The sequence below is a fragment of the Sphingomicrobium clamense genome (genome assembly GCF_019264355.1).
Taxonomy (GTDB): Bacteria; Pseudomonadota; Alphaproteobacteria; order Sphingomonadales; family Sphingomonadaceae; genus Sphingomicrobium; species Sphingomicrobium clamense.
Genome location: NZ_JAHVAH010000001.1, coordinates 279,771 through 503,261 on the forward strand (window position 1 = coordinate 279,771; position 223,491 = coordinate 503,261).

A 223,491-nucleotide genomic window follows, 5' to 3' on the forward strand; every position below is an offset into this window, starting at 1 on the left:
GACGTTCTGGTCATCGGTGGTGGACATGCAGGCGTGGAAGCGGCGGTCGCTTCCGCGCGCATGGGTGTGCGCACCGGGCTGATCAGCTTCGCGCGCGACAATCTTGGCCAGATGTCCTGCAATCCGTCGATCGGAGGCGTGGGCAAAGGGCACATCGTCCGCGAAATCGATGTGTTCGAGGCGGTACAGCCCCTGGCGGCCGACAAGGCCGCCATTCACTATCGGATGCTCAACGCGTCCAAGGGTGCAGCGGTCCGTGGTCCGCGCGTCCAAGCGGATCGTCGTCTTTTCCATGCCGCCGTCCAGGGCGAGGTCGCGTCGCTGCCAATCGACATCATCGAGGGCGAAGCGAGCCAGTTGCTAATCGATAAGGAACGAGTCTCCGGCGTTATATTCTCTGATGGGACGATCTTGTCGAGCAATGCCGTCGTCATTGCCACTGGCACGTTCCTCGGTGGCCGGATTTTCCGCGGAAATGAGCGGGAAATTGGCGGTCGAGTGGATGAACGCGCCGCTTCGCTACTCGGCGATCAATTCATCGATCTCGGGCTCGTCGCGGGCCGTCTGAAGACCGGTACCCCGCCACGGATCGACGGCCGGACGATCGATTGGTCGTGCCTGCAGCCCCAGCCTTCGGATAGCGATCGCTGGTCGCTGTCACTCCGCGATGTTGGCACTCGCCCTGCCCAGCTTGCCTGCGCGATCACCCGGACCAATCCGCGAACCCACGAGATCATCGCCGCTAACGAAGACCGCTCCCCACTATATGCCGGTGCCATCGATGGACGCGGTCCGCGCTATTGCCCGTCGATCGAGGACAAGGTTCGTCGTTTTTCCGACCGCGACCATCACCAGATCTTTCTGGAGCCCGAGGGTCTCGATACGGCGCTGGTATATCCCAATGGCATTTCGACCTCGCTCCCCAACGACGTTCAGGTGGAAATGGTGCGAAGCATGGAGGGACTCGAGCGAGCCACGCTCGCGACCCCGGGCTATGCGGTTGAATATGCGTACTGCGATCCGCGCCGCCTGGATCGTCGATTGGCCCACAGAGATATTCACGGCCTGTTTCTCGCTGGCCAGATCAACGGCACGACGGGGTATGAGGAGGCGGCAGGCCAAGGGTTGGTCGCAGGCCTCAACGCCGCCGCGCGATGCCTCGAGCAAGATCCGATCCTGTTCGACCGCGCCGACTCCTACATAGGCGTGATGGTAGACGACCTCACGATCCATGGTGCCAGCGAGCCCTATCGGATGATGACGGCGCGGAGCGAATTCCGCCTCCATCTCCGCGCTGACAACGCACCCGAACGGCTTGGCGACCTGGCCCGCCGGACGGGAATTTCGGACAAACATCGAGCCCGTCTCGATACCCGCGCCGAACGTCGAGCTGCGCTCTCGGAACAGCTCGATATGCGCTTGCGAGCTGAAGAGCTCGGGCTACCGGGCGACGGCCATCGCCGGCCCTTGTCGGACTGGGTCAGCCGGCCCGGCGGCGAACAAGCCGTGCGCACTCGTCTGGGGACGGATGAGATCGTCGACACTGTGCTCGCCGACGCGATCTACGCTCCTTATTTGGAGCGACAACGCAACGAGTGGGAAGCTGTCGAAGGGCAACGGAAAACGCGGATTCCCGCCGATTTCGACTTCGAGTCGGTTCATGGTCTGTCGGCCGAGATGGTCGAGCGCTTAAGTGCAGCGCGACCCGATACGATCGATCAGGCCTCACGCGTGCAGGGTGTCACCCCGGCCGCGCTAACCGCCATCCATCTAAAACTTGCGAGGTCTCGTGCAGCCTGACCTAGAGGCTCTTCTGCAGCGCGATGTTTCACGTGAAACATGCGAAAAGCTCGAGGCGTACAAAGCGCTTCTCATCGAGGAAAACGAGCGCCAGAACCTCATCTCCAAGGCCACGATCGATGAGTTCGATCAACGCCACTTGATCGACAGCGCGCAGCTTCTCACCAACCACGCAGACCCCGCTGGCAAATGGCTCGACGTCGGCTCCGGCGCCGGCCTCCCCGGCATCGTCCTAGCGACCCTCCACCCGGGCTCCGTTACGCTAGTCGAACCCCGCCGCCTCCGCGCCGAGTTCCTGCGACGCGTTGTCGATGACCTCACCTTATCCAACGCGACCGTGCACCACAAAAAGGTCGAACAGGTAACCGACGCTCCAACCGTCATCACCGGCCGCGCGGTGGCCAACGTCTCCAAATTCCTGTCGCTGACAGAACATCTCACCGACTTATCCACACATTTTGTGCTTCCCAAGGGCCGAAAGGCTGCCGAAGAACTGGAAGCAGCGAAGAAGGTCTGGCAGGGTAGGTTCGAGCTTGTCCCGAGTGTGACCGACGCGGAAGCCTCGATCCTGCTGGCAAGCGGCATCAAGCGGAGGGGGAAGAGATGATCCGGATCGCAGTCGCCAACCAGAAGGGTGGGGTGGGCAAGACCACGACCGCCATCAATCTCGCGACGGCGCTCGCAGCAATCGGCTGGAAAGTCCTCCTCATCGACCTGGATCCGCAGGGCAACGCCTCAACCGGGCTTGGGGTCGCCGCTGCCGATCGTACCCGTTCAAGCTATGATGTCCTGACCGGCAACGAAACAGTCACGGATGCCGCGGTCGAGACCAAGGTACCGCGCCTCGATCTGCTCTCGGCAACAGTCGACCTATCGGGCGCCGAGATCGAGCTTGTCGCGCTCGAAGATCGCACGCATCGCCTGGTCCAGGCGCTCGACGAAGCGCCTCCGGGACGCTGGGACATCTGCCTGATCGACTGCCCGCCCTCTCTCGGCCTTCTGACCGTGAACGCCCTTGTCGCGGCGCGTCACCTCCTGGTACCGCTCCAGTGCGAGTTTTTTGCGCTTGAAGGCCTCAGCCAGCTGCTCCAGACCGTGGAGCGTGTGCGACAAGCCTATAATTCGGACCTCTCAATCCTCGGCGTGGCACTGACCATGTTCGATCGCCGCAACAATCTTTCAGGTCAGGTTGGCGAGGACGTTCGTGCTTGCCTCGGCGACACCGTCTTCCAGACCGTCGTTCCCAGAAATGTGCGACTTTCGGAGGCGCCCAGCCATGGGCTGCCGGCGCTGATCTACGACATGAAGTGCCCGGGCAGCGCCGCCTACCTCAAACTGGCGCGCGAAATCATCGATCGCCTGCCTGCTCGAGCGGAGGCCGCATAATGAAAAAGCCAAGTGGTCTGGGCAAAGGGCTGTCCGCGCTTCTCGACGATGCGCAAGCACGTCGCCAGGCAAGCGGCGGAGAGGTCGAGAAGTCCACGGGTGTGGACACGATCGCGATCGCCGACATCAAACCCAACCCTAACCAGCCGCGGCGACACTTCGACGCCGACGCGCTGACCGAGTTGTCGGAATCGATCGCGCGTGACGGCGTGTTGCAGCCGATCATCGTGCGGCCCGTCGATGGCGGCTACGAGCTGATCGCCGGCGAGCGTCGCTGGCGGGCGGCCCAGCAGGCGCAACTCCATGAGATTCCAGCCTTAATTCGTGAGAGCGATGTCGAGCATAGCGCCGAACTCGCGATTATCGAGAATATCCAACGCGAAGATCTCAATGCGATCGAAGAGGCGGCCGCCTACAAGGCGCTGATGGACGCCTATGGCCACGGCCCGGCGCAAGTCGGCGAGATTGTCGGCAAGTCGCGCAGCCATGTCGCCAACCTGTTGCGATTGCTCGAATTACCCGACGAAGTGCAGCAAATGCTCTTGCGAGGCGATATCAGCATGGGTCATGCCCGTGCCGCTGCGGGTGCGGAAGATCCGCTAGCACTTGCTAAGTCAATCGTTTCCGAAGGCCTGTCGGTGCGCCAGGCGGAGCAGCGCGCCAAGGCGGCAAAAACCCCGAAAAACTCCGGACAGTCGTCGAGCGCATCGGGCCCGGCGGACGCCGATCTGGCAGCGCTCCAACGCCAACTGGGCGACATGCTCGGTTTGCGCGTACGCGTCCTGCATGGGCAAAAGGGCGGCAAGGTCGAACTCAGCTATCGCACGCTCGACCAGCTCGACATGATCTGCCAGCGACTCTCGGGCGAGCCGATCTAGGTCGATTTCTAGCGTCGCCGCGCCGACTGGGCGATCCTCGCGACGGCCAGCAATTCCTCACCGATGGCCGACTTGGCCGGCAACTGGGTGAACATCATCCGTCGCTCAAGGTCGGTGATCCGCTCCCCGAGCCGCGCGAGGCGGGGCGCCGACCAACGCATCAGCATCTCCGTGACGACCGGTTTGTCTTTCCAGAATAGCGCTCGTCCCATCGACGAGATGACTGCCGAGGCGGGCTCGCCCGCTGCCACTCGCGCCTGCATCGGCGCGAGCATCACGATCCGCCGCTGCATTGCACGCAGAATCGTAATTGCCTCCGAGCCGTTCGCCGACATCGCGTCGACACCTTCCTGCACGGCGGCGATGTCGCCGACCATCGCTCGATCCCCCAAGCCGAAGAACGCCACGTCGCCGGTTCCCGCACCAAGCCGGTCGACCACGTCATCTTCGAGCGGAACGGGATCACTCTCTCCCGAACCGAGATAAAGCGCGTATTTCTCGACTTCCTGCCGAGCCAGCTCCCGATTGTTGGCCGTCATTCCCGCAATCCGCGACACCACGCCTGGCGCAGGCGCAAGCCCGTGCTCGCGGCAAAGCTGCTCGATGATATTCTCATACTCGCGGCCCTCGGGCGCATAGGAGATGTGGGCCAGCGCATGCGGGCTCGCCTCCGTAGCCTTGAGCAGCTTGCTCGTCTTGCGCAGCGCGCCAGCAATCGCGATCGTCGGGTGTTCGGCGCCCGGTGCCTCGAGCAAGGCTTCGACGCCCGCCACGATTTCGTCTGCAGCGGGTTCGATCCAGATCGCCTTGGCCCCGCCGAACATCGACAATGCATTGGCTTCGTCCGCCAGCTTCGCCGGGTCGGACTTGATGGCGCCGCCTTCCATCGCGTCTTTTGCCGCGCCAAATGCCTTGAGCAAGCGCGTCGCATGGCTGCGCGAACTCGCCTCGTCGGCACCGTGGAAGAGATAGAAGCGGATCGCCGGGTCCGGCGTGTCGAGCCGGCGCGGAATATCGCCGCGCTGCGTCTTCACCGGTCCGCGCTCCGTGTGAAATAGAGGCCGAGCCGATTGACGATGTCGTCCGCGACTTCCTTCGACAGCCGCTCAGCCGCGGTCTGCTCGGCCGCCACCGTGGCATATTCGGAGCTGGTGATATCGATGCCCGCATCGCTCCCCGCGGTCGAATCGAGCACGGTCTCACCCGTCTGCATGTCGACGAGCTGGTAGCGCGCGCGAAGCGTCCGCCGTTCGCGCGTCGCGGCCGCGTCGCCGCGAATGCCGAAACGGGTGATGTCATCGTCAATCTCGACATCGAGCCGGTAGCGCGCGCCGTCGGGCATTGCGCCTCCGCCAAGCCGGTCGATCAACGCATTGCGCAGCAGCCATCCCGAGCGGTCGTCGATCGGACCGACCGCAACCAGCGAAAGCTGCGAGCCCGCGACCCCGCTCGCCCCGTCCGCATAAAGCGGCCTGAAACCGCAAGCCGACAGCCCGGCGGTCGCGATAGCGAGGAGAAGGGCGGCACGGCGCGTCACGCGACGATATTCACCAGTCGGTCGGGCACGACGATGACCTTGCGCGGTGCGTTGCCGCCGAGATGCTCCTGGATCTTGGGCAGCGCGAGCGCCTGCGCCTCCGCATCATCCTTCGCGGTACCCCGCGCAACCTGCATCTTGTCGCGCAGCTTGCCGTTGACCTGGATGACCATCGTCACTTCGTCCTCGACCAGCATGGCCTCGTCAAACGTCGGCCAAGCAGAGTCTGCCACCATCGTCTCGCCGCCGCGCAGCGCATGCGCTTCCTCGGCGAGATGCGGCGCCATGGGCGAGATGAGTTTGAGCAGCGTGTCGATTGCCTCGTCGCGGGTCGCGGTCGGCGACGCTTTCTCGATCGCGCTCACATACTCGTAGAGCGCGGCGATCGCCTTGTTGAATTGCAGCGCGTCGATGGCGTCGCCGACAGCCTTCACCGTCTGGTGTCGCTTGCGCGCGAGATCCTTGTCTTCGCCTTCGCTTGCGCGTTCGCCCTGGACCAGCTTCCACACACGCTGGACGAATCGCGCCGCGCCCTCGATGCCGCCCGTCGACCATTCGAAGTCGCGCTCGGGCGGGCTGTCGGAGAGCACGAACCAGCGCGCGGCATCGGCGCCATAGTCGGCGACGATCGGCTCGGGATCGACCGTGTTGCGCTTCGACTTGGACATTTTTTCCACGCGCCCGCGCTTTACCTGTGCGCCGTTGGCGAGTTCGATCAGCTCACCATCCTCGCTGACCCCGATTTCGGTCGGGTTGAGCCAGCGCCCGTCGAGCGACTGGAACGTCTCGTGCGTCACCATGCCCTGCGTGAACAGGCCGGCGAAGGGCTCGGATATATCGAGCTGCCCCATATGCTTGAGCGCACGCGTCCAGAAGCGAGCGTAGAGCAAGTGCAGGATCGCATGCTCGACCCCGCCAATATACTGCTGCACCGGCAGCCATGCCTCGGCCTCGGCCTTGTTAAACGGCTTGTCTTCCGGCTGCGAGGCGAAGCGGATGAAATACCAGCTGCTGTCGACGAACGTGTCGAGCGTGTCGGTCTCGCGTCGCGCAGCGCTGCCGCACTTGGGGCAGTCGACCTTGCCCCAGGTCGGGTGGCGGTCGAGCGGGTTGCCGGGTATCTCGAAGCTGACATCCTCGGGGAGCGTCACGGGCAGCTGGTCCTTGGGGACGCCCACCGGACCGCAATCGTCGCAATGGATGATCGGGATCGGCGTGCCCCAATAACGCTGGCGGCTCACCCCCCAGTCGCGCAGGCGATAGACAGTCTGGCCCTCGCCCCAGCCCTCGCTTTCGGCGCGCTCGACGATGGCGGCCTTGGCGGCCTCGGTGTCCATCCCGTCGAGGAAGCGCGAATTGACCGCGACGCCCGGATCGGTGTCGGCAGCGTCGAGGATCGGATCGCCCGCCGCGTCAGTCGAAGACGCGACGACACGCTGGATCGGCAGGTTGTATTTGGACGCGAATTCGTAATCGCGCTGGTCATGTCCGGGCACGCCGAACACCGCGCCGGTGCCGTAATCCATCAGCACGAAATTCGCGATATAGACCGGCAGCTGCCAGTCGGGGTCGAGCGGATGCACCGCCTTGAGGCCGGTGTCGTAGCCCTTCTTTTCCTGCGTCTCGAGCTCGGCCGCAGTGGTCCCGCCCGCCTTGCATTCCTTGATGAAGGCACCTGCCGCCCCGTCGTGACGCGCGGCAGCGAGCGCGATCGGATGATCCGCGCTGACCGCGACGAAGCTCGATCCGAAGATCGTGTCGGGGCGCGTGGTGAACACCTCGATGTCCGACTGTCCGTCGATCGGCTCGGCCAGCTGGAACTTGAACTGCATGCCCTGCGACTTGCCGATCCAGTTCTCCTGCATCAGGCGAACCTTGTCGGGCCACTTGTCGAGATCGCCCAGGCCTTCGAGCAGCTCGTCGGCAAAGTCGGTGATCTTGAGGAACCACTGGCTGAGCTTCTTGCGCTCGACCTCGGCGCCCGAGCGCCAGCCCTTGCCGTCAATGACCTGCTCGTTGGCGAGCACGGTCATGTCGACCGGGTCCCAATTGACCTCGCTTTCCTTGCGGAAGACGAGCCCCGCCTCGAGCATGTCTAGGAACAGCGCTTGTTCGTGGCCGTAATAGGCCGGGTCGCAGGTCGCGAACTCGCGGGTCCAGTCGAGCGCGAAGCCCAGCGTCTTCAATTGCGCGCGCATCGTGTCGATATTTTCCCACGTCCATGCGCCCGGGTGGACCTTGCGCTCCATCGCGGCATTTTCGGCGGGCATGCCGAAGGCGTCCCACCCCATCGGGTGGAGCACTTCGTGTCCCGTCATCCGCTTGTAGCGCGCGATGACGTCGCCCATCGCATAGTTGCGCACGTGGCCCATGTGGATCCGCCCGCTCGGGTACGGAAACATTTCCAGCACATAGGACTTGGGCTTGGGCGACGCGCTATCGGCGGCGAAGGTGTTTTCCTTCTCCCACCGCGCCTGCCACCGCGCATCGACACCCTTGGGGTCGAACTTTTCAGCCATGGCTAGCCGCCGGCGACGGTCGTGCGGCGAATATCGCGGGCGCGGGTGAGGATGATGTCCTCGAGCTTCTGGACTGTCGCGGCGGTGACCGGCGCGTCAACCCAGCTACCGTTGTTATTGGTCTGCTTGGCGACCGACACGCGCAACGCGTTTGCGCGCAGCGTCGAATCGAGAATGGCGACGGTCAGCTTGATACGCTCGTTGGGCGCGTTCGGGCTGGCGTACCAGTCGGTGATGACCACGCCGCTCGCGGCATCGGCCTGGAGCAGCGGGGCGAAGCTCACCGTGTCGACCGCGGCCTGCCAGAGGTAGGAGTTCACGCCGATCTGCGTCATCTGCGCGGGGGCGATCTGGGTCGGGGCGACGATGTCACGCCCGCCGCAGCCGGCAAGCGCGCTCGCCGCGGCGGCGATGAGCAGCAATTTGGGGGCGTGGGCGCGAACGATAGCCATGTGTCTTCTTTCCTCACTCTCGGGGGTATGGAGGAAAGGGTTAGACGGGAGTGGGGGCTGCTGCAAGCGTGACAATATCGTCCCGATCCGGGGCAGGTTGTGGCGCTTGCGTCACAGACTCGGCATGAATCGACGGGTCAACGTGGAACCTTCGTTTCGCCCACGCTATATCCTTGTGGTCAAACGGAGTCGTTTTGGTGACCGTACAGGGGACGAAATCGCAGAAAACCGGGAAAGGTCGCGGCCTTGCTGCGATCCTCGCTGCGAGTCTTCTGGTCAGCGGCCTTGGTCTGACCGGCCACTCGATTGCCTTCGCGCAGGATCGCGACGGAGCCCGCGCGGCGCCCCCGCTCGAAAGCCGGACCCGCTTCACGCCGGCCCGCGGCGACAAGCGACTCGCGGCCTCGCTGGCGCGCGAGCGCACGAGCGACCGCAAATTCAGCTTCACTCCTGCCGGATCGGAGCGCAAGCGCGACAATCTGCGCGTCGCCGTCCGCGCGGACAGCAACCGCCAGGGCGCGCGCGCCGCGGCTTCGCCTGAGGTTCGGCCGGTGGCTGGCCACCCTGCTGCGCTGCGCCTGACCCCCAACAGCTATAATCTCGGCGTCGATGTCGGCTGGAAGCGCTTCGGGGTCTCCGGCAACGTCGAACAGGAACGCTCGAACGTGCCCGCGCTCGCCGATCGCGACCGCGCGCAGGTCGGCGTCAGCTATAACCGCGAAAGCTTCAGCGGCCGCGTCGCCGTGTCGGGCGAACGCAACCCGAGCGCCGCCCCGGTGCTCGCCCCGCGCGAAAGCTATTCGCTCGACGTTGGCGGCAAGATCAACATTTCGAAGCATATCGCGGTCACTGGCGGGGTGCGTTATCGCATCGACCAGGATCGCGTCGATCCCGACCTCGAAGACAATCGCCGCGACAGCCAGGCGGTCTATGTCGGCACGAAAGTCCGCTTCTAGCGCAGGAACGCGCTAATCCCGGCCCAGCCCGCGAACACGCCTTCGGGCAACGCCCTGAATTTCTTCGCATCCATGTCGCCCAGCGCAATGGCGGGCGCCTCGCACAACCGCGCCAATTCGACCGCGCGCTCGGGCCCCAGCGCGGGTGCATCGAGATGCGATCGGGTGGAATAGACCGGGGAAACGAACACCAGCGCCGCGCGCCGCTCGTTGGCGATCCGCGCCTGGCGCTCGTCATGAACCGGCAGGCTGATCGGCAGGTCGGTCGCGCCCACCGGGCGATGGACCATCTGTGCGCCGACCGCGCGGGCCAGTGCTTCGTCCCCCGCCACCGACAGCGCCAGCCCGCGCTTGCGACAATGGTCGGCGACCTGCGCCGCGAGCCGCTCGCGCCCGGCGGTGCGGTCATGGCGAAAGACGACCCCTCCGCCGGCCGGGACGCGATCGATCGCCTCGAACAGGCGCCGACCGAGCCGTTCGTCGGTCATCAGCCAAGGGGTCTGGCATCGCTCCATGCCTCCCCCTATAGCGCGGGCCATGCCTAATACCACGCCCCTCGACACCGTTCGCGAGCGCATCGCGCACGCCGCGAAGATCGCCGGCCGCAAGGTGCAGGACGTCACGTTGATCGCCGTGTCGAAAACGCGCAGCGCCGACGAAATCCGCCCGCTGCTCGAAGCCGGGCATCGCGACTTCGGCGAATCGCGTGTGCAGGAGGCGCAGGACAAATGGCCCGCGCTGAAGGCAGACTATCCGGACGTCACGCTCCACATGATCGGCCAGCTGCAATCGAACAAGGCGGAGGAAGCCGCCGCTTTGTTCGACGTCATCCACTCGCTCGACCGTTCTTCGCTGCTCAAGGCGCTGGACAAGGTTGAGGACTGCCCCGACCTGTTCGTGCAGGTGAATATCGGCGACGAAAAGCAGAAGGGCGGCGCGGCCGTAAAGAACATGCCCGACTTTCTGGCCAGCGTTCGCGACAGGGGGCTTCCGCTTAAGGGCCTGATGTGCATCCCGCCGCAGGGGCTCGAAGCCTCGCCCTTCTTCGCGCTGCTCGCTGAGCTGGCGCGTCGCCACGACCTCGACGGGCTGTCGATGGGCATGAGCGAAGATTTCGAAAGCGCGGTCAAGCTGGGAGCGACCCACGTGCGCGTCGGCACCGCGTTGTTCGGACCCCGCGGCTAGTCGAGATGCCCGGATCGCGACTTCTTGGTCGCGATATAGTCCGCATTGTGCGGGTTGGTCGGCAGATGATGCGCGACCCGTTCGACCACCTCGATCCCCGCCTCGTCTAGGCCCGCAACCTTGTTCGGATTGTTGGTGAGTAGCCGCACTGCGTCGACTTTGAGCGCCTTGAGCATGCCCGCCGCCACGCGATAGTCGCGCGCATCATCGGCAAAGCCGAGGCGGCGGTTGGCATCGACCGTGTCGAGCCCGCCATCCTGCAGCGAATAGGCACGAATCTTGTTGGCCAGCCCGATCCCGCGCCCTTCCTGCCGCAGGTAAAGCAGGATCCCACCGCCTTCCTTGCCTAGCAACGCGAGAGCCTGCTGGAGCTGAGGCCCGCAATCGCATTTGAGACTGCCGAACACGTCGCCGGTCAAACATTCCGAATGAAGCCGTGCCAGTGGCGGCTTGCCCCCGAACGCACCGACGATCAGCGCGACATGCTCCTCGCCATTAGCAAAGTCGCGGAACACCGCGATCTGGCTCGACGGCAGGTCGTCGAGCGGGAGCCGCGCGCGAGTCACCAACTCGACCTGCCCCATCGCTTCGGAAATAGTCTCTGCGCCAATCTCGACCGCCGTATCCGGCCTCTCATCGAGGATCCAGAGCGCCGGCAGCAACCCCGCCAGTCGCGACAAGGTCATCGCCGCCGCGTCGCCGTCTTCGGGCGCCATTGGCGTCAGCGGCCCGATCGGGGGCCGCGATACGTCCTGCCCAGCGTCGGCCAGGGCCCGTGCAGCCTCGCGGTCGAGCCAGTCGACATGCGCGATCCGGACCGGATGGTCGGGGTCGGCCGCGGCCTTGATATTGCCGAGACCGAGCGCCGCGGCACGTTCGCCGCTGATCAGCAGCTGTGCCCGGCGATCCGGATCGACGATGTCGAGCATGGCCTGCGTCGCCGTTTCCAGCGCCACCACGCACGGTCCGCCCGAAAGCGCGACCGGCCGCCCCATGCGGAGCGCGGCGACGGCCTGGGCGACGCGCGTCAGACCGACACCTCGAGGATCAGCGGGATGTGGTCGCTCGGCTTTTCCCAGCTGCGCGCCGGTTCGAGCACGCGGTGCGCGGTCACCTGCCCGGCCAGTTCGGGGCTCGCCCACATATGATCGAGCCGCCGCCCGCGATCGTTCACTGTGTGGTCGCGATTGCGATAGCTCCACCAGGTGTAGCAGCGCTCGGGCGCGGGAATGAACTGTCGTCCAAGATCGACCCAGTCGTGACTGTCCTGGAACCGCTTGAGCGTCTCGACCTCGATCGGGGTGTGGCTGACCACATTGAGCAGCTGCTTGTGGCTCCACACGTCGCATTCGAGCGGCGCGATGTTGAAGTCGCCGACGATGATCGTCGGTTCCTTGAGCTTCTCGCTCCAGCGCGTCATCCGCTCGAGAAAGTCGAGCTTTTGTCCGAACTTGGGGTTCTGGTCGCGGTCGGGAATGTCGCCGCCCGCGGGGATGTAGACATTTTCCAGCCGCAGCCCGCCGGGCAGCCGCACACCGACATGGCGAGCCTCGCCATTATCCTGCCAGTCATGCTTGAGATGTTCTTCCATCGGCACCTTCGACAGGATGCCGACGCCGTGGTGCATCTTCTGGCCGTTGAGCGCGTGGTGCTCGTAGCCCAGCTCGTGCGCCCACTTGGCGGGGAAGACGTCGTTATGCGCCTTTGTTTCCTGCAGGCAGATGATGTCGGGATCCTCGTCCCTCACCAGCTGCTCGATGATATGCGGGCGCGCGCGGACCGAATTGATATTCCAGCTGGCGATCTTGTACGAGGTCACGGAAAGTCCTGATTTGAGTCTGCGGCCTTCTAACGGATCGTGCGGAAAGCACAAACAAAAGGCCCTCGCTCCGGGGGCATGGAACGAGGGCCGACCAAGCGTTCGTCACGCAAGGTGATCGCTCTGTCCCGGGTAACAGGGGGAAACCCCGGATCTGTCGAACGATCACCGACCCTCTTACGCGCGCGAAGCTTTCGCCAGCATGAACAGTTTCGTTCAGAAACTGGTTTTTCGACCAATCGACGAACGTTTTGTAAGGGGAGCGATCAGGCGTTATTTGGGGTCGCGATAGGCGAAGCGACCGTCATTGACCGCCACGTTATAGCGCTGGTTGTCGAGCCGAACGACGGTGCGCTTGTTCTGCGCGTCGATCGCGGTCCAGCCTTCGAGCACCAGTCCGCCCGGCGCGCGATTGTCGCGGTAAAAGGCGAAGATCAACGTGCCAAACTCGGGACGGCGAGCGTCACGCGCACGCACGATCACGACATTCTCGTTTTTCGACGGCACGATCCGCGCGATCCGGTTGAGATCGGGCTTCTGGTCGAGCAGCACGCTCATCGGCGTGTCCTGAATGTCCCAGCTGGACTTCTGGCCAACTTCGTAATCGATGAAATGGAGCTGGTTGCCTTCCGACACCATCAGCATGTCGGCGTTGCGGCCATAATCGAAACGCACCTTGCCCGGGCGCTTCATCAGCAGCTTGCCCGAGATCGAGCGACCCTTGCGGTCGGTCTGGGTGAAGTCCGCGGTCATCGACCGGACCGATGCGAGATGCTTCTCGACCAGGTCGATCGTCGGCTTGGCGGCCTCGACCGGTGCAGGGGTCGCGACCATCGCGACCGCAGCGATCGGCGCGAGGGCAGCGGCAGTGATCGAACGAAAACTCATGGAAAACTCCAACAAATTGTTTCGCCTCTTCTGGCGTGCAGCGTTTGAATGCCTAGTGAACCCGCCGGTTCCCGCTTATTCAGCTTCGACTGGGTGGCCCGCGCGCCTGCCGCGCTTAAATGGGCTGCCCGTCCGTATCGATCAACACTTCGCGGCGGCCGACATGGTCGGGGGCGCTGACGAGATTCTCGTCCTCCATCCTTTCGATCAGGCGCGCGGCGGTATTGTAACCGACGCGCATCTGGCGCTGGAGATAGCTGGTCGATGCCTTCTGGCTCTCGGCGACGATCTGCACCGCCTTGCGGAATTGCTGCGTCTCCGCATCGTCCTCGCCGCCCGGCTGGCCATCGAACATATATCCGCCATCCTCGGGTTCTTCGGTGACCGCCTGGATATATTCGGGCGTGCCCTGCCCGCGCCAATGGTCGGCGACCGCGCGCACTTCCTCGTCGCTGACGAACGGCCCGTGCACGCGCATGATCTGCTTGCCGCCGGGCATGTAGAGCATGTCGCCTTTGCCGAGCAGTTGTTCGGCGCCCTGCTCGCCCAGGATCGTGCGCGAATCGATCTTCGAGGTGACGGCGAAGCTGATGCGCGTCGGCAGGTTGGCCTTGATCACGCCCGTGATAACGTCGACCGAGGGGCGCTGCGTCGCCATGATCAGGTGGATGCCCGCCGCACGCGCCTTCTGCGCCAGCCGCTGGATCAGGAATTCGACTTCCTTCCCCGCGGTCATCATCAGGTCGGCCATCTCGTCGATCACCACCACGATCTGCGGCAGCGTGTCGTAGTCCAGCTCTTCGGTCTCGTAGGTCGGCTGGCCGGTGTCGGCGTCATACCCCGTCTGTACCTTGCGGCCGAGAGTCTTGCCCTTCGCCTTGGCCTCCGAAACCTTCTTGTTGAAGCTCGACAGTTGGCGCACGCCGAGGCTCGCCATCATGCGATAGCGCTCTTCCATCTGCTCGACCGTCCATTTGAGCGCGCGCACCGCCTTGCCCGGCTCGGTGACGACGGGCGAGAGAAGGTGCGGAATGTCTTCGTAGATCGACAGTTCGAGCATCTTGGGATCGATCATGATCATCCGGCACTCTTCCGGGCTCATCCGGTAGAGGAGCGAGAGGATCATGCAGTTGAGCCCGACCGACTTACCCGCCCCGGTCGTACCCGCGACCAGCAGATGCGGCATCGGCGCGAGGTCGGCGATCACGGGATCGCCCGAGATATTCTTGCCCAGAATGATGGGCAGCGACATCTTCTGATCGTCGAACGCCTGACTGGCGACCAGCTCGTGCAGCATGACCATGTCGCGCTTCTGGTTGGGCAGCTCGATGCCGATGACGCTGCGCCCCGGGATGGTCGCGACTCGCGCCGACAGCGCACTCATGTTGCGCGCGATATCGTCGGCAAGCTGGATGACGCGGCTGGCCTTGATCCCGCTCGCGGGCTCCAGCTCGTACATGGTGACGACCGGTCCCGGGCGCACCTCGACGATGTCGCCGCGCACGTGAAAATCCTCGAGCACGCTTTCGAGCAGGCGCGCGTTGCGCTCGAGCGCCGCCTTGTCGATCTGGAGGTGCGAATCCTCTTCCGGCTCCGCCAGCAGGTCGAGCGCGGGCAATTCGTAATCGTCGCCCAGCGCGAGGCTTTTCTGAGCCTTCGCCTTTTTGGTCTTCTTGTTCTCGTTGGCGCGGACGACCGGACCCTTGGGGGTCGAGACCGCGACCTCGGGTTTGGGCGGCTGCGCGGTTTTCTTCTCCTCGGCCTCTTCCTTTGCGCGCTTGCCGCGCTTGAGGACGGGGGCGGAAATCTTGGGGGCTTCGTCGGGGACCAGCTTGGCGCTCGCCCAGGCGCGCTCTTCCTCGCTCAGGTCAAGCGCCTTGACCGCCAGCGCGAGCCCGAGCACGACGAAAATCGCGACCAGCGACAGTGCCAATGCGCCTTCGACCGACGGGTCACCGATCAGGCCGACCAGGCTCTCGATGCCGCCCCCCGTGGCCATGCCGATCAGCCCGGCGTAGCCCGCAGGAAGCCCGGCGACCGCCTCGCCGCGCAGCAGCCCGATCGCCATGCCGAGGATGATCATCCCCGCCAGCGTCAGCAGCGCGGCGCGCTTGGCGCGGCCCGGCTCGGCCAGCCGCATCATGCGCAGGCCATTGAGCGCCAGTACCGGCAGCGCAAGTAGCGAGGCAAAGCCGAACAGTAGGAGCGCAAGGTCGCTGGCATAGGCGCCGGTCGGCCCCAGCCAGTTCTGCGTCGGTCCGCCCGCCGCGGTCGAAAGCGAAGGGTCGGTGCCGTCATGGCTGATCATCGCCAGCGCGAAGGCGAAGGTGCCGGCAAGCACGACCCCGCCCCACACGCGGCGCAGCATATTCTTCGCCGATTGCTTGAGGCTGTCGCGCCAGTCGGGCCCGAGGTCCCTTTTGCGCCCGCGTTGCGCGGCGGTGGCCATGATCGTGAATCCCTTTGCCCGTGTATTAGGCACATCATGCGCTCTGCCGGACTCGCGGGTCAAGCAAGCACTTGTTGTCACGCGCCCTCACGCGCTATCGCAGCCACATGAGTTCGACCGACGTCATCATCCTCGGCGGCGGCCTCGTGGGCCTCTCGCTCGCCGCCGCGCTCGACCATTCGGGGCTGGACAGCGTGGTCATCGACCCCGCCGACCCCACGACGCGCAACAATGCAAAGTTTGACGGGCGCACCAGCGCGGTGTCCTCCTCCTCGATGCGCATGTTCGACGTCATCGGGGTGAACGACCACCTGCCCGAACCCGGCTGCCCGATCCGCACCATCGAATCGAAGGAAGGGCTCAAGCCCGGCGGACTGGTCTTCGATCCCGCCGACGATGGCGAGCCGATGGGCTGGATGAACGAGAATCGCCATCTGCGCACCGCGCTCCTCAAGCGCGCCGAGGCGGGCAAGCGGATCGACCTTCGCTGGCAGCGCAAGCCGGTCGACGTGGTCCGCGACGAACATCGCGCGCAGGTCACGCTCGACGACGGCTCGGTGGTCACCGCGCCGCTGCTGGTCGGTGCCGAAGGACGAAATAGCCCCAGCCGCGAGGCCGCGGGCATTCGCATGGCGCGGTGGCAATATGACCACGCCGCGATTGTCACGACGGTGGTGCACGAATTGCCCCATGACGGCGTCGCCTATGAAATCTTCTATCCCGCCGGTCCCTTTGCGGTCCTGCCGATGACCGATCACGAGGACGGGCGGCACCGCTCGGCCATCGTTTGGTCGGTCCCGCGCGAGGATGCTGCGGGCTATCTCGCGTTGACCGACGAGGAATTCGCGGCCGAATGTCAGGGCGCGATGGGCGACATGCTCGGCAAGGTAGAGACGATCGCTCCGCGCTCGACCTATCCGCTCGGCTTCCACCATGCGGCGCGCATAACCGACACGCGGCTCGCGCTTGTCGGCGATGCCGCGCATGCGATCCACCCGATTGCGGGGCAGGGAGTCAATCTGGGCTATCGCGACGTCGCCGCACTCACGCAGGTGCTGGTCGAGGGCGCACGGCTGGGTCTTGACCTTGGCGACCGCCAGTTGCTCGACCGCTACCAGCGCTGGCGCGCGCTCGACGTGCTGTCGGTCGCGATGGCCACCGACGGCCTCACCCGCATCTACGGCGTCCCGGGCAAGCTCGCCTCGAAGGTCCGCCACTTCGGCATGGAGATGGTCGGCAAGATCGGCCCCTTGCGCGATCGCCTGATGAACGAAGCACGCGGAACGTCGGGAGACCTGCCGCTGCTATTGCGTGGCCTTTCGATTTAATCCGACGAGCGGTCTGAACGCGTCGCGATACCACCAGACCAGTACCAGAAATGCCGCGAACCACGAGGCGCCCCAGAAAAAGCTCGCGGTCAGCGTTGCGTGAAAAAGAAAGATCCAGATCACGGTTGGCGCGAGGATAGCGAGCCCGAGCGGGGCAGTGCGGGGTACCAGCAACAACAGCCCGCCGACGACAAAACTGGCTTGCGCCAGCTGCATCGAGAACGTCCCCCGGTTGGCATCGAGTAAGGCGAGCGCTGCGGGTTCGGTCGTCGGCGGTGGCGCAATGCCGAACAAGGGCGCGATGCCCCAAAATGCAAACCAGGCCCCAAAACCGAGACGAAGTAGCGTGATGACAATGCTCATGTTTTGTCCCCCTCTTTGCCGCCCACCATGCCGACACAAAAGCGTTTGGCAAGCTGCCCCCAATCTCGCATGGTCGAAAGGAAGATGAACAAGGTCCCTGTCCTCGTCACCGGCGGTGCCGGCTATATCGGCAGCCATGCGGTGCTGGCGCTGCGCGATGCGGGCTGGCCGGTTGCCGTCATCGACGATCTGTCGACCGGCTTCCGTACCGCGGTTCCCGATGACGTGCCCTTCTACGAAGGCGATGTCGCCGACGCCGAACTTCTCGCCCGCATCTTCGAAGAGCAAGGCACAGGCGCGATCATGCACTTCGCGGGCTCGGTGATCGTCCCCGAATCGATCGAGAAGCCGCTTCGCTATTACGAGAATAACAGCGCCAAGAGCCGCGCATTGCTCGAAGCTGCAGTCGAAGCCGGCATCCCGCATTTCGTGTTCAGCTCGACTGCTGCGGTCTATGGCAATTCCGACGCCGTGAAGGTCGACGAGGATGCGCCGACGCGCCCGGCCAATCCCTACGGCAATTCCAAGTTGATGACCGAGCTGATGCTTGCCGACGCCGCGCGCGCCTATCCGATCAACTTCTGTGCGCTGCGCTATTTCAATGTCGCCGGTGCGGACCCGCAGGGCCGCGTAGGCCAGCGCACCGAAGGCGCCACCCAGCTGATCAAGGTCGCGGTCGAGGCCGCCTCGGGACAGCGCGACCATGTCGAGATTTTCGGCACCGACTTCGACACGCCCGACGGCACCGGCGTGCGCGACTATATCCACGTCAGTGATCTGGTCGACGCGCACCTCCTCGCGCTCGAGGCACTGATCGGCCAGCCCGACCGCTCGATGATCCTCAATTGCGGCTATGGCCACGGCGCGTCGGTGCTCGAAGTCCTCGACGCGGTCGATCGCGCGACCAACGGCAAGATCGAGCGCCGCATCGCCGCACGTCGCGACGGCGATATCGCGGCACGCATCGCCGACAATCGGCGGATCGTAGAAACGCTCGGCTGGCAGCCAAAGCACGATGATCTTCAGGAAATCGTCAATCACGCGCTGGCGTGGGAGCGCAAGCGCCGCGGCTAGCCTATTGCAGCGTCTGGTCGGCCTCGGGCCCGCCGGGTGCCATGCGCTGGAATTGCATCAGCTGCACCAGCATGTCGGCACGCGGGCCTAGGGTCGGCGTCTCGAGCAGGGCTTGCTTGGCACCGATGTCGAACGGCGCGACCTGTGCGATTGCATTGACGAGCGTCTCGTCGTCGAGCTTGCCGACCGCTTCCCAGTCGACCGCCAGCCCCAGCGCATCGCCGAACGAGCGCGCCTCCTGCTCGACCGCACTGCGCTGCGCGATGCCCAGCGGATCGGGTTCGGCGGCGTCGTCATATTCGGCCAGGTCGACATCGGCGAGCCGATAGGCCTCGGGGCTCGGCGCCTCGCGGATCATGCGAAAGCGTGTCAGCCCCTGCAGCACGATATTGTACCGCCCGTCTTCCAGCTCCTCGACGCTGATGATTTCGCCCAGCCCGCCGACCTGGTGGAGCGGCGCGTCGTCGTCGAGACCTTGCGGCTGGACCATCGCGATCTTGCGATCCCCGTCGAGGGCGTGCGCGACCATGTCACGATAGCGCTCTTCGAAAATGTGGAGCGGCAGCTGGCTGCGCGGGAACAGCAACGCCCCGGCGAGCGGGAAGATTTTGACGCGTGCGGGCTCGGCACCCATCATGTGAAGAGGACCGAGGACAGCCGCCGACGCTGCGCACCCGACCAGGGGTCCTCGAGCCCGGAAGCCTCGATCAGCGACAGGAATTTCTGCCGCGCCGCACCGTCGTTCCATTCGCGATCGCGCTTGATGATCTCGAGCAACTGGTCCGCCGCACCATCGCGCTCGCCCTTGGCCATCAGCGCTTTGGCAAGCTCGAAGCGTGCCTCGTGATCGTCCTCGTTCGCTTCGATCCGCGCGATATAGGCCGACGCATCGACCGCCTCTTCGCCTTCGTCGGCAATCTCGAGCATCGCGCGCGCCTGCGCGATGGCAGGATCGTTCGCGATCTTCTCGTCGACTCCGTCCAACAGCGATTTCGCCTCGTCCTGCTGACCCGCGAGGATGAGCGCGCGCGCCATCCCGCCGACGATCGCCGGATTGCCGGGGTCCATACCCATCAGCTGGGTGAACATGGCGAGCGCTTGCTCCGCCTCGCCCGCGTCAAGCGTCGCGCCGGCCTGTTCGACCAGCGGCGCCAGTTCGGCCTCGCGGTCCTGCGCCTCACCCTTGATCGGCAACTGGCCGAGGATCTGGTCGAGCGCCTGGCCCAGCGCGGCGGGCGTGCGATACTGGCCGAGGTCGGCGACCGGCTGCCCCTGGAACAGGGCATAAACGGCGGGCACCGACTGGACCCGGAACTGCGCGGCGATGAACTTGTCGGTATCGACGTCGATCTTTCTCAAAACGACGCCCTTGTCGGCATAATCCGCGGCGACCTGCTCGAGGATCGGCGACAATTGCTTGCACGGCCCGCACCAATCGGCGGTGAATTGCAGGATGACGAGCTTGTCCATCGACGGCTGCAGCACGTCGGCTTCGAACTTGGCGATCGCGCTGCGATCGGCTTCACTCATCGTCAGGTCCTGCACGCGCCACTCCTTGTGTCTCAGAGCCATTCATATGGTCCGCTTCACGATAAGCACAAGTCACTCGGCAAAAAGGCCAATAAGGGGCTTGCGGGAATCACGACCCAACGCTATCTGCCCCTCCACCCGACCGGGTCCACGCCGATTCCGGTCCGCCAGTGAGCGGGCGTAGCTCAGGGGTAGAGCATCACCTTGCCAAGGTGAGGGTCGAGGGTTCGAATCCCTTCGCCCGCTCCATATTCTCCAGAACAGAAGTCGACCGCAGAACGCGGGAAGTCGGCACGTGTCGGTTACCATGCACTTCGTCTGGAGGCCGTTGATTAACCTAGTTTAATTAGCCTTTATCGAACCATGTTACCGTTCACGCCGAAAAATCGCTGGAATACAAGGTTCTAGGAGGGTATAGCGGCCCCGCTCGGAAAGATTGTGCGGTGCAATGGTGCCAAAAGGTGCCGGCACTGCGAAGCGCTAGGGGGCGTTCGCGGATCGAAAGACCTAGGATACCCGTCGTGCTCCGGCGAACGGCGCGCTTGTTGCGGGAAGGCAACAACACGTCGGGAAGGGTGACCAGTGCTGCAACCAAAGCGCGTACCATGCTTTGAGGGGCAGACAGATTTTTGCGAGCGGCTCGAGTGATGAAAGAGTGAGCTAGGTAATGAACGTTGAAAAGCTTAAGCTGCAAGTTGCCGACCGCGCCGCAATGCGCGAATCCGTGCGATCCATCTTCGTCAAGGAGGCCGAGGCCATCGAAGCGTTCGCGCGCGGAGGCCTCGATACGGTGTGCGCGGCGATCGAACTGATCGTCTCGCGCGACGGCTCGCTGATCGTGACCGGTGTCGGCAAGAGCGGCCATATCGGTCGCAAGATCGCCTCGACCTTCCGCTCGCTCGGCCGCCACGCGGTCTTCATGCATGCCGCCGAGAGCAGCCACGGCGATCTCGGCCTCATCGATCCCAACGGCGTTGTTTTGGCGCTATCCAATTCGGGCGAGACCGCAGAATTGGCGGACATGCTCGCTTATTGCCGCGCCCACGAAATTCCGGTCATCTCGGTGACCAGCAGCGCCGAAAGCACGCTTGCCGAGGCCTCCACCGTCTGCATCGCCTATGGCGAGCTGAGCGAGGTGTGCATCAACGGTCTCGCGCCGACGACGTCGACCACGCTGACGCTGGCCATCGGCGACGCGCTCGCGGTCGGGTTCAGCGACCTTGCGGGCGTCACTGCCGACGACTTCCGTCGCTATCACCCGGGCGGCAAGCTCGGTCAGCGACTGCGCAAGGTTGAGGACGTGATGCACACGGGTGATGCGCTCCCGCTGGTGTCCCCCGAGGCCAAGCTCGTCGACCTGACGTTGATCATGGCGGAAAAGGCACTGGGCTGCGCGCTCGTGACCGAGAATGGCAAGACGCTCGGCATCATCACCGACGGTGATATTCGTCGCCACGCTGCCGAGCTACACGACCTGAAGGCGATCGACATCATGTCGGTCAACCCGGTCACCGTCGATCGCGACATCACGCTGGAAAAGGCCGCGCTCGAGCTGAGCCAAGCAAAGGTCTCGGTCGGGATCGTGCAGGACAGCCTGATGCGCACCATCGGCGTGCTCCACATCCATCAGTGCGTCCTCGACTAAACAGGTGAGCGGGCCGGCGATCGTCATTCCGGCGCGCTACGCGTCGACCCGCTATCCCGGAAAACCCCTCGCGGAGCTGCGCGGCGCCGATGGCGTCGCCAAGAGCCTTGTCCGTCGTAGTTGGGAGGCGGCGATGGCCGTCGACGGGATTGCCTCGGTCCACGTAGCGACCGATGACGATCGCATCGCCGACCATGTCCGCGACTTTGGCGGCGAGGTCATCATGACCCCCGCCGAGTGCCGCAACGGCACCGAACGCTGCGCCGCCGCGCTCGATGCCTTCGACGACGAGCCCGAAATCGTCGTCAACCTGCAGGGCGACGCGCCGCTGACGCCCGCCTGGTTCGTCGAGGAGCTGGTCGCGGCCCTGCGCCAACGGTCCGATGTCGACATGGCCACGCCTGTACTGCGCGCGGATCACGATCATTGGACCGCGCTGGTCGAGGATCGTCGCGCAGGTCGCGTGGGCGGTACGACGGCGGTCTTCGATGCCACCGGCCGTGCACTCTATTTCTCGAAAGAAGTCATCCCGTTCCTCGCGCCCGACGCTGCTTCGGCGATGACGCAGCTTCCGGTCTTCCACCATGTCGGGGTTTATGCCTATCGGCCCGACACGCTTCGCGCCTATGGGCAATGGCCCGTCGGGCCACTAGAGAGCCAGGAAGGCCTGGAGCAATTGCGTTTCCTCGAGCAGGGACGCGCTGTCCTGTGCGTCGAAACCGACGCGCGAGGCAGGACGTTCTGGGAATTGAACAACCCTGAAGACATCGAAAAGATCGAAGCCGCGCTCCATGCCCCGTGATCCCCTCCTGAACAGCCGCTCCATCCGCATCGGTGACATCGACGTTGGCAACGATTTGCCCTTCGTGTTGCTCATGGGGCCATGCCAGATCGAGGGGCGCGACCATGCGCTGATGATGGCGGAGAAGATTGCCGAGGCCTGCACGACCAACGGGCGGCGCTTCATCTACAAGTCGAGCTACGACAAGGCCAACCGCTCCTCGATCGACACCGCGCGCGGCGTCGGCATGGATGAGGGGCTCAGGATCCTCGAGGAGATCCGAGACACGTTCGGTTGTCCGGTGCTGACCGACGTCCACGCCGCCGACCAGTGCGCGCCGGTCGCCGAAGTCGTCGACGTGCTCCAGATCCCCGCCTTCCTGTGCCGCCAGACCGACCTGCTGGTGGCGGCGGCGAAGACCGGGAAGGCAATCAACGTCAAGAAGGGCCAGTTCCTCGCGCCGGCGGACATGTGGAACGTCGCCAACAAGATTATCGCCAGCGGCAACGACCGCGTGATGCTGTGCGAGCGCGGGGCAAGCTTCGGCTACAATACGCTGGTCAGCGATTTTCGCGCCATTCCGATTATGGCGGAGACCGGCTGCCCGGTCGTGTTCGATGCGACCCATTCGGTGCAGCAGCCCGGCGGGCAGGGGACGACCTCGGGCGGCCAGCGCCAGTTCGTCGAGACGCTCGCGCGCGCGGCGGTCGCGATCGGCGTCGCGGCACTCTTCATGGAAACCCATCAGGACCCCGACAATGCCCCGTCGGACGGACCCAACATGGTCCCGGTCGACCAGATGCAGGGGCTGCTCGAGCGGCTGGGCCGGATCGAAGAGGCGGCTGCCGGTTGATCTCGGCCCCGCCTCCGCGCCAAATGGCGCCCGCATGGACGACAAGACGACAATGAACGCGCTGGCGAGCGGCGGCGGCCCCAAGGCCTTCCTCGGCAATCCGCGCGCCTATTTCGCCGACTCGCGCCATGCCCCGCTCGTCTGGCTCAGCTATGTGCTTCCCGGCCGTAGCCCGGTGCAGTCATGGGCTCGCGCCGCCGACCGATCCGCGCCCGCTGGCGCACGAGACGACCGCTTTCCGGACGTAGGCGCCGACACGCCCGTCACGCCGTCGCGCAAGCTCAGCATCAAGCCTTCGCTCGCCGCCTTCCTCGGCCAATGGCCGCGCTGGGCCTGGGCGCGCGAAGTGGCAGTGGGCGACCTCGTCATTGGCTGGGGCTACCGCAAGTCGGGGCGCAAGGCCGTGTCAGTGGCGAAACGCAAGGGCGCTCGCCATCTCCTGATCGAGGACGGCTTCCTGCGCTCGGTCGATCGCGACGGTGCCGAGATCGGCATCGCGCTCGACCAGGACGGCATCTACTACGATGCAAGCTCCAATAGCCGCCTGTTCGACCTCATCCGAAAGCCTCTATCTGCCGAGGAGCGGGAACGCGCTGCTTCGCTGGCAACCCGATGGCGCAAACTCGGCCTCTCTAAATATAATGGCGGTCGACCCTATGACGGCCCCCTTCCCGACCGTTTCGTGCTCGTGATCGACCAGGTGCAGGGCGACCTGTCGATCCGTCACGGGCGTGCCGACCAGAAGTCGTTCGAGGCGATGCTTGCCGCCGCGCTCGAACACGATCCGGACGTCGACGTCGTGCTTAAGGCGCACCCCGACGCCACCGGGAAACCGCGCAAGAGCCATTTCGATCTTGCCCGCCTGTCGACCAACCCGCGTATCCACATGATCGCCGACCACAGCCACGTCGCCAGCCTGATCGAGCGCGCCGAGGCGGTCTTCACGGTCACCTCGCAAGTTGGCTTCGAGGTGCTGATGCATGGCAAGCCGGTCCACGTTTTCGGCATGCCCTTCTACGCCGGATGGGGGCTTACCTCCGACGCGCTTAACTGGGACGGCCGCGTCGACGTCCCACTCGAACAGCTCGTACACGCCGCGCTCATCGACTATCCGCGCTACTGGCATCCGGTTCGCCAGCAAGAGATCGAGGCCGAGAGCGCGATGGACCTTGTCGGTGCCAATATCGCGCTACGTCGCCAGCAGCCCGCCATCGTCTTCGCCATGGGCTTTTCCCGCTGGAAGCGACCCTTCATCGCGGACTTCCTGCAAGGCAGCACCGTCCGCTTCGTCGCAAGCGCAAAGGAGATTCCCGAAGGCGCCACCTTGATCTTGTGGGGCCGGAAACCCGCACCACAGGATCGCGACGACCTCAACATCCTGCGGATCGAAGACGGCTTCCTGCGCTCGTCGGGGCTCGGCGCGAACCTAGTCCGCCCGCTGTCGCTCGTGCTCGACGATGTCGGCATCTACTACGATGCCAGCACGCCCTCGCGGCTCGAGCAGGTGTTGCAGCACAGCGACTATGACGACGAACAGCGCGAGCGCGCCGCAAACCTTCGCCGCTCGATCATCGATGCGCGGCTCAACAAGTATAATCTCGGTGGCACCGCCTGGCGCCGGCCCGATGGCGACCGCAAGGTCGTGCTCGTCGTCGGCCAGGTCGAAGGCGACGCCTCAATTCGCTTCGGCTCACCCGACGTGCGCACCAATGCCGAACTGCTCAAGCGGGTGCGTGCCGAACATCCAGACGACTATATCGTCTACAAGCCGCACCCTGACGTGCTGGCCGGTCTTCGCCAGCAGGGCACCGATTTCACCGCCCCGGACCTGCCCTATGACGAGCTGATCGAACATGCCGATCCCGTCGCCTTGCTCGAGACGGTCGATCACGTCCACACCATGACCTCCCTGATGGGGTTCGAGGCGCTGCTGCGCGGCGTAAAGGTCACCTGCCACGGGCTCCCCTTCTACGCCGGATGGGGCCTGACCGACGACCGCATCGACTGTCCGCGACGCACGGCGCAGCGCACGCTCGACGAGCTCGTCCATGCCACGTTGATCGACTATCCGCGCTATTTCAGTCCGCGCGGCCGGATGTTCGCTTCGCCCGAAGATATCCTCGTCGAACTGGCTGACCTTGCCGGCGGCCGCCCCGCCCAGCGGTCGCTACCGCGCAGGGCGTTCAATTTCGTGGTTACGCGCTGGGTGAAATGGCGCGATCGCTAGCGTCGCTCGCGCTATCGGCCGCGGTCGCCCGCTCGATGACCTTCTCGGCAATGGCTGCCGCTGCGATCTTCGACCCGCGCGATCCATAATAATCGCCCGGCGCCAGCGCCTCGCGCGCCAGAAATTGTTCGTAGCGTCGACGCGTGGCCTCGTCGGCGACCCACTGGTCGACCATGAACGCCTCGATATCGCCCTCGTCCTGCCCGCACTGGACCAGCGCGGGATTGCGGAACACGGCCTCGCCCATCACCAGCAGCGGCGTCCCGTGATGGATCGCAGTCATCCCGCTGGTCGAATTGATGACGATCATGCCCTTGGAATGGATGGCCAGCTGCGCGATCGACCCGGAGTGAAGGATCGAGACCCGCTCGCTCACCCCATGCGCCTCGGCGATCTCTCGGATCCGGTTCTCGCGCGACCGCGCATGACCGTCGAGCGGATGGAGCTTGAAGACGAGCCGCGACGCTGTTCCCGTCTTCGCAAAGCTGCGGATGGTCGCATCTACCAGCCGTTCGATGTTCCAGCCGCGCGCCGCTGCGCCCATCTGGCTGTCGCTGGGCATCTGCAGCGGGATGAGGAAATAATCCTTGTCCAACCCCTCGGTGAGGCGCTGGATGATCCCCGCTTCGGAAATCTTGCTCCCGACCAGCCGCAGCACGTTGCGCAGCCAGAACAGCCCCTCGGGCACGACGCTGCGCAGCGGGCGATGGATCAGCGGCTCGTCGCTCTTGGGCGTGAACAGGATCCGGTGTCCGTAATAGAGGAAGCCGTAGAGGCTCATGATCCTAAAGCTCGACCCGAGATTGGCCGATGCGGGCGCGGCAATCTCTTCCTCGGGCTCGGGGACCAACCCGCATACGGGCGACAGGTCGTTATTGCCGCCCACCTCGCAGGTCACGAAGCCCGAGCGCAGATAGCCTTCCTCGAGCGAGACGATCTCGATCCCCTCGCGCGCGGCGACTTCGCGGGCGATGCGGTGGGCAGGTCGCTTGGCGCCGAACAGGATGATGGCGTCGGGCCGTTCCTCGGCGAAGCGAGTTTCCAGCCATTCGTGCCAGGCTTCGACGCTGCCGGTAAAGCGGACCGTGTTGCGGCGCGGTCCGAACAGCTTGTCGCCGCTGTTGAACAACACACGTGTGACGTCGGCACCGCGCGCCTCGAGCGCCTGCTGCAAGCGGCTGAAAAACGGACCGACGGGGCCCTGCAAGAGCAGGATCCGCGGTGACCGTTCCGCGACATGCAAACTGGCTTGGTCAGTCAGTTGACGAACGATGGCCAAGACCCGCGATTCCCTTCGAAAGCACTACTTGATGCATGTTTAGCGCCAAAATTAGCGTTTGTCTGCCTAAAGTCCCAACACCACGCCGGCGCTCACTGCAACTTGATAAAGGATTTGCGTCAGCTCCTTGAAGATCTGGCGTCCCTTGCTGTCAACTTCGGGCATGACCATGATCTCGTCGCCCGCGTTGATATAGCGCGCGCGCTTGGCCTTTCCTTCGGCGATGGTGAAGCTGCCGTCCTGGTGCGCGATAATGACGCGGCGGGCGCTCGCCTTGTTGGTATAACCCCCTGCCTGCCTGACATAATCGTCGACATCGTAGCTGTCGTTATAGGCGATGGCGTTGGGGAACATGACCTCCCCGTTGACGAGCACGAGCCCGTCGCGCGCGGGGATGTAGATGATATCTCCATTCTCGAGCAGAAGGTCGTCGCGCGCGTCCGACTTGGCAATCAACACGCGGCCCTTTGGCTCGACCTCGCGCGCCCGTTCGACGAATTGCAGCAGCAATTCGGCCTCTTCGGCGCGAAGCCGCGCCTCCTCGGCTGTGCCCGAGCGGCCGGTCAGCGCCGCCTTCTCGAGCGCGAGCAGCGAGGTCTCGAGTGCTTCGGCCTGGCGCTCCTTCACGCTGACGCGGAACAGCTGGACGTTCCAGTAGGCCGAGCGCTCGGTATACTGGATCAGCGACAACACGTCTCCCATCCGGCTGCCATAGGGCAGGACGAATTCCTGCGGGCTGTCATGCTCGCCTTCGACCCGAACCGTGATCGTGCCTGGCCGCTTGTCGGCGGTGAAGGCGACCTGGTCGCCATTGCCCAGTGCGATCGCGGGCGCTTCGCCCAGCGGATAATAGTCGACGTTGCGTATCGTGCCGGTGTTGCGCGTCACGCGAACATGGGTCGCGCCCGGCTTGGGGCGGGCATATTCCGCGATTTGCGAGAGCGAGATTTCGGGACCGATAAATTCGAAAATGTTCGGATTTTCCGCCATTCCCGTCACGTCGACCATGCTGTTGCGCGGCGCGACGAAGATCACGTCGCCATTGCCCAGCTGCACTTGCGGCAGGTTTCCGTAGAGCAGGAAGTCGTAAAGGTTGATCCGCGCACGGGTCATTCCGCCACGCTTGATCTCGATCTCGAGGAACGAGCCGCGCTCGGGATCCACGCCGCCGGCCTGGTCGAGATAATGGAGCACCGAATCCATGCTGGTGCCTGCATAGGCGCCGGGCCGGTTGACGAAGCCGCCGACGAATACGCGGACCGGCTGCGCTTCGGCGAGCGCGGCATAGACCTGGACGTTCGAGCGGAAGGTGCCGCTGACCGCCTGTTCGACGACCGGCTGGAGGTCGGCATTGCGGACGCCCAGCAGGCGGATCGGGCCGACATTGGGCAGGAAGATATTGCCCTGCGCATCGACGGTCAGCGCGCTCTCGTAATTATAGCCACCCCACAGGCGCACGTTGACGGTATCGCCGACATTGATCGCATAGTCGGCGTTGAAGTCCGCGGCGGCCTCCCGCGCGAACGCGCCGGTGAAAAGCTGCGACCCGAACACCCGGCTTGCCTCGTTCGCGGCATAGTCTGCGGCCTGCGGCGCTTCGACGGGCACGATGACGGGTTCGTCCTGCGTCGTCGGAACCTCGGTCGGGGCTGTGGGCGTGGTTTCCTGCTGCGGCCGTTCGAATCCGAACAGCGGCAGGCCCGAATCCTGGGCGGAGGCAGGCGCGGAGGCGAAAGACGCCGCCACCAGCGCGCAGGCCATGAATAGGGAGGAGAGGATCTTCATATGACTTAGTCCCGATGGTCCCGAATGATCATCACCAGCAATTGCAACACGCCGGCGATGAGGAAAGCGAGGATGATGGTGACGAGCGAATTGCGCAGGCGGTCCGGAAGTTCCGCTTCGTCGGGCAGGTTGGGCTGCTGGATGACCGAGAGGGTCTTGATCGTGCGCGTGCTTTCGACCTGACCCTTCTCGAGCGCAGCGAGCGCGGTGCGATACAGTTCCTCGGCGAACTTGGCATCCGCCTCGAGGATCGCGAACTGCTCCATCGTGGTGTTGAGCGTCCCGCCGCGCGGACCCGCGAGGCGACTATTCTGCGTCGCGATCTGGCGGTCGATAGCGGCGATCTGCCGACGCAATTCGACCAGGATTGGATGATCGTCGACCAGGAAGGCGCTCTGCGAGGCCAATTGCACCTGCAGTTCGCTCTTGCGCGCCTCGAGCTGGGCGATGACCGTTGCCACCGTTTGTGCCTGCGCCTCGGGCGAGGCGATGCGCTCGCGGTTCTGGAAGGATATGACGGCTTGGCGGGCTTCGCGTGCCCGCGCTTCAAGCGCGTCGACCTGGCCGCGGAGGAACTCGACCTGCTCCTGCGCCAGCTGGTTGGCCGAGCTGTTCATGAACGACGCGCCTTCCTCGACCATGGTCGTGGTCATGGCTTCGGCCATCTCTGGATTGAACGCCTGCGCGCGCACGACGAGGACGCCGGCATATTCGTCGAATTCGACGGTCACGCGATCCTGGTAATATTCGTAGAGATCGTTTCGGCTATTGGCGAAGGCCAGCCGCGAGAAGGGATCGATCGACCATTGCGAATAATGGTCTTCGAGCGACAGCTGGTCTTCCAGCTTGGTCATCATGTCGCGTGAGAGGAGATGCTCGCGCATCATCAGCTGGTCCGACCGGTTGCCGGTCATGTCACCCAGGAGCAGCGCGCCGAGATCGGGCGCGGCGGTGGCGGCAAGGTCGGTCTTTTGCACCACCACGCGCGCCTCGGACACGTAGCGGTCTGACGCGATCGCCAGCCAGTAGAAGGTGCTCACCAGCGAGAAGACGAAGGCCGCCGCCATCAGCGGCTGGCGACGCAATCGCGACCAGAATTCGATCGCACGAGTCCGGGCGCTCGCAACGCCTCGCGACGCGCGCGAGCGGCCATCCTCTATTCGGGTGGTCATCCCCTGTTGCCCTTCCGCATTCATACTTGCTCGAACCCTAACCGATTACTTGTGCAATGTCGCGTCATACGCCTTGAGCGCATCGTCGATGTCGTCGTGCCAATAGGCGTTGCCGTCCTGGATCAAAATCCCGGAATCGCAAAATTCGCGCAATTGTCCCTCGCTGTGCGAGACCATGATGAGCCCCGCCTTGCCGACCATGGCGCGAAAACGCTCGCCGGCCTTGCGGCGAAAACCCGTGTCGCCGACCGAGGTGATCTCGTCCGACAGGTAGACGTCGAATTCGAATGCCAGCGACATGGCGAATTTGATGCGCGCCTTCATGCCGTCCGAATAGGTCTTCACCGGCTCGTCGAAATTGTCGCCGACATTGGTGAATTCCTTGATTTCCTCGAGGATTCGCTCCGAATCATGCTCGCGCCCCTGCACGCGGCACACGAACTGCGCGTTCTGCCGTCCGGTCAGCGATCCCTGCAGCCCGCCACCGAAGCCGACGGGCCAAGATACGCGTGCGTCGCGCACGACCTGGCCCTCGGTCGGGCGGTCCGACCCGGCGATCAGGCGCAGCAGCGTCGACTTGCCTGCCCCGTTGCGCCCGATGATGCCGACATTGGCATTGGTCGGAATCTCGAAATTCAGATTGCGGAACACCCATTTGGGTTTGCCCGTGCGCGAGGGATAGGCCTTCCCAAGATTCTCGACCCGGATCATTGCGCGAACACCTTGCGCGTGAAGCGACGATAAAGAAGCAACGCCGCGACGAAGAATCCGAGCACCCACAGGTAGAGATAGGCAAGATCGGTCTCGGGCGGCGCGTGATAGAAGGAGGCGAAGGCCGAGCGCGCGCTTTCCAACCCGTGCGGGATCGGGTTGATCATCAGATAGGCGCGATACTGCGGCGGCACGATCATCAGCGGCAGGATCACACCCGAAAGCAGGTAAAGCGGAAGGAAGATGATCGCGATGATCTTGTGCACTTCCTTGGCCAGCTCGGCGACCACTGCGACCAGCAGGCCGAGCCCTGCTCCAAGCAGCCACAGGCCCGCCATCGCCACGATGAAGGTCAGCGGATCGTCGGGGATGACGTTCCAGCCGTAGAGCCACAGGCCGGTCGCCGCGACGAACAGCGTCGCGAGCATGATCAGCCCCTCGAGAATGCCGCGGATCATCACCGTGTCGAACGGAATGACCTGGCGATAGGTGAACAGCGCGCGATTGGAATCGATAGCCTGGCTCATCTGCGCTGCCGTGCGCCGGAAGGTGAAGAATCCGACCAGACCGATCACCAGCCAGGGCACGATATCGATGCCGCCGATTTCGCGCTGACGGATCACCGCGAACAGGAAAGTCAGGAAGGCGAGGTGCGCCAGCGGCTCGACCAGCAGCCACACCCAGGCCGCGCGCGTCCCGAACAGGCGCACGGTCGCCTCGCGCAGGAAAAGCGCTTTCCAGACGTGACGCGTGATCTGCAGGGGACTGCGTTCGCTCATGCCGCTGTTCGGAATTTCCTCTGTTGGACGAAGGAGTTGGCGGCCATTACAGCGCGTCCATCGACTTTGCCATGATGAAATCCCCCAACGCGATTTCGCTTGAACACTGTGTGAATAGCGCCAACCTACGTCAAGTTCGACCTGATGACTATTTTTCGCTCTTTTGCGCGCGCCGCCAAGTCGGTTTTGTACGCGCCGGCCATCCTGACGGGGGCAAGCGCGCTCGATGGCGCAGGTCCGGTGGCGTCCAAGCGATTGAACAAGGCCGGATTGCACCGCTGGCGGGTCGCGCAGGCTGCGCGCCTGACGGCTTCGCGTCGTCGCCACATGGAAAGCAAGGTCCGCCCCGAATGGCGTGAGCAGTTCGCGCGCGACGGGTTCGTGGTGGTCGAGAATGCGATTGCTGAAGGCGAATTTGCCGCGCTACGCGATGCGATTCTGTCGCGCAGATGGGACGTGCGCGACATGGTGCAGGGCGACACGATCACGCGCCGAGCCGCCATCGACCCCGCCATGCTCGATTCCCTCCCGGCTCTCGACCGCCTGCTGCGCGCCGACTGGTTCCGCTGGCTGCTCCGCTACGTCTCCAGCTTCGACGTCGAACCGCTCTACTATCTCCAGTCGATCCTCAAGCGCGGCGACGGCACGCCCGACCCGCAGGTCAAACCCCATGCCGACACCTTCCACAGTTCGATGAAGGCTTGGCTGTTTCTCGAGGATGTCGCGGCGGGCGATGGCGCCTTCAGCTATGTCCGCGGCTCGCACCGGCTGACGCCCGAACGGCTTGCCTGGCATCACGAGGTCGCGACCTCGCTTGAGGAGCGCGACCGCCTCACCCGCCGCGGATCGTTTCGCGCCAGCGCCGAGGATTTGCGCCGGATGGGGCTGGGCGAACCCGAGGAGCTGGCGGTCAAGGCCAACACGTTGGTCGTCGCCGACACGTTCGGATTCCATGCGCGCGGCCCCTCCGGCCCCGACCTCACCCGCGTGGAAATCTGGGCCTATAGCCGCCGCAACCCCTTCCTCCCCTGGCTCGGCGGTGATCCGCTCAGCGTCCGCCCCATCGCACCGCGCCGCGTCGGCTGGCTTTGGAAGCTGCGCGATCGCTTTCCCAAGCAACTCAAGCAACCGTGGAAGCCCGTCGGGCGCAAACGGATGACCGACCTGCCATGACGTTCGACGCGGTATTCGACATGGACGGCACGCTGGTCGACAGCGCGGGCCAGTGCGAGGCGATCATCGACGCCATGCGCGCCGACCGCGGCCTCGACCGACCCGTCCCAATCGCGCTGTGCCGCCAATATGCGGGGATCAAGGGGGAGGTCATGGTGCCCGCCTTGCTCGGCGAGGCCGCGCGCGACCCGGTCGCCGACGTCGCCGAGTTTCGCGATCGTTATGCCGCGATGAAGACCACGCCCGACGCGCTCTATCCCGGCGTGATCGACGGGCTCGAGCGGCTACGCGACGCGAACATTCGCCTCACCATCTGCTCGGCCAAGCCACATCGGCTGGTCGAGCGCGTGACCGAAGATACCGGCCTCGCGCGCTTCTTCGCTGGCATGCTCGGCGGCGACCGGGGCGCCTGCAAGCCCGATCCCGCCCATTACGACGCCACCCTCGCGCTGGTCGGCGGCACGCGAGCACGCTCTCTCCTCGTCGGCGACAGCGTCAGCGATCACCGCCTCGCCGCCAATGCCAGCGTGACCTTCCTGTTCGTCACTTACGGCTATTCGCGGCCGGAGGAGGAGCTATCGGGCGACATAGAGGCAGGCGACTTCGCCACCGCCGTTGCCGCGATCAAGCGACTGGCCGGATAGCTCGGACACTTTTTCCCGCACCGCCGCGACCGGATCGTCCGCTTTTGCCGCTGCATCGACGATGGCCGAGCCGCTGATCGCGCCGGCCGCGCCGCTGTCGAAGGCGGCTTCGACCTGCGGCCGGGTGGAGATGCCGAAGCCGAGCACGGGCGGGGGTGCACCCAGCGCCTCCAACCGGCGGAACAGGCCCTCATGCTCCAGCTCCATGTCGCTTTTCGCTCCCGTCACGCCCTTGCGCGCGACGCAATAGGTGTAGCCGCGGCCATGTTTCGCGAGAATCGCCAGCGCCTCATCGCTGGTGTTGGGCGCGGCGATGAGCACCGGGTCGATGCCCGCTGCCGCGATCGACGAGGCGTAGGGCGCGATCTCGACCGACGGGATGTCTGCGATCAGCAGGCTGTCCACCCCCGCCGACTTCAGTTCGCCCGCGAACTGTCCCGTGCCGCGCGCGATCACGATATTGGCGTAGGTGAGGATTCCCACGGGAATGTCCGCATGTTTCTTCCGGAAATCGGCGAGCAGCTTGAGGCAATCGTCGGTGCGCACGCCTTCCGCCAACGCACGGACGCTTGCGGCCTGGATGACGGGACCGTCGGCGACGGGGTCGCTGAAGGGAATGCCGACCTCGAGGAAGTCCGCGCCGCCCTCGACTGCCGCATCGAGCATCTTTGCCGACGTCTCCAGATCGGGATCGCCGATCATCAGGAAGGCGCCGAACGCGCGGCGGGTGCGCGCGAACATCGCGTCATATCGGTTCACTTCAGCAGCTCCCGCGCCTGGGCCTGGCTTTGACCTGCTCCCAGCAGGTCTCGGGCCTGCGCCATATCCTTATCGCCCCGCCCCGACAGGTTGACGAGGATAATGCGCTCCTCGCCTGCGGATTCCGATTCCTGGGCCAGCACCAGTGCATGCGCGATGGCGTGCGCGCTTTCGAAGGCGGGAATGATCCCTTCGCTCTTCGCCAGCGTTTGGAAGGCGTCGAGTGCGGCCTTGTCCTCGACCGCGACATAGGTCGCGCGGCCGCTCGCCATCAGATGCGCATGTTCGGGACCGACGGCGGGATAGTCGAGCCCGGCCGACACCGAATGGCTGTCGACCACCTGCCCATCCTCGTCCTGCAGCAGCATCGTCTCCGACCCGTGGAGGATACCGCGCCGTCCGCGCGATAGCGTAGCGCCATGGGCATGCTCGCCCTTGCCGCCCGCTTCGCAGCCGATCAGTTCGACCGTGTCGTCGGGGACGAAATCGGTGAAGATGCCGATCGCGTTCGATCCGCCGCCGACACAGGCCACGACCTGATCTGGGAGACGGCCTTCTTCCTCCAGGATCTGTTCGCGCGCTTCCTTGCCGATGACGCGCTGATAATCGCGCACGAGCCTCGGAAAGGGGTGGGGGCCGGCGACCGTGCCGAGCAAATAATGCGTGTTTTCGAAACTGCCGGTCCAGTCGCGCAGCGCCTCGTTGACCGCATCCTTCAGCGTTTTGCCGCCACTTTCGACCGGGATCACCTCGGCACCCATCAGCTCCATCCGAAAGACGTTGAGCGCCTGCCGCTCGACATCCTCAGCGCCCATGTAGATGCGCGTCTCGAGCTGCATCAGCGCGCCGGCGATGGCGGTGGCGACGCCATGCTGTCCCGCGCCGGTCTCCGCGATCAGACGCGTCTTACCCATCCGTTTGGCGAGCAGCGCTTGCGCGAGCACCTGGTTGGTTTTGTGCGCGCCGCCATGAAGCAGGTCCTCACGCTTCAGGTAGATACGCACCTTGTCGCTGCCGAGGTTGCGGCAGCGGGTCAGCGGGGTCGGGCGCCCGGCATATTTGGTGAGCAGTTCGTCGAGCTCGCGATGAAACTCGTCATCGTCCTGCGCCTCGACGAAGGCCGCCTCGAGCTGTTCGAGCGCGGGGAGCAGGATTTCGGGCACGAAGGCGCCGCCAAAATCCCCGAAACGGGTGTCCATCTTCACGCGGCAGTCCTCCGGCACTTGGGGCGTAGCGCCGCGAACAGCGCCTCGATCTTGGCGGCGTCCTTACGACGTGGCTCCGCCTCGACGCCAGAGCCGACATCGATCCCGAAGGCACCGACCTGCGAGGCTTCGTTGGCGTTGGCGGGGGTGATCCCTCCGGCGAGGAAGGCGCCCGACAGGTCACTGCGGCCGTCGATCGCCGCCCAGTCGAACACGCGCCCGGTGCCGCCACCCGGCCGGTCGAACAGGGTGCGGTCGCCATGACGGGGAGCCGAGGCGCGCTCTTCTTCCACGGCACAAGCCGTCCAAACTTCGCAACCTTCGGGGAGCAGGGTGCGCAGCAGCGCGATATCGGTCGCCCCTTCGCCGCCGTGCAGTTGGACGGCTGCCAGCTTCAGGACGCGCGCCAGCTCCGCGACACGCTCCGGCTCTTCGTTGCGTAACACGCCCACGGGCTTCATCCCGAACGAGCGTGCGGCACGCGACAGCACCCGCGCCTCCGCCACGTCGACGACGCGCGGCGTTTCGGGCACCAGGATGATGCCCGCATGGGTCGCGCCGAAGCGCGCGGCCATGGCAACATCCTCGACACTGGTCAGCCCGCACAGCTTGACCGGCCCATGAACCAGCGAGCGCGCCGCCAGCGCGATATCTTCCGCCGCCATCAGTGACGATCCGACAAGAAATGCGTCGACGACCGCGCCGAGCCGCTGCACGTCGACCCGCGACGACACGCCGCTTTCTGAAATCAGGATCGCGCCTTCGGGGGCGAGTGGGGCGAGCCGTTCGGTCACCGCAAGATCGGTCTTGAGCGTCTTGAGGTCGCGATTGTTGATGCCGATGATCTCGGCGCCCAGCACTGTCGCGCGCGCCATTTCGGCCTCGTCATGCACTTCGACGATCGCGTCCATCGACAAGCGCTTGGTCTCGGCCATCACGTCCGCTGCAGTCGCATCGTCCAGCACCGACATCATAACCAGCACCGCATCGGCACCTGCGCGCCGCGCCTCGCTCACCTGCGCGACGTCGACGATAAAATCCTTGGCGAGGATCGGCCCGCCAAAATTGCGCCGGATTTCTTCGAGCAGTTTGAGCGAGCCGCCGAAATCCTCTTCGTCGGTCAGCACGCTGATCGCATCCGCCACCGGTCGATAGGCATCGAGCGCGTCCATCGGCTCATGATTCGCCACATGGCCCGAGGGCGAGCGCGGCTTGATCTCCATGATGAAGCGCGCACCCGGCTTGGCCAGCGCCGCCTTGAGGCTGCGCGTCGTCGGCTCGGCGGTGACCGGTCCCGAAAGGCGCGCGGCGACCTCTTCGCGTTTGCGCGCGACGATGCGCGCGAGGACGTCAGCCACGGGTCGCCTCCGCATAGGCGTCGAGCAGCGCGCCCGCCTTGCCCGCGGCGAGCGTATCGCGCGCGAGATCCGCACCTTCCTTGAGGTCGCCGACCTTGCCCGCCGTCATCAGCAGGGCCGCGGTATTGAGAATGGTGATGTCTGCGTCCGCCTTCGCGCCCTTGCCATCGAGCAGCGCGCGCAGGCGCTCGGCATTCTCGGCCGGCGTCCCGCCCTCGACCGCCTTCAGCGGCTGGCGTTCCAGCCCCGCATCTTCGGGCGTGATCGTGAGCTCGCGGATTTCGCCGTCGATCACCAGCAGCGCGCGCGTCTCGTCATGCAACGCCACTTCATCGAGCCCCGAGCCGTGCAGCACCAGCGCCCGCTCGACCCCCGTCCCTTGCAGCACTGCCGCGATCCGTCGAAGCATCGTGGCATCGGCCACGCCCAGCAGCTGCACGCGCGGCCGCGCCGGGTTCACGCACGGGCCGAGCATGTTCATCACCGTACGCACCGCCAGTTGCCGCCGCACCACCGCGGCATGCTTCATTCCCGGGTGATAGGCGGGGGCGAAGAGGAAGCAGAAACCGGTTTCGTCAAACGTCTTGCGCGCCGCCTCGGGCGACTGGTCGAGCCGGCATCCGAGCACTTCGAGCACGTCGGCCGACCCGCATTGCGAGCTGACCGAGCGGTTGCCGTGCTTGACCACCGGCAGCCCGCACGCCGCGGCGAGAAAGCCGGTCGCGGTCGACACGTTGATCAGCTTCGACCCGTCACCGCCCGTGCCGCAGCAATCGGCGAACAGCCCATCGGGGCGATCGAAGGGCGTCGCCGCGCCTTGTAGCGCCTGCGCCGCGCCAGTCATCTCTTCCGCCGTCTCGCCCTTCATGCGCAGCGCGATCAGCATGCCCGCGATCTCCGCAGGCTCGAGCTTGCCGAGCACCAGGCGCTCGAACAAATGATGGCTTTCCTTGGCGGTCAGGTCCTCGCCCGTCAGCAATTTGGGCATCGGATTAGGCACCGGTCCCTTGTCGAGGGGCGGCGGCGTGACGGTGGCGGTGGTCATGGGTTGTGCGTCGTACATGATGGATACTTTCGAAAAATATGGACTTCAGGCGGCCTGTCGGGTGGCGAGCGCCGACCAGCGGTCGCGCGCCCAGGCAATGATCGAGACGATCAACTTGTCGCCCGCGGGCGTCAGGATCGATTCAGGGTGAAATTGCAGGCCGAGCTGTGCGGCCTCGTCGTCGCGGATCGCTATCGCCATGCCGCCCAGCTCGGCATCGACCGTGAAGCGTCCGGGCAGGCTGGCGACCGGCGTGCAGAGCGAATGATAGCGGCCGATGGGCAACGGGCTGGCGAGCCCCGCGAAGGGGCCGGTACCTTCATGCGCGATCCGGCTCACTTTGCCGTGGCAGGGCGCGCTGGCGCGTTCGACCGTGCCACCGGCCTCGGCGACGATCGCCTGATGGCCGAGGCAGATACCCACCAGCGGCACTTCGTTTCTGGCAAGCCGGACGAGCGGGAGACTGCAGCCCGCATCGTCCGGCGAGCCGGGGCCTGGCGAGATAAGCAGCGCCGCCCCCTGTTCCCGGGCGCGAGAGAGGAGGGTGCCCGGGTCAACCGTATTACGGAAAATGGAAACCTGTGCCCCCGCGACGCGCAGCGCGTCGACGAGGTTGAAGGTGAAGCTGTCGCGATTGTCGACGACCAGAAAGTTCATGCTGCCGCCCCCAGTGCCGAGAGCATGGCGAGCGCCTTGGCGCGGGTTTCGGCGGCCTCGGCCTGCGGGTCGCTGTCGGCGACCACGCCGGCACCCGCGCGCACCGTCGCGACGCCCCGATCGACCATCGCCGAACGGATCACGACCGCGCTGTCCATCGCGCCGTCACCGGTCAGCGCGAAGATCGCACCGCCATAAGGCCCGCGCGCACTGGTCTCGACGCCTCGGATCAGCTCGATCGCCTTGAGCTTGGGCGCGCCCGAGAGCGTCCCGACATTGAGGCAGGCGCGGATCGCGTCGATCGCGTCGCGCCCCTCATCGAGCCGCCCTTCGACGCGGCTGACGAGGTGCATCACCTTGGCGAACCGCTCGACGGTCAGCAGCTTGGCGACCCGCCGACTGCCCGGCGCGGACACCCGCGCGACGTCGTTGCGCGCGAGGTCGACCAGCATCATGTGCTCGGCGGTTTCCTTGGAATCGAGCCGCAGGTCGGCCTCCTGCCGGTCGTCGGCATCGGGGGTCGCGCCACGCGGCCGCGTCCCTGCAATCGGGCAGACCGCCAGCGTCGTACCGGTCTCGTCGGGCGTCAGTTCGATGGCTGTTTCGGGCGAGGCGCCGAACAGCGTGCCGTGGTCGGTTTTGGCGTAGAAGTGGAAGGCGCTGGGATCGGCAGCGACGAGCCGGCGGAAGGCGGAAAGCGGATCGGCGCAGGGCGCGGTGAAGCTGCGGCTGGGCACGGCCTGGAAGATGTCGCCCGCCGCGATATTCTCCTTGAGCTGCTCGACGATCTGCACGAAGGCGCCGTCGTCGACATCGGTCGTCGCCTCGCCACCTTCGGCGTCGGCAACGGCAGGCGCGACTGCGGTGTCGATGACCGCGGTCAGCTTGGACAGCCGTTCGGCAGCGAGCGACTGCTGCCGATTGGCGACGTCTGCGTCCTCGTGACCGACCGTCAGCGCCAGCACGCGCGCAGCCCCGCTCGGCTCGACCACCACCAGCGTCTGGGCAAGGTGGACGAGGAGGTCGGGGAAGTCGGTCTCGGCAGCCGCGGGCAGCGCCTCCACCATATCGACATGATCGAAACCGAGAATGCCCATCAGGGTGAGCGCGTGTGTGTCGCCGCTCGCGGGCAGGCTCGCCGCCGCACGCAGCAGTGCGAGTGCGCCCGGATCGGCCATGCGCTTTTCCTCGTCAGGATCGTCGCAGCGCGGGAATGCAAATTGGGTGACGTCGCCCATCACATCGCTCAGCGCCGAGCGGCAGGCGAGCGCGATGCGATCGGCGAGCAGCCGACCGCTTTCGCTCAGCGCGGTCATCGTGGTAGCCTCACCCTTGGCTTCCAGCCGGAGCGCCGCATCGACAAGGATCAGCGCGCGTCCGCCCGTCCGGCGAAACAGCATCGGCGCCATGCCGCCACGCGCGGTCAGCGCCGCGTGCAGCGTCACCGGATCGTGCGCACCGGGAAGGCGACGGGTCAGGCAGCCAATCTCAAGATGGGCGAGCTTGCTCAAAAGGTACGCCCCACTACCGGCAGCAGCGCCTTCAGCCGGTCGCCGAGCGCCTTCATCTGGTCGGGATAAAGCGACTGCGGCCCGTCGCTGAGCGCGGCGGGCGGATCGAAATGCACCTCGACCATCACCCCGTCCGCACCAGCCGCCGCCGCGGCCAGCGCCATCGGCGCGACGAGATCGCGCTTGCCGGTCCCGTGCGACGGGTCGACCACGACGGGCAGGTGCGATTTCTGCTTGAGCAGCGGCACTGCGGCGAGGTCGAGCGTGTTGCGCGTCGCGGTCTCGAAGGTGCGGATCCCGCGTTCGCACAGGATCACGTCTTCGCAACCCGCGGCCATGATATATTCCGCCGCGAGCAGCAGGTCGTCGACCTTGGCCGACATGCCGCGCTTGAGGAAGACCGGCTTGCCCGCCGCGCCGACCGCCTTGAGCAGCGCGAAATTCTGCATGTTGCGCGCGCCGACCTGCAACATGTCGGCCTTGCTCGCGACGAGGTCGACGTCGGCGGTCTCGATCACCTCGGTCACCACCGGCAGCCCGACTTCGCGGCCGACATCGGCGAGGATTTCTAGCCCCACCGGACCACGGCCCTGGAAGCTGTAGGGCGAGGTGCGCGGCTTGTAGGCGCCGGCGCGCAGCACGCTAGCACCTGCATCCTTGGCCGCCTTGGCACTGGCGAGCAGCTGGGTCTCGTTCTCTACTGCGCACGGCCCCGCGACCAGTCCGAAGCGCTGCCCGCCAAAACTTGCATCGCCGACCGTCACGATCGTGTCGTGCGGGTGGAGTTCGCGGCTGACCAATTTGTAGGGAGCGAGGATCGGCTTGACCGATTCGACGTGCGGATCGGCATCGAACGAGAGTTCGGACAGGACGCGTTCGTCACCCAGCGCGCCCAGCACGACGCGCTCGGCGCCCGGCATGTGAAGGGGCTTCAAGCCCTTGGCTTCGATTTTCTCGAGCATCCCGTCGATGGTTTCCTGCGGGGTCTCGGGCTTCATCACGATGATCATAGTGTCTTGTTCCTGGCGAAAACGGAGGGGAGGGGGAGCGCGGGCCAGGCAAGAAAAAAGGCCCGCTTTGGATAGCGAGCCTTGGTTGGTCATCAGTCCCTGTCGGGCAGGGTTAACCGCGTGCGCGCCATCCTATGGACGAGCGCCACCACCACAGCTTCGCGCCGCGAATGGAATCGGTCGAAAGGTGCGTCTCACACATGCACGCGAGGATTGGCAGGAAGCTCCTACAAGTCAAGCGGCCTTTTTGCCGTAGCCGCCGGGGGTTGCGAATCGGCAACTTACACTCTAGACGCACGTTTCATTGTTCTAACACGCTGTAACAAACAGGAAGTGCCGTCATGGCCAACGCCCAGTCCCCGCGCCAATCCAAGGATGCGCTCGCGACCACGCTCTCGCGGATCGACGATCCCGCGATCATGCTCGCCATGCTCGACGATCTGTGCACGCCCGCCGAGCTGACGGCGCTGTGCGAACGCTGGCACATCGCCCAGCTGCTCGACGAGGGCGAGCTGACCTATCGCGAGATCGGCGCGCGCGCCGGTGCATCGCCCACGACCGTGACCCGCGTCGCGCGCTTCCTGCGCGACGGCGGCGCAGGCGGCTATCGCGCCGCGCTCGACATGCAGAAGGAGTATGCTTCGTGAGCATCGACCGCCTCCAGATGGCGATCCAGAAATCGGGTCGCTTGTCCGACCAGAGCCGCGGGCTGCTCAAGAGCGCGGGGATCAAGATCCAGGCCAACAAGGGCCAGCTGACCGCGCGCGCCACCAATTTCCCGCTCGACCTGATGCTCGTGCGCGACGACGACATCCCGACCTTCGTCGCCGATGGCGTGTGCGAGCTCGGTATCGTCGGTGAAAATGTCCTGGGCGAATATGCGCTCGGCCGGCCCGAGGCCGGGATCGAGATTCTCGCCCGCCTCGGCTTCGGTCGCTGCTCGCTCAAGATTGCCGCGCCGCAGGAGGAAGAGTTCGACCTATCCAATCTCGAGGGTAGCCGTATCGCGACCAGCTATCCGCTGCTCACCAAGAAATGGCTCGCCGACCAGGGCATTTCGGCTGAGATCGTCACGATGCGCGGCGCGGTCGAGCTCGCCCCGCGCCTCGGCATCGCGTCATACATTTGCGACCTCGTCTCGACTGGCCAGACGCTCGAAGCCAACGGCCTGAAGCCGGTCCAGACCGTGCTCGAAAGCGAGGCGGTGCTGGTGCGCACGGGGCGTGAAATCGTGCCTGACCACGCTGCCGCGCTCGACCAACTGAAAACCCGCATCGACGGAGTCATCCAGACTTCGGAGAGCAAATATATCGTCCTCAACGCGCCCGAGAGCGCGCTCGACGATATCGGTCGCATCCTGCCCGGTGCCGACGCGCCGACCGTCATCCCGCTTGCGGGTCGCCAGGGTCACTTCGCGGTCCAGGCCGTGTGCCAGGAATCGGTCTTCTGGGAGACGCTCGAGGAACTTAAGGGCGCCGGTGCGCGCGACATCCTTGTCATGCCCATCGAAAAGATGATGCTCTGATGACCCTGTTCGACTGGACCAATGCCTCTCCCGAAGAGAAGGACGCGATCCTCGCGCGGCCCGACCGCCGCGACGACCCCGATCTGCGCGCCGAGGTGGCCCGGATGGTCTACACCATTCGCGACGAAGGCTGGCCTGCGCTCCGGCGCTATGCGCGTCGGATCGACCAGGCCGACGTCCGCGCCATTGCGGTCGAGCCCTATGCCGATCGCGCCGAGCGGACACTCGGCGATGAGGCGATCGATGCCATCGCGCTCGCCTACGACCATATCGCCAAATTCCACGAGGCCGCGCGCCCCGACGACGTGTTCGTCGAGACCTGCGACGGCCTTACAATGTCCAAGCGCTGGATCGCGCTCGACCGCGTCGGCCTCTACGTGCCCGGCGGTAAGGCGCCGCTCTTTTCCACGCTGCTGATGCTCGCCGTGCCCGCGCGCATCGCGGGGGTGCGCGACATCGTCTGCGTCACCCCGCCGCGCGCCGACGGCGGGCTCGACCCTGCCATCGCCTATTGCGCACGCTTGTGCGGAATCGATCGCATCTGGTCGGTCGGCGGGGCGCAGGCGATCGCCGCGCTCGCGTTCGGCGCGGGCGATATCCCCGCCGTCGACCGCATCTACGGCCCCGGCAACAAATGGGTGTCGATGGCCAAGTCGCTAGTCTCGTCCACCCCGGGAGGCCCCGGCATCGACCTGCCTGCGGGCCCCTCCGAACTCCTCGTCATCGCCGACGACAGCGCCGACCCCGTCTTCGTCGCCGCCGACCTCTTGAGCCAGGCCGAACACGATCCCGACGCGCAAGTGCTGCTGGTCTCGACCGACGAGGGCTGCGCGCGCGAAGCCCTTGCGCAGGCCGAGCGCCAGATGGCGGCGATGGGCGGCGACTTCGCGCCCATCCGCACCGTCCTCTGCGCCGACCTCAACGATGCGGTCGAGATCGCCAATCTCTACGCCCCCGAACATCTCAGCCTCGCGCTCGATGCCGCCGATGCCGATGCCGTCGCCGCTAAGATCCGCAACGCCGGCACCGTGTTCGTCGGTCACTCGGCCGCGGAGACGTTTGGCGACTATTGCGCCGGGCCCAGCCACGTCCTGCCCACCGACGGCGCGGCCCGCTACACGGGCGGCATCTCGACCCAGACCTTCATGAAGGCCGTCGGTTTCCAGCGGGTCGAGGGCAATGGCGCGCGCCAGATCGCCGCCGCCGCCGCCGCGCTCGCCCGCCTCGAAGGGCTCGAGGCCCACGCCCGCGCCGCCGAGGCCCGGCTCGGAAAGGCGCTCGCATGACCCTCGCCGACCGCCTCGCCCGACCCGATCTCGCCGACCTCCCGCCCGTCGACCTCGCCGGTGCGCCGGCGCCCGGCACCATCCGCCTCGACGCCAACGAAAACCCGTTCGAGCCGCTCGCGGGCAAGGGCGACATCAACCGCTATCCCGAGCCGCAGCCTGCCGCGCTACGCCAGCGCATGGCCGATCTCTATGGTGTCGATGCGGCGCGTCTTTGGGTGTCGCGCGGCAGCGACGACGCCATCGACCTGCTGAGCCGCGCCTTCTTGGTGCCGGGACAGGATCGCATCCTCGTCGTCGAACCGACCTTCTCCGCCTACGCCCAGTTCGCGCGCATCCAGGGCGCCCAAGTCTCCAGCGTCCGCATGGACGACGATTTCACCTTCGACGCCGACGCCGTGCTCGCCGCCGCGAAGGACGGCGCAGCCCCCAAGCTGCTGTTCGTCTGCACCCCCAACAACCCGACCGCCACGCCCGTCGACCCCGACGATGTCCGCCGCCTCTGCCGCGAGCTGCCCGACACGCTGGTCGTCGCCGACGAAGCCTATGGCGAGTTCACCGACACACCCAGCCTTGCGCCGGAAACCGGTGCCATCGAGAACCTCGTCGTCCTGCGCACCTTGTCGAAGGCGTACGGCCTCGCCGGTGCGCGCATCGGTTGCGCCATCGCTTCGCCCGACATCATCGGCTGGCTTGCGCGCGTTTCGCCGCCCTACCCGCTTCCCGGCCCCTCGATCGATGCCGCGCTCACCGCGCTCGCGCCCGAACGCATGCCGGTCCACATGGACCGCGTCCGCCGCCTCGTCGCCGACCGTGACCGCCTCGCCCAGCAATTCCGCGATGTCGGCGAAGTCGAAGCGCTTTACGCCGGCGGCAATTATCTCTTCCTCGTCGTCGCCGACCCGGCCGACCTCGCCCGCCGCCTCGCCGCTGCCGGTGTAAAAGTCCGCTTCCGCCCCAAGGCCGCACCCGGAGGCGTCCGCATCACGGTCGGCACCCCGGCAGAGAACCGCGCCATGCTCGCCGTGTTCGGCATTGCCGAAGAGCGCCCCGCAGGCCGCCGCGCCGCGGTCACTCGCGACACGGCCGAAACCCGCATCGCGGTCGAGATCGACCTCGACACGCCCGAGCCCAGGCGCGTCATCGACACCGGCATCGGCTTCTTCGACCACATGCTCGACCAGGTCGCAGCCCATGGCGGCTTCGGCCTCACCTTGAGCTGCACCGGCGACACCCACATCGACGCGCATCACAGCGTCGAGGATGTCGCACTCGCGCTCGGCTCCGCGCTCGACAAGGCGCTGGGCGACCGCGCGGGCATCGGCCGCTTCGGTTTCGCGCTGCCGATGGACGAGACGCAGGCCGACGTGCGCGTCGACCTGTCGGGCCGTCCCTACAGCCGCTTCGAGGGCGAATTCAGCGCGGACAAGGTCGGCGACCTGCCCACCGAGATGGTCCCGCACGTCTTCCGCAGCCTCGCCGATTCCATGCGCGCCGCGATCCATGTGCGCGTCGATGGCGAGAACGACCACCACAAGGTTGAAGCCGCCTTCAAGGCGTTCGGTCGTGCGCTGCGCCAGGGCCTGTCGACCGGCGCTTCGGGCGGCATCCCCTCGACCAAGGGGAGCCTGTGAGGTGGTCGCGATCCTCGACCTTGGTTACGGCAATGTCGAATCGGTTCGGCTGGGATTCCGCCGTGTCGGCGCGGATCCGGCACTCGTACGCGATGCAAAAGCGGTCGAAGAGGCCGAAAAGCTCGTCGTGCCCGGGGTCGGCCACGCCGGTTATGCGATGGAAAAGCTCGAAGCCCACGGATTGGTCGACGCGCTGAAGGCACGCCGCGGCCCGATGCTCGGCATCTGCGTCGGCATGCAGCTGTTCCACGAGGCGTCCGACGAAACCGACCGCCCGCTCTTGGGGCTCGTCCCCGGCACCGTGCGCGGCCTCGACCCCGCGCCCGGCCGCCCGGTTCCGCACATGGGTTGGACAAAGATTGCCGACGTTGCCGATGATATCGGCCTTGCCGAGGGCGTCCAGCTCTATTTCGCGCACAGCTTCGCCTGCCCCGTCACCGACGCCAGCGCCGCGACCGCCGACTATGGCGGCCCGATCGCGGTCGCGTTGCGCCGTGACAATCTGTGGGCCGCGCAATTCCACCCCGAACGCTCCAGCACGGCTGGCGCCAATTTCCTGAAGGCTTTCCTCGCAGCATGAAACTGATCCCCGCCATCGACCTCATGGACTCGATGCCCGTCCGCCTAGCCCAGGGCGACTTCGACCGCCGCACCGACTATGGCTCGACCGCCGACGATGCGCTGGCGGCGTTCAAGGCGCAGGGCGCCGAGCTGACCCACATCGTCGATCTCGACGGCGCGCGCGCGGGCGAACCCAGGCAGCATGAGCTTATCGCCTCGCTGGCGCCGATCATGCCGATCCAGGTCGCCGGCGGTTTCCGCACGCGCGAACAGGTCGGCGACATGTTCGAGGCGGGCGCCGCGCGCGTCGTCATCGGCAGCCTCGCGCTGAAAAAACCGCAGGCCTTCGTCGAAATGCTCAACTGCTACGGGGCGGAGCGCATGGTGCTCGCGCTCGACGTCGCGATTCAGGACGGCGCGCCCGTCGTCGCCTCGCACGGGTGGCAGGAAAGTAGCGGCCGCAGCCTCGACGACGTCCTCGCCGACTTCCCGCGCGTGCGTCACATCCTCGTCACCGACATATCGCGCGACGGCATGATGTCCGGCCCCAATGTCGAACTCTACCGCCTGCTGAAGGCGCAATATCCCGACATCGTGGTGCAGGCCTCGGGCGGCGTCGCCTCGCTCGACGACCTCGATGAACTACGCGCGGCGGGCGCTGACGCGGCGATCACCGGCAAGGCGATCTGGGGCAAGACCTTCTCGGTCGCCGACGGAGTAAAGCGTGCCCGCGGCTAGGATCATCCCCTGCCTCGACGTCGCCGACGGCCAGGTCGTCAAGGGCGTCCAGTTTCGCGATCACCGCGTGATCGGCGACATTGTCGAACATGCCCAGCGCTACTCGGCCGAAGGCGCGGACGAGCTCGTCTTCTACGACATCACCGCCAGCGCCGACGGGCGCAGCGTCGACACCGACTGGATCCACCGCGTCGCCGAAGTGATAGACATCCCCTTCTCGGTCGCGGGTGGGATCACCGACGTCGTGCATGCGGAGGCGTGCCTGCGCGCGGGCGCCGACAAGGTCTCGGTCAACAGCCCCGCGCTCGCCGATCCCGACCTCATCGCCCGCCTTGCCGACGCCTTCGGGCGCCAATGCGTGGTGCTCGGCATCGACAGTTTCGAGGACGATCAAGGCACCTACCGCGTCCGCTCGCACACTGGACGGCCCGAGGCGATGCGCGAGACCGGGCGCACCATGCTCGAATGGGCACAGGAGGCGACCGCCAAGGGCGCGGGCGAAATCGTGCTCAACTGCATGAACCGGGACGGCGTGCGCGAGGGCTACGACCTCGACCAGTTGAACGCGCTGACGACCAGCGTCGACGTGCCCGTCATCGCCAGTGGCGGTGCGGGTGCTCCTCAGCATTTCGCCGACGCCTTTGCCAATGGTGCGTCCGGCGCGCTGGCGGCGTCGGTTTTCCACGACAACCGCCTGACCATCGCCGAGGTTAAGGATCATCTTGAACAAGAGGGCTGGGAGGTCCGCCGATGAACATCGATCAACTGGCCTGGGACAAGATGGACGGCCTGCTCCCTGCCATCGTGCAGGACGCCGCTTCTGGCGAGGTCCGCATGCTCGGCTATATGAGCCGCGACGCGCTCGCCGCAACGCTCGACACGGGCAAGGTCACTTTCTTCTCGCGCTCCAATCAGGCGCTCTGGGTGAAGGGGGAAACCAGCGGCAACACGCTCGACCTCGTCTCCGTCGCGACCGACTGCGACGATGATGCGCTGCTGGTCGTCGCACGCCCCGCAGGCCCGACCTGCCACAAGGGCATGCGCAGCTGCTTTGGCGAAGACGTGATCACCGGCACCGGCTTCATCGGCCAGCTCGAACGTATCGTGTCGGCACGTGCATCGTCCGACCCCGACGACAGCTACACCGCGCGACTGATGGAGCGCGGCATCAAGCGCATCGCACAGAAGGTCGGCGAGGAAGGGGTCGAGGCCGCTTTGGCAGCGACCGCCGGCGACAAGCACGAAGTCGCGAGCGAAGTCGCCGACCTCGTCTATCACCTCACCGTGCTTCTCAAGGCCTCCGACACCGACTGGCAGGCCGTCATCGACGTGCTCAAGGAGCGGCACGAGGCTTGACGCGCCGCGCGCGCGTCGCCAGCGCAGCCGGCATGATCGATCATGACGTCATCGTGCTGGGTGCGGGCGCTGCGGGGCTCATGGCCGCTTTCACCGCGGGCCAGCGCGGCCGCCGCGTGCTGCTGGTCGATCACAATAGCGCGCCGGGCAAGAAAATCCTCATCTCGGGCGGCGGGCGCTGCAACTTTACCAACCTCTACGCCGCGCCCGACCGCTACCTCTCGTCCAACCCGCATTTCCCCAAGTCGGCGCTCGCGCGCTACACACAATGGGATTTCATCGACCTTGTCGAACGCCACGGCATCGCTTGGCACGAAAAGACGCTCGGCCAGCTCTTCTGCGACGGCAGCGCCAGGCAGATCGTCGAGTTGCTGATGGACGAATGCCTCCAAGGCAACGTCGATTTGGCCTTCGGCCGCAGCCCCACTGTGTCTCGAGAGGGCAATCGCTTCCACGTCGACCTCGATGGCGAAATCCACAGCGCCGCCGCGCTCATCCTCGCCACGGGTGGCCCTTCCATCCCCAAGCTGGGCGCGACCGGCTTCGCCTACGATCTCGCCCGTTCGTGGGGGCTCAAGATCGTCGAGCCGCGCCCGGCGCTCGTCCCGCTGACGCTGCCCGGCGACGAAGCGCTCTTTCGCACGCTATCGGGTGTCGCGACCGAGGTCGTCGCCACTGCCGAACGCGGCCCGCCCTTTCGCGAAGCCGCGCTTTTCACCCATCGCGGGCTCTCGGGCCCGTCCATCCTGCAAGTCTCGAGCTATTGGCGCGGCAATAACGAAGCGGTGGGCATCGACTTCCTCCCCGATCGCGCATCCAACTGGCTCGCCAACATGAAGCGCGACCATCCCAACCGCACGCTGCGCCGCGTCCTTGCCGACGCGCTGCCCGAGCGTCTCGCCGAAGCGCTGATGGAGCGGCTGGGCGTCGACGGTCCGCTCCAGTCGCTCACCGACGCCACGCTCGACGAGGTCGCCGCGCGCCTCGCCGACTGGCGCTTCACCCCCAATGGCAGCGAGGGCTTCGCCAAGGCCGAAGTCACCGTCGGCGGCATCTCGACCGACGAACTCTCGTCCAAGACGATGGAGGCGAAGAAGGTGCCGGGCCTCTACTGCATTGGCGAGGCGGTCGACGTCACCGGTTGGCTCGGCGGCTATAATTTCCAGTGGGCCTGGGCCTCGGGGAAGGCGGCTGGCGAAGCCGCCTAGAGCAGCTTGACCGCTTCCTCGTAGAGCTGTTCGCTCGCTGCCGCGATCACGTCGCCGCCCGTCAGGTCCGATCCCCCCGACCAGTTACCGACGAACCCGCCCGCACCGCGCACCACCGCGACCAGCGCATCATAGTCGTGCGGCTTCAAGTTGGTTTCCGCGACCAGGTCGATGTCTCCGGTCGCCACCCGCGCATAGGCCATCGCATCGAGCCCGTAACGCGCCACGCGCGAGCGCTCGTAAAGCTTGGCAAAACCCTGCTGCTCGCGTGCGGACAAGATACCCGGATCGGTCGTCGCAATCCGCGCCTCGTTTAACACCGTGACCCCGCTCACCCGCACCGTCTCGCCGTTACGCTGCGTGCGGCCATCGATCGCGATCACTCGCTCCGACAGCGCGGGCAGGTCGATCATCCCCGCGCGATGCTCGCCATCGCTTAGGAAACCCACCAGCACCGCCCAGCTCGGCAGCCCGCAAACGAACGCCCGCGTCCCGTCGATCGGGTCGAGGCTCCACCAGCTGTCCGAACCCTGTCCGGTCCAGCCATATTCCTCCCCCCAGATCCCGTGATCAGGAAACCGACGCTCTATCCGTTCGCGCATCGCCCGCTCCGCCGCTCGATCGGCTTCGGTGACGGGATCGAAATCGTTCCCGCCCGCCTTGTTCTCGGGCTCGCGCGCGGCGCCTTCGATCGCCTTGCGCGCAGCATCGCTCAATTCGGTGAAGAAGGCTGCGTCCATGCCCCTTGCCTAGCCGCTAGGCCTCGTGCTGGCGATACCATTTGGTGATGATGTATTTCGTCCCGCTCCGTACCTTCATTCCGTGATGCAGCGTCGCGTGATTTTCGTTCCCGTCAGGAAGGAGGTTGTTCCACAGGAGCAGCTTGCCGGTCTCGGGCTGCACCGTCTTGTTGATCACCTTGAACCGCGTCGCCCCGCCCGCCTCTGGTTCGTTGAGGTAGAGCATCGCGGTCCAGGTCCGCTGCCCCTGCTCGGCGCAGTGATGGTAGAAATCGGGCGTACCCGGCGTGAACGTGTCGGTATGCGCCTTGAATTCCTGCCCCGGCGCATAGCGCTGCCCCTGGATCGCCTCCCCGAAGCAGCCGGGGATGCCGGTTAGCATGGTAAGCAATGTCTCGACCCGCTGCACCACCGGCTCGCCGGCATCGAGATCGCACGTCTCGCTGGTGCGAAAGGCCGCATCCCCCATGTCGTTGGCGATTTCCGAGGGTCGACGATTCCGGTCGATCAGGTCGCACAGCGCGGCGCAATCCTCGTCCGAAAGAAAGTCGCGGACGAAGAAGAGATCGAGCTTCCGGTTGGGAAGTTTCTGGACGCCGGTGGTCGCGCTCAGGCGCTCCGCGACGTCAGAGGGAAAAGCCCTGGCTGCCATGCTGCTCGTGATAGGCGATAATCATGCGCGTGACATCCCTCATCAGCTCCTGCGCACCGCCGTCGGTCGCATTGGGCACGGTGAGCATGGCGACCGCATAGCTCGACCCGTCGGGCGCGGTGAGAATGCCGATATCGTTCAAGCCGCCGACACGGCCGCGATAATTCTGGCCGGTCCCGGTCTTGTGGCTCCAGCTCCAGCCCGCCTTGATCCCGCCTTGCACGCGAAGGCGACCGGTCTTGGTCATGCCCATCGTCGTCAGCAGCTTTGCGGTCGACTGGGGCGACAGCAATTCGCCACGCTCCAGCTTGGCCAGTGCGCGTGCAATGCCTATCGCCGATGCGCCGTCATAGGGGTTGTCGATATAGGCGTTGAATGCGGCCGAGCGCTGTGATGCCGGCACGCGCGCCCGCGCGGCGCTGAAATTGTTGCCCAGCGAATAGCTGGCATTCCAGGTCAGGCCCGCAATTTTGGCCTGAAGGGCGCGTTCACCCTCATAGAAGTTGATGTCATCCAGCCCCTTCGCAGCCAGCGTATCGCGCACGGCCTGCGGCCCGCCGACGGCCCACATGAGCTTGTCGTTGGCGTGATTGTCGGACTTGGTGATGGCTTCGTAGAGCAGTTCGTCGAGGCTCGCGGTCCAACCATTGCGCAGTACGCGGTTGGCGGTGGCACGGCTCCAAAGCGTCAGGTCGTTGCGACCCAGCGTGACGCGCGTGTTGAGATCGACCTCACCTTTGTCCGCCTTGTCGAGCGCGGTGAGCGCGACCCACATCTTGCTGACCGATTGCTGCGGCAGCAGCCGCTCGGTGCGCCAGCCGGCTTCCCAGCCATCGTCGATCGATTTGATCGCGATCCCCGACATTCCGTTGAAGCTGCGCACGCGCTCGAGAATCTGGGCTTCGAGCACCTGCACGCCGGCAGGACGCGGCGGCGGCGCGGGTTGGAGCTGCTGCTGGGTGGTCTGGGCAACTTCAACGACGTCGCGCGTATCGACCGTGGGCGGCGGGGGCGAGTCACGGCTTTCGATATTCTCGACATGCGCGATCGCGCCGGACAGGCCGGCGACCGCAAAGGCCAATGGCAAGAATGCAAGACGTGACGTCATGAAGTCATTTATCCCCTTATCCCCGGTAAATCAGGTAGTTAGCCTGTTTAACGCGATCTAGCTTAACGAAGGATGAGGGGGAATCCCGCCTCGATTCAATTCGTCGCATTTTCCTCACGGGATAACAGCGCAGCGCTTTCGAGCCGATCGAGCGCCTGGCGCGTAGCGACGTAACGGCGCGCATCGGCGACCCAGTCCTCTGCTGCTTCGGCGCCGGGCAGGCGCATGGTCTCCGCTAGCGCTGCGCTGACATCGCCCAGGCGCAGTTCGACGAGGGCGCGATCGTAGCGCGCGCGGGGCCGAGGGTTGGGCTGGTCGGCGCTGTAAACGATCACCAGCGAGCCCACCTCGCGTTTCAGGTTGTCCCAGAAGCCCGGATCTTCCGACCCGCGCCGTAGGACGGGGCCCAGTTCCTCGTAGCGCCGGACGAGATCCTCGAGGCGGACTGGATTGCGCGATGCGGTGATCACGCGCGCCACCGCTCGCGGATGGGTCGATCCGAAGCGCTGTGTCAGCAGGGGCTCTAGGAATCCCAGGGGCGCGCCTCGTTCGATCGCGCGGCGTGCGGCGAAGGCAACCAGCAGCGCATCGGCGCGGCCAGCGCTCCCCTCGGCGCGCTCGATCCGTTCTTCGATCCGCGCAACACGCTCTTCCATCGAGCCCAATTCCTCGATCGCATCGCGGGCCTCTTCGGCCGCTGCATTCGCGGAAGCGGCGGCGTCGGCGGTTTCGCTTTCGACCTGCGGAGAAGGCAATGCGCGTTTTTGTTGCGGAGCCAGCGCTACCGGAGTCCTCTCGGACGACTCTGGCGATGGTGTAACACCGACGAAGCGCGCCACGCCTTCGGATTCCTTCATCAGCCAGGTTGCGCCTGCGGCGCCCGCCAGCAGCAGCGCCGTTGCGCCCAGCACGATCGCCTTTGGCGTCATTCTTCTTGCCCTCCACTCGAGGAAGGAGTGTCGCACAGTCTTTTGGCGAGTGAAAGTAATGTCGGGTCGTCGGGCGTCTTGGCGGTCGACACGCGCTCCCAACCCTCACCGCAGGCCTGGGCGGCCGCCTCGCTGATCGCCGCGATCGAGACCGTCGAGCGGACTTCGTCCGGAACCAGCTCTGCCAGCCTCTTTCCGGCCCGCGGACTGTGCACGCACGCGACCGCCCCTTCCAGCTGGGCGATGCCCTCCGGATGCTCCCGTTTCACGGCGGTGTAGACCTCCACCGGCACGACCATCTGCGACAGGTCGGAGGGCACACGCCGATGGCGTCCGGCCAAATGGAGCAGTCGCAACCCGTTCGGGAGACCCTCCAGCATCTCCGAGATCCCGGCATTTCCGACCCGGTCGACCATCATGCCCGCCGAGCGGGCCGCCGCTGCAGTCGCCTCTCCGACCGCGTGCACTGGAAGCGATTTCAGCGCGTCGAGCCCTTCGCCAGCATGCCGCGCGGCATTGGCGCTGGTCATCAGGATGGCGTCGAACCGCTCGGGATCGGGGGCCTTCCATTCGCATGGGCGGACCTTGAACAGTGGGAGGCGGATGATCGTCTCGATCCCCAGCGCTTCGGCCCGCGCCGCGCTGAGCGACCCGCCGGGCTCGGGGCGAAGGATTGCCAATGGCCTCAAGTAAAAAGCTCCCGGATCGACGGCGGCGCGTCCGATAATAGTGTTTCGGCGAGTGCTATTGCGGGGTCTGCATCGCCGACCGCCATGTGGCACGACCCCGTGACGCAGGCACTGCCGTCTTCGGCATAGAGCGCGGCGTCGAGCGTAATCCGGCCATTGTCATGCCGCGCGGCGGCGGCGACCGGACTATGGCAGTCCCCGCCCAGCGCACGGACGAAGGCGCGTTCGACCAGGACATCCTCGTGGGTTTCGGCATGGTCGATCGCCGCCAGCAAGTTGCGCGTCTTTAAGTCATCCTCGCGCGCATCGATGCCTACCGCGCCTTGGGCAGGTGCGGGCAGCAAGTCGTCCAGCGCATGGCCAACGTCGACTAGACCAAGCCGGTCGAGGCCCGCCGCCGCCAACAAGGTGGCATCGACCTGGCCGCTGTCGACCGCCTTCATCCGCGTCGCGACATTGCCGCGCAAGTTCACGGTCTTGAGGTCGGGGCGCAGATGACGAAGTTGCGCCGCACGGCGCGGGCTCGACGTACCTATGATCGCGCCTTCGCGTAGCGCGTCGAGGCGCTCAGCCCCGATCAGCCGATCGCGGCGGTCCGCCCGTTCGAGGATCGCTGCGATCCCCAGCCCTTCAGGCCGTTCGCTCTCGACATCCTTCATGCTGTGCACCGAGAGATCGGTTTCGCCCGCCAGTAGCGCGCGGTCGAGTTCCTTGGTCCACACCGCCTTGCCGCCAATCTCGGCCAGCGGACGGTTTTGGATCCGGTCTCCGGATGTCTTGAGCGTCACAATCTCGACCAGACAGCCATGCGCTTTCTTCAGCGCGGCAGCGACCATTTCGGCCTGGATCACCGCGAGCGGCGACCCTCTCGTCCCCAGTCGGAGGCTTTTCGTCATGTTCACCGCTTTGTCGCGCCCGCCCCCGCCATGCAAGCGCTTACTGGCGCTGTTGGCAGAAATCTGGCAACGCTCGGCGCCATGGCGATCATCCTCGGCCTCGAATCCTCGTGCGACGATACGGCGGCGGCGCTGGTCGACACCGACCGGCAAATCTTGAGCCAGGCGGTGGTCGGACAGGCGGACCGCCATTCGCCCTATGGCGGCGTCGTGCCCGAGATTGCCGCGCGCGCCCATGTCGAAATCCTGCCCGACCTGGTGCGGCAGGTGCTCGAAGATGCCGAGATGGAGATTGGCGATATCGACGCCATCGCCGCGACTGCGGGTCCGGGGCTGGTCGGCGGCGTCATGGTGGGGCTACTCACGGGAAAGGGGCTTGCACTAGCGGCGGGCAAGCCGCTGATCGCGGTCAATCACCTCGAAGGCCATGCGCTGAGCCCGCGCCTCGCCGATCCCTCGCTCGACTTCCCCTATCTGTTGCTGCTCGCCAGCGGTGGCCATTGCCAGCTGCTCGAAGTGCGCGGCGTTGGCGATTATCGCCGTCTTGCCACCACGATCGACGATGCGGCCGGCGAGGCCTTCGACAAGGCCGCCAAGCAGCTCGGGCTGGGCTATCCCGGCGGACCGGCAGTCGAGAAACTGGCCGCTGAGGGTTGTCCCACCGCCGTGCCGCTCCCGCGTCCGATGATCGGCAGCGGCGAACCCCATTTCTCCTTCGCTGGCCTGAAGAGCGCGGTGCAACGCGCGGTGGCGAGCGGCCAGTTCGAGCCGGAGGATGTCGCTGCCTCCTTCCAGCAGGCGGTGATCGACTGTTTCGTCGACCGGACCCGCATTGCGATCGAGCAGGCCGATGTGAAGTCGCTGGTCGTGGCCGGCGGTGTCGCCGCCAACCAGGGCGTGCGTCGTTCGCTCGAGAAATTGGCGGGGCAGCACGGCCTGGCCTTTTCGGTCCCGCCCGGCTGGCTGTGCACCGACAATGCGGCGATGATTGCCTGGGCTGGGGTCGAACGCTTTGCCTCGGGCGAGTTTGCGGGCGATCCGCTCGATACGCCGGCGCGGGCGCGCTGGCCGCTCGACAGTGATGCTGACAAGGTGCGTGGTGCAGGAGTGAAGGCATGAGTATAGACAAGATTGCCGTCGTCGGCGGGGGTGCGTGGGGGACCGCCCTCGCGCAGGTAGCAGCGGCGGGTGGCAAGGACGTCACCCTCTGGGCGCTTGAGGACGATGTCGTCTCGGCGATCAACAAGATTCACGAAAACCCGATCTACCTGAAGGGCTGCAAGCTCAGCGAAAGCATTCGCGCGACCAGCAATTTCTCCGAACTCTCCGACGCCGACGCCTGGATCGTAGTCACGCCCGCGCAGCATATGCGCGCCGTGCTCGGCCGCGCGCCGTGCCCCAACATGCCGCTCGTGCTGTGCTCGAAGGGGATCGAGGAGCAATCCGGCCAATTGCTGCATAATGTCGCGGCTGATGTTTGCTCGTCTTCGCCGATCGCGGTCTTGTCAGGTCCGACTTTCGCGCACGAGGTCGCGAAGGGACTGCCGACGGCAGTGACGCTGGCCTGCGAAGATGACGATCTGTGCAATGCATTGCGCGACCGGCTCTCAATGCCCTCCTTCCGCATCTACACCAGCGACGACGTCGCCGGGGCCGAAGTGGGCGGGGCGATCAAGAACGTGCTGGCGATCGCTTGCGGCATCGTGGCGGGCAAGGAGTTGGGCGAGAATGCGCGATCGGCGCTGATCGCAAGGGGCTTTGCCGAGATGAAGCGGTTTGGAGCTGCCTTCGGCGCGCGCGAAGAAACGCTGGCGGGCCTATCGGGCCTTGGCGATCTCGTCCTCACCTGCTCGTCGACCGCCAGCCGCAACTTCTCGCTCGGTAAGGCGATTGGCGAGGGCAAGGCTGCTGCCGATCTGATGAAAGACCGCACTACGGTCGCCGAAGGCGCGCACACGGCCCCGGTGCTGCGCCGCCTGTCGCGGGAGAAAGACATCGACATGCCGATCGTGGCGGCGGTCGACGATTTGCTGGCGGGACGCTGCGACGTCGATGCGGTGCTCGAACGACTGCTCAGCCGTCCGCCGCGACCTGAAACCGCCTGAGGCCGGCCTCCTAGAAGTCGATTGCAATGCCCTTTTTCTCCCAGTCGCCATAGCGGGTGGGGTCGGGCCGCTCTTCTTCGCCGTCGGGCGTCTCCGGCTGGTCCTTGGCCTCGGGCTCGGGAACCGGCGGCGAGGGCGACAGGTGCTTGGGCGGCTTGACGTGATCGGGGCGTTTCATTCCGGCAAGATGGGCGCTAGGAGGCGCCATGCCAAGACCCAGCGAAGACCAGAATCCCGGAGTCCCCGCCCGCGCGGCCGCGCTCCGTATGCTCGATGCCGTGCTGCGCCGCGACGAGACGCTCGACCAGGCGGCACGCCATTCGACCAAGGGGCTGTCTCCGTCCGATGCCGGACTGGCGCTCGCAATCGCGGGTGAGGTCTTGCGCCGCCTGCCGTTGCTCGATTTGACCATCGACCGTGCGATGCGCCTGCCGCTGGCTGAGGACGCCAAGGCGCGCATGGTGCTGCGCATGGCGCTGGCTCAGCGGATCGGGCTCGACACGCCGCCACATGCGATCCTCGCGACGGCGTTGCCGCTGGTCGAGGGCGGCCCGCGCCGATTGGTTCACGGCGTCCTCTCCAACCTGTTCAAGCGCGACCTTCCGCAGGGCGCTGCGCTGCCCGAGACGGTCGCGAAGCGCTGGGAAGACACTTGGGGCGGGGCCGAGGTCAAGGCCGCCGAAAAACTGCTCGCGCATCGTCCGCCGCTCGACCTCAGCTTTGCCGGAGTCGTGCCGGACGACTTTCCCGGCACCTCGCTCCTGCCGGGCCATCGCCGGCTGGAAGATGCCGGTGACGTCACCGCGCTCCCGGGCTTTGCCGAAGGCGGCTGGTGGGTGCAGGACATCGCCGCCTCGCTCCCCGCGCGTCTCGTCCCGTCCGACGCCGCGCGCGTGCTCGATGCCTGCGCCGCTCCGGGCGGCAAGACGATGCAGCTCGCAGCCGCCGGTCACCAGGTCACTGCGCTCGACCGCAACCGGAGTCGTCTCGGACGACTCCGCGACAATCTCGAACGCACCGGGCTGCAGGCCGAGGTCGTCGAAGGCATGCTCGAAGACCATCGGGCGGAGCCATACGACGCGGTGCTGATCGATGCGCCGTGCAGCTCCAGCGGGACCTATCGCCGCCATCCTGAAGTCCTCTACCGCGCCCGCCCACGCGTCATTGCCGACATGGCCGACGTGCAGGCACGCCTACTCGATGCCGCTGTGCCGCTGGTGCGCGATGGCGGGAGCCTCGTCTACGCCACGTGCAGCCTCGAGCCTGAAGAGGGCGAACTACAGGTCCGCTCCTTCCTCAAACGGCATTCCGAATTCATGCTTCGGCCGGTCCCGACCATCGGCGATTTCGGCCCGTCCGGCGACGGCTGGTGGCGGATCCTGCCCACGGCACTCAAAAATGTCGGTGGATGCGACGGATTCTTCGCATGCCACCTTGTGAAAAGGGGCTGATCCCGTCTAATCGGTTCCATGGCCAAACCACTTATTTCCCCGTCGATCCTGTCCGCCGATTTCGCCAAGCTTGGTGAGGAAATCCGCGCCATCGACGAAGCCGGCGCCGACTGGATCCACGTCGACGTCATGGACGGACATTATGTCCCCAACATCACCATCGGCCCGGGCGTCGTGAAGGCAATCCGCAAGCACACGGACAAGCCCTTCGACGTCCACCTGATGATTTCCCCCGTCGACCAGTATCTCGAGGCGTTTGCCGAGGCAGGCGCAGACATCATCACCATCCATCCCGAGGCCGGACCGCATGCCCACCGAACGCTCCAGGCGATCCGTGGGCTGGGCAAGAAGGCAGGCATCGTCCTCAATCCGGGTACCGGCGTCGACAATCTTGACTATCTGCTCGACCTCGCCGATCTCGTCCTTGTGATGAGCGTCAATCCGGGCTTCGGGGGTCAGAAGTTCATCCCCGACCAGCTCCGCAAGGTCGAGAAAATCGCCGAACTCAAGGAAAAACGCGGGCTCGATTATCATATCGAGGTCGATGGTGGCGTCGATCCCGACACCGCGCCGCGTTGCGTCGATGCTGGGGCGACCGCATTGGTGGCGGGCACGGCGGTCTTCCGCGGCGGCCCGCAAGCCTACGCATCTAACATTGCCGCGCTCAAGGGTGCGTGATGGCGCCAGGCGGGTTGCAACGCTTTTTCGGTAGCAAGAAGGCGCCGCTGCGCCTTGCCGCCGTGCCGCGCGACCATGTAGAGGGCGACCGCCGCAAGGGCGAGGCGATCAAGTCGGGGGTGCTGCTCTTCGGCGACCAGCGGCTCGGCCTCGCCGATCTCGATTTCGCCGCCATCGGCACCCAGACGCCTATCGCCCGTCATCTCCAGTCCTTCGCCTGGCTACGCGATCTCTCCGAAGTCGCCAGCCGCGAGCACGGCGCGCCTTTGGTCGAGGCCGTGGTCGGCCGCTGGCTGGTCGCGCATGGCACGCGACCCGACGAGGCGTGGGCGCCGCATCTGTGGGGCGAGCGTCTGCTTTTCTGGACCGCCTATGCGCCCTACCTCCTTTCGAGCCAGGACAGCGGCTATCGCGCCGCCCTCCTCAACACGCTGGCCAGGGGCGCGCGTCATGTCGATGCGCAGGCCGATCGCGCTGACCCCGGCATCGATCGCATCACCGCCTGGTCCGGTCTGACCGCCGCTGCGCTGTGCGTCGAGGGTGCGGTGCCCCGCATCGCGCGCGCCGAGGCGGGACTGATGCGCGCGCTTGCGCAGGGGCAATTCGAAGATGGTGGCCTGATGAGCCGGAGCCCGCACGAGCAACTGCTGCTGGTCGACCGGCTGGGGCTCGTCCGCGCCGCCTATTTCGCCGCGAAACAGGATCTTCCGGATGCGCTCGACGCTGCCGCGGCGGCTGCGCTGTCGGCCCTGCACGGTGTCACCATGGGCGATGGCAAGCTCGCCAGCTGGCAGGGCGGCCATCCCGGCCTGCTGCGCGATATCAACGCGGTCGTAGAAGGGTGCGGCATGCGCGCGCGCCCGCTGCGGCAAGCGCGAGGCTGGGGCTATCAGCGCCTCTCGGCGCTCGGCACCATCGTCTCGCTCGACGCCGCACCGCCGCCATTGCCCGCCATGGCGCATGCCGGCAGCGCATCGACGCTCGCCATCGAAATCGCCGACGGCGACCAGCGCATCGTGGTCAGTTGCGGCGGTCCGGGCCTCGGCACCACGCGCATGCCGCGTGAACTGATCGAGGCGCTGCGCTCAACCGCCGCTCACTCCACGCTCACCGTCGATGACAGCAATTCGACCGCCATCATGCCCGACGGCAAGCTTGGCCGAGGGGTCACCGACGTCGCCATCGACCGGATCGAGGATAATGACGCCAGCCGGATCGTCGCCAGCCACGATGGCTATGCCCGCCGCTACGGCCTGATCCACGAGCGTCGCCTCGCGCTTGGCAATGACGGGAAGCTGATCACGGGCGAGGACAAGCTCGAGGCGCGCGGGCGCAAGAAGATCAAGGACGCGGTGCCGTTCGCGCTACGCTTCCACCTTGCGCCGGGGATCGAGATCACGCCGACCGCAGACGGTCTCGGCGCCATCCTCCGCTCCGAGAACGCGCCGGCATGGAATTTCCGTTGCCGCGGCGCGATGCTCACCATCGAGGAAAGCCTTCACGTCGACGGGCGGGGCACGCCCCAGCCCTCGCAACAACTCGTGATCGTCGGCGAAACGTCGCGGCACGGCACCGACATCGCCTGGCAATTCCGCCGCTCCAGCTAGAGAGACTTTTCGTGACCCAGCACAAACCCATCAAACGGGCCCTCATTTCGCTTTCGGACAAGGAGGGGCTGGAACCGCTCGCAGCCGCACTGGTGCGCCACGGCACCGAACTCGTCTCGACTGGTGGGACCGCGAAAAAGCTGCGCGAGATGGGGCATGACGTGCGTGACGTCAGCGACCTTACCGGTTTCCCGGAGATGATGGACGGGCGAGTGAAGACGCTTCACCCCAAGGTGCACGGCGGCATCCTCGCGGTGCGCGACAATCCCCAACACGTCGCCTCGATGGAAGAGCATGACATCGGCCCGATCGACATGCTGGTGGTCAATCTCTACCCGTTCGAGGCGACTGTCGCCTCGGGTGCGGATCGCGACACGATTATCGAGAATATCGACATCGGCGGCCCCTCGATGGTGCGCTCGGCGGCGAAGAACCACCGCGATGTCGCCATCGTCACCGACCCGGGCGACTATGACGCGATTATCGGCGAGTTGGACGGGCATGGCGGCCTGACGCAGGAATTCCGCACCATGCTCGCAGCCAAGGCTTTTGCGCTGACCGCCAGCTACGACGCGATGATCGCGGGCTGGTTCGCGCATGCCGACCTCGGCCAGGCCTATCCCGAGACGCGCGTGCTCGCGATGCGCATGGCCGACGAGCTGCGCTACGGCGAGAACCCGCACCAGCAGGCCGCGCTTTATCTTCCGCACGGTCCCGAGCGCGGTCTCGCCGCGGCCGAGCAGGTGCAGGGCAAGGCGCTGAGCTACAATAATCTTAACGATGCCGACGCCGCGTTCGAGCTCGTCGCCGAGTTTGCGGGCCAGAAGCCCAGCGTCGTGATCGTCAAGCACGCCAATCCGTGCGGCGTGGCGCAGGCCGACAGCCTGCTTGACGCGTGGAAAGCGGCGCTCGCCTGCGACAGCGTTTCGGCCTTCGGCGGCATCGTCGCCACCAACGTCCCGCTCGACGCCGAAACCGCCGAAGCGATCACCCAGATCTTCATCGAAGTCGTGGTCGCCCCCGATGCCAGCGACGAAGCCAAGGCAATCTTCGCCAAGAAGAAGAATCTCCGCCTGCTGCTGACGGGCGACCTGCCCGACGCCGACCGCCCGGGCCAGAGCATGAAGATCATCGCCGGCGGCATTCTCGTGCAGGACCGCGACAACGGCTCGATCGGCAAAGACGACCTTAAGGTCGTGACCAAGCGCCAGCCCAGCGAGCAGGAATTGGAAGACGCGCTCTTCGCCTGGACCGTAGCAAAGCACGTCAAATCCAATGCCATCGTCTATGCCAAGGACGGCTCGACCGCCGGCGTCGGCGCAGGCCAGATGAACCGCCGCGACAGCGCGCGCATCGCTGCCGCCAAGGCCGAGGAAGCGGCCGAGACCCACGGATGGGACGAAGTGCGCACCAAGGGTAGCGCGGTGGCCTCGGACGCCTTCTTCCCCTTCGCAGACGGGCTGATGGCCGCAGTCGAAGCGGGCGCGACGATGGTGATCCAGCCGGGTGGCTCCATTCGCGATGATGACGTGATCGCTGCCGCCGACGAAGCAGGGCTAGCGATGGTGTTTACTGGCATGCGGCACTTTAGACATTAGGCTGAGGCGGGCCAGGGCGGCCTGCCCCATCAGACGGGTCGCTGCGCGCCCGCGGGCCGACTTGCGCGCTCTTTTCGCGCTGCTTGCGACTGCGGTGGCAACCGCCGCGCTACGCTCGGGCGCTTAGGTCGGGTTACTCCCGCTGCTCCCAGGCGGGGGCAGTTCCGGCTCGTCCATTTCCTGCTTCTTCATCTTGAAGAGTTCGCGGTCTTCGGGGCCGAAGCCCTTGAACCAGAGCACCGCGCCGAAGGCGATGGCGATCGCCGGCGCGCCGATGGCGAGCTGGCCCCAATCGGGCATCATCACCGCGAAGAAGCCGACGATCAGCCCCGCTCCCGCCGCCCACATCAGCGACCAGCGCCAGCCCGAGACCGGCGCGTGGACGATCTTCTTGAGCAGCCACGCCTTGCTGATCGCGCCGAAGCCGAGCGCCAGGGCGAGCCCGATGGCCGGGCCGATGGCCTGCGTCATGGTCGGCAGCTCCATCGCGCGGAAGGCGAGGATGAATCCGATGCCGAGTACGACTTCTATGCCCAGCATGACGAGCGAGAGCAGCATGTTGCGATGCCGCGCGAGGTAGATGAGCGCCGCTTCGCTGACCGCCGCCATTGCCGCGATGACTTCTGCGGCGAGGAGCACGCCGAGGATCATGAAGCCGACCCCGAATTCTGGCCCCATCAAATTCATCACTGCCATGGCGGGAATGCCCAGGCCCAGCGCCACTGCCGTCTGCGCCGCGATGATCCAGAAGCCGACCTGCCGCACCTGCTGCGCGATCGCGGTCTTGTTGTCGGCGGCGACATTCTTGGAGATCACGGGTCCGAGGATCGGGTCGAAGCTGGTCTTGAGCTTGGCAGGCAGCGAGGCGATCTGCTGCGCCACGTAGTAGATGCCGACGATGGCAGGTGAGAAGAACAGGCCGAGCACCGCGATATCCGCACGGCGCGTGCCCCATTCGACCGCGTCGGCCGCCGCGACCGGAAGGTTGCGCCGCGCCATCTCCCACAGCTTGACCGGATGCGGCGACCAGTCGTGGGGCAGGCCATACTCGCGGAAGAAGGGCCAGGCGGCGGTCAACAGCGCGCCGACCATCGACACCACGTAGGCGATGATCAGACCGCCACCGACCGAATAATAGGCCAGCACGCCTGCAACGATCGAGATCAGCCAAGGCTCGACGATCGCACGGCTGCGGACCGTGGCGGCGATATTGTGGCGATAGGCGAGCGCGGCGAGCATAATCTCGGTCCACGCCAGCGCCAGCACCGTAATCGGCAGCAATCGCTCGAGCCCGCGCACTTCGGAGTTGGGGAACATGGCCTGCGGGAACAGGAACAGGATGCCCATCATGATCGCCGACCCGATCGCGGCGACGATCAGCGCGTCGTAACAGACGTGGGTGTGGCTCCGCTCGCCCGATTGCGACAGCTGTTGCGCCAGCCCGCGCTTCAAGCCAAGCGTCGCGAGTTGCGACCCCAGTTCGACGATGATCAGCGCATAGGCGAAACGCCCGAGCGCCTCCGCACCGTAAAACTGGCCCGCGATCAGCAGGAAGGGGATGCGCGCCAAGAGGCGCAGGACGAAGCCGAAGAAGTTGATCCGGCCACCACGCGCCAGCGCCGCAAGGTCGCCCTTGCCCCCGTCTGCCTGCGGTGTCGTCCCCGTTCCGGTCATTAGTGCGCCGCGCCCCAGTTCGCGCCCCAGCCGACTTCGACATCGAGCGGCACGTCAAGGTCGAGCGCAGGCCGCGCCGCGCCTTCCATCACTTCGCGAACGACCTTGGCCGCCGCCTCTTCCTTGCCCTCGGGCACTTCGAACACGAGTTCGTCGTGCACCTGCAGCAGCATTTTGGCGTCATCGAGCCCGGCTTCGGCCAGCGCCGCATCCATCCGCGCCATCGCGCGCTTGATGAGATCCGCGCTGGTCCCCTGGATCGGCGCGTTCACTGCCGCGCGCTCGGCCCCCATGCGCACGTTGGGCATCTTGCTGTTGATGTTGGTGAAGTGGGTCTTCCGACCGAAAAGCGTCTCGGTGTAGCCCCGCTCGCGCACCTCGGAGAGCGTGCGCTGGATATAATCCTGAATCCCCGGAAAGCGCTGGAAATAGGTGTCGATGATCGACTTGGCTTCGTCGCGCTCGATCTCCAGCCGGTTGGCCAGCCCGAATGCGCTGATCCCGTAGAGGATGGCGAAGTTGACCGTCTTGGCCTTACCGCGCGTGTCCTTGTTCACCTCGCCGAACAATTCGGTCGCGGTGCGGTTGTGGATATCTTCCTTGTTCTTGAACGCTTCCTTGAGCTGCGGGACATCGGCCATGTGCGCGGCGAGGCGCAGCTCGATCTGGCTATAGTCCGCGCTCATCAGCACGTGACCCGGCTCGGCGATGAAGGCGTCGCGGATTTTCGCGCCGATCGGCGTACGGATCGGGATATTCTGCAGGTTGGGGTCGGTCGATGACAGGCGGCCCGTCTGCGCGCCTGCGAGGCTGTAGCTAGTATGCACCCGCCCAGTATTGGCGTCGATCTGCTCCTGAAGCGCATCGGTATAGGTCGACTTCAGCTTCGACAGCTGGCGCCATTCGAGCACCAGCTTGGCGATGTCCATACCTTCGCCCGCAAGCCGCTCGAGCTCGTTGACGTCGGTCGAATAGTTGCCGCTCTTGCCCTTGCGCCCGCCCTTGGCGCCCAACTTGTCGAACAGGATCACGCCCAGCTGCGCCGGGCTGCCGATTGTGAACTCCTCGCGCGCCAAATCGTGGATCTTCTTCTCGAGCGCCGCGATGTCCTCGGCAAATTCCTTCGACAGGCGCGCGAGATATTCGCGGTCGACCTTGACGCCGCGCCGCTCCATTTTCGCCAGCACCGACGCCATCGGCCGGTCGATCATCTCGTACACCTTCACCGCACGCTCGCGCACCAGCCGGGGCTTCAGACGCTGCCAAAGGCGGAAGGTGATGTCGGCGTCTTCGGCGGCATACTCGGTTGCGGGGCCGAGTGGCACCTCGGCGAAACTAATCTGCTTCTTGCCCGTGCCACACACTTCCTTGAAGGGGATGCACGTATGGCCGAGCGCCGACTTGGCGAGTTCGTCCATGCCGTGCCCGCCCATGCCCCGACCGGCATCGAGATCGAAACTCATCACCAGCGTGTCGTCATAGGGCGCGACGTGGATGTCGTGATTGGCGAAGACGGTCAGGTCATATTTGAAATTGTGCCCGATCTTGAGCACCGCGGGATGCTCTAGCATCGGCTTGAGCGCCGCGAGCACCTGCTTCATGTCGAGCTGTTCGGGTCGCTCGGCGAGCAAATCCGCGCCACCATGGTCGAGCGGGATGTAGCAGGCGAGATTGGGATCGAGCGCGAGGCTGACCCCGACCAGCTTGCCGCTGACGCAGTCGAGGCAGTCGGTCTCGGTGTCGAGCGCCACGCGGCCCTGCTGGATCGCCGCGCCGACCCATTTCTCCAGTGTCTCCATGTCGGTGACCGTCTGATACTCGCTACGGTCGACCTCGATCTCTTCGGGCTCGGGCGGATCGGCGGGAAAGTCGCTCGCTGCTCCCGGCACGTTGACGTCAGGCGATTTGCCGCGTTCTTCCGCCGTTTTCGACCCGCCGCCCATCCGCGCGAGCAGCGTCTTGAACCCCATATCCTCGAGGAAGTCGCGCAGCGGCTCGGCGGGAATGCCGTCCAGCTTGAGGTCCTCGAGCGGCTCTGGCAGCGGCGCATCGCACACCAGCTCGACCAACTCACGCGACAGGCGTGCATTGGCCTCATGCTCGGTAAGGTTGCGCTTCAGCGCGGGCTTGGTGATTTGCTCGATGTTCGCGAGAACGTTTTCGAGGTTCCCATACTCCTTGAGCAGCGTCGCCGCGGTCTTGGGCCCCACGCCAGGCACGCCCGGAATATTGTCGACCTTGTCCCCCATCAGCGCGAGCATGTCGCCGACCAGTTCGGGACCGACCCCGAATTTCGCCTCGACCTCCTCAGCGCGAATGCGCTTGTCCTTCATCGTGTCGAGCATCTCGACGTCCGCGCCATTGTCGCGCGTCTCGATCAGCTGCATCAGGTCCTTGTCGCTGCTGACGATGGTGACTTTCCACCCCTCGTCGGCGGCCGCGCGCGCATAGCAGGCGATGATGTCGTCGGCCTCCAGCCCCTCTTCCTCGATGCAGGGCAGCGAGAAGGCCTTTGTCGCGGTGCGGATCAACGGAAATTGCGGGACGAGGTCCTCGGGCGGTGGCGGGCGATTGGCCTTGTATTCCGGATAGAGCTCGTTGCGGTGTGACTGCGACGATTTGTCGAGGATCACCGCCAAGTGCGTCGGCCCGTCCGTCTCGTTCAATTGCTGCGCCAGCTTCCACAGCATCGCGGTATAGCCGTAGACCGCGCCCGCCGGCGTGCCGTGGCGATTGGTCAGCGGCGGAAGCTGGTGATAGGCGCGAAAAATATAGCTCGAGCCGTCGACGAGATAGAGATGATTGGCCATCGAGTGCCGCCTTAGCAGGATCAGACGCCCTTGCCAGCGTCAAACAGGCGCGTTTGATCTCGGTCAAAGCGCGAATCGCCGCGCACCTCCAACAAGGGGCTCACAACATAGAGCCCAGGGAGGATGCCCAATGTCCCGCCAAATGACCCATGAAGAAATCCGCGCGGTCGTCGATGTCGTCGACGCACCGCACCTCATCCCCAACAAGCCCGCCGAAGTCGATCGCACATTCGGACTGCCCGTCGGACTTCACACCGCCTTCTTCGGCCTGTTCTTCGCCTATCTCGGCGTGATGGGGCTCGGCTTCGCACACCCCGAGATGATCCTGCCGATGGCAATCTTCGTGATTTTCACCGCCGGCTTCTATGTGGTGCCAATGGCGTGGGCCGTGATGAACCCTGAAAAGAGCGCCAAGGCCATGTCGATGCGCGAGCTGATGGTGCGCGGGATCGAGACCCATACCGGCCTCGCGCTCGGCAAGGATGCCGTTGCACAGGTGCTCATTCTTCCCGTCCTCATCCTCGGCTGGGGCATCGCCGTGGTGAGCATCGCGGCGCTGGTCTGAACGCTATCCCGCGCCCAGCGCTTCGAGCCGCGCGGCATCCCTGATCCGGATGCCGCGCGCGCCTGTGCGTTCGATCACGCCCTGCTTTTCCAGCTTGCCTAGCTGACGGCTGACCGTTTCGATGGTCAGCCCAAGCAATTGCCCCGCTTCCCCGCGCGTCAGGGGAAGTTCGAACTCCTCTGCCGCATGACAGGGCGAGTCGCTTGCTGCCTTGGCCATTGCTAGCAGGAAGTGCGCGACCTTGGCTTGGGCAGACTGCTTGGCATCGAGCGCAATTTGCGCCCGTGCGTCGAAGAGATCTTCTGCAGATCGCCGCAGCAGCGCCTTGGCGAGCGCGGGGAAGCGATCGATCGCCGCTTCATATTCGGAGCGCGAGAAAACGCACAGTTTGCTCTCGGCGAGCGCCACAACGTCATGATTGGCGACTGGCGAGAACATCTCGCCCACGAAGCCTGCCGGATGGACCAGGCTCAGGATGCGCTCGTTGCCGTCGGCGTCGAGATGCGAAATCTTAAGCAACCCGTGGGTGAGGGTCGCGCACGCATCGAGATCGTCGCCCGCCGCGAACACCGTTTCGCCGCGTTCATAGCTTCGGCTATTCCCCAGCCGCGCCAATTCCGCCCGCTCCTCCTCTGAAAGCGCCGCGCACGCTGCGCGCTCACGGACCGGACAGGTGGCGCATTCAAGCTTCAAGGCACCAACACCGTATCGACGGCTTCTTCCCCTAATTCGGGATAATCGAGCGTGTAATGAAGCCCGCGGCTTTCATGGCGCGAGAGGGCGCTACGGACAATAAGGTCGCTGACCTCCATCAGGTTGCGCAATTCGATAAGGTCGGGGGTCACGCGGAAATGGCGGTAGTAATCGTCGACTTCCTTGCGCAGCAGGTCGACGCGGTTCTTGGCGCGCTCGAGCCGCTTGGTCGTGCGCACGATCCCGACATAGTTCCACATGAAGCGGCGGATTTCGCCCCACAGTTGCTGGATAACGACTTCCTCGTCGCTGTCGGTCACGCGGCTTTCGTCCCACGGGCGCACCTCGGGCACCGCCTCGAACGTGTCCCAGCATTCGCGGATATGCTCCGCCGCCGCATCGCCGAACACGAAACATTCGAGGAGGCTGTTGCTGGCGAGGCGGTTGGCGCCATGCAGGCCCGACTGGGTCACCTCGCCCGCCGCATAGAGCCCCGGCGCGTCGGTCCGCCCGTGCTCGTCGACGACCACCCCGCCGCATGTGTAGTGCTGCGCGGGGACGACCGGAATCGGCTCGGCCGTGATGTCGATCCCCAGCCCCATCAGCTTGTCGTAGATGGTCGGGAAATGCTCCTTCACGAAGTCGGGGCCTTTGTGTGCAATGTCGAGATGGACGTAATCGAGCCCGTCGCGCTTGATCTCGGCATCGTTGGCGCGTGCGACGATATCGCGCGGCGCCAGTTCGGCACGCGGGTCGTAGTCGGGCATGTAGCGATGCCCACTTTCGGGATGGCGCAGGATGCCGCCCTCGCCGCGCACCGCCTCGGTAATGAGGAAATTCTTGACCTCGAGATTGTAGAGGCAGGTCGGGTGGAACTGCATGAATTCCATGTTGCTGACGCGGCAGCCCGCGCGCCATGCCATCGCGATCCCGTCGCCCGTCGCCCCGCGCGGCGCGGTCGAGAACTGATAGGTCCGCCCAGCTCCGCCCGACGCCAGCACCGTCGCACGCGCGGTCAGCGCCTCGACCTGGTCGGTCTCGCGATTGAGCGCATAGACGCCATGGACCGCGCCCGAGGTCGAGAATTCGACCGCATTCTTGCCGGTGACGAAATCGATCGCGACCATGTCGGGGATCAGCGTGATGCGTTCGCATTCCTCCGCCGCGCGCTGGAGCGCCTGCGCGATCGCCCAGCCGGTCGCGTCGTGCACATGGACGATCCGCCGGTGCGAATGGCCGCCCTCCTTGGTCAGGTGCCAGTCGCCATCCTCGTCGAGGTTGAAGGGCACGCCGAGATCGGCGAGCTTCTTGATCGCTGCCGGTGCGCGGCTGACCACCATCTCGACGATGTCGCGGTCGTTAAGGCCTGCGCCCGCGACCATCGTGTCGCGAATATGGTTTTCGAAACTGTCGCCTTCCTCAAGCACCGCGGCGACCCCGCCCTGCGCCCATTCGGTCGCCCCGCCGCCCAGCTTGCCCTTGGCCAGCACCGCGACGTCATAATGTTCGGCAAGGTTGAGCGCCGCGGTCAGCCCCGCCGCGCCCGATCCGATCACCAGGACATCGAATTGCCGCCTCATGCCGCTTCGCTATCCGCGCGGGTCAGCGAGAGGAATACGTCCTCGAGGTCGGGTTCGCGCGTGCGCACGTCGATGACGTCATAGCCCGCCTCGGCAAGCGCCTTGAGCACCTCGCCCGCATTCACGCGATCCTTGGAATAGGTGATCGCGATCTCCTGCTCGCCGACCCGCTCGACCTTGTCGAAGCAGCTGTTAGCCGGAAGCGTCTCGGCCGCGCGGTCGAGGCTCACCACGACTTCCTTGTCCTGCGCCTTGGCGAGCAGGTCGCGCGTCGGCTCGTTGGCGATCAGCCGCCCGTGATTGATGATCGCGATCCGGTCGCACAATTCCTCGGCTTCCTCGAGATAATGGGTGGTCAGCACCACCGTAACGCCCTGCGCGTGGAGCTTGCGCACATAGTCCCAAAGCTGCTTGCGAAGGTCGATATCGACCCCCGCCGTGGGCTCGTCGAGCACCAGGATGGGGGGCGAATGCACCATTGCCTTGGCGACCAGCAAGCGGCGCTTCATGCCTCCGGACAACGTCCGGGCATAGGCATTTGCCTTGTCGGTCAGCCGCATCGCCGCGAGCAGCTCGTCGCTGCGCCGTTCGCCTTTGGGAATACCGTAGAGCCCGGCCTGGATCTCCAAAGCCTCGCGCGGGGTGAAGAACGGATCGAACAAAATCTCCTGCGGTACGATCCCGATCGAGCGCTTGGCGTTGCGCGGTTGGGCGTCGATATCGAAGCCCCAGACGGTCGCGCTTCCACTCGTCTTGGTCACCAGCCCGGCGAGGATATTGATCAGCGTCGACTTGCCCGCCCCGTTGGGCCCGAGAAGCCCGAAAATCTGCCCCCGCGGCACTTCGAAGGTGACGTCCTTCAACGCTTCCTTGCCACCGGCATAGGTCTTGGACAGCGATTCGATGGAAATGGCGGGCGTTTGCGACATGAAACTGCGCATAGCGGGGCTTTGGGGACGGCGCAAAGGGCAGAGGTAAACGGCGCATTTACCATGACGGGTAAGGCTAATTTGGAATTAACCATCCTAATGGGGCGGCATGAACCGGATCCTGTCCACCATCCTGGCCGGCATCGCCTTCCTCTGCGCGGTATTCGCGCCCGGGGCCGCACATGCGCAGGCGACGGGCGATGGCGGCGCGACGGTCGAGATCCAGACACCCGTCACGTCCACGAAGCGGTCCGATCTCGATTTCGGCACGATCCACAATGCAGCCGACGGCACCGTCCGCATCGATCCCGCGACCGGCGTGCTGACGACCACGGGGGGGCGCGATGCCGATCGGCAGCCTCACCTCGCGCGCCCATTTCGTCACCGACCGGCCCGGCCTGTCCTTCGTCTATATCCGGTATGATCCGACCGTGACGATGACCCCGGTCGACGGGGTCGGCGACCCGATCGTCGTGAACCTCGAATTCGCAATGACCAACCGGATATTCGGCTGGAATAGCGGCGCTGGCCAGTATGCGCTCGTCGCGGGTCCCGAGCAGAATTACTATATCGGCGGGTCCTTCGCGCTCCCCGCCACCCAGGTCGACGGCGCCTATGAGGGCACATTCGAGTTCATCGTCGACAATCCGTAATCTCCGCAATGCCGCGATCGTTACGGATCAGGGTTAATTCTACGTTGTCCCTAAACGGTGAGTTTATGATCATCGATCGGCGTCAATTTATTGTTCACCAATCGGGGGACGAGACCCATGACGTTGAAGACTACTGCCGCCGCGCTTTCGATCGCGGGAACGATGATGCTGGCAAGCCCGGCAATGGCGCAGGACGCAACCGACTATGACGGCAGCGCGCAGGCGCTCGTGCTGGTCCCGCTCCAGCTCACCAAGATCGCCGATCTCGATTTCGGGACGGTTATTCGCGGAACGACCGACGGCACGGTCGTGATTTCCGCGTTCGGGTCCGCGCGCGCGGCCGGCGGCGGGGTCACGCTGCATCCTGGTGACGAGGGCAACCGCGCCGAGTTCGCGACCGCGGCAACTCCGGGACAACAGGTCGACTTCACGCTCACCTACCCGGTTGGTGGGGTGCTGAGCGACGGGAATGGCAACGACGTCACCCTGCAGGCGCTCTTCCTCGACGGACCGTCGTCGCGCACCGCCGATCCGGTCCTGGGCGTCATCTTCGTCAATGTCGGTGGCATCGTCGAAGTCCCTGCCAACCAGGTCGATGGCGAATATACCGGCACCTTCACGCTCACCGCTGAATATAACTAGGTCCGACGTGATTGAAGGGCTTCTCGCGTGCTGCTAACGCGTGGCCCATGAGCACGATTCCTCCGCCCGAGACCATCAAGGTCAAGGAACTTCGCGTCGCCTGTGACGGTGGCGGCGACATCGCCCCAGCGCTCGGCCATCCGCGCGTGTATCTCCACATCGACGACAACGGCTATGTCGAATGCGGCTATTGCGATCGCCGCTTCGTCCTTGAAGGCGGGCCCGCGGATACCGATAGTTAGGGGATGGATCCCCGAAACTACCTCTATCGCGACGGTGCCCTCGATCCCGATGGCGCTCGCATACTCGCTGCCCGACACCTCTCGCCACATGACGATGGCGAACTCTATCTCCAATATCGCGCGACCGAGAGCTTCTATTTCGACGATGGTCGACTGAAGCAGGCCGATTATTCGACCGATAGCGGTTTCGGATTGCGCGGCGTCTCTGGCGAGACGACCGCTTTTTCGCATGCCAACGAAATCAGCGCTGCCGCAATCGACCGAGCGGCTGCGACCCTGTCGCTGCTCGACCCTTCCGCGCAGGGCCCGGCGACGGCACCGCGCCGCACCAACACGCACCTCTATACGGACGGCGATCCGCTATCGGCGGTGCCGTTCGCGAAAAAGGTCGCGCTGTGCCAGGAAATCGAGGCCGCAGCCCGCGCCCGCGATCCGCGCATCGACCAGGTCGCGGTCAGCCTCGCGGGAAGCTGGGCAGTGGTGGAGATCGTGCGTCCCGACGGCTTCGTCGCCACCGACATCCGCCCGCTCGTGCGCCTCAATTGCCAGATCGTCATGAAAGATGGCGATCGGCGTGAGAGCGGCAGTTCGGGTTTTGGCGGGCGTCACCTATATGACCGCCTGTTCGATCGCGACGCCTGGAACACGATGCTCGACGAGGCGGTGCACCAGGCCGACACCAACATGCGCGCCGAGGCCGCGCCCGCCGGCGAGATGCAGATCGCGCTCGGTTCGGGCTGGTGCGGCGTATTGCTCCACGAAGCGGTCGGCCATGGCCTCGAAGGCGACTTCAACCGCAAGGGCACGAGCGCTTTTTCGGGCAAGATCGGCCAGCGCGTGGCCGCGCCCGGCGTCACGGTCGTCGACGAAGGTTCGATCGCGGACCGACGCGGTTCGCTTACCATCGACGACGAAGGCACACCCACGGGCCGCACTGTCCTGATCGAGGACGGCATTCTCAAGGGCTATATGCAGGATCGCCTGAACGCTCGCCTGATGGGGGTCGAGCCCACCGGCAACGGCCGCCGCCAGTCTTACGCCCACGCGCCCATGCCGCGCATGACTAACACCTTCATGCTCGGCGGCAACGATGATCCGGACGAGCTGGTCAGCCGTGTGAAGGACGGCATCTATGCCAAGAGCTTCGGTGGCGGGCAGGTCGACATCGTCAGTGGGAAATTCGTCTTCGGCTGCACCGAGGCCTACCGCGTGAAGAACGGGAGGATCCTCCACCCGGTAAAGGGCGCGACGCTGATCGGCGACGGCCCCACCGTCCTCACCCGCGTGTCGGGCATCGGCAACGACATGGCGCTCGACAAGGGCGTCGGCATGTGCGGCAAGGGCGGCCAGTCGGTCCCCGCAGGCGTGGGTCAGCCCACCTTGCTCATCGACGCGCTGACCGTCGGCGGCACCGAGGCCGCATGAGTCTCGTCGAGCTCGCCAAGTTCAGGACCAAGGTCGAGGCCGACCTCGCCCGGCTCGAGCTCGAAAGCCACGGCATCCCGTCGATGATCTTCGACGCGGGGCTCAATTCCATGTTCGGTGGCGGCGGGATGATCGCGGTCCGCCTGATGGTCGATGACGAGGACCGCGACGAGGCCGCGGCGATCCTTACGAAAGCAGGTGGTTGATCGGCGCGAGGCTATAGCCCGCGCCTTCCGCCGCCGCTTCCAGCTCCTCACGATCGACACCGTCTTCGTTGCGCGCAAGTGCCCAGAGCAGGGTCGAGCGCGTGCCCGACCGGCAGAAGCCCAGCACCTTCGCGTCGCCCGCAGACGACAGCGCCTCGCGCATCTCGTCGACTTCGGCGGGGCTGATGCCGTGTCCGACCGGAATATGCGCGTAGCCGATGCCTTCCGCCTCGGCCGCTTCGCGAATCTCCCGCGATTTGGGCTGCCCTGGCTCCTCGTCGTCGGGCCGGTTGTTGATGATCATCGCCACGCCAGCATTCTTGAGCGCGGCGATATCGCCCGGCTGCACCTGCGGTGCCACGAACATGGTGTCGGTCAGTCTCTTCATCGCGCGTCCTCCAGCACCTCAAGTATCTGCGCACCATATCGTTCCAGTTTCTTGTCCCCAATGCCCTCAATCAAGGACAGGTCGGAAACCTTTCCCGGCTTCGACGCCGCCAGCGCGCGCAGCGTCGAGTCGTGGAAGATGACGTAGGGTGGCACGCCTTGGCTCGCCGCTTCGCCGCGGCGCCATTCGCGCAGGGCGTCGAATAGCGGATCGGGCGGATAGTCCTGAGCCGCCTTGCGCCGCGACCCGCGTAGTTTCTTGGGCGGCTTGGCGATGACCATCGTCTCCTCGTCCTTCAGGATCGGCTTCGCGCCCGGGCCGAAGCTCAGCCCGCCATATTCGTCGCTCCTGAGCGCATCGCGCGCGATCAGCGCCCGCGCCACCGGCCGCACCAGCTTCAATTCCTCCGCGTCCATGATCCCGAATACGGAGGAAGCGTGATGCCCGTTCATCCGCACCTTCTCGTTGTCGTCGCCGCCCAGCACCTGCGCGAGGTAGGCGACACCAAACCGCATCTCCGTCCGGAACGCCGCCGACAGGATTTTCTGCGCGGCCACGGTCACGTCGATCGTCTCGGGCGGATTGAGGCAATTGTCGCAATTCCCGCAAGTCTCGGGCGGATCCTCCCCGAAATGCCGCAGCAGGATCGCGCGCCGGCAGGTTGCGGCCTCGACGAACGCGCCAAGCGCATTGAGTCGCTCGCGCTCACCTGCGCGTCGCTCGGGCTCCACTTCGGTCTCGATCCGCCGCCGCGCCCGCGCGAAATCGTCCGCGCCCCAGAACAGCCACGCTTCCGCCGGCTCCCCGTCGCGACCCGCGCGCCCGGTTTCCTGGTAATAGGCCTCGATCGACTTGGGCACGCCGGCATGCGCGATAAAGCGCACGTCGGGCTTGTCGATGCCCATGCCGAAGGCGACCGTCGCCGCCATCACCATGTACTCGGAGCGCACGAAGGCTTCCTGGTTGCCCTGCCGAATCTCTTTCTCGAGGCCCGCATGGTAGGCCGCGCTCGGCCGCCCGATCCCGCGTAGCTGTTCGGCCACCCGCTCGGTCTGCGCACGGCTGGGGCAATAGACGATGCCCGGTCCTTCGTGCGCCTTCGCCAGTCGCTTGAGCTGTGACGGCAGCCCCTCGCGCGGCACGACGTGGTAGCGAATATTGGACCGGTCGAACCCCGCGACGATCAGCCCGTCCTCGCCGATCCCCAGCTGCTGGAGGATATCCGCACGGGTCCGCCGATCGGCAGTCGCGGTCAGCGCCAGCCGCGGCGCTCCGAAATGATCGAGCAGCGGGCGCAGCAAGCGATAGTCGGGCCGGAAATCATGCCCCCATTCGGAGACGCAATGCGCCTCGTCGATCGCGAACAACGAAATCCGCGCCTGCTCGAGAAGGCGACCGAATCCATCGGTCGTTGCGCGCTCCGGCGCCACGTAGAGCAGGTCGAGTTTGCCCGACATGAGGTCGTCCTGCACCTGCCGCCAATCATCGCTCATGCTGGTCAGGCTCGCCGCGCGAATGCCGTTCGCCCGCGCGCTCCGCACCTGGTCCTGCATCAACGCAATGAGCGGCGAGATCACGATCGCCGCCCCTTCGAGCGCCACTGCGGGCAGCTGGTAGCATAGCGACTTGCCCGCCCCCGTGGGCATTACCGCCAGCGTATTCTCGCCCGCCAGCGTGCGCTCGACGACATCCTCCTGAACCCCGCGGAAGGAGGAGAATCCGAAAATGTCGTGGAGAAGCTGGTGCGTGTCGGTCACGCCCCCGCGCTAACCGCTCGCCCGACCCCGATGCAAGCTTGCATCGCGATTCCCGTCCCGCCACAGTCACCCCAATGACCGTCAGCGTAGACATGGGCACCGACCTCTCGGGCCAGCCCGTCACCATCGATCTGGAAGAATTGCTCGCGACCCGCCTGCTCGTGCAGGGCAATAGCGGGAGCGGCAAGTCGCACCTTCTCCGCCGCTTGCTCGAGAAGAGCGCGGGACAGGTCCAGCAGGTCATCGTCGATCCCGAGGGCGAATTCGTCACGCTGGCCGACAAATATGGCCACGTCGCCATCGAGGCTTCCGACCATAGCGAGACCGAAATCGCCAAGCTCGCCGCCCGCGTCCGCGAGCACCGCCTGTCCGTCGTGCTCAGCCTTGAAGGGCTCGAAGCCGACGGCCAGATGCGCTGCGCCGCCGCCTTCTTGAACGGCCTGTTCGACGCCCCGCGCGATCACTGGTTTCCGATGCTGGTCGTCGTCGACGAAGCGCAGATGTTCGCGCCGACCAGCGGCGGAGAGGTCCCCGAGGAAGTTCGCCGCGCCAGTCTCGGCGCGATGACCAATCTCATGTGCCGGGGCCGCAAGCGCGGGCTCGCCGGCATCATCGCGACGCAGCGCCTCGCCAAGCTTGCCAAGAATGTCGCGGCCGAAGCCTCAAACTTTCTCATGGGCCGAACTTTCCTCGATATCGACATGGCGCGTGCCGCCGACCTGCTCGGCATGGAGCGGCGCCAGGCCGAGCAGATTCGCGACCTCGATTGCGGACAGTTTCTCGGTCTCGGTCCCGCGATCACCCGCCGCCCCCTGAAAGTAAAGATTGGCGCGGTCGAAACCGGCCCGCGCGAAGGCACGCCAAAGCTCATGCCGCTGCCCGAGGCGGCCCCCGAGAATGTCGACAGCCTGCTGTTCGACGGGCTCGAGGATGCGCCCATGCCCGCACCCCCGCCCAAGGCCGAGCCCAAGCCCATCCCGTCCGAACAGATGATGGCTGACCTTGCCGCGTCGGTGCAGGCCAAGCGCAACGCCGCGCAGCCCGACGTGCCCGAGGCCGATCCGCAAGAGGTCGCAGCCGTCGTCGCGAAGGTGCTCGAAGACATCGTCGCCGACGAGGACAGCGCCAACCGCCCCACCTCCCTACTATTCCAAGATTTTTCGGTCCGATGTCGCATGGGTGGGGTGCCGCAGGCTCCGCTCGACCTCGCCGAATTCACCCGCCGGCTATCTGCAGCACGCGCGGGCATCTACTCCTCACTCGACGAGGAATGGGGCGACGCGATTGCTGCTGCAGACGGTCTCCCAGAGGACATGCTTGGACCCTATCTGCTGCTCGCGCGCGCCGCACGCGACGGTGCCCCCTGCCCCTCGGACGAAGACATCGCGCAGAGCTACGGCACCGCCAGCCTCGGCCGCGCGCGCCGCCTCGTCTCCTACATCGAAAGCCGCGAGCTGATCGTCACCCGCACCGACCTGTCGGGCAAGCGCTCGATCGCCATCCCCGCACTCGGCTGGACCACGGCGGCGGCCTAGGGTTCATGGGGCAGTCATCGAGTAGCCCCGACAGTCTGCGCGCCTCGAAACGGAAAGGGAGTTTCGCGATGCACTCTGCCGTCGTCTCGATGACTGGCCTCGCACTGGCGGCCTGCCAGGCGGAGGCGCCTGATCCCGACCTCTCTTTCGTCATCGAGGAGATGCGAGCCACCGGTGGCGAGAATGCGCTGCTCGTTGCGGACATCGACGCCGATGGCATCCCCGACCTCATCACGGCGTCGCAGGACCACGGCACGGTCACGGTGTGGCAGCGCGATGCCGACGCTTTTCTCACCCCGCGCCACACAATCGACGCTGGCGCCATGCCCAATTGGCTGGCCGATGCCGACATGGATGGAGACGGCCATGTCGACCTGCTGATCGCCAATCACGAACAGCGCTTCCTGACGATCCTTCACGGTGACGGCGCGGGCGCGTTCGGCCGGCCCGAACGCATCGCCCTGCCCGACGCGCTCGGACCGCATCCGCACATGGCGCGCCCTGCCGACCTCGACGGCGACGGGCGGATGGATGTCGTGGTCGACAGCCCCGAGAGCGGGCAGCTCTTCTTCTTTCATCGGCGCGACGACGGCTGGGAGATCGAGACGATGGACGCCAGCGGCGCGCCCTATCTCGGCTTTGCCCTGGCCGATCTCGATGGCGACGGCGCGATCGACTTCGTGCTTCCCAACCCCGACCATGTCGCCGTCCGGCTGTCGTCGCGCGACGGGCCGATCACGCTCGCCGCCAGCGGCGCCTTTGCCGTGCTGGTCGCGGACATCAATGGCGATGGACATGACGACATCGTCGCCGCGCTCGAGGGTGGCGGCGACAATGTCCTGCTCTACGCGGGCGACGGCACGGGCGGCTTCGCCGAGCGCCCCACGCACCGCTTCGCCATGGCCTCGGGCGGCAAGGGGCTGGCGAGCGGCGACATGGATGGCGACGGGATCACCGACATTGGCGTGTCGAGCTGGAATGGCGGCCTTGCGCTGCTTCGCGGCAGCCACGCCGAGCCGGAATTGGTCGACCTGCCGCTTGGCTCACTCTCGGCGCCATGGGGGATTGCGGCTGGTGACATCGATGCCGATGGCCGCGCCGAACTCTTCGTCGCCGACGGAGCGAGCGACGCAATGATCATGATCCGCTGGAACGCGCCCTAGCGCAGCGGCTTGCGGAAGCGTAGCGCGACCCCCTTGTCGTCGGGCATGGCCGCGATATGGCCCGGCTCGCGCCGCCAAAAGGCATTGGCATCGAGCCGCCCGCCCAGCACGCTCCAGCCATAGGTCGCCTCGACGTCGATCTCGCGCCCGCTCGGCGTCAACGACACCAGCCGCAGTTCGGTGCCCGGGGTCATGGTGACATAATCGAACGACGTCGGCGCATTTGCCATCAGCCCGCCATTCTCCACGCGCAGCGGTTGGCTGACACGAAGCCCGAACGGCCCCTTGCCGAGCGCCACCGCCCAGCCCTGGCTGTCGAGCCGACCACCGGTGAACAGCGCGTCGCGCCCGCGCGCCTCGGTCCGCCCACGACGCCATTCGCCCGCCAGCGTCCAGCGTCCGAGTTCGACCGCAGCGCCGAGGTCGAGGAAGTGGCTGATCGCTCCGTCGCTGAGCATCGCGAGCGAGCCGCCGAGGATCGTCTCCTCCTCTTCGAGACGGGTGATGCCGACACGTAGCGCTACCGGACCGACATCGCGCGCCGCGCCGATCGACATCCGGCGATAGCGGTCCTGCTCCTGCGCGACCCACGGAAGCTCGGCACGGTCGACCCGCCCCGTCTCCATGCCCGCGACCAGTTCCAGACTGTCCAGCCGGTGCTGCACCGACGCGCCGACCATGTCGGTGGCATGGAAGCCGCTGCGCTGGCTGGCTCCATCGGTCAGGAAGTTGGCTTGCACGGCCTCGCCTTGCGTCGACCTGTCGATGCCCTGCCCCATCGTCAGGCCCAGCCGCCAGGCCTCGGCGATCTTGAGGTCGATCTCGGCCGACAGGATGCGCTTTTCGTCGGCTTCGCCATGAACTGAAGGACGCTCCACCGTGGCAAAGCCGAAACGGTGTCCGCCCAGTTCGATCGCTTTCGCCTCGACGCCCTGCTGTGCCAAACCGCGAAGCGGCGTCGCCAGCCCGGCCCGGCTGGCAAACCCGCCCAGATCCGCGCTGAACGCACGATCATATTTGTCGGTGATCGTTACGCCTTCGAGCATCCCGCTCGCATCGCCCATCGCCGGCGATGCGTGGTTTCCGAACAGGCTCAACGCCTCGCGTCCGCTGCCCGCGACCGATGTCGTGCCCAGCGGCTGGAAGGCAGCTTCGATGTCGAGGATACCCTGCCCGTAGATCGGGTCGACGCCAGGGTCCCCCGCATCGATCGCGCTGTCGAACAGGATGTCGACGATGTCGGCACCGGTCAGGTTGGGAAATGCCTCGGCCAGTAGCGCCACTGCGCCCGAGATGATCGGCGCCGACAGCGACGTGCCGTTGGTCGGGATCAAATTCCCGTCATTGTCGTAGGTGCGCACGCTCACGCCCTGCGCCATCAGGTAATTGTCCATCGCCACGCCCGCGAAAGCGGTGAAGCTGGCGGGGGTAATATTGTCGGGCTGCAGCGCGCCGGCGATGATCGTGTGGTCGGGCGCCATGCGCGCCAGTTCGACCGCCATCGGGCTTGGGTCGGGATCGCTGTCATTGCCCGCCGACATAACCATGACCATGTCCGCCGCCACCGCATTGGCCACGGTCGGGATCATGCGCACAGGGAAGCGTTCTTCGGACAGCGAGAAGTTCATCACCGTCGCGCCCAGATCGATCGCTTCCTGCATGCCGACGCGATAGCGCTCGAAGCTTTCCTGCCAGTCGTCTTCGTCGCAGTAACTGTCGAGGCAATAGTCGCCATAATCGTAATAGAGCAGGTCCGCGCCATAGGCGACGCCGGTGATCCCGCGCCCGTCGCGCGCCGCGCCGATCACTGCGGTGACGATGGTACCGTGTTGGGTGAAGTCATCGGGCGTGTCGTCGCCCCACAGCTTCTTGCTCTCGGGATGTAGCCGGTCCTCGAACACGAGGTCGTCGGCATCGGGGCCCGTCCCGCTATTGTCGTCCAGGTTCTGGAGGAAGCTCAGCGCGCCCGTGTCCATGATCGCGACCAACTCGCCGGCGCCCGTGAATCCGCGCTCGTGCGCATGGTCCGCGCCCGAAGTCAGCACGAAGTTGGAGCGGTTGGTCTCCTGCGTTAGCTCCTGTTGCGTTGCGGTGCTGCGGGGCGCCGGCGTGGGGGTGGGTGTCGGTGTCGGCGTGGGGCTCGGCCGCGTGCTGCCGCTCGAACCGCCGCCGCCACATGCCGCCAGCGATGCAGCCCCGGCAAGGAGCCACAGATTTCGCCCGGAAGCTTTCGATTTCAATACCATACGCCACCGCCTTCCGAGTCCCGACGATGGCCGACAAGGGCGAATTGTCAAGGTTGGCGGGCGCCTTTTTCGACCGACGAAAGCGCCAGGGACGCGAGTGCCACGAACGCGATCGCCTCGATCGTTGTCACGCCGACGGTCACCCACAAACCGCCCGGGAAGGTGAACGGCATCGCGAAATCGATCCCCGTTTCGGGGAAGGTCGCAAACAGCAAAGAAAGGCTTCCCGCCATCAAGCGCCCGCCCAGCGCCGCGATCGTCAAGCCTGCCACTCCGCCCGCCAGCGCCGTCAGAAGGAACAGACTCCGCCGCCGCTGCGGCGCGCGCGCAACGACCAGCCCGACTGCCGCGCCAAGGATGAGCCCCTCAAGCGCCCCGGTCATCGCCATGGGTGCCTTACCGAAAAACAAGGTGAAAGCATCGATCCCGATCAGCCGCGCGAGCGCGCCGACGATGAGGCCGCCCGCAGCGCCCCCAGCTACGGTGCTGACCATCGAAGCTGAAGCGATAGAGCGCGCGACACCGATGCCCAGGCCGATCCCGGCACCCCCGATGGCGCCAAGCAGTCCGGTCAGCACCACCAGCACGAGAAAGGCGTTCCCCCACCCCGCCAGAGCATAGGCGAACCCGCCGAGCACGCCCGCCACCGCGCCACCCGCCGCCCCGGCGACGCCCGTCGACCAGATACCGGCCATGGGCCGCGATGACCCGCCTTCCAGCTCGCCAACGAAGCGATAGCCGTGCTTGGGCACCGTCTCGATCCAGCGAGGATTGGCGGCGTCGTCATCGAGCGCCTTACGCAAGGCGCGGATCGCCTGGGTCAGCGCTTCGTCCGTGACCGGCACGCCCTTCCACACCTCGTCCATAAAGCGCTGTTTGGTGATCAGCGTGCCGGGCACGGCAATCATCAACGCGAGAGCGTCGAGATAGCGCGACGAGAGGTCGACCGGCACGCCGTCGCGGGTCAGTCGGCGATCCGTTGGGTCGAAGTGAAACGGTCCGAACCGGTATTGCAATGCCTGCCCCTATCCGCCTGCTGGCACCAGCTATCGCAAAGCCGATTCCGCCGCGCAAGCCGTCGGGTAGACCATCGCTGCACCAGTCCATAACGTAGCGCGGCGCCAATTCGGCGACTCGTCATAGGAGAGTAAACATGGTTCGCATTCTTCATTCGGCGGCACGCGGCCGCATCCTCGCCGGCGCAATGGGTGCGTCGCTGCTGATGCTGTCGGCTTGCGACAGCGCAGACGAGACGACCGCCGAAGCGACCGAAGAAGCGGTCGAGGAGGTCGAAGCGACCGACGGCGCGATGGAGCCCATGGCGAGCGAAGAAGAAACCGCGATGGAAATCTGCGACGAGAACGGCAACCGCTATCCCAACGAGGAAGCGGCTAAGGAAGCCGGGCTCGAGGAAGCGCAATATGGCGCGACCTACTGCGAGTATATCGAAGAATAGGCTATTCGGCGGCGGCCTGTTCTAACGCGCGCTCGGCCGCCTGCCGCGCCCATAGGTCCGCGTAAAGACCGCCCTTAGCCAACAGTTCGTCATGCGTGCCGCGCTCGGCAACCTTGCCGCCGTCGAGCACGACAATCTGGTCGGCGTCGGTCACCGTCGAGAGGCGATGCGCAATCACCAGCGTCGTGCGCTTGCGCATCACGTTGGATAGCGTCGACTGGATCGCGTCCTCGGTCCGGCTGTCGAGCGCGCTGGTGGCCTCGTCGAGGATCAGGATCGGCGGATCCTTCAAGAGCGTGCGCGCGATTGCGACGCGCTGCTTCTCGCCGCCTGACAGCTTGAGGCCCCGTTCCCCCACCTTGGTCTCGTAGCCGTCGGGCAGCTCGGCGATGAACGAGTTGATTGCAGCACCTTCCGCGGCCGCCTCGATCTCGTCTTGTGCGGCGCCGTCGCGGCCATAGCCGATATTGTAGCCGATCGTGTCGTTGAACAGCACGGTGTCCTGCGGAACGATGCCGATCGCGGCGCGCAGGCTTTCCTGCGTCACTTCGCGCAGTTCCTGTCCATCGATCGTGATCCGTCCCGCAGTCGGTTCGTAGAAGCGATAAAGCAACCGCGCGAGCGTCGACTTGCCGGCACCTGACGGCCCGACGATCGCAACGCTGCTTCCGGCCGGCACGTCGAGGTCGAGCCCGCACAGAATGTCGCGCCCGTCCTCATAGGCGAACCGGACGCTCTCGAAGCGGATATGGCCTTCATCGACGATCAACGGCCCGGCGCCCGGCACGTCTTCGATCTCGGCGGGCGTATCGAGCAGCGAGAACATCTGCTCCATGTCAATCAGCCCCTGCTTTATCGAGCGATAGACCCAGCCAAGCATGTTGAGTGGCCGGAAAAGCTGGAGCAGCAGCGAGTTGACCAGAACCACGTCGCCCGGCGTGAAGCGACCCTCGCCCCAACCATAGACGGTATAGGCCATCGCCCCGCCGAGCATCAGCGTCGTGATCAGCGCCTGCCCCATGTTGAGCCAGGCGAGGCTGGTCTCGGTTTTCACCGCGGCGTCCGTGTAGGACTTGATCGACCGGTCGTAGCGGCCCGCCTCGCGCGCTTCGGCGCCGAAATATTTGACCGTTTCGAAATTCAGCAGACTGTCGACCGCGCGCTGGGCCGCTTGCTGGTCGACCTCGTTCATTTCGCGCCGGATGGCGACGCGCCACTCGGTCACGCGGCGGGTGAAGACAATATAGACGACCGTCATCGCCAGCGTGGCCGCGGTCAGGCCGAAGCCGAACTGGAGCGTGAAGATGACCGCGATGCCCGCCAGCTCGATAAAGGTCGGGGCGATGTTGAACAGCACGAAGTAGAGCATCGAGTCGATACTCTTGGTCCCGCGCTCGACGATCCGAGTCAGGCTGCCCGTACGCCGTTCGAGATGAAAGCGCAGCGACAGGTTGTGGATGTGGCGGAACAGTCGGCTGGCGAGCCGCCGAGCCGCGTCCTGGCCCACGCGCTCGAAGATCGCATTGCGAACATTGTCGATCAGGGTGGAGGCGAAGTAGAGGCTCGCATAGGCAGCGACGGTCCCGACGACGATGGTCGCGGCCTCGTTCTCGACCGCCATGCCGTCGATGATCGCCTTGTAGGCGAAGGGGACTGACAGCACCGCCGCCTTGCTAAGCAGCACCAGCGCCAGCGAGACGATGACGCGAATGCGCAAAGCCGGCTCGCCCTTTGGCCAGAGCATCGGCAGGAAACGCCACAAGGTGGACAGGCTGCCGCCGTCTTCGCTCGATTTCACGCTGTTGGGCCCGCTCCGCATGACGGGGAGGTAGGGTTTGGCGCCGTCGACCACAAGTTGGTGGGGTTTTTTACCAACCCTGCGTGGGAATTCCCGCCAATTGGAGCGTGCAATTTTCGTCTATCATTGAAAAATGACGACTTTTTCAAACTGGCACGCCCTATGCATTGTGTATGGCGAGCCCAATCACGGGTTCATGAAAAAAGGAAAAGACCAATGCTTGCAGATGTTGCCCCCAAAAATGCGATCCTTTCGATCATCCTTTCGGTCCTGTCCGCTTCGCTCTTCGTCAGCGCCGCCGTCAGCCCGATGCCGATCGTCTAATTCCTCCACCAGTCAAGAAAGAGAGTATCCAACCATGGCCAACAAATTCCTGGTCAAGAAAAGCGAAGCCAAGATCATGGGCGTGGCTGCGGGTCTTGCCGACTATACCGGTGTCGATGCGCTTCTCATTCGCCTCGGTCTCGTCGGACTGACGCTCCTTACCGGCGGAATCGTCATCCTGTTCTACATCCTGACCGGCCTGCTGGCGGACGCCGCCTGAGGCCACCCCGGCAGGTCCGCGTCCCTCCTCGGGCGCGGGCCTTCCACTTTCCTGGTTTGCGTCAGAGCCCGTAGGTGATCGACAGGATCACGGAGAGGCTCACTACCATGAGGATGACGAGCGGAATGCCCGTCCTCAGATAATCCCGAAATTCATAATCGCCCTCCGCCATGATCAACATGTTGGTCTGGTAGGCGATGGGCGTGGCGTAGCAGAGGTTGCAGCCGAACAGCACGGCGAGCACCAGCGGCTCGACCGGCAGCCCGAGCTGGCCCGCAAGGCTGAACGCGATCGGAGTCCCCACCGCCGCCGCCGTCGCATTCGACGCGAAGTTGGTGAGCAGCGTCACGAACAACATGATCATTGCAAGCACGATCGAGCCCGGAAGGCCGGCCATACCGGCTGCAAGCAACTGACCCATATATTCCGCCGCACCACTGTCGAAGATTAGCCGACCGATGGCGATCGATGCGGCCACCAGCACGATGACCTTGGCTGATAGCGCTCGCCCAACCTTGTCGAAATGCACGCACTTGGTGATGAACATCGCGATCGCGCCCGCCAGCGCGGAGATCGCGATCGGAACGATCCCGAACGAGGCGAGGAAGACCGCGGTGCCCATGATGGCGATGGCGGTGAGGGCCTTCGACGTGCGCGGCAAGGGCTTGGCGCCGTCGAGCATGAGCAGCGATTCCGCCTGCGCGAATTCCTGAAGGTCGCGCTCGCGTCCCAGCACGAGCAAGATGTCGCCTTCGGCCAGGCGCGCCTCGGCGCTCATCTCACGCGGCGGGGCGAAGCCGCGGCTCGGCGCCTGCGCGACGCCCAGTACCGCGACGCCCTTGATTCCGGCGGTCTGGAGCGTGCGGCCGGCGAGGCGGCTGTCCGCACTCAACGCCATTTCCGCCTCGATCAGGTCGTCGCCCGCCTTGGCCGTGTCGCGGTGCAGCCTTTCGATCAGCCAGCGTGGTGCTGCGGTCGCACCGAGCTTGCGCGCGGCTTCGCGCAGTCCCTCTGGGGTCGCAAAGACCGGAATGCGCCCGCCCGGCTGGATCGTGTCGGGGGTGCTCATGAAATCGATGCCCTCTGGCAGCTTTTCCGCCACCGCCTCGCCGGTCTCGCCCAGATAGGAGCTCGACGTGCCGATGCGCAGCGTGGCGATGAAGCGACGCGGTTCGTGCCCCGCCTCGACGCTATTGTCGGGCAACAGGCGCGGCATGATCAGCCAGATATAGGGCAGGCAAATGAGCGCCGCGATCATCACGATATGGGTGAAGTGGAAAATACTGAGTTCGGGCAGGCCGAGATCCGCCGCGATCGAGACGACGAGCAGGTTGGTAGAGGTGCCGATCGTCGTCGCCATCCCGCCAATCAAAATCGCGGCGTTGAGCGGGATGAGCGTTTTGGACGCCGGCATCGCGCCGCTCTGCGCCAGTTGCACCATGATCGGAATGAGAAGGACCAGCACCGGCGTGTCGTTGACCACCATGCTCGCTCCCATGGCGAGCCCGAGCGTGACGAGCAGCCCGAGATGCTGGTTGACCCGCCAGACGCTTCCGAGCGCACGCGCCGCCGGCTGCAGCGCGCCGGTCACGACCAGCCCCCGCCCCATCACCATCAGCGCGGAAATGGTGATCAGCGCGGTGTGCCCGAACCCGCCAAAAGCCAGCGCCAGCCCGTCCTTGGGCGCAGTGCCCGGGATCGGGAACAGATAGAGCATCAGCGCAATCACACCGATCGTCATCAGCGAGATGATTTCGATGCGGAAGCGGTTGGTGGCGAATGCCACGAACATCCCCGTGGCAACCAGCAGGGCGAGTGCGGCGTGCAGGGTGGGCAGGCCGATCATCGGCGCGGCTCCATCGCGGCGTGGGTGAGAAGACCGGTCACGGAGCGAAGCTTATGGCGGGAATGCAACGAAATATAGCCTCTTTCGAACGCGAACATTGTGTCGCCTAGGCGACATAAGGCTTGACGCTACGAGATTAAGTCTGTGTCCTGCAACCAAAGGCGAAACCCGAGGGTTGGCCGAATAAAGGAAAGGGTCGAACGATGGAACGCCACGGCGACGAAGTTCATCTCAATGAAGAAGAGGCCACGGGCGCCTCGAAACCGCATGTCGTGCGCTGGGTGCTGGGCATTTCGCTCCTGCTCATCGTGATCGCCATGTCGCTCGTATGGATCATTCCGGCGATCTTCTAAGCCCGGACCGGTTCGACTGCGAGTGGCCTCGCGGCCAGAAGGGATAGCGAAGTGACCGAACCCAAGCTCGGTGGGGGAAAGCCGCAACGCGTCGGCCTGATCAGTGGGCTCCTCGAGGAGGCGCAGGCATTTCGACCGGGCCAGGGCGAAGTCGACAGCAACCGGCCATTCTATTGCCGGCACGACGGCGATTTCACCGTCGCCTGCTCCGGCATCGGCAAGGTGAACGCGTCGATCGCTGCAGCCTGCCTCATCGATCATGGCTGCGACCTGCTCGTCAGCCTGGGAGTCGCCGGACGGCTTTGCGAAGGTGCGCTCGGTCCCCACTGGATCGTCGAGGCGGTCCAGCATGACTATGGCGCACGGCGACCCAACGAATTTGCCAGATATTGCGCGGGCAGTCTTCCCTTCGGCGACAGCGAACTCGAAGCCTATACGTCGATCGACGATCCCGGCCTCGGCCTGCCGAAGGCGCGGATCCTGACCGGCGACTGTTTCCTCGAGGATGAGGCGCAGGCCGTCGAGCTAGGCCAGACGCTCGACGGTGAACTGATCGACATGGAGACCGGCGCGATCGCGCAGGTGGCGTACATGTTCGGCGTGCCCTGGGCAGGCATCCGCTCGGTCAGCGATGCGGCCGATGTGGGCAGTGTTGCGGATTTCCAGCGCAATCTCGACCGGGCTGCGCGGGAAGCGGCAATTGCCGCCGATCGCTTGCTCAAGCTTCTTTAGTCCTTAGCGACCATTCGTCGCGCCAGGTCAACCATTCGCCGACAACCGGAAAATTACTGTTTACCAACGGCTTGAATGGTCCAGCCTTCTGCCGATGACTGGCTTCGGGAGGCGATGCCAAGACGGCACCGCGGGGAAGATGATCGGGCTTCAGTGCTGAATTTCAAGCGTGCGCAGCTCCTGCCGGGGCTGCTTTTCCTGACATTGCTATCGTCACCGGCGCAGGCCTATCCGAGCGAAGCCGACGCGCGCGCCCGATTGCCGTTCGCGAACGGGTTGCTGGTGGCGAATGGTGCCATTCACGATCGGGGCCGCTCGATGCCAGACCTCATCGCGTCGTCCGCGCGGCTCGACCGCCTCGTCTCGCCGGTTGCCGGTCTCGACGAGCGCCGACAGATCGCCTTCGTCCAATCGATCGTCGGTGAGCTCATCGCCTATCGCCGTGACGATATCCTGTGGGGCCGGTCGGATCATTGGGCGAGCGCGAAGGAGACGTTGGCGCGGCGCGCCGGCGACTGCGAAGATATCGCGCTGCTCAAGCTGGCAGCACTTTCCAGTCTCGGCGTGCCGCGCGACCGGCTTGCCCTGATCGTGGGCACCGATAGCGTTCGCGGCGATCACGCCATCGCCGCAGTGCGCTCGGGCGGCCAATGGCTGATGCTCGACGATGACGGCATCGTCCGCCGCGATGCGCCCAAGAGGTTCAAACCAATCTATACGCTGGTCGGCCAGACGGCCTTCCTCCACGGCGTCAACCGGTCGGTCCGCCCGGCCGCGAACTAGCCACCTCTTGCCAAGTCGGCAGGCTTGGCCAACAAGGACGCATGGCTGCTGTCGTCTGCGACCCCGATGCCCGCTTGAGCTGGTCCTCGCGCTTCGTGCGGTGGGTCCTCATCGGCCTTTATCGAATGACGGGATGGAAAACCGAGGGCGCGCTGCCCGATGCCAAGAAGTTCGTCATCTGCGGCGCCAACCACACCTCCAACTGGGATTTCATCGTCTTCCTGGGCGTGACCGACGATTTCGGGATCCGTCCGCGCTTCATGGGAAAGAACACGCTCTTCAAATGGCCGATGAGGGGCTTCATGTGCGGGCTTGGCGGCGTGCCGGTGGATCGGTCGGCGCGCAAGGACATGGTCGCGCAGATGGTCGACCAGTTTGAGGCGCATGACGAGTTCGCGCTGGTCGTCGCCGCTGAAGGAACGCGCTCGCCCAACACGAACTGGAAAACCGGATTCTACCGGATCGCGGAGAAGGCGCAGGTGCCGATCGTATTCGTGGGCCCCGATTATAAGCGCAAGCGCGGAATCTTCGGCCCCGTGATCATGCCGACCGGCGACTATGAAGCGGACATGGCGGTGGGGATCGAGTTCTTCAAAACGCTCCATCCCAAGCACCCGGGAAAAGCGCTATTTCCGGACGGATCGAGCATGGCCCAAATCCTGTCGTGACTCATCGGCGGCGCCCTGCCACATTGGACGACAGGAAGTTGAGGGGAAACACGATGCGTCGATTGATGGGCATGTTCATGGGAATCGCGGCGATGGTGGGCTTTGCCTCACCTGCGCTCGCGCAGCTCGCCGAAGGGGCCAAGGCTCCTGATTTCAAGACGATGGGCGCATTGGGCGGCGACATGTTCCGCCTGCAGCTGTCCGAACAGCTCAAGCACGGCCCGGTCGTCCTCTATTTCTTCCCCAAGGCTTTCACCAAGGGTTGCACGCTCGAGAGCAAGGCGTTTGCCGATGCCATGCCCGAGTTCCGCAAGGCCGGCGCGCGGGTCGTGGGCCTGTCGACCGACGACCTCGACACGCTGTCGCGCTTCTCGACCGAGGAGTGCCGCTCGATCGTGCCCATGGCGCGCGCCACCGACGAGATCGTCGAGGCCTATGATGTCGCCATGCCGGTCGTCGACAGCGTGACGCCGATGACCGACCGCACGTCCTACGTCATCGCGCAGGACGGCACGATCGCAATGGTGCATAGCGAGATGGGGCACGAGGAACATGTCGCCAAGACACTCGCCGCAGTGCGAGAGCTCGCCGAAAGAAGCTAGCTTGCCTTGCGCAAGCGTGCTTGCGCCTGCGGCCGGCTGATCTCCCGAGCGATGTAATCCGCGCTGCGATAGGCCAGCGCGACAATCCCGAGCGTGGGGTTGGCCCAGCCCGACGTCGTAAATAATGAACTGCCCGCGACATGCAGGTTCTCGACACCGTGCACGCGGCATTCGGCATCGACGACCCCGTCGCGCGGGCTGGCCGACATGCGCGTCGTGCCCATGTGATGATAGCCGCCTTTGTAATGCGAGCAGACGAGCGGGTCGCTGTGCCAGATCTCGTCGCTGCGTTCGATCCACGGATCGAGTTCGAAGCGACCGATGCCGAGACGCTCCAGCTCGCGCGCAAATCGCTTCATCATCACGCGGACGGTGCGCTTGTCGATGTCGGAAAAGCGCCAGTCGAGCCGCGCCTCGCGCATACCGAGCGCGTCGGTACTTTCGCCCAGCGTGATGCGGCTGTCCGGATTGGGCGCCTGCTCGGCGCGGATGACGGGAGTGGCGCTCCAGCCGCTCATCACCAATAGTTTCGACCGCAGCGGGTCGAAGACTTCGTGCCCGCGCAACACGATCTTCTTGGCGGTCAGCCAGAGCGCGCGGTTGCGGGCGCTGGGGCTGAGGTCGTGGCGCATCTTGTTGTAGGCGCGCATGGTCGCGATCTCGCGCGCCTGTTCACGCTGGCACGCGCCGAGCGTGAAGGCGCTTCCCAAGATGCCTTCGCGTTCTTGCATCTCGGCCGAGGGGCGGATCAGTGCGGCATGCTTGTGCCCCTCCGGATCGCGTAGGTGGCGCCCGAACTGCCGCAGGATCTTCCACAATTTCCCCGACACGATCTCGCCGCCGCGCGCGTGCGGATGTTCCATGAAATAGCGTCCGGCCTGGTCATGTTCGTTGCCGATATCGCAGGCAAGGAGCAGGCGTGCATTTTCGATCCCGCCTGCGGCCAGCACGAAGTGGCGCGCGGACACGGTTGCCCGGCGCCCGCTGACATCGCCGATGCCGATCGTCTCGATCGAGCGACCGTCGTGGCTGCGCTCGATCGACGTCAGCGTCGCGTGGAGGAGGATGCGGACCTTGTCGCTTTCCACTAGGTCGCCGCACCGGCGCAGCGTGAACTGTTCGCTCGAAGGCGTGAATTGCCAAAAGTCGGAGACGAGGCCGCCCGGCTCGAACTGCGGCGGTGTCTCGCCGAGCGAGGCCCAGATCTCGTCGGCACACTGGCGCGGGGGCAAACCCATCGCCGCGCGCGCGTCGGCATAAAAGGGGTCGAGGTCGCTTTTCGATATCGGCCAACCCGAATGGGCCAGCCAAGGCCGGCGATCGAAATCGTTGGGATCGAATTCGGCACAACGCCCGCCCCAGATCGCGGTCGTGCCGCCAAAGAATCGCAGACGCGCCTCGCGAAGCTCCCAATAGTCGTGGCCTTGCGTTTCGCCCTTTGCGAGATCTTGCACCGCATCTTCATGATCGGCACCGCCACTTTCGAGCAGCAGGACGTCGACGCTCTGGCTCGCTAGCCTGCGCGCGAGGCTGATCCCGGCAGCCCCCGCCCCGACGATGCACACCTGTGACTCGAGGTGCGCATGGTCATCCATCTCCCGCAGGTCGAGTAGCATCTGCCCTCCAAGCCGTGGAACTCCGGTTAACCAGAGTTAGCATAACCAATCCCTGAACGGAATCGCGAGATACTCGACAGTGGGGCTTTGCCGTGACAATTTGCGGCCATGGACCGCTATCAGACTTTTGCCGACTTCTGGCCCTTCTACCTGCGCGAACATTCCAAGGTGCACACCCGCGCGCTGCATTATGTCGGGACGACGTTGGTCGTGGCGCTATTCGTCGCTGCGGTAGTGACGGGCAAATGGGTGCTCGCGGCGGCAATGCCGGTGGCGGGCTATTTCTTCGCCTGGGTCGCGCATTTCACGATCGAGAAGAACCGCCCCGCGACCTTCACTTATCCGCTCTGGTCGCTGGCCGCGGACTTCAAGATGTGGGGGCTGGCGCTCATCGGAAAGCTCGGCCCCGAACTCGAAAAGGCCGGCGTCAGGCGCGACTGAACAGGCGGTTGAAGAACCTGCTGCTGCCCGGCGCTGGATCGTTGGCAGGTTCGGGCGTCGTTGCCGGCGCGGCAGGCGCGGGCTCTTCGGACAGGCGCTGGCGCAATGAGCTGCCGGTCGACTGTTCCTCTTCCTCTTCGCTCGCGGCGCCGCGTTCCCAGTTGGTGATGGTGAGCGTGGCGAGGCCGTCATTATTGCTCTTGGCAGGTGCGCTGCGCTCCGTCCGCTCGCCGATGACGGCGGCGAGGTCTGCGTCGAGCCCGAACGCGCCGACGATCAGCCGCGCGCCCTCGGGCAGGCCGAGCGTTTCGATTTCGCGCGCCATCGCCTGAAGGAAGCGGGTCGTGCGCAGCCAGCAGGCGAGCACATATTCGACGTAGCCACCGGGCGCGCGGTCGGTGAGCGCGTCGGGCGCCCCGCGGTCGTAGATGCGGTGGCGGCACTGGATAAGACACGTGTTGAGCGGCGCAAGGCCAGCGACGGTGACGTAGAATTCGACGTCTTCCTCGTGCCCGACCCAGCCGGGATTGTCTTCGCCGCACTCGGCGAGGAGCGCGTCATTGTCGCGGTCGAGGAACTGGTACTCGTCGTCGCTGTAGAGGTTGAACAGCAAGTCGGGCTCGTATTCCTGCCCCTTGCCGAAAACGAGGTCGGGCGCGTTGAACAGGCCTGCGGTGATGCAGGTGACCGCGGGACCTTCATATTCCTCGAGGATTTCGGCGAGGTCGGCCCAGCCGTCGATGACGATATCCTCGACGCGGCAGGCCTTGGCGAAGCGCGCGGTGCGGCCTTCGAACCCGGCCAGTTGCTGCTCCAGCTCGGCTGCGACGCGGTCATATTGGCCTGCGACCAGGGCAGCGCGGAGGCGGGCCTCGTAGGTTTCCTGTTTGGCGGGGTCGAGAAAGGCGACCTGCAGCTTGTGCGGGGTTTCGGGCTCGCGATAGCGGTAGAGTCCCTCGGTCTCGATGCCGGGGATTTCGACGAACTGCGGGTTGCTGGCCATGACGCTGTCTTCTCCTGTTGGAGAGCCGATTATTCGCTTGGTCGCGAACGCGAGGTAACTCGACGTGGTTAACGATCGCGTAGCGCGACGACGCACTCCCGGCGGAACGGTGCAGCGCGGCCGATCATTGAGTGTGCATGTCCAGCGTCTCCCCCGCACCGCCCGCCGAGCAAGCCTATCGCATCGGCGTCATGATGATGGACGTCGAGGGTAAGGATAGCGACGGGTTTCGAGCGCTGGTCGAGCAGGCCGTCGCCAGCCTGTCGCGCGAGTTGGAGCGCGAGCATCGGCTGGCGGTGGACGTGATGACCTTCGTCGGCCCGCATCTGCTCCCCGGCGCGGGTGCCTACGCACCGCTCGATTTCTTCGAGATCGGCTTCGCCGAGAAGGCGGAGCGCAACATTCCCTTCCTCCTCATCGTCACCGAGGTCGACCTGTCCGCCTCGGGGATCAACTACACGCTCGCGCTGCCCAGCCAGTTGACCAACATGGCGATTGTCTCGACCAAGCGGCTCGACCCGCAATTTTGGGGCGAGGAGCATGACCGCGACCGCGCGGCGCAGCGGCTGGCGCGGCTGCTGCTACACAGCTTCGGGAATCTGCTGAACCTTCCCACGCGCGCCGAGCCCGAAAATCTTATGCACCGGGTCGAGACGGTCGAGGATCTCGACGCGATGCGCCAGCTCGACGAGGCGCAGTGGCAGCGTTTGTCGGCGGTTCTGCCGCGCGAGGCGCACGAGCGACGCACGCGCAGCGGGCGGGTCGGCTTCGTGCTCTCGACGCTCGTCCGCGACATGCCCGAGATCATGCGCGCGGTGGGGCGGGCCAACCCGTTCCGCCTGCTCCTCAAGCTCCCCACCATGATCGCCGCCGCATTATCGGTGATCATCGTGCTCCTGTTCAGCGCGGAGACGTGGGACGTCGCCGCCGCGGTCAGCCTGCCGCAGGTCACGCTTTTCTCGATCGTCAGCATCGTCGCCGCGCTCTACCTCCTCTATCGCGCCTTCGCGCTCGATGCAGTGCTGGGGCGCGACCGGGTGCTCACCGAAACCAGCGTCGTTACCGTGACCGCGACGCTGCTCAGCCTGCTCGCGACGCTCCTGATCCTGTTCGTCGGCTTCGGGCTGCTCATGTATGGCGCGATCGTCACCATCTTCCCGCGCCCGCTGATGGAAAGCTGGGTCAGCACGGGGGGCGCGACCACGACGCTCGACCATGCCAAGCTCTCGCTGTTCCTTGCCGCGATGGGCGTGCTTGCAGGCTCGCTCGGCGGGCGCAGCGACAGCCGCGACGTGGTTCGCGGCGTGCTGTTCGTCGACGACCGATAGATGGACGCGCGCGAGGCGATCCTGACGCTGGTTGCAGCGCGCGATCCCGACAAGACGATCTGCCCCTCAGAGGCCGCCCGCCTGCTAGCGGATGACGCAGGACGCGCCGACGACTGGCGCGAGTGGATGGAGCCGGTGCACGCGGCCGCCCGCGCGTTGGTGGCCGAAGGCCGGCTCGAATACCGCCAGCAGGGCGAACAAGTCGCCGCACCCGACGGCGCTTACCGGCTGGGGCGCCGCCCGCGCAACTAGCTTGCGCGCTTCAGCGTATTAGTGTAGCAATACACGCCATGAGCAAGATCATGATGCTGGCCGCGATGGCTGCTGCAGCCGCTTCCCCCGCTTCGGCGCAGGAAGTCCAGTCCACCCCTGCGCACTCGGTCGAGGGTAATGCGATCGACATCGGCGATCTCGGCGTGACGCTCTCGGTGCCCGAAGATGCGGTTTATCTGGGGGCGAAGCGCTGGGCGCTTCATGGCGTGGCGGACGCCGAGCTGCATGCCTGGGTGCAGGCCGACGAGGGCGGGCTGGTCGAGCAATTCTGGTGGGTGCAGTTCGAGGAATATCTGCCCCACGTGCCCGACGCGCACTACCAGTATGACGAGACCGAGCCGACGAGCGTGGAGCTGGGCGGGCTGACATTCTGGACGCGGCCGATGTTCGGCGAAGGCAACCCGCGCCAGCTGCGCGAGGGCAGCGACAGCGAAGCGTTTCGCGGGCTGGTTGCCGAGGCCGGCTACCGCATGCCCATGTGGCTGGCGATGGTCCGCATGGTCCACCTGCCCACCGAAGACCGCCGCAAGGAACTGATGCTGATCCACGGCGCCAACCTCGACGGCGTCGGCATGACGATGGCCGAGGCCTACCAGGCGGAGAAGCCGGGCGTGACGTGGGAGGAGCTATATGGGCCGATGGTGGAGCGGGCCCCGACCGCCTTCACGGTCGAGAGCGCCGAGGACTAACGGTAGCGGAGCGCAGCGAGCACGCCCGACGGGGTCAGGCCGACCTTGAACCGATTCGCGACCGATTAAAGCTTATCATCCCCCGAATTCCACAAGACATTCGATTCCGACTAGCGGAAAGCTAGTCGTTCGAGAGGCTCATAGTATTTCGCTAACAAGTTATTCAAAGGATCTTCTCCTTTGAAGAAAGCTCCCGAATCGCAACCGTTGAGCAAGTCGAGACCTGTTTCTGTACGAACGTACTTGATCACTGGCTTTGCAACTTGCTTAGACATGCCGTGACAACCGATGTTGCACACACGCCTCCCACTTTCAGCTTCGACAACATCGATTGTATTATGGTGCGGATTGTCCAGCTTGAATCCAAATCGCTTCAGTATCGTGTCCAGTTCTCGGTAAGTCACGATATAATCTTTTCGATCTGACTGCCTCGTAGTCGCTCGAATATAATGAGCGATATACATTACGTCTGCATCTTCGTGGCCTTCAAAGCTTCGCTTAAACTTCTCCATCTTGCGGAATTACTTTTACGCGACAGTAACTGTGAAGTCCTCGAATTGGCGCTCAGTGACCTTTATGGTAAGCTTATTTTTGTTAAGAAGAAGAAGTGCCGATAGAAACGCAGTTCGTTTGTTTGCATCATGGAATGGGTGATTTAGAATGATACCATAGAGTAGTGTCGCTACTATTTCTTCTGGACGGTTCCATTTATCTAGCCCGCCAAAAGATACGTGTTGTCTTCCAAGGGCTGATAGCAGCAAATCTAGCGACTTTGGCCCTATGCCCCCTAGGCCGCTCTGGCGCCCGTAGAACATGTCGACCAAAACGAAATGTACTCGTAGAACGTCTTCGTAACTTAGACCGTCACCTGCATAATCAGCCGGAAGCTTTTCCCTCCAGCGTTGGAATTCCTCTTCTACTCGCTCATGCCTGAAAACGCCCATTGAAACTTTCACTTCTCACTAGAAAACTCCATTCTTATTCCTATTGCCTCGGCGGAATGTAAAGCTCGCTTCCACCCTCACGATACTTCTCGCTCATCTCCGCCATGCCCTTTTCGGCATCGGCGTCGTCAAGGCGCTGGGTTCCCAGTTCGGAGTTCTGCTTCGCTGCGAAGTCCCTGACCTCCTGCGTGATCTTCATCGAGCAGAATTTGGGACCGCACATCGAGCAGAAGTGGGCGGTCTTAGCGCCTTCCGCCGGGAGCGTCTGGTCGTGATATTGTTCGGCCGTATCCGGATCGAGCGACAGGTTGAACTGGTCGCGCCAGCGGAATTCGAAGCGGGCGCGGCTCAGTGCGTCGTCGCGGACTTTCGCCGCCGGATGCCCCTTCGCCAGGTCCGCCGCGTGGGCGGCGAGCTTGTAGGTCACCACGCCGACCTTCACGTCGTCGCGGTCGGGCAGGCCCAGATGCTCCTTGGGCGTCACGTAGCAAAGCATCGCGGTGCCGTACCAGCCGATCTGCGCCGCGCCGATCGCACTGGTGATATGGTCATATCCGGGCGCGATGTCGGTGGTGAGCGGCCCGAGCGTATAGAAGGGCGCCTCGTCGCACGCCTCCAGCTGCTTGGTCATATTCTCCTTGATCTTGTGCATCGGCACGTGGCCGGGGCCCTCGATCATCACCTGGCAGTCGTGCGCCCATGCCTTCTTGGTCAGCTCGCCCAGCGTATAGAGCTCGGCGAACTGTGCCTCGTCATTGGCGTCGGCAATGCTGCCCGGACGCAGCCCGTCGCCGAGCGAGAAGCTGACGTCGTAGGCCTTCATGATTTCGCAGATTTCCTCGAACTTCTCGTAGAGGAAGCTCTCGCGGTGATGGGCGAGGCACCACTTCGCCATGATCGAGCCGCCGCGGCTGACGATGCCGGTAACGCGCTTGGCGGTCATGGGGACGTAGGGGAGGCGCACGCCGGCGTGGATGGTGAAATAGTCCACCCCCTGCTCGGCCTGCTCGATCAGCGTGTCGGCAAAGATTTCCCACGTGAGGTCCTCGGCGATGCCGCCGACCTTTTCGAGCGCCTGGTAGATCGGCACCGTCCCTATGGGCACAGGGCTGTTGCGCAAAATCCATTCGCGCGTGTCGTGGATGTTGCGGCCGGTCGACAGGTCCATGACCGTGTCGGCGCCCCAGCGGGTGGCCCAGACCATCTTGTCGACTTCGGAGGCGACGTCGGAGGCGACCGCGCTGTTGCCGATATTGGCATTGATCTTGACCAGGAAGTTGCGGCCGATCGCCATCGGCTCGGCTTCCGGGTGGTTGATGTTGGCGGGGATGATCGCGCGGCCGCGCGCGACCTCGTCGCGGACGAATTCGGGGGTGATGAAGTCGGGGATCTCGGCGCCGAAGCTCTCGCCGTCGCGCGGCGTGTCGAGCGCCTGCTCGCGGCCGAGATTTTCACGGATCGCGACATATTCCATCTCGGGAGTGACGATGCCCTTCTTCGCATAGTGCATCTGCGTGACGTTGGCGCCCGGCTTGGCGCGCAGCACGCGGCGGCGCACGTTGGGGAAAGGCTGCACCCCGCCCGAACGGTCGGGGCCAAGCTGGCCGTTATCTTCCGCCTTCACCGCGCGCTGGGTCTTTTCCTCGACATCGCCGCGGTCACGGATCCAGTCGCGGCGCAATTCGGGAAGTCCCGCCTGGATGTCGATCGTGGCGTCAGGGTCGGTGTAGGGGCCGCTGGGGTCGTAGACGGGGACGGGCGGCTCCCCGCTCGACGGCTCGAGATGCACTTCGCGCATGGCGACGCGGATGCCGCCCTTACCCTCGACATAGATTTTCTTCGAGCCGCGGATGGGGCCGGTGGTGACGTTGGGGTTGGAAATCTTGGGATCGCGGTCTGCCATGGGAGATACTTTCGAAAGACTAGAGGGCCAGCGGGAGGCCGGACACGAGGAAGAGGATGCCGAACAGCGCCGAGATGACCACCCACATCGGGTTGGCGGCGGTCATGAGCTTGGTCGCCAGGGTCGAGATGGAGCGCGGGAAGGCGAGGAAGGAGAGCCCCTCCAGTACCATGCCGTAGCCGACGATGTTGACGAGCGTCGCGCGCCAGCCGGCGTCGACGTCGAAGGGGTGGGCGAGGCTGATCGCGGTGCCGATCGAGAGGATGAGGAGCCCGGCAAGAAACGAGAGCGCGGCGCTTTCATTGAGCTCGTTGATCATCTTGCGCCACTGGCCGGGCTCGAGATGCTCGCCGAGCGCGGCGGCGATCGCGTAGAGACCGAAGACGGTCAGCAGCCAGCCGGTGACTTGGGGATCGGTCATATGCACTTCGCTCCTACTTGCCTTGGGCGCACGGGGGAGCGGGCATCGCTCCACTCCCTACGGCCTTGCGGCATCAGGTTCGACGGGTCGGACGCTGCCATGCGCCCCTCTCAGGCGTTTTTTGCCTGCCTTTGAAAAATCTCGGCAGGGGCGCCTCCCCGGGGAAGCCCCCGCTTTAGGCGGTCGAAGCGCTCTCGCCAAGGGGGCGTCAGTGCGCGTGGGTGTCGGGGATGTCGCGCGTCTCGCCCAGGATCGAGAAAAAGTCCTCGCCACTGGCGCGCAGCTCGGCGGGGACGTCGGTGGGAACGTGGATCCCAACGACATGCTCGGCATTGAGGCGGCCCTCGATCATCGCTCGCCCGCCCTCGTCGAGCAGCATCCAGTAGGGGACGAAGGCAATGCCGGTCCGGTCCGACGCGAGCGTTTCGGCGTGCGGCTCGTAGAGCTGGTCGTCGTGCGAAGCGTCGCCAAGGTGCATGACCCGCGCGCTCTCGGTCACGTCGATGCGATAAACATAATGTTGCAGGTCGCGGTGGCGCGCCGGCCATCCGGCATGAGGCACGCCGAGCGCCTGAACGCGTGTTTCGCCCAGCGCATAGGTCGCCATCTCCCCGAAGCCCGCGTCGATCCCCTCGACCCGGGCTTCGAACGCGTCCTGCCAGTTCGCATCGGCGCGCATCGCCGCGACCGCCTGTGCAGGGACGAACAGCCGCACGTAGGGCTGCGCGGCCAGCCTCGCGACCAGTCCGCTAGGCGAGAAATGGTCGCCATGCGCATGGGTGACGAAGACCGCGTCGACCCCGTCATAGGGCGCGTTGCCGTTGGCGATCGCCTTGGACAGCGCCTCGGGCACCTCGTGATACATCTCGAAATGATTGTCGTAGATCGGGTCGAACAGGATCTTGCGGCCGTCGGCTTCCACGATCACGCCCTCGTTGCGAATGGCGGTCGCCTTGCCTGGTTCGGGATCGTGCGCGGGGGCGGGCTGGGCCGAGCAGGCGGCAAGGGCGAACAAAGCGAGCAAGCGGGTCATGGTCGGGCTCCTTCTGGTCCGATGCGCGAGCGACAGGTTGCGTTCACGGCTCGCGTAGAACAAAGTCGCGTTCGACGAACCGGTGCGGTCCTGCGTCGGGGAACCCCTTCTTCGTGCCATGAATTGGCTGCAAGACCAAACAGGAGAGTAGCTTTGTTCAAGTCGTTCGTATCCGCTTCCGCACTATCCGCCCTCACCATCGCCACCCCCGCCCTCGCCGATCCGCTGACCAGCGAAGACCTGTTCCGCATCAAGAGCGTCGGATCGGTCGCCGTGTCGCCCGATGGATCGCGCGTCGCCTATCAGGTGGGCGGACGCCCCAACATCATCGAGGGCGAAGAGAATGGCGGCTACGAATCGCAGCTGATGATCGGGACGGGGCCCAACCAGGCCGCCTCCTACCTGCCCGAAGGCATGAGCGTTTCGGACATCAAGTTCTCGCCCGACGGGCGCTGGGTCAGCTTCCTGCACAAGGGCGAGGATGACGAGGAGCGCTCGGTCTATGCCGTCCCCGTTTATGGCGGCTCCTATCGCAAGGTCGCGCAGAGCCCCGATGCCGGCGTGATCGCGCATGCCTGGTCGCCTGACGGACAGACCATCTACATGCTTGCCGGCGCCGCCGGCGATGATGCGCGCGACAAGGAGAAGAAGAAGGGCTTCGACGCGATCGTCTACGAGGAAGAAGCGCAGCTGCGCCGCATGTTCCGCTCGCGGCTCGGCGACCTCGACAATGACGTGGACGCGACCGCGATCGCGATCCCCGGCTATGTCACCGAGTTCTCGGTCTCGCCCGACGGCAGCTATGCCGTGGTCGGTTCGCAGCCCACGCCGCAGATTGACGACACCTACACCTCGAAGCGCTTCCACATTGTAGACCTAGCCAGTGCCGACGTCCGCGCGGTGGTCGAAACGCCGGGTAAGGTCGGCGATGCGGAGATTTCGCCCGACGGTCGCACGATGAGCCTGATCGCGGGTGTCGACATGAACGACCCCGCCGCGACCACGCTGCACCTAGTCGACACCGCGACCGGCGAGTTCCGCGCGCTCAACGCGGGCGCGGCCGAAGCCGCGACCGACGCCGAATGGCTCGACGACGGCAAGCTCGCCGCGATCATCCACGTCGGGGCGCAGAGCCTGCTGCGCGTCTACAATGCCGACGGCAGCGTCGATCATCAGCACGATCCGGGCGCGCTGATCCTGCGCTCGATCGAGGCCGATGGCGGGACCGTTACGGTCACTGCCGACGCGCCGAGCCACCCGGCCGAACTGTTCCGCGTGACCCCCGACGGCTTCACCCGCTGGACCGACAGCAATCCGTGGCTGGCGAATATCGATCTCGGCAAGCAGGAGACGATCAAATATACCGCACGCGACGGGCAGGTGATCGAGGGCATTCTCGTCCATCCGGTCGGCGGCATTCCCGAGGGCGGCGCACCGCTGATCCTCGACGTTCATGGCGGCCCCGAAGCGCATGACAGCAATGGCTGGACGACCAACTATGGCGGTCCGGGCCACATCGCGGCGGGCAAGGGCTATGCCGTGTTCCAGCCCAATTATCGCGGTTCGACCGCTTATGGCACGGCCTTCTCGAAGCAGCATCAGAACGACTATGCCGGCAAGGAATTCAACGACTTGGTCGATGCCAAGCGCGCGCTTGTCGAGATGGGCGTCGCCGATCCCGACCGCGTCGGCGTCACGGGCGGCAGCTATGGCGGCTACGCCACGGCCTGGTCGTCGACCGCGTTGTCGGAAGAGTTCGCCGCGGGCGTGATGTTCGTCGGGATTTCGAACCAGATCTCGAAGTTCGGGACGACCGACATTCCCTACGAGATGTACAACGTCCACTCGCGCAAATGGCCGTGGGAAGACTGGCAGGCCATGCTCGACGCCAGCCCGATCACGCATGTCGGGAAAGCGGAGACGCCGATCCTGATCATGCATGGCGAGGAGGACACGCGCGTCAGCCCGTCGCAGAGCTACGAGCTGTACCGTTCGATCAAGGTGCGCAAACCCGAGACCCCGGTGCGATTGGTGCTCTACCCGGGCGAAGGCCATGGCAACAGCAAGGCGGCCGCGCGCTACGACTACAACCTGCGCATGCTGCGCTGGTTCGACACCTACCTGAAGACGGGGGACCGCAAGGCGCCGCTGCCCGACCCCCGTCCCGAGCTCAAGCTGCAGGACAGCGAATAGGCTCTATCCCGCCCCGGGCACGAACATGTAGCCCGCCCCGCGCACGGTCTTGATCGCGCGCGGGTGGGCGGGGTCGACCTCCACTTTCTTGCGCAGCCGCACGATGCGCGTGTCGATCGAGCGGTCGAACGCCTTGTCTTCCTTGCCGTGGGCGAGGTCGAGGATGCGGTCGCGCGAGAGCACCTGGCTGGGATGGCGCGCGAAGGTGGCGAGCAGGTCGAACTCCATCGCCGTGATCGGCACTTCCTTGCCCTCCGCATCGTAGAGCGCGCGGTCGTCGAGGCTAAGACGGCATTTGCCGACCGTCACTTCGCTGCCCGTCGTCGCGCTGTCCTCGTCGCCCAGTCGGCGCAACAGCGCACGGACGCGCGCGAGCAATTCGCGCGGGTTGAAGGGCTTGGTGAGGTAGTCGTCCGCGCCGATCTCCAGCCCGACAATCTTGTCGACATCGTCGGCGTTGGCGGTGAGGAAGATGATGCCGCAATTGCCCTTGGCGCGGAGCTGGCGGGCGATGCTGGTGCCGTCTTCGCCGGGCATATTGACGTCAAGAATGGCGAGATCGATGGGCCGCCGCGCCGCCAACGCCCAGAATTTCTCGGCATCGGTCACGGTTGACACGGCAAGGCCATGCTTCTCGAAATAGCGTTTGATGAGCCCGCCAATCTCGGGCTCATCGTCGACCGACACGATGTGGAAGCTCTTGTCGCCGGCGCTCATACCATCGCTTCCTGCTTGAGCTTGGCGATGAGGTTGCCGAGCGCCTCACGCGTCACCGGCTTGGCGATGTAGGGGCGACGAGCATTGTCGAGGAAGGTGACCGCGGCGGGGCTCAACGTATCGCCGGTGACAAAGCCCAGCCGCGAGATGAGGGTCGGACGGTTCGCCTGGAGCCAGCCGTGGATCGATGCGCCGTCCATTTTGGGCATGCGCAGGTCGCACAGGAGTAGGTCGTAATCTTTGGCCTCGAGATACTCGACCGCCTTTTCGCCGTCATGCGCCACGTCGGTGTCGAAACCTTCGCGGCGAAGCAGCCGGGCGATGGCGGCGGCGAGATCGGGCTCGTCGTCGATCACCAGCGCGCGGCCTTGCGCTTGCTCGCCGGGCTTCGTGATGGCGTCAGATCGATCGAGCGCACTGTCCTGGTCGTCCGGATTGACCGGCAGGCGGATGAGGAAGCTCGCGCCGTCACGGTCGCGCTCCAGCTCCAGCGTGCCGCCATGCGCCTCGATCACGCCTTGGCTGTAACTGAGGCCGATCCCGGTGCCGGTGCCTTCGGGCTTGGTCGTGAAGAAGGGGTCGAAGACTCGAAGCGCGACTTCGTCGGGAATGCCCGGTCCGTTATCCTCGACCCGGATGGCGACCTGATCGCCCTCGGCAAAGGTCGACACGCGGATGGTGCGCGGCGGGTTTTGCGATTGCAGCGCCTGCTGCGCGTTGATGAGCAGGTTGATGATGACCTGCTGGAGTTGATCGGCATCGCCGTGAATACGCGGCAGACCGTCTATCAGGTCGCGCTCGACCGAGATGTCGTTGGCGCGCATCTGGTATTCGGTCAGCTCCATGACTGCCGAGATGATCGCGTTGACGCCCAGCTTGTCGCGTTCGGCGGGTTTCTGCCGCGCCATGGCGAGGAAGGACTGGACAATGCGCGCGCAGCGCTCGGCCGCAGCGCGGATGCGGGTCGCGCCTTCCTCCATCTCGGTGCCCTCGGCATCTTCCTCGAGCAGGGTCGCTTCGCCCACGACGATCGCGAGCGGGTTGTTGAGCTCGTGGCTGACCCCGGCGAGCAGCGACCCGAGCGCGGTCATCCGTTCGGCCTGGTTGAGCCGCTCGCGCGAGCGCGCCAATTCCTCCTCGGCGCGTTTCTGCGGCGTGACGTCGATCTCGAACCCACCGATCATGTCGGGGTCGTCGTCGGTCTCAAGCGGGAAGCGGACCACAAGCGTCCATTCATACTCGCCCAGCGGCTCTATCTTCTCGACCACTGCCTTGGTCTTGCGAGTCGTTAGGATCTCGCGGTCATAGCCCTCAATCATCGCCGCTTCGCCGGGCGGGAGCATGTCGCGCACGGTCTTGCCGATAATCTTCTCGGGCGTGGTTTCGAAGCTGCGCGCCATTCGCTCGTTGACGAGGATATATTCGCCCTTGCCGTTCTTGACGTACATGCCGACGGGCGCGTTGCGCGTGAACGCCGCGAAGAGTTGTGCGGTCCGCTTGGCTTCACCCTCAAGCTCGGCGACCTTCGAGACATCGCGCAGGCTGACGATGGCGAAGTCGCCCGCATCGGTGGCCACCCGCCCAAGCGAGCTTTCGACGGGGACCCGGCCACCGTCGGCGCAGACGATCTCGGTGCGCACATGGCGTCCAGCAACCTGCGAGTCCTCGCCCGTCCAGAAGGATGTCCATTCGCTTTGGTAGAGTTGGCTCAGCTCGGGCGGGACGAGGAGGTCGGCGATGGTGCGACCGATCGCGGCGCTGCGTCGATGGCCGAAGCTTGCGACTGCCGCCGGATTGATGTCGACGATGCGGCCATCGCAGTCGGCCACGACGACGCAGTCGAAACTGGCTTCGAATGCCCCTCCGAGAAATGGCGCGTCGGTCATCGCCCCCCTTTGCCACGTCAGCGCAAGCCTAGCGAGGGGATGTCACAATTGAAACACGAAAGCCGGAAGAGCCCTAGTGTTCGCCCGCTTCGATCGTCCCGTCGCCATCGGTATCGCGCGCCTCGAAATGGTCGAGCTGGCTGGCGCGATATTCGTCTAGGCTGACGCGGCCATCACCGTCCGTGTCGAGGCTGGTAAGAAGCTGGCTACCCGTCCACACGCGCAGCGGCGCGCGCGAGGCGGCGGCGATCCACTCCTCGAGCGTGACGTTGCCGTCGCCGTTGGCGTCGGCGGCGGCAAAGTTGGCCTGCGCGATGTTGCGGCGCTGTTCCTCGATCCGCGCGACGATGCGCTGCTGCGCGGCGTCGAGTTCGGCCGTGTCGAGCGCGCCATCGCCGTCGGCATCGATGCCGACGAATCTCTTGTCGACGGCGGCGATGAAGGCTTCGCGCGGTACCGCGGTCACGTCCTGCACCACCATGGCGACCACCATGGAAATAAGCATTGATATCCTCCCCGATCCCCCAATTGGGCTATCGGAGCGGGACTGGCAACCGGTTAACGCCGGGGCGAGTGGCTAGAAGGTGTAGCCGACGCCGGCGGCAACGAACCATTGGCCCGACGACCCGCGGTCGGCGACGATCGGGCTGTCGGCAAAATCGCCGACCAGCTTCTTGTAGCTGGCGTTGGCGAACACCTGCCATCCGCTAAGCAGATCGCCATCGCCGATCGAGTGGGCGGCGAGCAGGCCGAGCTTCCAATTCTTGAGCCCGCCATCAATGTCGTAAACGGGCAATTCGGGCACGAGCGCGTTTTCCGTCGGCGTGATCCCGAAATAGGTCATCGCAAAATTGTCGCTGACATAATCGAGCCCGACCGAGGCGCTGGCATAGGCCTTGCGCGAAAGCGGCGTGGCAAAGGTCACGCTCGGGCTGAAATTCCAGCCGTCCCAGGCGCCGTTGACGTCGGTCAGCGCGTCGACGCGAAAGCTGAGCTTGTCATAGGGGTTGGTGAGGCCCGAGATGCTCGCGCCACCGAACGCGCCGACCTCGATTGCGGTCTTGCGCTCGGGCAGCTGGTCGACGATCTCGTCCTTCACGTCACCGGTGCGACTGAGACGCAGGCCAGCAATCGGCCCCGCGTCGAGGCTGACCGCGCCGTCACCCTTGGGGGCGACATCGGCGTAGAGGTAGAGCCCGCGCGTCACGATGCTGACCCCGCCCAGCTGCGTGCGCAGGATGGCGCCCGGGATGAAGCGATAATCGTCCGACCCTTCATAGTCCGGCCCATAGGCGGCGCCGACGCCGATCGTCGTCATGTCGCCCGAAATCTCTTCGGGGTCGGGCATGGCGTCGACATCCTGCGCAGTCGCCAGGCCAGGCGCGGCGACAAGGAATGGGACGGCGATTAGCGCCGTACGGATTGCGGACATGAAAAACCCCTCGAAAAATCTTCGTCTTCGAGGGGTTCCAGCGGTTGAAAGCCGTTGCGGTTCCGTCGCGATCAGTCGCCTTCGCCAGGTTCGGGAGAGAAATACTCCTCGAACTTGTTTTCCTTGCCCTTGAACTCGTCGGCGTCGGCGGGGCTGTCCTTCTTGACCGTGATGTTGGGCCAGCTCTCGCTCATCTTGCTGTTCAACTCGACCCACTTGTCGGTGTCCGCCTCGGTGTCGGGCAGGATCGCCTCGGCCGGGCATTCGGGTTCGCACACGCCGCAATCGATACATTCGTTGGGGTTGATGACGAGCATGTTCTCGCCCTCGTAGAAACAGTCGACCGGGCAGACCTCGACGCAGTCCATATATTTGCAGCGAATGCAGGCGTCGGTGACGACGTAGGTCATGGTGTTCGTACCCCTTGGAAAATGCAGTTTGGCTTCGCTAGCCAGAGGGCGGGCGGGGCGTCAACGCCCTTCTTCCTGATGCGAGTGGTTCGCATTTTCAACAAGCTCGCGGATATGCGTCTTCGCTTCCGCCACCGGACCCCGGCGGTGAGGCAGCGAGCGGATTTGGAAGACCTTCACCGCCCCGTGGAAGGGCAGCGTGACGACCTGGCCGACACGGACCGGCGTCGCGGGCTTGGTGATGCGGCGGCCGTCGAGGCGCACGGGTGTATCGTCGAGCAGTCGCTGCACGGCTCCGCGTGTCTTCGCGAAACGGATACGGGTAAGAAACAGGTCGATCCTCAGCTCGACTTCCCTCCCCGCTTGCGGCGCCGCTTCTTCTTGCGCGGTTCGGGCGCCTTTTTCTGCGGTTGGAGCGCGCCAAGGGCCTCGGCAAAGGCGTTTTGCGGGCGCGGTTTGCGACGGCGCTGCTTGGGCTGGTGGACGCGGCGACCGCGCCAGCGCCAGCCGTCGCCGTCGGGGACGAAGCCGATTTCGGCCATCAGTCGGCGGGTCGCGTCTTCGCCAAGGCCCAGGCTGGTGGCGAAGGTCGTGTCGAGGGGCGGCGCGTCGCTGCGATCCTTGGACTGGTGCGCGGTCGTGGCGATGCGGTCGGCCAGGTCGATGCGCAGCCATTGCTGGCCAAGCCGACGATAGGCGAGCCGCGCGCCCTCGACGTCGATCGAGCCCTCTAGCATCGAAGCGCCCGGCGCGGGAAGGTTGGGCAGCGAGCGTTCGTCCCGCACCGCTTGCAGCACTCCGCGCCAATGCTGGGCGGCGGGCTTGAGCATGGTCGCGATGAAGACGTCGAGCGCGCCGAGGCGGACGCGAAGCCGGTGCAGCCGCGAGCGCGCCTCCTTGTCGAGATGCGAGATGGGCTCGGCGAGCTTCTTGCGCGGCAGCACGCCCCCGGCATCGGCGAGCATGGCGGCAAGCGCGCGCACGTTGGCGGGCTGCTGCGGATCGGCGGCCGCCTCGGCCAAATCCTTGAGACCGCCGAGATGACGATCGATCTGGCGCTCGAGCCACCCCTCGAGGCGCGTGCGCAGCGCCGAACGAAGCGGCACCGATAGGCGGTCGAGCGAGCGGGTGGTGCGCAAGGCCGGCTCGGTTAGCGAGCGGCCGGGCGCGAGCTTGGCGAGCAAGTGGCCTTCCCACCCGACGCCAAGCCCCAGCTGTGGGTCCTCGATCAGCTGGAAGGCAGTGTCCGGCGCGTCGATCAACGATTTGGCGCGGCGCGAAAGCTCTTCGCCCAAACGCCGTTCGGCCGCGGCCAGCAGCAGCCGCTTGTCGGCGTGGCGGGCGGTCGGGTCCACCTTGAAGGTGAATCCGGTCAAATGGCCGATCGGTTCGGGACCGACCATGACCTCGCCATCCTCGGCGACGGTCACGGGCAAGGCGTCCGCTCCGTGCGCGCCGATATCCTTCACCAGCATCGCCGTGCGCCGGTCGACGAAACGCTGGGTCAGCGCCGCGTGAAGCGCATCGCTGAGCCGCGCTTCCACTTCGCGCGTGCGCTGCTGCCAGCGCCGGGGCTCCTTCAGCCAGTCCTTGCGCTGTGCGATATAGGCCCAGGTGCGAATGCCTGCGAGCCGGTCGGCGAGCGTTTCGATATCGCCCATCACCTGGTCGAGACGGGTGACTTCTGACGCGAACCAGTCCTGGCTGACGTGACCGCCCTCGGCGATATAACCATAGACCCGGCGGACGAGCCGCGCGTGATGGTTGGCGCCCACCTTGCGGAAATCGGGCAGGCCGCATGTGGCCCACAGGGTCCGCGCTTTCTTGCCGCCCGTCGAGGCGATGCTCGGATCTTCGGCAAGGGTCTTGAGCACCGCAAGATCGATCGCGGTGGGGGCGGCGCGCAGCAACCGGTCGCCGCTCTTCACCTCGAGGCTCGCGATCAGCGCGTTGACGTCGGTGAAGTCCAGCTCGGCATTGCGCCAGTGGAGATGGTCGAGCCACTGGAATCGATGCTCCTCGATCCGCTCGATCTCTTCGTCGGTGAAATGCGGGTTGTCGTCGCCGGCAAGCGCGAGCGTGCCGAACGTACCGTCGGTCTGGTGCCGACCCGCGCGCCCTGCGATCTGCGCCATTTCGGGGATGGTCAGCCGCCGTTCGCGCACCCCGTCGAACTTGTAGAGATCCGCGAAGGCGACATGGCGGACGTCCATGTTGAGTCCCATGCCGATCGCGTCGGTCGCGACCAGATAGTCGACCTCGCCGCGCTGGAACATCTCGACCTGCGCATTGCGTGTGGAGGGGGAGAGTGCACCCATCACGACCGCCGCCCCGCCCTTGAAGCGGCGGAGCATTTCGGCGAGCGCGTAGACCTGCTCTGCAGAGAAGGCGACGATCGCGCTGCGCGGCGGCAGGCGCGACAGCTTGGACTGGCCAGCATAGCGAAGCGTGGAGAAGCGCGGACGTCCGATGATCTCGGCGTCGGGCAGCAGATGCTCGACGATCGGTCGCAGCGTGTCTGAGCCGAGGATCAACGTTTCCTCGCGGCCCCGGGCGCGGAGCATCCGGTCGGTAAAGACGTGGCCGCGCTCGCGGTCGGTGCCCAGTTGCGCCTCGTCGATCGCGGCAAAAGCGAAGTCGCGCGGCAGGTCGCCAGGATCGCCCGGACCTGCCTCGGCGTCGGGAATGGGCATGCTCTCGGCCGTGCACAGCACGTAGCGCGCCTGCGGCGGGACGATGCGCTCCTCACCGGTGACCAGCGCGACCTGTTTCTCGCCCTTGATCGCGACCACCCGGTCGTAAACCTCGCGGGCGAGCAGGCGCAGCGGAAAGCCGATGACCCCCGACGAATGGGCGCACATCCGTTCGATCGCCAAGTGCGTCTTGCCGGTATTGGTCGGGCCGAGAATTGCCCGAAGCGTCTGGTCGTGCCGGGCTGGCATGGCTGGAATCATGACGGGCGGGCGGCTGCGATGCAAGGACGATGCGGCGGGCCGTGAGGTGAAGAATTATTAACCATGACGGGTGTAGCTTTGCAGCCACGATGGAGCGCCACCCATGGACATGATCACCGGCGGATTTGACGCAAAGGCGTTGCGTGCGAAGAGCGCGCCGGTCTCGTTCGCGCCCGAACGCCGCGTGCCGCGCTGGGCCGACTGGCGCTGGCTGACAGGCGGCGCGACCGCGCTCATGCTCGCCGCCTTCGCGCTCGCGCCCATGCCCAAATCGGAGGCTGCGGCACCCGTCACGGCGGTCGCCAGCGCACAACCTGATTTCGCCGACCTTGCCCATGTCGTGTTCGACGTCCGGGTCGAGGAGGGGCGCAGCTTCGCGGCCACGCTCGAGCGCGCCGGCCTACGGCGTCGCGAGGCGCAGGAGGCGGGACGCATGGTCGCCCACGCGCTCGACATGGAGCCCGAGGTCGGCACCAAGGCTGATGTGCGGCTGGGCGGCGTGAGCGCATCGGGCACTCGCCCGCTAATGGAATTGTCGCTGGTCTCGCGCGGCTGGCGCATCGCGGTGACCGCGAAGGAGCGCGGCGACGGCTTCCTCGTCTCGCGCCAGATGTTGCCGCCGCCGGTCGAGGGTACGCGCCGCATCGCGGGGATGGCGGGCGAGGGCCTTTATTGGGCGCTGCGCGAAGCCGGCATCGGCCCGAGCGCGGCGCGCGACTTCCTCATGGCGCTTGACACACGGATCGATGTCGGCACGCTCGACTCGCGCGACCGCTTCGACGTCGTGCTCGAGCCTGCGGGGGACCGCGCCATGCTGGTCTATGCCGGACTGACGCGCGGCGACGGCACCGAATTCCAACTGGTTCGCATGGGTTTGGGCAAGCGCAGCCGCTGGATCGACAGCGAGGGGCGCGACGGTCGCGAGGCAGTGCTGGGCTGGCCGAGCAATGCGTCGATCAGTTCCAATTACGGCCTGCGCTTTCACCCGATCCTGCGCATCAACCGCATGCATTCGGGGATCGATTTCGCAGCACCGGCAGGGACCGCGATCTATGCCGCCGCCGACGGGATCGTGAACAGTGCAGGCTGGGCCGGCGGGCACGGACGCCGCGTGATGCTCGCCCACGAAGGCGGGCTTCGGACCAGCTATTCGCACATGAGCCGCATCGCGGTGGCCAACGGCACGCCGGTCAAGCGCGGCGACGTCATCGGCTATGTCGGCTCGTCGGGCCTGTCGACCGGCGCACACCTCCATTACGAGGTGCATCTGGGCGGCCGCGCGGTCGATCCGCGCAGCGTGGGCGGTGTGCGTTCGCGCCCGCTCCAGGGTGAGCAACTCGAAAAGGTCCGCGCCCGCCTCGCCAGCTACCTTCAGCTGCCCACGAGCGCCTGAGAAAAGCGCATCGGCGCCATTCTGCGCCTTCAAACTGCCACCCGCCCACGCTAGGCCGGGTGCGTGGACATTTATCTTCCCATTGCCAACATGTCGGTCGATGCCCTGCTCATCGTGCTGCTCGGCTTCGGGGTCGGTATCCTGTCCGGACTGTTCGGGGTCGGCGGAGGCTTCCTGACCACCCCTTTCCTGATCTTCTACGGCATCCCGCCGACGGTCGCGGTGGCCAGCGCCACTACCCAGATCACCGGCGCCAGCGTCTCCGGCGTCGCAGCGCACATGAAACGCGCGGGCGTCGACTTCAAGATGGGGGCGATCATGATCGTCGGCGGCCTCATCGGCTCGACGCTCGGCGCGGGCCTGTTCCGCCTGTTGCAGGCCGCAGGGCAGGTCGATCTCGTCATCTCCATTCTCTACGTCGTCATGCTCGGGGCGATCGGCGCGCTGATGCTGCGTGATGCGCTCGTCGCGCTCGCCATCATCCCCGCGCCCGAACGCGCCGCGCCGCGCAAGCGCCATCACCAGTGGGTCGCCGCGCTGCCGATGCGCTGGCGCTTCTATTCCTCCGGCCTTTATCTCTCGCCACTTGCACCATTGGCGCTAGGGCTCGTCGCGGGCATCCTCACCGTCCTCCTCGGCGTTGGCGGCGGCTTCATCCTGATCCCGGCGATGATCTACATCCTCGGCATGGCCGCGCGCGTGGTCGTCGGCACCAGCCTGCTCGTCATCCTCGTCGTCTCGGCGGTCACCACGCTGGTCCACGCCATGACCACGCAGGCGGTCGATATCGTCCTTGCGCTGCTGCTGCTGGTCGGCGGGGTGATCGGAGCGCAATATGGCGCAGAGCTCACGCACCGGCTCAAGCCCGACTGGCTGCGGCTCGCGCTAGCGATCGTCATCCTCGTCGTCGCGCTGCGCATGTTCCTCGGCCTCGCCTGGCAGCCGCCCGAGATCTTCACCATCCGGGAGCTGGTGTGATGCGGCGGCTTCTTGCACTCGCGCTTTGCTTCTTCGCCCTGACCGGGGCGACGGATGCGCCGCGCCTCGTCCCCGACATCTCCAATCGCTCGATCGAGATCCGCTACAGCTTTACCGGCGCCGAACTGCTCCTGTTCGGGGCGGTCGTCTATCCCGGCGGCACCGTTCCCGACGAGCCTGCCGACGTGGTCGTCGTGCTCAAGGGGCCGACCGTCCCGATCCTGATGCGCGAGAAGCAGAAGATCGCAGGGCTGTGGATGAATGCCGAGAGCCATCGCTTCGCCTCGGCCCCCGGCTTCTATGCCGTCGCGAGCGGCGCGCCGATCGACACGCTCGTCGACGAGCGCACGGCGGCAATCTACGAACTCGGCCTCGAAAACCTCCAATTGTCGTCGGGGGGCGGGGCCTCGCCCGAGGAATCGCAGCGCTTCGTGTCCGGCCTCATCGACCTGCGCCAGCGCCAGGGTCTTTATGCCGAGCAGCCCGACGGGATCGAGGTGACCGACGACATCCTCTATCGCGCGACCATTCCGATCCCCAGCCGCGTGCCCGTGGGCACCTATACCGCCGAAACCTTCCTCGTGCGCGACGGACAGGTGCTGGCCGTCGCCAGTCGCGAGATCGAGATCGACAAGACCGGTTTCGAGCGCTTCGTGGCGGTCGCGGCGGAGCGGCGCCCCTTCCTCTACGGCCTCGCCAGCGTGTGGGTCTCGCTGTTGCTGGGGAGTCTCGCCGCATGGGCATTCCGCAAGCGCGCCTAAGGAAAAATTTACTGAAGCGCGCTAATAGGCTAATCTAAATTAAACCAACTCTTTGAACGGGGATTGCATGAGCGAAGGGTCGAACCTCCAGGACTTCGTCAACGAACTGTCGAGCTTCAGCCAGGATGAAGCCGAAAAGCAGGACATTACGAACTCCGAAAATCAGGGCCTGATCGGCCACGTCGCCGAGATTGCGGGCTCGGGCTCCTCGATCATCATCGATGCCGGGCGGCTGATCGAGCTGGGCGAATGCCAGGATCCGGCGCTGCAGATGTCGGGCCAGGTGGGTAGCCAGGTCAAGATGGCGGTCGGGCGCAACTGGCTGATCGCCAACGTGCGCACCATGCATGCCGGCCAGGGCGGCAAGGTCATCGCCAAGGTCGACTTCCTCGGCGAAGGCACGCGCGACGAGCATGGCAAGCTGTCGAGCTTCAAGCGCGGTGTCACCCGCTTCCCGATCCCGGGCGCCGAAGTCCATCCCGTTACCACCGAAGACCTCCGCCAGGTGTTCGCGGCCGACGATCGTCCGCACGTCGAGATCGGCACGGTCTATCCGACCGACGATATTCGCGGCGCGCTCTATATCGATCCGATGCTGGGCAAGCACTTCGCGGTGCTCGGCTCGACCGGTACCGGTAAATCGACCTCGGTCTCGCTGATCCTCCACCGCATTTCGGAGCATAGCCCCGAGGGTCACATCGTGATGATCGACCCGCACGGCGAATATGCCGCCGCCTTCAAGGGCGCGGGCGAAATCTTCAACGTCGATAATCTGAAGCTGCCCTACTGGCTGATGAACTTCGAGGAACATTGCGAAGTCATGCTGACCAGTTCGGACAAGGAGCGTCAGCGCGATGCCGACATCCTTGCCAAGTGCCTGCTCGAAGCGCGCCAGCGTAACAAGCTGTCCGAACAATATGGCAAGGTCACGGTCGACAGCCCGATTCCCTATCTGCTGACCGACCTCAACTCGATCATCGTCAACGAGATGGGCAAACTGGATCGCGCCAACGAGACCGCGCCGTTCCAGCGGCTCAAGACCAAGCTCGACGAGCTCAAATCTGACCCGCGCTACAGCTTCATGTTCTCGGGCATGATGGTCGGTGACACGATGGCGCCCTTCATCGCGAAGATCTTCCGCCTGCCCGCCAACGGCAAGCCGATCTCGATCATCGATATCTCGGGCGTGCCGTCGGAAGTCACCTCGACCGTGGTGTCGGTGCTTGCGCGGATGGTGTTCGACTATGCCATCTGGTCGCGCAACGAGGCGCAGCGTCCGCTGCTGCTCGTCTGCGAAGAGGCGCACCGCTACGTCCCCAAGGACAATAGCGAGAATATGAAGGGCCAGGCGGTCCGCCGCATCCTCGAAAGGATCGCGAAGGAAGGCCGTAAGTATGGCGTCAGCCTTGGTCTGATCACCCAGCGCCCGTCCGACTTGGCGGAAGGCGTGCTGTCACAGTGCGGCACCCTGCTTTCCATGCGTCTCAACAACGAACGCGACCAGGACTGCGTGCGTGCTGCGATGCCCGAGGGCGCCAAGGGCTTCCTCGACGCGATTCCCGCGCTTCGTAACCGCGAAGTCATCTGTTCGGGCGAAGGGGTGAACATCCCGATCCGCGTGAACTTCGACACGCTCGAAGCCGAAAAGCGTCCGGCCTCGTCCGACCCGAGCTTCGCCGATGGCTGGCGCGAGACCGGCGACGAAGAAGGCATCATCGATCGCACGATCAAACGCTGGCGTGGCCACGGTAAGTAAACCGCGAAAACCTGACACAGAGGAAGGGCGTCGCGATTGCGGCGCCCTTTTCTTTAGAAGTCGCCCTCGATGGTGACGGCGGCGCCGTCGCCCGGCGCGGCGTTGCCGGCGACGTTGACGCGATAGTCCGCGTTGAGCTGCAGCCCATAGCCGATCGGCATCGACAGGCGCGGGCCGATGTCGACGCGGTTGAGGCCGGGTTGCGCCGCTGTCCAGATGCCACCGCCGACCTTAAGGTCGCGCCAGAGCGGCCGCGTGGCGGTCAGCTGCGCATCGAGGAACCAGTCCATGTCGTCGACCCCGACGACGCCCGCCTGCGCAAAGCCGGCGGCGGTGAAGTCTGCGGGCAGGTCAACGCCGTAAGCGCCATATTCGGCAAAGGCGGCAAAGTCGCTGCGCCCGACCCCGTCGATCCGCTGGCGGCGCTCGGCGGTCAGTGCGAGCGGGAGCCTCGCAAAGGGTTGGTAGCGAACACCCAGCGCTGCCTCGGATCCTCTGATGTTGCCGATCGAGCTGACATAGCGCGCGCTAACGTCGAGGCCGGGAGCGACATTGTAGAGCACTCGCGCCCCCGCCTGGCTGCCGCCTAGCGTGCCGCCGGGGGCAAGGCCGGGACCGGTCGCTTCGCCGGTTTCTTGGCGGAAGTGTCCCCAGCCGTGAATCTTCAGGCGGTCCAGCATCGAGACCTTGGCAGGCTCGAGCGGCGGTGTCGCCGTGGGCAGGACGGCTGCGCTAGTGGTGATCGGCGCGACCGATGCGCCGGATGCGGGTGCGGCCATGGGCTGCGGAAAATAGGCCGTTTGCGGATAATAGGTGGCGGGGAGCGCGCCAGCAGCGGGATAGGCTGGTGCCTGCACGATGCGGATGACCTGCGGCTGCGCGGGCGGCGGTGACCAGCCCGGGGGCGGCATCCAATGGGGATATTGTCCGAAGGTCGCGGGCGACTGGTAAATGCCCGGCGCTGGCGGGGGTGGTGCCAGCGCCGGGGCGGACTGCCCCTGTGCAGCCGCGAGAAGGTCCTCGTCGAGCGTCGCGGCGACGGCATCGTGCGAGGGATCGAAGGCGAAGGCGACGGCGCGAACGCCCGCCCAGGCGGCAATGGCCATCGCCAAAAAGCGGACGGAGCTGCTCAAGTCATCGCCTTTCCGGGGAAGATGTGGCGGGTCTTGTCCCAGCGCTGCGGCTTGTCGGACACGTGGAGCCGGAAGGCGCGCCAGGCGGCGAGGATTGCGATGACGTTCCCGACGATTAGCCGGGGCGCTGCCAGGAACCCTTCCTTGAGGCCGTAGGTGCGCGCGGTGAACATCATGCGCATGAGGAGCCGCCACAAGAGCAGCACGAGGTTGGCGCCAAGCAGGATCCCGAGCAGCGGATTGATCGAAACGTCGATCGGCGCCCCCATCGCCCTGGCAAGCCAGAGCTGGCTCCACAGGAACAAGGCGAGATAGCCGGTCAGCAGCAGGAAGGCGGCGAGCGGGCCGCGGCGGTCGCGCATGCGCATCCATCGCTCGCCCAGCCTGCCGCCCCAACCCATCCGGTCCCAGCCGGCCATCGCAATCCCGCCGATCCATCGCGCCTTCTGCCGCACTGCCGTGTCGAGCGTGGAGGGGAAGTGACCGGCGAAGGCGACGACCGCCTCTTCGCCCGCGACGGCGGGGATGCGCACGAACAGCGTCTTCAAACCGAGCGCCCCGAGGCGGAGCCCGAGTTCGTAATCCTCGGTCTGGCTCTCGGCGGCAAAGGGCTTGCCCTCGCGCTCGGCGGCCAGTTTCGACAAGGCGCCGCGTTCGATCGCACAACCGACCCCGGCGAGCGGGATCGCCGCGCCGACCGCTTCGCGCACCACCAGTTCCTTGCCGTGCGCCTCGGCAAACTCGTCGCAATAATGGCCGCTGATCCACCGGGATGCAGGGTGGATCAGCGGCACGACCGGGAGCTGGACCGCCGCTGCTCGTTCGACCAGTCGGTCGAAAAGGATGAGTTCGAGCGGGTGGACCAGGTCCTCGGCGTCGTGAAGGACGATGGCTTTGGCGGGGCGATCGAGCCCCCATTCATGCGCGACCAGCGCGTCGTAGAGATGGTTGAGGCAATCGGCTTTGCTGGTCGGGCCGTCGGCGTCGATCTCGACCGGCTGGATGCGCGCATCGTCGACACGCAAGATCTCAAGCGCAGTCGCTTCGTCATTGCGATTTTGGCCGACGAAGATGCGATAATCTCCGTCCCCGAACCGCTCCAGCGTCGCGCGGAGCATGTCGCCGATCACCGCGCTCTCATCCCAGGCCGGCACGAAGATCGCGAACCAGCCGGGTTGCGCCGGCGCCGCCATGCGATCGGCGAAGGCGCGGGGGTGACGTCGATAGATCGTCGCGCTGCGCCAGAAACGGCGTGTCAGATAGAGGATGTCGACGAGCAGGTCGTCGAGCGCGAAGACGAAGAAACCGACCGCCGCGAACAGCGCCAGCTCCCCTGCGACGGCGGCGAGAATATTCGCCAACGTCACGCGACCGAATTTCCTAGATGGAATGAGTACGCCCGGACCAACTTCGACTCCCGTCGACTAACCGAGCGCCATGACACATGTCATAATGGATCGAGTTCGACAAGGCCTGTCGATTTGCAGGCGTAACGATGGGAACTGCCGCCTTCGTCGGGCGCTTTACCGAATGATAAGGTTAACGGCGTAGTCAGGGGCGACGCCAACAAGAAGAGATTGCGCGCCCGATGATTCAGTCCATGTCCCTTTCGCTATCGGCTCGCGCCGGCCGCCTGTTGGCGGGGCTCGAGGGCGGGCTCAACAAAATCATGACCATCTGGCTGCTCTTGGCCATGTCGGCCTGCTCGATGCGGGTCGGGCTGGCGACGATGGGCGGTGGCGAGACCGGCGTGGGGACTGCATTCCCCTACATCCTCGTCACTGTTGCGCCGCTGCTCTCGATCAGCTTCGCGCTCAAATGGTTCGCCGACACCGATCGCATGTCGGCGCGGCAGGTGAGGTTCGATCCGGTAGGGAAGTGGCAGGCCGTCAGCCTCGACGAAGCGAAGGCGCATCCGCTTTACGGGCCCAACGGCTTCATGGTCTCCCTGCTGATCGGCATCCTGCTCAACGTGCCTGTGCGTCTCGCGGAATATCTCGTCGCAATTCCGGCAATCCCGGCCGACGTTCCGGCGTGGCTCTCGACCTTGCATCTCCTGATGACTGCCGACGTCGTGATCATGACGTCGCTCTATACGGTCGTGTTCGTCGCCGCGCTCAAGCGCGCGCCGATCTTTCCGATGCTGCTGATGAGCGTGTGGGCGTTCGACCTGGCGATGCAGCTCGTGATTGCCGAACTGGTAACGGCGGAAGGGCTGCCCGTGGCGGTGGCCGAGCCGCTCCATGCGCTGCTCGAGGGCAATGTGAAGAAGGTGCTGATCAGCGTCGGCCTGTGGCTGCCCTATCTGATCCTCTCGCAACGGGTAAACGTCACGTATCGCCGCCGAATCGCCGCGTAGACTTCTGAGTCGGCTACCCGACACCCCTAAAAATCCGATTCAGTTCAGGTCGTTACGGCTTCGAGCTGGTGACTTGCGTCCCGAATTGAAACAGTTTTCGGGTGTGACGTGACTGACGCGACCCTCCCAAAATGTGCAGATTTGCGCGGTTCCTAACCCTTGTTAAGTTCCCATGCGCCGCGATCGGTTTAATCGCTGTTAAATCGAAGTGGTTGACAGAAAATTAATGTGGCGCCAGCGTCAGGTCATCCGATGCGGGCAATCCGTGTTTTCGGGGGGGTGAATTTCCTGCGTATCAGGATCCCGGACGAACAGGGACGGTGAGTATCGGGCGTCGGCCTCGAAGGCCTGACGGTTCTGAACATCTAGGGTGAGTAGGGGACTGAAAATGAAAAACTTTGTTTCGATGATCAAAGACGAGTCGGGTGCTTCGGCCGCTGAATATGCGCTGATCCTCGCCATCGTCGGTTCGGCCATCGCGCTTGCCGCGATCACGCTGGGCGGCGCCATCGCGAATGCGATGAACGATGCCGCAAGCTGCATCGCGACCGACGGCCAGACCTGCTAATTTTTGGGGTCATATGACGGCGGGAGTGTTTCTGAACGCTCAGAACTCTTCCGCCGTCTCTTTTTTACTGGAGTGAGAATATGAAGAATTTCGTGAACATGATCAAAGACGAGTCGGGTGCTTCGGCTGCGGAATATGCGCTGATCCTGGCCATCGTCGGCTCGGCCGTCGCGCTTGCCGCGATCACGCTGGGTGGCGCCATCGCGACTGCGATGAACGATGCCGCAAGCTGCATCGCGACCGACGGCCAGACCTGCTAAGGGCTGACCGCATCCGGTGAAAAGGAAAGCGGCTGGCCGTCCTTCGGCCGGCCGCTTTTTCCTTCTCTGGCTTCGGGGTTTCTGGCTGCATGAGTGTCGCTTTCTCGACACAACTAAAAGGGCCAAGTCGCGTTTTCGACGGAAAAGGTAGGATTCCGGCGCGATAACTGATACAGGTTAAACGTTAAACAAACGGGGGGTGAGACGAACATGCAACGATCGTCACTCATTGCCGTCGCCATCGCGGTCCTGTTGGGCGCAGTCGCAGTGTATCTCGCCAACAGCTACTTCTCCGCGCAGGAACGCCGGATCGAACAAGCGAATGTTGGCACGACACGCGTCGCGATCGCGGCTCGGCCTATGAATTATGGCGAGGCCATCCAGGAACAGGATGTTCGCTTCGCCGACTATCCCACAGACACGCTTCCGCCGGGCACCTATGCTTCGCTGGAAGAATTGATGCCCGACGGCCAGACGCGTCATGTGCTGCGTCCGCTACAGGTCAACCAGCCGCTCCTCGCCGCTGACCTGACTGGCGAAGGCGAGGGTGCATCGCTCGCTGCCATCCTTCCCGAAGGCATGCGCGCGACCACGGTTCAGATCAACGCGATCTCCGGCGTCGCGGGCTTCATCCATCCCAACGACACGGTTGATGTGGTCATCACGCGCCAGGCGATCGGCGGCGGTGGTGGTACCGTCACCGACGTGCTGCTGCAGAACGTGCGCGTGATTGCCATGGACCAGCGTGCGCAAGACGACGCGTCGGGGAATGCGGTCGTTTCGAACACCGCCACTCTCGAGGTGACTCCGGTCGATGCGCAAAAGCTAGTGCTTGGCCAGCAGCTTGGCACGCTCAGCCTGATTCTCCGCAAGCCGGGGGTCGAGGAAAATATCGGACGGGTCGAGACGGTCAGCCTCGACGACCTTCGCTACGAATTGTCGCGCAATGCGGCGGGACGCGTGCCCGAACAGCAACGGCCTGCGGCGCAGCGCCGCCCGGTGCGTCCGGTGCCGCGTCCCGCGCCGCCGCCCAGGCCGTCCGTCGACGTCGTCCGGGGCACTGCCAGCCAAAGCTACGAGGTGGGGGAATATGAGTAAGAACACGATCCTTGCGGCTCTAGCCGCAGGCCTCATGGCCAGCGCCACCGCGGTGGCAACGCCCGCAGCGGCGCAGATCATCGGCGAAGCCGAAGGCGTCCACGCCGGCGAGCTCGCGGTCCCGGTCAACAAAAGCCAAGTGCTTCGGATGGATCGCCCGTTCAGCCGCGCGCTGATCGGGAATCCTGAAATCGCCGACGTCCTGCCGCTGACCGACCAGTCGCTTTACGTCCTGGGCAAGTCTCTCGGTACCACGTCCATGACGCTCTACGATCGCAATAACCGATTGATCGCGGTCGTCGACATTGCGGTCGGACCCGACGTTAACGGCCTGCGCCGCCATCTCGGTGAGCTGATGCCCGATGACGATGTCGGCGTCCGCATGGTCAATGAATCGATCGTGCTCGATGGTATCGTGTCGTCGTCCGTCGCTGCCGATCGGGCAGTGCAACTCGCTGAATCCTACGCCCCCGGCAACATTATCAACATGATGTCGGTCGGCTCCTCGCAGCAAGTGATGCTCGAGGTCCGGTTCAGCGAAGTCAGGCGGTCCGCGCTCAAGGATCTGGGCGTGAATTGGAACTTCATCGACAATGATCCGGTACCCGATGTCTCGGGTGGCTTCGGTGCGCCGCTTGCCGGTGCCTATGGCGGCATCGAGGGAGTCTTCGATATTCTCGGCGCAAGCTTCTTCGCGCAGCTCGACGCGCTTGAGCGCAAGGGCTTCGTAACGACACTGGCCGAGCCCACGCTAGTCGCGCTTTCGGGTGAGACGGCGAGCTTCCTTGCCGGCGGCGAATTCCCGATCCCGGTCGCGCAATCGGGCGACATCAGCGGCACCGGCGGCACTGCGATCACCGTCGAGTTCAAGCCCTTCGGTGTGGCGCTCAACTTCACGCCGACGGTACTTGCCGACGGGGTGATCAATCTCGTCGTCGCGCCCGAGGTCAGTTCGATCGATCCTTCGGCTTCGATTTCGGTCAACGGCCTCGTCGTGCCGGGTCTATCGACCCGCCGCGCGATCACGACGGTCGAGTTGCGTGACGGCGAAAGCTTCGCGCTCGCCGGCCTGCTGCGGACCGATTTCCAGGATACGGTCAACCAGTTCCCGATCCTCGGCAGCCTGCCGATCATCGGATCGTTGTTCCGCTCGACCGGTTTCCGCCGAGAGGAAACCGAACTGGTCATCATCGTGACGCCACGCCTCGTGCGACCGGTCCCCGCAGGCTCGCTCGCAGCGCCGACCGATCTGACGACTGCGCCCGACGAAGTCGACCTGTTCTTGCTCGGACGCACTGATAGTTCCGTCCCCGCTTCGCAGGTCGAGCCGGGCACGGTGAGTGAAGTATGGTGCCCGGTCGGCGAGGAATGCGTCGCCGGACCGCGCGCCAATACGGTGGATGGCGGTATGGCGACCGTCGATCCGGAAAGCATGGAGGGTGAATATGGGCACGACTATTAAGCTTGGAGCAGTCCTGCTCGTCACCGTCGGCCTCGGTGCATGTGCACCGGTCGCCTATAATTACGGGGAAGCAGTAGCGTACAACAAGACGGCGCAGGTCATCGACCCGACGCCGACCTATGATGAAGACGACGCCAAGCCCGGCGACAATGGTGAACGCGCGGCCAGTGCGGCCGAAGCGCATCGGACCGGCACAGGCGGCGGCGCTGGCGGCGCTGGCGGCGCTGGCGGCGCTGGTGGTGCCGGCGGGATTGGCGGCGGCGGCGGAGGTTTCGGCGGCCTGGGGGCCGCGACGGGACCGCGCTAGGGGGCTAGCAAAGGTGAGACATGATGGCTCGGTGGGAATTGGTATGGAATGAGGAAGGCGCGATTGCGCCCACCCTCGCAGTCAGTTTGTTCGGCCTGCTCGCCGCAGGCGGCATCGCGTTCGATTATGCGCGCATGGCCTCGCTCGACACCGAATTGCAGAATGCGGCCGACCAGGCAGCGCTGGCCGCGGCAACGCAGCTCGACGGTGTCGACTATGCCTGTTCGCGCGCCAAAGCGGCGGCGCGTCGCCTGGTTGAGAACAAGTCCTATCTGTCCAACGACGGCGGCACCACGCGCTTGTGGATTGACGAGACATTCGATGGCAGCGGCGCGGTCAATAGCGCGCTGACTTATGCAGTCGACGACTGCGCGGCGACCGCCAACATCACCTTCTACGAAAGCTATAATACCGCGACCGATACCTATGGCGCGGTCGCGACGACCGACGAGACGGCCAACGTCGTCGAAGTCACGGTCGGCGGACGCAGCGTCAATTTCGCGCTGACCCCTGTCGTCGCCGCTGTCAGCTCGGGTGACCTGAGCGGCACGGCGCTGGCATCGATCAGCTCTGCGATCTGCAAGACGCCGCCGGTGATGCTGTGCAACCCGCAGGAGCCGGCCGGCAACACCAACGACCTGCTGCCCTATAATCCGGCGCATGGCGTGGGCCTGCGCCTTGTCACGGGCGATGCGACCGTACCGGGCAACTTCGGCTGGCTCGAGGCGCAGATCGGCAATGGCGCCAACGCGCTCAAGGGAGCGCTTGGCTACAACACGCCGCCGGGCGTTTGCCAGAACACGTCGGGTGTCACCACCAAGCCTGGCATGACCACTTCCGTACTTTCGTCGCTCAACACGCGCCACGACGTATTCGCCAACGGGTCGAACTGTCCCAACACGCCGGGCGGCGTCTGTTCGCCGGCGGTCAACACGCGCAAGGACCTGACCTGCGTGTCCAACGCCAGCGGCTGCACCGGGAATAAGGGGTTCGAGGATTTCATCCCGTTCGATCCGCTCTTCGGCGATCATGATGGCGACACCTCGACACCGGACCAGCAGATGGCACTGCCGTCCGACGGATCGCTCGATCCCGAAGCGATGGGCTATCCGCATGACTTCTGCCACACGGGCAAATTCGGTGTTCATTCATGCGATATCGAGGGCACGGGCCAATGGGACCGCGACGCCTATTTCCGCGTCAATTATGGCTGGAACAACGCGCAGTGGAAGGCCGCGATGGGCTGGACCGCAGGCGACCCGCTTCCGCGCCGTTATGACGTCTATCGTTGGGAAATCGACAATCCCACGCACATGAACGGGACCGACAATTTCGGGATCGACCATGCGCAGCAGGTCGGCACCGGCAACAACCGCGCTTTCTCGCGCCCTGCCGACGGCGTCCCGGGAGTCGACATCGACGAAGATACCGGACAGCCCGATCGCCGCGTGATCGCGGTCGCGGTGCTCAACTGCCAGTCGCTCGACGTGAAGGGCAAAAGTGTCGACGTGCCCGTGGCGACCTGGATCAACGTGTTCCTCGTCGAACCCTCGATCAAGCGCGGGTCGGGCAGCGAGCCCAATCTCTATACGCGCGAGAAAGACGTCTACGTCGAATATATCGAAGAGGTCGAAGTCGATGGCGGGACCAACGCCACCGTCGTTCGCCGCGACAAGCCCTATCTGCTGAGGTAGTCGGGTGATGGGGTGGCATCTCGACCTTTGGAACTCGAAGCGCGGCTCGGCGGCTGCGGAGCTTGCGCTCTCGCTGCCGGTTTTCTTCGCGATCCTGTTCGGCGCGACCGAGGCGGGTTTCTACTTCTATAACGAGCACAAGCTGACCGAGAGCGTGCGCGACGGTGCCCGCTTTGCCTCGCGCCAGGGCTTTTCCGACTATCCATGCGGCGGTGCGATGGACGCGACCACGCAGGGCGACATCATCGAGGTCGTGCGCACAGGCAAGGTGAACGGTACCGAAGACAGGCTTCCGCGCATGGACGAGGGAACGTTCAACGTCACTTTCACCTGCATCAGCCAGATGGAGACCAAGCCGGGCAGCGGCTCGCACGTCCCCGTCGGAGGCATCTATACGAGTGCCGGCGAAGCCCCGGTCGTCACGATCGACGCCGCGGTGCCCTATCAGAGCCTGTTCGGCTTCGTATACGGCTTTCCCTCGGGCGGAATCTGGCTCAATGCCGATCAACAGACCACGGTGAACGGCGTATGAGGCTGTTCGCCCACCTCCTGCGCGATCAGCGCGGTGCCTCGGCGGCCGAGTTCGCGCTCGTCGTCCCGCTGTTCCTGATCCTGCTGCTCGGCATTGTCGATGCCGGCCGCTTGCTGTGGGAACTCAACACGATCAAGAAGGCGACCCAGGTCGGCGCGCGCATGGCGGTGGTGACGGCCCCGGTCGACAATTCGATCGCGACCGAAAGCTATGTCGGCCACGATCCCGGCACCGGGATGCTGGGCCAGGGCGACATCATCCCCGCGAGCGCGCTGGGCGTCATCGAGTGCGACGACACGCAGTGCACCTGTGCCACGGCTCCGTGCAAAGGCAGCCGCTCTTACAACGGAGCTGCCTTCAACACGATCGTGGCGCGCATGACCAACCACTTCAGTCGCATTGGCGCGGGAAACGTCACGGTCTCGTACCTTGGTTCGGGGCTCGGTTTTGCCGGCGATCCCAACGGCCCGGACCTGTCGCCCACGGTCGAAGTCGAAGTCTCGGGCCTGACCTTTTCACCGGTGACGAGCCTGCTATTCGCCAACGTCACCATCCCGCCAGTACGGACCAGTATGACCGGAGAGGATCAGGCTGGTGCGGCATCTTATTAACGGTAGCGGCGCCCGGAGGGCTGGACGCCAACGCGTATGAACGAAGGACAAGGAATGTCGAAGATCGATCCCAATGCTCATGAAGCCAGGGGCTGGCACGCGGGGGGATATAGTCCGCCCGTCAAGCTGTTCCTGACCGGGGCTGCAGGCGATCCCGGGGCACTGGCCGGGGTCGAGGTCGCCGGCTTCCCGATCGAATTGTCGATCATCGACGAGGGCGGGTTCCCCGGTGTCGAAGACGTCGCCGATTCGGCTGCCGCCGTCGTCCAGGTCGCGACCGACGACCCTGCGACCGTCGCGCAGTTTGGCGCGCTGGCGCGTGCCACCGATGTGCCCATGCTCGCCGCCGCGTTCGATCCCCCGCTATCGTTCGTGCGTCAGCTCGTGCGCGCGGGCGCCCACGACGTCATTCCCCTGCCGCTCGACATTGCCGACCTCGAAACCTCGGTGCAGCCGATCGCGAGCGAATTGGCGACGAAGACGCGTAGCGCGCATGTCGGGCTCGAAAAATCGATCATGGTCATCAAGTCCGAAGGCGGGGTCGGTGCGACCGCGCTCTCGACCCAGCTGGCCACGCGCTTCGCCGCCAACGAGGCGGCGGCGGGTCGCGAAACCTGCCTGCTCGACATGGACATGCAATTCGGGGACGCGGCCTTCGTGCTGGGGCTGAAACCGCGCCTGACGCTCGCCGACCTGATCCAGGCCGAAGAGCGGCTCGACGGCGCGTTGATGCGCACGGTCGCGACCGATCATCCCTCGGGGCTCAAGATCGTGTCCGCGCCCAACGAGATCCTGCCGCTGGAAAGCCTGAGCGCGGAGCATGCGTTTCGCATTCTCAATCTTGCCAAGGCAGAGTTCGGGACGGTGTTCGTCGATCTTCCGATGAACTGGACCAACTGGTCGCTGTCGCTGATGACGCGCGCCGACATGGTGTTGATGGTGACCGAACTGTCGATCCCCTCGCTCAACCGCGCGCGGCGCCAGCTCGACCTGCTCAACAGCCAGGGTCTTGGCGACATCGACGTGCGAGTGGTTGTCAACCGCTTCGAAAAGGGACTGTTCAAGAAACTGACACGCTCGGATGCGGAGTCCGTGTTGGGACGCGAGGTCGCCTATACGATCTGCAACGACCACCAGACGATGAGCGAGGCGCTGGAACGCGGCGTGCCCATCGCGGAGGTCAAGCGTCGGAGTGCCCTCGGCAAGGATCTCGACATTCTCGATTCAGGCCTCGCGGGCGCTCTGGGACTGGAGCGATAGGGGTAGGATTATGGGCATGTGGCAGATCAAACGACCGAAATACGATCCTGGCGCCGAGGACGAGCATGCCAAGGAAGTGCATGAAGCGCTCGATCCGCACAGCTTCGACAAGCAGGACGACGATGCCGCCGAGCGCGATCGCGAGGCCAAGCGGAAGCTGATGAATGTCGGCGATGCCGGCGCCTTCGCCAAGCGCGACCATCATACCGAGCTCAAGGTCGAACTGCACCAGGCGCTACTCGACCAGATCAACCTCGCCGCGCTCGAGGCAATGAGCCGCGCGCAGATCGCCGACGAAATTGGCGATATCGTCGCCGAAGAACTTGAAAAACGCAGTCACGCGCTCAACCTTAACGAGCGCAAGCAACTGGCCGAGGACGTGCTCGACGAGTTGCTCGGCCTCGGACCGCTTGAGCCGCTGCTCAAGGATACGACGATCACCGACATCTTGGTGAACGGCTACGACAATATCTACGTCGAACGTTACGGCACGCTCGAAGCGTCGCCGGTCAAGTTCAAGGACGAGAAGCACCTCTTCCGGATCATCCAGAAGATCGTGTCGAACGTCGGCCGACGGATCGACGAAAGCGCGCCGCTGGTCGATGCCCGTCTCGCCGACGGCAGCCGCGTCAATGCGGTGGTTCCGCCGCTGGCGCTCGACGGTTCGCTGCTCTCGATCCGTAAGTTCGCCAAGGTTCCGATCAGCCTCGAACGGCTGGTCGAAATCGGCTCGGTTCCCGAAAGCGTCGCCATGTGCCTGCGCGCCGTGGTCAAGGCACGCCGCAACGTGCTCATCTCCGGTGGTACCGGTTCGGGTAAGACGACCATGCTCAACGCAATGAGTGCATTCATCGATCATCACGAGCGGATCGTGACGATCGAGGACAGCGCTGAACTCCAGCTGCAGCAGGACCATGTCGCGCGGCTCGAAACGCGACCGCCCAATATCGAAGGGCGCGGCGAGATCACGCAGCGCGACCTCGTCAAGAACGCGCTTCGCATGCGCCCCGATCGCATCATCGTCGGCGAAGTTCGCGCCGGCGAGGCGTTCGACATGCTTCAGGCGATGAACACCGGCCATGACGGGTCGATGACCACGATTCACGCCAACACGCCGCGCGACAGCCTTTCGCGTCTCGAACAGATGATCGGGATGAGCGGGATCGACATCTCGCCGCGCGCCGCGCGCAACCAGATCGCCAGCGCGATCAACGTCGTGATCCAGGTCTCGCGCCTGTCCGATGGCCGCCGCCGCCTGACCAGCCTGTCCGAAATCACGGGCATGGAAGGCGAGGTCATCACGCTCCAGGAAATCTTCCGCTTCCGCCAGAAAGGTATCGATGCCGATGGCGTGGTGCAGGGCAAGTTCGAAGCGACCGGCATCCGTCCGCGCTTCGTCGACGAGGTCGCCACCTATGGCGTCGAATTGTCGCCCGAACTCTTCCGTCCCGATGCGAGGTTAGACTGATGGAGCCTTGGCTACGCGCAATTATCTTGGCCGCCATTTTCGGGGCGGTCCTGATCCTGGTCGAACGACTGGTCTCGGCCATTTCGCGTAGCCGCTCGAGCGGCTCGGCGATCAACAAGCGCCTCCAGATGATCGAGGGTGGGCACACCCGCGAGGAAACGATGGTGGCGCTACGCCGCGACGACGATGCGGCGAGCATCCGGTTCGGTGGCTTCATCGGCAGGATTGGCGAGTCGCTTCGGACCCTGCTCGTGCAGGCCGGGGTCACCGGCAACTCAGGCCAGATCGCCATCATGCTGATGTCACTGCCTTTCGTCGTCTTCCTGGCGCTGCTCGCGATCTTTTCGGTCGGGGGCTACGCGATGAATGTCGGGCGGGTCATGCTGCTCGCTGCCGTCGCGCTCGGTCTGGGTGCCGCCATCCCCTTTCTCATCCTGCGCTTCATGGCCAATCGCCGCCGCAAGAAGATGGGCGAACAATTCCCCGTGGCGCTGGACGTATTCGTGCGCGGTCTGCGAGCAGGTCACCCGGTGGCCGCAGCGCTCGACTTGCTGACGGCCGAGATGCCCGATCCGGTGGGGAGCGAATTCGGTCTGGTGATCGACGAAGTAACCTACGGCGCCGACCTGCGCGATGCGCTCGACGAGATGGCGGAGCGCTGGGACCTCGACGACATTCGCATGTTCGTCGTCTCGCTTTCGGTGCAGCAGGAAACGGGCGGCAACCTCGCCGAGATTCTCGACAATCTGACCAAGGTGATCCGCGATCGCCAGGCGATGGTGATGAAGGTGCGCGCCTTGTCGTCCGAAGGTCGAATGACGGCTTGGATGCTTTCCTCGCTGCCGCTCCTGACGCTGCTCATCGTCTTCATGGGCAACTCGTCCTTCTTCCTCGACGTGGCCGAAGATCCGATCTTCGTGCCCGCATTCGCAATCCTCATCCTGATGTGGCTGATCGGGGTCTTCATGATCCGCAAGCTGGTCGATTTGAAAGTCTGAGCCGATGATCGAATTTCTTGCCGAGAACCAGACTGCCCGCTTCGCGGTATTGGCGCTGCTGTTCGTCATCATCGTGTTCTCGGTCTATTCTTTCTCGCGGGCCGCTACGGCGCGGAGCGCGGTCAAGGAACGCCTCGAAGAAGCCTCGACCGCGCGTCCGACCGCCGAGCGCGGGCAGGCGTCGCTTCGCAGCGATTCTGTCCAGAGCCGCTGGACCGACTTCGTCAACACGATCGAGAAAACCGGGATCAACCTCGTCGACACGCGCAGCGACACGCTTCGCAAGAAGCTGATCGAAGCCGGGTTCACGTCGCCCGACGCGCCCAAGATCTACACCGCCGTCCGCCTCGTCGGGGTGATCCTGATGCCGATCCTGGTGATTGGCTACATGTTCCTGGTCGGCAATCCGCCGACGCTCATCGGCGGTTACTTCGCGGCAACGATCGCGATGTTGTTCGGGCTCTACATCCCGACCGTCTACGTCAGCGCCAAGGCCGACCGTCGCCGGACCGAAATTACGAACGGCTTTCCCGACGCGCTCGACCTGATGCTCGTTTGTGTCGAGGCGGGGCTCGGGATCGACACTGCCTTCAACCGCGTCGGGCAGGAAATCGCTGAATCGCATCCTTTGCTCGCGCAGCAATTCGGTACCGTCGTGCTCGAACTGCGTGCCGGTCGCAGCCGTGAAGATGCGCTGCGCCGCATGGCCGACCGTGCCGGGGTCGATGAAATCCGCGCCTTCGCCACGCTCCTGATCCAGTCGACCAAGCTGGGGTCGAGCGTGTCGCAGACGCTTCGAACTTATGCGCACGAAATGCGCGAAAAGCGCCGCTTGCGCGCCGAAGAGAAAGCGCACCGCCTGCCGGTGCTGCTCTCGGTGCCGCTGGTCGGCTGCATGCTGCCGACGATGATCGGCGTCCTCATGGTGCCCGCGGTGATCCGCATGATCCGGATCATCGGGCCGGCACTGGGAGGCTAGGAAGAAGGGGGAAGACCGATGATGGCCAAGACAGGAATGCTCGCTGCGACGACTGCGCTCGCGTTGGCCGCCTGCGCAGGACCGCAGGTCGAAGTCCGCCAGATCGCATCGCCGCTCTCGCAGGAGGACATCAGCGTGGCCGACCGGCTCGGCGAAGCGCACGCGATGATGCGCATGGGCAATGTCGGGCTCGCGATCGAATCCTACCGCAAGGCGCTGCGCAAGAGCCCGCGCTCGGCGCTCGCGCATGTCGGCATGGCGCGCGCCTACGACAGGATGGGGCGCTACGACCTCAGCCTCGACCATTACCAGGTCGCGCTCGCGCTGAGCCCCGAGGACCCGAGCATGTACGCCGCTCTGTCCGCCTCGCTTCGCGCGCAAGGCCGCCCCGTCGACGCCGCGCGCGTGATGGCCGAAGGCCGCGCACGGCAGATCCAGCAAACCGATGCTGTCGCCGAAACCCGCATACCCGCCCAGTTCCTCGGCCCGCCCAGCGCGCCCGAACTGGTCGCCGGTTCGCTTAACATCGTGCCCAAGCCGCTCTCGGCCGAAGCCGTGACGAGCGGGATTACCGTTCGCCTGCCCCAGCCACGCCGGGTCGAGGGTCCCGACGCACCCGCACTCGATAACGAGAATATCGTCGCGTCGGGCAAGTTCGATGCGCCGGTGGTCGACCTGGTCACGCTATCGCCTGAAGCCGTGCCCGAAAGCGGACTGCGTCCCGACGCGCCGCAGATCGATGCCGGTTCGGTGCAGATGGCGGGGCGCAATGTCGGCGTCGTCGAAATCCGTTCGCTCCAGCAAGGCGTGTCGATTTCCGACCTGCCGCGCAGCAAGGCTTCGAGGCCCGAACTGGTCTCCGCCCCCCTCAAGGTCGCCGAGGTCAAGCTCGAAGCGCCGACGGTGGCGACGCTGGAACGGCCTGCCGAGGAGATCGCGGTCATGCCGGCGCCCAAGCTGGCGATGCGCACCTCACCACTGCCCTTCGTCGATGCCGGCCCCGCGCCCGTGGTGCGCGACGTCCCGCTGGCGATGGCGCAAGGCGTCGAGCCGACCGCGGCCAACCCCGCGGTGCTGCTCAATGCGCCGAAAGTGGCCCGGCGCCATCCGATGCCGGTCGCAACCAAGCGCGATCGCGCGCGGCTCGAACGGATGAGCAGCGGTGAGGTGGCGCTCGTCACGACCGCGACTCCCGCCTGGGAATCGCGCCCTGCCTACCGGTCCGAAGTGGTCGACCGGACACGCACGAAGACGACGGTCCAGTTTACGCGCGCCAAGGTCGAGGCCGCGCCGGTCATGCTGATCGGTGCCGGCAACTCGATGCAACTGGCCGAACGCGCCAAGACGCGACTGGTCGCCGAAGGCGTCCGTGTTGCCGACACCGGCAAGTCGTCCACCGCGCGAGCCCGCTCGGTCCTTTTCTATCCGAAAGGGCGCGAAGAGGATGCCAAGGCGCTGGTCGCCCGCTTCGGATTCCGGATCGCGGCGCAAGCCGGGCCGGTCGAAGTGATGACCCTGCATCTCGGCAAGGACGCGCAGGCCGCGCTTCTGGGCGGCTGATGCGGCGACGCGCCCCGGCGCTTCTGTTCCTCAGTCTGGTCAGCGCGAGCCCCGCGGCTGCGCAGGATGATGCGCGTTCGGCGCAAACCCAGCTCGACGAGGCGGCCTATGCCTTGTCCGAGGGCCGAACGGTTCAGGCGCGCGCGATGTTGGCCGAGGCAGTCAGGCTGGGGGCAAGCGGGGAGCCAGTCGATCGCCTGCTCGCCGACCTGAGCTTTGCCGACGGCCGCTATACCCAGGCACTCGCGCGCGCCACGGCGCTGCTTCGCCAGCATCCCGACGATATCGTGCTGCTAGAGCGGGCCGGTCTTGCGGCGCTTTCGCTTGGCAAGGACGATCAGGCGTCGGCCTTTCTGGCGCGCGCGGCCCGGCTCGGCAGCCAGCGCTGGCGCACCTATAACGGTCTCGGCGTGTTGGCCGACCGCCGCGCAGACTGGGCTGCCGCCGATGCGGCTTACGCCCAGGCCGAGGCGCTGGTGACGCCGCAGGCGACGTTATTCAACAATCGCGGTTGGTCGATGCTGCTTCAGGGGCGATGGGAAGAGGCGCTTGGTCCGTTGACCCAGGCTTTCGCCATGGAGCCCCAAAATCCGCTTTATTCCGCCAACCTGGCGCTTGCCAGCATGGCGCTCGACAACGATCTCCCGCGCCGCGAAGACGGCGAGGGCGACGCGCAGTTCGCGGCCCGGCTGAACGATGCGGGGGTCGTCGCCGCAGCGCAGGGAATGCAGCGCAAGGCGATCGCGGCCTTTACCCGCGCGATCGAAGCCCGTAGCCAATATTACGAACGTGCCGCCACCAACCTGGCGCGGATCGAGGGGGACAAATGAATCTCATCGCGTTGGCGCCCGAATGGCTGTTCTACCTGTTTGTGGCGATCCTCGTGGCCGCCGCCGCGCAGGACATCTGGAAGATGAAAATCTCCAACTATCTCGTCCTCGCCCTGCTGATCGGCGCGATTGCCGCGGCGATCGTTGTCGGGCCGGAAATGGATCTGTGGAAGAATGTCGCAATCCTCGTCGTCGGGCTTGCGCTTGGCACCGGGCTATTCGCAGCCGGAATCATGGGCGGGGGTGATGTGAAGCTGACCGTGGCGGCCGCCGTCTGGTTCCTATGGACCGACGCGCTGATCATGTTGCTGCTGATCACCTTTGCCGGGGTCGTGGTGATCATCTTCTCGGTCACCGCGCGCTTCGTCGGGCTGGGGCAGAAGAAACGCGGACGCCTGATCAGCTACGGCATCGCCGTGGCGATGGGCGCGATCGCGATGGCGGCCTTCGAACGCGGGCTGATCGCGGCATGATCTGGGCGCTGGCAAGCGCGCTCGCGCTGCAGCCGGCGCCAGAGTTGATCAGCGCGGGCGGACGCTGGGCGGCGTTCCGCCTGCCCGACGGGCGCTGTGAGGCGAGGGGACGCGCATGGCGCCATCTTCCCGACAGCCAGCGCGAACGCCAGCCGATGATCCACTTCACCTTCGATACGGGCGGGAAGCTGCAGGCGGTATCGGTCCGCCTGCGCCGCCTGTCGCGTGAGGGAAGCAGTGTCATCCTGGGCGTCGACGGTGCGCGCTTCATGCTCGAAGGCGAAGGGCGTTTCGCGCACACGCGCGATGCGCGCCAGGGCCTCGCCATCGTCTCCGCGCTGCGTTCCGGCGAGCGGATGCGGGTGACCGGGCACAGCGTGAGCGGGCGTTTTACCGACTATTATCCGCTCGACGGCATCAATACCGCGATCGACGCCGCGGCCGCCGCCTGCGCGAATTGACTGGAATTTCCAAGGGCTTGCCCCTATGTGGCGGCCAATCATGAGCGCCGATACCAACCTGATGCCGATCCCCGGCAACGTCGATCCCGTGCCTGTCGACCGCAAGAAAGCGGACGGCAAGCCCAATCTCGTGGGCCTCACCAAGGACGAGTTGCGCGAGACGCTGATCGCTGGCGGCATGGCCGAGAAGCAGGCCAAGCTCCGCTCGAAGCAGATCTGGCACTGGATCTACAATCGCGGCGCGACCTCATTCGAGGAGATGACCGACATCGCCAAGGCGCAGCGCCCGTGGCTCGAAGAAAATTTCACGATCGAACGGCCCGAGATCGTCGAAGCGCAGGTGTCGAACGACGGGACGCGCAAGTGGCTGCTGCGCACGCATGACGGGCACGATTTCGAAATGGTGTTCATTCCCGATGCCGATCGCGGGACGCTGTGCGTGTCGAGCCAGGTCGGCTGTACGCTCAACTGCCGCTTCTGTCACACTGGGACGATGCGGCTGGTCCGCAACCTCGAACCCGACGAGATCGTCGGGCAGGTCATGCTCGCGCGCGATGCGCTCGGTGAATGGCCGAGCCGTCCCGAAGGACGCATGCTCACCAACATCGTCATGATGGGGATGGGCGAGCCGCTCTACAATTTCGACAATGTCGGAGCCGCGCTCAAGATCGTCATGGACGGCGACGGGCTGGGCCTGTCGAAACGTCGTATCACGTTGTCCACCTCGGGCGTCGTGCCGATGATGGAGAAATGCGGCGACGAGATCGGCGTGAACCTCGCCGTCTCGCTCCATGCGGTGACCAAGGAAGTGCGCGACGAGATCGTGCCGCTGAACAAGAAATACGGCATCGAGGAATTGCTCCAGGCCTGTGCCGACTATCCGGGCGCCAACAATGCCCGTCGCATCACCTTCGAATATGTGATGCTCAAGGACAAGAATGACAGCGACGAGGATGCGCGCGAACTGGTGCGGCTGCTCAAGCAGTACAAGCTGCCTGCGAAGGTGAACCTGATCCCGTTCAACCCGTGGGACGGCGCGCCCTACGAGTGCTCGACCCCCGAGCGGATCAAGTCGTTCAGCAACATCGTATTCGAGGGCGGCATCTCGGCGCCCGTGCGGACTCCGCGCGGTCGCGATATCGATGCGGCCTGTGGCCAGCTGAAGACCGCAGCGGAGAAGAAGTCGCGCGCGCAGCGGGATCGCGAAGCGGCTGGCGAAGGCTGATCGAGCGCGCTAGCGTCTCCCGGTTCGGAGGGAGACCAAAGCGATGGCGTTGCTTTCCAGGCTGATCCAGAAATTCCTGAAAGAAGGCCAGCTCACGCTGGTCCATCCCGACGGGCGTCGCGAGACGCTCGGTCCGGGCGGCGGGGAGGCGGTCACGATCCGCTTCGCCGACGACAAGGTCGTGCGCGACCTCATGCGCAATCCGCGGCTGATGCTCGGCGAGGCCTATATGGACGGGCGCATCGTCTTCGAGGACGGCAAGATGATCGATCTGCTGTCTATGGTCCAGCGTTCCAACGCGTTCGAAGACAAGGAGCCGGGAGGCGCGAGTTTCGTCGACAAGGGCAAGATTGCCGGGCTCGCCCGCTGGCTGCGGCGCAACAATCCGGTGAAATCGAAGGACAATGTCGCGCATCACTATGACTTGGGCGACGATCTCTACGACCTGTTTCTCGACCCGTGGCGCCAATATAGCTGCGCCTATTACGAGGAGCCGGGCCAGCCGCTCGAAGAAGCGCAGCTCGCCAAGCTCGCGCACATCGCCGGCAAACTGCACCTGCGCGAAGGCGACCATGTGCTTGACATTGGCTGTGGCTGGGGCGGCATGGCGCGCTACCTGCACAAGGTGGCGGGCGTGCGGGTCACTGGCATCACGCTGTCCGAGCATCAGCTGACCTATGCGCGCGCGAAGGCGGTCGAGGAGGGGGTGGCCGACAAGGTCGATTTCCAGCTGGTCGATTATCGAAAGCTCGAGGGGCAGTTTGACCGCATCGTCACGGTCGGCATGTTCGAGCATGTCGGCGCGGCGCATTATCGCGAATTTTACGACGCGTGCCGACGGCTGCTCAAGCGCGACGGGGTGATGCTCAATCACACGATCGGGCGGCTGGGCGAAGCGGGGTCCCCCGACCCGTTCACCGACAAGTGGATCTTTCCCGGCTATCACATCCCGTCCTTGTCGCAGATGTGCGAGGCGAGCGAGCAGGCGCGGCTGATGGTCAGCGATGTCGAGATATTACGGCTGCACTATGCGCACACGTTGCGCGCCTGGCTCGAACGGGTGGAGGCCAAGAAGCCGGAGATCGAGCGCCTATACGACGAGCGCTTCTACCGCATGTGGGAGTTCTACCTCGGCGGCGCGATCGTGATGTTCGAACATGGCGGAAGCTGCAACTACCAGGTGCAATATGTCCGCGACCGGCGCGCCCTGCCGATCACGCGTGACTATATGGCGGAGGCCGAGGCCCGTTACCGCGCGATCGCCGGCTGACGCCTAAACTGCGGCGCGCTGCCATAGGTCAGCGTGCGCCAGATATATTCGAGCGGGCCATAGCGATAGGTGCGCAGCCAGAAGTGGCTGAACACCGACAAGGCGACGAACACGCCGACCGCGAGCATCAGGGTCTGGATGGGCGTGATGCTCCCCGCCAACGCCAGGCCGGGGCCGAAGCCTGCCAGCACGAGCGTGAACAGGATACCGTGCGCAAGATAGTTGGTCAGCGCCATCCGACCGGTCGGTGCGAAGAGGCGGGGAAGCCAACCGAGCGACTTGCTATGATAGAGCCAGAGCAGTGCCGTCGCATAGCCCAGCGCCGCGAGGACCAGCCCGACCATATGGACGGCCTGGTTGGCGAGATCGGGCAATTCCATCATGTCGTTATTGACCGCCATGTGGACATATTCGAGCGCGAGGCCGAGCGGCAGCACGACGAGCGCGATACGACCGATCCGGGGGCGCAGTTCGGCAATCCGTTCGAGCCATCCTTGGCGGGCGATCCACGCGCCGATCAGGAAGCGGCCGAGCGCGTAGAGTATCCAGGAGATGAGCACGCCGCTCAGGAAGAAGCCTTCGTGGGTCATGAAGGCGAACTCGCGGACCCAGTCGGCATAGCTGCCGTTGATGATCGTGTCGAAGCGGGAGGCCTGTGCGTCGGGATTGTAAACGAGACCTTCCTGACGGCCGAGAATGCCCAGCTCGCGCGAGGTCGTTTTGACGACCGGGCGGGAGAACAGCATTAGCACGAGCCCGGCAATCGCCATCGCCCTTAGCGACAGTCCGCGGAGCGCGAACAGGAGGAAACCGGCGATCGCGTAGACGAACAAAATGTCCCACGGCCATAGCAGATAGAGATTGATCGCGCCGATCCCAAGCAGGATCGTCAGGCGACGTAGATAGAGGCTGTTGGCATCGCTCGTGCGGGCCTTCATCCGGCTCAACTGGACCCAGAAACCCATGCCGAACAGCACGCCGAAAAGCGTATTGGCCTTGTCCGACACGAGCCAGAGCGTGGCTTGCAGCGCGAGCACGTTGGCCGGGTCCTCGCTCCAGGCCTCGCGGTGCACTTCCATCGAGGCGAAGGGGTAGAAGGCGAAGAAGACATAGTTGGCGATGAACACGCCCAGGAGCGCGAACCCGCGCAGCGCGTCCAGTTCGCCGATGCGTTCGGACGATGTGATCGGTGCGACGTGGCCTTCGGTCATGCTGCTCCCCCCAAAGAAGAAAACGCCACACACCGCGTCGCGCAACGAAAAGGGGCGACCCGCGGCCGCCCCTTCTGTCTCACGATATGATGGTCCGCGCTAGTCCTTGCGCTCGACCACGCGTTTCATGACCAACACGTTCTCGCCTTCGTCAAGGACGCCGTCACCGTCCTTGTCCATCGCGTCGAAGCGCTCGAGCGCCTTGTCGATGGCTTCCTGGCGGCTGACGCGACCGTCGCCGTCAGCATCCTCGTCGGCGGCGGCAGCAAGCTTTTCGACGCGTTGGAGCATCACCTTCTTGCGGTCCTCGGTCGTCCATTCGCCGCCCTCGCCGAGCCGCTTGACGATGACTTCCTTCTTCACTTCGTCGCCGTCCTCGCTGACCCAGCGATTGACGACCACTTCGCGTTCGCCGTCGACCTCACCCTCAGGCGAGCGCTTGAGCATGACGCGCGGCATGGCGTGCTGGCCATGGTCCTTGTGATGCGCCTCGAACTCTTCCTTGCTGATGGCGCCATTGCCGTCCGTGTCGATCTTGGCGAACATTTCGCCCGGCTCCATCTTCATGCGATGGCGCATCTTCATATGCTTGGGCAGTTCGAGATCGCCCTCGAGCATTTCGAGGTTCGCGACCTTGAGGCCCATCGCGTGGCGTTCCTCGCCCTCGAGATAGCCGTTACCGTCCGTGTCGCGCGCGTCGAACCGCTCGGCAGCCTGGGCGGCAGTCTCGTCTCGCGTTTTGGCGATCTGCATGAATAGTACCTGCGGCCTCGCGCCCTCGACGACTTCGACCTCGACGGTCTCGACGTCCTGCGCGGCGGCAAGCATGGCGGCGGTGATGAGAAGCATGCCCATGATCGAAAATCTCCCCTTTTGGATCAGGATGGAGCGAAGGCTAGGCCGCGCTTCCTGAGTCTCAAGTGAACGAAATGTTACTCACGCATAGACCCATTTGCGCTGCAGCAGGAAGGTCAGCCACGGCGTGATGAGCACGAATGGGATGGTCGGCCACCACGTCTCGCCGTCCAGGTGATGGACCAGCCACCAGACCCAGAATTGGTTGATGAGATAGCCGATGATGTTGGTGACGAAGAAGCGGGCGGTGCGCCGCGCCGGTCGGTCGCGGCTGCCGTGCCCCTGGAAGGTGAAACGCGAGTGGGTCAGATAGGAGATGAAGGTGAAGATGACGAAGACGATAGTGAGCGAGACCATCGGCTCGACCCCGCCAAATTCGGCAAGCGCCCAGTATGCGAGGGTGAAGAGGATGGTGATGACGAGCCCTGCAAAGGCATAGCGAGCGACCTGCCCCGCGACCTTGCGCGTTTCCTCGTCCAGTGCCTCCCAGTGCGCTCGCATCTTGCCTCCTCTTGTCCAGCCGCTACAGCATGACGGCAAGGGGGAAAAGCCATGTTCGAGTGGGCTGCCAGCGAAGAAGATCGTCCGTGGAAGCGCTGGGTGCTGCTGGGCCTCGGCATCTTCATCGCCGTGACGTTGGCGACCAAGTGGTCGGGACTTGCCGATCTCACCCTGATTGACACTGACGATAATCTTCGGTTGGCGCAGGTACGCGATTGGCTTGCGGGCCAGCCGTGGAGCGATCTGAGGCAATACCGAATGGAGCCGCCTGCCGGAGCGGACATCCACTGGTCGCGTATCCCTGACCTGCCGATCGCGGGCATCATCCTGCTTCTTACGCCGCTGCTGGGTGGAGCCATGGCGGAGGTCGTCGCGGTAACGGTCGCGCCGTTCATTCCCGCAGCAATTATCCTTTTCGCGATCGCGACCGTGACGCGCCGGGTCGCCGCCAAGGGCGCCTGGCCGATCGCGCTGATCGCGGTGCTGATGGCGACCAGTGTGTCGATGAACCTCATGCCGCTCAGGATCGACCATCACGGGTGGCAGCTGGCGATGCTGTCGCTGGTCATGGTCGGCTTCACCGATCCGCGTCATGCGCGCGGCGGCGCGATCATGGGTCTGGCGATCGCCTGTTCGCTCGCCATCGGGCTCGAGATGATCATCTTCATCGCGCTGCTCGGCGCTGCGACGGTGCTCGGCTGGATTTTCTTCGCGGGCGAACGCTATCGCATGATGACGCTGGGCGCGGCGACGGCAGGGGGCAGCACGCTTTTCTATCTTCTCTTCGCCTCTGACGCGAACCGTCAATTGGTGTGCGACGCGCTATCGCCGGTGTGGCTATCCAACGCGGTGCTGGGTGGGGCGCTACTGGTCGCGATTGCGTGGAAAGCGCCGCGCGACTGGCGCTGGCGGACCGGCCTAGCACTGAGTGCAGGTCTCATCATCGCCGCGTTCCACGCATTTGCCTTCCCCCACTGTCTCTCGCGGCTCGAGGGAGTATCGGACGAGGCGGTGCGCTTATGGCTGAGCCGGGTGCACGAGGCCAAACCGATCACCGAGCAGTCGGTCCGCATCTTTGTGACTGCGTTGTTCCTGCCGGCGCTTGCGATCGTCGGCTATGCGCTGCTCGTGAAGCGCGGGGGCAAGGAGCGACAGCGCATGGCGCTCGGCCTTGGCGCGGCGATGCTGGTCGCGACCGGGTTGATGTTTTGGCAGTCGCGCCTCGGCGCAGCTGCGCAATTGCTGGCTATCCCGGGCGCTGCCGGACTTTTCGTCGTGCTCGTTCCGCGGCTTGCGGCATCCTATTCGATGCTGGTTCGGGTCCTAGGGATCAGCCTCGCCTTCATCGCAACATCGGGCGCATTGCCGATCCTGGTCGGCAATTACCTGCCGGACAAGAATCGCAAGAGCGAAGCGGAGCAGGATGAAGATGATGCCATCTCACGCGAACGCTGCGGATCGCGCGAAGACATGGCGATCCTCGCAAATCTCCCCCAAGGCCACGTCTACACCTTCCTCGACATGGCTCCTCGCGTGCTGGTGATGACGCCGCACACGACGGTCACCGGTCCTTATCATCGTAATCATGAAGCGATCGTCGACAATATTCTTACGCTTCGAGCCAAACCCGATCAGGCGCGCAGGCGGATCGAGGCGACAGGCGCGGACTATTTGCTACTGTGTCGCGGTCAACTGGACGTGATCGGGCCGGGCGTCGAGGATCAGGGATTGGCCTGGCAGCTAGGCAAGGGAGCCTCCTTCGACTGGCTCGAACCGATCGCCGTGTCCGACGACAACCCTAACCTGCTGTACCGCCTGACAACACAGGGAAGCTCTGGATAAGCCCGTCGACAACGAACTGCGCGGCCAGCGCGGCGAGGATGACACCGAGCAGTCGGGTAATCATTGCCTCGACCTTGTGGCCCAGGAATTTCATCAGCGGCCCCGCGGCGAGCAATGCGATCATCGTGATGAGGATGACCGCGGTCATCGCGCCCATGACGACCAGCCACTCGGTCGTGCCCTCGGCCTTGTGCGTCAGCAGCATGACGGCGGCGATCGTCCCGGGTCCTGCGATCATCGGGATCGCCATCGGGAAAATGCTGACATCTTCGGCCTCGGGGGTTCCCTGCAACTCCTCGGCGCGATTCTCGCGGCGCTCGGTGCGCTTTTCAAACACCATGTCGAGCGCGATCATGAACAGCATGATCCCGCCCGCGATGCGGAACGCGGCGAGTGAAATGCCCAGCGCATCGAGCATCGGCTGTCCGACCAGCGCAAAGAAGACGAGGATGAACCACGCCACCACGCAGGCGCGGATGGCCATCCGGCGACGCTGCCCGTCGGTGGCGCGGCCGGTCAACGAGGCGAAGATCGGCGCGTTGCCTGGTGGGTCGATGATGACCGCGAAGGTCACCAGCGCAGTGGTGAACAGTTCGATCACAGGCCCTCCGGATCCTTGAGGCCCTCGCGGCGGTGCGCGGCGACGAGCGTGTTGCGAAGGAGCATGGCGATGGTCATCGGACCGACACCGCCCGGCACCGGCGTGATGGCGGCGGCTTTCTCGGCAGCTTCTTCATAGGCGACGTCGCCGACCAGCTTGCCTTTCGCACCTTCCTCGGCGGGCGGAAGGCGGTTGATGCCGACGTCGATAACAGTCGCGCCGGGCTTGACCCAGTCGCCCTTCACCATCTCCGCGCGGCCCACGGCGGCGACAAGAATATCCGCGCTCTTGGCCAGTTCGGGAAGGTTTTTCGTGCGGCTGTGGGCGATGGTGACGGTGGCGTTCTCCGACAGGAGAAGCTGCGCCATCGGCTTGCCGACGATGTTGGAGCGGCCGATGACGACCGCGTGAAGGCCCGACAGGTCGCCATGCTGCTGCTTGAGCAGGTGGATGCAGCCATAAGGCGTGCAGGGCACCATCGCATCCTGCCCGACGCTGAGGCGACCGGCGTTGATGACATGGAATCCGTCGACATCCTTGGACGGATCGATTTCGCCGATCACCTCGTCCTCGTCGAGATGACCCGGCAGCGGCAGCTGGACGAGAATGCCATCGACCGCGGGGTCGCCATTCAATTGGTCGATCAGCGCGAGCAGTTCGGCCTGGCTCGTGTCGTCGGGCAGGCGGTGCGTGAAGCTTTCCATGCCTGCCGCCACGGTCGCCTTGCCCTTGGAGCCGACATAGACCTGGCTGGCGGGGTCTTCGCCGACGAGCACGACGGCGAGACCGGGGGTGCGCCCCGTCTTCTCCTTGAAGGCGGCGACGCCCTCGGCCACCCGCTCGCGGACGCGAAGGGCTTCGGCCTTGCCGTCGATGCGGGCGCTCATCGGATCAGAGTCGCGCCGGTTTCGGCGAGGATCCCGGGCAGGATCGCGCGCTGCATGATGATGATGGCGAACAGCATGACCATCGGTGACAGGTCGATCATGCCGAAGTCGGGCATGATCTTGCGGATCGGCCGGTAGATGGGCGCCGTGATGCGTTCGAGCACTTCGGAAATGGTGCGCACGACATTGCTGGTCGGATTGATCACGCCGAAGACGAGCAACCAGGACAGGATGACCTGCCCGATGATCACCCAGAAGAGGACGTCGAGCGCGATATAGAGGATTTGGACGATGGCTAGGATCATGCACGCTGTCCTAGCCGTGTGGGACGCCTCGCACAATGACTCTCGTCAGGGGGCGAAGCGGTTTGGCTGCGCTTCGGCCAGGATCACCGCGAAGTCGTCGGCGTCGTCGGTCCATTCGTGGGTAGGAGTCCAACCGCCGGCGAGGAGCAGGGCGCGGGCGGCGCGCTTGCCATATTTGTGGCTATTCTCGGTGTGGATCGTCTCGCCCTTGGCAAAGGAGAAGGGCTGCCCCTCGATCTCGAACGAGACGTCGCGGTTGGCGACGAGGTGCATCTCGATCCGCCCGAGCATCTCGTTCCAGCGCGCTTCATGATCGAATGCGTCCTCGGGGATGGTGCCGTTCAGCTCACGATTGATGCGCGTCAGGAGGTTCTTGTTGAACGCCGCGGTGACGCCTTCGGGGTCGTCATAGGCGCGCTTCAACCGGTCGATTTCCTTCACCCGGTCCATGCCGATCAGCAGCTTGGCCCCATCGCCAAGGATGTCGCGGAAATGGCGCAGCATGTCGGTCGCGCTGCGCGGGACGAAATTACCGATGGTCGAGCCGGGGAAGAAACCGATCCGCTCGAACCCGTCAATTTCGGACGGGAGGTCGAATGGCTTCGTGAAGTCGGCTTCGACCGGGTCGACCGCGAGCCCGGGATGGTCGGCCTTCAGCTTGTCCGCGCTGTCGCGCAAATAGTCGCCCGAAATGTCGATCGGGACATAGTGGGCCGGCTCGATCGCGTCGATGATCAGCGGGGTCTTGGTCGCGCTGCCTGCGCCGAACTCGACCAGCGCGGCGCCTCGCCCGGTCGCTTCGGCGATGGCGGACGCATTTTCGCCCATGATCCGCATCTCGGTCTCGGTCGGATAATAGGCGTCGAGCCGGGTGATGTCGTCGAACAGCTCGCTGCCGCGCCGGTCATAGAACCAACGGGCGGGCACGGCGGGGATCGGGGCGGCGAGCCCGTTGAGCACGTCGTCCCGGAATGCAGGATCGACCTCAGGCGTTTCGGGCAAGTCGTACTCCGGTGAATTGCCAGCGTTGCTGGGGGTAGAAGAAGTTGCGGTAAGTGGCGCGGCTATGGCCCCGCGGGGTGGCGCAGGAGGCGCCTTTGAGGACGAACTGCCCGCACATGAATTTGCCGTTATATTCGCCCACCGTGCCCGCCTCCGGCTCGAAACCGGGATAGGGAAGATAGGCTGACTGGGTCCACTGCCAGCAGTCGCCATACGGGGAATCGTCGCCATGCGGCATGACCGCGCCGGCCTCGTCGAGCTGGTTGCCGCGCGACGGATCGCGGTCGGCATAGGCGGCTTCCCACTCGGCTTCGGTGGGGAGGCGGGCGTCGGCCCAGCGGGCGAAGGCATCGGCCTCGAAATAGGACAGGTGGGTGACGGGCCGCCCCGGCTCGAGCGGACGTTCGCCGGCGAGCGTGAAGCGGGTCCACTCGCCATCGTCCGAACGACGCCAGTAGCGCGGCGCCTCGATGCCGTTTTCCTTGACCCACGCCCAGCCGTCGGAGAGCCAGAGCGATGGGGTGGAGTAGCCGCCATCGATCATGAACTCAGCCCACTCGGCCTGCGTGATGAGGCGATCGGCGAGCTGGTAGGGCGCGAGCAGGGCGCGGTGGCGCGGGCGTTCGCAATCGAAGCTGAACCCGTCGCCGGCATGGCCGATCTCCACCTCGCCGCCGTCATGGCGGTGCCAGCGCATGTCGGGCGCAGCGTCGGTTACCTGTGGCGGGCCTTCGGTGTAGGCGGGGAGGAGGGGATTTTCCGACAAGGTCCAGAGGATGTCGGTAAGGAACAGTTCCTGGTGTTGCTGTTCGTGTTGGATTCCCAGTTCGACGAAGGCGCGGACTTTGGGCGAGAGGTCGGGGAGGGCCGAGAGCAGCGCGTCATCGACGGCCGCGCGATAGGCGAGGATGTCGTCGAGATGGGGGCGGCTGACGAGGCCGCGATTGGGGCGTGCATGACGCTCGCCTTCGCCCTCATAATAGCTGTTGAAGAGAAACGGATATTCCTCATCGAATAGCGCATATCCATGCACGTGGTCACGCAGGATGAAGGTTTCGAAGAACCAGGTCGTATGCGCGGCGTGCCATTTGGACGGGCTGGCGTCGGGATGCGGCTGGAGCGTGGCGTCGGCGTCGGACAGGGGCGCGAGCAGGTCGCACGTCAGGCGCCGCGTCCGGCGGTACCGGTCGGCAAGGCTTGCCTTTGAAGGTTCGTCGGCTCTGGCCACTACGCGCTCCACTCTAACAGGGTGTTAGCGGACAGACGACCCGTAACGTTCCCAGCAAGTTTCAGCGATTGTCGCCCGGGACCCAGAGAATATCGCCGCCCTCGCCCGCTGCGATGGCGCGCGCGGTTACGAAGAGATGGTCGGACAGGCGGTTGAGATAGGCGATGGCGTGCGGGTTGACCGTCTCCTCCGCCATTAGCGCGACGAGGGCGCGCTCGGCCCGGCGCACAACCGCGCGGGCATAATAGAGATGCGCGACTCCGGCGCTGCCGCCGGGAAGGATGAAGCTGGTGAGGGGTTCGAGATCGGCATTCGCCGCGTCGATCTCGGTCTCGAGCCGGGTGACCTGCTCCTCGACGATGCGCAGCGCGGTCGCGTCAAATTCGCCGCCCATCGGGGTCGCGATGTCGGCGCCAAGGTCGAACAGGTCGTTCTGGATGCGCCGCAGCGCGTCATTGCCGCCAAGCGCGGAAATGGCGACGCCGATCGCGCTATTGGCCTCGTCGACCTCGCCGATGGCATGCATACGCGCCGACGCCTTCGACACGCGCGAGCCGTCGACCAGCCCGGCGCTCCCCTTGTCGCCGGTGCGGGTGTAGATCTTGTTGAGCTTGACCAATTACTTGCCCGCGAGCGCGAGGATCAGCGCGACCAGCAGGATGGCGATGCCCTGGTAGAGCACGCGCTTCTGCATATAGTTCTGCTGTACCTCGCCGGTAACGTCCTTGCCCGAGGCCATGGCCATGATCCCGCGCACGAGCACATAGGCAGTGGCGCCCATGGCGAGGATCAGCGCAATGATGAGAAGTGTATTCATGCCTCCCATGTAGGCTCATGGAAGGCAAAGCCCAAGGGGAGACTTTGGGCGGTAAGACTTTCGACGAGGGCGGGGCCGTCCACTCCGTCGGCGCGCATCGCCTCCAGCGTCGGGGCCTTGTCGCGCTTGGCGAGCCGTTTGCCATCCTCGTGGGTGACCAGCTTGTGATGGAAATAGGTCGGTTCGGGCAGGCACAGCAACTGTTGCAGGACGCGCTGGATCGGGGTCGAGGGGCGAAGGTCCGCGCCGCGCACGACCATGTCGACCCCCTGATCGGCATCGTCGAGCACACAGGCGAGATGGTAGCTGGAGGGCGCATCCTTGCGGCTGAGGATGGCGTCGCCGACATGGTCGCGAGTCGACCGGAAGCGGATGCCGTCGCGCTCGGTCCATCCCGGCAGGCCGCCGATTTCCTCCAGCGCCCTGCCGACATCGAGCCGCCAGCTATGCGGCTCGGCCTCCAGCCGGGCTGGGTCGGGCGCGAGGCGGCGGCAAGTGCCCGGATAATGATGGCCGGGGTCGCCGTGGGGCGCGTTGAGCATCGCCTCGGCGATGTCGGCGCGAGTGCAGAAGCAGGGATAGACGAGGCCGCGGTCCTTGAGCTCTTCAAGTGCCGCCGCGTAGCGGTCGAGCCGCTCGCTCTCGACCATGACCTCGCCATCGGGCGAAAGCCCGAGCCAGTCGAGATCCTCCATGATGCCGTCGACATATTCGGGGCGACTGCGCGCGGGATCGAGATCGTCGATGCGCAGGCGGAAGGTGCCGTCCCCGGCGTCGGCTGCCATCGCGGCAGAAAAAGCGTGGCCCAGGTGCAGCCGTCCGGACGGCGAAGGCGCAAATCTCGTGACCGGCATGACTCACCGACTGTTGCAAATATGACTCTTGACCCGCCGAGTCATGCCATGGTGTCATGCTCTAGTCACGACGGGTTGGCATCCGTCGGTGCAACAGACGGAAAGACGGGCCTTGGCCGACGGTCTCCCGCTTGAGTGCGACGAGCCTTGGGGGACGGGTCCCGGTCCGGTGGATCGACCGCGACGGAGGCTTGTTGACTGTGTATCACCATCCCGATCTTCTACGGCACCCCGAAAGCTGCCCGGCGCTCGTGCTGAACGCCGATTATACCCCGTTGAGCTACTACCCGTTGTCGCTGTGGCCGTGGCAGACGGCGATCAAGGCGATGTTCCTCGAGCGCGTCGACATCGTCGCGCATTACGACCGCGAGGTGCATAGCCCGTCGCTCAACCTCAAGCTGCCGAGCGTGATCGCGCTCAGGCAATATGTGAAGCCCAACGAATATCCGGCCTTCACGCGATTCAACCTGTTCCTGCGCGACCGCTTCGAATGCGTCTATTGCGGAAGCCACAGGGAGCTGACTTTCGATCATGTCATTCCGCGCCGCCAGGGCGGGCGGACAAGCTGGGAAAATGTCGCCGCCGCCTGCGCGCCGTGCAACCTCAAGAAGGGTGGGCGCACGCCCGAAGAGGCGCACATGCCGCTGCGCACCGGCCAGCCGATCAAGCCGACCAGCTGGCAGTTGCAGGAGCATGGGCGCAGTTTCCCGCCCAACCACCTGCACGATACGTGGCACGATTTTCTCTATTGGGATGTCGAATTGGAGGCGGGTTCCTAACTCACCGGAAGGTTGGGTCCTACCCACCGGGAGGTAGGGTCCTAACGCCTCGTTAACCATTTTGATTCAATGGTGGTCGCATGAGCGAACCCACCATCCTCCTGATCCAGCCCAACGAACGGGCGCGCCTCGCCATGGTCGCACGCCTCGAACAGGCGGGATTCACCGTTCTGACGTCCAACACTGCGCTCGACGGGCTGGCCGCCATCCAGCGTGAAGAGATCGACCTTGTCCTTTCCGAAAAGGAGCTTCCGGGCCGCGACGGGATCGAGCTGACGCGGCTGGTGCGTGAAAACACCGCCTATGAGGACCTGCCGGTGATGCTGATCACGGGCAAGCACGACCGCGTGGGGGCCTGCGCCGGCTATGGCGTGGGCGCGGACGATGTCGTCGCCAAGCCGTTCGATACCGACGTGCTGATCGCCAAGATCAACCGCCGCCTGACGCTGGCGGGAACGGTGACGGCGCTTCGCCACGACAATTCGATCCTCGACACGCGGGTGATCCAGCGCGCGATCGAACTGGGCGAAGTGCGCGACGAGCTACGCGCGCTGCGCGCGGGCAAGCGCGCTTAAGCGAGCGCGTCGCGAATGGCGGGGGCGATGTCCTCGTCGGCGAGGCCCAAAGCAAGGTTCGCCAGCACGAATCCCTTCTTGTTGCCGCAATCGTGGCGCTCGGCCTCGACCGTGACAGCGTGGAAAGGCTGGCTCCCGATCAGCTTGGCCATGGCATCGGTCAGCTGGATTTCGCCGCCCGCGCCTTTTTCGTGCGCGGAGAGGGCGTCCATGACCTCAGGCTGCAGGATGTAGCGGCCGATGACGCCGATGTTGGAGGGCGCCTCGGACGGGGCGGGTTTTTCGACCAGTCCCTTGACCTCGGTCACCTTGTCGTCGCGCGCGCCGGGATCGACGATGCCGTAGCTCGACGTCTTGTCGCTCGGCACTTCCTCGGCGCAGACGATATTGCCGCCGAGCCGTTCATAGGCATCCACCATCTGCTTGAGCGCACCGGGCTTGCCGACCATCAGGTCGTCGGGGAGCAGGACCGCGAAGGGCTCGTCGCCGACCACTTCGCGTGCGCACCAGATCGCGTGGCCGAGCCCTAGCGGTTGCTGTTGCCGGACGGTCACGAGTTCGCCGTAGCGCGCGCGGCTCGACGAGAGCGGGTCGAGCGACTTGCCCTTCTCGTCCATCACATGTTCGAGCTCGTAGGCCATGTCGAAATAGTCGACGAGGCTGGCCTTGCCGCGACCGGTGATAAAGATCAGCTGGTCGATCCCTGCCTCGCGCGCTTCGTCGACCGCATATTGGATCAGCGGACGGTCGACGATGGTGAGCATTTCCTTGGGCATCGTCTTCGTCGCGGGGAGCAGGCGGGTGCCGAGACCCGCGACCGGAAAGACTGCCTTGCGCACGCGCGGGATGCTCATTCGTCTTCCTTTTCGATGTCGGGGGCGGGGCCGAACGTATCGCTCTCGTCGACGCCTTCGTCGTCAATATTGGTGATCGGATCGGGCTCGGGCGCCGCGCCGCCTTCGGGCGGGGGCAGGTCGAAGCGGTCGGGCGCGCGCGGGGTCGAGCGCTTGACGAGTTCGTCGACGCGCTCGGGACGCGCGTCGGGGGGCGTCGAGAGCAGGTCGCCCGCATCGGGCGTCTCGGCGGCGAGCGCGGGCTTGACCGGGAGCGACTGTCCCTCGGGCGGGCGCAGGTCGCCCATTCGCCCGCACGCGGCAAGCGCGAGGAAACAGGTGGCAAGGCCGAAAGCGCGGATCATGCGACGAGGCTTAGCGAGCCTGCGTGAGGGTGCCAAGCTTGCATCGCGGGCGCGTGCGCCCTAGCGCTGCGCGTCATGAAGAAACTGATCATGATCGCCGCCCTGCTGTCGCTGGCTGCCTGCGATGCGGGAAGCGAGGAGCCGAGCGCGGTGTCGCCCACAGGTGCAGGTGTGCAGCGCGAATTTGCAGGAAGCGAATTGCCGACGCTTGAGATCCTGTCGCCCGAGGGCGAGACGGTGTCGCTGGCCGAGGTGCATGGCGGCGAGCCGATGCTGGTCAATCTGTGGGCGAGCTGGTGCGCGCCGTGCATCGAGGAATTGCCGACGCTGGTGGAATTGTCGCAGCGCGAGGGCGCGCCGAGCGTGCTGACGCTCAACCAGGACATGGGGCCGCAGCCTTCGGTGCGCGCGTTCCTCAAGGACAAGGGCCTGACAGGCGTCGAGACGTGGCAGGACGCCGAGATGGGCATGACCGACGCGCTGGCGATCCAGATCATGCCGACGACGGTGCTTTACGACGCCCAAGGGCGCGAAGTGTGGCGTTTCGTTGGGGACCTCGACTGGAGTGGCGAGGAAGCGGCGGCGCTGCTGGCCGAGCTCGACTAGTCGCGAAGTAGCTCGTTAATCCCCGTCTTGGAGCGCGTGCGTTCGTCAACGCGTTTCACGATCACCGCGCAGGCGAGGCTGGGCCCACCCTTGTCGCTCGGCAGGGTGCCGGGCACCACGACGGCGTAGCTGGGGACGCGGCCGTAGCTGATTTCGCCCGTGGCGCGGTCGACGATCTTGGTCGAGGCGCCGATGAACACGCCCATCGAGATCACCGCGCCTTCGCCGACCGTCACGCCTTCGGCGATTTCCGAGCGCGCGCCGATGAAGGCGTTATCCTCGATGATCACCGGGCCCGCCTGGAGCGGTTCGAGCACGCCGCCAATCCCGGTGCCGCCCGAGATATGGACGTTCTTGCCGATCTGCGCGCAGCTGCCGACGGTGGCCCAGGTGTCGACCATCGTCCCTTCGCCCACATAGGCGCCGAGATTGACGAAGCTGGGCATGAGCACCGCGCCAGGGGCGATATAGGCGCCCTTGCGGACGATCGCGCCGGGCACCGCGCGGAAGGCGGCGGCCTTGAACTGGTCTTCGCCCCAGCCGTGGAACTTACTGTCGACCTTGTCCCACCACGGCGCGCCGCCCGGGCCGCCCGAGATGGCGGTCATGGGGTTGAGGCGGAAGGAGAGGAGCACGGCCTTCTTGAGCCACTGGTTGACCTGCCATTCGCCATCGATCTTTTCGGCGATACGGGCTTCGCCGCTGTCGAGGCGCAGGATCGCGGCTTCGACCGCTTCGCGGATTTCGCCCTGCGTGTCGGCGTCGAGGCCGTCGCGGGCTTCCCAGGCATTTTCGATCGTGGTCTTGAGGTCGCTCATAATTCTCCGTCCAGCATTTGGTGCAGCCAGTCGCCGACATTCTCGATGCGAAAATCGACGATGGCGGGGTCGTAGGCCTGATGGGCCTGTTCGGACCCGTTGTCGACCCAGATGGTGGTCATGCCGAGCGCCTTGGCGGGCTTCAAATTCTTGACCATGTCTTCGAACAATACGGCGCGGCCGGGGTCGATCTCGAAACGCTCCAGCAGCAGTTCGTAGCCGTGGAGGCGGGGCTTGGGCTGGAGGTCGTTGGCAAGGATGCAGTGGACCGCCTCGAACTGCTCCTCGATCCCGAGCCGGCCCAGCACGCGGCGCGCATAAGGCTCGTCGCCATTGGTGAAGATGAATTTTCGGCCGGGGAGGCGGCCCAGGCCCTCGGCGAGCCGTTCGTCGGCGTCGATCTTGTCGAGCGGGATGTCGTGGACGTCGTTGAGGAAGTCGTGTGGGTCGACGCCATGTTCGGCCATCAACCCGGCGAGTGTCGTACCATGTTGATAAAAATGGCTTTTCTGGACCCGGTGCGCTTCCGTTTCATTGACGTTCAGCAAGCGACGGATATAGGCATTCATGCGTGCATCGATCAGCGTGAAGAGGCCCGACGACGCCGGATAGAGGCAGTTATCGAGGTCGAAGACCCAATCGTCGATATGCGAAAATTCGGGGTGCATTGCCGGTTGCCCCTAGCGGCTCGAAAGGTTTTCAGCAAAAACTAACGAGTATGAACTAGCGTTGAGGGCGCTTGAGGAAGGAATTTTCACGATGATTCGGAATGGTTTGGCGCGCCCGACCGCGAAAACGATGACGGCAGTGGGGGCAGCCCTCGCGCTGGCCGCTTGTGGTGGTGGCGGTGGTGGTGGCGGAAGTTCGCCCCGGCCGCTGCCCACGCCGACACCGACTCCTGCCCCGGCCCCTGCGCCCGCACCCGCGCCGACGCCGACCCCGGTCGTCAACGCGGCCGAGTATGAATCGTCGATCGCCGCGCTGCAGGCGAACGCGCTTGCGGCCTATAATGAGGGATATACCGGCGCCGGGATCAAGCTGGCGGTGATCGACACCGGCATCAATCCGAGCCTGTCCGCCTTTACCGGGCGCATCTCGCCGACCAGCGCCGACGTGGTCGCGAGCCGCGGCATCAGCGACGATGACGGGCACGGGACCGCAGTCTCCGCCGTGGCGGCGGCCAATGCCGACGGAAACGACATGCTCGGCGTGGCGTTCGAGGCGTCGATCGTGTCGCTGCGCGCCGACGAGGTCGACAGCTGCACCGGCGAAGGCGAGGCCGATTGCGAATTTTTCGACCGGCACATCGCCGCCGGTGTCGACCGCGCGGTGTTGGCAGGCGCTAGCGTCATCAACATGTCGCTGGGCGGCGGTGGCGCCAGCAGCCAGCTGATCGCGTCGCTCCAGGCGGCAGCCGACGCTGGCATCGTCCTGGTCGTGTCCGCAGGCAATGAGGGCGACACGCCCGAAGGCGTCAACCCGAACCAGTTCGCGCTCGACATCGCGCAGCAGGTCACTGGCGGGGTCGTCATCATCGCCGGTTCGGTCGGCACCGCGTCCGACCCGATCATGATTTCCGACTTCTCCAACCGCGCAGGGACGGGGCGCAATTTCTACCTCACCGCGCGCGGCTATCGCGTGCAGGCACCCGACAATACCGGAACCCAATTCCTGTGGTCGGGAACCAGCTTCTCTGCGCCCGCCATTTCGGGTGCCGTGGCGCTGCTTGCGCAGGCCTTCCCCAACCTGACCGGCGCGGAAATCGTCGACATCCTGTTCACCAGCGCCGCCGATCGCGGCGACCTCGGGATCGACTCCGTCTATGGCCATGGCGAACTTGACATCGGTGCGGCCATCGCGCCCGCCGGGACGACCAGCGTCGCGGGCACGAAGACCGCAATCTCGCTCGCCGATAATGGCGAGCTTCCGGCTGCGGCGGGCGACGCCGCACGTCACGCCATGTCGACGATCATCACCGACCGCTACGACCGCGCCTATGCGTTCGACGTCAACAGCACCCTGTCGCGCGCGGCAGGGCGGCAGCCGCTGCACCAGTCGCTGACCGGCTCGACGCTGCGTCATAACAACCTCGATCTGGGCAAGGTCGCATTCTCGGTCTCGATCGCGCCAGAGGGCGGCAGCCGGGTCAATTTCGGCCCGCTGTTCGAACAGATGGGCAATGTCGATCGCGAACAGGCGCGCCTGATCACGGGCAGCGTGATTGCGCGGATCGACCCCGAAACGCGGGTCGCGTTCGGTTTTTCGGAAAGTGCGTCGACGCTGACCGACCGCCTGACCGGCGATCACGGCACCGCGTTCCTGGTCGCCAAGGACGGGCAGAACGGTACCGGCTTTACCGCCTCGCGCGATCATAGTTTTGGCGTCCGCCGCGACTTCGGTCCCGTGGGCGTGACGGTCGCGAGCGAGGCGGGTTCGCGTTGGACTTCGCTGGCCGAGAACGGGCGCGACGCGCGCTACCGCCTCGACGCGGTGACGCTCGACCGCAAGCTGTTCGGTGAGGGCCGCGTCCGGCTCGGCCTGTCGCTGCTCGACGAACGCGAAACGCTGCTCGGCGGCCGCTTGAGTCCGGCGCTCGGCGATGACGGCAAAGGTTCGCAGACGCGGTTTATCGACCTGTCGGTCAACCAGCCGCTGGGCGGCGGCTTCGCGCTCGGCTTGTCGGCCCGCCGTGGCTGGACCGAGTTTGGCGGCGGTGCCTTCAGGACCGGTGCCTATTCGATCGACGTGCGGCGAGACCGTTTGCTGACCGCCGACGATCGGCTGGCCTTCCGCCTGTCGCAGCCGCTGCGCGTGGAAAGCGGCGGGCTCGACCTCTATCTGCCGCAGGCATGGGACTGGCGCACGGAAAGCGCGACCATGGGCTGGCAGCAGCTGAGCCTGGTGCCGTCGGGGCGCGAGCTGGTCGGCGAAGTCGCCTACGGGCGCGGCCTGCTCGGCGGGCGGCTCGACCTCAACGCTTACTATCGCCACCAGCCGCAGCACATCGCCACGGCCGACGGCGATGTCGGCGCGGCGATCCGCTTCACGCTGGGACTCTAGTCAGGCGCGGCTCTTGCCGAGCCCCGGAATGAGTGGTCCGACCTTCTTCTGATAGTCGGCATAATCGTCGCCGAAATGGGCGACGAGGTCGCGTTCCTCGTACCGGATGCCGATGAAGATATAGGCGGTCATCGACAGCGCGAGCACGAGGTGCCCGACGCTCATTTCGGGCGTCGCCCAAAGCGCGATGAAGAAGCCGAGATAGATGGGATGGCGGACCAGCCGGTAATAGCCGGGGGTCTTCATCTCCATCGCGGGCGGGCCGTCGGGACTGCCGTGATAGGCTGCCTGCTGGAGCCCGAACAGTTCGAAATGGTTCAAAAGCCAGGTCGAGGTGAACAGGATGAACCAGCCGGTGAAGAACAGCACCCAGAGAATGGTGGCGCCGATCCCGCCGACCGACCAGATCGAGACGTCGATCGGATGCCAGAACCACATCAGTGCGGCGAGCAGCAGGCTGGCGACGAGTACATAGGTCGCACGCTCGACGCTCCTGGGCACGCTGGCGGTCAGCTTGTCCTTGAAGCCGATCCTGGCGGCGACGCTGTGGTGCAGCCCGAACAGGGCAACCAGGCCGACGTTGACGACGATCGCCGTGCCCGTCGAGGCGCTGAACCGCGCGGCGTCGACCGTGGTCGGGACGACGAAGCCGAAGACCTGGCGAATGTCGCCGACGAACACGACGAACCACAGGAATGTCAGGAAAAAGACGAGATACGCAGACAACGCATACACCAGCGCAAGAATCTTGCCCATGATGCTGTCCCCCTCTTTGGAAGGGGCGGTTTATCATAATGGCGGCGCGTCGGGTAGGGCGGTGCCTAGCCGAGGTAAATCACACGGTAAAACTCTCGCCGCAGCCGCAGGCGCCCTTGGCGTTGGGATTGTCGAAGACGAAGCCGGCGGCAAAATCGTCTTCCTTCCAGTCCATGACGCTGCCGACGAGGTAGAGCACGCTTGCGCCGTCGACGTAGAACACGCCGCCGGGGGTCTCGATCTTTTCGTCGAAGGCGGATTCCTCGCTGACATAGTCGACCGAATAGGCGAGGCCGGAGCAGCCGCGGCGCGGGGTCGAGAGTTTGACCCCGATCGCGTCGTCGGGCGCATTGGACATCAGCTCGGCGATGCGCGCCTCGGCGGCCTCGGTCAGCGAGATCGCGGCAGGGCGCTGCGGACGGGTGGTTTCCACGTTCATTACAGCATCCCCAATTCTAGGCGCGCTTCGTCGGACATTTTGGAGGGGTCCCAGGGCGGATCCCAAACGAGCTTGACCTCGGCATCGCGAATGCCGGGGACGGAGAGCACGCGCAGCTCGACTTCGCCCGGCATGCTTTCCGCGACCGGGCAGTGCGGGGTGGTCAGCGTCATGGTGACGATGCAATCGCCCTCGCTATCCACCGCGACGTCGTAAATCAGGCCGAGATTGTAGATGTCGACCGGAATCTCGGGGTCGTAGATGGACTGCAGCGCCTCGATCACCGCCTGCTGGAGATCGCCGCCGGGCCCTTGCGCGGGGGCAGCGGGCTTCTCCGCGGCGAGGAAGCCGGCGAGATAGTCTTTCTTGCGCTCGAACTCCTCGGTCACGCGGGCGCGCGGCGGGGCATCGACCTGGTCGACCGTTTCGGTTTCGATCTTTCGCTCGTCGTTCATCCGAAAATCCGTTTCACCTTGTAAATGCCCTCGACCAGCGCAGAGACGTCCGAGGGGTCGGAGTGGGCCGCGAAGCTGGCGCGGACCGTCGCGGACACGCCGAGATAATCCATCAGCGGCTGGGCGCAATGGTGGCCCGCGCGGACCGCGACGCCGGCGTCGTCAAGGATGGTCGCGACGTCGTGGCCGTGGACGCCGTCCATGTTGAAGCTGACGATCCCCGCGCTGTCGTCGGGACCGTAGAGGGTGAGGCCGTCAATCTTGGACAGCTCCTCGCGCGCAAAAGCGACGAGGCCGAGTTCGTGATTGTGGATCGCCTCGCGGCCGAGGCTCGAAAGCCAGTCGGCGGCGGCATGGAAGCCGACCGCGCCGACGATGTGCGGCGTGCCGGCTTCGAAGCGGGCGGGGGCGGGCGCGTAGGTCGTGCCGTCCTCGAGGCTGACGCGGTCGATCATCGCGCCGCCGCCCTGATAGGGGGGCATGTGATCCAGCAGGCCAGGCTGCGCCCAGAGCGCGCCGACGCCGGTCGGGCCGTAACATTTGTGCGCCGAGAAGGCGTAGAAATCGACGCCGAGCGCGGCGACATCGACGTCGAGCCGCGGCACTGCCTGGCAGCCGTCGATGAGGATTTTCGCGCCGACCTTGTGCGCCATGTCGGCGGCGGCACGCACGTCGAGGGTGGAGCCGAAGACGTTGGAGACGTGGGAGAGCGCGACGAGCTTGTGGTGCTCGCTCAGCATCTCTTCGAGTGCGCTCAGATCGATGCGCCCGTCAGCGGTGATCGGGCAGACGTCGATGACGGCGCCCGTGCGCTCGGCCAGCATCTGCCACGGCACGATATTGGAATGATGTTCGAGGCGGCTGAGCAGGATGCGGTCGCCTTCGTTGAGATTGGCCTCGCCCCAGCTGGCAGCGACGAGATTGATCGCCTCGGTTGCGCCGCGGGTGAAGACCAGGCCTTCCGGATCGCCGCCGACAAGCCCGGCCACGGCGGCGCGGGCGGCCTCGTAACTGCGCGTCATCGCCGCCGAGCGCTCGTAGACGCCGCGATGCACCGTCGCATAGTCGTGCGCGTAGGCGTTGGTGATCGCGTCGATCACCGCCTGCGGCTTCTGCGCGGTCGCGGCGCTGTCGAGATAGTGCCAGCCCTCGGGGATGCCGGGGAACTGGGCCTTCACGTCGAGCGGGGCGATGTTGGCGGGGGCGTTCATCGGGTCAGCGACCTCAGCTGCTGGCGCGCCAGTTCGGCGATCTCGTCGCTGGGCGCGTCGTCCCACAGGCCGCCGACGAAGCCTTCGAGCAGCAGCGCCTTGGCTTCCTCGGGCGGGAGACCGCGGGCGGCGGCGTAGAAGAGCTGGTCACGATCGAGTTCGCCGACCGTCGCGCCGTGGGCGCAGGCCACGTCGTCGGCAAATATTTCGAGCTCGGGCTTGGCGTTGGCCGTCGCGCCGCGGTCGAGGAGCATGGCCTTGACCGACTGTTCGGCGTCGGTGCGCTGGCCTTCGCGGGCGACTTCGATGCGACCGAGATAGGAGCCGGTCGCCTTGCCGCCGAGCACCGAGCGGATTTCCTGGAAGCTGGTCGCGTCGGGGGCGGGGTGGCGGAGCACGGTAACGATCTCGAGCGTGGCATCGCCAGCACCGAGATTGGCGGCGTGGAAGCGGAAGTTCGCGCCCTCGCCGAGCGTGATTTCGAGCTCGAGACGGCCGTAGCGCGGGGCGCTGTTGAGCGCCCACAATTCTGCCTTCGCGCCGGCCTCGACGGTCATGACCGCGCGTCGCACGTCGATCGCCTCGCCCGAAGGCATCCAGACCTCGGCGAAGGGCGCATCCCTGGTGACGTGAATCTCGCGCGCGGGCGCGAGTTCGTCCCACACTTCGGCAAGCGCCTTGTGGTCCGAATAACGAAATGCTTCGTCCTTATGTGAGGGCAGGGCCGTCACGCGAGCACCTCCGCATAACCTTCGGCTTCGAGCGCCTCGGCCAGTTCCGGACCGCCTGTCTTCACGATGCGGCCATCGGAAAGTACGTGCACCTTGTCCGGGCGGACATGATTCAAGAGGCGCTGGTAGTGGGTGATCAGCAGCACGCCCTTATCGGGCTGGCGCATGATCGAGTTGATGCCTTCGCCGACCGCCTTGAGCGCGTCGATGTCGAGCCCGCTGTCGGTCTCGTCGAGCACGGCGAACTTGGGATCCATGATCCCCATCTGCACCATCTCGGCGCGTTTCTTCTCGCCGCCCGAAAAGCCGACGTTGACGGGGCGCTTGAGCATGTCGGCCTTGAGGCCGAGCGCATCGGCCTGGCCGCGCGCGCGCTTGATGAAGTCGGCGCCCGAAAGCTCCTCTTCACCCCGCTCGCGGCGCATGGCGTTGAGGCCCTCGCGCAGGAATTGGAGCATCGACACGCCCGGAATTTCGACCGGGTACTGGAAGCCGAGGAACAGGCCGGCGGCGGCGCGTTCATGCGGCTCCATCTCGAACAGGTCGGCGCCGTCGAATTCGACGCTGCCGCCGGTCACTTCATAGCCCGGGCGCCCGCCCAACACGTAGGCGAGCGTCGACTTGCCCGCGCCATTGGGGCCCATGATGGCATGGACTTCGCCGGCAGGCACTTCGAGGCTCAGCCCTTTCAGAATGGGCTTGTCGCCAACGGTGGCGGTGAGGTCGGTAATCTTGAGCATGGCTTAGAGCACAAATCCTTGTTTCGCGAATTTCTTGCTGATCTTGTCGATGTCCTTCTGGCTGGTCGTGGCGATCGCCACGCGGCCGGTATCCTCGTCGGTGTGGACGCCCGTTTCCTTGCAGCTCTTCTCGACGAAGGCGGCGACGTCCTTGGCGATGTCTTTCGGTACGTAGCGGATCATCCGACACTCCCTTCCAGTGACAATGCGAGTAGTTTCTGCGCCTCGACCGCGAACTCCATCGGGAGCTCCTTGAGGACTTCCTTGGCAAAACCGTTGACGATGAGGGCGACGGCCTGCTCCTCGTCCAGCCCGCGCGACTGGGCGTAGAAGAGCTGGTCGTCTGAAATCTTGGATGTGGTTGCTTCGTGCTCGATGGTCGCGGTCGGGTTCTTGACCTCGATGTAGGGCACGGTGTGCGCGCCGCAGTCGCTTCCCAACAGCAGGCTGTCGCACTGGGTGAAGTTGCGGACATTCTCCGCCTTGGGCAGCACCCGCACCAGCCCGCGATAGGTATTGTCCGACTTGCCCGCCGAAATACCCTTCGAGATGATCGTCGAGCGCGAGCCTGCACCGATATGCACCATCTTGGTGCCGGTATCGGCCTGCTGGTAATTGTTGGTGAGCGCGACCGAATAGAATTCGCCGACGCTGTCTGCGCCCTTGAGGATGCAGGACGGATATTTCCAGGTGATCGCGCTGCCGGTTTCGACCTGCGTCCAGCTGACCTTCGAGCGGTCGCCGGCGCATAGCGCGCGCTTGGTCACGAAATTGTAGATGCCGCCCTTGCCGTTCTTGTCGCCCGGATACCAGTTCTGGACGGTCGAGTATTTCACCTCGGCGTCCTCGTGGGCGTAGATCTCGACCACCGCGGCGTGGAGTTGGTTCTCGTCGCGCATCGGCGCGGTGCAGCCTTCGAGGTAAGACACGTAGCTGCCCTTGTCGGCGACGATCAGCGTGCGCTCGAACTGGCCGGTATTTTCGGCATTGATGCGGAAATAGGTCGACAGCTCCATCGGGCAACGCACGCCCTCGGGGACGTAGACGAAGGTGCCGTCCGAAAAGACCGCGCTGTTGAGGCAGGCGTAGAAATTGTCGCGCTGCGGTACGACGCTGCCCAAATATTTCTTCACCAGCTCGGGATGTTCGCGGATCGCTTCGGAGATGGACATGAAGATCACGCCCGCTTTCTCCAGCTCCTCGCGGAAAGTGGTGGCGACCGAGACGCTGTCGAACACCGCGTCGACTGCGACCTTGCGCGCGCCCTCGACGCCCGCGAGCACCTTCTGCTCCTCGATCGGGATGCCGAGCTTTTCGTAGGTGCGACGGATTTCGGGGTCGAGCTCGTCGAGGCTTTTCAGCGTCGGCTTCTTCTTGGGCTCGGCATAATAATGCGCGTCCTGGAAATCGATCGGCGGGATGTCGAGCTTGGCCCAGTCGACCTCTTCCATCTCGAGCCATTTGCGAAAGCCCTCGAGACGCCATTCCAGCATCCACTCGGGCTCTTTTTTCTTGGCCGAGATGAAGCGGACCGTGTCCTCGTTGAGCCCCTTGGGCGCGAAGTCCTGCTCGATATCGGTGGAGAAGCCCCACTCATAATCCTTGTCGAGCGCCTCGCGGGCCTCGGGATTCATTTCCTCGCGGGTGGTCAGTTCGCGCTGGTCGGTCATTGCGCCAGCTCCTGCAACGAGACTGCATCCAGCGCGCCGCGAACCTTGGCGCCGACGATGTTCATGTGGGGCTTCACCTTGCAATGTTGGTCGAGCATGCAGTCCGAGATGCCGGTCTCGCTGCACTGGGTCATGTGGATCGGGCCTTCGACCGCCTCGATGATGTCGGCGAGGCTGATTTCGGGGACAGCGCGCGCGAGGCTGTAGCCGCCCGATGCGCCACGCTGGCTGTCGAGCAGGTCGGCCTTGGCCAGCAGCTGCGTGATCTTCTGCGCGGTCGGGGCAGGCACGCCGGTTTCCTCCGCCAGTTGCGCAGCCGACCAGCGCTCGCCGGGCGTGCGGCGGGCGGCGGCGGTCATCATCACGACCGCATAGTCGGCAAGATGGGTCAGGCGCATGGATCCCTAGCGTTTAATCGGACTAAATCGTTCCGATTGGCGAGCTAGGGATGCACGCGCCCTTTTTCAAGCGATTCCGGACTGTTGCGAGTCGTTCGCAATTATTGTTTCGACGAGGCGATCCAGGCGTCGACGTCTTCCTCGAGCATCTGCAGCGGGCGCGGGCCCGCGGCGAGGATGAGATCGTGGAAGTCGGCATAGGAGAATTGGTCGCCCATCTCTTCCTTCGCCTTTTCGCGCAGCTCCATGATCTTGAGCTTGCCGATCATGTAGGCGGTCGCCTGTCCCGGGATCACCGCATAGCGCTCGATCGCCTTGACCGCGTCACCTTCGGGATTGGGGGTGTTGGTCAGCAGGTAATCGATCGCTTCCTCGCGGCTCCAGCGCTTGTGATGAAGGCCGGTGTCGACGACAAGGCGCGCGGCGCGCCACAGCTCCATGCCCAGCCGGCCGAAATCGGAATAGGGATCGGTGTAGAAACCCATGTCCTTGCCCAGTTCCTCGGAATAGAGGCCCCAGCCTTCGGTATAGGCGGTCCAGCCGCCGAAGCGGCGGAAGGGCGGAAGCCCGTCGAGCCCGGTCTGGATCGAGCGCTGCAGGTGATGGCCCGGATTGCCCTCGTGATAGGCAAGCGCTTCGAGCTCGTTGAGGCTCATCGAGTTGAGGTCGTAAAGGTTGACGTAATAGGTGCCCGGGCGAGAGCCGTCGGGGGCGGGCGACTGGTAGAAGGCCTTGCCCGCGCTCTTTTCGCGGAATGCTTCGACCGGTTTCACGACCAGCGGATCCTTGGGCAGGATGCCGAACCATTGCGGCAGGACCGGATTGATCTTGTCATAGACCGCGTCGACCTTGGCGAGATATTCCTCGCGGCTCTTGGCGAAGAATTGCGGGTCGGTGCGGGTATATTCGAAGAATTCCGCAAGCGTGCCCTCAAACCCGACCTGCGCCATGATGTCGCGCATCGCGGCATGGATGCGCGCGACATTGTCGAGCCCGATCTGGTGCACTTCGTCAGGGGTCATGTCGCTATTCGTGTATTGCGACAGCATCGCCTGGTAATAGGCCGCGCCGTTGGGAAGACGCCACGCGCCGTCCTCGGTCGGGGCCATTGCCTGCTGACGCTCCATTTCTACCTTGAGCGCCGCATAGGCAGGCGCGGCTTCATCTAACCAGGCGGCGTCCGCGCGGGCGATCAGGTCGGCCTTGGCAGCGTCATCGATGTCGAGCCGTCCGACTTTGGCGCGAAAATCCTCGAGCACGGCATTGTCCATCCCTGCATCGAGGATGTTGTCGATGTCGTTGATGACGCGCGGATAGACCCAGTCGGGGGGCATAATGCCCATCTCCGCGCGCCGCGCGCTTTCGGCGGTCCGCTCGGGCAGGACGCGGCCGATGTCGGCAATACGCGAGATATAGGCCTCGGCATGGGCGGGTTCGGACACGCGGTGGATGTTGATCAGGAAGGCTGGCAGGCCCGACTGCAGCCCGAACATCTGGTTGAAGATGAAGCCGTGATCGTCGAACGGCACCATCTTTTCCATTTCCTCGAGATTGACGAGGAACAGGCGGTAGCTGATCGCATCCTGCTCGTTGAGCGTATCGAAGTCGAAGCGCTGCTGCATCTGCGCCGCAGCCTCACGTTGGATCGCGCGGCTGGCATCGGTGTTGGCCTGCGAATAGTCGCCGAGGCTGCCATAATCGTCGTCGATGATCCCGCGATAGGCCTTGCCCTGCGGCGAGAGCGCGAGCTGCGCATTGTCGTAGGTTTCGAAGAATTCGGCCATGGCGGCGGATTGGGCTTCGGCCATCTCTGCTTCCACGGCGTCTTCCGCCGCCTCTTCGAGCGATTCAAGCGCGGTTTCGGCGGCGGCGCTGGTCACCACTTCTGAATCGTCGCCGGTCGTCGTGCAGGCGGCAAGTGTGAGGCTGGTCGTCGCGAGAAGGGCGAGGCGGATCATCGATGTTTCTCCTGAAGCGGGCATTCGAGCGCGACCCTGCCAAGCCGTTACGGCCCCGTCACCCCTTTTTCGGCTGACGGACGAAGCGCTTGGCGTTAGGTGGGGCGCCATGTCGCTCTACACGCTCGCCAAGCCCGCCATTTTCGCGATGGACGCCGAGACCGCGCATCGCGCCGCGATCAAGGCGATGCAGGTGCTGCCGCATCGCAAGGTTCCGTATCATCACCCCTCATTGAAGCAGGACATTGCCGGCCTCTGCTTTCCGTCGCCGATCGGGCTGGCCGCCGGCTTCGACAAGAATGCCGAGGTCTGGCGCGCGATGCTGGGCTACGGGTTCGGCTTCGTCGAGGTCGGGACGCTGACCCCGCGCCCCCAGGACGGCAATCCCAAGCCACGCCTGTTCCGGCTTCGCGAGGATCGCGCGGTCATCAACAGCATGGGATTCAACAATGACGGGCAGGACGCGGCGATCCCGCGGCTGCAGGGGCGCAACCGGCGGCTGGGGGTCGTCGGGATCAATATCGGCGCGAACAAGGATAGCGAGGATCGCATCGCCGACTATGTGTCGGGGGTGCAGAAGATGGCGCAGTTCGCGGGCTACCTGACGATCAACATCAGCTCGCCCAACACGCCGGGCCTGCGACAGTTGCAGGACGAGGCGGCGCTCCGGGACCTGCTGCAGGCGGTGGTGGGCGCGCGCGGGGACATGGCGCTGCCCATTTTCCTCAAGGTCGCGCCCGACCTTCAGGAGGACGATCCAGACCGGATCGCCAAGGCTGCGATCGATGCCGGGCTGGAGGGGCTGATCGTCGCGAACACGACGGTCGATCGCCCGCAATCGCTCCGCAGCCGCGCAGCGATCGAGAAAGGCGGCCTGTCGGGCGCGCCGCTGAAGCCCAAGGCCTATGCCGCGCTCAAGGCGTTTCGCGCCGCGACGGGGGGCAAGATCCCGCTGATCGCCGCAGGCGGGATTGAAAATGCCGCCGATGCGTGGAGCCGGATCACCCACGGGGCGAGCCTGGTGCAGCTCTATTCGGCGCTGGTCTATCACGGGCCGGGGCTCGCCATGACGATTGCCGGCGACCTGCAGCTGCGGCTGGAGGCGGAGGGGATGTCCAACATTTCCGAGGCGGTCGGGATCAACGCGCCCGCGTGACGCCCCAAGCGATTGCCGAGACCGTCAGGAACGAGTAGCGAGCAAGACGATGAAGACGATATTCGTGCCGATTGCCGCTCTCTTGCTCGCGTCCTGCTCGACGCAGCTGCTTCCCGACCAAGCTCCGATCATCGACGGTGCGGTCAGCTCGGCCGAGCCGCGTGCGACCGCGGCGGGTGAAGAAATGCTGGCGATGGGCGGCAGCGCGACCGACGCGGCGCTGGCGACGCTGGTCGCGTTGACCGTGGTCGAGCCGCAGTCGAGCGGGATTGGCGGCGGCGGATTTCTCGTGCGCAGCGATGCTCAAGGCAACGTCATCACCTATGACGGACGCGAGACCGCCCCGTCTGCGGCGGACGAACGATGGTTCCTAGGTGAGGATGGCGAGCCGCTCGACTTTCGCAGTGTCGTGCCGGGTGGACGCAGCGTCGGCGTGCCCGGCAACATCGCCATGATTAAGCTGGCGCATGACCGGCACGGCAAGCTTGAGTGGGCAGAGCTGTTCAAGCCCGCGATCCGGCTGGCGCGCCATGGCTTCCCGATGACCCGGCGGCTCCATGACATGCTGGCACGAAAGAGCGACGCGATCATGGGCCCGATGGGGTCGATCGCCGCCTTCAGCGAAGCCGGACGCGCGCTCTATTATCGCGCCGACGGCACGCCGCATCCGGTCGGCACGATGCTCACCAATCCCGCGCTCGCCGAGTTCCTCGAACGCGTTGCAGCGGAAGGCCCGGACGCTTTTTACACTGGCAGCAATGCCGCGCGGATCGCCGCCAGCGTCCAGCAGGCCGCGCAGGCACCTGCGCCCATGACGGTCGCGGACATCGAAGCCTATGAGGCCAAGACGCGCGCGCCCGTCTGCATGGACTATCGCGCGCACCGCGTCTGCTCGATGGGCCCGCCCTCGTCGGGGGCGACGACCATGCTCCAGATTCTCGGGCTGCTCGAGCGGTTCGACCTATCGGCACTGTCGCCCGACGATCCCGCCTTCTGGCACCTGTTCACCGAGGCGAGCCGTCTCGCTTATGCCGATCGCGAAGCCTATCTGGGCGATGCCGACTTCGTCTGGGTGCCCGTCGCAGGGCTGCTCGATGACGACTATCTCGCCGCTCGCTCGGCCCTAATCTCGCCCGACACGGTGATGGCCGAAGTCCGTCCCGGAACGCCGCCGGGCGCCATGGCCATGGCCGATGGCGACGAGCCGCCCGAGAGCGGCACCAGCCATTTCGCCGTCGCCGACGGACAGGGAAATGTTGTCTCGCTGACCTCCACGATCGAGGGGGCTTTCGGTTCGGGGCTGATCGTCAACGGCTACTACCTCAATAACGAGCTGACCGATTTCAGCTTCTCGCCGACCAGCGACGGGAAGCCGGTGGCCAATGCGGTTGCGGCCGGAAAACGACCGCGATCGTCGATGACCCCGTCGATCGTGTTCGCGGCTGACGGCGAGCCGGTCTTGGCCGTTGGTGCGGCCGGTGGCTCGACCATTATCGTCCAGACCGCGAAGAACATCATCGCGGTCATCGATTGGGGGATGTCGGCAGGCGACGCGCTCGCCATTCGAAACGTCTTCGCCCCCGGAAACGTCGTCATGGTCGAGGAAGGGCCTGGCGATGCCGCGCTGATTGCATCGCTCGCAGCGATGGGGCACGAGAATGTCCGCAGCGTCGGACCCCGTTTCAAGGCCAATGCGGTTCACAAGATCAACGGGCGCTGGGTCCCCGCATTCGACCCCCGCACCCAGAAAGACGTGGAGCTTCCCTAGAGATGAGCATCCAACTCGAACATTTCCCCAACCTGGTGACGATGTTCTTCACGCGCGCGCGTCAGAAGGGCGACAAGCCGTTCCTGTGGGCGAAGAAGAATAATGAGTGGCAGTCGATCAGCTGGTCCGCCGCCGCCTACCAGGTGGCCTGCGTCGCCCAATATCTGCGCGACCTGGGGCTCAAGAAGGGCGACCGGGTCATGCTGGTGTCGGAGAACCGGCCCGAATGGCTGATCGCCGACCTTGGCATCATGGCCGCGGGATGCATCACCGTGCCCGCCTACACCACCAACACGACGCGCGATCACCAGCACATCCTGGGCAATAGCGACGCGCGGGCCGTCATCGTCTCGACGCAGGCGCTGGCCAAGCCGCTCATCCCCGCCGTGCTTTATGCCAGCGAGTGTCATCACATCATCTCGATCGACGACATCATCACCGGCCAGTCGCCCGACGTCGCGCAGTTCCACCACTGGTCGGAAATGACCAGCTGCGACGCCGACGTCATCAAGTTCGAGGAAGAAGCGAAAAGCTTCGCGCGCGAGGACACGGCGTGCATCATCTACACCTCGGGTACCGGCGGTGCGCCGCGCGGGGTGATGCAGCATCACGGCATGATCCTCCACAATGTCGAGGGCTGCGTCGACATCATCGCCAACGATTTTGGTTGGGACGACGAGGTGTTCCTGTCCTTCCTGCCCGCCAGCCATGCCTACGAGCATACGGGCGGCCAGCACTTCCCCGTCGCGTTGGGCGCGCAGATCTACTACGCGCAGAGCCTCGAGAAGCTTGCGTCCAACATCGAGGAAGTGAGGCCGACGATCATGGTCGTCGTGCCGCGCCTGTTCGAAATGTTGCGCGCCAAGATGCTCAAGACGATCGAGAAGGAAGGTGGGCTTGCCAGCTACCTGCTCGACCGCGCGGTTTCGATCGAGAGCAAGCGATACCACGGTAAGTTCAACCCGCTGGACTTGCCGATGGACGGCCTGCTCTCGCTGACGCTGCGCAAGAAAGTGAAACAGAAATTCGGCGGCCGGATAAAGGCGATGGTCTCGGGCGGGGCGCCCCTGACCCCCGACGTCGGCCTCTTCTTCCAGGCCATGGGGCTGCCCATGCTCCAGGGCTATGGCCAGACCGAAAGCGGCCCCGTCATCAGTTGCAACCGCCCCAAGGCCGGCATCCGCATGGAAACCGTCGGCCCGCCGATGCGCAATACCGAGGTGAAGATCGCCGAGGATGGCGAGATTTGCGTGCGCGGCGAGCTGGTGATGAAAGGCTATTGGCGCAATCCCGACGACACCGCGCGCGTGCTCCACGGCGACTGGCTGCTGACCGGCGACGTGGGTCATCTCGACGAGAAGAACCGCATCGTCATCACCGACCGAAAAAAGGACCTGATCGTCCTCGACAAGGGCGACAATGTCTCGCCCCAGCGGGTGGAGGGGATTTTAACGCTAGGGCCGGAAATCGCGCAGGCGATGGTCTATGGCGACCGTCGCCCGCATCTCGTCGCGCTGGTCGTGCCCGACCCCGAATTTGTCGCCGAGCATGGTGGGGACATGGACGCGGTCCGCAAGGGGATCGGAAAGGCGATCGACGCGCTCAACAAGGACCTGTCGGTGATCGAGAAGGTCCGGCGCTTCATCATCGCCGACGAGCCCTTCACGACCGAGAACGAGATGCTGACGCCATCGATGAAAATCCGGCGCCACAAGATCAACGAGGTCTATGGCGAGCGGCTCGCGGCGCTTTACAAGCGCTGAGCTATTTCATCGCCGTACGATAAGGGATGAATTCGCCGAGCGAACAGCCGGAAACGGTCTGGCCCGTGCCGGTGTCGAACACCTTGACGATATCGCCCGAGCAGATCGACGAGCCGACGGGCGGGTCGATCAGCAGCGCGTAGCCGACATTGTCGATCATCGGGCAACGCATTCTGGGCTGGTTGAGGTACGTGGTGCTGCCCTGCTTGAACAGGATATGCTTCTCGTCAATCACCTGCGAGTTGCGGGTCTGGTCGAGCCGGAGGCATTTTTCAGGCTCGCCCGCGACCTTGTCGGCCAGCGCGGCCTGGAGCTTGGCGCTGTTGCGTTCGGTCATTTCATAGGGCTGCGCGGCGCTGCACCCGGCAAGCGCGGCGACGAGGGCGATGCTGGCGATTTGGCGATACATGGGGGACTCCTTCATTCTCAAAAACGGTCCTTTGCGACGCGTAGTTCGGCGAACTCCCCTGCATCGTTCGCGCGCAAGAATGGATTTGTAGCACATTCTTCGCCCACCGTCGTGGGCACGGTGCGCCTGTGCTCATCGCGTGCGGCCTGTGTCGCGGCGAGCCGGTCTGCGATCGGGCGGTCGTCAGGGAAGGCATGCGCGGCGAACTTGCCGTTCGACAGCGTATATTCGTGGGCGCAATAAAGCTGTGTTTCGGCAGGCAGGCCCGCGAGCCGTTGGAGGGCGCCGTGCATTTGCTCGGGCGTGCCCTCGAACAATTTTCCGCAGCCCATGGCGAAAATCGTGTCTCCGACAAAGGCCAGACCGTCGTCTCCGAAGATGTAGGCGATGTGACCGAGCGTGTGGCCCGGAATGTGCCAAACATCGGCCGTTGCGCCACCCAGCGAGACTTGGTCGCCCTCGTCGACCTGGTGGTCGATGCCGGGAATCTTGTCGGCCTCGCCGGTAGGCCCGATGACCTCGGCGCCGGTCGCTTCCTTGACGCGTAAATTACCGCCGACATGGTCGGGGTGCCAGTGGGTGTTAAGGATGCGGGTGATGGTCCAGCCAAGTTCGCGCGCGGCGGTCAGGCAGGCTTCACCGTCGCCCGGATCGACGACCGCGACCTCGTCGCCGACCTTGGCCAGCCAGTGATAATTGTCGCTGAACGCGGGGACGCAGGCGATGTCGAACCGCCCGTGCGTGTCGATTTCGTAAGCGGCGCTCACCAGCTGCCTTCGTTGGGCATCGAGGCCCAGGGCTCGGCGGGCTCGAGCGCGCCGTCCTTATTGAGCAGTTCGATCGATATGCCGTCGGGAGTCTTGACGAAGGCCATGCGCCCGTCGCGCGGCGGTCGGTTGATCGTCACGCCGTTCGCCTGGAGCGTCGCGCATGTCTCGTAGATATCGTCGACATGATAGGCGAGGTGGCCGAAATTGCGTCCGCCGCCGAAATCGTCGGGTTCGCCGTCCCAATTATGCGTTAGCTCGACCTCGGCGTCCTGCCCTGGCACGCCGAGAAAGATCAGCGTGAAGCGTCCGGCCTCGCTCTCCTTGCGCCGGCGTTCTTCCAGCCCGAGCAGCTTGAAGAAGTCGACCGTCGCCTCTGGGTCGGTCACGCGGAGCATGGTGTGTAGATAGGTCATTGGGCCTCCGTCTCCATGCTCGCCAGCGCTTCGGCGGCGGCCGCGGCGCTGGGGTTGCCCGTGTGGGTCGCGGCCTCGGCGAATTTGGTGCGCGCCTCTGCCTCGTCGCCTTCCGCGATGGCGACGTGGCCGGCCAGCAGCAGTAGCTCGGGCGCGTCGTGCGCGAGTGCGAGACCAGTGTCGAGTGCGGCGCGGGCGCCGGCGAGATCGCCTGTATCCAGGAGGATCGTTCCTTTCATCCACCACAGGAAGGGGTCGGCCGCCGCATAGGTTTCGGCGTCGGCAAGATGCTGCAGCGCGAGCTCGGCATTGTTCTGCGCCAGCGCGGCGCGGGCGCGGTCAATCCGGGCTAGGCCGCGCTGGAGCGGCGCAAGATAGAGATCGTATTCCAGCGCGCGGGCAATCGCGAGGTCCGCCTCGGCAGGGCGCTCGGCGGCGAGCCACATGTTTGCCGCGGCAAGCTCGATCCGCGCCCGCTGTTCGCGCGCATCGCCAGCCAGCGGCGCGGCTTCCTCGAACGCGGTTGCGGCCTCGACATAGCGCTTCTGTTCCGACGCCACCGTCGCACGGCACAGCGTGCTCTCGAGGCTGGCATCGGTACCGCAGGCGAGCAGCGCGCGGGGCGTATCGATCTTGGGACCCTGCACGTCCTGGAAGGCGAGGAGGGCGAGGACAAGGCTCAGGGACATTCTTCCACCAGTTCGTCGAGACTCTGAAGGATCGCCGCAATCTCGTGCGGTTCCGACAGGCGGTGTCCGCCATGCTTGATGAGTTTGAGCTGAACGTTGCCGCTCTTGAGCTGGGCCATGGCGCGCGCGGCGATGCTCCACGGAACGTCGGCATCCTCGTCGCCATGGACGAAGCGTGCGGGGCCGGTGAAGGGGATCGTCGCGCCCAGCAACTTGAGCTGTTCGCCCGCCTCCCAGAAGCCGCGATGCGTCACATAGGGTTCGGGGCCGTAGGGGTTGGGCTCCTCCAGCTTGCCGCTCTCGCGGATCGTCGCCTTTTGCTCCTCGGAAAAGCCCCAGTCGGTGAAGTCGGGCGCCGCGGCGATGCCGAGCAGGCCCGCGATGCGACCCGGGCGGTCAGCGGCGGCGTGGAGCGCGAGCCAGCCGCCCATCGAGCTGCCGATAACGATGATCGGGCCTGGGGCTGCCACATGGTCGATCATGTGCAGCATATCCTCGCGCCAGGTCGCCAGCGTCCCGTCGGCGAAGTCGCCATCGGAGAGCCCCGTTCCCGAATAGTCGAAGCGCAGGCAGGCAATGCCGTTACGCGCGGCATAATCGTCGATCGCGGTCGCCTTGCCTCCATCCATGTCGGAGGCATAGCCGGGCAGGAAGAGTAGCGTCGGCGCATGGCCGCTACGATGCCGCACCGCGAGGCGGCGGCCGGAAACTTCGATATGCGAAACAGGAGGGGCGTCGGTCATGACACCCCTCCTATCGTGCGCCTTTAGGGCTGGCTAGTTTGCGAGGAATTCGGCGAGCTTTTCGTGGAAGAAAGCCGGCTGGTCGAACATGATGAAATGACGGCTGCCTTCGACCGGGATCAGCGTCACGGCGTCCGCCTCGCCATAGGCGGTGCCGTAGACCTCGGCGGCGCGCTCGGCGGGGAGCATGGGCGGATCGAACGGGTAGAACATGGCCGTCGGCACGCTAAGCTCGGCGACCCGGTCGCGCAGGTCGGTGGTCATGATCTCGTACATCAGCTGGCCGGTCACGCGGCGATCCGCGCTGGCAGCGTAGAGGTCCACCTTGCACTGGCCGGCGGGGTCCTTGCTCATCCCGCGCGCCTGCATCGAAGGCGCCTCGCAATCGGGTGCGGGCAACTCGGTCTCGGCATTCGCGACCATCATCTGGCGCATCATCGCGGCTTGCGGCTCGGCCGTTTCGGCGGTCGCATTGGGGTTCATGATGACCGAGAAGAAGGGCAGCGAGTCCACGATGACGAGCTTGCCGATCGCTTCGGGATGGTCGAGCGCGAGAGTCAGGCCCGAAAAGCCGCCCATCGAATGGCCGACCAGCGTCGGAGCGTCGAGCGTGGCGGCATAGTCGGCGAGCTCGGCGACCAGATGCGGCAGGATGTCGCCCTCTCCGTTGGGGCCGGCGGGTGTGTCGCCGAACCCGGCGACCTCGACGAGGTGCAGGCGATAGTCGTCCTTGAGCAGCGCGACCGTGTCGTCCCACACGCTACGCGGGCTGGTGAGGCCTGGGACTAGGATGACGTCGGGCCCTTCGCCCACGACCTCGACCGAGAAGCGAGCGGTCTGTTCGGCGGCGACCGGGTCGGTCGCGGCGGCGGCAGGCAAGGGGAGGGCGGTAGCCGCCAGCGCGGCGGCAAAAAAGTTCAGCGATTTCATGACATTATCCTTTCGGGTCGAAAATTTCTTCGATGGTGAGGCCGAACAGTTCGGCGATCGTAAAGGCGAGGGGGAGCGAGGGGTCGTACTTGCCGGTCTCGATGGCGTTCACGCTCTGGCGCGACACTTCGAGGCGCTCGGCAAGGTCCGACTGGCTCCAGTCGCGCTCGGCGCGCAGGACCTTGAGCCGGTTCTTCACATCGAGTCTCCAGCGGTGCCGTAGGTGATCTTGTTGGCGATCCCGCCGACGCCCAGTCCGAAGAACCAGAGGATCGGCCACCAGTAAGCATCGATATGCGGCACCTGCTCGAAATTCTCGAGAAAGCCCCAGACCGAGGCGGCCGAGAGCGAGATGGCGGTCGCGATCAGCGACTGGCGGATGTTGAGCATCCGGATGAATTCGTCCTTCACCTCGAGGATGAAGCGCCCGATGGCCCAGAAATAGCCGACCACGGCGAGACCCGGGACGATCGCGATGATCATCGACAGCGGGGTGATGGGATCGCCCTCGTCGATCAGCATGACCGCGGCGATCAACGACCCGACATAGGTCAGGCTGACGATCAACATGCGTTTCAGGTAATTGCGCGTCGGGCTACCGACCGCGCCCTGTGTCCCCGCATTGGCCATGGCGTTGAGCCCGGCCTTGACGATGAAGACCATCGGCGAGGCCATGATCAGGTTGGCAACCAGCGGATCCTTGATGTCGGACAGGTTGAGCGCGACCCCGGCCGCGATGATCGCGACGAAGAAGGCACCGAACCAGGGCAGGACGGGCTTGCGCGGCGATTTCGATACGGTCTCGTTGGTCATGATCAGCAGCTCCCGCAGCGGGCGCTGCGCTTGCTCGTGGCGAAGAAGGCGGCGAGCATCGCCCCGATCAGCAGCATCGCGCCCGTGTCGTTCATGCCGCTCTGCTTGGCGACGTAGGCGGCGACGATGGTGATCGCGGCCCAGCTCAGGCCCTTAATCGTGCAGTTCATCAGTCAAACTCCCTTTTCAATATGTAAAGCGTATTTGACACACGATGAGCTCAATGTCAAGCGCCCTTTACAAAGTGGAAAGCGTGCTTGAATTGTCCTTTTGGTTGAACGGGTTGCTGCACTGCACTAGGTGGGATGCCATGACCGAGATGGTGAAGATCGAACTGCCCGACGGCAGCGTGAAGGAAATGCCCGAGGGCGCGACCCCCTATGACGTCGCCGCCGATATCGGGCCGGGGCTGGCGAAAGCAGCGATGGCGGCGCGCGTCGATGGCGAGGTGCGCGACCTGAAGCGGCCGTTCGAGGGCGATGCCAAGCTGGCGCTGATTACCAAACGCGACGAGGCGGACGCTCTCGAACTGGTACGCCACGATTTCGCGCACGTGCTGGCCGAAGCGGTCCAGAACATGTTCCCGGGCACGCAGATCACTTTCGGCCCCGCGACCGACGACGGTTTCTATTACGATTTCGCACCCGCCCCCGGCCGCGGCATGTTCACCGAGGAGGACCTGCCCGCCATCGAGGAGGAGATGCGCCGCATCATCGCTGCCGACAAGCCGCTGGTCCGCGAAGTTTGGGACCGCGAGAAGGTGCGCCAGTTCTTCATCGACCATGGCGAGGCGTTCAAGGCCGAGTGGGTTATGGAGCTGCCCGCCGACGAACCGATCACCATGTACAAGACGGGCGAGGGCGAGGCCGACTGGATCGACCTGTGCCGTGGCCCGCACTTGCCCTCGACCGGCTATCTCGATCCCAAGGCGTTCAAGCTGACCCGCGTGTCGGGCGCTTACTGGCGCGGCGACCAGTCCAACCCGATGCTCAGCCGCATCTACGGGACCGCCTGGCTCGACCGCAAGCAGCTCAAGCAGCATCTCGTCCGCCTCGAGGAAGCGGCCAAGCGCGACCATCGGAAGCTGGGCGCGGAGATGAACCTGTTTCACCTGCAGCAGGAAGCGCACGGCTCGGTCTTCTGGCACCCGCAAGGCTACAAGGTCTGGCGCGAGCTCGAGGCCTATATGCGCCGCGCGATCGACGAGGGTGGCTATAACGAGATCAAGACGCCGCAGCTGATGGACGTGAAGCAGTGGACCCAGTCGGGTCACTGGGGAAAATATGCCGAGAACATGTTCGCGGTCCCCGACATCGTCCCCAATGTGGAGAGCGAGGAAGAAGCCGCGTCCCCGAGCGTCGCCGACGATGCCGACTGGATGGCGATCAAGCCGATGAACTGCCCGGCCCACGTGCTGGTTTTCAAGCAGGGCATCACCTCATATCGCGAGCTGCCGATCCGGCTCTACGAGAATGGCTGCTGCCACCGCAACGAGCCGCACGGCGCGCTCCACGGCTTGATGCGCGTGCGCCAGTTCACGCAGGACGACGCGCACATCTTCTGCACCGAAGAGCAGGTCGTGGAAGAAATCCACAAATTCTGCCGCCTCGCCGACAGCATCTACAAGGATTTCGGCTACACCTATCACGTGAAGCTCGCGACCCGGCCCGAGAAACGGTTCGGCACCGACGCAATGTGGGACAAGGCCGAGCAGGAAATGCGCGACGCGGTGAAGGCCGCGGGCATGGATAATGACGATTATGGCTGGGAAGAGCTGGAGGGCGAAGGCGCCTTCTATGCGCCCAAGCTGGAATGGCATTTGACCGATGCGATCGGCCGCACCTGGCAGGTCGGCACCATCCAGTCGGACCGCGTGCTGCCCGAGCGTCTCGATGCGTCCTATATCGGTGAGGATGGCGAGCGGCACCGCCCCGTCATGCTCCACCGCGCGATCTTCGGTTCGTACGAGCGCTTCATCGGCATGCTGATCGAACATTATGCTGGCAAGATGCCGCTCTGGCTTGCCCCGACGCAGGCGGTGGTCGCGACCATCGTCTCGGACGCCGACGACTATGCCAATGACGTGCTGGCCAAGCTGAACGCCGCGGGCTTCCGCGCCGAGGCCGATCTTCGCAACGAGAAGATCAACTACAAGGTGCGCGAGCATTCGCTGGCCAAGGTCCCGCTGCTGCTCGTCGTCGGCAAGCGCGAGGCCGAGGAAGGCACCGTGGCGCTCCGCCGTCTCGGATCGGACGAGCATCAGAAGGTGATGAAGCTCGACGAGCTGCTGGCCATGATGCGCGAGGAGGCGACGCCGCCCGACCTTCGCCAAGGGTAAGCGCCGCGTTAACCATTTTTTTGCACCCCGTACCCTAAGCCGGTGGCAGATTCGGGGGGAAGGTGCGTGCCTGAAGGCATGTGCAAGCCCCTGTTGTGCCGGAACCTACGGGGAAAACATGCTGCGTCAGATCAAACAGGCTTACGGACAGGCCCACCTCACTCTCAGCCGCGTCAGCCGGGGCGAATTCTCGCTCACCCGCGCGGTGGTCATCACCATCGTCATCATGGGGCTGTTCATCGTCGGGCTTGCCGGCGGAAACCTGTTCGATGCACTCGACCAGCGTAAACAGGCCGAGCAGGTCGAATATGCCGATCGCCTCTCGACCGAGATCGTCGAGGCGGGCGAGGCGTGGGCGGCGAGCAGCGGCCTCACTTACATGCTCCTCAACAATCCACGCAAAGCCAACGATGCGACGCTCAAGCAGATGCTCGGGCGCGAAGCCGACGGTGACCGCTACATGGAAGCCGCGCTGCGCCGCGTCGATCGCGACAGCGTCTCGGGCCGTGCGCTGATCCAGAATTATCACGACAGTGCCGCGGCCTATGAGGACCTCCGCGCCGAAGCGCGCCAGGCGGTCACCGCCGACTATGACGACCGCCGCGAAGGGCTTGCGCAGGAATATCTGATTGCCGCGACCGCGCGCATCATGGCGGCGCAGGAACTCCGCCTCGCGCTGACGCCCGATGCCGCCACCGCCGAGGCGGCGACCTTGCTCCGCCTCAAGCAGCTGACCTGGTCGATGTCCGAATTTGCCGGGCGCGAGCGTGCGCTGATCGCCGGCAAGATCGCGGCCAACGAATATATCGACCCGGCGACCCGCGCTCGCGTGATCGAAAATCGCGGCCGCGTGGTCGAGGCTTGGGACCATGTCCGCGGTCTCGTCGAACATTCGATGCCCGACCCGCGCCTGGTCGAGGCAATGCGCGATGCGCAGCAGGAATTCTTCGTCGATTTCGATCGCACGCGCGGGGCCGTCTATGGCGCCAGCGATGCCGGTGTCGCCTATCCGATCGGCTCGACCGCCTGGTTCGAAGCCTCGACCGAGGCGATCGATGCGCTGCTCGACATTACCGAGGCGGGCGAAGCGGTTGCGGGCGACCTGGTCGCCGCACAGCTCCGCGAAGCCAACAAACAGCTCTTCATCGACAGTCTGCTGCTCCTTCTCTGCTTCACGGCCGTGGCGGGGCTGGTCTGGGTCGCCATCCGCGAGATTGCCGGGCCGATGGCGACGCTTGATGGGGCCACGCGTCGCATTCTCGACGGTCGCTATGATGCGCAGCTGCCTTACAATGCCCGCGCGCTCGAGATCCGCCAGCTTGCCGAGACGCTCGGTGAATTCCAGTCGGCGGCCGAGGCGCGCAAGGCTGCCGAACGCGAAGCTGCCGAGGCGCAGGAAGCGCGCCAGGTCGAACGCCGCGAGCGCCTCGAAATGGAAAAGGCCGCGCTCGAAGAACGCGAAGAGCGCGCCGAAAAGATGTCGCAGACGGTCGAGGCCTTCAGCCGCCAGATGCACGAGGCGGTCAGCGCGCTCGCCGCGGCTGCCGACGAACTCAACGCCACTTCCGACCTGATGGTCGACAGCTTGTCCACCACGACCGGCGATCTCAGCGCCGTGACGCAGGAAACGGGCGAAGCGTCGGCCAACGTCAACGCCGCCGCCGCTGCCGCCGCGCAGATCCGCCAGGCCATTCGCGACATCGCCGCGCGGATCGAGGAACAGCGCGGGGCGACCGGCGCTGCCGCCAACCGCTCGAGCTCGACCGCCGGCGAAGTGAAACGACTCTCGGGCGCGACCGAAGCGGTCGGGCAGATGGTCGAGATCATCGACGACGTCGCCAAGAAGACCGGTCTTCTCGCGCTCAACGCCACGATCGAGGCCGCCCGCGCGGGTGAGGCGGGCCGCGGCTTCGCGGTCGTCGCCGGCGAGGTCCAGACCCTGTCCCAGCAAACCGGCGAAGCGACCGCGCGCGCCGGCTCCAGCGTGGGCGAAATGGTCAATGCCATCCAGCAGTCCGTCTCCGGCTTCGAGGAGGTCAACGAGGCGATCCAACTCGTCAGCCAGGCCGCGACTGCGATCGCGGCCTCGATCCGGCAGCAGTCGACCGCGGCAGAAGAGCTGTCGGGCGGAGTCGAAAGCGCCGCCGGCGTCGCCGCCCGCGTCGCCGAACGCGCGCAGAGCGTCGAGAAGGGCGCGGGCGCTGCCATGGCCGCCGCCAGCCAGGTGAAGGGCGCCTCGGGCGAACTCTCCCGCCTCGCCGAAGCCGTCCGCCACGACGTCGAACGCTTCATCGCCGAAGTGAAGGCGGCGTAGGACCGCACATCAATTCACCGGACGAGCCACTGGGGTACGACTGGTCGTGCCACTGGGGCTTTCCTTCGCGCTTCCTCTTCCAATTTGCCGCGACAATCCCTACGTCGTGGCCAGCAACCGAATCCGGTAACGATATTAGGAGAATCGACGATAAGACCGCCCCGCACGCGACGCCCCATGTCGCCCCCGCCGCTCCAAGGCCCCCGCTACGACAAGTTCATCCAGGCACAGAAGGTGCGGGTGATCGATGAAAATGGCGACAATCTCGGCGTGATGTTCACCCGCGAAGCGATGGAGCAGGCCAACGATATCGGTCTCAATCTCGTCGAAATTTCCCCCAACGCCGACCCGCCCGTCGCCAAATTCCTCGATATCGGCCGTCACAAATACGAAGCGCAGAAGAAGGCGAATGCCAAGCGCAAGGCCCAGAAGACGCAGGAGATCAAAGAGATCAAGATGCGTCCCAATATCGACGATCACGATTATCAGGTGAAGATGAAGAAGGTCGTCGAGTTCATCGAGAAGGGCGACAAGGTCAAACTCACCATCCGCTTCCGCGGTCGCGAAATGGCGCACAACCAGCTGGGCATGGCCGTGCTCAATCGGGTGGAGGAAGATACGGCCGAGATCGCAAAGGTCGAGCAGCGTCCGCGCATGGAAGGCCGGCAGATGCTGATGGTGGTCGCACCCAAATAAGCGACTGCAAGTCCTCGCTAACGTTGAACGCCCGCCCGGCTAGTCCCGGCGGGCGTTTTACTTTGCACACAGCACAGATCAGTTTTGACTAAAGACTTATTGTGCAATGCAAAAGTATTGTGCAGCGCATGATGTTGCCGAAGTGCCGCACAAGACTGGAATTTACACTGGAGTCAGCACTGCTTTTTCTTTGCAACGCCGTATCGCTCGCCTAAGGCGGAGGGCAGCAATTTCGCATTTTTGCATTCAGGGGAGACAGTGATGCGCAAGTCCGCATTGATGATGTCGGCAAGCTTCATGGTGCTTTCGGCACCCGCATTTGCCCAGGAAACGGACACGGACGGGGGCGCTGCGGAAACCGCGCAGAGCGCGACCGAAGGGGCAGCCGTCGACGACAGTACGGCCGAAACGGAATCGTTCCAGGACACGAGTGACATCGTCATCACGGCGACGCGCCGTAACGCAGCACTGTCGGACGTTCCGCTCGCCGTGTCGGCGGTGACCGCGGAAATCCTCCAGAATTCGGGCGCCAGCGACATCCGCCAGCTGACCCAGGTCAGCCCCTCGCTGCTCGTCTCCTCGACCTCTTCCGAAGCATCGGGCGGTGTCGCCCGTATCCGCGGCATCGGCACGGTCGGTGACAACCCCGGCCTCGAAAGCTCGGTCGGCGTCTTTATCGACGGCGTCTATCGCAGCCGTACGGGTACCGGCCTGACCGAACTCGGACAGATCGACCGCATCGAAGTGCTGCGCGGGCCGCAGGGCACGCTGTTCGGTCGCAACACGTCGGCCGGCCTGATCTCGGTCATCACGGCCAAGCCGAGCTGGGATCCCGAAATCGCGGGCTCGCTTGAAGTCGGCAACTATAATCATCGCCGCGGCGAACTCTCGCTGACCGGCCCGCTGTCGGACACGCTCGCCGGGCGCGTCGACGGCATCTACCTCGTTCGCGACGGCTTCTTCCGCGACGCCATTTCGGGCCGCGACATCAACGATCGCGATCGTTACCTGATGCGCGGTCAGCTCCTCTGGGAGCCGAGCAGCGACGTCGAGGTCCGCTTCATCGCGGACTATGCCAAGCGCAACGAAGAATGCTGCGCCGCGAGCTACCTGCCCGCGCGCGACTATACGATGGCCGGATCGGGCCCCTCGACCTTCAAGAACCTGCTCGAAGGCCTTGGCGCGACGATCTACGACGACACGTTCGCCTACACGACAGAAGTCACGCCGGGCCGTTCCTATCGGTCGGACGTGACCGACTGGGGAGTTTCGGGTGAAGTCGTCTACGACTTTGGCGGCGCCGAACTGACGTCCATCACGGGCTATCGTTACAACGAATATATCCGTGGCCAGGACGCTGACTACAACTCGCTCGACATCCTGTATCGCGATGACGACGGCAGCGCGTCGAACACCTTCAAGACCTTCAGCCAGGAGCTGCGTCTCCAGGGTGAAGCGATGAACGGTCGTCTCGACTGGCTCGTCGGTGGTTATTTCGCCAGCGAGAATCTGGTTGTCCAGGACAATCTGACGGTCGGCGACGATTACAGCAACTACGCCAACTGCCTGACGGCGGTGAACTTCTCGCTTGACCCGGCCGTGCCGGGTGCAATCGTCGATCCTGCCAACCCGACCTGCTTCAACACGGCAGTTGCGGGCGGCGTTCGCGCGGCGCTCGAAGCGCAGATCGCCGCGGCCATCGGTGGTGGCGATTTCGCGACAGCGGCAGCGCTTGGTGAAATCGTCGGTGCCCTGTCCGCATTCGCGCGCCTCGGCCCGTCTGCGATCGTTCCGGCCGACTTCTCGGGCGCGCCGTTCACCAACAGCGGCTACACCAACATCGCGTTGGCCAATGGCGGCGGTCCGCTTACGCTCAACGGCGTGTTCACCGACGACACGTACGACCAGCAGTCGACCAACTTCGCCATCTTCACCCACAATATCTTCGAGATCACCGATCGTCTCGATCTGACCGTGGGTCTGCGTTACACGCGCGAAAAGAAGACGCTGGACGTCGATCTCAACGACAATAACAGCCTGTGCAGCTTCTTCTCGGTTGCTGCGCCGAGCCTCCAGACGCTCCCGTGCGTGGTCGCGGCGACGCCGGGCGGCAACTTCACGGGCAGCGACAGCAAGACCGAAAACGAGTTTTCGGGTACGGCAGTCGTCAGCTTCGAAGCGACCGACGACATCCTCGCCTATGCGAGCTACTCACGTGGCTACAAGGCGGGTGGTTTCAACCTCGACCGGACGCCGCTGCTGCGGTCGAACGGCAATGGCGCGATCCTGCCGCAGGGCAATCTCGACGCGCTGAAGTTCGATCCGGAAATCAACAACGCGTTCGAACTCGGCTTTAAGTATGACGGTCGTGGGCTCGACGTGAACGTCGCCTTCTTCCACCAGACGTTCGAAGACTTCCAGCTGAACCAGTTCAACGGCGTCGCCTTCGAGGTCGCGAACATCAACAGCTGTTCGGAAGACCTTGGTGGAGCCGACCGTGACGGCCTGATCGGCACGGGCAGCTGCTCGAGCGACAATGTGCGTGGCGGTGTCCGCTCGCGCGGTGTCGAATTCGAACTGTTCGCGCGCCCCATCGACAATGTTCAGTTCAACTTCGGCGGCACTTATGCCGAAACCAAGTATCGCGACAATCTGGTGGGTTCGGAAGGCATCGCGCTCTCGCCGCAGCTTTTCCAGCTTCCGGGACGTCGCATCTCGAACTCGAACGCGCTGTCGCTGACCGGCTCGCTGGCCTGGACCCCGCCGATCGGTAATACCGACCTGTCGGGCCTCGTCTATATCGACGGTCGTCATATGAGCTCGTTCAACACGGGGTCGGACCTCGACATCGAGAAGATCCAGGATAGCTTTCAGGTCTTTAACGGTCGTGTCGGCATCCGCGGACCGAACAATGCCTGGGCGGTCGAACTGTGGGGCCAGAACCTCTTCAACGAGAAGTATGTGCAGGTTGCGTTCGACGCGCCGCTCCAGGGGCTCAACGGCTCGCCCGCAACCAACACGGCACGCGGTGTTGACGAGGGTCTCTACCCCGTGGCCAACCAGCTGTTCGGTGCGTTCCTCGGCGAACCGCGCACTTACGGCCTGACGCTGCGCGCGAAGGTCGGTCTCGGCAGCGATGCGCCGGAGCCCTACGTCGCTCCGCCCGAGCCGCCGGCACCGCCGCCCCCGCCGCCGCCTGCGACGATTACCTGCCCCGACGGCTCGGTGATTCTGGCGACCGACGAGTGCCCGCCGCCGCCGCCGCCTCCGCCGCCGCCGCCGCCCGAACCCGAGCGCGGCTAAGGCCGAGGGCCAGTTCAACAGGGGAAGGGGCGTCTTCGGGCGCCCCTTTTTCTATGCGGAGATGGCGGCTTCGAGCGCAGCCTTGAGCGTCTCGACTCGCTCGGCCGACAGCTTCCGCCCATGGTCGTCGGTCAGGTAGAATGTGTCGACCGCGCGCTCGCCCCATGTCGCCACGTGCGCGCTATGCACTACCGCCTCGCTCGCGAAGATGGCGTGCGACAGGCGCGCGAGCAGGCCGGCGCGATCACGCGCATTGACCTCGACGACGGTCATGCGGCTCGACGCCGTCTGGCTGACCAGCACTGAGGGGGCGACGTCGAAGGCTTCGGCACGCGCGCTTAGCGGATCATAGCTGGGTGGCGCAGGGGCCTCGCTGTGGAGCGCTTCGACGATCGCTTTCTCCAGACGCTTGCGACGGCGCGCGTCGCCATAGGCGCGGCCCTGCGCATCGGTGATGAGCAGGTTGTCGAGCGCCTTCCCGTCACGGGTGGTGTGGATGCGCGCGTCGATGATGTTGGCGCCCGCTTCGCTCAGACCCGCACAGATCCGGTAGAACAGGCCGGGGCGATCGTCGGCGAAGACGGTGACGCGGCTTGCGCCGCTATCGGCGTCAGGGGCGATGACAATGTCGGGGCCGCCGTCACCGATCTTGGCCTCGGCCTGCGCGACCTGGAGCGCGTTGGCCTGCTGCCAGTCGAGCGGTTCGGCGAGCCAATAGCTGTCGGGCAGGCGGCGACCGTGTGCGGCGATGGTCTTCGCAGGCCAACCCAATACGCCAGCGAGACGGTCTTTGCGCGCCGATACCAACTCGGATCGGCCATGCTGCTTGTGTCCGAGCCGTAACCGTTCCTCGGCCGCCTCGTAGAGCGTGCGCAGCAAGCGGCGCTTCCAGTCGGTCCACGTGCCCGGCCCGACCGCGCGAATGTCGACGACAGTGAGAATCAGCAGCAGGCGCAGGCGCTCCGCGCTCTGCACCCTAGTGACGAAATCCTCGATTGTGGTCGGGTCGGCGATGTCGCGCTTCTGCGCGGTGAAGCTCATCAGGAGGTGGTTGAGGACCAGCCAGGCGACCGTCTCGGTCTCGTGCGGTTCCAGCCCGAAGCGCGGGCCCAGTTCGCGTGCGATCTCGGCGCCCAGCTCGCTATGATCGCCGCCGCGACCCTTGGCGATGTCGTGGAGCAGGACCGCAACGTAGAGCGTGCGCGGGTTGGCGATCTGTTTGATTAGCGCGCTGGCCAACGGATGGTCCTCGACCAGCTCGCCACGGTCGATCGCAGCGGTCAGGCCGATGGCCCGGATGGTATGCTCGTCGACCGTATAGTGGTGGTACATGTCGAATTGCATCTGCGCGACAACGCGTCCGAAGTCGGGGACGAAGCGCCCGAACACGCCCGCTTCGTTCATCCAGCGCAGGACGGTATCGGTGCTGTCCTTACCGGTCAGGATATCGAGGAATAGCGCATTGGCGCGCGGATCGTCGCGGACATCGTCCACCAGCCTCGCCTCGCGCGCAGCGGCGCGCATTGCGTCCGGATGGATTTCGAGCCCCTCGCGCTGAGCGACCCGGAACATCTCTATCAGGCGCACCGGGTCTTTGCGGAACCAATTGTCGCGTGGGACGGTGAGGCGGCCCCGATCGAGCGCGAAACCGTCGAGATGGCTGCGGCGACGTTTGAGGGTAGGGAAGGCGAAGCGGCGTCCGCGCTTGCCCAACTGCTCGTCGAGCTGGGCAAGAAAGACGCCGGTCAGGTCGCCGACCGCCTTGGCGTTGAGGAAGTAAAATTGCATGAACCGCTCGACCGCCGATTTTCCGGGGCGGTCGGAGTAATTCATGGCTTCGGCGATGGTCTTCTGATGGTCGAAGCCCAGCCGCTCTTCGGCGCGCCCCGCAGCGAGGTGGAGGTGGCAGCGCACCGACCATAGAAAGCGCTCGGCACGCTCGAAGCGGCGAAATTCTCGCGCGTCGAACAGGCCTTTCTCGACCAGGTCCGAAGGGTGGTCGACGCCGAACAGATATTTGCCGATCCAGTAGAGCGTGTGGAGGTCGCGCAGGCCCCCCTTCCCGTCCTTGACGTTGGGTTCGACGAGATAGCGGCTGTCGCCCATTCGCTCGTGTCGTTCGTCGCGTTCCTTCATCTTGGCGGTCACGAAGTCTGCCGCGCTGCCCTCGACCACCTCGGCCTGGAAGCGTGCGCGGGTGCTGTCGAACAGCGCCTCGTCGCCCCAGAGGTATCGTGATTCGAGCGTGGCAGTGCGGATCGCCATGTCGTCGCGCGAAAGCGTGACCAGCTCGGATGGCGTGCGCACGGCATGGCCGACCTTCAGCTGCAGGTCCCAGAGGATGTACAGGAACGCCTCGATCGCGCGGTCGACCCAGGGCGACCGATGGTCGGGGACCAGCAGCAACAGGTCGAGGTCGCTATAAGGCGCCATCTCTCCGCGTCCCGTGCCGCCGACGCCGGCAATGGCGACGCGATCGCCTTCGGCGCGTCCGTCGACCAGTCGGCGCGCTGCAATATCCCACGCGAGCCGCACCAGCTGGTCCGCGAGAAAAGCATAGGAGGCGGCGTGCACGCGTCCGCGCCCCGGTTCATCGGTCAGGCGTTTCGCAATCTCGTCCCGACCATGGTCGAGCGCGTCGGCCAGGATCGCGACCGCCTTGTCGCGGAGCTGCTCGTCTGCCAGCGCCTTGATCCGGTCGCTGATCGCGCGCCGATCGATGATGTCGCGGCGATCGTCGACCAAGGGGAGCCGTAGCGGCTTCATTCGCGTGCCAGCGCTTTCAGGCGGTAGAGTGCGTCGAGCGCCTCGCGCGGGGTCAGGCTGTCGGGATCGAGCTCGTCGATGGCCTCGGCAAGCGGGTCGGCCTCGGGCTGCTCGGGTGCCGCCGCGAACAAGGGCAAGGCGTCGAGCCCCGCAGCGATCCCGCCGGTTTGCGAGCGGCCTTCCTCCAATTTCTCGAGCACTGCCTTGGCGCGTGACAGGAGTTTGGGGGGCAGGCCGGCCAGCTTGGCGACCGCGATACCGTAACTGCGGTCCGCAGCGCCGTCTGCGACTTCGTGGAGCAGGACGAGGTCGCCCTTATATTCGCGGGCGCGGACGTGATGGAGCGACAAGGCATCGAGCCGTTCGGCGAGGCGGGTGAGCTCGTGATAGTGGGTCGCGAAAAGCGTCCGCGCCTGAATGTCGTCATGCATCGCCTCGGTCACGCCCCAGGCAATGGCGAGCCCGTCATAAGTCGACGTGCCGCGCCCGATCTCGTCGAGGATGACTAGGCTGTTCTTCGTGGCCTGCGCCAGGATGGCCGCCGTCTCCACCATTTCGACCATGAAGGTCGAGCGGCCACGCGCAAGATTGTCGGATGCTCCGACGCGGCTGAACAGCCGGTCGACGATGCCGATGCGCGCCTTCGCGGCCGGTACGTAGCTTCCGCATTGGGCGAGCAGGCTGATCAGCGCGACCTGGCGCAGGAAGGTCGACTTGCCGCCCATGTTGGGGCCGGTGATGAGCCACAGCCGGTCTTGCGGCCCTAGCGCGCAATCGTTGGCGACGAAGCGTTCACCCTCCGCCTCGAGCGCCGCCTCGACCACCGGATGGCGGCCACCCTCAATCTCGAGACAGGGCTGGTCCTCGAGCGCGGGGAGGGTCCAGCCGCCTTCGATCGCGCGCGCGGCATGGCTGGCGGCGACGTCGATACGGGCGATGGCGTCGGCAGTGCGGGCGATGCGCGGTGCGGCAGCAACGGCGGTGTCGGTCAGTGCGGCTAAGTGGCGCTGTTCGCTCGCCAGCGCCTCGCCGCCCGCTTCCGTCAGGCGGCGTGCCTCCTCGTGAAGATCGGGCGAGTTGAACCGCACCGCGCTCGCCATGGTCTGGCGATGGGTAAAGCCCGAATCTTCCTCCATCAGTTTGGGCGCGTGCTTGGCCGGGACCTCAATATGATAGCCCAGAACATTGTTGTGCCGGATCTTGAGCGCGGCGATGCCGGTCTGCTCGCGATATTTCGCCTCCAGACCGGCAATAGCCTTGCGCCCGCCCGCCGCCGCAGCGCGCAATTCGTCGAGCTCGGCATCGAAACCTTCCGCGATGGCGCCGCCCTTAGCAGCATCGAGTGGCGGGCTTTCGACCAGCGCGCGCGCGAACAGGTCGATCAGGCTGTCATGGCCACCGCAGTCGGGCAAAAGGCTGGCGAGCAGGTCGGGGAGCCTTTCGCCTTCGCCCAACTTGCACGCCAGTTCGTCGGCCGCCTTAAGCCCATCGCGCAGCTGCGCGAGATCCCGAGGTCCGTGGCGTCCCGCAACGATGCGCCCCAGCGCGCGCGCGATGTCGGGCATCGCTTTCAGACGACTTCGGGCATCTTCGCGCACCAGCTGGTCCTCGGCGAAATGCTGGACCAATGCGAGGCGCGCCTCGATCTGCGCGCGGTCGGTGAGCGGCGCGGCGAGGTCGTCGGCCAGTAACCGGCGGCCGCCCGGCGTGGTGCAGCGGTCGATGCAGTGGAGCAGGCTGCCTTTGATCCCGCCCTGCGCCGAGCGCGTCAATTCGAGGCTCTCCCGGCTGGCAGGGTCGATGGCCATGCGCCGCGCGCGTTCGATGCGGCGCGGGGCGGCGAGGAAGCTGGCGGCCTCTTTCTGCGTCGCGTCGAGATAGGTGAGCAGCCCGCCCGCCGCGGCCAGTTCGGCACGGCTGGGCGATCCGAACCCGTCGAGCGTCTTGACGCCGAAGCGCGACTTGAGCGCTCGCTCGCCCTCAACGCTGTCGAAGCCGCCCTGGCCGCGCCCCGTGGCGACGCCCGGCACCTTGTCCTCGGCGATGACTTCGGCGGCGTCGAGCCGTGCCAGCTCGGCGGTGAGGTCACCCGGACCACACGCGACCAGCTCGAAGCGTCCGGTCGAGATGTCGGCGGCGGCGATGGCATAGTCCTCGCCCGCCTTGCCAACCGCAGCCAGCCAGTTGGCGCTGCCCGCCTCGAGCAGGCTTTCCTCGGTCAGCGTGCCCGGGGTGACGAGACGGATGATCGCGCGTTTCACCAGCGCTTTCGACCCGCCGCGCGCCTTGGCCTCGGCCGGCGTTTCGACCTGTTCGGCGATGGCGACGCGGTGGCCGTTCCGGATGAGCTTGGCGAGATAGCTCTCGGCGGCATGGACCGGTACGCCGCACATCGGCACGTCCTGCCCCTTCTCCTTGCCACGCTTGGTCAGCGCGATGTCGAGGCAGGAGGCGGCGACCTTGGCATCGTCGAAGAACAGCTCGAAAAAGTCGCCCATGCGATAGAAGAGCAAAGCGTCTCCGGCCTCCGCCTTGAGCGTTTCATATTGCGCCATCATCGGCGTCCTTTTGGGAGAATCATCGCGTGCCATGTTCGCGTTCGAGACTAGCCCCTAACGCGCCCCCGCGCCACAGGCCGAACAGAGCTTTTGGCGTGACTCTGCCCCTTCGCTTCCCCTATGCGCACCCCTCGAGAGGAAAGAGCGACATATGAGCGAGAGTAACGTCAAGTTTTCCGAGGCCGAGGCGATCGATTTCCACGCGCGCGGCCGCCCAGGCAAGATCGAGATCATCGCCTCCAAGCCGATGGCGACGCAGCGCGACCTGGCGCTGGCCTACTCGCCAGGCGTCGCGGTGCCGGTCAAGGCAATCGCCGAGGATCCGGGCCGTGCCTACGAACTGACCGCCAAGGGTAACCTCGTCGCCGTCATTTCGAACGGGACGGCGATCCTCGGGCTCGGCAATCTCGGTGCGCTCGCCTCGAAGCCGGTGATGGAAGGCAAGTCGGTCCTCTTCAAGCGCTTCGCCGACATCGATTCCATCGACCTCGAACTCGACACCGAGGATTGCGACAAGTTCATCGACGCGGTCGCGCTGATGGGTCCGAGCTTCGGAGGCATCAACCTCGAGGATATCGGCGCGCCGGACTGCTTCATCATCGAACAGGCGCTTAAGGAGCGGATGAATATCCCGGTCTTCCATGACGACCAGCACGGGACTGCGATCATCACCGCTGCCGGCCTCATCAACGCCGCGCACCTCACGGGCCGCAAGCTGGGTGAGATGAAGGTGGTCGTGAATGGCGCGGGCGCGGCGGCGATCAGCTGCTCGGAACTCATCAAGTGTATGGGGGTCAGCCCCGAGAACGTCACGATGTGCGACAGCAAGGGCGTGATCCATAAGGGCCGCGACGATCTCGACCAGTGGAAAAGCGCGCAGGCGATCGAGACCGACGACCGCACGCTGACCGATGCGCTCAAGGGCGCGGACGTATTCCTCGGCCTGTCGGTCGCGAACGTCGTAACGGGCGAAATGGTCAAGAACATGGCCAAGCAGCCGATCATCTTCGCGATGGCCAACCCCGACCCCGAAATCTCGCCGCCCGAGGCGAAGAAGGCCTGCCCCGACGCGATCATCGCCACGGGGCGCTCGGACTATCCCAACCAGGTCAACAACGTCTTGGGCTTTCCCTTCATCTTCCGCGGCGCGCTCGACGTGCGCGCGACGGCGGTCAATGACGAGATGAAGATCGCGGCCGCGCGGGCGCTGGCCGAATTGGCGCGCGAGGCGGTGCCCGAGGAAGTCTCGGCCGCCTATGGCGAGACCAAGAGTTTCGGCCCCGACTATATCATCCCGGCACCGTTCGACCCGCGCCTGATCGAGGTCGTCCCCGCGGCGGTGGCGAAGGCGGCGGCCGATACCGGCGTCGCGCAGAAGCCGATCGTCGACATGGAGGCCTATCGCAAGCAGCTTGCCGGTCGCCTCAATCCGACCGCATCGACGCTCAGCCTGGCCTACGAAGCTGCCAAGCAGAATCCCAAGCGCGTGCTGTTCGCCGAGGGCGAAGAGGACAATGTCCTGCGCGCTGCGATCGCGTTCAAGGAGGGCGGCTACGGCATTCCGGTGCTGGTCGGCCGCGAAGGGACGTACGACAAGCTCGCCGCGCTCGGGGTCGAGAATCCCAAGGATTACGAGGTCCTCAATTCGCGCAACTCGCCCATGGTCAAGAAGGCGGTCGATTTCATCTACGAGAAGCACCAGCGCGGCGGCATGCTGCGGCGCCAGGTCGAGCGGATGGTCAATCAGGATCGCAATTACTTCACTGCCGCGATGCTCGCGCTGGGCGAAGGCGATGCGATGATCACGGGTACGACGCGACCGTTCAGCCAGAGCCTCGCGCAGGTGCGCACGGTCATCGACGACGAAAGCGGCGCCGAGCCGTTCGGCATTTCGGTGGTCGTAGGACAGCATAAGACGGTGATGATCGCCGATACGTCGGTGACCGAACGCCCGACCGCCGAACAGCTGGCCGCGATCGCGGTGCGCTCTGCCGCCTTCGCGCGGCGCATGGGGCAGGAGCCGCGTGTCGCCTTCGTGTCCTACACGACCTTCGGCAACCCGCCCGGCGTCCATATCGAGCCGCTGCGCGACGCGGTGAAGCTGCTCGACCGGATGACCACCGACTTCGAGTATGAAGGCGAGATGGGGCCGGATGTCGCGCTCAATCACGAGGCGCAGCGCAAATATTATCCGTTCAGCCGTCTTTCGGGGCCTGCCAACATCCTGATCATGCCGGGCCTGCAGTCGGCGAACATCTCGTCCAAGCTGATGAAGGCGCTGGGCGGCGAAAGCGTGCTGGGGCCCTACCTCCTAGGCATGAGCCTTCCGGTGCAGATCGCGCCGATGACCGCGACGTCGAGCGACCTCGTCACGCTTGCGGTGCTGGCGGCGGGCGGCGCGGATGCGCTGCGTCGAAGCCCGTCGAGCGCCATCGCGATGGCCGCGCGCGACCAGGTCGGATAATTAGATACGCTCTGCCTGGCTGACCACGTCGCTGGCGCGCAGCGCGGCGACCATGGCGTGGAGGTGGGCAAGGTCGTGCAGTTCCACGTCGACGTGGAAGGTGTGGAAACTGCCGTCGCGGTGCACCTGCTGCAGGTTGATGATGTTCGCGTCCTTGGACCCGAAAATTCCCGCCATTTCGCCAAGCGCGCCCGCGACGTCGCGCAGGATGACCGCCAGGCGGGCGGTGCCGCCGTCATTCTCGTCGCCCCATGACACATCGAGCCAGTCGGCATCGACGCCGTTGGCAAGGTTGTCGCAGCCGATGACGTGAACCTCGATGCCCTCGTCCTCGCGCCGTACGCCGACGATGCGGTCGCCCGGGATCGGGTGGCAGCATTCGGCGAGGTCGAACGCGACCCCAGGCGTCAGGCCCTTGATCGAGATGGCGCTGCGCTGCGCGGAGGGCTTGCCCGCCTTCTTGCGCCCGCGCTTCTTCTTGGTGTCGACCGACGAGCCGGGCGACACCGCTTCCATCACGGCTTCGTCGGATAGGCGCTTGCGCGCGATCGCGATCATTAGCGCCTCTTCGTCCTCGAGCTTCAGCGCCTTGATCGCCTTCTTGGCGGGTGTGCGCGGCTTGCGCCCCGGGATGCGCTCGACAATCTCTTCGAAAATCTTGCGGCCCAGCTCGATCGTCTCGTCGCGTTCCTTGTGGCGCACGAAGCGGCGGACCGCCGCGCGCGCCTTGCCGGTAGCGACAAAGCGGAGCCATGACGGCTGGGGATGCTGGGCTTCGGAGGCGAGGATTTCGACCTGGTCGCCATTGTCGAGGATCGTGCGTAGCGGGACCACGCGCCCGTTGACCTTCGCGCCCACCGTCTGGTCGCCCAGGTCGGTGTGGACGGCATAGGCGAAGTCGACCGGAGTCGCGCCCTTGGGCAGCTGGATCAGCTCGCCCTTGGGCGTGAAGGCGAAGATGCGGTCCTGGTACATCGCCATGCGCGTATGTTCGAGCAGCTCTTCGGGGCTCGAGGCATGGTCGAGGATCTCGACGAGGTCGGTGATCCACGGCACCTGGATGTCGGCCGCGGGCTTGCCTTCCTTATAGGCCCAGTGCGCGGCGAGGCCCCGCTCGGCCTGCTCGTGCATCTGGCGGGTGCGCAGCTGGATCTCGATCCGCATGTTGCTGTCGTGGATGACCGACGTGTGGATCGAGCGATAGCCGTTGCGCTTCGGGGTCGAGATGAAGTCCTTGAAGCGCCCGGGCACCATCGGCCAGCGCGCGTGGATCAGGCCGAGGGCGCGATAGACGTCCTCTTCCTTGTCGACGATCACGCGGAACGCCATCACGTCGGATAGCTGCTCGAAGCTGATGTGCCGCTCGGCCATCTTCTTCCAGATCGAATAGGGATGCTTCTCGCGCCCGGTCACCTCGGCCTGGAGCCCGTTGTCGGCGAGATGGAGTTCCAATCCCAGCCCGATGCGATTGACGAGGTCGCCGCCTTGCGCCTTCAACTGGTCGAGGCGGCGCAGGATCGAGGCGTAGGCTTCGGGTTCGAGCTGCTGGAAGGCGAGCGTCTGCATCTCCTTCATCATCTCATACATCCCGATTCGCTCGGCGAGCGGGGCGTAAATGTCCATCGTCTCGCGCGCGATGCGCTGGCGTTTCTCGACCTTGGGGATGTGGTGGAGCGTGCGCATGTTGTGGAGCCGGTCTGCCAGCTTCACCAGCAGGACGCGGATATCGCCCGACAAGGCGAGCAGGAACTTGCGCAGATTTTCGGCGGCGCGCTCGCTCTCGGTCATCGCTTCGACCTTGGAGAGCTTGGTTACGCCGTCGACGAGGCGCGCGACATTCTCGCCGAACAGATTCTCGATCTGCTCGTGGGTGGCGACCGTGTCTTCGATCGTGTCGTGCAGGATGGCGGTGACGATCGTCTCGTCATCCAGCTTCATGTCGGTGAGGATGCCGGCCACCTCGATCGGGTGGCTGAAATAGGGGTCGCCCGAGGCGCGCACCTGCGCCCCGTGCGCCTTCATCGAATAGACGTAGGCGCGATTGATCAGGCCCTCGTCCGCATGCGGATCGTAGGCCTTGACCTTCTCGACAAGTTCATACTGCCTCAGCACCCTCCCCAAATGGGGGAGGGGGAGGGGTTTTTGCAAGTGCGAAAAGGGCGGGTGTCGCCCCGGTTGAGGCGCTTAGCGGGCCTTCTTGTTGCACTTGGCGAGGTCGTCGGCGTCGAACGCGCGTCCGTCGACCGCGAAGCTGGCGAGCGCGCCGGCTTCCTTGGCGAGCAGTTGGCACTGGATCATCGGGCGGCTTTCGGCCGAACGAAGGGTGCAGCCGTTTCCGTCGCAATTCCAGGCACCGCCGCGGGTAATGACGCGGCCTTCCGAGGGCGCTTCGAGCGTGGCGTTGAGCGCGGGGGCTGCCGCGATGGCCGGCGTGGCGACGAAAGCGAGGGCGAGGGGGGCAAGGATGGCACGCATGGTCGGACTCCTGATGAGTTGCAATTGACTACTCAATGCGCATACCAGTTGCAAAACGCAACTATTATTTCGCGTCAGGTCGGTTTAGAAATGAAACCCGACTGTCGGAGAGGGCCCTTACGTGAGTGAAATCCAGCCAGATATCGAGGCCTTCAAACAGGCCGCCTTGCGTTGTCCGTTGCCGGAGGCGATCGAACTGATCGGCGAGAAGTGGGCGTTCCTGATCCTGCGCGGCGCGCTCAACGGGCTGCAGCATTTCGAACAGTTCCAGGCAGGGTTGGGGATTGCGCGCAACATCCTGTCCGACCGTCTGACCAAGCTGGTCGAAGGCGGGATCCTCATTCGCGAGGACGATCCCGACGACCGGCGCAAGAAAGTCTACTCGCTAACCGACAAGGGCGAGGCGTTGCTCCCCGTCGTCGTCGCGCTGCGCCAATGGGGCGAGACCTGGTGCCACGGCCCGGCAGACATCCAGCTGGCCGACCAGCAGACGGGCCAGCCGGTGCAGCAGATCGCGCTCCACGCGAAAGACGGCCGCAAGCTCGCGCTCAAGGATTTGATGTGGGTCGACCGCCGCACGGGGGCGACGCTGCGCCGCCACCAAGCGCCGGGTATTGACCTGTAGCCCAACAAAAAAGGCAGCCCCGAGAGGCTGCCTTCTTGGTGTCGATGATCGAGAAGCTTACTTCTCGACCGCGCTCGGCGTCGGACGCGGCGGCGCGGCTGCGGTCAGGCGCAGCGCTTCGGCCGATTCGCTCAGGCCCGACAGTTCATCGATCTCGTCGTCATCGTCGAGCTGCACGCGCTGCAGGCCGGTGATGATGGCTTCTTCGAGATGCTTGGGCTTGATCGTCGTCTCGGCGATTTCGCGCAAGGCAACGACCGGGTTCTTGTCGCGGTCGCGATCGATCGTGAGGTCCGCACCGCCCGAAATCTGCCGCGCGCGCTGCGCCGACAGGAGGACGAGATCGAACCGGTTGTCTACTTTGTCGACGCAATCTTCGACTGTAACGCGCGCCATTGCTCGCTCCGCAAAAAAGAAATTTCGTTGAAGTGCTGGGCAGATAGGGACGGGAGGGCGAGGAGTCAATGAAAACGACACGTGCAACAAAGCGCGTTTCGCGGCATTGACCACTGAACATGGGCAAGTCCGAAACCGAAAATAGCGTCTCGATCGACAATCCCGACCCGCCGATCACGGGAGAGGTGGATGGTAACAGCCTGCGCCTCCTCCCTAGCGGCGAGGAACGCGTCGGAACCATGGTCGAGATGATCGACGCCGCCGAAGAGCGGATCCGGCTCCTATTCTATTTGTTCGAAGGTGATGAAGAGGGGACCAAGGTTCGCGATGCGCTGGCCCGGGCGGCGGGGCGCGGGGTCAGGGTCGACATGATCCTCGACGATTTCGGGACCAATGGTGCGCCAGACGACTTTTTCGATCCCATTACCGAGGCGGGCGGAGAGACTTGCGTTTTCCACCCCCATGTCGGGCGGCGTTATTTCATCCGCAATCACCAGAAATTGGCCATTTTCGACGGCCAGCGCGCGATCATCGGTGGTGCTAACCTGTCGAAGGACTATCTGACCGACGGCCGCGAGGGTTGCTGGCGCGACCTGTGGCTGCAAATTGACGGGCCGACGGTCGAGCATGCCGTGAACTATTTCGACGCGCTCGACGACTGGACCAAGAACGGCAAGAGCTCGACAACCGCGCTCAAGAAGATTATCGTCGATTTCTCGCAGCAGGAGGGCAAACTTCGCTGGGTCTTCGGTGGACCGCGCCCGCGCATTAGCCCGATGCTCAACGCCATCGTCCAGGATATCGGCTCGGCACGTTCGCTGAAGATGGTCGCAGCCTATTTCTCTCCGTCACGAGCCATGCTGCGCCGGATCGGGGATGTCGCCGCGCGTGGTGGGGAGGCGGCCGTGCTGACTGCGGCGAAGTCGGACAATAATGCGACGATCGCTGCAGCGCGCCACACCTACAAGCGGCTGCTGAGGCGCGGCGTCAAAATGTACGAATTCGACAAATGCCGCCTTCACATGAAGCTGATCGTGGTCGACGATGCCGTCTATATCGGCTCGTCCAACTTCGACTTTCGCAGCCTCTACATCAATCTCGAGCTGATGCTGCGGATCGAGGATGCCGACTTTGCCGAGCGTATGCACGAGTTCGCGCAGTCGGAAATGGACGGCAGCCAGGAGATCACGCCCGAACTGCACGCCGAGCGGTCGAGCTGGTGGCGGCGACTCAAATGGGCGATCTCGCGCTGGCTGGTGACGTCGATGGATTATACCGTTTCGCGTCGCCTCAATTTCCCGCTCACCGGCGAGTGATTAGCCCCGCCTGCGCGTTGCCCAGAAGAGGGTGGCGGGCGGCACGTTGGCCCATTCGAAACCGCGTTCGATCTCTTCGAAATGCGGAGCGATATAGTCGAGGACCTTGGGGCTGAACTGGTAGACCAGGAAGCTGCCGCCATCGCGGATGACGCGTCCGGTCGCGGCCCCGATCTCGTCACCGACGCCGTCGGGGAGGGTCGAGAAGGGCAGGCCGGACACGACATAGTCGGCGTGGTCGTAGCCATGGTCGCGCACGATATTCTCGACGTCGGCGGCCGAGCCTTCGACGGGCTTGAAGCGCGGGTCGCGAATGTCGCGCGAGAGAAAAGAAATGAAGTCCCGATTGGGGTCGATCGCGACGAGCATCGCGTCGGGCTTCATCCGCCTGAGGATCTCGCGCGTGAACGTGCCGACCCCGGGCCCATATTCGACGAACAGGTCGCAACGATCCCAGTCGACGGGCGCGAGCATGCGATCGATTAGCCGTTGGCTGGACGGCACGACCGACGCCACCATTTTCGGGTTTTTCAGGAAGCCGCGCAGGAATTGCCAACGCGCCTTATTGGCACCGCTAGAGGCGGCGCGATCCTCATACTTGGTGAGCGGCTCGGTCATGTTGACAGCATTAGAATGAAATGGACCGCTGGCAAGCCCGATGGCGTTGACCCGAAAGCCTGCCGCGCCCATGGGCTGGGCGATGGGCAAACCAATTGGGAAGATCGCCGGATCGGCGCTGACGACGCGGCAGTTCGTGCTGCTGTTCTCGGCGATGTTGGTGACCGCGACGGGCAACACCGCGCTCCAGTCTGTCATGCCCTCGATCGGTCGCTCGCTCGGCATTGCCGACGTGTGGATCGGGGTCGCCTTTACCAGCTCGGCACTGGCGTGGGTCATCTTCGCGCCGATCTGGGCGCGGCAATCCGATCATCGGGGGCGCAAGACGCTGATCCTGTTGGGCCTGGTCGGCTTCGTCGTCTCCACCTTGTTGTGCGGGATCGTCCTTCTGGGCGGCCTGCGCGGGGTGATGGGTGCAGGGGTGACGATGGTCGCCTTTGCGCTCGTGCGGATGCTCTACGGCATCTTCGGATGCGCGACGCCGGCGGGGACGCAAGCCTACCTTGCCGCAAAGACGCGGCGCGGCGCGCGCACGACCGCCTTGTCCAACCTCTCCGCCAGCTTCGGGTTGGGCACGGTCATCGGCCCGGCGCTGGCGCCATTGTTCGTCCTGCCCTTCCTCGGCCTCACCGGCCCGCTTTTCATGTTCGCGCTGGCGGGCATGCTGGTCTTCGCTGCCGTCTGGCTGCAGCTGCCCGATGACCGGGACCGCCTTCGCCGAGCCAAGGCCGCCGCCATGGCCTTCCCGGCGGCGAGCCCCACGGGGGCGAGCGTCAGGGCGGCGACCAGCGAGGGGAAGGCGACCTTGCGCTGGAGCGATTCGCGCATCCGCGACTGGATCGTGTCGGGCGCGATCACCAATAACGCCCTGGCGGCGCTGCTGACGGTGGTCGGCTTCCACACGATCGACCGGCTGGCTCTCGACCCGGTCGGGGCCGAGCAGCAGGTCGGGCTGGTCCTGATGGCGGGTGCCGCGGCGACGCTGGTGGCGCAATGGGGGCTGATCCCACGCTTTGGCTGGGGACCGCGCACCCTGGTGCTGCTCGGCTCGGCGATCGCGCTTGCCGGCACGCTGGCGGTGATGGTCGCCGGCAGCCTGATGGGCCTGGTGCTCGCCTACGGGCTCGCCTGCCTTGGCTTCGGATTGACCCGACCCGGCTTCACCGCGGGCGCCAGCCTTGCCGTGCCGCTGACGGAGCAGGGCGCGGTGGCGGGGCTGACGACCTCGGTGAATGGCTTCGCCTTCGTGTTCGCCCCGACCTTGGGCCTGGCACTTTACGGCTTCGCCCCGTCGGCGCCCTTCCTGCTGTGCGCAGGACTGCTGGGCGCGACATTGCTGCTCTACCGCGGTCGGCTCTAACCTCGCTTGCCGCCTTCTCCGGCCTCGAGCATGCCGGGCGTGATGAAGCCGATGCCGGTCTTGGGCTTGAGCGCATCCGACTTCAGATTGGCTTCGATCTCGGCATATTCTTCGAGCATCTTTTCGGTCACGCTGGCGCGTGTTTCCTTAAGCGCTTCGTCGAAGTCCGCCTTGGTCACGATCGGCTCCTTCTCGCCCCGACGCAGCGCATTGAGCCCGGCGCGACGGACCAAATCTTCCAGATCGGCACCGGTGAAACGCTCCGAATTGCGCGCCAGATGTTCAAGGTCGACATCCTTGTGAAGCGGCATCTTCTCGGTGTGGATGGCGAGGATCCGGCGACGGCCTGCGACATCGGGCGGGCCGACATAGATTAGCTCGTCGAAACGCCCTGGGCGGAGCAAGGCGGGGTCGATCAGGTTGGGCCGGTTGGTGGCACCGATCAGCACGACATTGTTGAGCTCTTCGAGCCCGTCCAATTCGCTCAGGATCGTGTTGACGACGCGCTCGGTCACCGCCGGTTCGCCCAGCTTTCCGCCACGTGCGGGCACTAGGCTGTCGAGTTCGTCGATGAAGATGACGGTCGGCGCGACCTGACGCGCGCGAGCGAAGAGGCGCGCGATCTGCTGCTCGCTCTCGCCATACCATTTGGAGAGCAGGTCGGACGACTTGGTCGAGATGAAATTGGCTTCGCTCTCACGCGCGGCGGCCTTGGCGAGCAGCGTCTTGCCCGTTCCCGGAGGACCGTAGAGCAGGAAACCTTTCGCCGGGCGGATACCGAGACGGCGGAAGGCGTCGGGATGCCGTAGCGGGAGTTCGATGCCTTCCTTGAGTCGGTCGCGAGCGTCGTCGAGGCCGCCAATATCGTCCCACCCGACACGCGGCATCTGCACCATCACCTCGCGCATCGCCGAGGGCTGCACGCGCTTGGAGGCTTCGGCAAAGTCCTCGCGGGTGACGGCGAGGCTTTCGAGCACGTCGGCGGGGATGGAGTCGTTGCCAAGATCGAGCTTGGGCATCAGGCGGCGCACCGTCTCGAGCGCGGCTTCGCGCGACAGGGCAGCGAGGTCGGCGCCGACCATGCCGTAGGTCTTGCGCGCCAGCTCGTCGAGATCGACCTTGTCGCCCAATGGCATGCCCCGCGTGTGGATGCCGAGGATTTCGCGACGGCCGCGCTCGTCGGGTACGCCGACCACGATCTCGCGGTCGAAGCGGCCCGGGCGGCGTAGCGCGGGATCGATCGCGTCCGGCCGGTTGGTGGCGGCGATGACCACCGTGTTCTGGCGCGGCTCGAGCCCGTCCATCAGCGTCAGCAATTGCGCGACGAGGCGCTTTTCGGCCTCGCCGGCGACGCGGTCGCGCTTGGGCGCGATGGAATCGATTTCGTCGATGAAGATGATCGAGGGCGCTTCCTTCGAGGCCTGTTCGAACAGTTCGCGCAGCTTCTTCTCGCTCTCGCCATAGGCGCTGCCCATCACTTCGGGGCCGGCGATGTGGAAGAAGTTGGCGTCGCTTTCGTTGGCAACCGCCTTGGCCAGCATGGTCTTGCCGGTGCCGGGAGGGCCATGGAGCAGCACGCCCTTGGGCGCATCGACGCCGAGGCGCTGGAAGAGTTCGGGATGGCGCAGCGGCAGTTCGACCATCTCGCGCAGCGCGTCGATCGTGTCGGTCATGCCGCCCAAGTCGTCATAGGTGACGTCGCGGCGGCGCGCTTCCTTGGGCGCGTCGCGGTCGGGGCGAAGCGCCACTTCGGTATCGGGGCCGATATGGACGATGCCTTCGGGCTGCGTCTCGACCACCTTGAGGCGGATTTCCTGGAGCGCGAAGGCGGGGCCGCCGAGCAATTGGCGCAACTGTTCGGGCATGTCGGTATCGAGCCGCTGTTGCGCGGTGGTGGCGATGAGGTCGCCGGCCGACAAGGGGCGGCCCGCAAAGCTGCGTTTGAGGGCTTCGCTCGATCCGCCGAGCCGCACGTTGGCTTGTGCTGGCGCGAAGACGACGCGCTTGGCAGGCTTGGAGGTCGCCTTGTCGACGGTCACGAAATCACCGGCACCCACGCCCGCGTTGGAGCGTAGCAGGCCGTCGATACGGATAATGTCGAGGCCCTGATCCTCGTTATACGCCCGGATCGCTCGTGCAGGCGTCATCCGCTTGCCCGTGATCGCGACAAGATCGCCCTCGGACAAGGCGAGCGACTGCATCAGTGCGTCGGGGAGGCGGGCGATGCCGCGTCCGCTATCGGAAGGGGGGAGGCTGGCTACTTGTACGCGATTGGTTTTGGTGTCGACGTCGGCCATCCGGCTCCTCATTCATTATCGGGGGCATGCCGGACAATGAACGGCGGGCCCACAGGAAAGGTCCCAGCCGATATGGGGCGCAAAACGTCGCTGTAAAGAAGAAGGGCCCGGCGCGGGGGAGCGCCGGGCCCGTCAGGAGAGGATGTCCGTTAGGACGAAACCGTTATCGCGCCGCAACAAGAATTGTGCAAGTGCGAATTGTGCGTTTGCGAAGAGAAAATTGCCTACTTCTTGATAAGATTGACGATTTTTCTCATCGTCGAGCGCGGAAGGATGCGATTGGCCTGCGCCGAGACCTTATTGGCAAAGCCCGTGACCATCACGGCGCGGTTCTTTTCGAGCGCTGCGATGGCCTGTTCGACCGTCTCGTCCGATTCCGCCGCGATGCTGCTGACAGCCTTGTTGCCGCCGAAGCCTGCGACTTTTCCGAACTCGGTGGAAACGGGTCCGGGGCAAAGAGCCGACACATTGATCCCCGTCTGGCGATATTCTTCGTGCAGCGCCTCGCTGAAGGAGAGGACGTAGGCCTTGGTCGCGAAATAGACCGCCATGCCGGGCCCCGGTTGGAAGCCCGCGACCGAAGCGACATTGAGAATGCCGCCGCGATCGCGCTCGATCATGCCGGGCAGCACAGCATGCGCCAATTCGGTCAGCACCCCGCAGTTGAGGTCGATCATCTGCCGCTGGCGTTTGCCATCAAGCTTGTCGAACCGCCCCACCAACCCGAAACCGGCATTGTTGACGAGCAGGTCGACATGCTCGCCCGCCGCCGCGATGTCGGCCATCAGCCGGTCGGCGGCGTCAGGCTCGCTCAGGTCCATCTCGACCGCGCGCGCATTGCCGAGCTCGGCCGCAAGCGCATCGAGCCTGTCCTTGCGGCGGGCCACCAGCACGAGCCGGTGCCCCTTGGCCGCATATTGGTGCGCGAAGTCGACGCCGAGCCCGGCGCTGGCGCCGGTGACGAGAGTGACGGGTTGCGACACTTAGCTGACGGTCGCTTTTTCGATCTTGCCGGGGTTGGGGACCGGCTCGCCCGTGGGCAGCTGGTCGACATATTCCATGCCGCTCTCGACCTGGCCCCAGACGGTATACTGGCCGTCGAGGAAGTGGGCGTCGTCGAAGCAGATGAAGAACTGGCTGTTGGCGCTGTCGGGCGCGGGCGTGCGCGCCATCGAGCAGGTGCCGCGCACGTGCGGCTCGGCGTTGAACTCGGCCTTGAGGTCAGGAAGGTCGCTACCGCCCGTGCCGGTGCCGGTGGGATCGCCGCCCTGTGCCATGAAGCCCGGGATCACGCGGTGAAACACGACGCCGTCGTAAAAGCCGTCGCTGGCAAGCTTGGTGATGCGCTCGACATGGCCGGGGGCGAGGTCGGGGCGCAGCTTGATGACGACGTCGCCGCCGGTCGAAAGGGTAAGGGTGAGGGTGAGGGTATCGGCCATGGGGGCGCTTCCTTCGATTGAGTGAAAGTTCGCGCCCCATGTAGGAGGCGGGCGAGGTCATGGCTACCCCGCCCGCGCTCCGCCCCTGTTATTCGTCGGTGCCGGATCCGGCCGCGAACGCCTTCACTTCATCGAGCAGTGCGTCGAGCGTGGCGCGGTCTGACACGCGTCCGTCCTGGATCACGGCTTCGATGCTCGTCGTATTGGCGATGTCGTCGATCGGACTGGCGCTTAGCAGGACGAGGTCTGCGACCATGCCCTCGCTGACGCCGCCCATGTCGTCGCGCCCGAAATAGTCGGCCGGCACGGTCGTGGCGGCAGCGAGTGCCTGCATCGGGGTCAGCCCGGCTTCGACAAGGTTGGCGATCTCGTCGTGGACCGAAAAGCCGGGGAAGACCATCGTGTCGTTGGCGTCGGTGCCCACCAGGACCTTGACCCCCGCATCGTGCGCGATCTTGGTCGTCCTGAGCCCGAGATGGTAGAAGTCCTCAAGGTCCTCGATCAGTTCGGGCGGGGCCTGTGCGGTGCGGTCGAGATCGCGGTTCCAGTGGCGCTGCTGCATCGCAGGGACGTAGGCCATGCGCGGATCGTTGCGATACTCGTCCTCGACCGCGCGGTAATCCATCTCGCGGGTGAGGTGGGTGGGGACGTAATAGGTGCCGCTTTCTGCCATTGCGCGCACCTGCTCTTCGCACAGTGCCGCGTCATGCTCCGCGACGGCGCGGCCCGGGATCGACCGGCGGTCGGGCCAGGGCAGGTCCTCGCCCGACAATTTGCGCTTGAGCTGGTCGCGCATTTCCGCGCCGACCGCGGCGCAGTCCATCGGCAGGTCGCGGGCATGTTCGATCGAGGTCACGCCCATGCGCGCGGCATCGGCCGTGCTCGTCCACATCGGGATATGGCCGCCCACGCGAACGTCGGCCTCGTTGGCTGCGTCCATGAAGGCGGTGAAGCCCTCGGGGGTCCATTCCTGGCTGATCTTGAGGATTTCCGCGCCGCGCGAGCGCATAAAGGTGACGCTGGCGCGTGCTTCCTCGGCGGAGGAGGGCTCGTAGAACAGCTCGACCGGGTCCTTGGTCGGCGCCCGGCGCATGCCGATCTTGGCGCTCGACAGTTCGAGCAATTTGGGGCCGACCAGTTCGCCATTGGCAATCTGTTCGCGGCTGACGCGCATGGCATCGAGGCACATGCCGATCGAGCCTTCGTCCTTGCAGTCGCTGCCCATCTCGCGAACGCCGGTGACGCCGTTGGCATGCATCAGCTTGAGCGACGACAGGTGGATCGGTGCGAAGCTCGCATGGCTGTGCATGTCGTTAAGGCCCGGGATGACGAAGTGGCCTGCCGCGTCGATGACCCGCGCGGCTTCCAGATCGCCCTCCCCGTGAGGCGCGATCGCGACAATCCGACCCTCATCGATCAGGATATCGCGACCGGCGGTAACCGTCTCGCTTGCCGGATCGATTACTGTCACGTCGCTGATCAGGACATCGCCTTCTACCGGTGCGCCGGCCATTGCGAGGGCCATCATTGAAACTGCCAACACGAATACTCTCCCCTTTAACTGATACCGCACCAACATAGTGTATTAGTGCAGCAATACAACAGGGCAGTTTCGGTTGCGCCCGGATTCCTCTCGGCATAGGAGAATGGTCAGGCCGTAAAGGGGAGACGCTGCCATGACCGACACGACGACCCTCCCCGAATCGCAGGACGGCATTCACGACGAGGAAGACCGGCTGCTCCCGCGCTATGTGCGCGAAGTGCTCGATGCCGTCGAAGGTGGCCAAATCGACAAGGCGCGCGAGCTGGTCGAGCCGCTGCACCCTGCCGACGTCGCCGACCTGATCGAACTCGCTCCGGAAGACGACCGTCCCGATCTCATCACCGCGTTGGGCGGCGAGGTCGACGCCGACGTCTACGCAGAGATGAACGAGCATGTTCGCGAGCTCGTCATCGAGGAGATGGACCCGGCCATCGCCGCCAGCCTGACCGCCGACATGGAGACGGACGATGCCGTCGCCATGCTCGAGGATCTCGAGGAGGAAGACCAGCAGGCCATCCTCGAGGAGATGGAGCCCGACGACCGTGTCGCGGTCGAGGAGGCGCTCGCCTATCCCGAAGAGACGGCCGGCCGCATCATGCAGCGCGAGCTCATCGCGGTGCCCGAGCATTGGAATGTCGGCAAGGTCATCGACTATATGCGCTCCGACCAGGAGCTGGCCGACGACTTTTGGGAAGTCTTCGTCGTCGGCCCGCAGCATCATCCGGTCGGAACGACCAAGCTGTCGACGCTCTTGCGGACCAAGCGCGACGTGCCGATCCGCGACATCATGCAGGAAGAGCAGACGTTGATCCCGGTCGAGATGGACCAGGAAGAGGTCGCGTTGCGCTTCCAGAAATACGGGCTGATCTCCGCTGCCGTCATCGACCCGTCGGGGCGTCTCGTCGGCATGATCACCGTCGACGACATCGTCCACATTATCGAGGAAGAGGCGAGCGAAGACGCGCTTTTGCTCTCGGGTGCCGGCGACGGCGACATCAACGAGCCGGTGCGCGAAGCCTATCGCGACCGTGTGCGCTGGCTGATCGCCAATCTCGGTACGGCGCTGCTCGCCACCTTCGTCATCGCCCAGTTCGAAAGCACTATCGCGCGGCTGGCGATTTTGGCCGCGCTCATGCCGATCGTCGCCGCGCTCGGCGGGAATGCGGGGACACAGGCGCTCGCGGTGACCGTGCGCGCGATCGCCACCAACCAGCTCACCGGCTCCAACCGGGCGCGCGCGATCCGGCGCGAGTTGAAAGTCGCAATCCTCAATGGTGTCACCGTCGCGGTCATCCTCGGCATCGGGGTCGCCATCTTCCTCGATCCGATCATCGGGGCTGTGATCGCTGCGGCGATCCTGTTCAATATCGTCGTCGCGGGGCTGGCGGGGGTGCTCGTGCCGATCACGCTCGAACGCTTCGGCGCCGACCCGGCGGTGGCATCGAGCGTGTTCGTGACCACCGTGACCGATACGATGGGCTTTCTCGCCTTTCTCGGCCTGGCATCGGCCGTACTCCTATAAGCGGTTGAATTTGCCGCACGAATTTCCCAACTTGGCGTGGTGCCGACACCCGTACACATGACCAAGGTCGCCTTCGGTTGCGCGACCCTGCCCACGCTCGAGAAGCGCATCGCCGCGCGCTCGCGGGGCGGTGAGGTGCGGCTGGTCACCAAGCGTCGCCCGCGCCGCCACGAAGAAGTCGTCGAGGGCGGGTGCCTCTACTGGATCGTCAAGCACCGGCTGGTGGCGCGATCGAAAGTGCTCCGCTTCGAACAGCGCAAGGATATGCGTTGGGACATCATCCTGTCGGACGAGTTGGAGCATTGCACTGCCACCCCCAAGCGGGCGCATCAGGGCTGGCGCTATCTGGAAGTTGCCGACGCGCCGGGCAGCGAAGTCGACGAAACCGGCATCGCAGAGCTTCCGCCGCGCCTGTATGGGAAACTGGCGGCGCTCAGCCTGGTCTAGTTGCAGCCGGTGATCCGCGCAGATCCCATCGCACGGACGGTGCAGGCAGGATCTCCCGTCACCGTGATATCGACCGTCCCGACGGCATCGATCTCGATCTCGCCAGTCGCCTGCACGCGCGCGAAGCTGGGGCCTTCTACGCCCAATGTCAGGTCGCGCACCTCGGTCCGTTCGGCATCGAGATTGCTCATGCCGCGTACGAGGAAGGTCGCCTCCTTGGCTTCGCCCGATATGCGGATATTGCCCGCACCCGCGACGCCGACGTCGAGCGTGTCGACCTCGATGTCATCGATGCTCGCGCCGCCCGCGCCCTGAACCGACAGGGTGAAGTCGCGCCGTTCGATGCGGTCGATGTCGAGTTGCCCCGACCCGTTGACCCAGGCTTTTTCCAGCGTTCGCGTGCCGATCTCGACCACGACAGGGCCGTGATTGTCGCCGCGAAAGCCCCGGCGGTTCGACTGTTCCCAGCCCACGACGAGTGTGCGCCCGTTCATCCGGACATCGACCTGGTTGATCGCGTTCCTGTCGCCGGTGGCGCGCGCACGCGGCGGCACGCCGGTCACGAGCTTGACCGCGACCGGTCCGTCGATGCGGATGCGCTCGAACCCGCGCACGGTAAAGTTGCGCCCGTCGCCACCGAAGCCCTGCTGGATGTCGGCATGCGCAACAGCGGCGCTGGCACCGAGCGCAAGGAGGGCGAGCGTGGCAGATATGGTCTTCATGCCGCCACTCTCGCCCATCATGGTTAACAAAGTCTATCCTGCGACTATTCGCAGGTGACGTTTCCGGACCCGGCCTTGGAGACCGAACACTTGGCGCCGCCGGTGATCGCGACGTCGCCCGAACCCGCGATCGAGACGCTGGCATTGCCCGTCACGCGGGTCTCGACTTCGCCCGATCCGGCGATCTCGATCTCGGCATCGGTGGATTCCAGTTCGGGGCTGATGAATTCGCCCGATCCGGCAATACCGACCTCTAGGTTCTCGGTAGCGCCCGAGACCTTCATGCTGCCCGACCCGGCGATGCCGAATTCGGCGCGTCGGGCCGCGAGCGACTGGACGGTCAGGTTGCCCGATCCGGCAATGTCGCCCTCGAAGTCGTCGACTTCGCTACGCGCGATGTCGATCGAACCCGAACCGGCGATACCGGCTTCTTCGAGCGCATTGTGCGAGAAACGGATCTCGACGACATCGTCGGAGCTGCGCTTCCAGCCGATCTTGTAGTCGCGGTCGAGGCGAATCTCGAGCTCGTCGCCGTCCACTTCGAACTTCGTATGCTCGATGATATTCTCGGGCCCACTGATCGAAAGCGCGGACGGCGCGCCGTCCGAGACGATGACGCGATAGGGGCCGGCAACACCCAGCTCGCTGAATGGCCCGACATCGCGGGTTTCTTCGGTCGTCGGACCAGGCTTGTCAATTTCGATACGGTCATCGCCGAAGCATCCGGAGAGGCCCGCGGCGGCACCGGCGGCCAGGATAAGGTGAAGCGTCTTCATTCTTGTCTCCCCTTTGAAAGCGTATTGCATACATAATACAGCGATCCGCATCTTCAAGGCAAGGGCAATGAAAAAGGGCGCCCGCATCGCTGCAGGCGCCCTCTTCGAGGACCGTTTGGGTCAGACGCTCTTAGGCATCAGAAGACGCGTCGAGCGTCCCCCGGACACTCTTAGGCGTCTTCTTTTTCCGCGTTCCAGATCTTGGCGGCGTCGTCGAGGATCTTGAGGATCTTCTTGAGCGCGGCCTTCTCGTCGGTCTTTTCCATCGCCGCGAGTTCGCGGGCGAGACGGCTCGAGGCCGCTTCGAAAATCTGACGCTCCGAATAGCTTTGCTCCGGCTGGTCGTCGGCGCGGAACAGGTCGCGAGTCACTTCAGCGATCTGGATCAGGTCGCCCGAATTGATCTTGGCCTCATATTCCTGCGCGCGGCGCGACCACATGGTGCGCTTGACCTTCGGCTTGCCCTTGAGCGTCTCCATGGCGTCCTTCATCGCCTTGTCCGAGGAAAGCTTGCGCATGCCCGTCGCTTCGGCCTTGTTGACCGGAACGCGGAGCGTCATCTTTTCCTTTTCAAAGCGCAGGACGTAGAGGTCGAGGGCAATACCGGCAATTTCGGTCGACTGGAGTTCGATGACCTTGCCGACCCCGTGTTTCGGGTAGACGACGAAATCACCGACGTCGAAGCTGACTGCCTTGCTTGCCATAAGTGGGGGGACCTTTCCGTTTGCGTGCCGCGGTACGGAACAGGCGGCGAAAGTCTCGCCGTCTAACGTCGACCAAAGCGATCGGTTCCGTCGCGGGATGTTCCATCAATGAAATGCCGACGCGTGGTGAGAGCGCCGGCTTGTGACTGTATTATAACAGAAAGTGGCTCAAATTTCGAGTCCCAGTTGCAAAGGACCACTTGTTTGCGCTGCGACGGGCGAATGTGCGCCCAATCCCAGCAGCCGGATCGGCTTCTCGAGCGGGAAAAGTCCTTCGAGCAGAGACCGCCCTTCCGCCAGAAACGCCTCTTTTCCGGGGATCCGGTCGGCGAAGCTCTTCGAGCGCGTGGAAATGGTGAAATCGGCATATTTGACCTTGAGGGTCACCGTCCGCCCGACGAACTCGGCCTTTTCGACGCGCTCCCACGCCCGCTCGCCGATCCGCATGAGCTCGGCCGTTAGCGAATCGAGGTCGGAGAGATCGCTCCCGAATGTGTCTTCGCAGCTCACCGACTTGCGCTGGCGGTGCGCCTTGACCTGCCGCTCGTCGATCCCGCGCGAGATCCGGTAGTACCAGCCTGCTGACGAACCGAAATGGGCTTGCAGCTCGGTCAGGCTCCATTCGCGCAGGTCGGCGCCGGTCAGGATGCCGAGCTTCTCCATCTTCGCGGCGGTCTTGGGGCCGATACCGTGGAATCGTTTGACGGACAGCGTGGCCACGAAGGCCGGGCCTTTCGAAGGCGGGATGACGCAGATGCCGTCGGGCTTGTTCTGGTCGCTGGCGAGCTTGGCGATGAACTTGCAATAGCTGACCCCAGCGCTCGCGGTGAGGCCCGTCTCTTTCTTGATGCGCGCGCGGATATCCTCGGCAATCGCCTTTGCTGTGCCCAGACCGTGCCGGTCTTCGGTCACGTCAAGATAGGCCTCGTCGAGGCTCAGCGGCTCGATGTCGTCGGTATGGTGCGCGAAGATATCGCGAATCTGCTGGCTGACCCCGCGATAGGTGTCGAAGCGCGGCTTGACGAACACCAGGTCGGGACATTTGCGCTTCGCGGTGACCGACGGCATCGCCGATCGCACGCCAAATTCGCGCGCCTCGTAGCTCGCCGCCGCAACCACGCCCCGATGGCCGCCACCCACCGCGACGGGCCTGCCCTTGAGGCTCGGATCGTCGCGCTGCTCGACGCTGGCATAGAAGGCATCCATGTCGACATGGATGATCTTGCGCCCGTCGGCACCGGGGGCGGGGAGGGAATCGGTGTCCACGTGCCCACCCTAACGGGTTTTCATGGGGCATCCGATATGCTTTAGGGCGGCCCGACCAATCGACTCCAGTCCCGCAGAGGATCATCCATGAACATCCACGAATATCAGGCCAAGGAATTGCTCGCGAAATATGGTGCTCCGGTTCCGGCCGGTCACGCCGCCATGAGCGTCGAGGAAGCGGTCGAGGCCGCGAAGAAGCTTCCCGGGCCGCTGTGGGTGGTGAAAGCGCAGATCCATGCCGGCGGACGCGGCAAGGGTCACTTCAAGGAACTGCCTGAAGGTTCGAAAGGCGGCGTCCGTCTCGCCAAGAGCCTCGAGGAGGTCGAAGCGGCCGCCAAGGACATGCTCGGCAACACGCTGGTGACCATCCAGACCGGCGACGAGGGCAAGGAAGTCCAGCGCCTCTACATTACTGACGGCGTCGACATCGACAGCGAATTCTATCTCGCCATGCTCGTCGACCGCGACACGGGTCGCCTCGCCATCGTCGCGAGCCCCGAGGGTGGCATGGACATCGAGCAGGTCGCGCACGACACGCCCGAAAAGGTCCACACCATTACCATCGATCCCGCGACCGGCCTGATGCCGCACCATGGCCGTTCGGTCGCCGCCGCGCTCGGCCTCGACGGGTCGTTGGCCAAGCAGGCTGCCAAAGTCACCGCCGCGCTCTACAAGGCGTTCCTCGGCACCGACGCCTCGCAGATCGAGATCAACCCGCTTGCCGTGTCGGGCGACGACCTGCTCGTTCTCGACGCGAAGGTCGGCTTCGACGGCAACGCCATGTTCCGTCACCCCGACATCGCCGAACTGCGCGACCTGACCGAAGAAGACCCGATGGAAGTCGAAGCGTCCAAGTACGACCTCGCCTACATCAAGCTCGACGGCGACATCGGCTGCATGGTCAACGGCGCGGGCCTCGCCATGGCGACGATGGACATTATCAAGCTGAACGGCGCCTTCCCGGCCAACTTCCTCGACGTCGGTGGCGGCGCTTCGAAGGAAAAGGTCACTGCGGCATTCAAGATCATTCTGTCGGACCCGGCAGTGAAGGGCATTCTCGTCAACATCTTCGGCGGGATCATGAAGTGCGACATCATCGCCGAAGGCATCGTTGCGGCGGCGAAGGAAGTTGAACTTGATGTCCCGTTGGTCGTTCGCCTTGAAGGAACCAACGTCCAGAAGGGCAAGGACGTCCTGGCCAATTCGGGCCTGCCGATCATCTCGGCCGACGACTTGGGCGATGCCGCCAAGAAGATCGTCGCGCAGGTCAAGGAAGCCGCCTAACCAGTTCGCCGACCGCTATTTCTAGCGCCCCGGCCAAAGGAGACCGATATGAAGTTGCTCGTCGCCGTCAAACGGGTGATCGACTATAATGTGAAGCCCCGGGTCAAAATGGACGGAAGCGGGGTCGACCTCGCCAACGTCAAGATGTCGATGAACCCGTTCGACGAAATCGCCGTCGAAGAAGCCATCCGTCTTAAGGAAAAGGGCACCGCCAGCGAAATCGTAGTGGTCTCGATCGGCCCGGCAAAGGCGCAGGAAACGCTGCGTACCGCGCTCGCCATGGGCGCCGACCGGGCGATCCTGATCCAGACCGAGGACGAAGTCGCCGCGATGGTCGAGCCGCTCGGCGTCGCCAAGCTGCTCGCCAAGGTGGTCGAGGAAGAAAACCCCGACATGGTCATCCTCGGCAAGCAGGCGATCGACGACGACAGCAATGCGACCGGCCAGATGCTCGCCGCCTTGCTCGGCTGGCCGCAGGGCACCTTCGCCTCGAAGGTCGAGCCGGGCGATGGAAGTGTCAACGTCACGCGCGAAATCGACGGAGGGCTCGAAACGGTGAAGCTCACGCTTCCCGCCGTGGTCACGACCGACCTTCGATTGAACGATCCGCGGTACGCCTCGCTGCCCAACATCATGAAGGCGAAGTCGAAGCCGCTCGAGACCAAGACGCCTGCCGACTACGGCATCGACACCACGCGTCGTCTCGAGATCACCAACGTCGCCGAACCGCCCAAGCGCGAAGCAGGCGAGAAGGTCGGTTCGGTCGACGAGCTGGTCGCCAAACTCAAAGACCTGGGAGTTGCCTAAGATGAAGACGCTCGTTCTCGTCGAACATGACGGCGCCGCCATCAAGGACGCCACTCTTTCCACCGTCACCGCCGCCAGCCAACTGGGCGATGTCGACCTGATCGTCGTTGGCAAGGATGTCGGCGGCGTCGCCGATGCCGCCGCGAAAATCGCCGGGGTCGGCAAAGTGCTGGTCGCCGACGCTGCGCATCTCGAGCACCAGCTTGCCGAAGACGTCGCTCCGATCATCGAGGCGAACATGGGCGCGTACGACGCGTTCCTCGCCCCGGCGACCACGACTGGCAAGAACGTCGCCCCGCGCGTGGCGGCCAAAATGGACGTGATGCAGGTCTCCGACATCATCTCGGTCGAAAGCGCAGACACGTTCAAGCGTCCGATCTATGCCGGTAACGCCATCGCGACGGTCAAGTCGAACGACGCGAAGAAGGTCATCACCGTGCGCGGCACTGCCTTCGACAAGGCCGCTGCCGAAGGAGGATCGGGCAGCGTCGAGAGCATCGACGTCGGTGCCGACAGCCCCAAAAGCGAGTTCGTCTCTGCCGAGCTGAGCGAGGGCGATCGCCCCGAGCTGACCAGCGCGGGCGTCATCGTCTCGGGCGGCCGCGCCTTCGGCTCGAACGAGGACTTCCACAAGCTGCTCGACCCGCTTGCCGACAAGCTGGGTGCTGCGGTCGGCGCCTCGCGAGCCGCGGTTGACGCAGGCTACGCCCCCAACGACTATCAGGTGGGGCAGACGGGCAAGATCGTCGCGCCCGAAGTCTATATCGCCATCGGCATCTCGGGCGCGATCCAGCACCTCGCCGGGATGAAGGACAGCAAGGTCATTGTCGCGATCAACAAGGACGAGGAAGCTCCGATCTTCCAGGTCGCGGACTACGGCCTCGTCGCCGACCTGTTCCAGGCCGTGCCGGAGCTGACCGAAAAGCTCTAGAGCCTCGCGCCGGACAGAAAAAAGGGCCGCGCTCCAGGATAGGAGTGCGGCCCTTTTTTTATGCCTGCGTGGCGAGGCTACTCGACCTCACCCTTTTCCTTCTTCGAGCGCGGATGGAGGACGTCGCGATACGCCTCCATATCCGCGTTGGCCGACGGGCGGACCCGTCCGAAGCGCAGGATAAGATAGCCGAAGATGGCCGAAAGGAGCGAGCCGGCAAGCACGCCGATCTTGGCCGCGTCGACTTCCTCGGGATGAAGCGGGAAGGCGAGCTTGCCGATGAACAGGCTCATGGTGAAGCCGATGCCGCACAGCACCGCCGCGCCGTAGATCTGGCGCCAGCGCGCACCGCGCGGATGGGGTGCCAGACCGAGACGGATGGCGGCATAGATCGATCCGAAGATGCCGATCTGCTTGCCCACGAACAGCCCCAGCATGATGCCCAGCGGGAGCGGCGAGAAAAGCGCGCTCATGTCCTTGGGCAGCTCCACGCCGGCGGCCGCGAAGCCGAAGATCGGCACGACGCCGAACATGACCCACGGGTGGATGCCATGCTCGAGCTTGCGCAGCGGGCTGGACTTCTCGCCGCGGCCCAGCGGGATCGTCATGGCGACGAGCACGCCCGCGATGGTCGCATGGACGCCCGAGGCGAGCGTGAAATACCACACGATCAGGCCCGCGATGATGAACGGCCATAGCCTGCGGACCCCGAGCAGGGTCATCGTTCCCATGATCGCAGTCACGCCCAGCGCCGCGCCCAGCGCGAGGATATTGAGGTCTGCGGTATAGACCAGCGCAATAATCGCCACTGCGCCGATATCGTCGACGATGGCGATGGTCACGAGCAGCAGCTTGATCGAGGCAGGGGCATAGCGACCGAGGATCGCCAGCACGCCGATAGCGAAGGCGATATCGGTCGCCGCCGGGATCGCCCAGCCATTCTGCAAGTGCGGATCGAAGCCGACGGTCAGGAGGTAAACGAGCGCAGGTACGGCCATGCCGCCGATTGCAGCGATGATCGGAAGGCGCCTGGCTTCGCGCGTCGCGAGCCGCCCTTCATACCATTCGCGCTTCACTTCCAGACCCACGAGCAGGAAGAAGATCGCCATCAATCCGTCGACGATCCAATATTCGACACTGAACACGCCGAAACGCGGCCATTCGGGGCCGAACTTGAACTCGAGGATCGAGTGGTAGAGGTCGGCAAGGCCGGTATTGGCGAAGATCAGCGCCAATGCTGCCGATGCGATAAGGACAATGCCCGCAAGCTTCTCTTGAGCCTGCACCTGTTCGGGAGTGTTAGCCATGGCCAGCCTGATAAACAGGCGAGGCAGGCAAAGTCGACTTCAAATCGACCTATTCGTCCTCTTCGACCCCCAATTTCCAGAAACGCTCCATCGTCAGGTAGGTGAAGGAGGCGGTCCAGCCGACCATGACCAGCCCATTCAGTGCCTCGATGCCGGACAGGAGACGGATGGCCTCGGTCGGATAGAGATCGCCGATCCCGAGCGTCGTGTAGCTCGTGATGGAAAAGTAAAAGGCGTCCGCGAAACTGCCGTCGCCGCCCTCGATGGAGCCGAACCCTTCTTGCCGAGCGATCAGCTGGTAGGCGATGGCGTAGAGGAACACGTGGATGAGGTGCGAGAGAAGGGCGAAGACCAGCACGATGAACAGGCGGCTGCGCGATGCGCCGGGCCCGCGCTTCATCCTTACCGAGACCAGTCGCAAGGTTTCGTAGTGGACGACGATGGTCGCCGCGAGCAGCAGCAGCGACAGGACGATGATCTCGATGGCCATGGCGCGAGCCTAGCGTGGGCGGTCTCAGTCGGAAAGCGTGTCGAGCAACTCGCGGAGCGAGGCCTGAAGCGAGGAGGCGTCGGCAGGGTCGAGCGCGGCCAGCATCTCGGTTTCCATCGCGCGGACATCGTGCGCAATCTCGCGATAGAGGCGGGCACCGCGCCGCGTGAGGTGCAGATGCCCGACCCGCCCATCACTGTCGGAGGCCCTGCGCTCGATCAGGCGGCGCTCGATCAAGCTCTTGACTGCGCGGCTGACCAATCCCTTGTCCATCGGCGTGACCGCCACGACCTCGTTTGCGGTGCGCCCCTCGGCCTCGGCGACGGCGGCAAGGACGCGCCATTGGGAAAGATTCATGTCGCGAAAACGTTTGACGATTGCCCCGCTTCGGCGCGACACGCGGTCCGCGAGAAGGATGAGCTGGTAGGGCAGAAAATCGTCCAGCTCGATGATGTCGTCCCGATTGACTCGCATAGCCTTTGCCCAGTAAGTTGCAAAAACAACCAGTTGTGCACAACAACTAAACTGTCACGGTATCGGGAAAAGCGCAAGTCGACCCGAATTTGAAAGAAAGATCCTCCCATGGCCGACCTGTTCGACAATCCCATCGGTCTCGACGGTTTCGAGTTCGTCGAGTTCTGCGCGCCCGAAAAGGGCCTGCTTGAGCCGGTGTTTGAAGCGATGGGCTTCACCCATATCGCCAATCACCGTTCAAAAGATGTGCAGCTCTGGCGACAGGGCGGGATCAACCTGATTGCCAATTACGAACCGGGCAGTGCGGCCGCCTATTTCGCCGCCGAACACGGGCCCGGTGCGTGCGGCATGGGCTTTCGCGTGCGCGATGCGGGCGAGGCGATGGACGCGCTGATCGAACGCGGCGCGCAGCCGGTCGATGGCGATGTCGGCCCGATGGAACTCTACATTCCCGCGATCAAGGGCATTGGCGGCGCGCGTATCTATATGATCGACCGCTATGCCGACGGGCCCGACGACGGACTCACCATCTACGACATCGACTTCGACTATCTCGACGGGGTCGACCGCTGGCCCGAAGGGGCGGGCTTCCTGCGCATCGATCACCTGACCCACAATCTATACAATGGCCGCATGGCCTATTGGGCCGACTGGTACGAGAAGCTCTTCAACTTCCAGGAAATCCGCTATTTCGACATTAAGGGCGAATATACCGGCCTGACCTCGAAGGCGCTGACCGCGCCCGACGGCAAGATCCGCATCCCGCTCAACGAGGAAGGCGAGGGCGGCAAAGGCCAGATCGAGGAATATCTTCGCGAGTATAATGGCGAGGGAATCCAGCATATCGCGCTGATCAGCGACGATCTCGTCGCCAGCTGGGACAAGCTCAAAGAGCTTGGCGTGCCGTTCATGACGGCACCGCCCGCCACCTATTACGACATGCTCGACGAGCGACTGCCGGGCCATGGCGAGGATGCCGAGGCGCTCAAGGCGCGGGGCATCCTGCTCGACGGCACTACCGAAGGCGGCCAGCCGCGCCTTTTGCTGCAGATCTTCGCCGAGGCGCAGGTCGGACCGGTCTTCTTCGAATTCATCCAGCGCAAGGGCGACGAAGGGTTCGGCGAAGGAAACTTCAAGGCACTGTTCGAAAGCATGGAACGCGACCAGATCGCGCGCGGCGTGCTCAAGGTCGAGGAGGATGCGTAATGGCTGACCACCCCGTCAAATTGGGCGGTGTCCACCACGCCGCCTATCGCTGCAAGGACGCCAAGGAAACGGTCGAATGGTATGGCCGCGTGCTCGGCATGGATTACACGACCGCTTTTGCCGAGGACCACGTGCCTTCGACCGGCGAGTACGATCCCTACATGCACGTCTTCCTCGATGCCGGTAACGGCAACATCCTCGCCTTTTTCGAACTGCCCAACCAGAAGGATATGGGCCGCGACGAGAACACGCCCGCCTGGGTCCAGCATCTCGCCTTCAAGGTCGGGAGCGAGGAAGAATTGCTCGCGGCGAAGAAACATATCGAGGCGCAAGGTATCGACGTGCTCGGCCCGACCCATCACGGCATTTTCAAGTCGATCTATTTCTTCGACCCCAACGGTCACCGCGTCGAACTCGCCGCCGATATCGGCACCGAAGAGCAATATGCCGAGTTGAAGCGCGTGGCACCGATGATGCTCGACGAGTGGAGCGAGACCAAGACGGCGCCCAAGCATGCCGACTGGCTCCACAAGATCGCGCGAGAAGCGCACGGGCTCGAAGACACCAGCGCCTGACGCGTCGGAACGGGTCTCGTCGCTCCCCTGTTGTCCCCCTGACGGAGGACATATGACGATCGACACGACCAACCCCGCCACCGGCGAGACGATCGCCAAGCATCAGGAACTCGACGACGCGGGTATCGAGGCTGCGCTCGATCGCGCGCGCACACAGGCGGAGAAGTGGCGCGCCGTTCCGGTCGATAAGCGCGGGCGAATGCTGAGATCGATCGGCGACGCGTTCGAGGCGCGCCGGGAAGTTCTGGCGCGCCAGACGACCCTGGAGATGGGCAAGACTTACAAGAGCGCGCTCGCCGAGGCCGACAAGTGCGTCTCCGCCTTCCGCCATTTTGCAAAGCATGGCCCGTCTATGCTCGCACCCGAGACTTACGAATTGACCAGCGGAGGCCGCGCCGAGACTCGCTGGCAGCCGCTCGGCCCCGTGCTCGCGGTCATGCCGTGGAATTTCCCGATGTGGCAGGTGGTCCGCTTCCTCGTCCCCTGCATCCTCGCCGGCAATGTCGGGCTATTGAAGCATGCCAGCGTCACCATGGGCGTGGGCGAGATGCTCGACGAAGTAGTGCGCGAAGGTGGCGCACCGGGCGGGCTGTTCCAGAACCTGGTCATTTCTTCGGATAAGGTTGCGGGCATCATCGCCGACGATCGCGTCAAGGCGGTGACGCTCACGGGGAGCGAGGGCGCGGGCAGCATGGTCGGCGAGGCCGCCGGCAAGGCGCTCAAGAAGGTCGTCCTCGAACTGGGCGGCTCCGACCCCTTCATCGTGATGCCCAGTGCCGATCTCGACGACGCCGTCTCCACCGCGGTCAAGGCGCGCATCCAGAATACGGGCCAGTCCTGCATCTGCGGCAAGCGGATGATCGTCCACGCCGATATCCATGACGAGTTTCGCGACCGCTTCATCGCCGCGATGAACGATGTCGTCGCGGGCGACCCGTTCGATGACGCGACCGACATGGGCCCGCTTTCGAGCATGGACCAGCTGGAGACGGTCGAAAAGCAACTGGCCGCAGCGAAGGAAGCGGGCGCCACGCTTCACGGGGGCGACGTGCCATCGCGCGGCGGTGCCTATATCGAGGCGGGCGTTCTTGAACATGTCCCGCTCGACAGCGACGTGGCGCGCGAGGAAATTTTCGGCCCCATCGCGATGCTGTTTCGCGCCGACGACCGCGACGACGCGCTCCGCATTGCCAATGCCACACCCTACGGGCTGGGCGCTGCGGTCTTCTCTGGCGATGCCGAAGAGGCCGACTGGTTCGCCGAGCGCATCGAATCCGGGATGGTCGCCATCAACCAGATGCTGGCGAGCGACCCTGCCGCGCCCTTCGGTGGCATCAAGCTGTCGGGCCATGGCCGCGAGCTTTCACGCCACGGCCTCCACGAGTTCATGAACCTGAAAACGGTGCTGCTGGACTGCGACTATTCGCGGAACGCGCGTTGCCGAAGCCGCGTGATCGGCGTGAGGATATAGTCGAGCACCGACTGTTTCTCACCCAGCAGCATCACGTTGACGACCATCCCCGGACCGATCTCCAGATTACGTTCGTCGTCGGGAATGTCGGTCGTCGCGAGCTGCACCGTGTAGAAACTGGCGCCGGTCCGCTCGTCGACCGTCGTGTCGGGCGAGATGGTCAGCACCTCGCCCTCCAGATAGCCGTATACCGCCGAATTGTAGGCAGTCAGCTCGATCCGCGCGTCCTGACCGATCCGGACCTGCGCGATGTCCTTGGGACTGATCGAAGCTTCGACGATCAATTCGTCTCCCGAGGGCACGACCTCGACCAGCGGTTGTCCCGGCGCCACCGTGCCGCCGACGGTCGACACCAGCACGCGATTGACCGAGCCCGACAAGGGCGAACGCACGATCGTCCGCTCGACCCGATCGGCGAGCGCGGGCAGGTTTCGCTGTAACGCCGCCGCCTGCGCCTGCACCGTCGCCAATTCGTTGGCAGCCCGCGCGCGCCACTGCTGGCGGGCCTGCGCAAGGCTCGAGCGCGCTTCCGCCACCGAAGCCTCGGCACGGCTGACCGCTGCTGCAGCCGCCTGCGCATCGTAGGAGGCGGACGAAAGCCGCGATTCCGCTTGCTGGAGCGAAAGGCGCGGTTCGATCCCGCGTTCGACCAGCGGGCGCAGCGCGTCCACCTCGGCCTGGGCGCCATCGCGGGCGGCGACGCGGCTGGCATAGCTCGAGCGTGCTTCGGCGACCGCGCGCGTGGACTGGCTGATCCGCGCCTGCGCGGCGCTGACGAGGCCCGACAATTCGGCCATGCGCGAGGCATAGAGCGCGCGTTCGATCTCGATCTGGCCCGCCATCGATGCGTCCGAAGCCGGCGGGAAGCGCGGGGTTTCGCCGCGGATCTCGGCCTGCAGGCGTCGCGCTTTGAGGTCGAGCGCTTCGTATTCGGTGCGGCTGGCGCCCAGCGCGGCGCCGGTCTGGGTCTGGTCCAAGGCGATCAGCGGATCACCCTCGGAGACGTCATCGCCGACCTTCGCCATGATCTCGCTCACCACGCCGCCTTCGAGGTTTGAAACGACTTGCATCTGCGGGCCGGGGACGATGCGCCCATGTCCGCGAATGGTGCGGTCCAGCTCGGTGAAGGCGGCCCAGATCAGCGCCGCGACGAAGAAGAAGACGACCAGCCAGAGGAGCAAGTTCGACATTTCGCGCGGCTTGATCTTGCTGTTGAGATCGTCGAGCCAGCTGGGCTCGCGCTGGGTGTCAGGCGCAGCGGGGAGCGAGATGGCAGGATTATCGGTCATCGGCCTCGCCCTGATTGGTCGCAGTTGCAGTGTCGGGCTTGTCCAGCTTTTCAGCCTTGGCGGCGGCAGGCTTGGCCCGGCTTCGCTGCGCATCCCCCCGGATCTTGGCCAGCACCTTGTCGCGCGGTCCGTCGGCGACGACCGTCTTGTTGTGCAGCAGGATGATGCGGTCGACCAGCTTGAGCACCGATGGGCGGTGCGTGATCAGTATGAGCGTGCGCCCCTCGCACTCGGCTTTCAATGCCTGAATCAGCGCGGCCTCGGTCTGGTCGTCCATCGCGCTGGTGGGTTCATCGAAGATGAAGATGGCAGGCTTTCCGGCCAGCGCGCGGGCAATGCCGATCGTTTGCCGCTGTCCGCCCGACAGACCCTCACCGCGGTCGGCGAGGTGCAGGTCGTAGCCGTTGACGATCTGGCCCATGAAGCGGTGGGTGCCCGAAATCTCGGCTGCGCGCACCAGTTCGGCATCGTCGACGCCCTCGCGCCCGAGCGAGATATTCTCGCGCACTGTGCCCGACAGCAGCGACGTGTCCTGCATGATCGAGCCGATCGACTTGCGATAATGTTCGGGCTTGAGCTGGCGGATGTCGGTGCCGTCGAGCATGATCACCCCATCTGTGGGCGGGAACAGGCCAAGGATCAGCTTGGCGATGGTCGACTTGCCCGAGCCGACACGGCCTAGCAGCGCGACATGCTCGCCCGGGTTGATGGTGAAATTGATCCGCTCGAGTGCGGTTTCCGCAGCGCCGGGATAGCGAAACTCGACGTTTCTAAATTCGATCTTGCCCTTGATGTCCGCCAGATGGAGCGGCTCGGATTGCGGGCCTTCCTTGGGCGTTTCCATGATCGCATCGATCTGGCGATAGGCCGTCTTGGTCATCGAGATGCGCGCGAGGAGGCTGGCGATCTGCCCCAGCGGCGCGACCGCGCGTCCGGCGAGGATCGAGCAGGCGATCAGCCCGCCCATGGTCAGGCGCTGTTCGGCGATCAGGCCGACGCCGATGACGATGACCCCGGCATAGGCGATCATCTGAGCGCTCGTGGCGCTGTTTACGCTGATCGCGGACACCAGCCGCTGGCGGAGCGAGAAGTCCGAGTGCTGGCGGATCGCTTCCAGCCAACGCTTGGTCAGAATCGGGCCCGCATTGGACGCCTTGACCATTTCCAGCCCGCCGATCGTCTCGACCAGTACGCTCTGCTTAAGCAGCCCCTCCTGCATCGACTGCTTCGAGAGCCGGTCGAGCGCGGGCTGGGTCAGGTAACCGATCAGGATGACGATCGGGACCAGAAGTGCCGGGACGATCACCACCGGCCCGCCGATCAGGAAGATGACGAGCAGCGACATCAAGATGAAGGGCACGTCGACAATGGCCGAGACGGTTGCCGACGCAAAGAAGTCGCGCAGGGTTTCCAGCTCGCGCATCAGCCCAGCAAGTGCGCCGGTCGAGCCCTTTTTCAGGTCCATGCGGATGTTGAGCATATGGTCGAAGACGTTGCGCCCGACCGCCCGGTCGATATCCGCCCCTGCCACGTCGACGAAGTAAGCGCGCAGCGTGCGCAGCACGAAGTCGAGTATGATGACGAGCGCAAGCCCGATCGACAGCGCGATCAAGGATTCGGTGGCGTTGTTCGGGACGACACGGTCGTACACCGTCATCGTGAACAAGGGCGTGGCAAGCGCGAACAAATTGACCATGAAGGCGGCGATCGCGACCTTCATATAGACCGACTTGTTCTGGCGGATCGGTTCGATCAGCCAGCGGGAAATGCCGCCTTCGGGGATGCCGAAAAATCGGGCGATCATGGTACGGAAATCCTCAAGTCGTTGGCCGTGTATTCCTCGACGCCCAGAACGTCGAGCAGCTGTCCGGTGCGGGAGAGCAGGACATAGCGGGCAGCGTCAAGCTCGGTGGCCGTCTGCAGATAGAGCGCGGCGATCTCGAAATAGCTCTCCTGCGCCTGCAGCACGTCGAACAGGGTGCCGCGCGTGGCGCGAAACCGTTCGTAAATGACGTCGCGCGACTGGCGCGCGGAGATATAGGCGCTCTCGATCGCTGCCAGCTGGGCCTCGAGCGCTTGGACGTCGCTCCATGCGACGGCCGCTGTTCGCAGCGCTTCCTCCCTGACGCCTTCGAGCCGCGCGAGACGCTGGTCCGCGCGCGCTTCGGCCTGGTCGGCGCGCGGGTCGGCGCCACCAAAGAAGCGTTTTTGGAGGACGATGGTCCCGCGAATGTCGTAATCGCCGTCATTCTCGAACAGGCCGAAACGGCCTCCCTCCAGGCGGGCATCGATGGTCGGCAGCGTTTCCGCGCGTTGGGCGTGCGCTTCCTGCCGGGCGGCAAAAAGCTGCGCCGACGCGATCTTCACCTCGGGAAGCTGTAGCGCGGCGGCACGCGCCGCCTCCTGAGTGTCGAGCCCCGAGCCCACGGCGGGAGCGCGTTCGAGGCTCGCGGGAGCGGCAACGCCGAAATATTCGAGGTAGCGCGCCTCGGCGTTGGCGAGCCGCCGACGATAGGTCGCCGCGCGAGCCTGGCCCGACGCGATGTCGCTCTGCACGCGCGCAAGATCGCCCGGTGCCGAAGCGCCTTGGTTCACGCGCGCGCGCACGGCATCCCGCAGCTCGACCTGGCGCTCGACGAAGCTGTCGGCGAATTGCACCAGCGTCTGCATGGTGAACACGTCGTACCAGATAGAGATGGCCTCGAGCGCGGCCGCATCGCCGCGCCGCACCTGCTCGTAACGCGCGGCGTCGAGCCGGTGACCGGCTGCGCTGATCCGCCGGGACGCTGCTCCGTAATCCCAGATGCGCTGCGACACCGAAAAGGTCGCGTCGGTCCGCCCGGTCGCGCGCGAGCGCTCGATGATATTGTCGGGATCGTTGGAAAAGTTTCGCGCGATCGAACGGCGACCCGACAAGGCGAGGTCGACATCGGGCACCAGCCCCATCTGCGCCTCGCGTCGTGCCGCTTCTGCTTCGTCGATGATGGCGGCGGCCTCATCCACGGTCGGAAAGTCGCGCATGGCCTCGCGGACCTGCTGGGCGAAAACGTCGAAGGGGGCAGTGTCGTTCAAATGCCGGATGAGCGGATCGTCGGCCGGTACGATTGCCATCGGGTCCGCGACCGGGGCGGGGAGCTCGACCGGCCCGGCTTCATCCTGTTGCGCCATTGCCGTGGTCGGGAAATGCGCGAGGCAGGCAGCGCCGAGCATCGCTGCCACGACCAGGCACCGCCGACTGCCATTGCGATCGCGCGCCCTCTGCTGGCCTTGCTCTTGCGGCTTCATTTCCCTCTACGCCCCCAACCCGATTCGTGGTCGCATCATGGAGCGAAGGGCCGTCCCAGTAAATCGCATCGTCGAAACTGCAACATTTGAAACACGAAACACGGCCGTCTGAAACGCTTGGCACCGTTCATAGGGCTGACCTCGGCCCCTCTCATGCCGGACAATCAGGGCATCGGCGACGGAAGCTCGAAACGCACCGTCCGGAACGAGAGCAAGGAGCAGAAAAATGCCTGTATTTTGGCCACTGGCGACGGTACGGCGGATGCCGACTTCATTCTAAGCCAGAATAACAATAACGACCTCAACGGGTTTGGCGGCGACGACGTCCTGCTGGGCGATATGGGTAATTTCATCGCCCCCACATCGACGGACATGACCACCAACCACAGCTTTGAAACGGCGCGGGATCTGGACCTGTCGTCCTTCGTTTGGTCGGTCGACGAGAACCCGTTGTTCGGCGACGATACGATCCCGCACGCAACGGTGATCGATACCGCCGAGGCCGGACAGCTGGCCTATTACTCGATCGAACTGGTGCAGGGTCAGCAGATCACTATCGATTTCGACGCCGCGGCGGGTTCGCTGGGCGGTGACATCAGCACCAATACCGAGGTTTGGATTTACAACGCCGGGCAAGTCGAGGTCGCCTATAACAATACGGGCGGCGTGGAACTGGGCGGCGAAGGCAGCATCAGCGCGGCCGACGCCTACCTGACCTACACCATCCCGACGACCGGCACCTATTATATCGTCGTGGGAGAATGGCATTTCATTGGCGACGGCACCTTCGAGGGTGGCGAGCAATATATGATGAACGTCTCGGTGACCGGTCACGCCGTGCACACCCCAGATGTCCAGGCAGCCGACAATATCGACGGTGGCCCCGGCGACGACCTGATCATGGGCGTCGGTGGCAATGACTATATGGAAGGCGACGGCGGCAACGACCGCATGCTTGGTGGCTCGGGCGACGATGTCATGCTCGGCGGACTTGGCGCGGACGTCATGTTCGGGGATTCCGGCCTCGACGAAATGTACGGCAATGCCGGCAACGACACCATGTATGGCGGCTCGCGGGTCGACGAGCTGTATGGCGGGTCGGGCAACGATTCCATGTTCGCAGGCTCGGGCAATGACCGCATGAATGGTGGGTCGGGTAACGACCTGATGTTTGGCGGAAACGACAACGACCTGCTGATCGGCGGGCCGGACGACGACAATATCGTCGGCGGCAATGGCGATGACGAGATCGTCGGCGGCACTGGCATCGACACGGCCAACTTCTCGGGCTCGGGCAATGCGGTCGACGTCAACTTGATCGAGGGGACGGCGACCGGTGAAGGCAATGACACGCTTGCCTCGATCGAGAACGTCATCGGTTCGGGCCAGGCCGACACGATCCGCGGCGACGGCGTCGACAACGAAATCGAAGGCCGCGGTGGCAGCGATACGATCTTCGGGAATGCCGGGAACGACACCATTTCGGGTGGCTCGCTCAACGACGATATCTTCGGTGGGGTCGGTCACAACACGTTGATGGGCGACAGCGGCAACGACAAGCTCAACGGCGGTTCGGGTAACGACTGGATCGAAGGCGGCAATGACGACGACCTCCTGATCGGCGGCCCCGGCGACGACTTCCTCACCGGTGGTGCAGGCGTCGACCACATGATCGGGGGAAGCGGTGACGACACCTTCTTCTTCCAGGATGGCTCGGGCAACGATTCGATCGAGGGATTCATGGCCGGCGAAGGCAGTGTCGACGTGCTCGATTATAGCGCGCTGGGCATCTCCTTCGGCGACCTAAATATCGCACAGCAGGGTAGCAACACACTGATCCAGACGCCCAATGGCGACACGGTGCTGCTGCTCGACGTGCTGCCCAACCAGCTAGATCCGATCTCGGACTTCAACTTCAACCTGCCTGCCTGATCGGGGCACGGCCCAAGATCGAGGGGCGCTCCGTCAGCGATGACGGGGCGCCCCTTCGCTTGAGGCGGTTAGGCCTGCCCGAGTTCCCGCAGCAGTTCGCCGAACCATGGCAGCGTCGTATCGAACGCCTTGCCGCCCGCGATCCGCTCGAATTCGATGACGCGCAGCACGTCGTCATGCCCTTCGTCATGGCCGACGACGCCGCTTTCACCACGCAGTGCGGCGTCGACCGCCAGCGTCGTGCATTGCGCGATCAGTTCGCGGTCGGCCGCATTGGCGGGTGCCGAGCGGGAGAAATAGCCGCTCTTCTGCACCAGCACTTTCTCCGCGCCGAGTTCGCTGGCGAAGCGGTCGGCAAACCATTGGCCCGGATTGATCTTGTCGAGCTTGACGTGTCCGAAGGCGTCGCGAGGGACCTCTTCCCCGGCGGCCTCCATCTCGGCGACATTTTCGTCGCGCCCTGCGCCTTCGGAGATGAAAAGATTTACGCCGCCATGTTCTTTCATGACGTCGCACAACCGCTTCGCCTCGGCCGCGATGTCGATCGCGCGTTCGGGGATATAGACCCCGTGCACGTCCCAGCGCGCGGCGGCATTGTCGACCCATTCGGCAAAGGGCGCGGTCTTGACCCATTCGTGATGCGCGCGCGCCGTCGCGGCGGTCAGCCAGCCGCAGCTGCGCCCCATCACCTCGTGCACGATCAGCATGTTCGGGTTGGCCGAAAACTCGGCGATGATGTTGCGCGCGTATAGGGCGCCCTGCTCGACCGCAGTCCACGCGCCAAGCGACTGGCGGATCGGGACGACGTCATTGTCGATCGTCTTGGGCAAGCCGACGACGGTGAGGTCGTGACCGTGACTGTCGAGATAGGCGGCGAGGTCGGCAGCCGCGGTATTGGTATCGTCGCCCCCGATCGTGTGAAGGATATCGACCCCGTCCGCGCGGAGCTGCCGCGCCGCAACCTCCAGCGGATTCTGACCCTTCTCGACGAGACCGCGTTTGATGCAGTCCTCGACATTGGTCAGCTTGACCCGGCTATTGCCGATCGGGCTACCGCCGAAGGCGTGGAGCTGCCCGGCGCTGGCACGGACCTCGGGTGTCGCCTCGACCCAGTTGCCCGTCAGCAGCCCGGCATAGCCATTGCGATAGGCGATGATGCGGATGTCGGGCGCGATCTCGGTATAGCGCTCGATCAACCCGCCCACTGCGGACGACAGGCACGGGGCGAGCCCACCGGCAGTGAGCATGGCGACGGTCTTGGTCATGCCCGCGCTCTTGCCAGCCGGAAAGGCGGCTCGGCAAGCGTCGATGTAAGGGAGGGTGGTGCCTAGGGACGGGATCGAACCGCCGACACTGCGATTTTCAGTCGCATGCTCTACCAACTGAGCTACCTAGGCGCACCGGGAGGGCCTTGTCGGGCCGCGTTCAGCGAGGGGGCGTCTAACCGCCCTCTGCACTGCTGTCCAGCCCTTCTTTAGGTGGCGGTAACGTGGCAGCGACTTGTCCGTCACCCATCCGAGGTTCGAGCGAGCATGCTGCTTATCGTAACAAGCTTCATTCCGCGGCGCAGCCAGAAATAGGCTATGACCGTCGTGACAATGAGCGAGGCGACGAAAATGCCCTGTGCTATCGGGATCAGGGAGTCTTCGACACTCTGGTCAGGATGGCGAAACCTGACCGCTAGTCCGCTCCAATTGAACATACCATGGACCAACGCCGGCAGGATGATTGCCCCACCTGAACGGTTGAAAAGAAGTGCGGTCCATATCGTTCCGACGAAGGTAAGGACCGGATAAAACAGAGCTCGTGCAATCCCGGCTAACAGCCCCGCCTCAGAATATCCCATTACGAATGCGATCGGAAAATGCCACCATCCCCAAATAAGCGTCACCAACAGCGCGGATTTCCAGAACCCGTATTTCTCCTGCACGAACGGTTGTAGAAATCCTCTCCATGCGATTTCCTCGCTAGTCACGAAGATCGTCATCACGACAAGGATTGCCAAAGACGTCGTGATACCAAGATTCAAAAAGTTCTCTTCGCCCTGTGCAGCAACGAATATGGCGGGCGGGAGGCTTATTGCCAGAATGATTAGGAAGGGCATCAGCCATAGCCAGCGGGCGAACCCGCCAAAGCGACTCAAATGGGCAAAGAGAGATTTCAGTCCTTTTTTCCCAGCGAGATAATGCCACCCCACTAAGGCGCCTAGGACGGGGCCGATCAGACCCGGCAAAATATAAAAAATCTGCGCAGGCTTTGCGCCTTGAGACCCGAAGAAAAATGATTCGCGAAATTCCGGGTCGAGCGGTGGCGCAAAGGAGGGCCAACCAAGTGTCGCGACTAGGACCGGCAGGCCTAATATCAGCGTGCTGAGATATGAGGCGATGATAAATCGCCAGAATGCACCCTTACGACGACTATCCACTGTCCTGCCCTCCCGACTGGAGGGAATACTAACTCAGATTAATCTAATCTCCAAGATTCTCGTCGCGTTCGGAATTGTCTAGCGCTGCGGCGGGGCCGGGGATGCGATATCCTTCGTCGAGCCAGTTCAACAGGTCACGATCCTTGCAACCGCGGCTGCAGAACGGACGATATTCGGGCGCGGTCGGTTTGCCGCAATCGGGGCACTTCGAATCAGGCTTTTTGGGCATAGGCCCCCGACATGGCTATGGCGGCATCGCCCTGCAAGGTGACCGCGCCGCCCACCTTCCTCGATAGTCGTTCGAGCCAGTCGGGGCGGATCGCCTCTAGGACGGCGGGATGCCCGTGCAGCGCGATGGCGCCGACCTCGTTCGATGCACGCCGGAGCAGCGCGCGCGCCTCGAACGCGGCGCGGTCGGCGGCAAGGTCGATCAGGCTGGCGCGGCTCTTAGGCCTGACCACTTGCACGAAGCCGAACCCGTTCATCGCGGTGCGCTCGAACGGCTTTGCGAGATACATGTCAAGAATATTGCCCACTTCCTGGCGGGCCTCCTTTCCCTCAAGGCTGGGGAAGTCGATCCCGGTCGCGCCGCCAAGGTCTAGACGGCGGATCGCGTTGGCGCTGGCCCAGGCGGCCATCTGCGACAGTTTGTCGGGCACGAGCCAGCCGTCGACGTCGATCATGGTCATTGCCGCGGTCGGCTCGATCCTCAATTGACCGCCGTCATAGTCGACGATGCCCGAGCGCGCTTCTTCGAGCAGGTCGTCCCAGCCAACGATGGTGCCCGGCTTAGCATCGGCGAGCGCGGGGGCTTCGCGCGGTTCCTCTTCGGTCACGCGGGCAAGGCCGCGCTTCCACGGCTCGCTCCCGCCCAATGCCTCGCGGGTGACTTCGACATGTAGTTTGCCGCCTTCGCTGATCCCTGGCGCGCCGCGCGGCAGCAGGAATTGCTCGCCACCCGCTTCGACGGTCATGCGCGGCGCGACCGCGACCAGCTTGGCCTCGAGAATGGTGCCGGCAGGAATGACGCCCTCGCGGCGCACGCGGGCTTCGAGAATGTCATCAACTTCGACCAGCGCGGCGCGCGTCTCGCCAATGCCTTCTTCGATGATCCACTCAGGCAAGGGGATAGCCCGCCGACTTCAGCATGGTGCGCGTCTCCGCCAGTGGCAGGCCGACGACGTTCGAATGGCTGCCGTGGATAAAGCGCATATAGACCTCGCCGTAGCCCTGCAGGCCATAGCCGCCCGCCTTGCCCATCCATTCGTCGGTCATTGCTGCGTAGGTGTCGATTTCCTCGGCGCTCAGCCGCTTCATTGCGACAATTGTCTCGACCACCTTCGAGCGCATGGTGCCGTCGGGCGCGACCAGTGCAACGCCGGTAAATACCTTGTGGCGGCGGCCCGAAAGCAGCTCGAGACAGGCGCGCAGCGTGGCCTCGTCTTCGGCCTTGGGCAGGATGCGGCGACCGACCGCGACGACGGTGTCGGCGGCAAGGACGAATGCGCCCTCATGGCGCGGCGCGATCGCCTGCGCTTTTTCCTCTGCCAGCCGCTGGGCATGCGGACGCGGCAACTCGCGATTGAGCGGGTCCTCGTTGAGGTCCGCAGGTTCGATATGGTCGGGGACGACCCCGATCCGCGCGAGCAGCTCGCGGCGACGCGGGCTCGCCGAGGCGAGGACCAGCGTCATGAACCTATTTGAATCGATAGGTGATGCGACCCTTGGTCAGGTCGTAGGGCGTCAGTTCGACGAGCACTTCGTCGCCGGTCAGCACGCGGATGCGGTTCTTGCGCATCTTGCCTGCCGTGTGACCCAGGATCTCGTGGCCATTCTCCAGCTCGACGCGGAACATCGCGTTGGGCAGCAGCTCGACCACCCGACCCCGCATCTCGAGAAGTTCTTCCTTGGCCATGTAATTCCTTGTGTCTCGCGGTTTCAGGTGGAGCGCTCTGTAGCGGCAGTCGCGCATAAAGGAAAGACGGGCGGTGAGAGGCCTCACCGCCCGTCTCTTTCCAGCAACGCGCTCGTCAAGCCGGGTTATGCTTGGCGAGGAAGTCGCGCGTCGCACGGAGGAATTCGATCTTGTCCTCGTCGCGCGAGAAATTGTGATCGCCTTCTTCCTGCTCGATATAGGTCACGTCCTTACCCGCGGCCTTGAGCACCTTGTACATGTCCTGGCTCTGGTCGACCGGAACGCGCACGTCCTCCTTGCCATGGACAAGCAGCACGGGGATCGAGAATTCGTGGGGGTGCTTCTCGGGCGACACCGCCGAAAAGTCCTCGACCCGTTCGTTCCAATAGTCCTTGGCCATGCGACCCAGCAGGTAGAAGCGGTCACGCCGCACCATTGCCGAGAGATCGCCGACACCGGCAAAGCTGATCGCACAGCGATAATGTTCGCCGTCGCGCTGCGCCCCGCGGAGCGCGGCATAGCCGCCATAGGATGCACCGACGATGCACACGCGATCCTTGTCGGCGAGGCCTTCTTCATCCGCCCAGGCGATCGCGTCGACCAGGTCGTCCTGCATCTTGAGGCCCCATTCGCCGACACCAAGGTCGAAGAACTCGGTCCCGTATCCGGTCGACCCGCGATAGTTGGGCTGGAGCACGGCGTAGCCAAGTTCGGCCAATGCCTGCGTCCACCAGTCGAACCGCTCCTCGTCGCGCACGCCCGGGCCACCGTGCGGCAGCACGATCAGCGGGAGGTCCTTATGCTCCCTGAGGCGGGGGAGGGTGAGGACCGATTCGATCTCGACCCCGTCCCGCGCAGTGTAGCGGATGGTGCTGACCGGATTGAGCGCCTGGTCCTTGAGCTTCAGGTTGCGATAGCCGAGCAGCGCGGGCGCCTTGGCAGTATCCCAGTAGAGATACTTCCCAGCCTCGCTCGGACCGCCGACATAGACGATGAATTTCTTGTAGTCGTCGCTCCAGCTCGTGAGATAGGCGCGGCCTTCGCCCAGATTCTGGTTAAGCAGGTCCTGCGCCGCCTTCAGCTCGGGCTTGAACCACTCGTAACGCGTGCCCGTCGTAGTGTAGCGAATGCCGATCGGCTGCTTGGTATACGGATCGCGCAGCACGTTATCGATGTCATAGCCTTCGACCGAGTAGATCATCTCGCCCAGCTTCATGCCGGCAATGTCCATCTTGTAGGCCTTGATGAAGCCGTCCTTGTCGGAAAGAACCGCAGCAGTGTCGTTGTCGTAATAGGCGAGCGGCACGTAGGCATCGTCGTCCTCGAGGTCGACGAAATCGAATCCGCCGGAGCCGTCACGGTAAAGCGCGAAATCCTTGCCCGAGCGGGGGTTGTGCCCCGTGCCGAGACGGACTTTTCCGTTGGGACCGGCCGACCACCGGCTGACAAATTCGCGCGAGCCGAGCTCCTTGTCCGCCTTGCCGGTCGCAAGGTCGGCTTCGTAGACGGCAAGTCCCCACTCGTCGCGCTTGAAGCCTTCCTGCTTGGCGAGCAGGACCTTGGTGGAATCGGGGAAATAGTGGATCACGCGGTCGGCAACGCGGCCGGCCTTGCCCCAGTCGACCTGGACGAAATTCTCCAAATCGGCGCTAAGGCCGGCGAGGCGCGTGACGTAGACGAACTGGTCCTGGACCTTTTGCTCGGCGCCGATACCGA

Annotated in this window: 217 protein-coding genes and 2 tRNA genes (2 of these 219 running past the window's edge); 99 read left to right on the plus strand and 120 right to left on the minus strand. The window is 64.9% G+C overall.

Annotated elements, in window-relative coordinates; all coding sequences use genetic code 11:
• The 4 genes in view from mnmG to KTQ36_RS01375 are tightly spaced (each overlapping or abutting the next) and all read left to right on the plus strand, a layout consistent with a single transcriptional unit that may run on beyond the window.
• On the plus strand, window positions 1-1,800 hold the 3' portion of the coding sequence (mnmG, locus tag KTQ36_RS01360; RefSeq protein WP_218631983.1) for a tRNA uridine-5-carboxymethylaminomethyl(34) synthesis enzyme MnmG. 6 nt of this gene lie to the left of the window's left edge; 1,800 of the gene's 1,806 nt are visible here — the last part of the coding sequence; its start codon lies beyond the left edge, outside the window; its stop codon occupies window positions 1,798-1,800.
• The gene (rsmG, locus tag KTQ36_RS01365; protein WP_218631984.1) at window positions 1,790-2,407 is read left to right on the plus strand and encodes a 16S rRNA (guanine(527)-N(7))-methyltransferase RsmG; all 618 of its coding nucleotides are present in this window, start codon (window positions 1,790-1,792) and stop codon (window positions 2,405-2,407) included. The genes mnmG and rsmG overlap by 11 nt, the downstream gene beginning before the upstream one ends.
• Window positions 2,404-3,186 (plus strand): ParA family protein, encoded by a 783-nt coding sequence (locus tag KTQ36_RS01370; RefSeq protein WP_218631985.1) that lies wholly within the window; start codon window positions 2,404-2,406, stop codon window positions 3,184-3,186. Before rsmG ends, KTQ36_RS01370 begins: the two co-directional genes overlap by 4 nt.
• Window positions 3,186-4,064: a ParB/RepB/Spo0J family partition protein gene (locus KTQ36_RS01375; RefSeq protein ID WP_218631986.1), complete on the plus strand. Its 879-nt coding sequence runs from the start codon at window positions 3,186-3,188 to the stop codon at window positions 4,062-4,064. Before KTQ36_RS01370 ends, KTQ36_RS01375 begins: the two co-directional genes overlap by 1 nt.
• An 8-nt stretch (window positions 4,065-4,072) precedes the next feature.
• Here KTQ36_RS01375 and holA read toward each other — a convergent pair whose 3' ends face one another.
• From holA to KTQ36_RS01395, 4 genes are read right to left on the minus strand one after another with little or no spacing between them, the layout of a single operon-like run.
• Window positions 4,073-5,098, minus strand: a complete 1,026-nt coding sequence (holA, locus tag KTQ36_RS01380) for a DNA polymerase III subunit delta (RefSeq protein ID WP_218631987.1) — start codon at window positions 5,096-5,098, stop codon at window positions 4,073-4,075.
• Window positions 5,095-5,601, minus strand: coding sequence for an LPS assembly lipoprotein LptE (lptE, locus tag KTQ36_RS01385; protein ID WP_218631988.1), 507 nt, complete (start codon window positions 5,599-5,601; stop codon window positions 5,095-5,097). The genes holA and lptE overlap by 4 nt, the downstream gene beginning before the upstream one ends.
• The gene (gene leuS, locus KTQ36_RS01390) at window positions 5,598-8,120 is read right to left on the minus strand and encodes a leucine--tRNA ligase (RefSeq protein WP_218631989.1); all 2,523 of its coding nucleotides are present in this window, start codon (window positions 8,118-8,120) and stop codon (window positions 5,598-5,600) included. Before leuS ends, lptE begins: the two co-directional genes overlap by 4 nt.
• Window positions 8,121-8,122: 2 nt before the next feature.
• Window positions 8,123-8,572 (minus strand): DUF3576 domain-containing protein, encoded by a 450-nt coding sequence (locus KTQ36_RS01395; protein WP_218631990.1) that lies wholly within the window; start codon window positions 8,570-8,572, stop codon window positions 8,123-8,125.
• A 197-nt stretch (window positions 8,573-8,769) separates the two neighbouring features.
• Here KTQ36_RS01395 and KTQ36_RS01400 point away from each other — a divergent pair, with 197 nt between their 5' ends.
• Window positions 8,770-9,528 (plus strand): hypothetical protein, encoded by a 759-nt coding sequence (locus KTQ36_RS01400; protein ID WP_218631991.1) that lies wholly within the window; start codon window positions 8,770-8,772, stop codon window positions 9,526-9,528.
• Here KTQ36_RS01400 and KTQ36_RS01405 read toward each other — a convergent pair.
• The gene (locus tag KTQ36_RS01405) at window positions 9,525-10,043 is read right to left on the minus strand and encodes a thiamine phosphate synthase (RefSeq protein WP_218631992.1); all 519 of its coding nucleotides are present in this window, start codon (window positions 10,041-10,043) and stop codon (window positions 9,525-9,527) included. The genes KTQ36_RS01400 and KTQ36_RS01405 overlap by 4 nt on opposite strands.
• 22 nt (window positions 10,044-10,065) lie before the next feature.
• Here KTQ36_RS01405 and KTQ36_RS01410 point away from each other — a divergent pair, with 22 nt between their 5' ends.
• Window positions 10,066-10,713 (plus strand): YggS family pyridoxal phosphate-dependent enzyme, encoded by a 648-nt coding sequence (locus KTQ36_RS01410; protein ID WP_218631993.1) that lies wholly within the window; start codon window positions 10,066-10,068, stop codon window positions 10,711-10,713.
• Here KTQ36_RS01410 and ribA read toward each other — a convergent pair.
• From ribA to KTQ36_RS01430, 4 genes are all read right to left on the minus strand, one after another.
• Window positions 10,710-11,708, minus strand: a complete 999-nt coding sequence (gene ribA / locus KTQ36_RS01415; protein ID WP_218631994.1) for a GTP cyclohydrolase II — start codon at window positions 11,706-11,708, stop codon at window positions 10,710-10,712. The two genes, KTQ36_RS01410 and ribA, sit on opposite strands and share 4 nt — an antisense overlap.
• 32 nt (window positions 11,709-11,740) lie before the next feature.
• Complete coding sequence (xth, locus tag KTQ36_RS01420; protein ID WP_218631995.1) at window positions 11,741-12,532, minus strand: exodeoxyribonuclease III; 792 nt, start codon at window positions 12,530-12,532, stop codon at window positions 11,741-11,743.
• Between the two features lie 273 nt (window positions 12,533-12,805).
• Window positions 12,806-13,420, minus strand: coding sequence for a LolA family protein (locus KTQ36_RS01425; protein WP_218631996.1), 615 nt, complete (start codon window positions 13,418-13,420; stop codon window positions 12,806-12,808).
• Between the two features lie 115 nt (window positions 13,421-13,535).
• Entirely contained in the window at window positions 13,536-15,869 is a 2,334-nt protein-coding gene (locus KTQ36_RS01430; RefSeq protein ID WP_255553948.1) for a DNA translocase FtsK, read from the minus strand.
• Between the two features lie 107 nt (window positions 15,870-15,976).
• On the opposite strand from KTQ36_RS01430, the gene KTQ36_RS01435 reads away from it, so the two are divergent.
• Complete coding sequence (locus tag KTQ36_RS01435; protein ID WP_218633770.1) at window positions 15,977-17,197, plus strand: FAD-dependent monooxygenase; 1,221 nt, start codon at window positions 15,977-15,979, stop codon at window positions 17,195-17,197.
• On the opposite strand, the gene KTQ36_RS01440 is transcribed toward KTQ36_RS01435, so the two are convergent.
• Window positions 17,174-17,560 carry a hypothetical protein gene (locus KTQ36_RS01440; RefSeq protein ID WP_218631997.1) on the minus strand — a complete coding sequence of 129 codons (387 nt, stop codon included), beginning with the start codon at window positions 17,558-17,560 and terminating at the stop codon, window positions 17,174-17,176. The two genes, KTQ36_RS01435 and KTQ36_RS01440, sit on opposite strands and share 24 nt — an antisense overlap.
• Window positions 17,561-17,644: 84 nt before the next feature.
• On the opposite strand from KTQ36_RS01440, the gene galE reads away from it, so the two are divergent.
• Complete coding sequence (gene galE, locus KTQ36_RS01445) at window positions 17,645-18,634, plus strand: UDP-glucose 4-epimerase GalE (RefSeq protein WP_218631998.1); 990 nt, start codon at window positions 17,645-17,647, stop codon at window positions 18,632-18,634.
• A gap of 1 nt (window position 18,635) precedes the next feature.
• Here galE and KTQ36_RS01450 read toward each other — a convergent pair whose 3' ends face one another.
• Both KTQ36_RS01450 and KTQ36_RS01455 read right to left on the minus strand, forming a co-directional pair.
• A complete protein-coding gene (locus KTQ36_RS01450) occupies window positions 18,636-19,271 on the minus strand; it encodes an LON peptidase substrate-binding domain-containing protein (protein ID WP_345777648.1) in 636 nt (211 codons plus the stop codon).
• The gene (locus KTQ36_RS01455; protein ID WP_255553950.1) at window positions 19,268-20,206 is read right to left on the minus strand and encodes a tetratricopeptide repeat protein; all 939 of its coding nucleotides are present in this window, start codon (window positions 20,204-20,206) and stop codon (window positions 19,268-19,270) included. Before KTQ36_RS01455 ends, KTQ36_RS01450 begins: the two co-directional genes overlap by 4 nt.
• 132 nt (window positions 20,207-20,338) lie before the next feature.
• Between KTQ36_RS01455 and KTQ36_RS01460 the strand changes: the two genes are divergently transcribed.
• From KTQ36_RS01460 to KTQ36_RS01480, 5 genes are all read left to right on the plus strand, one after another.
• A tRNA-Gly gene (locus tag KTQ36_RS01460) sits at window positions 20,339-20,413 on the plus strand.
• 418 nt (window positions 20,414-20,831) lie between these two features.
• Window positions 20,832-21,809, plus strand: a complete 978-nt coding sequence (locus KTQ36_RS01465) for a KpsF/GutQ family sugar-phosphate isomerase (protein ID WP_218631999.1) — start codon at window positions 20,832-20,834, stop codon at window positions 21,807-21,809.
• Between the two features lie 4 nt (window positions 21,810-21,813).
• The gene (locus KTQ36_RS01470; protein WP_218632000.1) at window positions 21,814-22,611 is read left to right on the plus strand and encodes a 3-deoxy-manno-octulosonate cytidylyltransferase; all 798 of its coding nucleotides are present in this window, start codon (window positions 21,814-21,816) and stop codon (window positions 22,609-22,611) included.
• Complete coding sequence (gene kdsA / locus KTQ36_RS01475) at window positions 22,601-23,443, plus strand: 3-deoxy-8-phosphooctulonate synthase (RefSeq protein ID WP_218632001.1); 843 nt, start codon at window positions 22,601-22,603, stop codon at window positions 23,441-23,443. The genes KTQ36_RS01470 and kdsA overlap by 11 nt, the downstream gene beginning before the upstream one ends.
• Window positions 23,444-23,477: 34 nt before the next feature.
• Window positions 23,478-25,670 carry a capsular polysaccharide biosynthesis protein gene (locus tag KTQ36_RS01480; protein WP_218632002.1) on the plus strand — a complete coding sequence of 731 codons (2,193 nt, stop codon included), beginning with the start codon at window positions 23,478-23,480 and terminating at the stop codon, window positions 25,668-25,670.
• Here KTQ36_RS01480 and KTQ36_RS01485 read toward each other — a convergent pair.
• The 5 genes from KTQ36_RS01485 to KTQ36_RS01505 form a co-directional block, all read right to left on the minus strand.
• The gene (locus KTQ36_RS01485) at window positions 25,639-26,949 is read right to left on the minus strand and encodes a capsular polysaccharide export protein, LipB/KpsS family (protein ID WP_218632003.1); all 1,311 of its coding nucleotides are present in this window, start codon (window positions 26,947-26,949) and stop codon (window positions 25,639-25,641) included. The two genes, KTQ36_RS01480 and KTQ36_RS01485, sit on opposite strands and share 32 nt — an antisense overlap.
• A 66-nt stretch (window positions 26,950-27,015) precedes the next feature.
• The gene (locus KTQ36_RS01490) at window positions 27,016-28,734 is read right to left on the minus strand and encodes a polysaccharide biosynthesis/export family protein (protein ID WP_218632004.1); all 1,719 of its coding nucleotides are present in this window, start codon (window positions 28,732-28,734) and stop codon (window positions 27,016-27,018) included.
• Window positions 28,735-28,739: 5 nt separating this feature from the next.
• On the minus strand, window positions 28,740-29,906 hold the full coding sequence (locus tag KTQ36_RS01495; RefSeq protein WP_218632005.1) for a KpsE/RkpR family capsule polysaccharide export protein: 1,167 nt from the start codon (window positions 29,904-29,906) through the stop codon (window positions 28,740-28,742).
• A 45-nt stretch (window positions 29,907-29,951) separates the two neighbouring features.
• Window positions 29,952-30,617: an ABC transporter ATP-binding protein gene (locus KTQ36_RS01500; protein WP_218632006.1), complete on the minus strand. Its 666-nt coding sequence runs from the start codon at window positions 30,615-30,617 to the stop codon at window positions 29,952-29,954.
• Complete coding sequence (locus KTQ36_RS01505) at window positions 30,614-31,396, minus strand: ABC transporter permease (protein ID WP_218632007.1); 783 nt, start codon at window positions 31,394-31,396, stop codon at window positions 30,614-30,616. The genes KTQ36_RS01500 and KTQ36_RS01505 overlap by 4 nt, the downstream gene beginning before the upstream one ends.
• A gap of 144 nt (window positions 31,397-31,540) precedes the next feature.
• Between KTQ36_RS01505 and KTQ36_RS01510 the strand changes: the two genes are divergently transcribed.
• On the plus strand, window positions 31,541-32,569 hold the full coding sequence (locus KTQ36_RS01510) for a phytanoyl-CoA dioxygenase family protein (protein ID WP_218632008.1): 1,029 nt from the start codon (window positions 31,541-31,543) through the stop codon (window positions 32,567-32,569).
• On the plus strand, window positions 32,566-33,213 hold the full coding sequence (locus KTQ36_RS01515; protein ID WP_218632009.1) for an HAD family hydrolase: 648 nt from the start codon (window positions 32,566-32,568) through the stop codon (window positions 33,211-33,213). The genes KTQ36_RS01510 and KTQ36_RS01515 overlap by 4 nt, the downstream gene beginning before the upstream one ends.
• Here KTQ36_RS01515 and trpA read toward each other — a convergent pair.
• Genes trpA through aroF form a run of 7 tightly spaced genes read right to left on the minus strand, consistent with a single transcriptional unit; the run spans window position 33,145 to window position 40,758 of the window.
• The gene (gene trpA, locus KTQ36_RS01520; RefSeq protein ID WP_218632010.1) at window positions 33,145-33,972 is read right to left on the minus strand and encodes a tryptophan synthase subunit alpha; all 828 of its coding nucleotides are present in this window, start codon (window positions 33,970-33,972) and stop codon (window positions 33,145-33,147) included. The genes KTQ36_RS01515 and trpA overlap by 69 nt on opposite strands.
• Entirely contained in the window at window positions 33,969-35,171 is a 1,203-nt protein-coding gene (trpB, locus tag KTQ36_RS01525; protein WP_218633773.1) for a tryptophan synthase subunit beta, read from the minus strand. Before trpB ends, trpA begins: the two co-directional genes overlap by 4 nt.
• 2 nt (window positions 35,172-35,173) lie before the next feature.
• Window positions 35,174-36,535 carry a bifunctional indole-3-glycerol-phosphate synthase TrpC/phosphoribosylanthranilate isomerase TrpF gene (gene trpCF, locus KTQ36_RS01530; protein WP_218632011.1) on the minus strand — a complete coding sequence of 454 codons (1,362 nt, stop codon included), beginning with the start codon at window positions 36,533-36,535 and terminating at the stop codon, window positions 35,174-35,176.
• The gene (gene trpD / locus KTQ36_RS01535) at window positions 36,528-37,598 is read right to left on the minus strand and encodes an anthranilate phosphoribosyltransferase (protein WP_218632012.1); all 1,071 of its coding nucleotides are present in this window, start codon (window positions 37,596-37,598) and stop codon (window positions 36,528-36,530) included. Before trpD ends, trpCF begins: the two co-directional genes overlap by 8 nt.
• Window positions 37,599-37,625: 27 nt before the next feature.
• A complete protein-coding gene (locus KTQ36_RS01540; RefSeq protein WP_218632013.1) occupies window positions 37,626-38,237 on the minus strand; it encodes an anthranilate synthase component II in 612 nt (203 codons plus the stop codon).
• Window positions 38,234-39,748: a chorismate-binding protein gene (locus KTQ36_RS01545; protein WP_218632014.1), complete on the minus strand. Its 1,515-nt coding sequence runs from the start codon at window positions 39,746-39,748 to the stop codon at window positions 38,234-38,236. The genes KTQ36_RS01540 and KTQ36_RS01545 overlap by 4 nt, the downstream gene beginning before the upstream one ends.
• Window positions 39,745-40,758: a 3-deoxy-7-phosphoheptulonate synthase gene (gene aroF / locus KTQ36_RS01550; RefSeq protein WP_218632015.1), complete on the minus strand. Its 1,014-nt coding sequence runs from the start codon at window positions 40,756-40,758 to the stop codon at window positions 39,745-39,747. The genes KTQ36_RS01545 and aroF overlap by 4 nt, the downstream gene beginning before the upstream one ends.
• Before the next feature lie 341 nt (window positions 40,759-41,099).
• Between aroF and KTQ36_RS01555 the strand changes: the two genes are divergently transcribed.
• The 9 genes from KTQ36_RS01555 to KTQ36_RS01595 are packed head-to-tail and all read left to right on the plus strand — an operon-like array spanning window position 41,100 to window position 49,066.
• A complete protein-coding gene (locus KTQ36_RS01555; protein WP_218632016.1) occupies window positions 41,100-41,405 on the plus strand; it encodes a YerC/YecD family TrpR-related protein in 306 nt (101 codons plus the stop codon).
• Window positions 41,402-42,283: an ATP phosphoribosyltransferase gene (gene hisG / locus KTQ36_RS01560; protein WP_218632017.1), complete on the plus strand. Its 882-nt coding sequence runs from the start codon at window positions 41,402-41,404 to the stop codon at window positions 42,281-42,283. Before KTQ36_RS01555 ends, hisG begins: the two co-directional genes overlap by 4 nt.
• On the plus strand, window positions 42,283-43,569 hold the full coding sequence (gene hisD / locus KTQ36_RS01565; protein ID WP_218632018.1) for a histidinol dehydrogenase: 1,287 nt from the start codon (window positions 42,283-42,285) through the stop codon (window positions 43,567-43,569). Before hisG ends, hisD begins: the two co-directional genes overlap by 1 nt.
• Complete coding sequence (gene hisC / locus KTQ36_RS01570) at window positions 43,566-45,203, plus strand: histidinol-phosphate transaminase (protein ID WP_218632019.1); 1,638 nt, start codon at window positions 43,566-43,568, stop codon at window positions 45,201-45,203. The genes hisD and hisC overlap by 4 nt, the downstream gene beginning before the upstream one ends.
• 1 nt (window position 45,204) lies before the next feature.
• Complete coding sequence (gene hisH, locus KTQ36_RS01575) at window positions 45,205-45,783, plus strand: imidazole glycerol phosphate synthase subunit HisH (RefSeq protein ID WP_218632020.1); 579 nt, start codon at window positions 45,205-45,207, stop codon at window positions 45,781-45,783.
• Window positions 45,780-46,502, plus strand: a complete 723-nt coding sequence (locus tag KTQ36_RS01580) for a 1-(5-phosphoribosyl)-5-[(5-phosphoribosylamino)methylideneamino]imidazole-4-carboxamide isomerase (RefSeq protein WP_218632021.1) — start codon at window positions 45,780-45,782, stop codon at window positions 46,500-46,502. Before hisH ends, KTQ36_RS01580 begins: the two co-directional genes overlap by 4 nt.
• Window positions 46,489-47,256, plus strand: a complete 768-nt coding sequence (gene hisF, locus KTQ36_RS01585) for an imidazole glycerol phosphate synthase subunit HisF (RefSeq protein WP_218632022.1) — start codon at window positions 46,489-46,491, stop codon at window positions 47,254-47,256. Before KTQ36_RS01580 ends, hisF begins: the two co-directional genes overlap by 14 nt.
• Window positions 47,253-47,858, plus strand: coding sequence for a bifunctional phosphoribosyl-AMP cyclohydrolase/phosphoribosyl-ATP diphosphatase HisIE (gene hisIE / locus KTQ36_RS01590; RefSeq protein WP_218632023.1), 606 nt, complete (start codon window positions 47,253-47,255; stop codon window positions 47,856-47,858). The genes hisF and hisIE overlap by 4 nt, the downstream gene beginning before the upstream one ends.
• A 32-nt stretch (window positions 47,859-47,890) precedes the next feature.
• Window positions 47,891-49,066 carry a BaiN/RdsA family NAD(P)/FAD-dependent oxidoreductase gene (locus KTQ36_RS01595; RefSeq protein WP_218633774.1) on the plus strand — a complete coding sequence of 392 codons (1,176 nt, stop codon included), beginning with the start codon at window positions 47,891-47,893 and terminating at the stop codon, window positions 49,064-49,066.
• On the opposite strand, the gene KTQ36_RS01600 is transcribed toward KTQ36_RS01595, so the two are convergent.
• From KTQ36_RS01600 to hemC, 6 genes are all read right to left on the minus strand, one after another.
• A complete protein-coding gene (locus tag KTQ36_RS01600; RefSeq protein ID WP_218632024.1) occupies window positions 49,063-49,806 on the minus strand; it encodes an inositol monophosphatase family protein in 744 nt (247 codons plus the stop codon). The two genes, KTQ36_RS01595 and KTQ36_RS01600, sit on opposite strands and share 4 nt — an antisense overlap.
• A 16-nt stretch (window positions 49,807-49,822) precedes the next feature.
• On the minus strand, window positions 49,823-50,458 hold the full coding sequence (locus KTQ36_RS01605; protein ID WP_218632025.1) for a prolyl hydroxylase family protein: 636 nt from the start codon (window positions 50,456-50,458) through the stop codon (window positions 49,823-49,825).
• The gene (locus KTQ36_RS01610) at window positions 50,433-51,566 is read right to left on the minus strand and encodes a serine hydrolase (protein WP_218632026.1); all 1,134 of its coding nucleotides are present in this window, start codon (window positions 51,564-51,566) and stop codon (window positions 50,433-50,435) included. The genes KTQ36_RS01605 and KTQ36_RS01610 overlap by 26 nt, the downstream gene beginning before the upstream one ends.
• 95 nt (window positions 51,567-51,661) lie before the next feature.
• Window positions 51,662-52,495: an MICOS complex subunit MIC60 gene (locus KTQ36_RS01615; RefSeq protein ID WP_218632027.1), complete on the minus strand. Its 834-nt coding sequence runs from the start codon at window positions 52,493-52,495 to the stop codon at window positions 51,662-51,664.
• Window positions 52,492-53,184, minus strand: a complete 693-nt coding sequence (locus tag KTQ36_RS01620; protein WP_218632028.1) for a uroporphyrinogen-III synthase — start codon at window positions 53,182-53,184, stop codon at window positions 52,492-52,494. Before KTQ36_RS01620 ends, KTQ36_RS01615 begins: the two co-directional genes overlap by 4 nt.
• A complete protein-coding gene (hemC, locus tag KTQ36_RS01625) occupies window positions 53,181-54,080 on the minus strand; it encodes a hydroxymethylbilane synthase (protein ID WP_218632029.1) in 900 nt (299 codons plus the stop codon). The genes KTQ36_RS01620 and hemC overlap by 4 nt, the downstream gene beginning before the upstream one ends.
• Before the next feature lie 81 nt (window positions 54,081-54,161).
• Here hemC and tsaD point away from each other — a divergent pair, with 81 nt between their 5' ends.
• Window positions 54,162-55,199 (plus strand): tRNA (adenosine(37)-N6)-threonylcarbamoyltransferase complex transferase subunit TsaD, encoded by a 1,038-nt coding sequence (tsaD, locus tag KTQ36_RS01630; protein WP_218632030.1) that lies wholly within the window; start codon window positions 54,162-54,164, stop codon window positions 55,197-55,199.
• Window positions 55,196-56,185, plus strand: coding sequence for an NAD(P)H-dependent glycerol-3-phosphate dehydrogenase (locus KTQ36_RS01635; protein ID WP_218632031.1), 990 nt, complete (start codon window positions 55,196-55,198; stop codon window positions 56,183-56,185). Before tsaD ends, KTQ36_RS01635 begins: the two co-directional genes overlap by 4 nt.
• Before the next feature lie 10 nt (window positions 56,186-56,195).
• Here KTQ36_RS01635 and KTQ36_RS01640 read toward each other — a convergent pair whose 3' ends face one another.
• Window positions 56,196-56,393 carry a DUF1674 domain-containing protein gene (locus tag KTQ36_RS01640; RefSeq protein WP_218632032.1) on the minus strand — a complete coding sequence of 66 codons (198 nt, stop codon included), beginning with the start codon at window positions 56,391-56,393 and terminating at the stop codon, window positions 56,196-56,198.
• On the opposite strand from KTQ36_RS01640, the gene KTQ36_RS01645 reads away from it, so the two are divergent.
• The 4 genes from KTQ36_RS01645 to purH are packed head-to-tail and all read left to right on the plus strand — an operon-like array spanning window position 56,392 to window position 61,519.
• On the plus strand, window positions 56,392-57,636 hold the full coding sequence (locus KTQ36_RS01645; protein ID WP_218632033.1) for an RsmB/NOP family class I SAM-dependent RNA methyltransferase: 1,245 nt from the start codon (window positions 56,392-56,394) through the stop codon (window positions 57,634-57,636). The genes KTQ36_RS01640 and KTQ36_RS01645 overlap by 2 nt on opposite strands.
• Window positions 57,637-57,654: 18 nt before the next feature.
• A complete protein-coding gene (gene rpe / locus KTQ36_RS01650) occupies window positions 57,655-58,314 on the plus strand; it encodes a ribulose-phosphate 3-epimerase (RefSeq protein ID WP_218632034.1) in 660 nt (219 codons plus the stop codon).
• Between the two features lie 14 nt (window positions 58,315-58,328).
• Window positions 58,329-59,921, plus strand: a complete 1,593-nt coding sequence (locus KTQ36_RS01655; protein ID WP_218632035.1) for a heparinase II/III family protein — start codon at window positions 58,329-58,331, stop codon at window positions 59,919-59,921.
• Window positions 59,922-59,932: 11 nt separating this feature from the next.
• A complete protein-coding gene (gene purH / locus KTQ36_RS01660; RefSeq protein WP_218632036.1) occupies window positions 59,933-61,519 on the plus strand; it encodes a bifunctional phosphoribosylaminoimidazolecarboxamide formyltransferase/IMP cyclohydrolase in 1,587 nt (528 codons plus the stop codon).
• A 123-nt stretch (window positions 61,520-61,642) separates the two neighbouring features.
• Here purH and KTQ36_RS01665 read toward each other — a convergent pair whose 3' ends face one another.
• On the minus strand, window positions 61,643-63,193 hold the full coding sequence (locus KTQ36_RS01665; protein WP_218632037.1) for a lipopolysaccharide biosynthesis protein: 1,551 nt from the start codon (window positions 63,191-63,193) through the stop codon (window positions 61,643-61,645).
• Window positions 63,193-66,003, minus strand: coding sequence for a DNA polymerase I (polA, locus tag KTQ36_RS01670; protein WP_218632038.1), 2,811 nt, complete (start codon window positions 66,001-66,003; stop codon window positions 63,193-63,195). The genes KTQ36_RS01665 and polA overlap by 1 nt, the downstream gene beginning before the upstream one ends.
• Window positions 66,004-66,133: 130 nt before the next feature.
• On the opposite strand from polA, the gene KTQ36_RS01675 reads away from it, so the two are divergent.
• The gene (locus KTQ36_RS01675; RefSeq protein WP_218632039.1) at window positions 66,134-66,568 is read left to right on the plus strand and encodes a hypothetical protein; all 435 of its coding nucleotides are present in this window, start codon (window positions 66,134-66,136) and stop codon (window positions 66,566-66,568) included.
• 3 nt (window positions 66,569-66,571) lie between these two features.
• On the opposite strand, the gene KTQ36_RS01680 is transcribed toward KTQ36_RS01675, so the two are convergent.
• From KTQ36_RS01680 to KTQ36_RS01690, 3 genes are all read right to left on the minus strand, one after another.
• The gene (locus tag KTQ36_RS01680; protein ID WP_255553973.1) at window positions 66,572-67,183 is read right to left on the minus strand and encodes a Crp/Fnr family transcriptional regulator; all 612 of its coding nucleotides are present in this window, start codon (window positions 67,181-67,183) and stop codon (window positions 66,572-66,574) included.
• A gap of 74 nt (window positions 67,184-67,257) precedes the next feature.
• Window positions 67,258-68,841 (minus strand): L-aspartate oxidase, encoded by a 1,584-nt coding sequence (gene nadB, locus KTQ36_RS01685; protein WP_218632041.1) that lies wholly within the window; start codon window positions 68,839-68,841, stop codon window positions 67,258-67,260.
• Window positions 68,838-69,770 (minus strand): ABC transporter ATP-binding protein, encoded by a 933-nt coding sequence (locus KTQ36_RS01690; protein WP_218632042.1) that lies wholly within the window; start codon window positions 69,768-69,770, stop codon window positions 68,838-68,840. The genes nadB and KTQ36_RS01690 overlap by 4 nt, the downstream gene beginning before the upstream one ends.
• A gap of 109 nt (window positions 69,771-69,879) precedes the next feature.
• Between KTQ36_RS01690 and KTQ36_RS01695 the strand changes: the two genes are divergently transcribed.
• From KTQ36_RS01695 to KTQ36_RS01720, 6 genes are all read left to right on the plus strand, one after another.
• The gene (locus KTQ36_RS01695) at window positions 69,880-70,194 is read left to right on the plus strand and encodes a DUF4402 domain-containing protein (RefSeq protein ID WP_218633926.1); all 315 of its coding nucleotides are present in this window, start codon (window positions 69,880-69,882) and stop codon (window positions 70,192-70,194) included.
• Window positions 70,115-70,423: a hypothetical protein gene (locus tag KTQ36_RS01700; protein ID WP_218632043.1), complete on the plus strand. Its 309-nt coding sequence runs from the start codon at window positions 70,115-70,117 to the stop codon at window positions 70,421-70,423. The genes KTQ36_RS01695 and KTQ36_RS01700 overlap by 80 nt, the downstream gene beginning before the upstream one ends.
• 117 nt (window positions 70,424-70,540) lie before the next feature.
• Window positions 70,541-71,065, plus strand: a complete 525-nt coding sequence (locus KTQ36_RS01705; protein WP_218632044.1) for a DUF4402 domain-containing protein — start codon at window positions 70,541-70,543, stop codon at window positions 71,063-71,065.
• Between the two features lie 47 nt (window positions 71,066-71,112).
• Complete coding sequence (locus KTQ36_RS01710) at window positions 71,113-71,307, plus strand: zinc-finger domain-containing protein (RefSeq protein ID WP_218632045.1); 195 nt, start codon at window positions 71,113-71,115, stop codon at window positions 71,305-71,307.
• A 3-nt stretch (window positions 71,308-71,310) separates the two neighbouring features.
• Window positions 71,311-72,732 (plus strand): metalloprotease TldD, encoded by a 1,422-nt coding sequence (tldD, locus tag KTQ36_RS01715; RefSeq protein ID WP_218632046.1) that lies wholly within the window; start codon window positions 71,311-71,313, stop codon window positions 72,730-72,732.
• Window positions 72,729-72,938, plus strand: a complete 210-nt coding sequence (locus KTQ36_RS01720) for a putative signal transducing protein (RefSeq protein WP_218632047.1) — start codon at window positions 72,729-72,731, stop codon at window positions 72,936-72,938. The genes tldD and KTQ36_RS01720 overlap by 4 nt, the downstream gene beginning before the upstream one ends.
• On the opposite strand, the gene KTQ36_RS01725 is transcribed toward KTQ36_RS01720, so the two are convergent.
• Entirely contained in the window at window positions 72,919-73,326 is a 408-nt protein-coding gene (locus KTQ36_RS01725) for a protein tyrosine phosphatase family protein (RefSeq protein WP_218632048.1), read from the minus strand. The genes KTQ36_RS01720 and KTQ36_RS01725 overlap by 20 nt on opposite strands.
• Complete coding sequence (recQ, locus tag KTQ36_RS01730; RefSeq protein WP_218632049.1) at window positions 73,323-75,083, minus strand: DNA helicase RecQ; 1,761 nt, start codon at window positions 75,081-75,083, stop codon at window positions 73,323-73,325. The genes KTQ36_RS01725 and recQ overlap by 4 nt, the downstream gene beginning before the upstream one ends.
• A 74-nt stretch (window positions 75,084-75,157) precedes the next feature.
• On the opposite strand from recQ, the gene KTQ36_RS01735 reads away from it, so the two are divergent.
• Window positions 75,158-76,618, plus strand: a complete 1,461-nt coding sequence (locus KTQ36_RS01735; RefSeq protein WP_218632050.1) for a helicase HerA domain-containing protein — start codon at window positions 75,158-75,160, stop codon at window positions 76,616-76,618.
• 68 nt (window positions 76,619-76,686) lie between these two features.
• The gene (locus KTQ36_RS01740; RefSeq protein ID WP_218632051.1) at window positions 76,687-77,781 is read left to right on the plus strand and encodes an FG-GAP repeat domain-containing protein; all 1,095 of its coding nucleotides are present in this window, start codon (window positions 76,687-76,689) and stop codon (window positions 77,779-77,781) included.
• Here the strand turns inward: KTQ36_RS01740 and KTQ36_RS01745 are convergent.
• Together KTQ36_RS01745 and KTQ36_RS01750 are read right to left on the minus strand one after the other, a co-directional pair.
• Window positions 77,778-80,027, minus strand: coding sequence for a S8 family peptidase (locus KTQ36_RS01745; RefSeq protein WP_218632052.1), 2,250 nt, complete (start codon window positions 80,025-80,027; stop codon window positions 77,778-77,780). The two genes, KTQ36_RS01740 and KTQ36_RS01745, sit on opposite strands and share 4 nt — an antisense overlap.
• Before the next feature lie 47 nt (window positions 80,028-80,074).
• Window positions 80,075-81,043, minus strand: a complete 969-nt coding sequence (locus KTQ36_RS01750; RefSeq protein ID WP_218632053.1) for a winged helix-turn-helix domain-containing protein — start codon at window positions 81,041-81,043, stop codon at window positions 80,075-80,077.
• A gap of 137 nt (window positions 81,044-81,180) precedes the next feature.
• Between KTQ36_RS01750 and KTQ36_RS01755 the strand changes: the two genes are divergently transcribed.
• Window positions 81,181-81,483: a hypothetical protein gene (locus tag KTQ36_RS01755; RefSeq protein ID WP_218632054.1), complete on the plus strand. Its 303-nt coding sequence runs from the start codon at window positions 81,181-81,183 to the stop codon at window positions 81,481-81,483.
• A gap of 1 nt (window position 81,484) precedes the next feature.
• On the opposite strand, the gene KTQ36_RS01760 is transcribed toward KTQ36_RS01755, so the two are convergent.
• The gene (locus tag KTQ36_RS01760; protein ID WP_218633775.1) at window positions 81,485-83,302 is read right to left on the minus strand and encodes an ABCB family ABC transporter ATP-binding protein/permease; all 1,818 of its coding nucleotides are present in this window, start codon (window positions 83,300-83,302) and stop codon (window positions 81,485-81,487) included.
• A gap of 337 nt (window positions 83,303-83,639) precedes the next feature.
• Between KTQ36_RS01760 and KTQ36_RS01765 the strand changes: the two genes are divergently transcribed.
• Entirely contained in the window at window positions 83,640-83,825 is a 186-nt protein-coding gene (locus tag KTQ36_RS01765) for a PspC domain-containing protein (RefSeq protein ID WP_218632055.1), read from the plus strand.
• Between the two features lie 61 nt (window positions 83,826-83,886).
• Here KTQ36_RS01765 and KTQ36_RS01770 read toward each other — a convergent pair whose 3' ends face one another.
• Complete coding sequence (locus tag KTQ36_RS01770) at window positions 83,887-85,671, minus strand: SLC13 family permease (RefSeq protein ID WP_218632056.1); 1,785 nt, start codon at window positions 85,669-85,671, stop codon at window positions 83,887-83,889.
• 203 nt (window positions 85,672-85,874) lie between these two features.
• Here KTQ36_RS01770 and KTQ36_RS01775 point away from each other — a divergent pair, with 203 nt between their 5' ends.
• The 5 genes from KTQ36_RS01775 (at window position 85,875) to KTQ36_RS01795 (ending at window position 88,809) form a co-directional block, all read left to right on the plus strand.
• Entirely contained in the window at window positions 85,875-86,024 is a 150-nt protein-coding gene (locus KTQ36_RS01775; RefSeq protein ID WP_218632057.1) for a hypothetical protein, read from the plus strand.
• A gap of 51 nt (window positions 86,025-86,075) precedes the next feature.
• Window positions 86,076-86,756: a 5'-methylthioadenosine/S-adenosylhomocysteine nucleosidase gene (locus tag KTQ36_RS01780; RefSeq protein WP_218632058.1), complete on the plus strand. Its 681-nt coding sequence runs from the start codon at window positions 86,076-86,078 to the stop codon at window positions 86,754-86,756.
• Between the two features lie 153 nt (window positions 86,757-86,909).
• Window positions 86,910-87,539 (plus strand): transglutaminase-like cysteine peptidase, encoded by a 630-nt coding sequence (locus tag KTQ36_RS01785; protein ID WP_218632059.1) that lies wholly within the window; start codon window positions 86,910-86,912, stop codon window positions 87,537-87,539.
• 41 nt (window positions 87,540-87,580) lie between these two features.
• Window positions 87,581-88,207, plus strand: a complete 627-nt coding sequence (locus KTQ36_RS01790; RefSeq protein WP_218632060.1) for a lysophospholipid acyltransferase family protein — start codon at window positions 87,581-87,583, stop codon at window positions 88,205-88,207.
• Window positions 88,208-88,260: 53 nt separating this feature from the next.
• Window positions 88,261-88,809, plus strand: a complete 549-nt coding sequence (locus KTQ36_RS01795) for a peroxiredoxin (RefSeq protein WP_218632061.1) — start codon at window positions 88,261-88,263, stop codon at window positions 88,807-88,809.
• Here KTQ36_RS01795 and KTQ36_RS01800 read toward each other — a convergent pair.
• Complete coding sequence (locus KTQ36_RS01800; RefSeq protein WP_218632062.1) at window positions 88,806-90,425, minus strand: FAD-dependent oxidoreductase; 1,620 nt, start codon at window positions 90,423-90,425, stop codon at window positions 88,806-88,808. The genes KTQ36_RS01795 and KTQ36_RS01800 overlap by 4 nt on opposite strands.
• Window positions 90,426-90,533: 108 nt before the next feature.
• Between KTQ36_RS01800 and KTQ36_RS01805 the strand changes: the two genes are divergently transcribed.
• Window positions 90,534-90,866 carry an Mpo1-like protein gene (locus KTQ36_RS01805; protein ID WP_218632063.1) on the plus strand — a complete coding sequence of 111 codons (333 nt, stop codon included), beginning with the start codon at window positions 90,534-90,536 and terminating at the stop codon, window positions 90,864-90,866.
• Here the strand turns inward: KTQ36_RS01805 and KTQ36_RS01810 are convergent.
• Entirely contained in the window at window positions 90,853-91,869 is a 1,017-nt protein-coding gene (locus tag KTQ36_RS01810) for a hypothetical protein (protein ID WP_218632064.1), read from the minus strand. The two genes, KTQ36_RS01805 and KTQ36_RS01810, sit on opposite strands and share 14 nt — an antisense overlap.
• A gap of 137 nt (window positions 91,870-92,006) precedes the next feature.
• On the opposite strand from KTQ36_RS01810, the gene KTQ36_RS01815 reads away from it, so the two are divergent.
• The 3 genes from KTQ36_RS01815 to KTQ36_RS01825 are packed head-to-tail and all read left to right on the plus strand — an operon-like array spanning window position 92,007 to window position 94,159.
• Window positions 92,007-93,197: a hypothetical protein gene (locus tag KTQ36_RS01815; protein ID WP_218632065.1), complete on the plus strand. Its 1,191-nt coding sequence runs from the start codon at window positions 92,007-92,009 to the stop codon at window positions 93,195-93,197.
• Window positions 93,198-93,449, plus strand: a complete 252-nt coding sequence (locus KTQ36_RS01820; RefSeq protein WP_218632066.1) for a DUF3253 domain-containing protein — start codon at window positions 93,198-93,200, stop codon at window positions 93,447-93,449.
• A gap of 38 nt (window positions 93,450-93,487) precedes the next feature.
• A complete protein-coding gene (locus KTQ36_RS01825) occupies window positions 93,488-94,159 on the plus strand; it encodes a hypothetical protein (RefSeq protein ID WP_218632067.1) in 672 nt (223 codons plus the stop codon).
• Window positions 94,160-94,269: 110 nt separating this feature from the next.
• Here the strand turns inward: KTQ36_RS01825 and KTQ36_RS01830 are convergent, their stop codons facing one another.
• From KTQ36_RS01830 to KTQ36_RS01850, 5 genes are all read right to left on the minus strand, one after another.
• Window positions 94,270-94,671: a hypothetical protein gene (locus tag KTQ36_RS01830; RefSeq protein ID WP_218632068.1), complete on the minus strand. Its 402-nt coding sequence runs from the start codon at window positions 94,669-94,671 to the stop codon at window positions 94,270-94,272.
• Between the two features lie 15 nt (window positions 94,672-94,686).
• A complete protein-coding gene (locus KTQ36_RS11530; RefSeq protein ID WP_425600733.1) occupies window positions 94,687-95,103 on the minus strand; it encodes a type II toxin-antitoxin system death-on-curing family toxin in 417 nt (138 codons plus the stop codon).
• Window positions 95,104-95,143: 40 nt separating this feature from the next.
• Window positions 95,144-97,006 carry a phosphomethylpyrimidine synthase ThiC gene (gene thiC / locus KTQ36_RS01840; RefSeq protein ID WP_218632070.1) on the minus strand — a complete coding sequence of 621 codons (1,863 nt, stop codon included), beginning with the start codon at window positions 97,004-97,006 and terminating at the stop codon, window positions 95,144-95,146.
• Window positions 97,007-97,025: 19 nt separating this feature from the next.
• Entirely contained in the window at window positions 97,026-97,427 is a 402-nt protein-coding gene (locus tag KTQ36_RS01845) for a hypothetical protein (protein WP_218632071.1), read from the minus strand.
• A gap of 208 nt (window positions 97,428-97,635) precedes the next feature.
• Complete coding sequence (locus KTQ36_RS01850; RefSeq protein ID WP_218632072.1) at window positions 97,636-98,460, minus strand: MBL fold metallo-hydrolase; 825 nt, start codon at window positions 98,458-98,460, stop codon at window positions 97,636-97,638.
• A 153-nt stretch (window positions 98,461-98,613) separates the two neighbouring features.
• On the opposite strand from KTQ36_RS01850, the gene KTQ36_RS01855 reads away from it, so the two are divergent.
• Complete coding sequence (locus KTQ36_RS01855) at window positions 98,614-100,653, plus strand: S9 family peptidase (RefSeq protein ID WP_255553990.1); 2,040 nt, start codon at window positions 98,614-98,616, stop codon at window positions 100,651-100,653.
• Between the two features lie 3 nt (window positions 100,654-100,656).
• Here the strand turns inward: KTQ36_RS01855 and KTQ36_RS01860 are convergent, their stop codons facing one another.
• The 7 genes from KTQ36_RS01860 to KTQ36_RS01890 all read right to left on the minus strand — a co-directional run bounded on the left by KTQ36_RS01860 (window position 100,657) and on the right by KTQ36_RS01890 (window position 108,040).
• Window positions 100,657-101,370 (minus strand): response regulator, encoded by a 714-nt coding sequence (locus KTQ36_RS01860; RefSeq protein WP_218632074.1) that lies wholly within the window; start codon window positions 101,368-101,370, stop codon window positions 100,657-100,659.
• Window positions 101,367-103,256 carry a hybrid sensor histidine kinase/response regulator gene (locus KTQ36_RS01865; protein WP_218632075.1) on the minus strand — a complete coding sequence of 630 codons (1,890 nt, stop codon included), beginning with the start codon at window positions 103,254-103,256 and terminating at the stop codon, window positions 101,367-101,369. Before KTQ36_RS01865 ends, KTQ36_RS01860 begins: the two co-directional genes overlap by 4 nt.
• A gap of 73 nt (window positions 103,257-103,329) precedes the next feature.
• A complete protein-coding gene (locus tag KTQ36_RS01870) occupies window positions 103,330-103,761 on the minus strand; it encodes an EF-hand domain-containing protein (RefSeq protein WP_218632076.1) in 432 nt (143 codons plus the stop codon).
• Between the two features lie 72 nt (window positions 103,762-103,833).
• Window positions 103,834-104,688, minus strand: a complete 855-nt coding sequence (locus tag KTQ36_RS01875; protein WP_218632077.1) for a MipA/OmpV family protein — start codon at window positions 104,686-104,688, stop codon at window positions 103,834-103,836.
• A 71-nt stretch (window positions 104,689-104,759) separates the two neighbouring features.
• Window positions 104,760-105,098: a ferredoxin FdxA gene (fdxA, locus tag KTQ36_RS01880; protein WP_218632078.1), complete on the minus strand. Its 339-nt coding sequence runs from the start codon at window positions 105,096-105,098 to the stop codon at window positions 104,760-104,762.
• Between the two features lie 60 nt (window positions 105,099-105,158).
• Entirely contained in the window at window positions 105,159-105,389 is a 231-nt protein-coding gene (locus KTQ36_RS01885; RefSeq protein WP_218633927.1) for an RNA-binding S4 domain-containing protein, read from the minus strand.
• 50 nt (window positions 105,390-105,439) lie between these two features.
• On the minus strand, window positions 105,440-108,040 hold the full coding sequence (locus KTQ36_RS01890; RefSeq protein ID WP_218632079.1) for a helicase-related protein: 2,601 nt from the start codon (window positions 108,038-108,040) through the stop codon (window positions 105,440-105,442).
• A 115-nt stretch (window positions 108,041-108,155) separates the two neighbouring features.
• Here KTQ36_RS01890 and KTQ36_RS01895 point away from each other — a divergent pair, with 115 nt between their 5' ends.
• The 4 genes from KTQ36_RS01895 (at window position 108,156) to KTQ36_RS01910 (ending at window position 112,940) form a co-directional block, all read left to right on the plus strand.
• Window positions 108,156-109,445 carry a M23 family metallopeptidase gene (locus KTQ36_RS01895; protein ID WP_218632080.1) on the plus strand — a complete coding sequence of 430 codons (1,290 nt, stop codon included), beginning with the start codon at window positions 108,156-108,158 and terminating at the stop codon, window positions 109,443-109,445.
• Window positions 109,446-109,508: 63 nt separating this feature from the next.
• Window positions 109,509-110,423 carry a sulfite exporter TauE/SafE family protein gene (locus KTQ36_RS01900; RefSeq protein WP_218632081.1) on the plus strand — a complete coding sequence of 305 codons (915 nt, stop codon included), beginning with the start codon at window positions 109,509-109,511 and terminating at the stop codon, window positions 110,421-110,423.
• The gene (locus KTQ36_RS01905) at window positions 110,423-111,184 is read left to right on the plus strand and encodes a TIGR02186 family protein (protein WP_218632082.1); all 762 of its coding nucleotides are present in this window, start codon (window positions 110,423-110,425) and stop codon (window positions 111,182-111,184) included. The genes KTQ36_RS01900 and KTQ36_RS01905 overlap by 1 nt, the downstream gene beginning before the upstream one ends.
• 67 nt (window positions 111,185-111,251) lie before the next feature.
• Window positions 111,252-112,940, plus strand: a complete 1,689-nt coding sequence (locus KTQ36_RS01910; protein ID WP_218632083.1) for an ATP-binding protein — start codon at window positions 111,252-111,254, stop codon at window positions 112,938-112,940.
• Window positions 112,941-112,993: 53 nt separating this feature from the next.
• Here the strand turns inward: KTQ36_RS01910 and KTQ36_RS01915 are convergent, their stop codons facing one another.
• Entirely contained in the window at window positions 112,994-114,073 is a 1,080-nt protein-coding gene (locus KTQ36_RS01915) for a hypothetical protein (RefSeq protein WP_218632084.1), read from the minus strand.
• Window positions 114,070-115,440, minus strand: coding sequence for a glycosyl transferase family protein (locus KTQ36_RS01920; RefSeq protein ID WP_345777649.1), 1,371 nt, complete (start codon window positions 115,438-115,440; stop codon window positions 114,070-114,072). The genes KTQ36_RS01915 and KTQ36_RS01920 overlap by 4 nt, the downstream gene beginning before the upstream one ends.
• Before the next feature lie 233 nt (window positions 115,441-115,673).
• Between KTQ36_RS01920 and KTQ36_RS01925 the strand changes: the two genes are divergently transcribed.
• The 19 genes from KTQ36_RS01925 to KTQ36_RS02015 all read left to right on the plus strand — a co-directional run bounded on the left by KTQ36_RS01925 (window position 115,674) and on the right by KTQ36_RS02015 (window position 133,488).
• Window positions 115,674-116,432: a DUF2569 domain-containing protein gene (locus KTQ36_RS01925; RefSeq protein WP_218632085.1), complete on the plus strand. Its 759-nt coding sequence runs from the start codon at window positions 115,674-115,676 to the stop codon at window positions 116,430-116,432.
• A 388-nt stretch (window positions 116,433-116,820) separates the two neighbouring features.
• The gene (locus tag KTQ36_RS01930) at window positions 116,821-117,000 is read left to right on the plus strand and encodes a Flp family type IVb pilin (RefSeq protein WP_255553993.1); all 180 of its coding nucleotides are present in this window, start codon (window positions 116,821-116,823) and stop codon (window positions 116,998-117,000) included.
• Window positions 117,001-117,080: 80 nt separating this feature from the next.
• Window positions 117,081-117,260: a Flp family type IVb pilin gene (locus tag KTQ36_RS01935; RefSeq protein WP_255553997.1), complete on the plus strand. Its 180-nt coding sequence runs from the start codon at window positions 117,081-117,083 to the stop codon at window positions 117,258-117,260.
• A gap of 210 nt (window positions 117,261-117,470) precedes the next feature.
• Window positions 117,471-118,358: a Flp pilus assembly protein CpaB gene (cpaB, locus tag KTQ36_RS01940; RefSeq protein WP_218632086.1), complete on the plus strand. Its 888-nt coding sequence runs from the start codon at window positions 117,471-117,473 to the stop codon at window positions 118,356-118,358.
• Window positions 118,351-119,820, plus strand: coding sequence for a type II and III secretion system protein family protein (locus KTQ36_RS01945; RefSeq protein WP_218632087.1), 1,470 nt, complete (start codon window positions 118,351-118,353; stop codon window positions 119,818-119,820). The genes cpaB and KTQ36_RS01945 overlap by 8 nt, the downstream gene beginning before the upstream one ends.
• Window positions 119,804-120,127, plus strand: coding sequence for a hypothetical protein (locus KTQ36_RS01950; RefSeq protein WP_218632088.1), 324 nt, complete (start codon window positions 119,804-119,806; stop codon window positions 120,125-120,127). Before KTQ36_RS01945 ends, KTQ36_RS01950 begins: the two co-directional genes overlap by 17 nt.
• Before the next feature lie 20 nt (window positions 120,128-120,147).
• Window positions 120,148-121,821 (plus strand): pilus assembly protein TadG-related protein, encoded by a 1,674-nt coding sequence (locus KTQ36_RS01955; RefSeq protein ID WP_218632089.1) that lies wholly within the window; start codon window positions 120,148-120,150, stop codon window positions 121,819-121,821.
• Window positions 121,822-121,828: 7 nt separating this feature from the next.
• Window positions 121,829-122,353 (plus strand): TadE family protein, encoded by a 525-nt coding sequence (locus KTQ36_RS01960; protein ID WP_218632090.1) that lies wholly within the window; start codon window positions 121,829-121,831, stop codon window positions 122,351-122,353.
• Window positions 122,350-122,964, plus strand: a complete 615-nt coding sequence (locus KTQ36_RS01965; RefSeq protein WP_218632091.1) for a TadE/TadG family type IV pilus assembly protein — start codon at window positions 122,350-122,352, stop codon at window positions 122,962-122,964. Before KTQ36_RS01960 ends, KTQ36_RS01965 begins: the two co-directional genes overlap by 4 nt.
• 54 nt (window positions 122,965-123,018) lie before the next feature.
• Window positions 123,019-124,224, plus strand: a complete 1,206-nt coding sequence (locus tag KTQ36_RS01970; protein ID WP_218632092.1) for a CpaE/TadZ family protein — start codon at window positions 123,019-123,021, stop codon at window positions 124,222-124,224.
• A 160-nt stretch (window positions 124,225-124,384) separates the two neighbouring features.
• A complete protein-coding gene (locus KTQ36_RS01975) occupies window positions 124,385-125,692 on the plus strand; it encodes a TadA family conjugal transfer-associated ATPase (protein ID WP_218633779.1) in 1,308 nt (435 codons plus the stop codon).
• 26 nt (window positions 125,693-125,718) lie between these two features.
• Window positions 125,719-126,690 (plus strand): type II secretion system F family protein, encoded by a 972-nt coding sequence (locus tag KTQ36_RS01980; RefSeq protein WP_255554011.1) that lies wholly within the window; start codon window positions 125,719-125,721, stop codon window positions 126,688-126,690.
• A 4-nt stretch (window positions 126,691-126,694) separates the two neighbouring features.
• Entirely contained in the window at window positions 126,695-127,669 is a 975-nt protein-coding gene (locus tag KTQ36_RS01985) for a type II secretion system F family protein (RefSeq protein ID WP_218632094.1), read from the plus strand.
• Between the two features lie 18 nt (window positions 127,670-127,687).
• Window positions 127,688-129,229, plus strand: a complete 1,542-nt coding sequence (locus KTQ36_RS01990; RefSeq protein WP_218632095.1) for a CHAT domain-containing protein — start codon at window positions 127,688-127,690, stop codon at window positions 129,227-129,229.
• Window positions 129,229-130,059 carry a tetratricopeptide repeat protein gene (locus KTQ36_RS01995; RefSeq protein WP_218632096.1) on the plus strand — a complete coding sequence of 277 codons (831 nt, stop codon included), beginning with the start codon at window positions 129,229-129,231 and terminating at the stop codon, window positions 130,057-130,059. Before KTQ36_RS01990 ends, KTQ36_RS01995 begins: the two co-directional genes overlap by 1 nt.
• Entirely contained in the window at window positions 130,056-130,532 is a 477-nt protein-coding gene (locus KTQ36_RS02000; RefSeq protein ID WP_218632097.1) for a prepilin peptidase, read from the plus strand. The genes KTQ36_RS01995 and KTQ36_RS02000 overlap by 4 nt, the downstream gene beginning before the upstream one ends.
• On the plus strand, window positions 130,529-130,993 hold the full coding sequence (locus KTQ36_RS02005) for a hypothetical protein (RefSeq protein ID WP_218632098.1): 465 nt from the start codon (window positions 130,529-130,531) through the stop codon (window positions 130,991-130,993). Before KTQ36_RS02000 ends, KTQ36_RS02005 begins: the two co-directional genes overlap by 4 nt.
• Window positions 130,994-131,033: 40 nt before the next feature.
• A complete protein-coding gene (gene rlmN, locus KTQ36_RS02010; protein WP_255554022.1) occupies window positions 131,034-132,218 on the plus strand; it encodes a dual-specificity RNA methyltransferase RlmN in 1,185 nt (394 codons plus the stop codon).
• Between the two features lie 43 nt (window positions 132,219-132,261).
• A complete protein-coding gene (locus tag KTQ36_RS02015) occupies window positions 132,262-133,488 on the plus strand; it encodes an SAM-dependent methyltransferase (RefSeq protein ID WP_218632099.1) in 1,227 nt (408 codons plus the stop codon).
• Here KTQ36_RS02015 and KTQ36_RS02020 read toward each other — a convergent pair.
• The 3 genes from KTQ36_RS02020 to KTQ36_RS02030 all read right to left on the minus strand — a co-directional run bounded on the left by KTQ36_RS02020 (window position 133,467) and on the right by KTQ36_RS02030 (window position 136,055).
• Complete coding sequence (locus tag KTQ36_RS02020) at window positions 133,467-134,699, minus strand: DUF418 domain-containing protein (RefSeq protein WP_218632100.1); 1,233 nt, start codon at window positions 134,697-134,699, stop codon at window positions 133,467-133,469. The two genes, KTQ36_RS02015 and KTQ36_RS02020, sit on opposite strands and share 22 nt — an antisense overlap.
• 99 nt (window positions 134,700-134,798) lie before the next feature.
• Window positions 134,799-135,554 (minus strand): EF-hand domain-containing protein, encoded by a 756-nt coding sequence (locus KTQ36_RS02025; RefSeq protein WP_218632101.1) that lies wholly within the window; start codon window positions 135,552-135,554, stop codon window positions 134,799-134,801.
• An 81-nt stretch (window positions 135,555-135,635) separates the two neighbouring features.
• Window positions 135,636-136,055 (minus strand): GtrA family protein, encoded by a 420-nt coding sequence (locus tag KTQ36_RS02030; protein ID WP_218632102.1) that lies wholly within the window; start codon window positions 136,053-136,055, stop codon window positions 135,636-135,638.
• Between the two features lie 51 nt (window positions 136,056-136,106).
• Between KTQ36_RS02030 and KTQ36_RS02035 the strand changes: the two genes are divergently transcribed.
• Complete coding sequence (locus tag KTQ36_RS02035) at window positions 136,107-137,897, plus strand: AcrB/AcrD/AcrF family protein (protein ID WP_218632103.1); 1,791 nt, start codon at window positions 136,107-136,109, stop codon at window positions 137,895-137,897.
• Here the strand turns inward: KTQ36_RS02035 and KTQ36_RS02040 are convergent.
• From KTQ36_RS02040 to gluQRS, 8 genes are all read right to left on the minus strand, one after another.
• Window positions 137,854-138,498, minus strand: a complete 645-nt coding sequence (locus KTQ36_RS02040) for a MarC family protein (protein ID WP_218632104.1) — start codon at window positions 138,496-138,498, stop codon at window positions 137,854-137,856. The genes KTQ36_RS02035 and KTQ36_RS02040 overlap by 44 nt on opposite strands.
• Window positions 138,495-139,385, minus strand: a complete 891-nt coding sequence (gene folD / locus KTQ36_RS02045; RefSeq protein ID WP_218632105.1) for a bifunctional methylenetetrahydrofolate dehydrogenase/methenyltetrahydrofolate cyclohydrolase FolD — start codon at window positions 139,383-139,385, stop codon at window positions 138,495-138,497. The genes KTQ36_RS02040 and folD overlap by 4 nt, the downstream gene beginning before the upstream one ends.
• Window positions 139,382-139,690: a YggT family protein gene (locus tag KTQ36_RS02050; protein WP_218632106.1), complete on the minus strand. Its 309-nt coding sequence runs from the start codon at window positions 139,688-139,690 to the stop codon at window positions 139,382-139,384. Before KTQ36_RS02050 ends, folD begins: the two co-directional genes overlap by 4 nt.
• 45 nt (window positions 139,691-139,735) lie before the next feature.
• Window positions 139,736-140,692, minus strand: a complete 957-nt coding sequence (gene egtD / locus KTQ36_RS02055; protein ID WP_218632107.1) for an L-histidine N(alpha)-methyltransferase — start codon at window positions 140,690-140,692, stop codon at window positions 139,736-139,738.
• Window positions 140,676-141,920, minus strand: coding sequence for an ergothioneine biosynthesis protein EgtB (gene egtB / locus KTQ36_RS02060; protein WP_218632108.1), 1,245 nt, complete (start codon window positions 141,918-141,920; stop codon window positions 140,676-140,678). Before egtB ends, egtD begins: the two co-directional genes overlap by 17 nt.
• A 61-nt stretch (window positions 141,921-141,981) precedes the next feature.
• Window positions 141,982-142,539 carry a cob(I)yrinic acid a,c-diamide adenosyltransferase gene (locus KTQ36_RS02065; protein ID WP_218632109.1) on the minus strand — a complete coding sequence of 186 codons (558 nt, stop codon included), beginning with the start codon at window positions 142,537-142,539 and terminating at the stop codon, window positions 141,982-141,984.
• Window positions 142,540-142,737: an HIG1 domain-containing protein gene (locus tag KTQ36_RS02070; RefSeq protein WP_218632110.1), complete on the minus strand. Its 198-nt coding sequence runs from the start codon at window positions 142,735-142,737 to the stop codon at window positions 142,540-142,542.
• Window positions 142,734-143,591 (minus strand): tRNA glutamyl-Q(34) synthetase GluQRS, encoded by an 858-nt coding sequence (gluQRS, locus tag KTQ36_RS02075; RefSeq protein ID WP_218632111.1) that lies wholly within the window; start codon window positions 143,589-143,591, stop codon window positions 142,734-142,736. The genes KTQ36_RS02070 and gluQRS overlap by 4 nt, the downstream gene beginning before the upstream one ends.
• Before the next feature lie 200 nt (window positions 143,592-143,791).
• Here gluQRS and KTQ36_RS02080 point away from each other — a divergent pair, with 200 nt between their 5' ends.
• Together KTQ36_RS02080 and KTQ36_RS02085 are read left to right on the plus strand one after the other, a co-directional pair.
• Window positions 143,792-144,370: an HNH endonuclease gene (locus tag KTQ36_RS02080; protein WP_218633781.1), complete on the plus strand. Its 579-nt coding sequence runs from the start codon at window positions 143,792-143,794 to the stop codon at window positions 144,368-144,370.
• 80 nt (window positions 144,371-144,450) lie between these two features.
• Window positions 144,451-144,945, plus strand: coding sequence for a response regulator (locus KTQ36_RS02085; protein WP_218632112.1), 495 nt, complete (start codon window positions 144,451-144,453; stop codon window positions 144,943-144,945).
• On the opposite strand, the gene galU is transcribed toward KTQ36_RS02085, so the two are convergent.
• Together galU and lptM are read right to left on the minus strand one after the other, a co-directional pair.
• Entirely contained in the window at window positions 144,942-145,799 is an 858-nt protein-coding gene (gene galU, locus KTQ36_RS02090; protein ID WP_218632113.1) for a UTP--glucose-1-phosphate uridylyltransferase GalU, read from the minus strand. The two genes, KTQ36_RS02085 and galU, sit on opposite strands and share 4 nt — an antisense overlap.
• On the minus strand, window positions 145,796-146,143 hold the full coding sequence (lptM, locus tag KTQ36_RS02095; RefSeq protein ID WP_255554028.1) for an LPS translocon maturation chaperone LptM: 348 nt from the start codon (window positions 146,141-146,143) through the stop codon (window positions 145,796-145,798). The genes galU and lptM overlap by 4 nt, the downstream gene beginning before the upstream one ends.
• Window positions 146,144-146,218: 75 nt before the next feature.
• Here lptM and KTQ36_RS02100 point away from each other — a divergent pair, with 75 nt between their 5' ends.
• Complete coding sequence (locus KTQ36_RS02100; protein WP_218632114.1) at window positions 146,219-146,749, plus strand: TlpA family protein disulfide reductase; 531 nt, start codon at window positions 146,219-146,221, stop codon at window positions 146,747-146,749.
• Here the strand turns inward: KTQ36_RS02100 and dapD are convergent.
• Both dapD and KTQ36_RS02110 read right to left on the minus strand, forming a co-directional pair.
• Window positions 146,746-147,567 (minus strand): 2,3,4,5-tetrahydropyridine-2,6-dicarboxylate N-succinyltransferase, encoded by an 822-nt coding sequence (gene dapD / locus KTQ36_RS02105; protein ID WP_218632115.1) that lies wholly within the window; start codon window positions 147,565-147,567, stop codon window positions 146,746-146,748. The two genes, KTQ36_RS02100 and dapD, sit on opposite strands and share 4 nt — an antisense overlap.
• Window positions 147,564-148,235 (minus strand): pyrimidine 5'-nucleotidase, encoded by a 672-nt coding sequence (locus tag KTQ36_RS02110; protein WP_218632116.1) that lies wholly within the window; start codon window positions 148,233-148,235, stop codon window positions 147,564-147,566. Before KTQ36_RS02110 ends, dapD begins: the two co-directional genes overlap by 4 nt.
• A 91-nt stretch (window positions 148,236-148,326) precedes the next feature.
• Here KTQ36_RS02110 and KTQ36_RS02115 point away from each other — a divergent pair, with 91 nt between their 5' ends.
• The gene (locus tag KTQ36_RS02115; RefSeq protein WP_218632117.1) at window positions 148,327-150,627 is read left to right on the plus strand and encodes a S8 family peptidase; all 2,301 of its coding nucleotides are present in this window, start codon (window positions 148,327-148,329) and stop codon (window positions 150,625-150,627) included.
• Here KTQ36_RS02115 and mddA read toward each other — a convergent pair whose 3' ends face one another.
• From mddA to KTQ36_RS02165, 10 genes are all read right to left on the minus strand, one after another.
• The gene (gene mddA / locus KTQ36_RS02120; RefSeq protein ID WP_218632118.1) at window positions 150,628-151,383 is read right to left on the minus strand and encodes a methanethiol S-methyltransferase; all 756 of its coding nucleotides are present in this window, start codon (window positions 151,381-151,383) and stop codon (window positions 150,628-150,630) included.
• A gap of 79 nt (window positions 151,384-151,462) precedes the next feature.
• A complete protein-coding gene (locus KTQ36_RS02125; RefSeq protein WP_218632119.1) occupies window positions 151,463-151,822 on the minus strand; it encodes a HesB/IscA family protein in 360 nt (119 codons plus the stop codon).
• Window positions 151,822-152,277 (minus strand): SUF system Fe-S cluster assembly protein, encoded by a 456-nt coding sequence (locus KTQ36_RS02130; protein ID WP_218632120.1) that lies wholly within the window; start codon window positions 152,275-152,277, stop codon window positions 151,822-151,824. Before KTQ36_RS02130 ends, KTQ36_RS02125 begins: the two co-directional genes overlap by 1 nt.
• Window positions 152,274-153,488 carry an aminotransferase class V-fold PLP-dependent enzyme gene (locus tag KTQ36_RS02135; protein ID WP_218632121.1) on the minus strand — a complete coding sequence of 405 codons (1,215 nt, stop codon included), beginning with the start codon at window positions 153,486-153,488 and terminating at the stop codon, window positions 152,274-152,276. Before KTQ36_RS02135 ends, KTQ36_RS02130 begins: the two co-directional genes overlap by 4 nt.
• Window positions 153,485-154,219, minus strand: a complete 735-nt coding sequence (locus tag KTQ36_RS02140) for a SufD family Fe-S cluster assembly protein (protein ID WP_218632122.1) — start codon at window positions 154,217-154,219, stop codon at window positions 153,485-153,487. The genes KTQ36_RS02135 and KTQ36_RS02140 overlap by 4 nt, the downstream gene beginning before the upstream one ends.
• Window positions 154,216-154,959 (minus strand): Fe-S cluster assembly ATPase SufC, encoded by a 744-nt coding sequence (sufC, locus tag KTQ36_RS02145; RefSeq protein WP_218632123.1) that lies wholly within the window; start codon window positions 154,957-154,959, stop codon window positions 154,216-154,218. The genes KTQ36_RS02140 and sufC overlap by 4 nt, the downstream gene beginning before the upstream one ends.
• Window positions 154,960-154,962: 3 nt before the next feature.
• The gene (locus tag KTQ36_RS02150; RefSeq protein WP_218632124.1) at window positions 154,963-155,142 is read right to left on the minus strand and encodes a hypothetical protein; all 180 of its coding nucleotides are present in this window, start codon (window positions 155,140-155,142) and stop codon (window positions 154,963-154,965) included.
• Entirely contained in the window at window positions 155,139-156,593 is a 1,455-nt protein-coding gene (gene sufB, locus KTQ36_RS02155) for a Fe-S cluster assembly protein SufB (protein ID WP_255554650.1), read from the minus strand. The genes KTQ36_RS02150 and sufB overlap by 4 nt, the downstream gene beginning before the upstream one ends.
• A gap of 32 nt (window positions 156,594-156,625) precedes the next feature.
• Window positions 156,626-157,027, minus strand: a complete 402-nt coding sequence (locus KTQ36_RS02160) for an SUF system Fe-S cluster assembly regulator (RefSeq protein ID WP_218632126.1) — start codon at window positions 157,025-157,027, stop codon at window positions 156,626-156,628.
• 101 nt (window positions 157,028-157,128) lie between these two features.
• The gene (locus KTQ36_RS02165; RefSeq protein ID WP_218632127.1) at window positions 157,129-158,985 is read right to left on the minus strand and encodes a DUF885 domain-containing protein; all 1,857 of its coding nucleotides are present in this window, start codon (window positions 158,983-158,985) and stop codon (window positions 157,129-157,131) included.
• Between the two features lie 109 nt (window positions 158,986-159,094).
• Here KTQ36_RS02165 and KTQ36_RS02170 point away from each other — a divergent pair, with 109 nt between their 5' ends.
• Genes KTQ36_RS02170 through KTQ36_RS02180 form a run of 3 tightly spaced genes read left to right on the plus strand, consistent with a single transcriptional unit; the run spans window position 159,095 to window position 163,672 of the window.
• Window positions 159,095-160,141 carry a quinone-dependent dihydroorotate dehydrogenase gene (locus tag KTQ36_RS02170; RefSeq protein ID WP_218632128.1) on the plus strand — a complete coding sequence of 349 codons (1,047 nt, stop codon included), beginning with the start codon at window positions 159,095-159,097 and terminating at the stop codon, window positions 160,139-160,141.
• Between the two features lie 49 nt (window positions 160,142-160,190).
• Window positions 160,191-161,909 carry a gamma-glutamyltransferase gene (gene ggt, locus KTQ36_RS02175; RefSeq protein WP_218632129.1) on the plus strand — a complete coding sequence of 573 codons (1,719 nt, stop codon included), beginning with the start codon at window positions 160,191-160,193 and terminating at the stop codon, window positions 161,907-161,909.
• 2 nt (window positions 161,910-161,911) lie between these two features.
• The gene (locus tag KTQ36_RS02180; protein WP_218632130.1) at window positions 161,912-163,672 is read left to right on the plus strand and encodes an AMP-dependent synthetase/ligase; all 1,761 of its coding nucleotides are present in this window, start codon (window positions 161,912-161,914) and stop codon (window positions 163,670-163,672) included.
• 1 nt (window position 163,673) lies between these two features.
• On the opposite strand, the gene KTQ36_RS02185 is transcribed toward KTQ36_RS02180, so the two are convergent.
• From KTQ36_RS02185 to KTQ36_RS02225, 9 genes are read right to left on the minus strand one after another with little or no spacing between them, the layout of a single operon-like run.
• Window positions 163,674-164,081 carry a hypothetical protein gene (locus KTQ36_RS02185; RefSeq protein WP_218632131.1) on the minus strand — a complete coding sequence of 136 codons (408 nt, stop codon included), beginning with the start codon at window positions 164,079-164,081 and terminating at the stop codon, window positions 163,674-163,676.
• A gap of 17 nt (window positions 164,082-164,098) precedes the next feature.
• Window positions 164,099-164,848, minus strand: coding sequence for a hydroxyacylglutathione hydrolase (gene gloB, locus KTQ36_RS02190; RefSeq protein ID WP_345777650.1), 750 nt, complete (start codon window positions 164,846-164,848; stop codon window positions 164,099-164,101).
• The gene (locus KTQ36_RS02195) at window positions 164,845-165,264 is read right to left on the minus strand and encodes a VOC family protein (RefSeq protein ID WP_218632132.1); all 420 of its coding nucleotides are present in this window, start codon (window positions 165,262-165,264) and stop codon (window positions 164,845-164,847) included. The genes gloB and KTQ36_RS02195 overlap by 4 nt, the downstream gene beginning before the upstream one ends.
• Complete coding sequence (locus tag KTQ36_RS02200) at window positions 165,261-165,953, minus strand: tetratricopeptide repeat protein (protein ID WP_218632133.1); 693 nt, start codon at window positions 165,951-165,953, stop codon at window positions 165,261-165,263. The genes KTQ36_RS02195 and KTQ36_RS02200 overlap by 4 nt, the downstream gene beginning before the upstream one ends.
• Window positions 165,944-166,696 (minus strand): alpha/beta fold hydrolase, encoded by a 753-nt coding sequence (locus KTQ36_RS02205; RefSeq protein WP_218632134.1) that lies wholly within the window; start codon window positions 166,694-166,696, stop codon window positions 165,944-165,946. Before KTQ36_RS02205 ends, KTQ36_RS02200 begins: the two co-directional genes overlap by 10 nt.
• 33 nt (window positions 166,697-166,729) lie before the next feature.
• Window positions 166,730-167,626 (minus strand): alpha/beta fold hydrolase, encoded by an 897-nt coding sequence (locus KTQ36_RS02210; protein WP_218632135.1) that lies wholly within the window; start codon window positions 167,624-167,626, stop codon window positions 166,730-166,732.
• A gap of 4 nt (window positions 167,627-167,630) precedes the next feature.
• Complete coding sequence (locus tag KTQ36_RS02215; RefSeq protein ID WP_218632136.1) at window positions 167,631-167,825, minus strand: helix-turn-helix transcriptional regulator; 195 nt, start codon at window positions 167,823-167,825, stop codon at window positions 167,631-167,633.
• On the minus strand, window positions 167,822-168,439 hold the full coding sequence (locus tag KTQ36_RS02220; RefSeq protein WP_218632137.1) for a hypothetical protein: 618 nt from the start codon (window positions 168,437-168,439) through the stop codon (window positions 167,822-167,824). Before KTQ36_RS02220 ends, KTQ36_RS02215 begins: the two co-directional genes overlap by 4 nt.
• Before the next feature lie 2 nt (window positions 168,440-168,441).
• A complete protein-coding gene (locus KTQ36_RS02225) occupies window positions 168,442-168,609 on the minus strand; it encodes a hypothetical protein (protein ID WP_218632138.1) in 168 nt (55 codons plus the stop codon).
• 140 nt (window positions 168,610-168,749) lie between these two features.
• Between KTQ36_RS02225 and thrS the strand changes: the two genes are divergently transcribed.
• The 4 genes from thrS (at window position 168,750) to KTQ36_RS02245 (ending at window position 177,090) form a co-directional block, all read left to right on the plus strand.
• A complete protein-coding gene (gene thrS, locus KTQ36_RS02230; protein ID WP_218632139.1) occupies window positions 168,750-170,777 on the plus strand; it encodes a threonine--tRNA ligase in 2,028 nt (675 codons plus the stop codon).
• A gap of 118 nt (window positions 170,778-170,895) precedes the next feature.
• Window positions 170,896-173,091, plus strand: a complete 2,196-nt coding sequence (locus tag KTQ36_RS02235) for a methyl-accepting chemotaxis protein (protein ID WP_218632140.1) — start codon at window positions 170,896-170,898, stop codon at window positions 173,089-173,091.
• 177 nt (window positions 173,092-173,268) lie between these two features.
• Window positions 173,269-173,787: a translation initiation factor IF-3 gene (gene infC / locus KTQ36_RS02240; RefSeq protein ID WP_218632141.1), complete on the plus strand. Its 519-nt coding sequence runs from the start codon at window positions 173,269-173,271 to the stop codon at window positions 173,785-173,787.
• Between the two features lie 261 nt (window positions 173,788-174,048).
• The gene (locus KTQ36_RS02245) at window positions 174,049-177,090 is read left to right on the plus strand and encodes a TonB-dependent receptor (RefSeq protein WP_255554048.1); all 3,042 of its coding nucleotides are present in this window, start codon (window positions 174,049-174,051) and stop codon (window positions 177,088-177,090) included.
• A 51-nt stretch (window positions 177,091-177,141) separates the two neighbouring features.
• On the opposite strand, the gene KTQ36_RS02250 is transcribed toward KTQ36_RS02245, so the two are convergent.
• Window positions 177,142-179,856, minus strand: a complete 2,715-nt coding sequence (locus KTQ36_RS02250; RefSeq protein WP_218632142.1) for a [protein-PII] uridylyltransferase — start codon at window positions 179,854-179,856, stop codon at window positions 177,142-177,144.
• Window positions 179,853-182,414 carry a DNA mismatch repair protein MutS gene (gene mutS, locus KTQ36_RS02255; RefSeq protein ID WP_218632143.1) on the minus strand — a complete coding sequence of 854 codons (2,562 nt, stop codon included), beginning with the start codon at window positions 182,412-182,414 and terminating at the stop codon, window positions 179,853-179,855. Before mutS ends, KTQ36_RS02250 begins: the two co-directional genes overlap by 4 nt.
• Window positions 182,415-182,565: 151 nt before the next feature.
• On the opposite strand from mutS, the gene KTQ36_RS02260 reads away from it, so the two are divergent.
• Window positions 182,566-184,878, plus strand: a complete 2,313-nt coding sequence (locus tag KTQ36_RS02260; protein ID WP_218632144.1) for an NADP-dependent malic enzyme — start codon at window positions 182,566-182,568, stop codon at window positions 184,876-184,878.
• Here KTQ36_RS02260 and KTQ36_RS02265 read toward each other — a convergent pair whose 3' ends face one another.
• A complete protein-coding gene (locus KTQ36_RS02265) occupies window positions 184,879-186,990 on the minus strand; it encodes a RelA/SpoT family protein (RefSeq protein WP_218632145.1) in 2,112 nt (703 codons plus the stop codon).
• Window positions 186,991-187,062: 72 nt separating this feature from the next.
• Window positions 187,063-187,353: a CC_3452 family protein gene (locus KTQ36_RS02270; RefSeq protein ID WP_218632146.1), complete on the minus strand. Its 291-nt coding sequence runs from the start codon at window positions 187,351-187,353 to the stop codon at window positions 187,063-187,065.
• Window positions 187,354-187,474: 121 nt separating this feature from the next.
• Here KTQ36_RS02270 and KTQ36_RS02275 point away from each other — a divergent pair, with 121 nt between their 5' ends.
• Window positions 187,475-187,978 (plus strand): winged helix-turn-helix transcriptional regulator, encoded by a 504-nt coding sequence (locus KTQ36_RS02275; RefSeq protein WP_345777651.1) that lies wholly within the window; start codon window positions 187,475-187,477, stop codon window positions 187,976-187,978.
• A gap of 57 nt (window positions 187,979-188,035) precedes the next feature.
• Here the strand turns inward: KTQ36_RS02275 and rpoZ are convergent, their stop codons facing one another.
• Entirely contained in the window at window positions 188,036-188,374 is a 339-nt protein-coding gene (gene rpoZ, locus KTQ36_RS02280) for a DNA-directed RNA polymerase subunit omega (RefSeq protein ID WP_218632147.1), read from the minus strand.
• A 119-nt stretch (window positions 188,375-188,493) separates the two neighbouring features.
• Between rpoZ and KTQ36_RS02285 the strand changes: the two genes are divergently transcribed.
• Complete coding sequence (locus KTQ36_RS02285; protein WP_218632148.1) at window positions 188,494-189,690, plus strand: phospholipase D-like domain-containing protein; 1,197 nt, start codon at window positions 188,494-188,496, stop codon at window positions 189,688-189,690.
• On the opposite strand, the gene KTQ36_RS02290 is transcribed toward KTQ36_RS02285, so the two are convergent.
• The gene (locus KTQ36_RS02290; RefSeq protein ID WP_425600723.1) at window positions 189,691-190,308 is read right to left on the minus strand and encodes a class I SAM-dependent methyltransferase; all 618 of its coding nucleotides are present in this window, start codon (window positions 190,306-190,308) and stop codon (window positions 189,691-189,693) included.
• A gap of 40 nt (window positions 190,309-190,348) precedes the next feature.
• Between KTQ36_RS02290 and KTQ36_RS02295 the strand changes: the two genes are divergently transcribed.
• On the plus strand, window positions 190,349-191,668 hold the full coding sequence (locus KTQ36_RS02295; protein ID WP_255554050.1) for an MFS transporter: 1,320 nt from the start codon (window positions 190,349-190,351) through the stop codon (window positions 191,666-191,668).
• Here the strand turns inward: KTQ36_RS02295 and KTQ36_RS02300 are convergent.
• The 4 genes from KTQ36_RS02300 to KTQ36_RS02315 form a co-directional block, all read right to left on the minus strand.
• Window positions 191,665-193,965, minus strand: a complete 2,301-nt coding sequence (locus KTQ36_RS02300) for a CDC48 family AAA ATPase (protein WP_218632149.1) — start codon at window positions 193,963-193,965, stop codon at window positions 191,665-191,667. The genes KTQ36_RS02295 and KTQ36_RS02300 overlap by 4 nt on opposite strands.
• A gap of 224 nt (window positions 193,966-194,189) precedes the next feature.
• Window positions 194,190-194,948: an SDR family NAD(P)-dependent oxidoreductase gene (locus KTQ36_RS02305; protein WP_218632150.1), complete on the minus strand. Its 759-nt coding sequence runs from the start codon at window positions 194,946-194,948 to the stop codon at window positions 194,190-194,192.
• Window positions 194,949-195,404 (minus strand): peptidylprolyl isomerase, encoded by a 456-nt coding sequence (locus KTQ36_RS02310; RefSeq protein WP_218632151.1) that lies wholly within the window; start codon window positions 195,402-195,404, stop codon window positions 194,949-194,951.
• An 88-nt stretch (window positions 195,405-195,492) separates the two neighbouring features.
• The gene (locus KTQ36_RS02315) at window positions 195,493-196,932 is read right to left on the minus strand and encodes an amidohydrolase family protein (RefSeq protein ID WP_218632152.1); all 1,440 of its coding nucleotides are present in this window, start codon (window positions 196,930-196,932) and stop codon (window positions 195,493-195,495) included.
• A 148-nt stretch (window positions 196,933-197,080) separates the two neighbouring features.
• Between KTQ36_RS02315 and mgtE the strand changes: the two genes are divergently transcribed.
• Both mgtE and KTQ36_RS02325 read left to right on the plus strand, forming a co-directional pair.
• Window positions 197,081-198,469, plus strand: coding sequence for a magnesium transporter (mgtE, locus tag KTQ36_RS02320; protein WP_218632153.1), 1,389 nt, complete (start codon window positions 197,081-197,083; stop codon window positions 198,467-198,469).
• Between the two features lie 57 nt (window positions 198,470-198,526).
• The gene (locus KTQ36_RS02325) at window positions 198,527-198,916 is read left to right on the plus strand and encodes a DUF1489 family protein (protein ID WP_218632154.1); all 390 of its coding nucleotides are present in this window, start codon (window positions 198,527-198,529) and stop codon (window positions 198,914-198,916) included.
• Here the strand turns inward: KTQ36_RS02325 and KTQ36_RS02330 are convergent.
• The 4 genes from KTQ36_RS02330 to dinB all read right to left on the minus strand — a co-directional run bounded on the left by KTQ36_RS02330 (window position 198,913) and on the right by dinB (window position 202,384).
• On the minus strand, window positions 198,913-199,638 hold the full coding sequence (locus tag KTQ36_RS02330) for a GIN domain-containing protein (protein ID WP_218632155.1): 726 nt from the start codon (window positions 199,636-199,638) through the stop codon (window positions 198,913-198,915). The two genes, KTQ36_RS02325 and KTQ36_RS02330, sit on opposite strands and share 4 nt — an antisense overlap.
• 44 nt (window positions 199,639-199,682) lie before the next feature.
• Window positions 199,683-200,414: a head GIN domain-containing protein gene (locus KTQ36_RS02335; protein WP_218632156.1), complete on the minus strand. Its 732-nt coding sequence runs from the start codon at window positions 200,412-200,414 to the stop codon at window positions 199,683-199,685.
• Between the two features lie 170 nt (window positions 200,415-200,584).
• Entirely contained in the window at window positions 200,585-201,118 is a 534-nt protein-coding gene (locus KTQ36_RS02340) for a CarD family transcriptional regulator (protein WP_218632157.1), read from the minus strand.
• A gap of 168 nt (window positions 201,119-201,286) precedes the next feature.
• Window positions 201,287-202,384 (minus strand): DNA polymerase IV, encoded by a 1,098-nt coding sequence (gene dinB / locus KTQ36_RS02345; protein ID WP_345777652.1) that lies wholly within the window; start codon window positions 202,382-202,384, stop codon window positions 201,287-201,289.
• An 87-nt stretch (window positions 202,385-202,471) separates the two neighbouring features.
• Here dinB and sucC point away from each other — a divergent pair, with 87 nt between their 5' ends.
• Genes sucC through KTQ36_RS02360 form a run of 3 tightly spaced genes read left to right on the plus strand, consistent with a single transcriptional unit; the run spans window position 202,472 to window position 205,406 of the window.
• A complete protein-coding gene (gene sucC, locus KTQ36_RS02350) occupies window positions 202,472-203,668 on the plus strand; it encodes an ADP-forming succinate--CoA ligase subunit beta (protein ID WP_218632158.1) in 1,197 nt (398 codons plus the stop codon).
• A 48-nt stretch (window positions 203,669-203,716) separates the two neighbouring features.
• Window positions 203,717-204,475 carry an electron transfer flavoprotein subunit beta/FixA family protein gene (locus tag KTQ36_RS02355; protein WP_218632159.1) on the plus strand — a complete coding sequence of 253 codons (759 nt, stop codon included), beginning with the start codon at window positions 203,717-203,719 and terminating at the stop codon, window positions 204,473-204,475.
• A gap of 1 nt (window position 204,476) precedes the next feature.
• Window positions 204,477-205,406 (plus strand): electron transfer flavoprotein subunit alpha/FixB family protein, encoded by a 930-nt coding sequence (locus tag KTQ36_RS02360; protein ID WP_218632160.1) that lies wholly within the window; start codon window positions 204,477-204,479, stop codon window positions 205,404-205,406.
• 77 nt (window positions 205,407-205,483) lie between these two features.
• Here the strand turns inward: KTQ36_RS02360 and nhaA are convergent, their stop codons facing one another.
• The 3 genes from nhaA to KTQ36_RS02375 are packed head-to-tail and all read right to left on the minus strand — an operon-like array spanning window position 205,484 to window position 207,677.
• Complete coding sequence (gene nhaA, locus KTQ36_RS02365) at window positions 205,484-206,713, minus strand: Na+/H+ antiporter NhaA (RefSeq protein ID WP_218632161.1); 1,230 nt, start codon at window positions 206,711-206,713, stop codon at window positions 205,484-205,486.
• 49 nt (window positions 206,714-206,762) lie between these two features.
• Complete coding sequence (locus KTQ36_RS02370; RefSeq protein ID WP_255554055.1) at window positions 206,763-207,203, minus strand: potassium channel family protein; 441 nt, start codon at window positions 207,201-207,203, stop codon at window positions 206,763-206,765.
• A gap of 24 nt (window positions 207,204-207,227) precedes the next feature.
• Window positions 207,228-207,677, minus strand: coding sequence for a MarR family winged helix-turn-helix transcriptional regulator (locus KTQ36_RS02375; RefSeq protein WP_218632162.1), 450 nt, complete (start codon window positions 207,675-207,677; stop codon window positions 207,228-207,230).
• Between the two features lie 108 nt (window positions 207,678-207,785).
• Between KTQ36_RS02375 and hppD the strand changes: the two genes are divergently transcribed.
• The 3 genes from hppD to KTQ36_RS02390 are packed head-to-tail and all read left to right on the plus strand — an operon-like array spanning window position 207,786 to window position 210,929.
• Complete coding sequence (hppD, locus tag KTQ36_RS02380) at window positions 207,786-208,883, plus strand: 4-hydroxyphenylpyruvate dioxygenase (RefSeq protein ID WP_218632163.1); 1,098 nt, start codon at window positions 207,786-207,788, stop codon at window positions 208,881-208,883.
• On the plus strand, window positions 208,883-209,458 hold the full coding sequence (locus KTQ36_RS02385; RefSeq protein WP_218632164.1) for a VOC family protein: 576 nt from the start codon (window positions 208,883-208,885) through the stop codon (window positions 209,456-209,458). Before hppD ends, KTQ36_RS02385 begins: the two co-directional genes overlap by 1 nt.
• Window positions 209,459-209,510: 52 nt before the next feature.
• Window positions 209,511-210,929, plus strand: a complete 1,419-nt coding sequence (locus tag KTQ36_RS02390) for an NAD-dependent succinate-semialdehyde dehydrogenase (RefSeq protein ID WP_218632165.1) — start codon at window positions 209,511-209,513, stop codon at window positions 210,927-210,929.
• Here the strand turns inward: KTQ36_RS02390 and KTQ36_RS02395 are convergent.
• Genes KTQ36_RS02395 through KTQ36_RS02405 form a run of 3 tightly spaced genes read right to left on the minus strand, consistent with a single transcriptional unit; the run spans window position 210,878 to window position 215,503 of the window.
• Entirely contained in the window at window positions 210,878-212,218 is a 1,341-nt protein-coding gene (locus KTQ36_RS02395) for an HlyD family type I secretion periplasmic adaptor subunit (protein ID WP_218632166.1), read from the minus strand. The two genes, KTQ36_RS02390 and KTQ36_RS02395, sit on opposite strands and share 52 nt — an antisense overlap.
• Window positions 212,208-214,022: a type I secretion system permease/ATPase gene (locus tag KTQ36_RS02400; RefSeq protein ID WP_218632167.1), complete on the minus strand. Its 1,815-nt coding sequence runs from the start codon at window positions 214,020-214,022 to the stop codon at window positions 212,208-212,210. The genes KTQ36_RS02395 and KTQ36_RS02400 overlap by 11 nt, the downstream gene beginning before the upstream one ends.
• On the minus strand, window positions 214,019-215,503 hold the full coding sequence (locus tag KTQ36_RS02405) for a TolC family protein (protein WP_218632168.1): 1,485 nt from the start codon (window positions 215,501-215,503) through the stop codon (window positions 214,019-214,021). Before KTQ36_RS02405 ends, KTQ36_RS02400 begins: the two co-directional genes overlap by 4 nt.
• A 153-nt stretch (window positions 215,504-215,656) precedes the next feature.
• On the opposite strand from KTQ36_RS02405, the gene KTQ36_RS11460 reads away from it, so the two are divergent.
• On the plus strand, window positions 215,657-217,435 hold the full coding sequence (locus KTQ36_RS11460) for a calcium-binding protein (protein ID WP_218632169.1): 1,779 nt from the start codon (window positions 215,657-215,659) through the stop codon (window positions 217,433-217,435).
• A gap of 68 nt (window positions 217,436-217,503) precedes the next feature.
• Here the strand turns inward: KTQ36_RS11460 and KTQ36_RS02415 are convergent, their stop codons facing one another.
• The 8 genes from KTQ36_RS02415 to KTQ36_RS02450 form a co-directional block, all read right to left on the minus strand.
• Window positions 217,504-218,700 carry a pyrophosphate--fructose-6-phosphate 1-phosphotransferase gene (locus tag KTQ36_RS02415; protein WP_218632170.1) on the minus strand — a complete coding sequence of 399 codons (1,197 nt, stop codon included), beginning with the start codon at window positions 218,698-218,700 and terminating at the stop codon, window positions 217,504-217,506.
• 56 nt (window positions 218,701-218,756) lie between these two features.
• A tRNA-Phe gene (locus KTQ36_RS02420) sits at window positions 218,757-218,832 on the minus strand.
• Between the two features lie 110 nt (window positions 218,833-218,942).
• Window positions 218,943-219,860 (minus strand): CPBP family intramembrane glutamic endopeptidase, encoded by a 918-nt coding sequence (locus KTQ36_RS02425; RefSeq protein ID WP_218632171.1) that lies wholly within the window; start codon window positions 219,858-219,860, stop codon window positions 218,943-218,945.
• Window positions 219,861-219,903: 43 nt separating this feature from the next.
• The gene (locus KTQ36_RS02430) at window positions 219,904-220,089 is read right to left on the minus strand and encodes a DNA gyrase inhibitor YacG (protein WP_218632172.1); all 186 of its coding nucleotides are present in this window, start codon (window positions 220,087-220,089) and stop codon (window positions 219,904-219,906) included.
• Window positions 220,073-220,984, minus strand: a complete 912-nt coding sequence (locus tag KTQ36_RS02435) for a ribonuclease E/G (RefSeq protein ID WP_218632173.1) — start codon at window positions 220,982-220,984, stop codon at window positions 220,073-220,075. The genes KTQ36_RS02430 and KTQ36_RS02435 overlap by 17 nt, the downstream gene beginning before the upstream one ends.
• Window positions 220,977-221,552 (minus strand): Maf family protein, encoded by a 576-nt coding sequence (locus KTQ36_RS02440; RefSeq protein WP_218632174.1) that lies wholly within the window; start codon window positions 221,550-221,552, stop codon window positions 220,977-220,979. The genes KTQ36_RS02435 and KTQ36_RS02440 overlap by 8 nt, the downstream gene beginning before the upstream one ends.
• A gap of 4 nt (window positions 221,553-221,556) precedes the next feature.
• Window positions 221,557-221,775 (minus strand): translation initiation factor IF-1, encoded by a 219-nt coding sequence (gene infA, locus KTQ36_RS02445; RefSeq protein ID WP_147042814.1) that lies wholly within the window; start codon window positions 221,773-221,775, stop codon window positions 221,557-221,559.
• Window positions 221,776-221,890: 115 nt separating this feature from the next.
• Window positions 221,891-223,491, minus strand: partial view of an alpha/beta hydrolase family protein gene (locus KTQ36_RS02450; protein ID WP_218632175.1) — the 3' portion only. It continues 304 nt past the right edge of the window; only the last 1,601 of its 1,905 coding nucleotides appear in the window; its start codon lies beyond the right edge, outside the window; it ends in the stop codon at window positions 221,891-221,893.

Excerpts from the sequence above, each read along its gene's own strand:
- KTQ36_RS02430 (WP_218632172.1), bottom strand. The coding sequence starts at position 220,089 with ATGCCCAAAAAGCCTGATTCGAAGTGCCCCGATTGCGGCAAACCGACC.
- thrS (WP_218632139.1), top strand. The coding sequence starts at position 168,750 with ATGACCGAGATGGTGAAGATCGAACTGCCCGACGGCAGCGTGAAGGAA.
- KTQ36_RS01810 (WP_218632064.1), bottom strand. The coding sequence starts at position 91,869 with ATGGCCAGCAACCCGCAGTTCGTCGAAATCCCCGGCATCGAGACCGAG.
- gluQRS (WP_218632111.1), bottom strand. The coding sequence starts at position 143,591 with ATGCCGGTCACGAGATTTGCGCCTTCGCCGTCCGGACGGCTGCACCTG.
- KTQ36_RS02405 (WP_218632168.1), bottom strand. The coding sequence starts at position 215,503 with ATGAAGCCGCAAGAGCAAGGCCAGCAGAGGGCGCGCGATCGCAATGGC.
- KTQ36_RS01875 (WP_218632077.1), bottom strand. The coding sequence starts at position 104,688 with ATGTCCGCAATCCGTACGGCGCTAATCGCCGTCCCATTCCTTGTCGCC.
- dapD (WP_218632115.1), bottom strand. The coding sequence starts at position 147,567 with ATGAGCGACCTCAAGACCACGATCGAAAATGCCTGGGAAGCCCGCGAC.
- galU (WP_218632113.1), bottom strand. The coding sequence starts at position 145,799 with ATGAGCATCCCGCGCGTGCGCAAGGCAGTCTTTCCGGTCGCGGGTCTC.
- KTQ36_RS01640 (WP_218632032.1), bottom strand. The coding sequence starts at position 56,393 with ATGGCGCCTCCTAGCGCCCATCTTGCCGGAATGAAACGCCCCGATCAC.
- KTQ36_RS01985 (WP_218632094.1), top strand. The coding sequence starts at position 126,695 with ATGATCGAATTTCTTGCCGAGAACCAGACTGCCCGCTTCGCGGTATTG.
- KTQ36_RS02335 (WP_218632156.1), bottom strand. The coding sequence starts at position 200,414 with ATGAAGACGCTTCACCTTATCCTGGCCGCCGGTGCCGCCGCGGGCCTC.
- KTQ36_RS02370 (WP_255554055.1), bottom strand. The coding sequence starts at position 207,203 with ATGGCCATCGAGATCATCGTCCTGTCGCTGCTGCTGCTCGCGGCGACC.
- KTQ36_RS02035 (WP_218632103.1), top strand. The coding sequence starts at position 136,107 with ATGTTCGAGTGGGCTGCCAGCGAAGAAGATCGTCCGTGGAAGCGCTGG.
- KTQ36_RS01965 (WP_218632091.1), top strand. The coding sequence starts at position 122,350 with ATGAGGCTGTTCGCCCACCTCCTGCGCGATCAGCGCGGTGCCTCGGCG.
- trpD (WP_218632012.1), bottom strand. The coding sequence starts at position 37,598 with ATGTACGACGCACAACCCATGACCACCGCCACCGTCACGCCGCCGCCC.
- KTQ36_RS02180 (WP_218632130.1), top strand. The coding sequence starts at position 161,912 with ATGAGCATCCAACTCGAACATTTCCCCAACCTGGTGACGATGTTCTTC.
- KTQ36_RS02110 (WP_218632116.1), bottom strand. The coding sequence starts at position 148,235 with ATGCACCCCGAATTTTCGCATATCGACGATTGGGTCTTCGACCTCGAT.
- KTQ36_RS01725 (WP_218632048.1), bottom strand. The coding sequence starts at position 73,326 with ATGAAGAGACTGACCGACACCATGTTCGTGGCACCGCAGGTGCAGCCG.
- KTQ36_RS02330 (WP_218632155.1), bottom strand. The coding sequence starts at position 199,638 with ATGAAGACCATATCTGCCACGCTCGCCCTCCTTGCGCTCGGTGCCAGC.
- KTQ36_RS02400 (WP_218632167.1), bottom strand. The coding sequence starts at position 214,022 with ATGATCGCCCGATTTTTCGGCATCCCCGAAGGCGGCATTTCCCGCTGG.
- KTQ36_RS01510 (WP_218632008.1), top strand. The coding sequence starts at position 31,541 with ATGACTATTTTTCGCTCTTTTGCGCGCGCCGCCAAGTCGGTTTTGTAC.
- KTQ36_RS01990 (WP_218632095.1), top strand. The coding sequence starts at position 127,688 with ATGATGGCCAAGACAGGAATGCTCGCTGCGACGACTGCGCTCGCGTTG.
- KTQ36_RS01765 (WP_218632055.1), top strand. The coding sequence starts at position 83,640 with ATGGCCAACAAATTCCTGGTCAAGAAAAGCGAAGCCAAGATCATGGGC.
- KTQ36_RS01610 (WP_218632026.1), bottom strand. The coding sequence starts at position 51,566 with ATGACGTCACGTCTTGCATTCTTGCCATTGGCCTTTGCGGTCGCCGGC.
- sufC (WP_218632123.1), bottom strand. The coding sequence starts at position 154,959 with ATGCTCAAGATTACCGACCTCACCGCCACCGTTGGCGACAAGCCCATT.
- KTQ36_RS02220 (WP_218632137.1), bottom strand. The coding sequence starts at position 168,439 with ATGACCAACGAGACCGTATCGAAATCGCCGCGCAAGCCCGTCCTGCCC.
- KTQ36_RS02250 (WP_218632142.1), bottom strand. The coding sequence starts at position 179,856 with ATGAAGCCGCTACGGCTCCCCTTGGTCGACGATCGCCGCGACATCATC.
- folD (WP_218632105.1), bottom strand. The coding sequence starts at position 139,385 with ATGAGCGCCCGCATCGACGGCAAGGCCGAAGCCCTTCGCGTCCGCGAG.
- hisIE (WP_218632023.1), top strand. The coding sequence starts at position 47,253 with ATGAACATCGATCAACTGGCCTGGGACAAGATGGACGGCCTGCTCCCT.
- KTQ36_RS01895 (WP_218632080.1), top strand. The coding sequence starts at position 108,156 with ATGGACATGATCACCGGCGGATTTGACGCAAAGGCGTTGCGTGCGAAG.
- KTQ36_RS02300 (WP_218632149.1), bottom strand. The coding sequence starts at position 193,965 with ATGGCCGACGTCGACACCAAAACCAATCGCGTACAAGTAGCCAGCCTC.
- infC (WP_218632141.1), top strand. The coding sequence starts at position 173,269 with ATGTCGCCCCCGCCGCTCCAAGGCCCCCGCTACGACAAGTTCATCCAG.
- KTQ36_RS02005 (WP_218632098.1), top strand. The coding sequence starts at position 130,529 with ATGATCTGGGCGCTGGCAAGCGCGCTCGCGCTGCAGCCGGCGCCAGAG.
- KTQ36_RS01580 (WP_218632021.1), top strand. The coding sequence starts at position 45,780 with ATGAAACTGATCCCCGCCATCGACCTCATGGACTCGATGCCCGTCCGC.
- KTQ36_RS01705 (WP_218632044.1), top strand. The coding sequence starts at position 70,541 with ATGACGTTGAAGACTACTGCCGCCGCGCTTTCGATCGCGGGAACGATG.
- KTQ36_RS01775 (WP_218632057.1), top strand. The coding sequence starts at position 85,875 with ATGGAACGCCACGGCGACGAAGTTCATCTCAATGAAGAAGAGGCCACG.
- KTQ36_RS02130 (WP_218632120.1), bottom strand. The coding sequence starts at position 152,277 with ATGAACGACGAGCGAAAGATCGAAACCGAAACGGTCGACCAGGTCGAT.
- KTQ36_RS02260 (WP_218632144.1), top strand. The coding sequence starts at position 182,566 with ATGAGCGAGAGTAACGTCAAGTTTTCCGAGGCCGAGGCGATCGATTTC.
- KTQ36_RS02150 (WP_218632124.1), bottom strand. The coding sequence starts at position 155,142 with ATGATCCGCTACGTACCGAAAGACATCGCCAAGGACGTCGCCGCCTTC.
- sufB (WP_255554650.1), bottom strand. The coding sequence starts at position 156,593 with ATGAATCCCGAGGCCCGCGAGGCGCTCGACAAGGATTATGAGTGGGGC.
- KTQ36_RS01645 (WP_218632033.1), top strand. The coding sequence starts at position 56,392 with ATGCCAAGACCCAGCGAAGACCAGAATCCCGGAGTCCCCGCCCGCGCG.
- KTQ36_RS01755 (WP_218632054.1), top strand. The coding sequence starts at position 81,181 with ATGGTTCGCATTCTTCATTCGGCGGCACGCGGCCGCATCCTCGCCGGC.
- KTQ36_RS02295 (WP_255554050.1), top strand. The coding sequence starts at position 190,349 with ATGGCGTTGACCCGAAAGCCTGCCGCGCCCATGGGCTGGGCGATGGGC.
- KTQ36_RS01720 (WP_218632047.1), top strand. The coding sequence starts at position 72,729 with ATGAGTCTCGTCGAGCTCGCCAAGTTCAGGACCAAGGTCGAGGCCGAC.
- KTQ36_RS02285 (WP_218632148.1), top strand. The coding sequence starts at position 188,494 with ATGGGCAAGTCCGAAACCGAAAATAGCGTCTCGATCGACAATCCCGAC.
- thiC (WP_218632070.1), bottom strand. The coding sequence starts at position 97,006 with ATGGCAGACCGCGATCCCAAGATTTCCAACCCCAACGTCACCACCGGC.
- KTQ36_RS02290 (WP_425600723.1), bottom strand. The coding sequence starts at position 190,308 with ATGACCGAGCCGCTCACCAAGTATGAGGATCGCGCCGCCTCTAGCGGT.
- KTQ36_RS01800 (WP_218632062.1), bottom strand. The coding sequence starts at position 90,425 with ATGCTACTCGACCTGCGGGAGATGGATGACCATGCGCACCTCGAGTCA.
- KTQ36_RS01615 (WP_218632027.1), bottom strand. The coding sequence starts at position 52,495 with ATGACGCCAAAGGCGATCGTGCTGGGCGCAACGGCGCTGCTGCTGGCG.
- KTQ36_RS01890 (WP_218632079.1), bottom strand. The coding sequence starts at position 108,040 with ATGCCAGCCCGGCACGACCAGACGCTTCGGGCAATTCTCGGCCCGACC.
- KTQ36_RS01865 (WP_218632075.1), bottom strand. The coding sequence starts at position 103,256 with ATGACCGACGCGCCATTTCTCGGAGGGGCATTCGAAGCCAGTTTCGAC.
- polA (WP_218632038.1), bottom strand. The coding sequence starts at position 66,003 with ATGGCCAATCATCTCTATCTCGTCGACGGCTCGAGCTATATTTTTCGC.
- KTQ36_RS01995 (WP_218632096.1), top strand. The coding sequence starts at position 129,229 with ATGCGGCGACGCGCCCCGGCGCTTCTGTTCCTCAGTCTGGTCAGCGCG.
- KTQ36_RS01710 (WP_218632045.1), top strand. The coding sequence starts at position 71,113 with ATGAGCACGATTCCTCCGCCCGAGACCATCAAGGTCAAGGAACTTCGC.
- KTQ36_RS01695 (WP_218633926.1), top strand. The coding sequence starts at position 69,880 with ATGAACCGGATCCTGTCCACCATCCTGGCCGGCATCGCCTTCCTCTGC.
- KTQ36_RS01795 (WP_218632061.1), top strand. The coding sequence starts at position 88,261 with ATGCGTCGATTGATGGGCATGTTCATGGGAATCGCGGCGATGGTGGGC.
- mddA (WP_218632118.1), bottom strand. The coding sequence starts at position 151,383 with ATGGGCAAGATTCTTGCGCTGGTGTATGCGTTGTCTGCGTATCTCGTC.
- KTQ36_RS01910 (WP_218632083.1), top strand. The coding sequence starts at position 111,252 with ATGAGCGAAGGGTCGAACCTCCAGGACTTCGTCAACGAACTGTCGAGC.
- hemC (WP_218632029.1), bottom strand. The coding sequence starts at position 54,080 with ATGACGAAAAGCCTCCGACTGGGGACGAGAGGGTCGCCGCTCGCGGTG.
- KTQ36_RS01805 (WP_218632063.1), top strand. The coding sequence starts at position 90,534 with ATGGACCGCTATCAGACTTTTGCCGACTTCTGGCCCTTCTACCTGCGC.
- KTQ36_RS02100 (WP_218632114.1), top strand. The coding sequence starts at position 146,219 with ATGAAGAAACTGATCATGATCGCCGCCCTGCTGTCGCTGGCTGCCTGC.
- nhaA (WP_218632161.1), bottom strand. The coding sequence starts at position 206,713 with ATGGCTAACACTCCCGAACAGGTGCAGGCTCAAGAGAAGCTTGCGGGC.
- KTQ36_RS01435 (WP_218633770.1), top strand. The coding sequence starts at position 15,977 with ATGAGTTCGACCGACGTCATCATCCTCGGCGGCGGCCTCGTGGGCCTC.
- KTQ36_RS02000 (WP_218632097.1), top strand. The coding sequence starts at position 130,056 with ATGAATCTCATCGCGTTGGCGCCCGAATGGCTGTTCTACCTGTTTGTG.
- KTQ36_RS01690 (WP_218632042.1), bottom strand. The coding sequence starts at position 69,770 with ATGTCGCAAACGCCCGCCATTTCCATCGAATCGCTGTCCAAGACCTAT.
- KTQ36_RS01410 (WP_218631993.1), top strand. The coding sequence starts at position 10,066 with ATGCCTAATACCACGCCCCTCGACACCGTTCGCGAGCGCATCGCGCAC.
- KTQ36_RS01405 (WP_218631992.1), bottom strand. The coding sequence starts at position 10,043 with ATGGAGCGATGCCAGACCCCTTGGCTGATGACCGACGAACGGCTCGGT.
- KTQ36_RS01450 (WP_345777648.1), bottom strand. The coding sequence starts at position 19,271 with ATGATGGGTGCCGAGCCCGCACGCGTCAAAATCTTCCCGCTCGCCGGG.
- KTQ36_RS01930 (WP_255553993.1), top strand. The coding sequence starts at position 116,821 with ATGAAAAACTTTGTTTCGATGATCAAAGACGAGTCGGGTGCTTCGGCC.
- lptM (WP_255554028.1), bottom strand. The coding sequence starts at position 146,143 with ATGATCCGCGCTTTCGGCCTTGCCACCTGTTTCCTCGCGCTTGCCGCG.
- KTQ36_RS01745 (WP_218632052.1), bottom strand. The coding sequence starts at position 80,027 with ATGGTATTGAAATCGAAAGCTTCCGGGCGAAATCTGTGGCTCCTTGCC.
- KTQ36_RS01950 (WP_218632088.1), top strand. The coding sequence starts at position 119,804 with ATGGGCACGACTATTAAGCTTGGAGCAGTCCTGCTCGTCACCGTCGGC.
- KTQ36_RS01935 (WP_255553997.1), top strand. The coding sequence starts at position 117,081 with ATGAAGAATTTCGTGAACATGATCAAAGACGAGTCGGGTGCTTCGGCT.
- trpB (WP_218633773.1), bottom strand. The coding sequence starts at position 35,171 with ATGGACACCCGTTTCGGGGATTTTGGCGGCGCCTTCGTGCCCGAAATC.
- nadB (WP_218632041.1), bottom strand. The coding sequence starts at position 68,841 with ATGAGGCGGCAATTCGATGTCCTGGTGATCGGATCGGGCGCGGCGGGG.
- KTQ36_RS01465 (WP_218631999.1), top strand. The coding sequence starts at position 20,832 with ATGAACGTTGAAAAGCTTAAGCTGCAAGTTGCCGACCGCGCCGCAATG.
- KTQ36_RS02360 (WP_218632160.1), top strand. The coding sequence starts at position 204,477 with ATGAAGACGCTCGTTCTCGTCGAACATGACGGCGCCGCCATCAAGGAC.
- KTQ36_RS02195 (WP_218632132.1), bottom strand. The coding sequence starts at position 165,264 with ATGACCTATCTACACACCATGCTCCGCGTGACCGACCCAGAGGCGACG.
- KTQ36_RS02135 (WP_218632121.1), bottom strand. The coding sequence starts at position 153,488 with ATGAACGCCCCCGCCAACATCGCCCCGCTCGACGTGAAGGCCCAGTTC.
- KTQ36_RS02310 (WP_218632151.1), bottom strand. The coding sequence starts at position 195,404 with ATGGCCGATACCCTCACCCTCACCCTTACCCTTTCGACCGGCGGCGAC.
- KTQ36_RS02225 (WP_218632138.1), bottom strand. The coding sequence starts at position 168,609 with ATGAACTGCACGATTAAGGGCCTGAGCTGGGCCGCGATCACCATCGTC.
- rpe (WP_218632034.1), top strand. The coding sequence starts at position 57,655 with ATGGCCAAACCACTTATTTCCCCGTCGATCCTGTCCGCCGATTTCGCC.
- KTQ36_RS01790 (WP_218632060.1), top strand. The coding sequence starts at position 87,581 with ATGGCTGCTGTCGTCTGCGACCCCGATGCCCGCTTGAGCTGGTCCTCG.
- KTQ36_RS02385 (WP_218632164.1), top strand. The coding sequence starts at position 208,883 with ATGGCTGACCACCCCGTCAAATTGGGCGGTGTCCACCACGCCGCCTAT.
- KTQ36_RS02160 (WP_218632126.1), bottom strand. The coding sequence starts at position 157,027 with ATGCGCCTGACCCATCTTGCCGACTATGCGGTCGTGATGATGACCGCC.
- KTQ36_RS02340 (WP_218632157.1), bottom strand. The coding sequence starts at position 201,118 with ATGGCAAGCAAGGCAGTCAGCTTCGACGTCGGTGATTTCGTCGTCTAC.
- KTQ36_RS01870 (WP_218632076.1), bottom strand. The coding sequence starts at position 103,761 with ATGCTTATTTCCATGGTGGTCGCCATGGTGGTGCAGGACGTGACCGCG.
- KTQ36_RS01440 (WP_218631997.1), bottom strand. The coding sequence starts at position 17,560 with ATGAGCATTGTCATCACGCTACTTCGTCTCGGTTTTGGGGCCTGGTTT.
- leuS (WP_218631989.1), bottom strand. The coding sequence starts at position 8,120 with ATGGCTGAAAAGTTCGACCCCAAGGGTGTCGATGCGCGGTGGCAGGCG.
- mgtE (WP_218632153.1), top strand. The coding sequence starts at position 197,081 with ATGACCGACACGACGACCCTCCCCGAATCGCAGGACGGCATTCACGAC.
- KTQ36_RS01430 (WP_255553948.1), bottom strand. The coding sequence starts at position 15,869 with ATGGCCACCGCCGCGCAACGCGGGCGCAAAAGGGACCTCGGGCCCGAC.
- KTQ36_RS02205 (WP_218632134.1), bottom strand. The coding sequence starts at position 166,696 with ATGACCGACGCCCCTCCTGTTTCGCATATCGAAGTTTCCGGCCGCCGC.
- KTQ36_RS01540 (WP_218632013.1), bottom strand. The coding sequence starts at position 38,237 with ATGAACTTTCTGGTCGTCGACAATCGCGACAGCTTCACCTTCAACCTC.
- KTQ36_RS02030 (WP_218632102.1), bottom strand. The coding sequence starts at position 136,055 with ATGCGAGCGCACTGGGAGGCACTGGACGAGGAAACGCGCAAGGTCGCG.
- KTQ36_RS01595 (WP_218633774.1), top strand. The coding sequence starts at position 47,891 with ATGATCGATCATGACGTCATCGTGCTGGGTGCGGGCGCTGCGGGGCTC.
- KTQ36_RS01770 (WP_218632056.1), bottom strand. The coding sequence starts at position 85,671 with ATGATCGGCCTGCCCACCCTGCACGCCGCACTCGCCCTGCTGGTTGCC.
- KTQ36_RS01975 (WP_218633779.1), top strand. The coding sequence starts at position 124,385 with ATGAATGTCGGCGATGCCGGCGCCTTCGCCAAGCGCGACCATCATACC.
- KTQ36_RS01970 (WP_218632092.1), top strand. The coding sequence starts at position 123,019 with ATGTCGAAGATCGATCCCAATGCTCATGAAGCCAGGGGCTGGCACGCG.
- KTQ36_RS02170 (WP_218632128.1), top strand. The coding sequence starts at position 159,095 with ATGTCGCTCTACACGCTCGCCAAGCCCGCCATTTTCGCGATGGACGCC.
- KTQ36_RS02415 (WP_218632170.1), bottom strand. The coding sequence starts at position 218,700 with ATGACCAAGACCGTCGCCATGCTCACTGCCGGTGGGCTCGCCCCGTGC.
- fdxA (WP_218632078.1), bottom strand. The coding sequence starts at position 105,098 with ATGACCTACGTCGTCACCGACGCCTGCATTCGCTGCAAATATATGGAC.
- KTQ36_RS01515 (WP_218632009.1), top strand. The coding sequence starts at position 32,566 with ATGACGTTCGACGCGGTATTCGACATGGACGGCACGCTGGTCGACAGC.
- KTQ36_RS01425 (WP_218631996.1), bottom strand. The coding sequence starts at position 13,420 with ATGAGTTTTCGTTCGATCACTGCCGCTGCCCTCGCGCCGATCGCTGCG.
- tldD (WP_218632046.1), top strand. The coding sequence starts at position 71,311 with ATGGATCCCCGAAACTACCTCTATCGCGACGGTGCCCTCGATCCCGAT.
- KTQ36_RS11460 (WP_218632169.1), top strand. The coding sequence starts at position 215,657 with ATGCCGGACAATCAGGGCATCGGCGACGGAAGCTCGAAACGCACCGTC.
- KTQ36_RS01675 (WP_218632039.1), top strand. The coding sequence starts at position 66,134 with ATGTCCCGCCAAATGACCCATGAAGAAATCCGCGCGGTCGTCGATGTC.
- KTQ36_RS02070 (WP_218632110.1), bottom strand. The coding sequence starts at position 142,737 with ATGAATACACTTCTCATCATTGCGCTGATCCTCGCCATGGGCGCCACT.
- KTQ36_RS01375 (WP_218631986.1), top strand. The coding sequence starts at position 3,186 with ATGAAAAAGCCAAGTGGTCTGGGCAAAGGGCTGTCCGCGCTTCTCGAC.
- KTQ36_RS02025 (WP_218632101.1), bottom strand. The coding sequence starts at position 135,554 with ATGGGCATGCTTCTCATCACCGCCGCCATGCTTGCCGCCGCGCAGGAC.
- KTQ36_RS01505 (WP_218632007.1), bottom strand. The coding sequence starts at position 31,396 with ATGAGCGAACGCAGTCCCCTGCAGATCACGCGTCACGTCTGGAAAGCG.
- KTQ36_RS02050 (WP_218632106.1), bottom strand. The coding sequence starts at position 139,690 with ATGATCCTAGCCATCGTCCAAATCCTCTATATCGCGCTCGACGTCCTC.
- KTQ36_RS01635 (WP_218632031.1), top strand. The coding sequence starts at position 55,196 with ATGAGTATAGACAAGATTGCCGTCGTCGGCGGGGGTGCGTGGGGGACC.
- KTQ36_RS01600 (WP_218632024.1), bottom strand. The coding sequence starts at position 49,806 with ATGGACGCAGCCTTCTTCACCGAATTGAGCGATGCTGCGCGCAAGGCG.
- KTQ36_RS01555 (WP_218632016.1), top strand. The coding sequence starts at position 41,100 with ATGGCCAACGCCCAGTCCCCGCGCCAATCCAAGGATGCGCTCGCGACC.
- KTQ36_RS02020 (WP_218632100.1), bottom strand. The coding sequence starts at position 134,699 with ATGACCGAAGGCCACGTCGCACCGATCACATCGTCCGAACGCATCGGC.
- KTQ36_RS02355 (WP_218632159.1), top strand. The coding sequence starts at position 203,717 with ATGAAGTTGCTCGTCGCCGTCAAACGGGTGATCGACTATAATGTGAAG.
- KTQ36_RS01925 (WP_218632085.1), top strand. The coding sequence starts at position 115,674 with ATGTCCCTTTCGCTATCGGCTCGCGCCGGCCGCCTGTTGGCGGGGCTC.
- infA (WP_147042814.1), bottom strand. The coding sequence starts at position 221,775 with ATGGCCAAGGAAGAACTTCTCGAGATGCGGGGTCGGGTGGTCGAGCTG.
- KTQ36_RS02165 (WP_218632127.1), bottom strand. The coding sequence starts at position 158,985 with ATGATCCGCCTCGCCCTTCTCGCGACGACCAGCCTCACACTTGCCGCC.
- KTQ36_RS02115 (WP_218632117.1), top strand. The coding sequence starts at position 148,327 with ATGATTCGGAATGGTTTGGCGCGCCCGACCGCGAAAACGATGACGGCA.
- KTQ36_RS02315 (WP_218632152.1), bottom strand. The coding sequence starts at position 196,932 with ATGATGGCCCTCGCAATGGCCGGCGCACCGGTAGAAGGCGATGTCCTG.
- KTQ36_RS01960 (WP_218632090.1), top strand. The coding sequence starts at position 121,829 with ATGGGGTGGCATCTCGACCTTTGGAACTCGAAGCGCGGCTCGGCGGCT.
- KTQ36_RS01820 (WP_218632066.1), top strand. The coding sequence starts at position 93,198 with ATGGACGCGCGCGAGGCGATCCTGACGCTGGTTGCAGCGCGCGATCCC.
- rpoZ (WP_218632147.1), bottom strand. The coding sequence starts at position 188,374 with ATGGCGCGCGTTACAGTCGAAGATTGCGTCGACAAAGTAGACAACCGG.
- rlmN (WP_255554022.1), top strand. The coding sequence starts at position 131,034 with ATGAGCGCCGATACCAACCTGATGCCGATCCCCGGCAACGTCGATCCC.
- KTQ36_RS02395 (WP_218632166.1), bottom strand. The coding sequence starts at position 212,218 with ATGACCGATAATCCTGCCATCTCGCTCCCCGCTGCGCCTGACACCCAG.
- KTQ36_RS02270 (WP_218632146.1), bottom strand. The coding sequence starts at position 187,353 with ATGCGTGCCATCCTTGCCCCCCTCGCCCTCGCTTTCGTCGCCACGCCG.
- kdsA (WP_218632001.1), top strand. The coding sequence starts at position 22,601 with ATGCCCCGTGATCCCCTCCTGAACAGCCGCTCCATCCGCATCGGTGAC.
- KTQ36_RS01495 (WP_218632005.1), bottom strand. The coding sequence starts at position 29,906 with ATGACCACCCGAATAGAGGATGGCCGCTCGCGCGCGTCGCGAGGCGTT.
- KTQ36_RS01740 (WP_218632051.1), top strand. The coding sequence starts at position 76,687 with ATGCACTCTGCCGTCGTCTCGATGACTGGCCTCGCACTGGCGGCCTGC.
- KTQ36_RS01735 (WP_218632050.1), top strand. The coding sequence starts at position 75,158 with ATGACCGTCAGCGTAGACATGGGCACCGACCTCTCGGGCCAGCCCGTC.
- KTQ36_RS01850 (WP_218632072.1), bottom strand. The coding sequence starts at position 98,460 with ATGACCCGCTTGCTCGCTTTGTTCGCCCTTGCCGCCTGCTCGGCCCAG.
- KTQ36_RS01480 (WP_218632002.1), top strand. The coding sequence starts at position 23,478 with ATGGACGACAAGACGACAATGAACGCGCTGGCGAGCGGCGGCGGCCCC.
- cpaB (WP_218632086.1), top strand. The coding sequence starts at position 117,471 with ATGCAACGATCGTCACTCATTGCCGTCGCCATCGCGGTCCTGTTGGGC.
- KTQ36_RS02325 (WP_218632154.1), top strand. The coding sequence starts at position 198,527 with ATGACCAAGGTCGCCTTCGGTTGCGCGACCCTGCCCACGCTCGAGAAG.
- KTQ36_RS01395 (WP_218631990.1), bottom strand. The coding sequence starts at position 8,572 with ATGGCTATCGTTCGCGCCCACGCCCCCAAATTGCTGCTCATCGCCGCC.
- KTQ36_RS01945 (WP_218632087.1), top strand. The coding sequence starts at position 118,351 with ATGAGTAAGAACACGATCCTTGCGGCTCTAGCCGCAGGCCTCATGGCC.
- tsaD (WP_218632030.1), top strand. The coding sequence starts at position 54,162 with ATGGCGATCATCCTCGGCCTCGAATCCTCGTGCGACGATACGGCGGCG.
- KTQ36_RS02210 (WP_218632135.1), bottom strand. The coding sequence starts at position 167,626 with ATGAAATCGCTGAACTTTTTTGCCGCCGCGCTGGCGGCTACCGCCCTC.
- KTQ36_RS02245 (WP_255554048.1), top strand. The coding sequence starts at position 174,049 with ATGCGCAAGTCCGCATTGATGATGTCGGCAAGCTTCATGGTGCTTTCG.
- KTQ36_RS02015 (WP_218632099.1), top strand. The coding sequence starts at position 132,262 with ATGGCGTTGCTTTCCAGGCTGATCCAGAAATTCCTGAAAGAAGGCCAG.
- KTQ36_RS01825 (WP_218632067.1), top strand. The coding sequence starts at position 93,488 with ATGAGCAAGATCATGATGCTGGCCGCGATGGCTGCTGCAGCCGCTTCC.
- aroF (WP_218632015.1), bottom strand. The coding sequence starts at position 40,758 with ATGATCATCGTGATGAAGCCCGAGACCCCGCAGGAAACCATCGACGGG.
- KTQ36_RS02085 (WP_218632112.1), top strand. The coding sequence starts at position 144,451 with ATGAGCGAACCCACCATCCTCCTGATCCAGCCCAACGAACGGGCGCGC.
- ribA (WP_218631994.1), bottom strand. The coding sequence starts at position 11,708 with ATGGGGCGGCCGGTCGCGCTTTCGGGCGGACCGTGCGTGGTGGCGCTG.
- KTQ36_RS02235 (WP_218632140.1), top strand. The coding sequence starts at position 170,896 with ATGCTGCGTCAGATCAAACAGGCTTACGGACAGGCCCACCTCACTCTC.
- KTQ36_RS01860 (WP_218632074.1), bottom strand. The coding sequence starts at position 101,370 with ATGAGCGCCGGCGACAAGAGCTTCCACATCGTGTCGGTCGACGATGAG.
- galE (WP_218631998.1), top strand. The coding sequence starts at position 17,645 with ATGAACAAGGTCCCTGTCCTCGTCACCGGCGGTGCCGGCTATATCGGC.
- KTQ36_RS02440 (WP_218632174.1), bottom strand. The coding sequence starts at position 221,552 with ATGACGCTGGTCCTCGCCTCGGCGAGCCCGCGTCGCCGCGAGCTGCTC.
- KTQ36_RS02390 (WP_218632165.1), top strand. The coding sequence starts at position 209,511 with ATGACGATCGACACGACCAACCCCGCCACCGGCGAGACGATCGCCAAG.
- KTQ36_RS01500 (WP_218632006.1), bottom strand. The coding sequence starts at position 30,617 with ATGATCCGGGTCGAGAATCTTGGGAAGGCCTATCCCTCGCGCACGGGC.
- hppD (WP_218632163.1), top strand. The coding sequence starts at position 207,786 with ATGGCCGACCTGTTCGACAATCCCATCGGTCTCGACGGTTTCGAGTTC.
- KTQ36_RS01700 (WP_218632043.1), top strand. The coding sequence starts at position 70,115 with ATGCCGATCGGCAGCCTCACCTCGCGCGCCCATTTCGTCACCGACCGG.
- KTQ36_RS02125 (WP_218632119.1), bottom strand. The coding sequence starts at position 151,822 with ATGAACGTGGAAACCACCCGTCCGCAGCGCCCTGCCGCGATCTCGCTG.
- KTQ36_RS02375 (WP_218632162.1), bottom strand. The coding sequence starts at position 207,677 with ATGCGAGTCAATCGGGACGACATCATCGAGCTGGACGATTTTCTGCCC.
- KTQ36_RS02185 (WP_218632131.1), bottom strand. The coding sequence starts at position 164,081 with ATGTATCGCCAAATCGCCAGCATCGCCCTCGTCGCCGCGCTTGCCGGG.
- hisD (WP_218632018.1), top strand. The coding sequence starts at position 42,283 with ATGACCCTGTTCGACTGGACCAATGCCTCTCCCGAAGAGAAGGACGCG.
- KTQ36_RS01370 (WP_218631985.1), top strand. The coding sequence starts at position 2,404 with ATGATCCGGATCGCAGTCGCCAACCAGAAGGGTGGGGTGGGCAAGACC.
- KTQ36_RS01905 (WP_218632082.1), top strand. The coding sequence starts at position 110,423 with ATGCGGCGGCTTCTTGCACTCGCGCTTTGCTTCTTCGCCCTGACCGGG.
- KTQ36_RS01845 (WP_218632071.1), bottom strand. The coding sequence starts at position 97,427 with ATGACCGATCCCCAAGTCACCGGCTGGCTGCTGACCGTCTTCGGTCTC.
- KTQ36_RS01760 (WP_218633775.1), bottom strand. The coding sequence starts at position 83,302 with ATGCGGAGCGGGCCCAACAGCGTGAAATCGAGCGAAGACGGCGGCAGC.
- KTQ36_RS01955 (WP_218632089.1), top strand. The coding sequence starts at position 120,148 with ATGATGGCTCGGTGGGAATTGGTATGGAATGAGGAAGGCGCGATTGCG.
- KTQ36_RS01605 (WP_218632025.1), bottom strand. The coding sequence starts at position 50,458 with ATGGCAGCCAGGGCTTTTCCCTCTGACGTCGCGGAGCGCCTGAGCGCG.
- KTQ36_RS01665 (WP_218632037.1), bottom strand. The coding sequence starts at position 63,193 with ATGACCGGAACGGGGACGACACCGCAGGCAGACGGGGGCAAGGGCGAC.
- KTQ36_RS01830 (WP_218632068.1), bottom strand. The coding sequence starts at position 94,671 with ATGGAGAAGTTTAAGCGAAGCTTTGAAGGCCACGAAGATGCAGACGTA.
- KTQ36_RS11530 (WP_425600733.1), bottom strand. The coding sequence starts at position 95,103 with ATGGGCGTTTTCAGGCATGAGCGAGTAGAAGAGGAATTCCAACGCTGG.
- mutS (WP_218632143.1), bottom strand. The coding sequence starts at position 182,414 with ATGATGGCGCAATATGAAACGCTCAAGGCGGAGGCCGGAGACGCTTTG.
- hisC (WP_218632019.1), top strand. The coding sequence starts at position 43,566 with ATGACCCTCGCCGACCGCCTCGCCCGACCCGATCTCGCCGACCTCCCG.
- sucC (WP_218632158.1), top strand. The coding sequence starts at position 202,472 with ATGAACATCCACGAATATCAGGCCAAGGAATTGCTCGCGAAATATGGT.
- KTQ36_RS02200 (WP_218632133.1), bottom strand. The coding sequence starts at position 165,953 with ATGTCCCTGAGCCTTGTCCTCGCCCTCCTCGCCTTCCAGGACGTGCAG.
- KTQ36_RS01490 (WP_218632004.1), bottom strand. The coding sequence starts at position 28,734 with ATGAAGATCCTCTCCTCCCTATTCATGGCCTGCGCGCTGGTGGCGGCG.
- KTQ36_RS01455 (WP_255553950.1), bottom strand. The coding sequence starts at position 20,206 with ATGGCTCTGAGACACAAGGAGTGGCGCGTGCAGGACCTGACGATGAGT.
- ggt (WP_218632129.1), top strand. The coding sequence starts at position 160,191 with ATGAAGACGATATTCGTGCCGATTGCCGCTCTCTTGCTCGCGTCCTGC.
- KTQ36_RS01815 (WP_218632065.1), top strand. The coding sequence starts at position 92,007 with ATGTCCAGCGTCTCCCCCGCACCGCCCGCCGAGCAAGCCTATCGCATC.